At 69.9% G+C, this 221854-nt stretch carries 205 protein-coding genes, 3 tRNA genes and 1 other RNA gene (2 of these 209 cut by a window edge); 71 read left to right on the top strand and 138 right to left on the bottom strand.

The annotated features are described in order from the left end of the window. The 5 genes from ACZ5KV_RS07580 to ACZ5KV_RS07560 form a co-directional block, all read left to right on the top strand. A protein-coding gene (locus ACZ5KV_RS07580; protein WP_464241737.1) for an FG-GAP repeat domain-containing protein crosses the window boundary here: on the top strand, positions 1-88 show its 3' end. 1610 nt of this gene lie to the left of the window's left edge; the window shows 88 of its 1698 coding nt (coding positions 1611-1698); the start codon falls outside the window, past its left edge; it ends in the stop codon at positions 86-88. Positions 89-220: 132 nt separating this feature from the next. Next, complete coding sequence (gene plsY, locus ACZ5KV_RS07575) at positions 221-832, top strand: glycerol-3-phosphate 1-O-acyltransferase PlsY (RefSeq protein ID WP_464241736.1); 612 nt, start codon at positions 221-223, stop codon at positions 830-832. Between the two features lie 180 nt (positions 833-1012). After that, positions 1013-1303 (top strand): ArsR/SmtB family transcription factor, encoded by a 291-nt coding sequence (locus ACZ5KV_RS07570; RefSeq protein WP_464241735.1) that lies wholly within the window; start codon positions 1013-1015, stop codon positions 1301-1303. Positions 1304-1357: 54 nt separating this feature from the next. Continuing rightward, positions 1358-2659 (top strand): permease, encoded by a 1302-nt coding sequence (locus ACZ5KV_RS07565; RefSeq protein ID WP_464241734.1) that lies wholly within the window; start codon positions 1358-1360, stop codon positions 2657-2659. 10 nt (positions 2660-2669) lie between these two features. After that, a complete protein-coding gene (locus ACZ5KV_RS07560) occupies positions 2670-2903 on the top strand; it encodes a thioredoxin family protein (protein ID WP_464241733.1) in 234 nt (77 codons plus the stop codon). 251 nt (positions 2904-3154) lie between these two features. Here the strand turns inward: ACZ5KV_RS07560 and ACZ5KV_RS07555 are convergent, their stop codons facing one another. From ACZ5KV_RS07555 to ACZ5KV_RS07545, 3 genes are read right to left on the bottom strand one after another with little or no spacing between them, the layout of a single operon-like run. Next, positions 3155-7306, bottom strand: a complete 4152-nt coding sequence (locus tag ACZ5KV_RS07555; protein ID WP_464241732.1) for a hypothetical protein — start codon at positions 7304-7306, stop codon at positions 3155-3157. Positions 7307-7325: 19 nt separating this feature from the next. Further along, positions 7326-7811: a hypothetical protein gene (locus ACZ5KV_RS07550; protein WP_464241731.1), complete on the bottom strand. Its 486-nt coding sequence runs from the start codon at positions 7809-7811 to the stop codon at positions 7326-7328. Next, positions 7811-9553, bottom strand: coding sequence for a porin family protein (locus ACZ5KV_RS07545; protein WP_464241730.1), 1743 nt, complete (start codon positions 9551-9553; stop codon positions 7811-7813). The genes ACZ5KV_RS07550 and ACZ5KV_RS07545 overlap by 1 nt, the downstream gene beginning before the upstream one ends. A gap of 836 nt (positions 9554-10389) precedes the next feature. Here ACZ5KV_RS07545 and ACZ5KV_RS07540 point away from each other — a divergent pair. From ACZ5KV_RS07540 to ACZ5KV_RS07525, 4 genes are all read left to right on the top strand, one after another. Further along, on the top strand, positions 10390-11433 hold the full coding sequence (locus ACZ5KV_RS07540; RefSeq protein WP_464241729.1) for a thiamine pyrophosphate-dependent dehydrogenase E1 component subunit alpha: 1044 nt from the start codon (positions 10390-10392) through the stop codon (positions 11431-11433). Positions 11434-11436: 3 nt separating this feature from the next. After that, the gene (locus tag ACZ5KV_RS07535) at positions 11437-12423 is read left to right on the top strand and encodes an alpha-ketoacid dehydrogenase subunit beta (RefSeq protein WP_464241728.1); all 987 of its coding nucleotides are present in this window, start codon (positions 11437-11439) and stop codon (positions 12421-12423) included. Between the two features lie 317 nt (positions 12424-12740). Then, positions 12741-13079: a helix-turn-helix transcriptional regulator gene (locus tag ACZ5KV_RS07530; protein ID WP_464241727.1), complete on the top strand. Its 339-nt coding sequence runs from the start codon at positions 12741-12743 to the stop codon at positions 13077-13079. After that, positions 13069-14352 carry a type II toxin-antitoxin system HipA family toxin gene (locus ACZ5KV_RS07525; RefSeq protein WP_464241726.1) on the top strand — a complete coding sequence of 428 codons (1284 nt, stop codon included), beginning with the start codon at positions 13069-13071 and terminating at the stop codon, positions 14350-14352. Before ACZ5KV_RS07530 ends, ACZ5KV_RS07525 begins: the two co-directional genes overlap by 11 nt. A gap of 115 nt (positions 14353-14467) precedes the next feature. Here ACZ5KV_RS07525 and ACZ5KV_RS07520 read toward each other — a convergent pair whose 3' ends face one another. The 17 genes from ACZ5KV_RS07520 to ACZ5KV_RS07440 form a co-directional block, all read right to left on the bottom strand. Beyond that, positions 14468-15868, bottom strand: coding sequence for a hypothetical protein (locus ACZ5KV_RS07520; RefSeq protein ID WP_464241725.1), 1401 nt, complete (start codon positions 15866-15868; stop codon positions 14468-14470). Positions 15869-15978: 110 nt separating this feature from the next. Continuing rightward, the gene (locus ACZ5KV_RS07515) at positions 15979-18090 is read right to left on the bottom strand and encodes a glycosyltransferase (RefSeq protein ID WP_464241724.1); all 2112 of its coding nucleotides are present in this window, start codon (positions 18088-18090) and stop codon (positions 15979-15981) included. A 75-nt stretch (positions 18091-18165) separates the two neighbouring features. After that, on the bottom strand, positions 18166-19569 hold the full coding sequence (locus ACZ5KV_RS07510; protein ID WP_464241723.1) for a hypothetical protein: 1404 nt from the start codon (positions 19567-19569) through the stop codon (positions 18166-18168). A gap of 7 nt (positions 19570-19576) precedes the next feature. Next, positions 19577-20725 (bottom strand): DegT/DnrJ/EryC1/StrS family aminotransferase, encoded by a 1149-nt coding sequence (locus ACZ5KV_RS07505; RefSeq protein WP_464241722.1) that lies wholly within the window; start codon positions 20723-20725, stop codon positions 19577-19579. 25 nt (positions 20726-20750) lie between these two features. Beyond that, positions 20751-21389, bottom strand: a complete 639-nt coding sequence (locus ACZ5KV_RS07500) for a class I SAM-dependent methyltransferase (RefSeq protein ID WP_464241721.1) — start codon at positions 21387-21389, stop codon at positions 20751-20753. Positions 21390-21399: 10 nt separating this feature from the next. Further along, a complete protein-coding gene (locus ACZ5KV_RS07495; protein WP_464241720.1) occupies positions 21400-22140 on the bottom strand; it encodes a class I SAM-dependent methyltransferase in 741 nt (246 codons plus the stop codon). A 3-nt stretch (positions 22141-22143) separates the two neighbouring features. Beyond that, entirely contained in the window at positions 22144-22515 is a 372-nt protein-coding gene (locus ACZ5KV_RS07490; RefSeq protein ID WP_464241719.1) for an EamA family transporter, read from the bottom strand. Then, entirely contained in the window at positions 22512-23543 is a 1032-nt protein-coding gene (locus ACZ5KV_RS07485) for a dTDP-glucose 4,6-dehydratase (protein WP_464241718.1), read from the bottom strand. The genes ACZ5KV_RS07490 and ACZ5KV_RS07485 overlap by 4 nt, the downstream gene beginning before the upstream one ends. Next, entirely contained in the window at positions 23540-24706 is a 1167-nt protein-coding gene (locus ACZ5KV_RS07480) for a methyltransferase (protein ID WP_464241717.1), read from the bottom strand. The genes ACZ5KV_RS07485 and ACZ5KV_RS07480 overlap by 4 nt, the downstream gene beginning before the upstream one ends. Then, positions 24696-25415 (bottom strand): WbqC family protein, encoded by a 720-nt coding sequence (locus ACZ5KV_RS07475; protein WP_464241716.1) that lies wholly within the window; start codon positions 25413-25415, stop codon positions 24696-24698. Before ACZ5KV_RS07475 ends, ACZ5KV_RS07480 begins: the two co-directional genes overlap by 11 nt. Next, positions 25412-26467, bottom strand: coding sequence for a DegT/DnrJ/EryC1/StrS family aminotransferase (locus ACZ5KV_RS07470; protein WP_464241715.1), 1056 nt, complete (start codon positions 26465-26467; stop codon positions 25412-25414). The genes ACZ5KV_RS07475 and ACZ5KV_RS07470 overlap by 4 nt, the downstream gene beginning before the upstream one ends. Beyond that, positions 26457-27383 (bottom strand): glycosyltransferase family 2 protein, encoded by a 927-nt coding sequence (locus tag ACZ5KV_RS07465; RefSeq protein WP_464241714.1) that lies wholly within the window; start codon positions 27381-27383, stop codon positions 26457-26459. Before ACZ5KV_RS07465 ends, ACZ5KV_RS07470 begins: the two co-directional genes overlap by 11 nt. A gap of 16 nt (positions 27384-27399) precedes the next feature. Further along, positions 27400-28374: an ATP-grasp domain-containing protein gene (locus ACZ5KV_RS07460; RefSeq protein WP_464241713.1), complete on the bottom strand. Its 975-nt coding sequence runs from the start codon at positions 28372-28374 to the stop codon at positions 27400-27402. Then, complete coding sequence (locus ACZ5KV_RS07455; RefSeq protein ID WP_464241712.1) at positions 28371-29111, bottom strand: PHP domain-containing protein; 741 nt, start codon at positions 29109-29111, stop codon at positions 28371-28373. The genes ACZ5KV_RS07460 and ACZ5KV_RS07455 overlap by 4 nt, the downstream gene beginning before the upstream one ends. Beyond that, on the bottom strand, positions 29101-29637 hold the full coding sequence (locus ACZ5KV_RS07450) for a PglD-related sugar-binding protein (protein WP_464241711.1): 537 nt from the start codon (positions 29635-29637) through the stop codon (positions 29101-29103). Before ACZ5KV_RS07450 ends, ACZ5KV_RS07455 begins: the two co-directional genes overlap by 11 nt. A 4-nt stretch (positions 29638-29641) precedes the next feature. Then, positions 29642-30418 (bottom strand): class I SAM-dependent methyltransferase, encoded by a 777-nt coding sequence (locus ACZ5KV_RS07445; RefSeq protein WP_464241710.1) that lies wholly within the window; start codon positions 30416-30418, stop codon positions 29642-29644. 523 nt (positions 30419-30941) lie between these two features. Then, positions 30942-31028, bottom strand: a tRNA-Leu gene (locus ACZ5KV_RS07440). Positions 31029-31218: 190 nt separating this feature from the next. Between ACZ5KV_RS07440 and ACZ5KV_RS07435 the strand changes: the two genes are divergently transcribed. Together ACZ5KV_RS07435 and ACZ5KV_RS07430 are read left to right on the top strand one after the other, a co-directional pair. Then, on the top strand, positions 31219-32160 hold the full coding sequence (locus tag ACZ5KV_RS07435; protein WP_464241709.1) for a bifunctional riboflavin kinase/FAD synthetase: 942 nt from the start codon (positions 31219-31221) through the stop codon (positions 32158-32160). A 10-nt stretch (positions 32161-32170) separates the two neighbouring features. After that, positions 32171-33970 (top strand): chloride channel protein, encoded by a 1800-nt coding sequence (locus ACZ5KV_RS07430; protein ID WP_464241708.1) that lies wholly within the window; start codon positions 32171-32173, stop codon positions 33968-33970. Positions 33971-34024: 54 nt separating this feature from the next. Here the strand turns inward: ACZ5KV_RS07430 and ACZ5KV_RS07425 are convergent, their stop codons facing one another. Both ACZ5KV_RS07425 and ACZ5KV_RS07420 read right to left on the bottom strand, forming a co-directional pair. Beyond that, positions 34025-35758 (bottom strand): hydantoinase/oxoprolinase family protein, encoded by a 1734-nt coding sequence (locus tag ACZ5KV_RS07425; RefSeq protein ID WP_464241707.1) that lies wholly within the window; start codon positions 35756-35758, stop codon positions 34025-34027. A gap of 226 nt (positions 35759-35984) precedes the next feature. Next, positions 35985-36869, bottom strand: a complete 885-nt coding sequence (locus ACZ5KV_RS07420; protein ID WP_464241706.1) for a metallophosphoesterase — start codon at positions 36867-36869, stop codon at positions 35985-35987. Between the two features lie 505 nt (positions 36870-37374). Here ACZ5KV_RS07420 and ACZ5KV_RS07415 point away from each other — a divergent pair. The 3 genes from ACZ5KV_RS07415 to thpR are packed head-to-tail and all read left to right on the top strand — an operon-like array spanning position 37375 to position 41091. Continuing rightward, on the top strand, positions 37375-39861 hold the full coding sequence (locus tag ACZ5KV_RS07415; RefSeq protein ID WP_464241705.1) for a PAS domain S-box protein: 2487 nt from the start codon (positions 37375-37377) through the stop codon (positions 39859-39861). Positions 39862-39916: 55 nt separating this feature from the next. After that, the gene (locus ACZ5KV_RS07410) at positions 39917-40456 is read left to right on the top strand and encodes a CinA family protein (protein WP_464241704.1); all 540 of its coding nucleotides are present in this window, start codon (positions 39917-39919) and stop codon (positions 40454-40456) included. Continuing rightward, positions 40453-41091, top strand: a complete 639-nt coding sequence (thpR, locus tag ACZ5KV_RS07405) for an RNA 2',3'-cyclic phosphodiesterase (protein WP_464241703.1) — start codon at positions 40453-40455, stop codon at positions 41089-41091. Before ACZ5KV_RS07410 ends, thpR begins: the two co-directional genes overlap by 4 nt. On the opposite strand, the gene ACZ5KV_RS07400 is transcribed toward thpR, so the two are convergent. Further along, positions 41066-41554 (bottom strand): hypothetical protein, encoded by a 489-nt coding sequence (locus ACZ5KV_RS07400; RefSeq protein ID WP_464241702.1) that lies wholly within the window; start codon positions 41552-41554, stop codon positions 41066-41068. The genes thpR and ACZ5KV_RS07400 overlap by 26 nt on opposite strands. A gap of 329 nt (positions 41555-41883) precedes the next feature. On the opposite strand from ACZ5KV_RS07400, the gene ACZ5KV_RS07395 reads away from it, so the two are divergent. Both ACZ5KV_RS07395 and ACZ5KV_RS07390 read left to right on the top strand, forming a co-directional pair. After that, on the top strand, positions 41884-42324 hold the full coding sequence (locus ACZ5KV_RS07395; RefSeq protein WP_464241701.1) for a universal stress protein: 441 nt from the start codon (positions 41884-41886) through the stop codon (positions 42322-42324). A gap of 147 nt (positions 42325-42471) precedes the next feature. After that, positions 42472-43308 (top strand): DNA polymerase III subunit delta', encoded by an 837-nt coding sequence (locus ACZ5KV_RS07390; RefSeq protein ID WP_464241700.1) that lies wholly within the window; start codon positions 42472-42474, stop codon positions 43306-43308. 17 nt (positions 43309-43325) lie between these two features. On the opposite strand, the gene rfbA is transcribed toward ACZ5KV_RS07390, so the two are convergent. After that, positions 43326-44198, bottom strand: a complete 873-nt coding sequence (gene rfbA / locus ACZ5KV_RS07385) for a glucose-1-phosphate thymidylyltransferase RfbA (protein WP_464241699.1) — start codon at positions 44196-44198, stop codon at positions 43326-43328. Positions 44199-44389: 191 nt separating this feature from the next. Between rfbA and ACZ5KV_RS07380 the strand changes: the two genes are divergently transcribed. The 5 genes from ACZ5KV_RS07380 (at position 44390) to ACZ5KV_RS07360 (ending at position 47970) form a co-directional block, all read left to right on the top strand. Next, positions 44390-45079, top strand: a complete 690-nt coding sequence (locus ACZ5KV_RS07380) for a DUF1614 domain-containing protein (RefSeq protein WP_464241698.1) — start codon at positions 44390-44392, stop codon at positions 45077-45079. Between the two features lie 20 nt (positions 45080-45099). Beyond that, complete coding sequence (locus ACZ5KV_RS07375) at positions 45100-45897, top strand: MogA/MoaB family molybdenum cofactor biosynthesis protein (protein WP_464241697.1); 798 nt, start codon at positions 45100-45102, stop codon at positions 45895-45897. Positions 45898-46049: 152 nt separating this feature from the next. Beyond that, positions 46050-46400: an ArsR/SmtB family transcription factor gene (locus ACZ5KV_RS07370; protein ID WP_464241696.1), complete on the top strand. Its 351-nt coding sequence runs from the start codon at positions 46050-46052 to the stop codon at positions 46398-46400. Between the two features lie 22 nt (positions 46401-46422). Continuing rightward, positions 46423-47520, top strand: coding sequence for an ACR3 family arsenite efflux transporter (gene arsB, locus ACZ5KV_RS07365; RefSeq protein ID WP_464241695.1), 1098 nt, complete (start codon positions 46423-46425; stop codon positions 47518-47520). Between the two features lie 21 nt (positions 47521-47541). Continuing rightward, on the top strand, positions 47542-47970 hold the full coding sequence (locus ACZ5KV_RS07360) for an arsenate reductase ArsC (RefSeq protein WP_464241694.1): 429 nt from the start codon (positions 47542-47544) through the stop codon (positions 47968-47970). A gap of 108 nt (positions 47971-48078) precedes the next feature. Here the strand turns inward: ACZ5KV_RS07360 and ACZ5KV_RS07355 are convergent, their stop codons facing one another. The 40 genes from ACZ5KV_RS07355 to ACZ5KV_RS07160 all read right to left on the bottom strand — a co-directional run bounded on the left by ACZ5KV_RS07355 (position 48079) and on the right by ACZ5KV_RS07160 (position 86824). Further along, on the bottom strand, positions 48079-48876 hold the full coding sequence (locus tag ACZ5KV_RS07355; RefSeq protein WP_464241693.1) for a sulfite exporter TauE/SafE family protein: 798 nt from the start codon (positions 48874-48876) through the stop codon (positions 48079-48081). Further along, complete coding sequence (locus ACZ5KV_RS07350) at positions 48870-49559, bottom strand: FadR/GntR family transcriptional regulator (protein WP_464241692.1); 690 nt, start codon at positions 49557-49559, stop codon at positions 48870-48872. Before ACZ5KV_RS07350 ends, ACZ5KV_RS07355 begins: the two co-directional genes overlap by 7 nt. Before the next feature lie 200 nt (positions 49560-49759). Next, a complete protein-coding gene (gene sctU / locus ACZ5KV_RS07345; protein ID WP_464241691.1) occupies positions 49760-50803 on the bottom strand; it encodes a type III secretion system export apparatus subunit SctU in 1044 nt (347 codons plus the stop codon). 13 nt (positions 50804-50816) lie between these two features. Further along, positions 50817-51674: a type III secretion system export apparatus subunit SctT gene (gene sctT, locus ACZ5KV_RS07340; protein WP_464241690.1), complete on the bottom strand. Its 858-nt coding sequence runs from the start codon at positions 51672-51674 to the stop codon at positions 50817-50819. 10 nt (positions 51675-51684) lie between these two features. Then, positions 51685-51951 carry a type III secretion system export apparatus subunit SctS gene (gene sctS / locus ACZ5KV_RS07335; protein ID WP_464241689.1) on the bottom strand — a complete coding sequence of 89 codons (267 nt, stop codon included), beginning with the start codon at positions 51949-51951 and terminating at the stop codon, positions 51685-51687. A 9-nt stretch (positions 51952-51960) separates the two neighbouring features. Beyond that, entirely contained in the window at positions 51961-54054 is a 2094-nt protein-coding gene (gene sctV, locus ACZ5KV_RS07330) for a type III secretion system export apparatus subunit SctV (RefSeq protein WP_464241688.1), read from the bottom strand. Then, positions 54051-54389 (bottom strand): type III secretion apparatus assembly chaperone SctY, encoded by a 339-nt coding sequence (sctY, locus tag ACZ5KV_RS07325; RefSeq protein ID WP_464241687.1) that lies wholly within the window; start codon positions 54387-54389, stop codon positions 54051-54053. The genes sctV and sctY overlap by 4 nt, the downstream gene beginning before the upstream one ends. Positions 54390-54392: 3 nt before the next feature. Beyond that, positions 54393-54758 (bottom strand): type III secretion apparatus assembly protein SctX, encoded by a 366-nt coding sequence (sctX, locus tag ACZ5KV_RS07320; RefSeq protein WP_464241686.1) that lies wholly within the window; start codon positions 54756-54758, stop codon positions 54393-54395. 7 nt (positions 54759-54765) lie between these two features. After that, positions 54766-55131, bottom strand: coding sequence for a CesT family type III secretion system chaperone (locus ACZ5KV_RS07315; protein WP_464241685.1), 366 nt, complete (start codon positions 55129-55131; stop codon positions 54766-54768). Between the two features lie 3 nt (positions 55132-55134). Then, positions 55135-56217 (bottom strand): type III secretion system gatekeeper subunit SctW, encoded by a 1083-nt coding sequence (gene sctW, locus ACZ5KV_RS07310; RefSeq protein ID WP_464241684.1) that lies wholly within the window; start codon positions 56215-56217, stop codon positions 55135-55137. A 31-nt stretch (positions 56218-56248) separates the two neighbouring features. Next, positions 56249-56899, bottom strand: coding sequence for a type III secretion system export apparatus subunit SctR (gene sctR, locus ACZ5KV_RS07305; RefSeq protein WP_464241683.1), 651 nt, complete (start codon positions 56897-56899; stop codon positions 56249-56251). Between the two features lie 9 nt (positions 56900-56908). Next, positions 56909-57937 (bottom strand): type III secretion system cytoplasmic ring protein SctQ, encoded by a 1029-nt coding sequence (sctQ, locus tag ACZ5KV_RS07300; RefSeq protein WP_464241682.1) that lies wholly within the window; start codon positions 57935-57937, stop codon positions 56909-56911. An 18-nt stretch (positions 57938-57955) separates the two neighbouring features. After that, positions 57956-58495, bottom strand: coding sequence for a type III secretion HpaP family protein (locus ACZ5KV_RS07295; RefSeq protein WP_464241681.1), 540 nt, complete (start codon positions 58493-58495; stop codon positions 57956-57958). Further along, positions 58492-58986 carry a type III secretion system stalk subunit SctO gene (gene sctO / locus ACZ5KV_RS07290; RefSeq protein ID WP_464241680.1) on the bottom strand — a complete coding sequence of 165 codons (495 nt, stop codon included), beginning with the start codon at positions 58984-58986 and terminating at the stop codon, positions 58492-58494. The genes ACZ5KV_RS07295 and sctO overlap by 4 nt, the downstream gene beginning before the upstream one ends. Further along, positions 58983-60302, bottom strand: coding sequence for a type III secretion system ATPase SctN (gene sctN / locus ACZ5KV_RS07285; protein WP_464241679.1), 1320 nt, complete (start codon positions 60300-60302; stop codon positions 58983-58985). The genes sctO and sctN overlap by 4 nt, the downstream gene beginning before the upstream one ends. Positions 60303-60308: 6 nt before the next feature. Next, positions 60309-60926: an HrpE/YscL family type III secretion apparatus protein gene (locus ACZ5KV_RS07280; protein WP_464241678.1), complete on the bottom strand. Its 618-nt coding sequence runs from the start codon at positions 60924-60926 to the stop codon at positions 60309-60311. After that, positions 60905-61585 carry a sulfate adenylyltransferase gene (locus tag ACZ5KV_RS07275; protein WP_464241677.1) on the bottom strand — a complete coding sequence of 227 codons (681 nt, stop codon included), beginning with the start codon at positions 61583-61585 and terminating at the stop codon, positions 60905-60907. The genes ACZ5KV_RS07280 and ACZ5KV_RS07275 overlap by 22 nt, the downstream gene beginning before the upstream one ends. Next, on the bottom strand, positions 61578-62375 hold the full coding sequence (sctJ, locus tag ACZ5KV_RS07270) for a type III secretion system inner membrane ring lipoprotein SctJ (protein ID WP_464241676.1): 798 nt from the start codon (positions 62373-62375) through the stop codon (positions 61578-61580). The genes ACZ5KV_RS07275 and sctJ overlap by 8 nt, the downstream gene beginning before the upstream one ends. Before the next feature lie 61 nt (positions 62376-62436). Beyond that, entirely contained in the window at positions 62437-62841 is a 405-nt protein-coding gene (locus ACZ5KV_RS07265) for a hypothetical protein (protein ID WP_464241675.1), read from the bottom strand. A gap of 18 nt (positions 62842-62859) precedes the next feature. Beyond that, complete coding sequence (locus tag ACZ5KV_RS07260; RefSeq protein ID WP_464241674.1) at positions 62860-63228, bottom strand: tetratricopeptide repeat protein; 369 nt, start codon at positions 63226-63228, stop codon at positions 62860-62862. Between the two features lie 84 nt (positions 63229-63312). Further along, positions 63313-63561: an EscF/YscF/HrpA family type III secretion system needle major subunit gene (locus ACZ5KV_RS07255; RefSeq protein WP_464241673.1), complete on the bottom strand. Its 249-nt coding sequence runs from the start codon at positions 63559-63561 to the stop codon at positions 63313-63315. 31 nt (positions 63562-63592) lie between these two features. Continuing rightward, a complete protein-coding gene (locus ACZ5KV_RS07250) occupies positions 63593-63820 on the bottom strand; it encodes a hypothetical protein (RefSeq protein WP_464241672.1) in 228 nt (75 codons plus the stop codon). After that, positions 63817-66849: a type III secretion system inner membrane ring subunit SctD gene (gene sctD / locus ACZ5KV_RS07245; RefSeq protein ID WP_464241671.1), complete on the bottom strand. Its 3033-nt coding sequence runs from the start codon at positions 66847-66849 to the stop codon at positions 63817-63819. Before sctD ends, ACZ5KV_RS07250 begins: the two co-directional genes overlap by 4 nt. Further along, the gene (gene sctC / locus ACZ5KV_RS07240; RefSeq protein ID WP_464241670.1) at positions 66846-68855 is read right to left on the bottom strand and encodes a type III secretion system outer membrane ring subunit SctC; all 2010 of its coding nucleotides are present in this window, start codon (positions 68853-68855) and stop codon (positions 66846-66848) included. Before sctC ends, sctD begins: the two co-directional genes overlap by 4 nt. A gap of 28 nt (positions 68856-68883) precedes the next feature. Further along, positions 68884-69273, bottom strand: a complete 390-nt coding sequence (locus tag ACZ5KV_RS07235; protein WP_464241669.1) for a CesT family type III secretion system chaperone — start codon at positions 69271-69273, stop codon at positions 68884-68886. A 76-nt stretch (positions 69274-69349) separates the two neighbouring features. After that, positions 69350-70483 (bottom strand): hypothetical protein, encoded by a 1134-nt coding sequence (locus ACZ5KV_RS07230; RefSeq protein ID WP_464241668.1) that lies wholly within the window; start codon positions 70481-70483, stop codon positions 69350-69352. Positions 70484-70513: 30 nt separating this feature from the next. After that, positions 70514-71344, bottom strand: a complete 831-nt coding sequence (locus tag ACZ5KV_RS07225; protein ID WP_464241667.1) for a hypothetical protein — start codon at positions 71342-71344, stop codon at positions 70514-70516. 54 nt (positions 71345-71398) lie between these two features. Further along, positions 71399-72634, bottom strand: coding sequence for a hypothetical protein (locus tag ACZ5KV_RS07220; protein WP_464241666.1), 1236 nt, complete (start codon positions 72632-72634; stop codon positions 71399-71401). 61 nt (positions 72635-72695) lie between these two features. Next, positions 72696-73205, bottom strand: coding sequence for a tetratricopeptide repeat protein (locus ACZ5KV_RS07215; RefSeq protein WP_464241665.1), 510 nt, complete (start codon positions 73203-73205; stop codon positions 72696-72698). A gap of 32 nt (positions 73206-73237) precedes the next feature. Then, on the bottom strand, positions 73238-73741 hold the full coding sequence (locus tag ACZ5KV_RS07210; RefSeq protein ID WP_464241664.1) for a hypothetical protein: 504 nt from the start codon (positions 73739-73741) through the stop codon (positions 73238-73240). Between the two features lie 16 nt (positions 73742-73757). Then, positions 73758-74318, bottom strand: coding sequence for a hypothetical protein (locus ACZ5KV_RS07205; protein WP_464241663.1), 561 nt, complete (start codon positions 74316-74318; stop codon positions 73758-73760). A gap of 10 nt (positions 74319-74328) precedes the next feature. After that, on the bottom strand, positions 74329-74640 hold the full coding sequence (locus ACZ5KV_RS07200; protein ID WP_464241662.1) for a hypothetical protein: 312 nt from the start codon (positions 74638-74640) through the stop codon (positions 74329-74331). An 18-nt stretch (positions 74641-74658) separates the two neighbouring features. Further along, positions 74659-77826, bottom strand: a complete 3168-nt coding sequence (locus ACZ5KV_RS07195; protein ID WP_464241661.1) for a hypothetical protein — start codon at positions 77824-77826, stop codon at positions 74659-74661. 37 nt (positions 77827-77863) lie between these two features. Then, a complete protein-coding gene (locus ACZ5KV_RS07190) occupies positions 77864-78322 on the bottom strand; it encodes a type III secretion system chaperone (RefSeq protein WP_464241660.1) in 459 nt (152 codons plus the stop codon). 190 nt (positions 78323-78512) lie between these two features. After that, positions 78513-79784 carry a sigma 54-interacting transcriptional regulator gene (locus tag ACZ5KV_RS07185; protein WP_464241659.1) on the bottom strand — a complete coding sequence of 424 codons (1272 nt, stop codon included), beginning with the start codon at positions 79782-79784 and terminating at the stop codon, positions 78513-78515. A 385-nt stretch (positions 79785-80169) separates the two neighbouring features. Further along, positions 80170-82485, bottom strand: a complete 2316-nt coding sequence (locus ACZ5KV_RS07180; RefSeq protein WP_464241658.1) for a methyl-accepting chemotaxis protein — start codon at positions 82483-82485, stop codon at positions 80170-80172. A 249-nt stretch (positions 82486-82734) separates the two neighbouring features. After that, on the bottom strand, positions 82735-83715 hold the full coding sequence (locus ACZ5KV_RS07175; RefSeq protein WP_464241657.1) for an AraC family transcriptional regulator: 981 nt from the start codon (positions 83713-83715) through the stop codon (positions 82735-82737). A gap of 331 nt (positions 83716-84046) precedes the next feature. Further along, a complete protein-coding gene (locus tag ACZ5KV_RS07170; RefSeq protein WP_464241656.1) occupies positions 84047-84508 on the bottom strand; it encodes a hypothetical protein in 462 nt (153 codons plus the stop codon). Then, positions 84505-85836: a vWA domain-containing protein gene (locus ACZ5KV_RS07165; protein WP_464241655.1), complete on the bottom strand. Its 1332-nt coding sequence runs from the start codon at positions 85834-85836 to the stop codon at positions 84505-84507. Before ACZ5KV_RS07165 ends, ACZ5KV_RS07170 begins: the two co-directional genes overlap by 4 nt. A 4-nt stretch (positions 85837-85840) precedes the next feature. Next, positions 85841-86824 (bottom strand): AAA family ATPase, encoded by a 984-nt coding sequence (locus ACZ5KV_RS07160; protein ID WP_464241654.1) that lies wholly within the window; start codon positions 86822-86824, stop codon positions 85841-85843. A gap of 320 nt (positions 86825-87144) precedes the next feature. Between ACZ5KV_RS07160 and ACZ5KV_RS07155 the strand changes: the two genes are divergently transcribed. Continuing rightward, positions 87145-89568, top strand: coding sequence for a putative bifunctional diguanylate cyclase/phosphodiesterase (locus ACZ5KV_RS07155; protein WP_464241653.1), 2424 nt, complete (start codon positions 87145-87147; stop codon positions 89566-89568). Between the two features lies 1 nt (position 89569). Here the strand turns inward: ACZ5KV_RS07155 and ACZ5KV_RS07150 are convergent, their stop codons facing one another. After that, on the bottom strand, positions 89570-90352 hold the full coding sequence (locus tag ACZ5KV_RS07150) for a substrate-binding periplasmic protein (protein ID WP_464241652.1): 783 nt from the start codon (positions 90350-90352) through the stop codon (positions 89570-89572). 343 nt (positions 90353-90695) lie between these two features. On the opposite strand from ACZ5KV_RS07150, the gene ACZ5KV_RS07145 reads away from it, so the two are divergent. The 8 genes from ACZ5KV_RS07145 to ACZ5KV_RS07110 all read left to right on the top strand — a co-directional run bounded on the left by ACZ5KV_RS07145 (position 90696) and on the right by ACZ5KV_RS07110 (position 97380). Further along, a complete protein-coding gene (locus tag ACZ5KV_RS07145) occupies positions 90696-91448 on the top strand; it encodes an ABC transporter substrate-binding protein (protein ID WP_464241651.1) in 753 nt (250 codons plus the stop codon). A gap of 101 nt (positions 91449-91549) precedes the next feature. After that, entirely contained in the window at positions 91550-92236 is a 687-nt protein-coding gene (locus ACZ5KV_RS07140) for an amino acid ABC transporter permease (RefSeq protein ID WP_464241650.1), read from the top strand. Next, positions 92233-93009 carry an amino acid ABC transporter ATP-binding protein gene (locus tag ACZ5KV_RS07135; RefSeq protein WP_464241649.1) on the top strand — a complete coding sequence of 259 codons (777 nt, stop codon included), beginning with the start codon at positions 92233-92235 and terminating at the stop codon, positions 93007-93009. The genes ACZ5KV_RS07140 and ACZ5KV_RS07135 overlap by 4 nt, the downstream gene beginning before the upstream one ends. Positions 93010-93011: 2 nt before the next feature. Then, positions 93012-93707: an amino acid ABC transporter permease gene (locus tag ACZ5KV_RS07130; RefSeq protein WP_464241648.1), complete on the top strand. Its 696-nt coding sequence runs from the start codon at positions 93012-93014 to the stop codon at positions 93705-93707. A gap of 37 nt (positions 93708-93744) precedes the next feature. Further along, positions 93745-95139 carry an FAD-binding oxidoreductase gene (locus ACZ5KV_RS07125; RefSeq protein ID WP_464241647.1) on the top strand — a complete coding sequence of 465 codons (1395 nt, stop codon included), beginning with the start codon at positions 93745-93747 and terminating at the stop codon, positions 95137-95139. A 120-nt stretch (positions 95140-95259) separates the two neighbouring features. Then, on the top strand, positions 95260-96423 hold the full coding sequence (locus ACZ5KV_RS07120; RefSeq protein WP_464241646.1) for a pyridoxal phosphate-dependent aminotransferase: 1164 nt from the start codon (positions 95260-95262) through the stop codon (positions 96421-96423). Between the two features lie 40 nt (positions 96424-96463). Further along, positions 96464-96883, top strand: a complete 420-nt coding sequence (locus tag ACZ5KV_RS07115) for a response regulator (protein WP_464241645.1) — start codon at positions 96464-96466, stop codon at positions 96881-96883. Next, on the top strand, positions 96883-97380 hold the full coding sequence (locus ACZ5KV_RS07110; RefSeq protein ID WP_464241819.1) for a chemotaxis protein CheD: 498 nt from the start codon (positions 96883-96885) through the stop codon (positions 97378-97380). Before ACZ5KV_RS07115 ends, ACZ5KV_RS07110 begins: the two co-directional genes overlap by 1 nt. Here the strand turns inward: ACZ5KV_RS07110 and ACZ5KV_RS07105 are convergent. Next, positions 97346-100906 (bottom strand): PAS domain S-box protein, encoded by a 3561-nt coding sequence (locus tag ACZ5KV_RS07105; protein WP_464241644.1) that lies wholly within the window; start codon positions 100904-100906, stop codon positions 97346-97348. The two genes, ACZ5KV_RS07110 and ACZ5KV_RS07105, sit on opposite strands and share 35 nt — an antisense overlap. Before the next feature lie 542 nt (positions 100907-101448). On the opposite strand from ACZ5KV_RS07105, the gene ACZ5KV_RS07100 reads away from it, so the two are divergent. The 9 genes from ACZ5KV_RS07100 to ACZ5KV_RS07060 all read left to right on the top strand — a co-directional run bounded on the left by ACZ5KV_RS07100 (position 101449) and on the right by ACZ5KV_RS07060 (position 110522). Continuing rightward, the gene (locus ACZ5KV_RS07100) at positions 101449-102051 is read left to right on the top strand and encodes a TetR/AcrR family transcriptional regulator (protein WP_464241643.1); all 603 of its coding nucleotides are present in this window, start codon (positions 101449-101451) and stop codon (positions 102049-102051) included. Next, the gene (locus ACZ5KV_RS07095) at positions 102051-104174 is read left to right on the top strand and encodes a SulP family inorganic anion transporter (protein WP_464241642.1); all 2124 of its coding nucleotides are present in this window, start codon (positions 102051-102053) and stop codon (positions 104172-104174) included. The genes ACZ5KV_RS07100 and ACZ5KV_RS07095 overlap by 1 nt, the downstream gene beginning before the upstream one ends. Positions 104175-104184: 10 nt before the next feature. Then, positions 104185-105399 (top strand): response regulator, encoded by a 1215-nt coding sequence (locus ACZ5KV_RS07090; RefSeq protein ID WP_464241641.1) that lies wholly within the window; start codon positions 104185-104187, stop codon positions 105397-105399. Between the two features lie 25 nt (positions 105400-105424). After that, positions 105425-107164, top strand: a complete 1740-nt coding sequence (locus ACZ5KV_RS07085) for a sensor histidine kinase (RefSeq protein ID WP_464241640.1) — start codon at positions 105425-105427, stop codon at positions 107162-107164. Next, a complete protein-coding gene (locus ACZ5KV_RS07080) occupies positions 107149-107529 on the top strand; it encodes a response regulator (protein ID WP_464241639.1) in 381 nt (126 codons plus the stop codon). The genes ACZ5KV_RS07085 and ACZ5KV_RS07080 overlap by 16 nt, the downstream gene beginning before the upstream one ends. Next, positions 107526-108173, top strand: coding sequence for a sensor histidine kinase (locus tag ACZ5KV_RS07075; RefSeq protein WP_464241638.1), 648 nt, complete (start codon positions 107526-107528; stop codon positions 108171-108173). Before ACZ5KV_RS07080 ends, ACZ5KV_RS07075 begins: the two co-directional genes overlap by 4 nt. 25 nt (positions 108174-108198) lie before the next feature. Further along, positions 108199-108627: a response regulator gene (locus ACZ5KV_RS07070; RefSeq protein ID WP_464241637.1), complete on the top strand. Its 429-nt coding sequence runs from the start codon at positions 108199-108201 to the stop codon at positions 108625-108627. A 203-nt stretch (positions 108628-108830) separates the two neighbouring features. Next, on the top strand, positions 108831-109277 hold the full coding sequence (locus ACZ5KV_RS07065) for a universal stress protein (RefSeq protein ID WP_464241636.1): 447 nt from the start codon (positions 108831-108833) through the stop codon (positions 109275-109277). Between the two features lie 195 nt (positions 109278-109472). Then, on the top strand, positions 109473-110522 hold the full coding sequence (locus ACZ5KV_RS07060) for an iron-containing alcohol dehydrogenase family protein (RefSeq protein WP_464241635.1): 1050 nt from the start codon (positions 109473-109475) through the stop codon (positions 110520-110522). Between the two features lie 152 nt (positions 110523-110674). Here the strand turns inward: ACZ5KV_RS07060 and ACZ5KV_RS07055 are convergent. The 4 genes from ACZ5KV_RS07055 to ACZ5KV_RS07040 all read right to left on the bottom strand — a co-directional run bounded on the left by ACZ5KV_RS07055 (position 110675) and on the right by ACZ5KV_RS07040 (position 111738). Further along, positions 110675-110752 (bottom strand) — tRNA-Glu (locus ACZ5KV_RS07055). A 10-nt stretch (positions 110753-110762) separates the two neighbouring features. Further along, positions 110763-110837: transfer RNA gene (locus ACZ5KV_RS07050), tRNA-Gln, on the bottom strand. 71 nt (positions 110838-110908) lie between these two features. After that, entirely contained in the window at positions 110909-111256 is a 348-nt protein-coding gene (locus tag ACZ5KV_RS07045) for a hypothetical protein (protein ID WP_464241634.1), read from the bottom strand. Further along, a complete protein-coding gene (locus ACZ5KV_RS07040; RefSeq protein ID WP_464241633.1) occupies positions 111253-111738 on the bottom strand; it encodes a DciA family protein in 486 nt (161 codons plus the stop codon). Before ACZ5KV_RS07040 ends, ACZ5KV_RS07045 begins: the two co-directional genes overlap by 4 nt. A 108-nt stretch (positions 111739-111846) precedes the next feature. On the opposite strand from ACZ5KV_RS07040, the gene ACZ5KV_RS07035 reads away from it, so the two are divergent. From ACZ5KV_RS07035 to ACZ5KV_RS07020, 4 genes are all read left to right on the top strand, one after another. Then, the gene (locus ACZ5KV_RS07035; protein ID WP_464241632.1) at positions 111847-112650 is read left to right on the top strand and encodes a substrate-binding periplasmic protein; all 804 of its coding nucleotides are present in this window, start codon (positions 111847-111849) and stop codon (positions 112648-112650) included. Positions 112651-112878: 228 nt separating this feature from the next. Continuing rightward, on the top strand, positions 112879-113286 hold the full coding sequence (locus ACZ5KV_RS07030; RefSeq protein ID WP_464241631.1) for a cytochrome c3 family protein: 408 nt from the start codon (positions 112879-112881) through the stop codon (positions 113284-113286). A 10-nt stretch (positions 113287-113296) separates the two neighbouring features. Beyond that, positions 113297-114268 carry a hydrogenase small subunit gene (locus tag ACZ5KV_RS07025; RefSeq protein ID WP_464241630.1) on the top strand — a complete coding sequence of 324 codons (972 nt, stop codon included), beginning with the start codon at positions 113297-113299 and terminating at the stop codon, positions 114266-114268. Between the two features lie 12 nt (positions 114269-114280). After that, a complete protein-coding gene (locus ACZ5KV_RS07020) occupies positions 114281-115939 on the top strand; it encodes a nickel-dependent hydrogenase large subunit (protein ID WP_464241629.1) in 1659 nt (552 codons plus the stop codon). Between the two features lie 83 nt (positions 115940-116022). Here the strand turns inward: ACZ5KV_RS07020 and ahcY are convergent, their stop codons facing one another. Together ahcY and ACZ5KV_RS07010 are read right to left on the bottom strand one after the other, a co-directional pair. Next, positions 116023-117453 (bottom strand): adenosylhomocysteinase, encoded by a 1431-nt coding sequence (ahcY, locus tag ACZ5KV_RS07015; protein WP_464241628.1) that lies wholly within the window; start codon positions 117451-117453, stop codon positions 116023-116025. Next, positions 117450-118403: an ArsR/SmtB family transcription factor gene (locus ACZ5KV_RS07010; protein WP_464241627.1), complete on the bottom strand. Its 954-nt coding sequence runs from the start codon at positions 118401-118403 to the stop codon at positions 117450-117452. The genes ahcY and ACZ5KV_RS07010 overlap by 4 nt, the downstream gene beginning before the upstream one ends. Before the next feature lie 359 nt (positions 118404-118762). Here ACZ5KV_RS07010 and ACZ5KV_RS07005 point away from each other — a divergent pair, with 359 nt between their 5' ends. Next, complete coding sequence (locus tag ACZ5KV_RS07005; RefSeq protein WP_464241626.1) at positions 118763-119242, top strand: pyridoxamine 5'-phosphate oxidase family protein; 480 nt, start codon at positions 118763-118765, stop codon at positions 119240-119242. Positions 119243-119248: 6 nt separating this feature from the next. On the opposite strand, the gene ACZ5KV_RS07000 is transcribed toward ACZ5KV_RS07005, so the two are convergent. From ACZ5KV_RS07000 to trpB, 5 genes are all read right to left on the bottom strand, one after another. Next, on the bottom strand, positions 119249-121081 hold the full coding sequence (locus tag ACZ5KV_RS07000) for an SLC13 family permease (RefSeq protein ID WP_464241625.1): 1833 nt from the start codon (positions 121079-121081) through the stop codon (positions 119249-119251). Between the two features lie 30 nt (positions 121082-121111). Continuing rightward, positions 121112-121987, bottom strand: a complete 876-nt coding sequence (locus tag ACZ5KV_RS06995) for a cell division protein FtsX (protein WP_464241624.1) — start codon at positions 121985-121987, stop codon at positions 121112-121114. Next, on the bottom strand, positions 121984-122733 hold the full coding sequence (gene ftsE / locus ACZ5KV_RS06990) for a cell division ATP-binding protein FtsE (RefSeq protein ID WP_464241818.1): 750 nt from the start codon (positions 122731-122733) through the stop codon (positions 121984-121986). Before ftsE ends, ACZ5KV_RS06995 begins: the two co-directional genes overlap by 4 nt. 82 nt (positions 122734-122815) lie before the next feature. Continuing rightward, positions 122816-124126 carry an HD domain-containing phosphohydrolase gene (locus tag ACZ5KV_RS06985; protein WP_464241623.1) on the bottom strand — a complete coding sequence of 437 codons (1311 nt, stop codon included), beginning with the start codon at positions 124124-124126 and terminating at the stop codon, positions 122816-122818. Positions 124127-124284: 158 nt separating this feature from the next. Next, positions 124285-125499, bottom strand: a complete 1215-nt coding sequence (trpB, locus tag ACZ5KV_RS06980; protein WP_464241622.1) for a tryptophan synthase subunit beta — start codon at positions 125497-125499, stop codon at positions 124285-124287. A 340-nt stretch (positions 125500-125839) separates the two neighbouring features. Between trpB and ACZ5KV_RS06975 the strand changes: the two genes are divergently transcribed. After that, the gene (locus ACZ5KV_RS06975) at positions 125840-126430 is read left to right on the top strand and encodes a GDSL-type esterase/lipase family protein (protein ID WP_464241621.1); all 591 of its coding nucleotides are present in this window, start codon (positions 125840-125842) and stop codon (positions 126428-126430) included. Positions 126431-127399: 969 nt separating this feature from the next. Here the strand turns inward: ACZ5KV_RS06975 and rlmD are convergent. Beyond that, on the bottom strand, positions 127400-128767 hold the full coding sequence (gene rlmD / locus ACZ5KV_RS06970; protein ID WP_464241620.1) for a 23S rRNA (uracil(1939)-C(5))-methyltransferase RlmD: 1368 nt from the start codon (positions 128765-128767) through the stop codon (positions 127400-127402). Positions 128768-128852: 85 nt separating this feature from the next. Between rlmD and ACZ5KV_RS06965 the strand changes: the two genes are divergently transcribed. The 5 genes from ACZ5KV_RS06965 to ACZ5KV_RS06945 all read left to right on the top strand — a co-directional run bounded on the left by ACZ5KV_RS06965 (position 128853) and on the right by ACZ5KV_RS06945 (position 134059). Further along, on the top strand, positions 128853-128993 hold the full coding sequence (locus ACZ5KV_RS06965; RefSeq protein WP_291497278.1) for a hypothetical protein: 141 nt from the start codon (positions 128853-128855) through the stop codon (positions 128991-128993). Between the two features lie 514 nt (positions 128994-129507). Then, a complete protein-coding gene (locus ACZ5KV_RS06960) occupies positions 129508-130371 on the top strand; it encodes a hypothetical protein (protein WP_464241619.1) in 864 nt (287 codons plus the stop codon). Positions 130372-130389: 18 nt separating this feature from the next. Next, a complete protein-coding gene (locus ACZ5KV_RS06955) occupies positions 130390-131094 on the top strand; it encodes a phage tail protein (RefSeq protein WP_464241618.1) in 705 nt (234 codons plus the stop codon). A 9-nt stretch (positions 131095-131103) separates the two neighbouring features. Continuing rightward, positions 131104-131583 (top strand): tail fiber assembly protein, encoded by a 480-nt coding sequence (locus ACZ5KV_RS06950; RefSeq protein ID WP_464241617.1) that lies wholly within the window; start codon positions 131104-131106, stop codon positions 131581-131583. 166 nt (positions 131584-131749) lie between these two features. Continuing rightward, a complete protein-coding gene (locus ACZ5KV_RS06945; RefSeq protein WP_464241616.1) occupies positions 131750-134059 on the top strand; it encodes a type IA DNA topoisomerase in 2310 nt (769 codons plus the stop codon). A gap of 34 nt (positions 134060-134093) precedes the next feature. Here the strand turns inward: ACZ5KV_RS06945 and ACZ5KV_RS06940 are convergent, their stop codons facing one another. Next, entirely contained in the window at positions 134094-134483 is a 390-nt protein-coding gene (locus tag ACZ5KV_RS06940; RefSeq protein WP_464241615.1) for a hypothetical protein, read from the bottom strand. A 171-nt stretch (positions 134484-134654) separates the two neighbouring features. Beyond that, a complete protein-coding gene (locus tag ACZ5KV_RS06935; protein WP_464241614.1) occupies positions 134655-137087 on the bottom strand; it encodes a methyl-accepting chemotaxis protein in 2433 nt (810 codons plus the stop codon). Positions 137088-137302: 215 nt separating this feature from the next. Here ACZ5KV_RS06935 and ACZ5KV_RS06930 point away from each other — a divergent pair, with 215 nt between their 5' ends. From ACZ5KV_RS06930 to ACZ5KV_RS06920, 3 genes are read left to right on the top strand one after another with little or no spacing between them, the layout of a single operon-like run. Continuing rightward, a complete protein-coding gene (locus tag ACZ5KV_RS06930) occupies positions 137303-138031 on the top strand; it encodes a (Fe-S)-binding protein (protein WP_464241613.1) in 729 nt (242 codons plus the stop codon). Further along, on the top strand, positions 138028-139491 hold the full coding sequence (locus ACZ5KV_RS06925) for a LutB/LldF family L-lactate oxidation iron-sulfur protein (protein WP_464241612.1): 1464 nt from the start codon (positions 138028-138030) through the stop codon (positions 139489-139491). Before ACZ5KV_RS06930 ends, ACZ5KV_RS06925 begins: the two co-directional genes overlap by 4 nt. Further along, positions 139484-140146, top strand: a complete 663-nt coding sequence (locus tag ACZ5KV_RS06920) for a LutC/YkgG family protein (RefSeq protein ID WP_464241611.1) — start codon at positions 139484-139486, stop codon at positions 140144-140146. Before ACZ5KV_RS06925 ends, ACZ5KV_RS06920 begins: the two co-directional genes overlap by 8 nt. A 378-nt stretch (positions 140147-140524) precedes the next feature. On the opposite strand, the gene cydB is transcribed toward ACZ5KV_RS06920, so the two are convergent. From cydB to ACZ5KV_RS06785, 27 genes are all read right to left on the bottom strand, one after another. Next, complete coding sequence (cydB, locus tag ACZ5KV_RS06915; protein WP_464241610.1) at positions 140525-141553, bottom strand: cytochrome d ubiquinol oxidase subunit II; 1029 nt, start codon at positions 141551-141553, stop codon at positions 140525-140527. Between the two features lie 59 nt (positions 141554-141612). Next, positions 141613-142911, bottom strand: coding sequence for a cytochrome ubiquinol oxidase subunit I (locus tag ACZ5KV_RS06910; protein ID WP_464241609.1), 1299 nt, complete (start codon positions 142909-142911; stop codon positions 141613-141615). A gap of 79 nt (positions 142912-142990) precedes the next feature. Then, positions 142991-144193 carry an FprA family A-type flavoprotein gene (locus tag ACZ5KV_RS06905; protein WP_464241608.1) on the bottom strand — a complete coding sequence of 401 codons (1203 nt, stop codon included), beginning with the start codon at positions 144191-144193 and terminating at the stop codon, positions 142991-142993. 93 nt (positions 144194-144286) lie between these two features. Continuing rightward, positions 144287-144445, bottom strand: coding sequence for a rubredoxin (rd, locus tag ACZ5KV_RS06900; protein ID WP_291498911.1), 159 nt, complete (start codon positions 144443-144445; stop codon positions 144287-144289). 36 nt (positions 144446-144481) lie between these two features. Further along, a complete protein-coding gene (locus tag ACZ5KV_RS06895) occupies positions 144482-144862 on the bottom strand; it encodes a desulfoferrodoxin (protein WP_464241607.1) in 381 nt (126 codons plus the stop codon). Positions 144863-144936: 74 nt separating this feature from the next. Beyond that, positions 144937-145512 (bottom strand): rubrerythrin, encoded by a 576-nt coding sequence (rbr, locus tag ACZ5KV_RS06890; protein WP_464241606.1) that lies wholly within the window; start codon positions 145510-145512, stop codon positions 144937-144939. A gap of 86 nt (positions 145513-145598) precedes the next feature. Then, positions 145599-146015, bottom strand: coding sequence for a PilZ domain-containing protein (locus ACZ5KV_RS06885; protein ID WP_464241605.1), 417 nt, complete (start codon positions 146013-146015; stop codon positions 145599-145601). An 88-nt stretch (positions 146016-146103) separates the two neighbouring features. Then, complete coding sequence (locus tag ACZ5KV_RS06880; protein WP_464241604.1) at positions 146104-148113, bottom strand: methyl-accepting chemotaxis protein; 2010 nt, start codon at positions 148111-148113, stop codon at positions 146104-146106. Between the two features lie 19 nt (positions 148114-148132). Further along, the gene (locus tag ACZ5KV_RS06875) at positions 148133-148606 is read right to left on the bottom strand and encodes a multiheme c-type cytochrome (RefSeq protein WP_464241603.1); all 474 of its coding nucleotides are present in this window, start codon (positions 148604-148606) and stop codon (positions 148133-148135) included. Positions 148607-149117: 511 nt separating this feature from the next. Then, on the bottom strand, positions 149118-150677 hold the full coding sequence (gene rny / locus ACZ5KV_RS06870) for a ribonuclease Y (RefSeq protein ID WP_464241602.1): 1560 nt from the start codon (positions 150675-150677) through the stop codon (positions 149118-149120). Positions 150678-150932: 255 nt separating this feature from the next. Continuing rightward, positions 150933-151116: non-coding RNA, 6S RNA (gene ssrS / locus ACZ5KV_RS06865), on the bottom strand. Between the two features lies 1 nt (position 151117). Continuing rightward, entirely contained in the window at positions 151118-151399 is a 282-nt protein-coding gene (gene zapA, locus ACZ5KV_RS06860; RefSeq protein WP_464241601.1) for a cell division protein ZapA, read from the bottom strand. A 15-nt stretch (positions 151400-151414) separates the two neighbouring features. After that, positions 151415-151645: a cell division protein ZapB gene (gene zapB / locus ACZ5KV_RS06855; protein WP_464241600.1), complete on the bottom strand. Its 231-nt coding sequence runs from the start codon at positions 151643-151645 to the stop codon at positions 151415-151417. Between the two features lie 31 nt (positions 151646-151676). Next, complete coding sequence (gene glmU / locus ACZ5KV_RS06850; protein ID WP_464241599.1) at positions 151677-153053, bottom strand: bifunctional UDP-N-acetylglucosamine diphosphorylase/glucosamine-1-phosphate N-acetyltransferase GlmU; 1377 nt, start codon at positions 153051-153053, stop codon at positions 151677-151679. A gap of 202 nt (positions 153054-153255) precedes the next feature. After that, positions 153256-153681, bottom strand: coding sequence for a F0F1 ATP synthase subunit epsilon (locus ACZ5KV_RS06845; RefSeq protein WP_464241598.1), 426 nt, complete (start codon positions 153679-153681; stop codon positions 153256-153258). Positions 153682-153699: 18 nt separating this feature from the next. Next, the gene (gene atpD / locus ACZ5KV_RS06840) at positions 153700-155109 is read right to left on the bottom strand and encodes a F0F1 ATP synthase subunit beta (protein WP_464241597.1); all 1410 of its coding nucleotides are present in this window, start codon (positions 155107-155109) and stop codon (positions 153700-153702) included. 16 nt (positions 155110-155125) lie between these two features. Then, the gene (locus tag ACZ5KV_RS06835; RefSeq protein WP_464241596.1) at positions 155126-156010 is read right to left on the bottom strand and encodes a F0F1 ATP synthase subunit gamma; all 885 of its coding nucleotides are present in this window, start codon (positions 156008-156010) and stop codon (positions 155126-155128) included. Positions 156011-156033: 23 nt separating this feature from the next. Continuing rightward, positions 156034-157542 (bottom strand): F0F1 ATP synthase subunit alpha, encoded by a 1509-nt coding sequence (gene atpA, locus ACZ5KV_RS06830; RefSeq protein WP_464241595.1) that lies wholly within the window; start codon positions 157540-157542, stop codon positions 156034-156036. Between the two features lie 3 nt (positions 157543-157545). Next, positions 157546-158097 (bottom strand): ATP synthase F1 subunit delta, encoded by a 552-nt coding sequence (atpH, locus tag ACZ5KV_RS06825; RefSeq protein WP_464241594.1) that lies wholly within the window; start codon positions 158095-158097, stop codon positions 157546-157548. Then, positions 158094-158657: a F0F1 ATP synthase subunit B gene (gene atpF / locus ACZ5KV_RS06820; RefSeq protein ID WP_464241593.1), complete on the bottom strand. Its 564-nt coding sequence runs from the start codon at positions 158655-158657 to the stop codon at positions 158094-158096. Before atpF ends, atpH begins: the two co-directional genes overlap by 4 nt. 79 nt (positions 158658-158736) lie before the next feature. Continuing rightward, on the bottom strand, positions 158737-159153 hold the full coding sequence (locus ACZ5KV_RS06815) for an ATP synthase F0 subunit B (RefSeq protein ID WP_464241592.1): 417 nt from the start codon (positions 159151-159153) through the stop codon (positions 158737-158739). A gap of 138 nt (positions 159154-159291) precedes the next feature. Beyond that, complete coding sequence (locus tag ACZ5KV_RS06810) at positions 159292-159735, bottom strand: bactofilin family protein (RefSeq protein WP_464241591.1); 444 nt, start codon at positions 159733-159735, stop codon at positions 159292-159294. A gap of 90 nt (positions 159736-159825) precedes the next feature. Next, the gene (gene rodA / locus ACZ5KV_RS06805) at positions 159826-160941 is read right to left on the bottom strand and encodes a rod shape-determining protein RodA (protein ID WP_464241590.1); all 1116 of its coding nucleotides are present in this window, start codon (positions 160939-160941) and stop codon (positions 159826-159828) included. Next, positions 160938-162728, bottom strand: coding sequence for a penicillin-binding protein 2 (gene mrdA / locus ACZ5KV_RS06800; protein WP_464241589.1), 1791 nt, complete (start codon positions 162726-162728; stop codon positions 160938-160940). Before mrdA ends, rodA begins: the two co-directional genes overlap by 4 nt. Further along, positions 162712-163176 (bottom strand): hypothetical protein, encoded by a 465-nt coding sequence (locus ACZ5KV_RS06795; protein ID WP_464241588.1) that lies wholly within the window; start codon positions 163174-163176, stop codon positions 162712-162714. Before ACZ5KV_RS06795 ends, mrdA begins: the two co-directional genes overlap by 17 nt. A gap of 9 nt (positions 163177-163185) precedes the next feature. After that, positions 163186-164100: a rod shape-determining protein MreC gene (gene mreC, locus ACZ5KV_RS06790; RefSeq protein ID WP_464241587.1), complete on the bottom strand. Its 915-nt coding sequence runs from the start codon at positions 164098-164100 to the stop codon at positions 163186-163188. Position 164101: 1 nt separating this feature from the next. Beyond that, complete coding sequence (locus tag ACZ5KV_RS06785) at positions 164102-165142, bottom strand: rod shape-determining protein (protein ID WP_463054681.1); 1041 nt, start codon at positions 165140-165142, stop codon at positions 164102-164104. A 158-nt stretch (positions 165143-165300) separates the two neighbouring features. Between ACZ5KV_RS06785 and mnmL the strand changes: the two genes are divergently transcribed. Together mnmL and ACZ5KV_RS06775 are read left to right on the top strand one after the other, a co-directional pair. After that, positions 165301-166299 carry a tRNA modification radical SAM protein MnmL/YtqA gene (gene mnmL / locus ACZ5KV_RS06780; protein ID WP_464241586.1) on the top strand — a complete coding sequence of 333 codons (999 nt, stop codon included), beginning with the start codon at positions 165301-165303 and terminating at the stop codon, positions 166297-166299. An 18-nt stretch (positions 166300-166317) separates the two neighbouring features. After that, positions 166318-166821: a methylated-DNA--[protein]-cysteine S-methyltransferase gene (locus ACZ5KV_RS06775; RefSeq protein WP_464241585.1), complete on the top strand. Its 504-nt coding sequence runs from the start codon at positions 166318-166320 to the stop codon at positions 166819-166821. A gap of 27 nt (positions 166822-166848) precedes the next feature. Here the strand turns inward: ACZ5KV_RS06775 and ACZ5KV_RS06770 are convergent, their stop codons facing one another. The 10 genes from ACZ5KV_RS06770 to ACZ5KV_RS06725 form a co-directional block, all read right to left on the bottom strand. Further along, a complete protein-coding gene (locus ACZ5KV_RS06770; protein ID WP_464241584.1) occupies positions 166849-167211 on the bottom strand; it encodes a hypothetical protein in 363 nt (120 codons plus the stop codon). Between the two features lie 34 nt (positions 167212-167245). Further along, the gene (locus ACZ5KV_RS06765; protein WP_464241583.1) at positions 167246-168091 is read right to left on the bottom strand and encodes a UbiA-like polyprenyltransferase; all 846 of its coding nucleotides are present in this window, start codon (positions 168089-168091) and stop codon (positions 167246-167248) included. Positions 168092-168229: 138 nt separating this feature from the next. Next, positions 168230-169486, bottom strand: coding sequence for a tyrosine--tRNA ligase (gene tyrS, locus ACZ5KV_RS06760; protein WP_464241582.1), 1257 nt, complete (start codon positions 169484-169486; stop codon positions 168230-168232). Between the two features lie 390 nt (positions 169487-169876). Beyond that, positions 169877-172882 carry an AIR synthase-related protein gene (locus tag ACZ5KV_RS06755; protein ID WP_464241581.1) on the bottom strand — a complete coding sequence of 1002 codons (3006 nt, stop codon included), beginning with the start codon at positions 172880-172882 and terminating at the stop codon, positions 169877-169879. Positions 172883-173134: 252 nt separating this feature from the next. Continuing rightward, a complete protein-coding gene (locus tag ACZ5KV_RS06750; RefSeq protein ID WP_464241580.1) occupies positions 173135-175639 on the bottom strand; it encodes a diguanylate cyclase in 2505 nt (834 codons plus the stop codon). A 19-nt stretch (positions 175640-175658) separates the two neighbouring features. Beyond that, positions 175659-176624 carry a polyprenyl synthetase family protein gene (locus tag ACZ5KV_RS06745; protein ID WP_464241817.1) on the bottom strand — a complete coding sequence of 322 codons (966 nt, stop codon included), beginning with the start codon at positions 176622-176624 and terminating at the stop codon, positions 175659-175661. A 10-nt stretch (positions 176625-176634) separates the two neighbouring features. Continuing rightward, positions 176635-177567 (bottom strand): 1,4-dihydroxy-6-naphthoate synthase, encoded by a 933-nt coding sequence (locus ACZ5KV_RS06740; protein ID WP_464241579.1) that lies wholly within the window; start codon positions 177565-177567, stop codon positions 176635-176637. After that, positions 177564-178286, bottom strand: a complete 723-nt coding sequence (gene mqnB / locus ACZ5KV_RS06735; protein ID WP_464241578.1) for a futalosine hydrolase — start codon at positions 178284-178286, stop codon at positions 177564-177566. The genes ACZ5KV_RS06740 and mqnB overlap by 4 nt, the downstream gene beginning before the upstream one ends. A gap of 1 nt (position 178287) precedes the next feature. Next, positions 178288-178455, bottom strand: a complete 168-nt coding sequence (locus tag ACZ5KV_RS06730; protein ID WP_464241577.1) for a hypothetical protein — start codon at positions 178453-178455, stop codon at positions 178288-178290. Positions 178456-178538: 83 nt separating this feature from the next. Beyond that, the gene (locus ACZ5KV_RS06725) at positions 178539-179852 is read right to left on the bottom strand and encodes a nucleotide sugar dehydrogenase (RefSeq protein WP_464241576.1); all 1314 of its coding nucleotides are present in this window, start codon (positions 179850-179852) and stop codon (positions 178539-178541) included. A gap of 86 nt (positions 179853-179938) precedes the next feature. Between ACZ5KV_RS06725 and ACZ5KV_RS06720 the strand changes: the two genes are divergently transcribed. Continuing rightward, positions 179939-180142 (top strand): DUF2065 family protein, encoded by a 204-nt coding sequence (locus ACZ5KV_RS06720; protein WP_464241575.1) that lies wholly within the window; start codon positions 179939-179941, stop codon positions 180140-180142. 1 nt (position 180143) lies between these two features. Here ACZ5KV_RS06720 and ACZ5KV_RS06715 read toward each other — a convergent pair whose 3' ends face one another. From ACZ5KV_RS06715 to ahbB, 8 genes are all read right to left on the bottom strand, one after another. Next, a complete protein-coding gene (locus tag ACZ5KV_RS06715; RefSeq protein ID WP_464241574.1) occupies positions 180144-181358 on the bottom strand; it encodes a ubiquinone/menaquinone biosynthesis methyltransferase in 1215 nt (404 codons plus the stop codon). An 8-nt stretch (positions 181359-181366) separates the two neighbouring features. After that, positions 181367-181555 carry a hypothetical protein gene (locus tag ACZ5KV_RS06710; RefSeq protein WP_464241816.1) on the bottom strand — a complete coding sequence of 63 codons (189 nt, stop codon included), beginning with the start codon at positions 181553-181555 and terminating at the stop codon, positions 181367-181369. Between the two features lie 239 nt (positions 181556-181794). After that, entirely contained in the window at positions 181795-182991 is a 1197-nt protein-coding gene (locus tag ACZ5KV_RS06705; protein ID WP_464241573.1) for a hypothetical protein, read from the bottom strand. A 72-nt stretch (positions 182992-183063) separates the two neighbouring features. Then, complete coding sequence (locus tag ACZ5KV_RS06700; protein WP_464241572.1) at positions 183064-183462, bottom strand: cytochrome c3 family protein; 399 nt, start codon at positions 183460-183462, stop codon at positions 183064-183066. 204 nt (positions 183463-183666) lie between these two features. After that, positions 183667-184470 (bottom strand): precorrin-3B C(17)-methyltransferase, encoded by an 804-nt coding sequence (cobJ, locus tag ACZ5KV_RS06695; protein ID WP_464241571.1) that lies wholly within the window; start codon positions 184468-184470, stop codon positions 183667-183669. Then, a complete protein-coding gene (locus tag ACZ5KV_RS06690; protein ID WP_464241570.1) occupies positions 184431-185507 on the bottom strand; it encodes a cobalt-precorrin 5A hydrolase in 1077 nt (358 codons plus the stop codon). The genes cobJ and ACZ5KV_RS06690 overlap by 40 nt, the downstream gene beginning before the upstream one ends. A gap of 42 nt (positions 185508-185549) precedes the next feature. Then, a complete protein-coding gene (gene hemL, locus ACZ5KV_RS06685; protein WP_464241569.1) occupies positions 185550-186815 on the bottom strand; it encodes a glutamate-1-semialdehyde 2,1-aminomutase in 1266 nt (421 codons plus the stop codon). A 183-nt stretch (positions 186816-186998) separates the two neighbouring features. Then, positions 186999-187475 (bottom strand): siroheme decarboxylase subunit beta, encoded by a 477-nt coding sequence (gene ahbB, locus ACZ5KV_RS06680; RefSeq protein WP_464241568.1) that lies wholly within the window; start codon positions 187473-187475, stop codon positions 186999-187001. Positions 187476-187768: 293 nt separating this feature from the next. On the opposite strand from ahbB, the gene ACZ5KV_RS06675 reads away from it, so the two are divergent. Together ACZ5KV_RS06675 and ACZ5KV_RS06670 are read left to right on the top strand one after the other, a co-directional pair. Further along, the gene (locus ACZ5KV_RS06675) at positions 187769-188761 is read left to right on the top strand and encodes an NAD(P)H-dependent glycerol-3-phosphate dehydrogenase (RefSeq protein WP_464241567.1); all 993 of its coding nucleotides are present in this window, start codon (positions 187769-187771) and stop codon (positions 188759-188761) included. A gap of 86 nt (positions 188762-188847) precedes the next feature. Then, the gene (locus ACZ5KV_RS06670) at positions 188848-190002 is read left to right on the top strand and encodes a Bcr/CflA family efflux MFS transporter (RefSeq protein WP_464241566.1); all 1155 of its coding nucleotides are present in this window, start codon (positions 188848-188850) and stop codon (positions 190000-190002) included. Between the two features lie 137 nt (positions 190003-190139). On the opposite strand, the gene ACZ5KV_RS06665 is transcribed toward ACZ5KV_RS06670, so the two are convergent. The 4 genes from ACZ5KV_RS06665 to ACZ5KV_RS06650 are packed head-to-tail and all read right to left on the bottom strand — an operon-like array spanning position 190140 to position 194449. Further along, entirely contained in the window at positions 190140-190535 is a 396-nt protein-coding gene (locus tag ACZ5KV_RS06665; protein WP_464241565.1) for a secondary thiamine-phosphate synthase enzyme YjbQ, read from the bottom strand. A gap of 10 nt (positions 190536-190545) precedes the next feature. Further along, positions 190546-191757: a precorrin-6y C5,15-methyltransferase (decarboxylating) subunit CbiE gene (gene cbiE, locus ACZ5KV_RS06660; RefSeq protein ID WP_464241564.1), complete on the bottom strand. Its 1212-nt coding sequence runs from the start codon at positions 191755-191757 to the stop codon at positions 190546-190548. Then, positions 191754-192866 carry a cobalt-precorrin-5B (C(1))-methyltransferase CbiD gene (cbiD, locus tag ACZ5KV_RS06655; protein ID WP_464241563.1) on the bottom strand — a complete coding sequence of 371 codons (1113 nt, stop codon included), beginning with the start codon at positions 192864-192866 and terminating at the stop codon, positions 191754-191756. The genes cbiE and cbiD overlap by 4 nt, the downstream gene beginning before the upstream one ends. Beyond that, positions 192863-194449 (bottom strand): cobyrinate a,c-diamide synthase, encoded by a 1587-nt coding sequence (locus tag ACZ5KV_RS06650; RefSeq protein WP_464241562.1) that lies wholly within the window; start codon positions 194447-194449, stop codon positions 192863-192865. Before ACZ5KV_RS06650 ends, cbiD begins: the two co-directional genes overlap by 4 nt. Positions 194450-194645: 196 nt before the next feature. On the opposite strand from ACZ5KV_RS06650, the gene ACZ5KV_RS06645 reads away from it, so the two are divergent. The 7 genes from ACZ5KV_RS06645 (at position 194646) to ACZ5KV_RS06615 (ending at position 201517) form a co-directional block, all read left to right on the top strand. Next, entirely contained in the window at positions 194646-194921 is a 276-nt protein-coding gene (locus tag ACZ5KV_RS06645; protein ID WP_464241561.1) for a helix-hairpin-helix domain-containing protein, read from the top strand. Continuing rightward, complete coding sequence (gene bioB, locus ACZ5KV_RS06640; RefSeq protein ID WP_464241560.1) at positions 194894-195940, top strand: biotin synthase BioB; 1047 nt, start codon at positions 194894-194896, stop codon at positions 195938-195940. Before ACZ5KV_RS06645 ends, bioB begins: the two co-directional genes overlap by 28 nt. A gap of 129 nt (positions 195941-196069) precedes the next feature. Then, complete coding sequence (locus ACZ5KV_RS06635; RefSeq protein WP_464241559.1) at positions 196070-196549, top strand: hypothetical protein; 480 nt, start codon at positions 196070-196072, stop codon at positions 196547-196549. A 163-nt stretch (positions 196550-196712) separates the two neighbouring features. Further along, the gene (gene hisC, locus ACZ5KV_RS06630; protein WP_464241558.1) at positions 196713-197825 is read left to right on the top strand and encodes a histidinol-phosphate transaminase; all 1113 of its coding nucleotides are present in this window, start codon (positions 196713-196715) and stop codon (positions 197823-197825) included. Continuing rightward, on the top strand, positions 197822-198487 hold the full coding sequence (gene cmk / locus ACZ5KV_RS06625) for a (d)CMP kinase (protein ID WP_464241557.1): 666 nt from the start codon (positions 197822-197824) through the stop codon (positions 198485-198487). The genes hisC and cmk overlap by 4 nt, the downstream gene beginning before the upstream one ends. A 257-nt stretch (positions 198488-198744) precedes the next feature. Continuing rightward, the gene (locus ACZ5KV_RS06620; protein ID WP_464241556.1) at positions 198745-198936 is read left to right on the top strand and encodes a FeoB-associated Cys-rich membrane protein; all 192 of its coding nucleotides are present in this window, start codon (positions 198745-198747) and stop codon (positions 198934-198936) included. 28 nt (positions 198937-198964) lie between these two features. Next, positions 198965-201517: a heavy metal translocating P-type ATPase gene (locus ACZ5KV_RS06615; RefSeq protein ID WP_464241555.1), complete on the top strand. Its 2553-nt coding sequence runs from the start codon at positions 198965-198967 to the stop codon at positions 201515-201517. A 107-nt stretch (positions 201518-201624) separates the two neighbouring features. On the opposite strand, the gene epsC is transcribed toward ACZ5KV_RS06615, so the two are convergent. The 6 genes from epsC to ACZ5KV_RS06585 form a co-directional block, all read right to left on the bottom strand. Beyond that, the gene (gene epsC, locus ACZ5KV_RS06610) at positions 201625-202557 is read right to left on the bottom strand and encodes a serine O-acetyltransferase EpsC (protein ID WP_464241554.1); all 933 of its coding nucleotides are present in this window, start codon (positions 202555-202557) and stop codon (positions 201625-201627) included. A 44-nt stretch (positions 202558-202601) separates the two neighbouring features. Then, positions 202602-203537 (bottom strand): cysteine synthase A, encoded by a 936-nt coding sequence (gene cysK / locus ACZ5KV_RS06605; RefSeq protein WP_464241553.1) that lies wholly within the window; start codon positions 203535-203537, stop codon positions 202602-202604. Then, positions 203537-204781: a cysteine desulfurase NifS gene (gene nifS, locus ACZ5KV_RS06600; RefSeq protein ID WP_464241552.1), complete on the bottom strand. Its 1245-nt coding sequence runs from the start codon at positions 204779-204781 to the stop codon at positions 203537-203539. Before nifS ends, cysK begins: the two co-directional genes overlap by 1 nt. A gap of 1 nt (position 204782) precedes the next feature. Beyond that, the gene (gene nifU, locus ACZ5KV_RS06595) at positions 204783-205613 is read right to left on the bottom strand and encodes a Fe-S cluster assembly protein NifU (protein ID WP_464241551.1); all 831 of its coding nucleotides are present in this window, start codon (positions 205611-205613) and stop codon (positions 204783-204785) included. Between the two features lie 244 nt (positions 205614-205857). Continuing rightward, a complete protein-coding gene (locus tag ACZ5KV_RS06590) occupies positions 205858-208809 on the bottom strand; it encodes an EAL domain-containing protein (RefSeq protein ID WP_464241550.1) in 2952 nt (983 codons plus the stop codon). After that, positions 208806-210044: an ABC transporter substrate-binding protein gene (locus ACZ5KV_RS06585; RefSeq protein ID WP_464241549.1), complete on the bottom strand. Its 1239-nt coding sequence runs from the start codon at positions 210042-210044 to the stop codon at positions 208806-208808. Before ACZ5KV_RS06585 ends, ACZ5KV_RS06590 begins: the two co-directional genes overlap by 4 nt. Before the next feature lie 221 nt (positions 210045-210265). Here ACZ5KV_RS06585 and ACZ5KV_RS06580 point away from each other — a divergent pair, with 221 nt between their 5' ends. Both ACZ5KV_RS06580 and ACZ5KV_RS06575 read left to right on the top strand, forming a co-directional pair. After that, the gene (locus tag ACZ5KV_RS06580; protein ID WP_464241548.1) at positions 210266-211339 is read left to right on the top strand and encodes a hypothetical protein; all 1074 of its coding nucleotides are present in this window, start codon (positions 210266-210268) and stop codon (positions 211337-211339) included. 25 nt (positions 211340-211364) lie between these two features. Then, complete coding sequence (locus ACZ5KV_RS06575) at positions 211365-212345, top strand: D-2-hydroxyacid dehydrogenase (RefSeq protein ID WP_464241547.1); 981 nt, start codon at positions 211365-211367, stop codon at positions 212343-212345. Here the strand turns inward: ACZ5KV_RS06575 and ACZ5KV_RS06570 are convergent. After that, positions 212342-214033 carry a tetratricopeptide repeat protein gene (locus ACZ5KV_RS06570; protein WP_464241546.1) on the bottom strand — a complete coding sequence of 564 codons (1692 nt, stop codon included), beginning with the start codon at positions 214031-214033 and terminating at the stop codon, positions 212342-212344. The genes ACZ5KV_RS06575 and ACZ5KV_RS06570 overlap by 4 nt on opposite strands. A gap of 111 nt (positions 214034-214144) precedes the next feature. On the opposite strand from ACZ5KV_RS06570, the gene ACZ5KV_RS06565 reads away from it, so the two are divergent. From ACZ5KV_RS06565 to ACZ5KV_RS06555, 3 genes are all read left to right on the top strand, one after another. Further along, on the top strand, positions 214145-215968 hold the full coding sequence (locus ACZ5KV_RS06565) for an FAD-dependent oxidoreductase (RefSeq protein WP_464241545.1): 1824 nt from the start codon (positions 214145-214147) through the stop codon (positions 215966-215968). Between the two features lies 1 nt (position 215969). After that, positions 215970-216833 (top strand): radical SAM protein, encoded by an 864-nt coding sequence (locus tag ACZ5KV_RS06560; RefSeq protein WP_464241544.1) that lies wholly within the window; start codon positions 215970-215972, stop codon positions 216831-216833. Between the two features lie 228 nt (positions 216834-217061). Then, a complete protein-coding gene (locus ACZ5KV_RS06555) occupies positions 217062-217721 on the top strand; it encodes a GntR family transcriptional regulator (RefSeq protein WP_464241543.1) in 660 nt (219 codons plus the stop codon). A 108-nt stretch (positions 217722-217829) separates the two neighbouring features. On the opposite strand, the gene ACZ5KV_RS06550 is transcribed toward ACZ5KV_RS06555, so the two are convergent. Next, positions 217830-220334 (bottom strand): Lon protease family protein, encoded by a 2505-nt coding sequence (locus ACZ5KV_RS06550; protein ID WP_464241542.1) that lies wholly within the window; start codon positions 220332-220334, stop codon positions 217830-217832. Between the two features lie 16 nt (positions 220335-220350). Next, positions 220351-220764 (bottom strand): Hsp20/alpha crystallin family protein, encoded by a 414-nt coding sequence (locus tag ACZ5KV_RS06545; protein WP_464241541.1) that lies wholly within the window; start codon positions 220762-220764, stop codon positions 220351-220353. A gap of 241 nt (positions 220765-221005) precedes the next feature. Here ACZ5KV_RS06545 and ACZ5KV_RS06540 point away from each other — a divergent pair, with 241 nt between their 5' ends. Beyond that, positions 221006-221854 carry the 5' portion of a SpoIIE family protein phosphatase gene (locus tag ACZ5KV_RS06540; protein ID WP_464241540.1) on the top strand. The gene runs 1173 nt beyond the window's last position, so the window shows 849 of its 2022 coding nt (coding positions 1-849); the start codon lies at positions 221006-221008; its stop codon lies beyond the right edge, outside the window.

The following is a 221854-nucleotide window of genomic DNA, read 5'->3' as shown; positions in this document are numbered from 1 at the left end:
CAGCTACGTCTATTCGCCCCGGCCCGACATCGTGTACACCAACTGGAACTGCAACAAGGGCAACTACATCTACTACAACCTCCAGTAGGGTCTTGCCGGGCCGCCGGGCCCGGCCCGGCCGGACGAGCCTCCGCAGGAGCCCGGCCCGCGAGGGTCGGGCTCTTGCCCGGCGGGCGCAATTGCTGTACGCCATGGGCACACCCCAACCCGGAGACCGCCCATGCTGACCATCGGATGGATCGCCTTCTCCTACCTGCTCGGCGCCGTGCCCTTCGGCCTGCTCGTGGGCAAGGTGCTCTGCGGTGTGGACCCGCGCACCGCAGGCAGCCGCAACACCGGCGCGACCAACATCGCCCGGCTGTGCGGCTTCAAATACGGCGTGCTCGCCCTGGCGCTGGACGTGGGCAAGGGCCTGGCCCCCGTGGCCCTGGCGCGGACATTCACCGACGCGCCCCTGTTCCTGGCCCTGGCGGCCGGAGCGGCCATCCTCGGGCACTGCTATTCCGTGTTCCTGCACGGCAAGGGCGGCAAGGCCGTGGCGACGACCATCGGCGGCTTCGTGGCCCTGGCCTTCTGGCCGACGCTCATCTCCTGCGCCCTGTGCGTGGCGGTCATCGCCCGCTCGGGTTACGTGTCCCTCGGTTCGCTGACCCTGGCGGCCGCCCTGCCCGTGTGCATGCTCCTGGCCGGGCACCTGACCTATGCCGCCGTGGGTGTGGCCGTCATGGCCCTCATCTTCTGGCGCCACCGCGAGAACATCCAGCGGCTGGCCCGGGGCGAGGAAAAGCCCTGGCGCAAGAAGGACGCCCAGGGCGAAGACGCCGCGGACTGAGCCCCGGCCCTGCTTTTTTGCCCCAGGCTTCGCCCCGGGGGGCGCGGCGTCCTCCTCCGCTGCCCCCCGGGGCGGAGCCGTTCCCGGCCGTCGCCAGGGGCGGGGGAGTGACGCTCCGGCCTTGACAGGCGCCCGGGCCGGGCGTACTTCCTGCTCAACGTTTGGCGAAAAAGGAAAACGATGCAACCTTTCCCCAAGGAAACCTATGCCCGGCGAGCCGCCGTGCTGAAAGCCCTGGGCCATCCAGCCCGGCTGTTCATGGTCGATGCCCTGGCCCAGCAGGAGCGTTGCGTGAACGAGTTGACGCGGATGGTCGGGCTGGACGTGTCCACCGTGTCCAAGCACCTGCTGGTGCTTAAGGACGCGGGCATCGTGCGCGACGAGCGGCGCGGTAAGCAGGTTTTCTACTCCCTGCGCATCCCCTGCGTGACCAACTTCTTCGCCTGCGTGGAATCCGTGCTGCAAGGTTGAGTCTTTTTTCAGGCCGTTCATTTGGCGATTTCGCCAATTGTTGGGAGTCCGTCCATGTTCTGGAAATCCGAGTGGAAGGCCCTGGTGGCCATCAGCGCCGTGTTCCTGGCCTGTTTTTACCTGCCGGTGGGCCAGCCGCGTTTCGACAACGCCGTGGTCGAAGCCCTGGCGCTGGTGAAATGGTACGCCCGCGAGCACGTCCTGCTGTGCCTGATCCCGGCATTCTTCATTGCCGGGGCCATCGCGGTCTTCGTCAGCCAGGGCTCGGTCATGAAGTACCTCGGGCCCAGGGCCAACAAGGCCGTGGCCTACGCCGTGGCCTCCACCTCGGGCACCATCCTGGCCGTGTGCTCCTGCACCATCCTGCCGCTGTTCGCGGGCATCTATCGCATGGGCGCGGGCCTGGGGCCGGCCACGGCCTTCCTCTACTCCGGCCCGGCCATCAACGTGTTGGCCATCGTGCTCACCGCGCGCGTCCTGGGCCCGCAGATGGGCGCCGCCCGGGCCGTGGGCGCCGTCGGGTTCAGCGTCGTCATCGGGCTGGCCATGCATTTCATCTACCGCAACGAGGAAAAGCAAAAGGCCCTGCTCATGGCTGCCATGCCCGAGGCCGGAGCGCCGCGCCCTCTGTGGCAGACCGGCGTCTACTTCGCCACCATGGTCGGCGTGCTGGTTTTCGCCAACTGGGGCTCCACCGACCAGCCCCAGGGCCTGTGGCACGCCATTTATACCGCCAAATGGACCATCACCGCGCTTTTCGCGACGGGTCTCGGGGCCTGCCTGGTGGCATGGTTCGGGCTGGCTCTCTGGAAGGCGCTGGGCGTCGCCGCCGTCTGCGCGGCCCTGGGGCTGGCCTTCCCCCAGGAGCCGTCCCTCGCCTTCGTGGCCGGGGTGGGCGGGCTGACGATCCTGACCAGCACCCGCCAGGACGAGTTGGGCCAGTGGTTCGGGTCGAGCTGGGGTTTTGCCAGGCAGATCCTGCCCCTGCTGCTTTTCGGCGTGTTGGTGGCCGGGGTGCTGTTGGGGCGGCCCGGGGGCGAGGGGCTGCTGCCTTCGGAGTGGGTGGCCCGGGCCGTGGGGGGCAACTCCCTGGCGGCGAATTTTTTCGCCGCTTTCGCGGGAGCGTTCATGTATTTCGCCACGCTGACCGAGGTGCCCATCCTCCAGGGCCTCATGGGCAACGGCATGGGCAACGGCCCGGCCCTGGCCCTGTTGCTCGCGGGTCCGGCGCTCAGCCTGCCCAACATGCTGGTCATCCGCAGCGTCATGGGCACGCAGAAGACTGTGGTTTTCGTTTCCCTGGTGGTGGTCATGGCCACGGCCAGCGGCATGGTCTACGGAACCCTTTTCCCCTAAGGAGCAGACGATGCGAGAGATCAAGGTCCTGGGCCCCGGGTGCCCCAAGTGCGAACAACTCAAAAAAAACGCCGAGCAGGCCGTGGTCCTGGCGGGCGTGCCCTGCAACGTCGAGAAGATCACGGACATGCTGCGCATCTCCGAGTACGGCATCATGCTGACCCCGGCCCTGGTCGTGGACGGCGAGGTCAAGGCCGTGGGCAAGGTCCTTCCCCCGGAACAAATAGTCGAATTTCTGAAATAGCCATCCTGGGAGTCGCCCCATGGGCACCGACTGTTCCTGTGCGTGCGCTGTGGCGCCGACGTTGATCTTCGCCTGCCCGGGTGCGGCGGACGCGGGCGGGGAGACCGTGCCGGGAGCCTGCTTCGCGGCCCGGTCCATCGGGGGCTGATCCCTCCGGCGCGCGACGGCGGTCCCGGGCTGTGCCCCGGCAATGCAAAGCCCCCTCCCGGCGCGCCGGGAGGGGGCTTGTCGTCGTTTTGCCCGGGGGGCGGCTACTGGGTGCGCACGCTGCGCGTGCCGTTGGTCTGCACGGCGTAGCGCAGGACGTTGCGGAACAGGCCGCCGCCCAGGTCGGTGGAGCTGTCGATGACGAACTTGCCGTAGTTGCCCTCGGTGGTTTTGAAGGCATAGACCTGCCCGGTCATAACGCCGTCGCCGAACATCGAGCCGTAGCCGCTGTCGGGTGCCTCGTCCAGGGCATCGAAGCTGCCGCCCACGGCCTGGAAGGTCGCCGAGTTCTCGCTCCACAGGATGTTGCCTTCGATTTTCAGGTCCGCCGTGGCGGTGGTCGCGCCGCCGGACATCTGGGCGCCGGTCTCGAAATCGATGGCCCGGCCGGGGAACGTATTGGCGTCCATGGTCGCCGACTGCGCAGTGATGGCCGAGCCGCCGCCCCCGACGCCGCCGTCGTCCTCCACGTCGCCCGCGCCGGGCTGCACGGGGGTCCGCTCGTCGCGCGCGGTGCGGATCGCGTCCACCACGGCCATGGGCAGGCCGCTGGCCTCGGCGATTTCCGGCGACAGGGTGGCATAGAGCAGGTTGCCGCGCATGTTGCGCAGCTTCATGGCCCCGTCTTCAGGCACGAAGGTCATGGTCGTGCGGCCGGTGGTGGTCTGCTGCTGGCCGGTGGTGCGCGGGATCTGCTTCTTGTCCCACTTGGTTTCGACCGTGGCGTAGCCCTTGCTGACGTTGACGCGGTTCACGTAGATGCGCAGCTCGATGGCGCTGAACATGTCGAAATCGAAGCGCACGCCCTCTTCGAGGAACACGCGGTTGCCCAGGTAGTCGCGCGAGATGACGCGGGCGAAGGCCGCCGCGTCCTGGGCCTCGTAGGCCTCGGCCATGTTCTTGATGGCCGCCAGGACCAGCTCCGTGTAGTCCACGTTCTCGTAGACCACGGGCCCGCCGGGCAGGAGCTTCAGGTCCACGTCCTCGCGGGTGCCGCCGCGCTTGAGGCGCAGCACGAAGTCGTAGCGCTGGCCCGCCGCGGGCAGGAACTCGAAGCTCAGGTCGCGCGCGACGCGCGTTTCGTCCCAGGTGCGCCCGCCGTCGATGGACAGCAGCATGCCCTCCACGCCCTCGACCTCCGAGAGGGTGGCGTCCACGCGGATATGGCCGTTCTCCAGTTCGTCGCGGGTCACGGTCACGCCGCTCTGGTAGGGCTCGATGCGCCGGGAGTTCACGCGCACGTCCGTCGCGTAGTACATGGACTGGGCGGCGAGATCCTGGGCGGTCTCCATGGCGGCCTGATCCTCGGCGGCCTGCCGGGCCTGCTGCTCGGCCAGGGCCGCGGCCTGGGCCTTGGCGGTGCGTTCCTGCTCTAGGTGCACCGCGCGCATGGTCACCACTTCGTCCAGTTTCTCTAGCAGCGTGCCGTATTTCTCGCCCACAGGGCTAGTGCGCAGGGCCTCGGGCTCCAGCTTGAAGGTGCCGTCCACGGTGAACCAGCCCGTGCCCGTCTTTTTCACGGCCATGGGCAGGGCGGCTGCCACGGCCTCCAGGCCGGCGGCCCATTTGTCGCCGTCGGTGTGGGGGATGTCTTCGGCCAGGGCCAGGGCCCCGGTCACGTCCTTGGGGTAGATCACGGTGCCGCCGTAGAGGATGTTGTCCTCGTCCACGGGGGTGGCGGCGGTCATCTTGGCCGTTTCCGCGGCCCAGGCCACCGTGCCGGGAAGGTACTTGGACACGAAATCCCACTGCGGGTAGCCTTGCAGCCGTTTCAGCCAGTCCTGGCCGTAGCGGCGCAGTTCGGTGTCGTTCATGTAGTGCGGGTAGGGTTCCGTGGCCAGGGCCTCGCCTCCGGGGCCGGATATGGCAAAGGGCACCATGCGGCCCTCGCTGTCCGTGCGCAGCATTTGCCCGGGGCCCTGCAGGTCGCGCAGGAACTCCTCCATCTCCTGCTGCTTTGCGCGCAGGAAACCGAGGTCCTGCTCCAGGTTGGCGTTGTTGGTCCGCACCCGTCTGGCGTAGTCCGCCAGGTTGGCGCGCCAGGTGCCGATGGCCGAGCGCGCCCGGCTCAGGGTGGCCTCCAGGAATTTTTCACGCTCCTCGAAGCGGGTGGCGGTTTCCTTGCCGAGCAGGGCCTCGATGGAGCGCATGTCCTGTTCGGTGAAGATCTGGTCGCGTTCGTTGCTGCGCTTTTCGAGCTTGTCCTTGAGCCAGGGGATGAACAGTTCGGCCTGGTCGATCTGCGCGCGCTGCGCGTCCAGGGCGGCATCGGAAACCAACTGCGACGAAAGCGCCGAGGCGGCCATGCGCAGCCGGTACACGGCCTCTTTCGGGTCCATGCCGGAGTCGTCGCCGAAGGTCCCCACGGCGGTGTGCCGCTCCAGGGGGTAGCCCGGCACGGGGCGCTCCCAGAACTTGTCCGGATAGTCGCGCACCGGGGTTTCGATGGCGGCCATGAAGCGGTTGTAGCGCTCCGCGCGCCCGCTCCAGAAGGCCGTGAGTTCATAGAATCCCCGCAGCTTTTCGTTCAGCTCGCTGGACAGGGCGTCCACGGTCGCGAGGTCGTTGGCCTGCCATTTCCGCATGTCCCCTTCGACGGCGGAGCGCTGGCTGTTGTCGGGCTGCCCTTTGCGCACTGTTTCCAGGGCCTCGGCGTAGAACGCGTTGATCTCGGCGCGCAGTTCCGCCCCGGCCTGCTCGTACAGCGTGCGTGCCAGGGCCGAATCGCCCACGTTGCAGGCCTCGAGCACCTGGGCTTCGACCTCGGCCATCCGGCCTGTGGCGTTTTCGATGGGGTAGCGCTTGATGTAGGGTTTGACCTCCTGGTAGTCCGGCAGGTTCTGGTCGTACAGGCTTCCCCAGGGGCGGCCCGCGCCGTCCGTCGCGCTGGATTCGCGCGCCAGCTTGGCGTTGTGGGCCCGGGCCTCCGCGTCCATCTTCGCCAGTTTCTTTTCGTATTCGGTGAGTTCCTGGGCGTGGATGACCGGCGCGTCCGCCTGGAGGCCGCTGACGAGCACCGACCAGCGCCCGCTCTCGGCTTCCAGTTCGGCATGCAGGTCGAGGGCGTCGGCGCGGTAGGCCCCGGCGGCGGCCTTGTTCAATTCCCCGATCATCCGTGTCCCCGTCTGCTGGTAGGCGGGCAGGTTGACGAGCGCGGGCTTGTTCATGGCGCTGGAAATTCTGGAATATTCGCTGCGGGATTGCGCAAGCAACTCGCGGTACCTGGGCAGTTCCTCGCGGGCCTGTTTTTCGGCGGTGTAGAGTTGCAGCAGCCGGGGCAGGTCGTTGCCCGTGAAGGCCTTCATTTTGGCCACGAAGTCCGCGAACTTGGCGTTTTCCTGGCGCAGGCGGGTCTCCTGGTAGCGGACCATGGCCTGCTTGTTCACATCGGCCAGCAGGGTGCGGATCCAGCCCCGGGCCACGTTGCGCAGGTCGCCGGTCAGGGCCAGGGTCTCCTCGTCCTGGGCGCTGGCCGTGCCCAGGGAGCCGAGGTACGAGGCCCAGCTCTGCTCGGGCCACTCCTCGCCCAGGTGGGTGGTCACGTAGCTTTTGACCAGGGCGCGCACCGCGTCGTTGGTCACCACGTAGTCGTTGAAGAAATAGTCCACGGTGTCGGCGGTGATGTTGATCTGGGCCGGAGCGTCGGCCGTGATCTCGCCGATGATCCGCCGGTCGCGCTCCACGGTGCCGTAGAGGGCCTCGATGTCGCGCGCGGCGCCTGTGGACTGCACGAGCTGGTGCGATTCGTAGGCCGCCTTGGCCGCCGCCCACACGGCGGAGACCGCCGGGTTGCCCAGCTTGTCCACGGCGGCGTCGGCGGCCTGGATGGCGGCCTGATCGTAGTTGCCCGCCCCGAGCTCGGTGGCCACGTTCTGGACCAGATCCACAAGTCCGGTCAGTTCGGAGACCTTGTCGTACACCGGGCCGTAGTCCGCAAGGCCCTTCAGGGCCTCCAGGCCGCCGAGCTTGGTCAGCAGCCAGTCCGAGGCTTCGTCCTTGACCACGCTCTTCGCGGCCTCGGCCATGTTTTTGCTCTCGGCGGCGGCCTGGGTGAACGACAGGCCGAGCCCGGCGACCTTGTCCGCCGTTTCGGCGGCGAGGGCCGGTGCGGCGGCCAGGGCGGCGCCCAGGGTCAGGGCCAGCAGCAGGGCCGGGAACAGGCGCGCGGCGCCCTCGGGGCAACGAAATCTGGTCATATACGGCGTTCCTCTCGCGTCAGAACGGGTTGTCGCCACCCATGCGGGTCAGCAGCCAGCCGTCGGCCCCGGGGGCGAACACGAATTCCGTGCGCCCCCGGGCCATGGTCTGGCCGCCGGATGTCTGGGCTTTTTTGAGCCAGGAGAACGAAACGGCCATGGCGCCGCCGCCAGCGGGCAGCACCCGGTCGATGAACGTCTCGTACTGCACGGCCTGCTCGGCGTTGCGCGCGCGGTCCGTCCGGTCCAGGAAGGCCGGGCGCAGGGGTGCGAAATCCGGGGCCACCACGGCGGCGAAGGCGGCCATGGCGCCCTGGGAGTAGGCATCCAGCACCCGGGCCACGGCGGCCTGGGCCTCGTCGCGCGCCAACGGGGCCGCAGGGGCGCCGGGCCCGCCCTGGGCGGCGCAGCCCGGCAGGGCCGCCAGCAGCACCAGGGTCAGGGTCAGGGCCAGCACCGGCGCAACCGCCCGGGACACGGGAAAGGCAACGGCTGTTTTCGGCATCAGAAGTTGCTCACGAAGCGCAGCACGTAGCGGGCCTCGGAGTAGTCCTCGCCCGTGGTGTCGTATTCGTAGTCGTTGTGTTCGCCGCGCAGGCTGACGACCGTGCTGCGCTGCTTGTCCAGCCGGTAGGCGAACTCCAAAAACCGGGTGTTGATCTGATAATCCCGCGCCGAGCCCGTGTTGGCGGCGTCCTGCAGGTTGTAACCGAAGGTCATGGTCAGCGGCTCGGCCAGTTCGTAGCGGCCGTTGAGGCTCAGGCCGTGCTGCATGTCCTGGCCCTCGGTGCCGTGGTCGTCGCGGATGTTGCCCACGTATCCGGCGGCCAGATACAGGCGGCGGCTCCACAAGGTGAAATCGCGGCCCATGTTGGCACCGTAGCGCCAGGAGTCCTCGTCGTCCACGCCCACGGGCCGGGCCGTGAAGTGGCGCATCTCGGCAAAGGCGCCCAGGGTCGCGTCCCACAGGCGGGTGTTGGCGGCCAGACCGGCGGTGACGGTGGTCGAGTCGGCAGTGTTGGCGCCGTCGTTGGAATCCTTGCGCTGGTGGTTCAGGTAGGGCCGCAGGGAAAGGTTGCGGTAGTCCTCGAAAGGCCGGGTGGACAGGGAGAGGTATTTTTCGTCGTAGCGGGTGCGGTAGGGCCGGTCGCTGCCGGGCAGGTCGTCCCAGTACCAGTTCTGAGAAACGGTCAGGGTATTGTCGGGATTCAGGCGCCAGTCGGCGCTGACCATGTGCTGTTCCTTGTCGCTGGAGGCCGAGCCGACCAGGGTCCGGTAGTCGGGGTCCACCCGGTAGGCCAGATAGCGCAGGTCCCAGACGTTCTTGTAGCGGTAGCCGGGCATGACCCGCCAGGCCGTGCCGTACAGGCGGCGGTCGTCCGTGTCCTCGTCCTCGATGTAGCCGCTGCGCGCACCCTCGAAGACCACGAAGGCGCCGTTGCGCAGGCGCAGTTCGCCGTCCAGCCCGGCCACGTTGTTGTCCTGGTCCGTGGCGGAGGGGTCGCGTTTGAGCGAGGCGGAGTCGTCGTCCACGGACACGCCCTGCGCACCCAGGCGCAGCAGGGTCACGGCCGGATTGTCCTCCAGGGGCGTCACGTCGATCTTGGCGCCGTAGACGTTGCGCTGGTAGAGCCCCCGGCCGGATTCGTTGGTCCGCGCGATGACGGCCTTGGTGCGCAACGGGTCGCCGGGGGCCAGCTCGGCGTTGAGGCCCTCCAGGCTGGAGCCCATGACGAACTGGCTGAAGTCGGAGTAGAAATTGCCGAACTCCACGAGGTTGTCGTCGTTGAACACGCTCAGGTTCAATTGCTTGAGCACCACGGCGTTGCGTTCCTCCATGCGCTCGTTGTCCGTCTTGCGCAGGTTGGCCTCGCCCTGGAACTGGTAGTCCGCGAACAGGCGCTCGAAGGCCCGCAGGTCGAGCTCCATCAGGTGGTCCTTGTTGTCGTCGCGGTAGAACGACCGGGCCTGATTGCCGCGCACGGAGGTGTATTCGCCCTGCACGGCCACCCGGCCGGTGATCATGCCCGAGCGGTCCGGGCCATACTGGCCGTAGGAGCCGAAATCGAACAGGTCGTGCAGGCGCTGCCCGGCGGTGAAGTCCGGCACGACCTTGGGCGCGTCGCCGCCGTCCGCACTGTTGCCCAGGAAGATGATTTCCGCAGCCCCTGCGGGCCGCACCAGGGCAAGCAGGACCAGGGCCAGGGCGACAATCGTCCGCGTCCATGCGCCGTGTGCTGTCTGCATAAACAATCCATGCGGTTTTCTTGTTGGCGGTGCGGCTTTTGCCCTGGCGAACCGTTGTGCCGCCTCCGGTTGCAACACGGCCCTTCCAATGTGCGAAAGGGCCGCGTTCCCGGTTGCGTCATGGTGCGCAGGGTTCTGTCAAGAAGCCTGAAGAAAGATATTGTGTTCCACAATCCCGGTAAAGACGATTTTAAAAGAAAAATAGCCGTTCCGCCTTTTTTGTTTATGTCAGAAGATGTGGTGGCACCCTGTGAAAAGCGCGGAGTGTTTGCGGCACAACGGATTTTTCTGTCTCTTCCACAGATTTCCGTGCATCGGGAAAAGTTATCCAGAGCAGGATCGCGCCATGCCGACTGCGTTGACCTGTTGTGACGCATCATATTTGAAGTGCTGGATGCAGGTGGCGCAAACTGTCAATGTCTTTCGGCGCGATGTATGTTTTGGAATGCATCGCCGTATCGCGGCGCGATGCGGGGCATGTCGCCGCTTCCGTCCCGCGTGGCTTTCGGCCTTCGGCAGCTCTTTGCCGCGCACGGCAGGACGGAGCGTGGCATGCCCGCAAAGGAAACTGCGGCGACGGCAACGCGGGGCGGCGGGAAGTGTGTCGGCGTTCCTGCCCCGTTTTGCGGGGTGGAAATCTTCCGGGGGTGTCGTCCCTTTGGAAACGCCGCCGGAGCGGGCCGCCCCGGCGGGCCCCGAGGCGGCCGTGCCCCCTTGAGCCCCTGGCGGGCCTGGCATATACGGGAAACAAGGGAAAACCGAACGCGGCGCGCCACGCGGGTGCCGCAGCCCGCCCCAGCACCGCCCCGCCGACGCGGGCCAACTCCGGAGGCGCCATGCAGCAACAGTCCCCCTCGCCGCAGGATACGGAGCAGCGCGCGGCCCTGCTCGCCCTGCTGTACGACATGATCCTCATCCGCACCTTCGAGGAGCGCGTGAGCAGCCTGGCCCGCGAACAGGGCCGCCTGCCGGGCATGCAGATCACCTGCATCGGCCAGGAGGCCGTGGCCGTGGGCGTGGTGCGGGCCCTGCGGCCCGTGGACGTGGTCGTGACCAACCACCGCAGCCACGGGCACATGCTTGCCCGGGGCTCGGATCCCGCCGCGCTCATGGCCGAGATCATGGGCAGGGCGGACGGCCTGAACCGGGGCAAATCCGGCACCCTGCACATGGCCGACCCCAAAAACAACGTGCTCATGACCTCGACGGTGGTCGGCGCCGGGCCGCCCCTGGCCGTGGGCGCGGCCTTTGCCCAGCGCTACCGCCGGGGGCCCGGGGTGACCTGCGTCTTTTTCGGCGACGGCGCGGCGGCCGAAGGCAGCGTGCACGAGGCCATGAACCTCGCCGCCGTCTGGAAGCTGCCCGTTCTGTTCGTGTGCGAGTCGAACTGCTGGGCCGGGGCCCAAGCTCATCAGGAGCATTGCCCCATCGGCGAGATCGCCGCCCGGGCCGGATCGTACGGCATGCCCGGCGAGGTCGTGAACGGCAACGACGTGGAGCGCGTGCTCGAAACTGCCCTGGGGCTCTTGGAGCATTGCCGCTCCGGCCAGGGGCCCGCGCTGCTGGAATGCCTGACCTACCGCATGCACGGCCATGGCGAGCACGACCCGCAACACTACGTTGACAAGGCCGAACTGGCGGCCTGGGCCGGGAGGGACCCCATCGCGCGGCTGGCCGGGGCCCTGGGCCTTGCGGACGAAGCCTCCGGCGGCGGCGAAGCGGGGGGCGGACTGCGCGCCTTGCGCCAGCGCGCCGCCGAGGCGGTGGACCGGGCCGTGGCCTTTGCCGACGCCAGCCCCTACCCGTCGCCCGAGGAGGCCCTGGAACACGTGTACGTCAACCCCATCGGACCCGGCGCGCCCGGCAGCCAGGAGGGATGAACCATGCCCGTCAAGAGCACCGGACAAGCCGTGGCCGAAGCCCTGGCCCTGGCCATGGACCTGGACGAGGGCGTCTTCCTCGCGGGCGAGGGCATCGGCACCTCCATCCACGTGAATCCGCACCTGCCGACCTACGGACTGCTGGAGCGCTTCGGCCCGCGTCGGGTGCGCGATACGCCCGTGAGCGAGGCGGCCATCGCCGGGCTGGCCGTGGGCGCCAGTTGCATGGGCCTGCGGCCCGTGGTCGAAGTCATGTTCTTTCCTTTCATTACCCTGGCCTCGGACATGCTCGTGAACCACGCGGCCAAACTGCGCTACCTGAGCGGCGGGCTGTCCAGTTTTCCGCTCACGGTGCGCGTCAAATCCGGCACGTTCTCCGCCGGGTGCCAGCATTCGCACTACCTGGAGGCCTGGCTGGCCCACGTTCCGGGGCTCAAGGTCGTCTGCCCCTCCAACCCGGCCGACGCCAAGGGCCTGCTGCTCTCGGCCATCTTCGACCCCGACCCGGTGGTGGTCATCGAGGAGATGCCGCTGTACTGGACGATTCACGGCGAGGTGCCCGCGGGCGACCACCGCGTGCCCCTGGGCCGGGCGGCAGTGGCCCGCCCGGGCGCCGACGCCACCCTGGCGACCTACGGCGGCGCGGTGCACGTGGCCCTGAAGGCCGCCGAGACCCTGGCCGCCGAGGGCATCGAACTGGAAGTCGTCGACCTGCGCAGCCTGCTGCCCCTGGATGCGGCCACGGTGGCCGAATCCGTGCGCCGGACCGGGCGTTTCGTGGCTCTGCACGACGCCACGCGCTTTTGCGGCTACGGCGCGGAGCTGGTGGCCACGGTCACCGAGACCTGCTTCGACCGGCTCAAGGCCGCCCCAAGACGCATCGCCGCGCCGGACATCCCCGTGCCCTTCACCCCGCCCCAGGAGGCCTTCTATAAGCCGTCGGCCGACGAAGTGGTCCGCACTGTGCGCGCCCTGGTGCGCACGCCGTAGCCGGGCGGCGGGGCGCCGCGGCCCGGAACGGGAGCGGACACGCGCGGCCATCGACACCTCGGGGCCCCGGCAAGCCTTGTGCCGGGGCTCCTGCGTTTTCATTTTCTTGCCGCTTTCCACCGCTCCCGGCCCTCCGATCGGGCGGCCCAGAGAGAACGTTTTGTGCGGTTGATGTCTCATTAATGATACTCAAAGACGCCATATGGTCTTTTTATGGAACGCGACTGGACAGCGGGCCCTGAATCTGCCATCCTGCTTCAGGAACGGGGCGCCCAGGCCGCCCCCCTCACTCCGGAAACCCGCCACGGAGGTCCCCCATGCCCAAGCCCGCCACGCGGACCCATTCGCGCCATGCCCGGGAAGCTGCCGAGATGCTCGGCCTGATGATCCGCAATGCGCGCGTGGAGCGCGGGCAGACCGCCACGGAGATCGCCGAGCGCGCGGGGGTGTCGCGCGGTCTGGTGCACCGGGTCGAGCGCGGCGACATGGGCTGCTCCATCGGGGCGGTGTTCGAGATCGCGGCCATCGTCGGCGTGCATCTGTTCGACGCGGACCCCGCGACCCTGGGCAGGCACCTGGCGCTCACGCGCGACAAGCTGGCTCTGCTGCCCAAGGCCGTACGCCAGAACCCCAAGGCGGTGAAGGATGACTTCTAGCCCCCCCGCTCGCGACGAGGCCTACGTCTGGGTCTGGCTGCCCGGGGCGACCGCGCCGGTGGTGGCGGGTCGCATCTTCCGCGACGGTCCGCGCCTGGCCTTCAACTACGGCCGCAGCTACCTGGAGCGCCCGGACGCCATCGCCCTCTACGAGCCCGAGCTGCCGCTGCGGCGCGGGGCCCTGGTGCCCGCACCGGGGCTGGCCATGGCCGGGTGCCTGCGCGACGCCTCCCCCGACGCCTGGGGGCGGCGGGTCATCGTCAATCGCCTCCTGGGTCTGAAGGATCGCGGCGCGGATACCGCCGTCCTCGATGAACTGACCTACCTGCTGGAATCCGGCTCCGACCGCATCGGGGCCCTGGATTTTCAGGCTTCGGCCACGCATTACGCACCGCGTGCCGCGCGCGAGGCGACCCTGGAGGAATTGCTGACCACGGCGCACAAGGTCGAGGCCGGGCTGCCCCTGCACCCGGACCTGGATCAGGCCCTGTTCCACGGCAGCTCCATCGGCGGCGCGCGGCCCAAGGGCCTGTTGGAGGACGGCGAGCGGAAGCTCATCGCCAAGTTCTCGTCGTCGGGCGACACCTACGGCGTGGTCAAGGCGGAGTTCGCGGCCATGCGCCTGGCGGCCCTGGCGGGGCTGGACGTGGCGCCCGTGCGGCTGGCCCGTGCGGCGGGCAGGGACGTGCTGCTCATCGAGCGTTTCGACCGCCGCAAGGCGGAGGGCGGCTGGCAGCGCCGGGCCGTGGTTTCGGCGCTGACGCTCTTCGGGCTGGACGAAATGCTGGCCCGCTACGCGAGCTATTCCGAGCTGGCGGAAATCATCCGCCGCCGTTTCCGGGCGCCCCGGGAGACCCTGCGCGAGCTGTTCGGTCGGCTGGTCTTCAACGTGCTGTGCGGCAACACCGACGACCACGCCCGCAACCACGCCGCCTTTTGGGACGGCACGCACCTGACCCTGACCCCGGCCTACGACATCTGCCCCCAGAATCGTACCGGCAACGAGGCCAGCCAGGCCATGGAGATCGTCGGCGGCAAGCGCCTGGGCACCCTGGCCAACTGCCTGGAGGCCGCGCCGCACTTCCTGCTCGACGCCCAGGCCGCCACGCGGATCATTGCGGAGCAGATCAGGACCATTCGCGGCGCCTGGGACGCCGTGTGCGCCGAGGCCGCCCTCGACCCTGTGGACCGGACCCTGCTGGGCGGGCGCATTTTTCTCAATCCGTTCATCTTCGAGGGCGCTCCGGAGAGCCTGCGCGAGGCCGTCGGCTAGGGCGCCGCCCGGCCCGTGCGCAATCGTCCGGCTGCAACGCGAGCGGGGCCCCGGCATCCTGTGCCGGGGCCCCGCCCGTCTTTCGTCTGTGCGGCCCTTGCGGGCGCGCGTTGCGCTATTGCCCGGGAGTTTCGCCCCGGTCCGGCGCCGAGGGCGGCGGGTCGTTGCGATACATGGCTAACCCCAGCCGCCGGAGGTCGGCATCAACGCGCCGGATGTACTCCACTCCCAGCTTGGGGTTGTAGATGCCCCGTGCGAGGTCTTCGTATCGCCGGGCCTCAAGTATCTCGCGTTGCTCGGCCATGGATGCGGCATAGGATGCATTGTAGCGCACGGCCTTGGCGACGGAGGCTCCTTCCAGTACCAGCCAGATGCAAAGAAACGCGGCCAGCGCGCCCTTTTTCAGGCGGCTGGAGCGCAGCCGCAGGATGTGAACCCCGGCGATCCAGGCCAACCCGGTCAGACCGATGCGCATGCCGTGCACGTAGCGCGGTGCCGTGGCCGGGCCGACGCCCGTTCCGGAGCGGCCGATGAGCAGTACCAGGGCAAAGGCGAAGCTGCAAAGGATGAGGAAGACCGGCAGGCTGCTGCCGGTCTTGCTCCGCAGGGACGCCCGGATGGCGGCGGCGTAGAGCAGGATGATGGCCGCACCGAGGGCGGGCAGCCCGTAGTCCCTTATGCCCGGTATGCAAAGCGATGCGCCGAAGAGTTCGAGCGTATACAACACCCGCTCTCCCGGGTTGGAGAGCAATTCGATAAAATCGTATGGGGTCGAGGTGGGCCAGAGGATTCTGGTATAGAGAATCTGCAGTCCGCCAGCCAGAAGACACAGCGGTATGGCGCCACAGGCATAGCGAAGCAGTTTTCCGCGCAACCCTGGGCGGAGCAGCCATTGCAGCCCGAGCAGGGCGAGCAGGGCGAACAGGGCGATAAAGGAGGATGTGGTTTCCCCGACGACCAGGGCACCCAGGCAGAGCAGGGAAAACAGGGCATGGCGCGGCCGTCCGTCCTCGGCCAGGAACTTATCCAGGAAGAAGACGGTTGCGGCGGCAAGCAGCAAAAGCAGGCCGAACAGGACAGCCAACAACGAAAAATGCCACAACGTGTTTTGCGTTTGGCTGTAGATCGTGAATAGTACAGGCAAAAGAAGCAGCGGAAGCATGCGCCTGTCGTCGATGTCCCTGCGTATGGCAAAGAGGACGACACAGGAATAGATGAAGACGAAGAACATGCCGACCATGAATTCGACGGGCATGTTCAGCTTGAGGAAAACGGCATTGAGCAGAAAGAGCGTTTTGTAGAAAAGGATGCTTACGTTGTAGTGCGGGGCGAACAGGTCCGCGACCCGGAACGTTCCCGCGTAATAGTCCAGCGCCAGGGGCGCCATGCGCCACTGATCCCGTAGCAATATCTCCGGATAGGGATTCAGGAGCAGGCAGTACAGGGGCGCGGCGACAAGCAGCCCCAGGCAGACGGCAAAAGGCCAGTTCAGGATATCGTTGCGCATGGTCTTCATGTCGGGTTTCCCTTGCAGTCGGTTCGTGCGGCCGGGGGCAGACCAGTGACAAGAGCATCCGTGGTGCCGGAACGCCGGGCGGCAGTGCCGCGTTTCGGATTTTTAAAGGATCATTTCAAGAGGTTGCGGATACGGGACAGCACCCGGGCCAGCGGCGTGGTCCCGGGTTTCTCCGGCCCCGGAGTCGCCGTCCGCCCTCCCGCCTCTTCGGAAAAGTGGGCAACCCCGCTGACCGTGACCGAAAGCCGCCTGCTGTCCTGCGAAAGGTTCAGTTCCGCAGGCACGAAGCTCGCCCCGGAGCGTAGGCGGACGAGCACCCGTTGCTCGTCGGGGCGCACCCGCAGGCGCAGTTTCTTGCGGTCGCCGCTCTTTTCGAAGGAAATATGCAATTCCTGGTCATATGTCCGGACCGTGAGCACAAAGGGGAACGGGCTATAGTGCCGGGAGTCGCCACACCGTAGGACAAGCTCGACGGCATGCACGTCCGGCCCGGAAGGTCGCTGGACGATGGCGCCCTGTTCGGACATCCAGCGCCAGCCCTTTTCGTTGGAATGGAAGCCCAGCCAGACAAGCCGCTCTGCGGATTCTTCCGCCCGTTTTTCCCGTTCGGCGGCCAGGAGCCGCGCGGAGTGGAGCATATCCTCCTCGGCCTCCTCGGGAAGGTCTCCCAGAAAACCCGGGCGGATGGCCGGAACGGAGTAGGGCTTGCCGCGCAGGGCCTGGTACTGCCGTTCGTACCGTTCCCAGGGGGAGTCCCCTGCGGGGGCCGCGCCCGTGGAACTGGAATCGTGGACCTGATGGAAGGTCGCCTCGCCAAGTAGGAGAACGGGTTTCAGGGCGGGAAGCTCCAGCGCCCTGGCCAGCAGGTCGTGGTTGGCCAGGCCCCCGCCGGGCAGGTCGAACGCCGTGTCGAAGCCCCCGAGGCGTTCAAAAACATCCCTGTGCAGGAACAGACAATTGCTTTCGGGCATCGGCGCGAACAGGCCGTTACGGGCGGACTGGGCCGGGACGGAATGGCGGAACAGCAGGTATCCGTCGTATTCCCAGCCGCTCGCGGCGAGCAGTGCGTCTTCCGCACGGGTGTCGTAGCCCCTGGCCCGGGATTCCTGCTGGGGAGCCGGGCCGCAGTGGCGCCCGGTCGTCAGGGCTAGGGCATTTGCGGAATAGGCCTCGAAGGCATCCAGGGCCTTGCGCAGAATCCCCGGGGAGAGAATCCGGGCGCCATCGATGTGCAGCCCGACAATCTCGCCCCGGCTCTGGCGTGCGGCAAAATTCATGGCCCCGCAGGGCGAGGGTTGCGGGTCCGGGCAGGCTAGGGCGCGGAAGTTCGGCCCGAAGGCCGCCACCTCCCCGGCCGACAGGGGCAGCCGGGATCCGTTGTCCACGACGATGACTTCGTATTCGTCGCCCGTCACCCCCCGCTGGTAGCCGGGGGTCAGCGACTCCAGGGTTCTCGGCAGCTCCCGGCGCATGTTGAAGGCCGCGACGACCACGCTGATTCGCGGGCGCGGACCGGCCGGGGCGGACAAGCCCGCCGCGCGCCGCAGCACCTCGTAGAGCGCCAGGGATTCGGCATCGACTGCCACCGTGGCTCCGTCCTTGTGATGGCGCAACGCGTCGGAAAAGAAGTCGCCGCCGTCCGTGCCGTTCGCACTTGGCGCGCAGTCTATCGCCGCCATGGCTGCCCGTACGTTGGCGAGGTATTCCGCAGCGCCCTGGTCGAAGCAGACGAGGGGGAAACGTTCCCGGCGCCAGAGCGCCAGGAGGCGACGGTTGTATCGCCTCCAAAGGGACAGCCCTGTCTGGAGACTGAATCCATTGCGTTTTTGCAGCGACATGGCCACGGCCGCAGGATGCCGGAAGGTACCGAGGCACCGGGCTTCGGGCAGGGCTTCGAGCCACCCGGCAAGGGTGAAGAGCGTGCGCGGATCCTTGAATCCCCATGTGGAACCGGTTGCAAGCTGGCCGATCAGTTCGTCGCGCCTCCGGCGTAGCATCTCCGGCCAGTGTACGAGGTCCGGGGGGGCGTCCCAACTGCCGTTGTTGTATTCCAGCAGGGCGTTGTTCAAGTCGACGACGGCCTGATTCTCGATGTTGCCCTTGGTGTTGTGTGGATTGCTCGTCTGGGCGTTATGGAAATCGATCCCGGCATGACGCAGGATGCCGGCCAGGCAGCTCGTTCCGCTGCGATGCATGCCCAGGATGATGACGGGAGAAGACATGATTCCTACCTGTGCGTGTGCCCGGGGAGGGGTTGCGCTTTTTGCCGCATTCAAGCCCGCGACGCTGGGCAGAGACTATTTGCGGGCGGGCGCCGGGGATGCGTTGCCGGGCACCACGCCGTTTCTGTACATCCCAAGCCCCAATCTCCTGAAATCCTTGTCGACCTGCTCCACCAGATGAATCCCTCGCACGGGGGAGATTTTGGCAACCCGTTCATAGCGCTGCGCCAGCAGCATTCTTTTCTGCCTTTCCAGGAAGGGGTACCATGCGGCGTTATATATCTTCATCTGGTACATGTTGGCGCCTTCAAAACCCATAAGCAGGAAGAGGCAGGCGGCAGCAAGGCATTTGCGCAGCAGAGGGCGCGGCAGGCGGAGCACGGCAGAGCCTGCGATCCAGGCCAGACCGGCAAGGCCGACGCGCGAGGCATGGACGTAGCGCGTTGCGAAGGGGGAACTGAAATCCGTGCCGGAGCGGCCAATAATAAGGGCCAAGGCGAATGCGAAGCTGAAAAGGATGAGGAACAGCGGCAGGCTGCTGTCGCCGTTTTCCCTGTGGCGGACAAACGAGATAATGGCAAAGAAGTAGAGCCCTATGAGGGTTGCCCCAGAGGCAAAGACTACCCACTTGGGGAGGCTCTCTATCGTCTTATATATGTAGAGCGAAGCCCCGAATAGATTGATTACGTAACTCAAGCGTTGAGTGAAGTTGCTTATGGGCGCCATAAACGCGTATTCATGTGGGGATTTCAACATCGAAAAGGAATAGAATATCTGCAACGCTATGGCAACGGTGTAGAGCAAAACAATTGCGATAGAATAAATGAATATTTTTTTGCGCAATGATTTTGTGGTTATCCAGTGTATGGCAAGCAGAAATATGATGGCCGTCAGGGTGATAAGCGAGGCGGTCGTCTCGCCCAGTACGAGAAGCGCAATGCAAAGCAGAGAGAGAAAGGCATGGCGCGGCATACCGCCATCCCTTATGAATTTATCAAAAAAGGTGATGGCAAGGACAGAAAGCAGGAGCAGCATTCCGAACGAAACCATGATCAGGGAAGAGTGCCAGAGCATGGATTGTGCCTGACTGTACATGATTACCAGGACCATTGCCAGCATCAGGATCGTGTGTTTCGAGTTGTTTCCCGCTTGCCGGACAGAGAAAAAGAAGACGCATGTGTACAGAAAGAACAGGAACAACCCCAGGAGGAATTCAGCGGGCATGTTCAACTTGAGAACGATGCCGTTGAGCAGGAACAGGGCCTTGTAGAACACGATGCTTACATCGTAGTGTGGAATGAAGATGTCCGTCAGACGGAGGTTCCCCGTATGGTAGTCCACGACCAGCGGCGCCATGCGCCACTGGTCGCGCATCAGAATATCCGGGTAGGGATTCGCGTACAGGCAGAGCAGCGGCGCCGCGGCGAGCAGCGCCGGGCAGGCAAGGTGGGGCCAACCCGGAAAGGGTTTTCCGGTCATCCTCATATCAGGCCATGGGGGCACACAGCTCGCGCAGGCGGGCGGCCACCGTGTCGACCTCTTTCTGGCCCATCCCGATCCAGAACGGCAGGCTGATGGTCCGGTCGCCGAAGGTTTCGGCACGGGGGAAGTCGCCCCGGCCGTGGCCCAGCTCGCGCTCAAGGTAGCGCAGCAGGTGGATGGCCCGGTAGTTTACGGCCACTCCGATGCCGCCGCTGGACAGCGCGTTGAGCACCTGGTCGCGCCGGGCGGCGTCCACGAGCACGGTGAACAGGTGGAACGCACTCCTGGAGCCCTCGGGAATGGCCGTGACCTCGACCCCGGGCACGTCCTGCAGGGCGGCGGCGTAGCGTGCGTGCAGTTCGGCCCGGCGTTGCCAGCGCTCGTCGATCCTGGGCAACTGCGGCAGCAGGATGGAGGCGTGGATGTTGTCCATATTGTACTTCCAGCCGCATTCGAGCATGTCCCAGTGGCGGTAGGCGCCGTGGTAGCGGTCGGCGGCCTCCTTGCTCATGCCGTGCTGGCGCAGCAGGCGCACGCGGGCGGCCAGGGCCGGGTCCTGACAGGACAGGGCGCCGCCCTCGCCGCTGGTCAGGTTCTTGGTGGCGTAGAAACTGAAGCAGGCGGCCTCGGAAAGGGCCCCGGGGCGCACGCCGTCGCGCTCGCCCTCCACGCAGTGTGCGCAGTCCTCGATGATCTTCAGGCCGTGGGCGTCGGCAATGGCCCGCAGGCGGCGCATGTCGCACATGCTGCCGTAGAGGTGCACCGGCATGATGGCCTTGGTGGCCGGGGTGATGGCGGCGAGCACGGCCTCGGGGTCCAGCAGGCCGGTGTCGGGCTCCACGTCCACCAGCACGGGGCGCGCCCCGGTGTGCAGGATGGAGGTGGCCGTGGCGATGAAGGTCATGGGCGTGGTGATGACCTCGTCGCCGGGGCCGATGTCCAGGGCCAGCAGGGCCAGGTGCAGGGCCGCCGTGCAGGAGTTGAGGGCCACGGTGCAGGGCAGGCCCGTGTACTCCGAGAAGCCCTCCTCGAAGGCGGCGACCTGGCCGCCCGTGGTCAGGAACAGCCCCCGCAGGCACTCCTGGACGCTGCGCTGTTCTTCCTCGCCCAGGTTGTGGCGGTAGAATTCGATCTTCGTGGACTGGTCGGCCATGTTCGTCTCCGGCGGGCCGTGCGCGCTAGCGCTCTTGCCGCCCGTGTTGCTGGCATTCCATGATGATGTGGGTGTAGGGCAGGCGCAAAAGGTCGTGGCGCACGGTGTGCGCCACCTCGGCGAAGGCCGTGCGCGCCAGGGCCACGGAGTCCCCGGCCGTGCGCGGGTTGCGGCCCCGGTCCATGGCGATGAGCAGCCGGGCCACGGGGTGCTGCCCCGGCACGAGGCAGGAATCCACGGTCAGGCAGCGCCCGCCGGGCCTAAGGGCCTGGGCGGCCAGGGCGAAGAAGCGTTCCGCGGGCTTCTGGTCCAGGTGGTGCAGGAAGCCCATGCCCAGCACGAGGTCGTAATCCCGGAAGGCCTCGGCGGCGGCGTCCTCCATGGCGCAGCACTGGAACGTCGCCCGGTGCCCGTATTTCTGCCGCCCCGAGGTCACGTATTTTTCGTTGATGTCCACGCCGTGGTATTGCACGTCCCGGGGCAGGAAATCCAGCAATCCCGCCGGGCCGCATCCGATGTCCAGGATGCGCATGCCGGGGACGGGGCGGATGAATTCGCTGACGAACAGCCGCGTGGCCCGCTGGCCGCCGAGGATGTCCCGGAAGCATTCGTAGACCTTGGAGCGGGAAAGGATGCCCCGGATTCCTGTCGTTACCTGCGCCATGGCGTGGCTCTCATGGTTTTGTTCCCGTGGCCAGAAGCGAGCTGCCGAAGGGCAGCCGCACCACGCGGGAAAGTGCGTGCTCCGCCCGCATGAGCCCGGCGAACAGCCGGTTCAGCAGGGGGGAAATCTTCAAGCTGTCCTTGCCGAGCCGGGCGGAGCCTTTTCGCAGCGTGAGCTTGCGCTGAATGAAGAGCGGCACCGCCGGAATGCACATGAAATAGGCGATGGTCCCGACGGTGAACCCGGCGGCGTCCAGCTCCCGGAGCAGGTCGCCCCGGTCATAGCGCTTCTCGTGCATGCTCTGCACGTCGTAGTCGGACCACAGGCTTTGCAGCGCGGGCACGGTGACCACGACGCGCCCGCCGGGGCGCAGGAACTCCCGGGCCCGGGCCAGGGCGGCCACGGGGTCCTTCAGGTGCTCGATCACATCGCCGAGGACCACGGCGTCGAAGGCGCCCTGGGCCGCCGCGGGCACCGCGTCGCGGGTCAGGTCGAAAACCAGGGCGGGCATGCCCGGGGGCAGATAGCGCAGGAATTCCTGGTCGCGGTCCGAGGCGGTCACGTCGAAGCCGCAGGCGCGCAGGTGCGCCCCGACCACGGCGCCGCCGCAGCCGAGCTCGAGCACCCGGGCCGTGCCCCCGCCCACGGCCCGGCGCAACGCCTGCTCGATGACCCTGTTGCGGTGGCGGAACCAGAAGTGGTCGCGGCCTTCGTGCAGGGTGCGGATGCCGTCTTCCGGGAATCCGGCCATGGCTCAGCCCCCCTTGCTGGAGATGAACACGCCCAGCACGATGATGCAGACGCCGATCAGCCTGTGCCACGAAAAGGGCTCGTGCAGGACCACGAAGGACAGGACCGTGACGAGCACGAAATTCAGGCTGAGAAAGGGAATCGCGTAACTCAACTCGAAGCGGGCCAGGGCCAGGAGCCAGAACACGCAACAGAAGAATACGCTCAGGATGCAGCTCCAGCCCCAGGCGGTGAGGAAGAAGAAGTGCAGGTAGAACCCGAGCAGGCTGTTGCCCGCCATGTCCGCGGCGCCGACCCTGTTCAGGCAGAATTTCATGGCGACGTTGCTGTACGCCGCCAGGGCCAGGGCCAGGGTGATGTAGAGATAGCCGATCAATGGGCCTCCTCTTTGCCCGAGCCGGTGAGCACGCAGACGTGCTTCATCCACTCGATTTCCTGCCACCAGGGCTCGTTGTTCGCATACCAGTCGATGGTTTCGCGCAGGCCGTCGATGAAGGGTCGGCCCTGGCCGCAGCCCAGGATCTCCTGGGACTTCCGGGTGGAGGAGATGTGCTTGGCCACCTGGCCCAGGCGGTCGCCGATGTGCACGATGGGGTGGTCGGGCTTGCCCATCACGTCGAGGACCATGTGCGCGATGTCCAGGATGCTGACGCACTCGCCGGAGCCGATGTTGAAGACCTCGCCGCGCACCTTTTCCAGGGGCGCCAGGATGGCCGCCTCGATGCGCTCGCAGGTGTCCTCCACGTAGAGCCAGTCGCGGATGGCGCTGCCGCTGCCGTGGATGGTCAGCGGTTCGCCCTTGATGGCCGAGGTGATGAAGCGGGGGATGACCTTCTCCAGGTGCTGGAAGGGGCCGTACTGGTTGAACGGGCGCAGGATGACCGAGGGGATGCCGTAGGTCAGGTAGTAGGAGTGGACCAGCCGGTCCGCGCCCGCCTTGGCCGCGGCGTAGGGGCTGCTCGGGTTGAGCGGGTGCTCCTCGTCCATGGGCTCGCTGTGGGCCGTGCCGTAGACCTCGGAGGTCGAGATGTGGATGAAGCGCTCGACCTTGTCGCGGTGCTTGAGCACGGCGTTGGCGATGGTGTGGGTGCCGAGCACGTCGGTTTCGAAGAATTTGCGGCTCTCGAAGATCGAGCGGGTGACGTGGGTTTCCGCCGCGAAGTGGACGATGACGTCCGCCTGCTCGGCCAGCATGTTGACGATTTCGATGGAAGTCACGCTGCCGAGAAAGAAGGCGAACCGCGCCTTGTCGTTGTAGATATGCTCGGGGATGTTCTTGAGGCGCCCCGCGTAGGTCAGGATGTCCAGGACCACGATCTTGTAGTCCGGGTGCCGGTCGTACCAGAAGCGGATGAAATTCGAGCCGATGAAACCGGCGCCGCCCGTGATGAGGATCGTCTTCACCGTTCTTCCTCCTTGGTGAATGAATAAATTCCCACAGGAAATTCTTGGAGTTTTTTTTCTATTTGCGCGTGGTACTTCGGGTTCGCCGCCAGGATGACGGCGTCGGCCCCGCCGCCCGCCAGCCAGCCGGGAGCCACCACGTCTATGCCGTGCTTCCGCGTGCCCACGCGGGTCGGGTCCTCGTCGATGCAGGCCACCGGGTCGCGGTCGCCCAGGGAAGTGAAGGCCAGCAGCAGCGTGGCCACCTCGCTGGCGCCGAACAGGGCCACCCGTCGCCCGGGGTTGGCGGCCAGCCATGCGTCCACGGCGGCGAAGCGGCGCGTCCAGGTGTCGCGGTTGCGGGTCACGGCGTGGGTGTCCCGTTGCGGCGCCTGTTCCCGGGGCTGGGCCTTGCGGCAGACGAACAGGCCGATGCCGTGGTTGATGGGGTGCTCCCCCTCGACCACGACGGGCTCCAGCCCGTGACGGGCCAGAAGGGCGCGGCACTGCTCCAGGGTGAAATGCCAGACATGCTCGGCAAAAAAGAGGTCGTAGCCCGGATAGTCCTGGATCGGCAGGGTGAAAAGCACCCGGCCCTGGTCGCTGAGGGCGTCGCGGATGGCGCCGAGGAACGCGCCGAGGGTTTCGGCGTGTTCCAGCACGTTGATGGCCACGATCACGTCGGCCCGGGGCAGCGGGCTCTTGCCGGGCACCAGCCCCCGGGAGACTTCGAGCCCCTTGTCCCGGGCCAGGCGGCAGGCGTGGTGGCTGCCGTCCAGCCCGAGGACGCGGCAACCGGGGCAGGCGGCGGCAAAGCGCGTCAGCACGTTGCCTTCGCCGCAGCCGATTTCCAGCAGCGTTCGGGCGCCCGCAGGCAGGTGGGGCGCCAGCCAGTCGAAGAAGACCTGGGACCGGGGGACGGGCCCCGAGGCGGTATAGAAGCGGTGCTCCTCGCGGCCCTGCGTGTTCAGGATGTACTCGTCGCCATAGAGGTGGTCGAGGTCCGCGTCGGAAAGAACCCGGGCGTTGGCCGTGACGCCGCAGTCCGCGCAGCGGATCTTGTGCAGGTCGCCGGGGACGATCCGCTGGTCGCCGGTCATGATCCGGCCGGTGCGGACGTGCAGCAGTTCCTCCCAGCGGGAGCCTCCGCAGGCGGGGCAGACGCGGCTGTCGTCAAAGGGCATGCAGGGCCTCCGGGACGGGGCTGGAAAGCAGGATGTCGCGCGCGGCCGGGCCGCAGTTCAGCAGCAGGTCCAGCGCCGAGAGGTGCGAAACGAACTCCCCGCCCCAGCGCTGGGGGTAGGGGGTGTGCTGGTAGTCCTGGAAGATGACCGTCACGCCGTGGGCGGCGAAAAGGTCCAAGTCGATGAAGCTCTGGGCGGCCTTGCCGTCGTAGAGCAGGTCCGCGCCATGATGCTTGCAGATGGCGATGATCTTCAGATTCTTGTCCTCGGGTTTGTCCGGGATGTCCGAGGATTTGAACTGCGGGGTGGCGATGCCCAGGTGGCGGCGCAGCGCGTCGGTCAGGGCGTAGTTCAGCTCCACGAGGCCCGGCCCGCAGGCGAGGATGATCTCGCGGATTTCCGGGAAGACGGTCGGGAAGAACGGAGCCTTGGCGTACCAGCCCGAAATCTGCTGGATCAGCTTCTCGCGCCATTGCGGCACGTCGCCGGTGCGGATTTCGTTGACCAGGGTGACCCCGTAGTCGTGCTTGCCCACGGGCACGGTGACCGTCTGGACGCCGCCGGGGCTCTTGAGCCGGTTGCGGTTGCGCCAGTCCTTGCGGGTGTATTGGACATCATCGAAATGCACGAAGACGTCGGCCCGGGCCATTTGCTCGAAATAGCCCAGCCAGGGCAGGAAGCTGGGCTGGATGATGGCGATGCGTTTCATGAGGTTTCCAGTGCCGCGCGAAGGATTCCGGCCGCGGCTTCGATGTCGCGGGCATCCATGTTCCGGTCCACGAAGACGTTCAGGCACCGCTCGCCGAATTGCCGGGCGCCGGGGCATGCCGCCGGAGAGCGGCGGCCGTCGAACAGCCCGGGCACGGGCGGAAACCATTTGCTGGCCGGAACGCCGTGCTCGCGCAGCCGCTCCAGCAGCGTGTCCCGGACGGGGGCCGGAACCAGCACCGTATAGCGCCAATGGGCCTCGCCCGCAACGCGCGGTTTGTGTTCCAGGGGCGCGAAGCCCAGGGCCCGGCGCCACAATTCGGCCTTTTCCCTGCGGGCCGCCAGATTTTCACCCAGGGTCGCCACGCCCCTGGCGATGGCCGCGCGCAGGTCCGCGTCGGGCCGAAAGAGCAGGAAGGGCAGATAGGCGTCGTAGAGCGCGCGGTACACCGCCGGGGTGCCGGTGCCCGGGTTCTGGCGCAGGGCGCGCAGCACGGCCTGGAAGGCCGCATCCGCGCGGCGGTGCTCCGGGCCGAGGAGCGGCAGGCCGTCCAGGATGCCCCGGGCCTTGTCGCGCAGGCCGGAATCGCGCACGGCCAGGGCGCCGCCGAGGCCGACCTCGACGATCTTGGCATGCCCGAAGCTGAAGATGGCCGCGTCGCCGAAGGTGCCCACGGGGCGGTCGTTCCAGGTGGCGCCCAGGGCGTTGCAGGCGTCCTCCACGAGGAAGACGCCGCTCTCGCGGGCCCAGGCCGCGATGGGGCCGATGTCCAGCGGGCTGCCGAAATTGTGCGTGGCCAGACAGACCGGAACCCCGGAGCCGTGCGCCGCGCGGATGGTTTCCAGGGTCGCGTTGCCGCTGACGGGGTCCACGTCGTGGTAGACCGGAGTGAACCCGGCGTGGAGCACCGCCGGGATGACGATTTCGCAGATGTTCGCCGGCAGGGAGATGCGCCGGTCCTCGCCGCCGACGGCCCGCAGCAGGGCCCACAGCGCCGTGGTGCCGCGCCCGGTGTACAGGGCGGAGGCGGGCAGGGCGGGCTCAGTCGTCATGGACGCAGTTCAGGGTCTGACGGAAGTCGAGATTCCGGTTCAGGGTTTCGATCTTGTAGGTGATGACGCCCAGCACGAGGAATTGCAGCCCCGCCACGGCCAGGGCGGTGGTGAAGACCAGCAGGTTCGTGGACAGGGGCTCCTGGCGGATGATGCCGGAAAGAATGAGCCAGGCGATGCCCAGCCCGCCCGCGCTCAGGCTCGCGGCGCCGGTGAACAGCAGGCCGATGAGCGTGCGCCGCCCCGAGGAATAGCGCAGCAGGGCCAGCAGCAGCACCTCGAAGAGCTGCACCAGGTTGTAGCTGCTGCGGCGGTGGACATTGGGATGGTTCGCCACCGGGACCTGGCGGTACTTGATGCGCATGTAGCTGAGCAGCATGGAAAAGTTCTGGGCCAGCACGTCGTTCTTGCAGGCCCGGCGCAGGGTGTCGCGCTTGATGAGCAGGAAGGTGGTGGCCGGGTCCGCCAGCCGGGAGCCCGCAACGCGGTTGATGAGCCAGGTCACGCCCCGGGAGGCCAGGGAGCGCAGCAGGCCGGTGGAGCGCGTCTGGCGCGCTCCGCCGATGACATCCCAGGCCGCGTCGGCCTGACCGGCGGCAAAGAGGGTCCGCATGTCCTCGGGGTGGATCTGCAGGTCCGAGTCCAGCAGGAAGACCTGCTCGCCGCGGGCCTGGCGCAGGCCGAGCAGGGTCGCGGCCTGCTGGCCCACGTTCCGGCTCAGGTTGATGACCCGCAGCTCCGGGTGCCGGGCTTCCAGTTCGTGCAGCAGCGCGGCGGTGGAGTCCGTGCTGCAATCGTTGACCAGGATCATCTCGAACGTGTCGCTCAGGCTCGCCAGAACGGCGGCCGCGCGGTCCACGAATTCGGTGATGACCCGCTCCTCGTTGTAGACGGGGCTGACCAGGGAAAGATGCATGTCCGTCTCCTGCGTCTTAGAGATCGACGTAGAGTTCTTCCATATACCGCAGGACGAGGCGCTCCCGGACCTGCGGCGCCGGGACGGGGCCCAGCCCGAGAGCGTCGGTCAGCCACATGTCCACGTCGTTGAAGCCGCAGTTGGCCCGGATGCCCGTGGTGCCGGAAAAGCGGGCGTTGATTTCCAGAACCAGGGGCCCGCGCGGGCCGATGCGGAACTGGATGTTGTTGGAGCCTTCAAGGCGCGTTCTGGAGATCACGTCGCGGCAGAAGGCTTCCAGCTCGGGCCGCCCGGTGAGGCTCCGGGCCCGGTTGGTCATGCCGAATTTCAGGGAGCGGTGCATGATGATGACGTGGATCTGGCCGTCGGCGGCGCGGTAGGTGCCCGCCGTGTATTCCTCGTCGTCGGGCAGGACGCATTCCTGGAGGATGGGCGCGGGCACGGCGGGCAGGTGGGTGCGCAACTCCCCGCGCGAACCGATGCGCAGGATGTGCCGCGAGCCGCCGCCGACCCGGGGCTTGAGCATCAGGGGAAAGCCCAGTTCGCGCACGGCCCGCTCCACGTCCTCTTCCACGTCGCCGCGGAAGGTCGCCGGGGCGGGGATGCCGTGCTCCTGGTACCACTGGTGGGCGGTCCATTTGTCGTTGAAGCGCCGCAGCTCTTCCAGGGGGCTGACCAGGATATGGCAGCCCAGGCGCTGGCGGAAGGCTTCGCGGTGGGCGGCCAGCAGTTCGAACTCGGCGTCCGCCGTGGGGATGATGGCGTCAATGCCCTGGGCTTCGACCAGAGCCGTCAGGGCGCGCAGGTAGGTTTCGGGGTCGCGGGCCGCCGGAACGGTGTGGAACGCGTCGCACCAGTGGCGGCCGACGACCTCCCGGGCCATGTCGCAGCCGTGCAGGCGCAGGGGATGGCGCACCAGGCGGCAGGCCTTGATGACCGCGAAGGCCAGCTCCGAGCCCACGGCGGTGACGAGGAGATTGATTGTCTTCATGGGGCGTCGTTCCCGCGTTGGGCCAGAAGCGCGGCGTAGGCGCCGCCGATTTCGTCCAGGGTGTGGGCGTCGCTGCCGATGGTCACCCGCGCGTCCTCGCGGATGCAGATGTCGAGCAGGCGCGATATCGGGCGATGGTAGCGGGTGTTGAGTTCGACCGCAAGGCCGTTGCGCGTGGCCTCGCGGACCACCTCGACCAGCAGTTCCTCCGGAAAAGGGGCGCAGTACAGGCCGCATGTGCCCCCGATATGCGCGATGGCGTCGATGCCGGGAGTGTTCGCCAGGGCCATGAGCGTTTTCCATTCCAGTTCGATGCATTCCTCGGGGGCGAGGTCGCGGGTGCGGCGGTCGCCCAGGCCCGGATAGCGGTGCGCCGTGCCGAGAAGGAAATCCGCCTCGGCGCGCATGGCGTCCGTCAGTTCCAGCCCGCCGTGGTAGTCGACGGCCGGGGCCTCCAGGCCCAGGAAGACCTCCATGGCGCCCTCGTGGGCCCGGGCCGCCGCGCGGACCTCGGCGGCGTAGCGGCGGAACCAGTCCCGGCCTTTGGCCTTCCAGGGCTCGGTGTGCTCGGTGAAGATGATCCGCGTCAGGCCCAGCGCCCGGGCCCGGGCGGCGCATTCGGCCACCCCCGCCGCGCCGTCGGAAAACGTGGTGTGCATGTGGCACTCCCAGGCGGGCAGGCGTTCCAGCAGCTCTCGCGCGGGCAGGGTGAACGCGGTGGCGCGGCTAGGAGACATCGCCCCAGTCCTCCACCGAGCCCAGGCGCGGAACCCGGGCGCCCAGCCCGACGTGGGCGCCGGTGCCGACCCGGGCGCCGTTGCCGATGATCGCCCCGGCCCCGACCAGCGCGAAGGCGCCGACCCGGACATCCTGGTTCACGTTCACATGGCTGAGCAGGCAGGCCGCTTCGAGGATCTCCGAGCCCGCCAGCACCGAGGAGAGCGGCCCGAGGATCACGCCGTCGGCCAGGCGCGCGGAGGGCGAGACCACGCAGGAGGGATCGACGAGAACCGGGAAGGGGCAGCCCAGCGCCGTAAAGCGCCCGAACAGCTCCCGGCGGGCCCGGGGCGCGCCCACGCCCAGGGCCAGGGCCGTGCCCGGCGGCACGTCGTCCATGCGCCCGAGCACCGGCGCGCCGTTGCCGTGCGTCAACTCCGGATAGCGGTCGTCGTACTGCCCGACGACCTCGAAGCGGGCGCTGCGGGCGGCGATGTCCATGATGAACGCGGCCAGGGTGCCCGCGCCGAGGATGGCGATGCGCATGGGCTCACTCCTTCCGGCATTTGAGGAAGTAGTGCCAGCACAGGGCCTTGAAGGGCCCGATGCGCCGCATGGTCTGTTCGACCTTGAGGTAGAGCCTGTCCAGGGGGCGGATGAGGGCCTCGGGCAGGAAGGTGATCCGCCGGATGTCCGTGGTGTAGATGCCGCTGAACGGCGGGCAGAAGGTCAGGCCCAGGCTGGCCCCGGGGCGGAAGCCGTGGCGCCGCGCCAGGGAGCGGATTTCCCAGGGCAGGAAGAAGTGAATCTTTCCGCCGGGGTACAGGCCCAGGAGGCGCATGACCAGGAAAGCCAGCCGCCAGTGCAGGGCCAGGCGGTTGGGCACGTCCAGGTAGAGGGTTCCGCCGGGCTTGAGCACGCGGTGGAATTCGCGCAGGGCCTGCTCGCGGTCGGCCTCGGGCAGGTGGTCCAGCACCGCCAGGCAGAACACCACGTCGAAGCTCGCGTCTGCATAGGGCAGGCCGGTGACCGAGCCGCGATACAGCTCTTCGGCCTGAAGGCCCTGGCGCGCCAAGCGTTCCCGGGTGGCGACGACCATCTCTTCGGAGTAGTCGAAGGCCCAGACCGAGGCCTTGTCCGCCAGGGCGAAGGCCACGTATTCGCCGTGGCCGCAGCCCGCGTCGAGAATCTTCTTTCCGGCGATGTCGGTGAAGAACTCCCGCCAATGGGTTTCACGCGCCAAACGAAGGATCCCCCACCCGGGGGCGTTTTTCTTTTCGGCTATGGACTTGCCGTAGGCATCCCAGTTCTTGTCGTATTCCGTCACGCCGAGACTCCGCTGCTCCACCGTTTCATGACTGAGATGTGGCCCTTGTGGCTCGACGAGACCCCGCCGGCGCGCAACGGCTGCGACCCGACCCCGGATTGCGGCGCAACACTGCCAGCACGGCTGCAAGGCTGTCAAGCCTGGGCTGCGCGTTCCGTCGCAGGCGCACACAGACCACAGCAATCCGGGGACCGAGCGTAACCGGATCGGCACGTGGCGCCGTGGCGGTCCATTCGCCTCCGCCTCTGAAACATATGCCCGGGATTTCATCGCGCCGCATGCTGGCGTTCCGCTACAGACTGAGCGGCGCGCGGAGCATTCCACGGTGCTTGCAATGCAGACGATACTCCTTGGCATGCAACGGTTTCCGGCGCGGATTCCTCCCGGTGGCCGTGCCGTTCAGGGACCGGAGGTTCCGCCCTGCCCTCAAGCCCGCACGCCCCGGTTGCGGAGTTTCCCCATTCGCAGGTCCGAAAACGCGAAAAGGGCCCCGGCTGTGCAGCCGGAGCCCTAATCACCTTGATGGTGCCGAAGGGGAGAGTCGAACTCCCACGGGGGAACCCCCACTAGACCCTGAACCTAGCGTGTCTACCAATTCCACCACTTCGGCATCAGGAAGGCCGCTTATAAACCCAGGCTCGAAGGTCTTGCAAGCCTTTTTTGAGATTTTTTTAAAGTAAAGAATTCCGGCATGTTGTGGCGGAGGCCCGGGAACCCTCCCGCCCGGCTTGAACCACGGGCCCTTTTGAGGTAGCACTACGGCCTCGCCGCATCCCACACGGACCACCAAGGAACCACAGATGATCGTCGTCCGCGACCTGGAAGACATCCGCGACACCCTGCGCGGCTCCTGCCTGACCATCGGCAACTTCGACGGGGTTCACAAAGGCCACCAGAAGCTCCTGGCCCGCACGCGCATCCGCGCCGAGGCCCAGGGCCTGGAGTCCGTGGCCGTGACCTTCGACCCGCATCCCCTGCGCGTGCTGGCCGGAGGCAACACCCCGCCGTTCATTACCCTCACCGAGCAGAAGGTGGAGCTTATCGAGCGCCAGGGCGTGAACATCTGCGTGCTGCTGCGCTTCACCCGCGAGATGGCCGCCCTGGAGCCCGAGGCGTTCGTGCGCCGCTATCTGCTGGACGGGCTGAACATGAAATACATGGTCATCGGCTACGACTACGCCTTCGGCAAGGGCCGCCGGGGCAACTACGAGCTGCTGGCCGCCCTGGGCGGGGAGCACGGCTTCCAGGTCGAGCGCGTCAATCCTTATATGTACGGGGGGGCCGTGGTCAGTTCCACGCGCATCCGCGACCTGGTCCGCGCCGGGCGCGTGTGGGAGGCCCAGCCGCTGCTCGGCCGCTTCTACACCGTGCGCGGCACGGTGGAGCACGGCCAGGGGCGCGGCGGGCGGCTGCTCGGCTTCCCCACGGCCAACCTGCGCCTTGTGGACGAATTGTACCCCGCGGGCGGAGTCTACGCCTGCTGGGCGACCCACAATCTCGTGACCCGCCCGGCCGTGGCCAACATCGGCACCAACCCGACCTTCGGCGAGCAGGCCCTGTCCGTGGAGGTGCACATCCTGGACTTCGACCAGGACCTCTACGGCGACGACCTGCGCGTGCAGTTCGTGCAGCGGCTGCGCTCGGAGCGCAAATTCGACGGCCCCCGGGAACTGGTGGCCCAGATCACCCGCGACTGCGACCTGGCCCGGACCATTCTGGCCAGCTCCCAGGCCCAGCCCTGAGGCCGACGCCATGCGCCTGCGCGAGTACCTGAACGCCATCATCCGCAGCGCCTCCATGCGCTGGATGGGCCTGGCCGTCATCGTCGGCCTGGTGTCGGGGCTGTGCGCCGTGGGGTTCTTCACCGCCGTGGAGTATGGGCAGCACCTGCTGCTGCACGGCCTGGCCGGGCAACCCATGCCCGCCCCGGCGGGCGAGAGCCTCTTCCACATGCCCGCCGGGCCGCCGCGGCCCTGGCTCATTCCGCTGCTGACCACCGCCGTGGGCCTGGGCACGGGCTGGCTGGTGGCGCGCTTCATCCCCGAGACCATCGGCGGCGGCACCGACGGCACCGACGCCATGATCGACTCCTTCCACAACAAGGAAGGGCGCATCCGGCCCCTGGCCGCGCTCATCAAGGGCACCACGGCCATTTTGACCATCGTCACCGGCGGCAGCGCGGGCCGCGAGGGGCCCATCTCCCAGGTCGGCGCGGCCGTGGGCTCGTGGCTGGCCACCAGCCTGCGCCTGTCGGCCAAGGAGCGGCGCATCCTGCTGCTGGCCGGGGCCGCCGGGGGCCTGGGGGCCATTTTCCGCGCGCCCCTGGGCGGTGCGCTCACCGCAGTGGAGGTCATCTACCGCGAGGACTTCGAGGCCGAGGCCGTGCTGCCCTCGGTGGTCTCCTCGGTGGTCGCCTACTCGCTGTTCACCTTCTTTTTCGGCACGGACCCCATCTTCGGCATTCCCGAGTTCCGTTTCCACAACGTGGCCGAACTGCCTTTCTACGTGGCCCTGGCCTTTTTCTGCTCCTTCACCGGCTGGGTCTACATCCGCACCTTCGAGTTCGTGAAGTTCCGCATCTTCACGCCCCTGGCCTCGCGCGCGGGGGTCATCCTGGCCATGGGCCTGGGCGGCGCGGCCATGGGCCTTTTGGGCATGATCTTCCCCGAATTGCTGGCGGGCGGTTACGGCTGGCTGGAGCTGGCCATCAAGGGCGAACTGGCCGTGGGCGTCATGGCGGGAATCCTGCTGGGCAAGATCGTGGCCACCTCGGTGACCATCGGTTCGGGCATGTCCGGGGGCATGTTCGCCCCGGCGCTGTTCGTGGGCGGCATGTCCGGCGGGGTGGTCGGCGCCCTGGCCAACCGTTTTTTCCCCGACATCGTGACCCAGCCCGGGGGCTACGTGCTGGTGGGCATGGCGGCCTTCTTCGCCGGGGTGGCCAACGCGCCCATCGGGCCGCTGATCATGGTCTGCGAGCTGACCCAGGGTTACGGGCTGCTGGCGCCGCTGATGCTGGCCAGCGCCCTGTGCATCCTGCTGGGCAAGAGCACCTCGCTCTACGAGCATCAGGTGGAGAACAAGTTCGAGTCCCCGGCGCACCTGGGCGACATGACCATCAACGTCCTGGAGTCCCTGCGGGTGGAGGACTACTTCGTGCCCGGGCGGGTCAGCACCCTGGAGGAGGGCACGACCCTCAAGGCCATCACCGACATCATGGCCAACTCCAACGAGCTGTATTTCCCGGTGCGCGGGGCGGACGACACCCTCACGGGCATCCTCGGGGTCAAGGACATCCGCAAGGTCATCTTCGAGACGGCGCTGTTCGATCTGGTCGTCGCCAGCGAAATCGCCGGGCCCCCGGCCACCCTGCTGCCTTCGGACAACCTCTACGCCGCGCTGCTGCGCTTCGTGGACACGGGCTACGGCCAGATCCCCGTGGTCCGGCCGAACGACCCCACGTGCATTCTGGGGCTGCTCAACCGCGAAGACGTGTTCCAGGCCTACCGCGCCGCCGTGGCCGCCCTGCACGGCGAGGAAGCGGCGGCCTAGCCCCCGGCGCCGCGCGCGCCGCCCTCCCCTACGACACCCGCCCGCCCGGCCGGATCAGCCCGCCCGCCGGGCGCTGCCCGCGCGGCCCACGATGCCGGGCCGCACCTGGCATTTGACGCGGATGGTCCGGCCCACGGTGCGCGAGTCCTCGACCATGTTGAACGCGCCGGATTCGGTGATCTCCGGCTCGGCGCCCTCCAGGTCCGCCCCCAGGGCGCGGAGGTGCCCGGCCAGGGCCCGGCGCACGTCGGCCTCGGCCTCGGCCAGGGCATAGCTGCGCGGCACGGCGCGGTCCACGTCCAGGGCCGGGATGAGCATCCGGCCCTTTTGCGTGTCGGCGAACAGTTCGGCCTCCAGGGTGGTGCGCGTCAGCGCCGCGCCGATGGCGTTGGCCACGGCGTGGTGCTCGGGCAGGCGCACGTCCAGCCCCGAGGCCCGGGCCAGCAGCGGCGCCAGGGCCTGGGCCGGGCCGCCCATGACGTAATGGCGCACCGGGCGGACCTGCCGCCCGCCCAGCAGCTCGCGGATGGTGTACACGGGTTTGGTGTTGATCTCGTCCACCAGGTCGCGCGCGGCGGTCAGGATGGCGGCCACGGCCGCGTCAACGGCCTGGCGGGCCAGTTCGTCGGCGGTCAGGCCCCGGGCCGCGCCCAGCTCGGCCAGCCCCCGGCGCGAGGCCTCCACGTCGCCGAAGGCGCAGGCCCCGGTGACGTTCAGGGCGTCGGTCAGTGCCGGGCCGCAGGGCTGGTGCCCTTTCCCTCCGGCCCGTCCGGCCTGTGCGCATGTCGCCAGGGCCGGGCCGCGCCGGTCGGGCCCCACGGTGACCCCCGAGGGCCCCAGGCGCAGGGCCGAGTCGCCGCCCACGCCGATGGAGCGGACCTTGAGGGCGCCGACCAGGGTCGGATACGAGCCCACGGTCATGCCGTGCTCCTCGATGACCGGGGAGCCGTCGGCGAACACGGCGATATCCGTGGTCGTGCCGCCCACGTCGAGGATCACGCAGTCGTCGCGGATGTCGCACAGGGCGATCATGCCCATGACGCTGGCCGCCGGGCCGGACAGGATGGACTGCACCGGCAGGGCGCGCGACAGCTCCAGGGGCATGGTGCCGCCGTCGGCCTTGAGCACGTTGATTTCCGCCGCCTCCAGGCCGAAGTCGGCCACGCTCTCCTGCACGGCCCAGGCGAAGTCGTTGTACAGCCGCCAGACGGCGCTGTTGAAATAGGCCGTGGCCAGGCGCCGGGGGAAATTGAGCACGCCGGACAGGGTGTGGCCCTGAGTCACGTGGTCGGCCCCGGCGTCCTGCCCCGGGCCTGTGGTCAGCGCCTCGGCCATGGTCTGCTCGTGGGCCGGGTTGCGCGTGGAGAATTTGCCCACCGTGGCGAACACGCGCACCCCGGCCCTGCGCATGGCGGCCACGGCGATGCTCAGGGCCACGTGGTCCAGGGGGGAGACCTCGGTGCCGCGATGATCCACCGAGCCGCCCAGTACGTGAAAGTGGCCGCCCGTGCGGTGGTTTTCGGGGTCGATGCCCGGCCCGGCGGCCACCAGCACGCCGACTTCCTCGGTCTTGCCTTCGACGATGGCGTTGGTGGACAGGGTGGTGGACAGGTTCACCCGGCGCACGGCCCCGGGGGCCACCCCGGGCAGCACGGCGGCCAGGGCCGCGCGTACGGAGTGCAGGAGGTTGTCGTGGTCCGTGGGCACCTTGGCCTCGGCCACGACGCGGCCCTGGTCCAGCACCACGGCGTCCGTGTGCGTTCCTCCGACATCGATTCCAAGCAGCATGGCCCTCTCCCGCGCGTGCGCCGACACGGCCCGGGCGGGCGCCCGGGCCGTCATGGGCCATAGTGCATACCAAGACGCGGCCCAAGTCAAACCCCTTTCCGGCCAGCGGTCGCGGGGCGGCGGCGAACGGCCCTTCGGGGTCGGACGCACCGCGCCGGGCCAAGCGGAGCCGGATCAGGCCAAGCGGGGACGGGGGCCGGGAGAACGCGGGAGCCGGGAGGCGGAATCAGGCCGCGGGAGTGGAATGCAGGGTCAGGACGGCGACCTCGGGCGGGCAGTTCACGCGCACGGGCACGGTGACGCCGATGCCGGTCGAGGTGAACACCTGGCGCTCGGTGCCCTCCACGCGGCGCAGGCCCCGGGGATACCGGTGGGCCAGCAGGGGCAGGATGGGCGCGCCCAGGAAGGGCAGGCGCACCTGCCCGCCGTGGCTGTGCCCGGAGATCTGCAGGGGCAGCATGTGGCCCGAGGTCTGGGCCAGGAAGTCGGCGTAGTCCGGCTCGTGGACGAGCACGAAGGCCATCTCGTCCTCGGGCACGCTGCGCAGGGCGCGGTAGTGGTCGGCCAGGCCCTCGGTGGCCGAGTCCAGGCCCACAAGGCGCATGGTGGCCGCGCCGTAGGCGACGCTGCGCGACTCGTTGACCAGCAGGTCCACCCCCGCGCGGCCCAGGGGCACGGCGCTCTTGCGCAGGTCCAGATGGTGGTCGTGGTTGCCCGGGCAGGCGAAGACGCCCAGGTTGGCGATGAGGTCCGACAGGGCGTCGGCGCAGGCCTCGGCCTGGGCCGGGGTGTCCTGGAAGAAGTCGCCGGGCAGGACGACCATGTCCGGATGCAGGGAGTTCATGATGCCCACGGCGTCGGACACGAATTCCGGGGACACGAAGTCGCCCACATGGAAGTCGGACATGACGCCCACGCGCAGGCCCTCCAGGGAATGCGGCAGCCCCGGGACGGGCACCACCATGGAGTTGACCACGATGCGGCTGGGAGCCACCAGGGCGGCATACTGCGCGCCGACCCCCGCGACGCAGGCGCACCCGGCCAGCCCCAGGAATTTCCTGCGGGTCATGCGCGGGGAGAACGGCTCGGCGTCGATGTCGTAGGGGGTCATGATGCGTTCACTTCCTTGAGGAAAGGGCGTGTCCTGTCTGGCTTCCGGGTTTTGGGGAACTGGGGCGGCGCGGACGGCGGGGCGCCTAGGCGCCGTGGAGCCCGGCTCGGGCCGGGCGTGGCAGGCGCCGCCGGGCGGCGGGCTCCTGCGGGCCGCGTGCGGGCGTGTCGCCAGGCCGCCCCCCTGCGTGGGAGACGGGCTGGCAGGGCCCGGGCTGCGGCAAGATATGCGACGGATGCTCGATGTCCATGTGCAATTCTCCACACCGACGACGGCAAGCGAGATATGAGCCCGATTTCCGGCGTCGTCAATGGGAGTGCAAAGAATTATTTGGACCGTAGCACCTGTTTCGGGCGCGGGCAATGCCCCCCGGCCTTTACCATACCCGGCGACCTCTGATATCGTATGTTCATTGCGGCCTCCCGCCCGCGCCCGGGGCCTCGTTGTGCCCCTCCCGGCCGGGCGCGCCACACAGGTCAGACTCCACGCACAGGACCCTCAGGATATGGACAAGACGCCGCTTCAGGCTCCGGCCGCCCCTCCGGCCTCCGACCGCGAGGCCTTGCTCGAACGTCTGCTGGCCGCCGCCCGGGACCAGGCCGCCGCCGCGCGGCGCTACCAGTTCATCGCCGACTCCTCGCGCGATTTCATGACCCTGGTGGCCCGGGACTATCGCTACGAGGCGGCCAACGCGAGCTATCTGGCCGCCGTGGGCCTGCGCCCCGGGGAGCTGGCCAGGCGCTCCGTGGCCGACATGTGGGGCGAGGAGGTCTTCCTGCTGCACATCCGGCCCAGCCTGGATGCGGCCTTCGCGGGCCAGACCGTGAGCTACGAGGCCTGGTTCGACTTCCCCCGTCTGGGCCGGGGTTTCTGGAAGGTCATCTTCGCGCCCTACCGCGACGAGTCCGGCGCGGTGACCCACGTTTCGGTGGTTTCCCACGACCTGACCGAGCGCCGCCTGGCCGAGGAGGCCCTGCGCCAGTCGGAAAGCAAATACGAATCCATCGTCGAGAGCCTGCCCGACATCGTCTACCGCCTGGACGGCGAAGGGCGCATCGTGTTCATCAACGGCGCCGTGCGCCGCTACGGCTACGAGCCCACCGAACTCACGGGCACGCCCCTGCTCGACCTGGTGCACCCCGACGACCGCGAGCGCGCCGGCCGCCGGGTCAACGAACGCCGCACCGGCCAGCGCCGTACCATGAACCTGGAACTGCGCCTGCTGACCCGCACGGGCGGCGCCGTGGACCTCGAAATCCGCACCGTGCCCCCGGTGCTGTCCTTCCTGGCCGAGGGCGTCTACTCCTCCCCCGTGCCGGGGCCGGAGAGCTTCGCGGGCACCCAGGGCCTGGCCCGCGACATCACCGAGCGCAAGCGCATGGAGGAACTGGCCGGTGAGCGCACCGCCCTGTACCGGGTCATCTTCGAACACTCGGCCTCGGGCATGCTGGCCATCGCCCGCGACGGGACCATCGAACGCATCAACCGCAAGCTGAGCGCCATCGTCGGCTGGACCGAGCGGGACGTGACGGGCAGGCCGTTCATCGATTTCGTCGCGCCCCACAGCCGCGAGGCCGTGCTGGCCAGCCGCGCCCGGCGCCTGGGCGGCGCCCGGGAGCCGGAGGAGTACGAACTGGACGTGATCCACCGCGACGGGCATCCGGTTTCGGTGCTCATCCAGGTCGGGCTGCTGCCCGAGTCGGGCACGGCCATCGTCTCGGTCATGGACATCACCGAGCGCAAGAAGACCGAGGAGGCCCTGCGCCGCGCCAAGGAGGACGCCGAGCGCGCCAGCCGCATCAAGAACGAGTTCCTGGCCAATATGAGCCACGAGGTGCGCACGCCGCTGAACGGCATCCTGGGCATGGCCGAGTTGACCCTGCTCACGGAACTGACCGGCGAGCAGCGCGAGAACCTGGAGATGATCCGCGAGTCGGGCCGCAACCTGCTGGCCATCCTCAACGACCTGCTGGACATCTCGCGCATCGAGGCCGGGCGCATGCGCCTGGAGGCCGACCGCTTCAGCATGCGCGACGTGCTGCGCTCGGTGGAGAGCACCTACCGCCCCCAGGCCGAGGCCAAGGGCCTGACCCTGGATATCGACATGGCGGGCTGCGCCGGGGGCGACCTGCTGGGCGACGGCGGGCGCATCCGCCAGGTGCTCTCCAACCTGGTGGGCAACGCCCTGAAGTTTACCCCCGCCGGAACCGTCGGCGTCGCAAGCTGGCTGCTGGGCTCGGCGCCCGACATGCCGCCCGGCCTTCCTGCGGACCTGCCCCCGGGGCTGCCTGCGGACCTGCCTGCGGGCTCCTCCCGCAGCACGCCCCTGCGTCTGCTGTTCCGCGTGCGCGATACCGGCGTGGGCATTCCGCCCGAACTGGTGGACATGCTTTTCGAGCCCTTCACCCAGGCCGACGGCTCCTTCACCCGGCGCTATTCCGGCACCGGGCTGGGCCTGGGCATCGTGCGCCGTCTGGTGCGGCTCATGGGCGGGGTCATCGCCGTGGATTCCACGCCCGGCCAGGGCACCACCGTCTGGTTCACCGTTCCCCTGCGCCAAGCCGCGCCCGTGCAGTCCGAGAGCGCCACCGCCCCCCGGCCTCCGGCCCGGGTCCGGGGCCCGTTGCGCGTGCTTGTGGCCGAGGACAACGCGGTCAACCGCGTCTACGCCGAGCGCCTGGTGCGCGAGCTGGGCCATGTGGCCGTGGCCGTGGAGGACGGGCGGGCCGCCCTGCGGGCCCTGGCCGACGGCGGCTTCGACCTCGTGCTCATGGACGTGCAGATGCCCGGCACGGACGGCGTGCAGGCCACGCGCAGCATCCGCGCGGGCGAGGTGCCGGGGCTGGACCCGGCCCTGCCGGTCATCGCCATGACCGCCCACGCCATGAAGGGCGACCGCGAACGCTTCCTGGCCGCGGGCATGGACGATTACGTATCCAAGCCCGTGGCCCCGGAGGAACTGGAGGCGGCCCTGGCCCGCGCCGTGCGCTGAGGCCCGCCTTGTGCCGCCCCGGCACGGCTGCTACCCTGGGCTCAGGAGGCCAGCCATGCAGCCCGAATCCAACGCTCTCGCTTCGCTCCACGACGACATCGCCCGCCTGGGCGCGGCCCTGTGCGCCAGCGGGCGCCTGCTGGCCACGGCGGAATCCTGCACCGGCGGGCTGCTGGCCAGCACGCTGACCGACGTGCCCGGCAGTTCGGGCTGGTTTCAGGGCGCGGTGGTGGCTTATGCCAACGCGGTCAAAAGCGGGGTGCTGGGCGTGCCCGAAGCATTGCTGGCGGCCCATGGCGCCGTGAGCGAACCCGTGGTCCTGGCCATGGCCCGGGGCGCGGCGCGGGCGCTGGGCGCGCAGTGCGCGGTGGCCGTGTCGGGCATCGCCGGGCCCGGGGGCGGCAGCGTGGAAAAGCCCGTGGGCACGGTGTGGATGGCCTTTTTCGTGGACGGCGCCCTGAGCGCGCGGTGCTGGCGTTTCGACGGCCCGCGCCATGCGGTCAAGGCCGCCACCGTGCGCGCCGCCGTGGCCGGGCTGCTGGAGCTGCTGGCCCCGGCCGGGCCCGGGACGGAACCGGAAACGGACGGGGCATGAGTGCCCTGCGGCTGTTTCTGGGCCTGGGTCTGCCCGGGGCGTGGCACGAGCGGCTGGCCGGGCTGGAAGCCGCCCTGCGACCGGGCCTGCGCTCGCGCACGGTCTGGCCGCGCCCGGGCAACGGGCATGTGACTTTGCGGTTTTTGGACGCGGTGGAGGAGGACCGGGTGGCGGCCCTGGGCCGGGCCTTGGGCGGGCTGGCTTTCGCGCCCTTTGCCCTGGGCCTTGCCGGAGCAGGGCGCTTTCCGCCCCGGGGGGCGGCACGGGTGCTGTGGGTCGGCGTGGAGCCGGGCGCGGCGGAACTGGCGGCCCTGGCGGCGGGCATCGACGCGGCCCTGGCGCCCCTGGGCTTCGGGCCCCGGGAGCGGCCCTACAGGCCGCATCTGACCCTGTGCCGGGTCAAGGCCGACGGCGGCGACGCGTGGGATGCGGTGCTGGAAAAGATTGCGCGGGTGTCCTGGCCCGTCCACGGCGTGGATGCGTTCACGCTGTGGCGGAGCGTCCCTGGTCCTGACGGGCCAAAATACACCGCGCTCGCCGGATTCGGGGCCACGTCCGTGTGGCGGCCGTCCGGCGGCGCCGGCGCCGGGGGCGGCGCCGGTTTCGGGGCTACGCCAGGTAGTCCCCGCGGTTGAACTTGATGCGCTCGGTTACGGCCAGGATTTCCATCTCGTCCACCACTTCCTGGAGGCCCGGGGCTTCGGAGCCCAGGCCGGGGTAGCGGTCCTTGATGGCGGCCACGCCCTGCTCGATGTTTTCCAGCACTCCGTTGGCCTGGCGCAGGTTCAGGCTGGCGGAAGGCTCCTGGAGTTGGGCGGCGTACTCTTCCCATTCGTTCATGAGGGTGTCCAGGCTGTCCATGACGCTTTGCCCCGAATCAGAGTTCTCGCCGGTTCCGGCGGCCGCCTGGGCCGCGAGGACCATGGTGGACAGGCCCGCACCCGGAGGCGGGGCCACGGACTGCGCCGCGCCCTGCTCCTCGGCCTTGCCGACCTCCCTGGCGAGCAGGTCTCCGAACCCGGCGTCCGCCTCGGCGGCACGCCTGGCCCGGGCCTGTTCCTGTTCGGTGGCCCTGATCGAATCAGGATGGATCTTCATGATGCACTCCTATCCTGCGGTTTCCCGGAGCAAAGCAAGAAGTCTGCCAACTTTTCAGAACGCCCAACATGCTGGAATCAAAAGCTTTGCCCTTTGCGGAGGCGGCAGGATTTTCCCGGTGCCCGCGCGCCGGACCGCCAGGCCGGGGCAGGTGGCCCCGGTGGGGGCTTGGCCCGACCATGCCCGATACTACGCAAGAAAAAAACCCTTGTCTAATGGCGGGGCAGGCGCTAGAGCTTGAATGTAATGCCTTTACAACGTTCCGGTTTTGCCTTCGGCGTGCCGGAACCAACACCCGGGTCGCCCCGGGCAGACAAACGGAGGAAACCATGCCGGACATCAAGAAGATCCTGTGCGCGGTGGACTTCTCCGACTCCAGCCGCATCGTCGCCGAATACGCCGCCTCCCTGGCCGGCAAGCTGGGTGCCGAGGTGGTCGTGCTCTACGTCGCCCCCTCGCTGACCCAGTACGTGGGCTTCCATGTCCCGCCGTCCAGCATCGAGAGCTTCGTGGGCGGCATCGTCGATGGCGCCGAGCAGACCATGGAGAAGTTCATCGCCGAGCACTTCCAGGGCATCTCGGCCGCGGGCAAGGTCACCACGGGCTACGCCGCCGAGGAGATCCTCACCGTGGCCCAGGACAACGGGGTGGACATGATCGTCATGGGCACCCACGGCCGCAAGGGCATCGACCGCATCCTTTTCGGCTCCGTGGCCGAGAAGGTCGTCAAGAGCGCGCCCATTCCCGTGTTCACCGTCCGCCCCGAATAGCGCGGCGGCCCCTGCCGGAACCCTTCCCGCCCGGACCGCGCCAGCGGCCCGGGCGGAACCGTCTGGCGGGCCCGCCCGCCTGGAAAACCGTTGCGCCCGGCCCGGGGATGGGTCACCATCGGCCCAGCCCATCGCACAGGAGCCTCCATGCACGTTCCCCAGCGCCAAACCCGCATCGCCGACCTGCTGCGGCGCCTTGCCGCCGCGCCGCCCCAGGTGCTGCTGCTCGAAGGCGGCGACGCCGCCGAGCGCGAGGCCCTGGGCCTGTTCTGGGCCGCGCTGCTCAACTGCGCCGGGCCCGAGGCGCCCTGCGGCGCCTGTCGCTCCTGCGTGCAGGTCCGCGACCGGGTGCACCCGGATCTGGTGCTCTTCGACGGCGGGCAGGACAAGATCAAAATCGAGGACGTGCGCGAGTTGCGGCCCCTCTTGGGGCAGGCCCCGCGCGGCGACGGCACGCGGGTGGTGATTTTCCACGAGGCCCAGGAGCTGACGCCCCAGGCGGCCAACGCTCTGCTCAAGTCCCTGGAGGAGCCGAGCCGCAGTACGGTCTTCGCGCTGCTCGCGCCTCAGCGCGAGTGGCTGCTGCCGACCCTGGTTTCGCGGAGCTGGACTTTGACCCTGGCCTGGCCCGGGGAGCCCGGGGCGGACCCGGCCCTGGGCGAATGGCTGGACGCGCTCATGGAATTCTGGCGCACGGGGCGGGGCTGGTTCCGGCGCACGGGGGTCAAGGGCGCGGTGGACAAGCATCTGGCCATGGCCCTGGTCCTGGCCCTGCAACGCGAGGTGGTCCACACCCTGCGCGGGCAGCCCCAGGGCCCCGTGGCCCAGGGGTTGCTCAAGCTCACCCCCGGGCGGCTGAAGCGCCTGGACCTCGCCCTGGCCCACGCCCAGGACGCCCTGTCCCTGCCCACGCCGGTGAATCCGGCCCTGGTCCTCGACTGGCTGGCCACTCACGTGCACAAGGCCCTGCGCGCCCCGGCCTGAGCCGGGCCGCGCGGCGTCTATCCGTTGTCGGCCACGATCTCCAGCAGGTAGCGCCCGTAGTGCGTCTTGGCCAGGGGCGCGGCCAGGGCCTCGAGCTGGGCCAGCTTGATGTAGCCCATGCGCCAGGCGATTTCCTCCACGCAGGCGACGATCACGCCCTGGCGCTCCTGCACGGCCTGCACGAAATTGCCGGCCTGGAGCAGGGACTCGTGGGTGCCCGTGTCCAGCCAGGCCAGGCCGCGCCCGAAGAATTCGGCCTTGAGGTCGCCCCGGCGCAGGTAGACGTTGTTCACGTCGGTGATTTCCAGCTCCCCGCGCGGCGAGGGCTTGAGCCCCCGGGCGATCTCGACCACGTCGTTGTCGTAGAAGTACAGCCCCGTCACCGCGTAGCGCGACCGGGGCCGGGCGGGTTTTTCCTCGATGCTGACCACGTTGTGCAGCGCGTCGAACTCCACCACGCCGTAGCGCTCGGGGTCGCGGACCTTGTAGCCGAAAATGATGCCGCCCTTCTCCAGCCGGGCGCAGGCCTGCAACGTCACCGACAGCCCGTGGCCGTAAAAGATGTTGTCCCCCAGCACGAGGCAGACCGTGTCGCCGCCGATGAACTCCTCGCCGAGCACGAAGGCCTGGGCCAGGCCGTCGGGGCTGGGCTGGACCTTGTATTCCAGGCGCAGGCCCAGGTTCGCGCCGTCGCCCAGAAGTTCGCGGAAGCGCGGCAGGTCCTGGGGCGTGGAAATGACCAGGATGTCGCGGATGCCCGCCAGCATGAGCACCGACAGCGGGTAGTAGATCATGGGCTTGTCGTAGATGGGCAGAAGCTGCTTGCTCACCGTGAGCGTCAGCGGATACAGCCGCGTGCCCGAGCCGCCCGCAAGGATGATGCCTTTCATGAAGACCTCGTGCGTGGTGCGTTGTTTTACTTCGCCTGCGTCTTGGGATAGGGGTTTTCGTGCGCTCCCCCGCGGGCGGCGCGCCCCGGGGCGCTCGCTCCCCGCGCGCAAGACCGCTTCCCGTGCGGAAGCTATCCCATTTTCCGACAATGGCAAACCCCCGGCGCCCCGGCGCCACAGGCGGAGACCCCATGCGACCGCAACTGCAATTCCCCCTGGTGTTCGTGGCCCTGCTGGGTTTCGTGGGCGCCCTGGTGCTCCTGTTCATCCTCGTCCAGGTCGGGCTGGTGACCCTGGCCTTCGCCAAGCTGGGCCTGACGCCCGGCCAGGGCTTCGCCCTGCTTTTCGCCACCCTGCTGGGCAGCGGCGTGAACATCCCCGTGGCCGAAACGGGCCATGTGGTCAAGCGCCCGGTGCTGCGCGCCTTTCCCGGCTTCGGGCCCTTCGGCGTGAGCACCGAGGCCGAACTCGTGCCCCAGGTCGTGGCCGTGAACCTCGGCGGCTGCATCATTCCCTGCCTGCTGTGCCTGTACCTCGTCAGCCGCATGGGCTCCTCCGCCGGGTTGCTGCTGGCGACCGGCGCGGTCACCGCCCTGTGCTACGCCCTGGCCCGGCCCATCCCCGGGCGGGGCATCGGCATCCCCGTGCTGTTGCCGCCCCTGGCCACGGCCCTGGCCGCCCTGATCCTCGCCCCGGCGGACCAGACCGCCCCCGTGGCCTACGTCGCGGGCACCCTGGGCACCCTGCTCGGCGCGGACCTGCTGCACCTGGCCACCCCGCGCACCCGCCGCGTCCTCGACGCCGCCGTGCTCTCCATCGGCGGCGCGGGCACCTTCGACGGCATCTTCATCACCGGCATCGTGGCCGTACTGCTGGCCTGAGTCCCCAAAGGAGCCCCGCCATGGACGAGACCTTCGCCCCCGTCGCCCTCACCGCGCCCGCGGCCCTGACCCTGGCCTCCGGCCAGATCGTCCTGGCCGCCCCAGCCGCCGCCGGGCTGCCCGGGCTGCACTGCGCCGCCGCCACCTGCGCCCTGCCGACGGGCACCCGCCTGACCATCGCCCCCCAGGGCCACGGCTTCGTGGTCGAGGCGCGCCTGGAGCTGCCCGGCCCGGACATGGCCCCAACCCCCGCCCTGGCCCTGCGCTCCACCGCCGCCCTGACGCTGGCCCCCGGCGCCCTGCCCTGCACCGCCGCACGCCCCGGGCTGGCCCTGGCCGTCGTCATCCTTTCCGACAAGGGCGCCGCAGGCCTGCGCGAAGACAAATGCGCACCCATTATTCTTGCGCGTGCCGCCGCCGTTCTGCCCCTGGGCCACGTCCGGACCTGGATTATCCCCGACGACCCCGCGCGCCTGCGCGCCCTGCTGACCGACCTCTGCCTGACCCAGGGCTTCGACCTCGTGCTGACCAGCGGCGGCACCGGCGTGGGCCCGCGCGACACCACCCCCGAGGCCACCCTCGCGGTCATCGACCGCCGCCTGCCCGGCTACGAGCGCGCCATGACCGCCGCCTCCCTGGCCGTCACGCCCCACGGCGCCATCTCCCGCGCCGTGGCCGGAACCCTGGGCCGCAGCCTGATCGTCAACATGCCCGGCTCGCCCAAGGCCGTGGCCGAAAACCTCGACCCGCTGCTGCCGACCATCGTCCACACCCTGAAGAAGCTCCAGGGCGACCCCACCGACTGCGCCCAGGCCTGAGCCCCGGGCCGCAGTGCCGGGCCCCGTTCGCCAGCCCCGCAGGCCTTGAGCCCGCGCAAGGCCACGAAAGCGCGGCGGGGCGAAGGCGCGCGCCTCCCCAGGAGGCTGCCGTCCGGGCTTGACAAAACCGCCTATGCGCATATGATGCATGCATGGATGACTTCGCCGCCGTTCTCAAGGCCCTGTCGGATGGGACCCGCCTGCGCATCCTGAATCTGCTCGGCACGGGCGAATTGTGCGTGTGCGACCTTATGGCCGTGCTGGGCATGCCCCAGTCCAAGGTGTCGCGGCACCTGGCCTACTTGCGCGGGGCGGGCTGGGTCGTGGGGCGGCGTAGCGGCAAGTGGATGCACTACCGGCTGCGCGGCGGCGGGCCGGGAGCGGAGCGGGACGACACGCGCGGCGCCCTGCTCGACGCCCTGCGCGAACACCCGCAGGCCACGGGCGATCTGGAACGTCTGAACGCGCACCTGCGCGCCAAACAGGGCCGATCCTGCCGGTAGGCCCCGGCAACGGAGCAACGCCATGACCGACACCGGCGCCAAGCGGCTGTCCTTTCTGGATCGGTTTTTGACCCTGTGGATATTCCTGGCCATGGCGGTGGGGGTGCTGGGCGGCTACCTGCTGCCCGGCGTCAAGGACGTGGTCAATTCCTTCCAGGTGGGCACCACCAACGTGCCCATTGCCGTGGGCCTGATCCTGATGATGTATCCGCCCCTGGCCAAGGTCCGCTACGAGGAACTGGGCCAGGTGTTCCGCAACGGCAGGGTGCTGGCCCTGTCGCTGGTCCAGAACTGGGTCATCGGGCCGCTGCTCATGTTCGGGCTGGCCCTGGCCTTTCTCTCCGGGTACCACGAGTACATGGTCGGACTGATCCTCATCGGCCTGGCGCGCTGCATCGCCATGGTCATCGTCTGGAACGACCTGGCCCGGGGCGACACGGAGTACTGCGCGGGACTGGTGGCGTTCAACTCCGTGTTCCAGGTGTTGTTCTTCCCGCTCTACGCGTGGTTCTTCATTTCGGTGCTGCCCGGGTTTTTCGGGGTCCGGGGCGCGGTGGTGGACATCACCATGGCCCAGATCGCCGAGAGCGTGTTCATCTATCTGGGTATTCCCTTCCTGGCCGGGATGCTCTCGCGCTTTGCGGGGCTACGCCTCAAGGGCCGCCTGTGGTACGAGAAGACGTTCATCCCCGCCGTGAGCCCGCTGGCGCTGGTGTTCCTGCTGTTCACCATCCTGGTCATGTTCTCGCTCAAGGGCGAGTACATCGTGCAACTGCCGCTGGACGTGCTGCGCGTGGCCGTGCCCCTGTGCATCTATTTCCTGGCGATGTTCCTGGTCTCGTTCTGGCTGTCGCTCAAGGTCCGGGCGACCTACGAGCAGGCCACGACCCTGTCGTTCACCGCCGCGTCCAACAATTTCGAGCTGGCCATCGCCGTGGCCATTGCCGTGTTCGGCATCGATTCCGGGCAGGCGTTCGCGGCGGTCATCGGGCCGCTGGTGGAGGTTCCGGTGCTCATCGCCCTGGTGGGCGTGGCCCTGCGCTTCAGGGCCCGGTTTTTCCCCTACGCCGTGAATACCCCGCGCGGGGTGTGCCACGTGAGCTGCAAGCCCGCCGCCTAGGGGCGGCACCCGGAGGCGGCCATGATGCGGATACTTTTCCTGTGTACGGGCAACTCCTGCCGCAGCCAGATGGCCGAGGGCTGGGCCCGGCACCTGCGGGCGGGGGAAATCGAGGCCTATTCGGCCGGAATCGAGCGCCATGGGCTGAATCCCCTGGCGGTGCGGGTCATGGCCGAGGCGGGAGTGGATATCTCGGGGCAGGTGTCCAAGACAGTGGACGAGTTGCCCGCAGTGGAGTTCGACGTGGTGGTGACCCTGTGCGGCCACGCCAAGGAGACCTGCCCGTACTTTCCGGGGCGGGCCCGGCGGGTGCATGCGGGCTTCGACGACCCCCCGGCCCTGGCACGCGGCGCGGCCGACCCCGAGGCGGCCCTGGCTCCCTACCGGCGCGTGCGCGACGAGATTCGCGCCTTCGTGGCCGGGTTGCCCGCCAGTCTGGGCCGCTCCTGATCCGTTCCTGCTGCGGACGGCAAAGCGGAGAGGGACGGCCATGGCCGTCCCTCTCCGTTTTTTTCGTCTTTGGCTCCGCAGCGGAGGCTGCGGCCCCGCAGGCGCGGCCTACAGCAGGCTGATGAGCATGCGCGTGCCGACCAGGAAGAGCAGCAGGGCGAAGACGCGCTTGAGCCTGTCCACAGGCAGGCTGTGGGCCAGACGCACGCCCAGGGGCGCGGTGAACATGCTCACGGCGACGATGCCCACCAGGGCCGGGAAGTAGACGTAGCCCAGGGAATACTCGGGCAGCCCGGGGGTGCCCAGGCCGTTGACGATGTAGCCCACGGTGCCCGCGATGGCGATGGGGAAGCCGATGGCGGCCGAGGTGCCGATGGCCATGTGCACCGGGACGTTGCCCCAGATCATGAACGGCACCGAAAGGGTGCCCCCGCCGATGCCCACGAGGCTCGACACCACGCCGATGACCGCGCCGACGCAGAACAGGCCGATTTTGCCGGGCAGGGTGCGCGAGGGCTTGGGTTTCTTGCCGGTGAACATCTGGAAGGACACGTAGTAGAGGAAGACGACGAAGAAGCCCTTGAGGAACGAGGAGGACAGGTTGGCGGCGATGATCGAGCCGCCGTAGGTGCCCACCAGGATGCCCAGGACCACGCCGCGCACGATGCTCCAGTCCACGGCCTTGCGGCGGTGGTGGGCCATGAAGCTGGAGACGGAGGTGAAGATGATGCTGGCCATGGAGGTGCCCAGGGCGAGGTGCATGATGGTTTCGGGGTTGAAACCCTGGAGGTTGAAGCAGAAGACGAGCATGGGCACGATGACGAGCCCGCCGCCGACGCCCAGAAGTCCGGCCAGGACTCCGGCCACGGCGCCCACGGCGCAGTAGAGGGCGATGGTGGTCAACATGAGGGGTGCTCCTTGGGAAAGAGTTCGGATTGCACGGCGTCCAGGTGCTCTTCCATGGCGCGGCGCGCCGCCGCCGCGTCCTTGCGCTCCAGGGCGGAGATGATGCGCAGGTGGAAGGTCGGGGAGTCCGCCTTGCGGCGGGTGGTGCGCAGGTGCCGCTGGCGGGTTTCCGCCAGGGTGTCGTTGAGGGTTTCGAGCATGGCCAGCAGGGCCTGGTTGCCGGTGATGCGGGCCAGGGCGAGGTGGAAGGCGGCGTCGATGCCCGTGTCGTCGCCGCCTTCGAGGAGGGCGCGCTGCTGGTCGCAGATGAGGATCTTCAGGGCGTCGATGTCCTTGCGGGTGGCGCGTTGGGCGGCCAGGGCGGCCACGCCGGGCTCCACCACGCGGCGCAGTTCGAGAATGTCGCGCAGGCGGTGGCGCTGGGCGTCCAGGGCCTGGGCGAGCTGCCCGGGCCGACTGGCGCAGACGTAGGTGCCGTCGCCGTGGCGGCTTTCCAGCAGGCCTTTTTCGGCCAGGGTGCGCACGGCCTCGCGCACGCAGCCGCGCGATACCTGGAAGGTTTCGGCCAGGGCGCGCTCGGGCGGCAGGCGGTCGCCCTCGCGCAGCTCTCCGGCCTCCAGCATGGCGTGCAGCCTGCGGGCGACCTCCTGATAGCGCGGCGGGGCGGATTTTCCGGCGGACATCGGTCCTACCAATCTCCTCTGAAATAAATTGGTCCTACCAATACGCCCGGCGGCGGCTATAGTCAAGCCTGTTATGCTGCGGGTACGCAATAAAAAACCGGGGCGGGCAATGTGCCCGGCCCGGTGGTGGCGTGTTTCCTGCGCCGCCCGCAAAGGGCAGTCCGCTTTTTGCTGCGGCCTCCCGTTTCGCCGGGGGCCCGCTATTCGTTCTTTTTCAGCGAGCGAGCCCAGCGCAGCACCTCGGCCACGGGGCGCACGAGGTCGCCGGGGATGTAGGCGTGCTCCTGGGCGTCGGCGTAGAGGCTGCGCGCCAGGGGCACGTTGCGCATGATGGGGATGTTCTCTTCCTTGGCGGCGGCGATCATGCGCTGGGCGGTGGGGCCCTCGCCCTTGGCCAGGACGATGGGCAGGGGCGTTTCGCCCTCCTCGTAGTAGATGGCGATGGCCAGATGGGTCGGGTTGGTGATCAGCACGGTGGCCTTGCGCGTGCTCTGGGCCGCGCCGCTGCTGAGCATCTCCTGGTGCAGGCGTTTGCGCATGGCCTTGACCTCGGCGTTGCCTTCCATCTCCTTGTACTCCCGTTTGACCTCGTCCTTGCTCATCATGAGCTGCTTGTTGTGCTGCCAGCGCTGGAACAGGTAGTCCAGGGCGGCGATGACGACCATGACGGCGACCACGGCCACGGCGATGTCCCACAGCAGGGCGCCGATGGCGGAGTAGGCGCCGCCAAGGCCCACGCGGGGGATGGCCTGCAGGGGCACCAGGGAGTTCTTGACCGCGACCCAGACCGCCACGCTGATGGCCACGACCTTGATGCAGCTCTTGAGGAACTCCACCAGGCCCTTGATGGAAAAGACCTTCTTGAACCACTGCTTCGGGCTCAGGTTTTCGAGCTTGGGGATGAGCGCCTTGGGCGTGATGAGCACGCCGACCTGGGCCAGGTTGCAGACCAGCCCCAGGGCCATGACCAGGACGACCACGGGCAGCACGATGCGCGCGATGTCCAGCAGCACGGCGAGCATGGTCGGGTAGAATATCTCGTCGAAGGGGCTGTTCATGACCTTGAGGGGAATGTGGAACAGGTCCACCAGGGTGGAATAGAAATAGTCCCACAGGCCGAAGAGCACGCCGAAGAGGGCGGCCGTGGTGGCCATGGCCGGGATTTCCTGGCTCTTGGCGACCTGGCCTTCCTCGCGCGCGTCGCGCAGGCGTTTCGATGTCGGTTGCTCGGTCTTTTCGCTCATGGCCGCCCTCGGGTCAGAGTCCCGTTCCCGGCAGCAGCCCGGCGAAGGGCTGGCCGAAGGTCTTGTCCAGGGTCATGTGCAGGGTCGGAATGTGAGCCATCAGTTCGAGCAGGATGTAGCACAGCGGGAAGAAGTAGAGGAACAGCAGCACGGCGGTGATGGCGCTCTTCACGCCCATGGAGAGCACGAAGACGTTAAGCTGCTGGGCGAAGCGGTTGATGAGCCCCAGGCAGAAGTCGCTCAGGAAGCAGACGATGACCAGCGGCGCGGCCAGCAGCACCACGTAGAGGAACAGCGTGCCGAACTGCCGGGCGAACAGCAGGGGGAAGGAAAGGTCCGTTGGCCAGGGCAGCAGCTCGCCCACGGGCCACAGCACGTAGGTGCTGAAGAGCATGCCCAGAAAGGCCACGAAGCCGCCGCCGGTGTAGAACAGGAAGACCATGGTCTGGAACAGCAGCGAGCCCGTGGGGGAGGTCTGGTCCTGGGACATGGGGTCGCTCATCTGGGCCGACGAGCCGCCGCGCTGGTTGTCGATGAAAAAGCCCGCCGACTCCACGGCCCAGAACATGATGCTGACCAGATAGCCCAGGGCCAGGCCGATGAAGATTTCCTTGGCCATGAGGGCGATGATGAACAGGGTGGTTTCGTCGGGGGTGCGCGTGGCGCCGATCTGCTCGAAGGTCGGCAGCAGGGGGAAGAGGAACGCGGACAGGGGCAGGGCCAGGGTCATGCGCAGGGCGCCGGTGACCACGCCGCCGCCCAGGAAGGGCACCACGGTGAACAGGGCGACGATGCGCGGCAGGCCCAGGGTGATGGCCGTGAGCAGGTTTTCCATGCCCACTTCGCGCAGGAAGGCGTCCAGCCCGTTCATGGCGCCCCGGTCAGCGGATGATGGAGTTGAAGTTGGTGAAGATCTCGTCGCCGTAGGCCAGCAGCTCGCCGCCGAACCATCCGGCCATGACCAGGATGGTCAGGGCCACGGCGATGAGCTTGACGCCGAAGCTCAGGGTCTGCTCCTGGAGCTGGGTCACGGCCTGGATGAGGCTCAGGAGCAGCCCGACGATGGAGCCGACCACGATGGGCGGCAGGGAGAGCATCAGCACGAGGTACAGCGCCCGGGATGTGTAGTTCAGTGCGGCCTGGTCCATGGGCTCCTCCTAGAAGCGGATGCGGCCAATGGGATGCACGGAGACCTCGGGGGTCAGCTCCTGGTAGGAGACCACGGCGAGGTCGTAATAGTCCTTCTCGATGAGCTTGCGCAGGTAGCGGCGGATGTCCATGGACGCCAGGACCACGGGGAGCTGCTTGCGCTTGCTGTAGTCGCCCGCGGCCTTGCCCAGGCCGGCGATGATCTTCTTGGCCTTTTCGGGGTCCAGGGCCAGGAAGGCGCCCGCCGAGGTCTGGCGGATGGACTTGCGGATTTCCTCCTCCACGGTGGGGTCGAGCAGGATGACCGCCAGCAGGTTGGTTCCGCCGGTGTATTTGTAGCTGATCTGGCGGCGCAGGGCGGCGCGTACGTACTCGGTGAGCTGCACGATGTCCTTTTCCTTGGGCGCCCATTCCACGATGGCCTCGAAGATGGCCCGCAGGTTGCGGATGGAGACGCTTTCCTGCACCAGCCGCTGGAGGACCTCGCCGGTCTTCTGCACGGGCAGCAGGCGGGCGGCCTCGCGCACCAGCTCGGGGTACTGCTCCTCCATCTTGTCCATGAGGTACTTGGTTTCCTGGAGGCCGAGGAACTCCGAGGCGTTGCGCGCGAGCACCACCGAGGCGTGGTAGGTCAGCACGCGCGAATGGGCCATGGTCGAGAACCCGGCCTGCTCCAGCTTGGGCACGGCGGATTCGGGCACCCACACCGAAGGCACGTCGGGCAGGAAGTCGTCGGTGCGCTCCACGTCCACGCCGAGCATCTGCAGGGTCTTTTCGCTTTCGCGGGCGATGACCTTGCCGGGCACGAGGCGGCCCTGGGTCACGGGAATTTCGTGCAGCAGCAGGGTGTAGGAGTACGATGGCATGGTTTCGCTGGGCCGGATGGTGATGCCCGGGAAGGGCACGCCCAGGTCGTAGTAGAGCACCCGGCGCAGGGTGATGATCTCGTCGTTCAGGTCCTCGAAGCGCAGGGACCCGCCCAGGTCGGCGGCCACGTCGAGCAGCAGGGGCACGGTGGGCGCGAATTCGTCGCGCACCTGGCGCTGCTTGCGCTTGCGCGGGGCCACGGTGGGCGCCAGGGTCTTTTGCAGCTCCTGGCCCTGGTCGATGGCCACGGGCATGGAGCCCATGCGCCCGAGCACGAAGCCCACGCCGCTGATGATCAGCGCCAGGGTCATCATCTGCGGCTTGGGGAAGCCGGGGATGAGCGAGGCCAGGAAGAGCAGCCCGCCCGCGATGAGCAGGGCCTTGGGCTGGTCGAAGATCTGTTCGCCCATCTGGCTGCCCAGGTGCTCGGCGTCGTCGCCGGAGGTGCGGGTGATCAGGATGCCCGCGCCGATGGAGATGAGCAGCGAGGGAATCTGGGACACCAGACCGTCGCCGATGGTCAGCACGCCGTACTTCTGCAGGGCGTCCCCGGCCTTCATGCCCATCTGGGTGATGCCGATGGTGATGCCGCCCAGGATGTTGACCACGGTGATGATCATGCCCGCGATGCTGTCGCCCTTGACGAACTTCATGGCGCCGTCCATGGCGCCGTACATCTGGCTTTCCTGGGCCAGGCGGTCGCGCCTGCGCTGGGCCTCGCCCTGGTCGATGGCGCCCGCGCGCAGGTCGGCGTCGATGCTCATCTGCTTGCCGGGCATGGCGTCCAGCGAGAAGCGCGCGCCGACCTCGGCCACGCGCTCCGAGCCCTTGGCGATGACCAGGAACTGGACGATGGTGATGATCAGAAAGACCACGGCGCCGACCACGAAGTTGCCCTCGACCACGAAGGTGCCGAAGGTTTCGATGATCTGGCCCGCGTCGCCCTGGAGCAGGATGAGCCGGGTGGTGGTGATGTTCAGGGCCAGGCGGAAGAGGGTGGTGAACAGCAGGACCGTGGGGAAGACCGAGAAGTCCAGGGCCGTGCCGACGTACATGGCCATCATGAGCACGATGAAGGAGATGCCGATGTTGAGGGACAGCAGGCTGTCCACCAGCGGGGTCGGCATGGGGATGATCATCAGCCCGATGATGGCCACCAGGAAGGCGGCCAGGGTCAGGTCGTTGTTGCGGGTGATGAAGTCCACCGCGCGCTGGGCCGTCCGGGCGAAGCTCATTGTTGTGCCCCCACGAGGTAGAAGTATTCGTCCAGGGCGGCCCGGCTTTCGCTTTCGCGGCCCAGGTGCCACAGGGCCTTGGCCTTGAGCAGCAGCAGGGGCGCGTCGGCGGTGCCGGCCATGGGCCCTCCGGTGTAGGGCCCCAGCAGGAACAGGGCCCGCTCGTACTGCTCCTCCAGCAGGGCGATGCCCGCCAGGAACTTGCCCGTGCGGTCCTCGGCGGGGCAGGCCCGGGCCATGGCCTCGAGGATGGTCCTGGCCCGGGCGGTGTCGCCCAGGCGGACGTAGAGGTACACGAGCATGAACAGGGCATCGCGCTGGGCGCGGGTCAGCATGGCCTAGCCTCCCAACACCAGCGAGCAGTACATGCGCAGCAGGTCGTTGTCGTCGGTGAATTCCCTGAGCATGGCGTCCAGGGCCGGGTCGCCGGTGGCGGCGTGGAGCTTTTCCAGGCCTTCCTGCACCTCGCGCGGGAAGCGTTCGGGCGAGGCGGTGTCCGGGTCCTCGGGGGTGACGCGCAGGTAGTCGTCGAGCATGCTTTCCAGGTTGTCGCCGTCGTAGATGCCCAGATCCTCGCGGGCCTTGGCGGCGCGCAGGGCGGGGCTCACGCGGTTGCGCGACTTGAGGGACAGCGGCTCCTGGCGCGGGGAGCCCACGCCGGTGATGCCCACCGAGGGTGCGAACAGGGATATCTTGCCAGACATGCGGGTGCTACGCTCCGGTCTTGTCCAGGGTTTCAAGGAGATAGGGCACGACCTGGGCCAGGTGCCCGGCGGCGATCTGGTGCTTTTCCAGCCGCGCGCAGACCACGAGCACGTCGTCGCGCAGCAGGCCCACGCGCAGGCCGTGGCGCGGCTGGGCGCTCTCGTGGCACAGGGCCAGCCCCCGGGTCAGGGCCTCGGGCACGTGCCCGGCCGACCGCCGCGCCATGCTGACCAGCAGCGCGTCGTCGTGGCGCTCCAGGAACAGGGAGCCCCGGTCGCCCACGTTCAGGGTACACAGGCCGTTGGCGTCCAGGTCCAGCCCGCCGAGGCCGAGCTGCCTGCCCAGGTCGTCCACCGCCTTGCGAATGTGCATGGGCTAGTCCTCGTAAAGTTGCGCCTCGGCGGCGATGGCCTCGTCCAGGGCCATCTGGACGGCGTCGATGATGCCCAGCCGTCCGCCTTCGTCGCGGAAAAGGTTCACGGGCAGGGCCCGGGCCGTCTGCTGGAGGTCCTGGAAGAAGAGGATGCGCTGTTCCAGGTCGTCCACACCCAGCCGGGAGGCCAGGTTCTCCATGTCGAAGGCGCCGACGAAGGGCGTGTCGCGCAGGGCCAGCATCTCCTTGAGCAGCCCGGTGGAGGAGAGCTGGGGCCGGATGCCGTGGGCGGATTGCAGGCGGTCCAGCAGGCCCTTGCAGCTTCCGTGCAGCCCGCGCAGCAGGCGCACGGCCTCCAGGTCCTTGGCGACGCTTTCCAGCAGGGCCTTGTCCGTCTGCGAGGTGGTGGCCGAGAGGGTGTCGCCCAGGGTCTTGGTCAGAAAATCCATGGCCTCGTCGATGTGCGCGTCGCCGAAGTCGGTGACGATGCGCTCGAAGATTTCCACGGGCGAGGCGGCGTCGAGCACGGCCCCGGCGTAGAGGTCCTTGAGGGCGTCGGGCGAGCCCAGGTCGCCGAATTCCAGGGCCCGGACCCCGGCGGCCAGCCGGGTCTGCACCTGCATGCCGAACTCGTCCTCGAGCTGGGCCTGGGCCTCGGCGAAGACCTCCTCCATGCCCAGTTCCTTCCCGGCGGAGAACAGGGCCGTGGCCATGTCGCCGGGGTCGGAGAAGAACTGCCTGGCCGTGGCCAGGGCGGTGCGCGGGTCGAGGTTGGCGGAGCCGCGCAGGGCGGAGATGAAGGCGTCCAGTTGCTGGCGTTTGCCCTGCTTGTCCATCAGTTCCAGATATTTCTGGATCTGCTCCACGCGCTCGGTGCTGGGGGTCAGGGGCTTCAGCTTGCGGGCCTCCAGGCGCGTTTCCTCGCGCTCGGACTTGGCGAACCCGGCCTCCTCGGCGGCGTTGGCCACCAGCGACATGGCGTCGGCCTTGGACACGGCCTGGCCCATGAGCGAGCCCTTGGGCGCGTCCTGGGCGACGCCGGGGGCGTCCTGGCGGATGAGTCCGGCTATCTGGCTGATGTCCATGGTTCTTCCTCCCGAGTCCCGTGCCGCGCGGCTACATGTAGCTGAGCAGCAGGCCCTGGCAGATCTTGAGCCACCCGTCCAGGGTCACGAACAGGAGCAGCTTGAAGGGCAGCGAAATGGTCATGGGCGAGACCATCATCATGCCCATGGCCAGCAGGATGTTGGAAATGATCAGGTCGATGGCCACGAAGGGCAGGTAGAGCAGAAAGCCGATCTGGAAGGCCTTGGTCAGCTCGGAGATGGTGAAGGACGGGACGAGGATCAGGAAGTTGTCCTCGCGGATGTTCTCCTGCTGGTCCGCCGGCCAGACCTGGCGCGCCGTGCGCACGAACAGGGTGCGGATGCGCTTTTCGGTGTTGCGGAACAGGAACGACTGCATGGGCCCCGAGGCGTTGCCCACCACCTCCATGAGCTGCCCGGGCGAGGCGTTGGGCGGCAGGGTCTGGGCCATGAGCAGGTCGCGCGTCTGCAGGGCCGTGGGGGCCATGATGAACACGCTGAGCACGATGGCCAGCCCGTTGAGGGCCGCCGCGGGGGGAATCTGCTGCACGCCCAGGGCGTTGCGCACCAGCGAGATGACCACCACGATCTTCACGTAGGAGGTGATCATCATGATCGCAAACGGCGCGATGCCGATGGTGACCATGATGAAGATCAGCGTGACCGGATTGAATTGCTCCATGAGGGCGTCCTAGGACGAGTGTCCGTCCAGCTCGGTGAGTTGCACGCCCAGGGTTTCGCCCACGCTGACGATGCGCCCGGTGCCCAGCCTGCGGCCGTTGCCCAGGATGGTCACCGGCACCTCGGGGCCCAGGACTTTGGGCAGGGGCAGGGTCAGCCCCGGGCCCAGGGCCTGGATCTCGTCCACGGTCATGCGCATCCGGCCGATCTCGAAGACCACCTCGATGCCGATGGCTCCCAGGCCGCCCTTGGGGGCTTCGGCCGCCTTTTCCGCCGTCTTGTCCGTTTCGCTCATGCTCGACTCGCTTTGCTTGACGATGGTCCAGGGCCGGTCGTCGCCGTCCGGCCAGGGCGCGCGCACCCGCAGGGGCGCGGCGAAAAGATGGACGCAGCCCGAGGCCGGATGCCAGCGCTCGGGCAGGAGCACGTCGCCGGGGGCCAGGGTGCGCAGTTCGGCCAGGGTCAGGGTCATGCTCCCGGCCTCGATGGACAGCTCCACGGGCAGGTCGCTCAGGGGGCGCGCGGCCCGGGGCCGGGCGGCCAGGGCCTGCTCCACGGCGGCGAGGGCCGGTTCGTCCAGGGGCACGAGCACCCAGCCGCGCACTTCGCGGCCCTCGGGGCCGCTGGCCGTGAACTCCAGGCAGCAGGCCGGGCTCCGGGGCGCCTCGTCGGGCGCGCACAGCCGCGCGGGCTGCCCGGCCAGGGCTTCCAGGCGGGCCAGCAGCCCGCCCAGGCGCGCCTCGGCCACGCCCCACAGCACGGCCTCGGGCAAGGCCTCGCGGTCGATGTCGTCGGGCAGGCCCAGGGCGTCGAGCAGGGCCTGGGTGCGGCCCAGGGCCAGGCGCCAGACGACATCGCCCGCGCGTGCGGCCAGGGCGGGGGCCGCGCCGGGCTCGCCCGGGCGCAGTGCCGGCGCCACCCGCCACGGCGCACCGCCGATATCCAGGTCGAACCCGCCCGGGTGCCCGGCCAGGGCGTTCAGCAGGCGGCACTCGCGCGCGGACAGCGCGGGCGGCACATAGGCGACGGCTTCAGCCACGTTCTTTCTCCTGTCCTCTTATGCCTTGCGTACGAAAACGATTTCCAGCAGCACCCGGCCCTCGCAGGCGCCCTGGAGGCGGCGGCCCAGGGCGTCCTTGGCCTCCAGAAGCACGGCGTGGGAGGCCGCGTCGCCGGTGAGCACGCGCACCTCGATGCCCTCGGGCGTGCGCCGCAGGTGGACCTGCGTGTCGGCCAGCACGCTCTGGCGCAGGTAGATGCGCACTTCCTCGTCGTCGGAAAATTCCTGGTCCGTGACCAGCACCCGTTCGGCCACGAGGTCGGCCAGTTCCTCGGCTCCGGCCTCGTCGCGGGGGTCTTCGCTCCCCGCGCCCCCGGCGTCGGCGTCCGTCGCATCCGGCGTTGCCGTGGCGCCCGGCGCGCCCTGGGCCGCCGCGCGGCCCTGCAGGGAGAACAGGCTCGAAAGTCCGGGCTGCTCCACCGGCCCGGCCATGGCCGCGCGCATGGCGTGCACGTCGGCGGGCGCGGCCGTGGCGCCGGGGCCCTGGGGCCCCGCCTGGGGCGGGGCGCCGTCCACGGGCTTCACGCCGTCGCTCACGCCGCCTCCAGGCCGCCCAGGCCCGGGCGCGGGCCGGGGATGAAGTCCTCAAGCTCGATCTCTTCCTTGCGCTCGGCCTCCTTGCTGGCCAGCACCTGCCAGCGCGAGCGGTGCTCCTCGATCTTGAGGGTCGCCCGCTGGGCTTCCAGCAGCCGGGCCCTGGCCGCGGCCATGGCGCCCTCGCAGTCCTCCACGTGCTTGCGGGCGCGCAGGATGCGCTCCAGGAAGGCGGCCTCGCGACCGCGGATTTCGCACAGCCCGCGCTTGAATTCGTCCACGTCCTCCAGGGTCATGTCGCGGCCCATGATCTCGTCGTAGCGCCGCTCCTCCTCCTCCGCCAGCCAGACCAGGAACTCCTCGTGCAGGCGTTTGGCCTCGCGCAGGTCGCGCCGGGCTTCGGCCAGCCGGGCCTCGGCGGCGGAGAGCGCGGCCAGGGCCTTGTCCTGACGCAGGGTGCGCACGCGCAGCAGCACGGCCAGAGGGTAGTTCACCGGGCCACCTCCGCCAGGGCCGCCACGGTCTGCTCGAAGGTGCTGGTCTCGCCCATGCCCTGGCGCAGGAAGCGGTTCACGGAGTCGATGCGCGCCAGGGCGTCGTCGGCTTCCTTGTCCGAGCCTTTCTCGTATTCGCCGATCTGGACCAGGATTTCCAGCTCGCTGTATTTGGCCAGCACCTTGCGGACCTTCTGGGCCGCGGCCTTGTGCTCCTTGGAAATGATCGAATTCATCACGCGGCTGACGCTGGCCTGCACGTCGATGGCCGGGTAGTGGTTGGCGGCGGCCAGCTTGCGCGAGAGCACGATGTGCCCGTCGAGGATGGAGCGCGTTTCGTCGGCGATGGGCTCGGTCATGTCGTCGCCTTCCACCAGCACGGTGTACAGCGCGGTGATGGACCCCCGGTCGGAGTTGCCCGCGCGCTCCATGAGCTTGGGCAGGCTGGAGAACACCGAGGGCGGGAAGCCGCGCCGCGTGGGCGGCTCTCCAGCGGCCAGGCCGATTTCGCGCAGGGCGCGGCCGAAGCGGGTCACCGAGTCCATGAGCATGAGCACGCGCTTGCCCTGGGCGCGGAAATATTCGGCGATGGCCGTGGCCGAGTAGGCCGCCTTGAGCCGCTCCATGGACGAGCGGTCGGAGGTCGAGACGACGACCACGGCGCGCTTGCGGCCCTCGGGGCCGAGATCGTGCTCCAGGAACTCGCGCACCTCGCGGCCGCGCTCGCCGATGAGTGCCAGCACGCACACGTCGGCGTCGGTGCCCTTGATGATGCACGACAGCAGCGTGCTTTTGCCGCCGCCCGCCGCCGCGAAGATGCCCATGCGCTGGCCCTCGCCGCAGGTGAGCATGCCGTCGAGCACTCGCAGGCCCAGGGAGATGGGCTTGTCGATGATCCGGCGCTCCATGGGGTTCGGCGGGTCGGCGTATACGGGGTAGAACGCCCGGGGCCGCAGGGGCGGGCCGCCGTCGATGGGCTCGCCCAGGCCGTTGAGCACGCGGCCCAGCAGGTCGTCGCCCACGGGCACGGAGTGGATTTCTCCGGTGGGAAAGACCTCCGTGGCCGGGGAGATGCCCTGGAGTTCGCCCAGGGGCGTGAGCAGGGCCACCTGCTTGCTGAAGCCGACCACCTCGGCCTTGAGCTCCCAGTCCTCCCACGGGTTGCGCAGCACGCACAGCTCGCCGACCTTGACCCCGGGCACCGTGGCCCGGATGATGGTGCCCACCACCTGCTCCACGCGCCCGCGGACCTCCACGGTGTTCGCGTCGGCCAGGGCCTTTTCCAGCAGGGTGGTGATGTAGTCGAAGGTGGACATGGGCCCCTACCGCGCGATGCGCTTTTCCATGACCCGCTTGAGGGCCGCGAGTTGTGTCTCCACCCCGGCGTCCACGACGCCCATCTCGCTTTCCACAAGGCAGTCGTTTTTCTTCAGCCGCGAGTCGGCCACCACGTCCAGCAGGCGGATGCCCGCGAAGTGGCGCAACAGTTCGGAGGTCGACGCCTCCACCGCCGGGGCCTGCTCGGGGCACACGCGCACCACCACGCGCCGCTCGTTGCGCGCGATGGCCAGCCCGCTTTTGACGACCCGCAGGATGAGATCCTTGTCGTTCATCTCGCCCACGATGCGCTCCAGGGCGTCGGTGACGATGCGCACCACGGAGTGCTCCAATTTCTCGAAGAAATCCAGGGATTGGGCGGCGACTTCGAAAATTTTCTCGGCGTGCTCCAGGCGGCCTTCCTCCAGGCCCTTTTCATAGCCCTGGGCCTTCTGGGCCTCGAAGACCTCGTGGGCCTCGGCGGTGATGCGCTCGTAGAGCGTGCGGGCCTCTTCCAGCAGCGCATTGGCCTCGACCATGCGCGCGTAGTCCCCGGCCTTGACGATCTTCGTGCCCGGAGCGGGCTCGAAGGCCTGTTTTTTCAAAAGAAACACGGCGCCCACGACGGTGCGACCTCCTTGGTCAGCAACTTTTTCAGGCCGAACCACGTCAGCCGCTCCACGGCCCGGTCGCCCGGGGTCTGGGCGGCGGCGTCCATGAGCCCCGGAAAGCGCCGCGCGGCCAGCTCGCGCAGGGCCTGGGGCCAGCGCCCGGCGCACGCGGCCAGGGCCTCGCGCCCGTGCAGGCGCACCCGCTCGGGCAGTGGCCGTTCGCCGTGGCGGGCCAGGAAATGGCCGCGCACCTCGCCGAGGTGGAAGGCCCCCCGGCCCAGGGCGTAGTCCAGGATGCCGGGACCCAGGGCCGCCGTCAGGGCCTGACGCTCGGCGCGCAGCACCACCGCGGCCAGGGCCCGGGCGTTCACCGCCGCGCCGAAATGCATGGCCAGGGCCTCCAGGGTCGGCGGGTCGAGCAGGGCCAGCCGCCGCGACTCCTCCTCGAAGGCCCAGAAGCGCCGGGCCGGGTCGGCCAGACGCGCCAGGGCGGCCCGACCCCGGGGGCAGGTCCGCAGGATTTCGGCCACGCCGGGGGCCAGGGCCTCCGGCCCGGGTTCGGCGGCGTTGAAACGCCAAATCGCCCCGAGCAGCTCGGGGCGCGTGGCGGCCAGCTCGCGGTAGAAGCCCCGCCCGGCGTCGCCGCCCGGGCTGCGGCCCGCGTCAGCCATTGTCGTCCTCTGTGCCGACGGCCTGGGCGGCCTTGCGCTGCCTGTAGCGCTCCAGGCCCCAGCAGCCGCCGAAGCCCGCCAGGATGCCCGCCCCGAGCACCGTCAGCACCCACAGAATGAAATTGCCCGCCGCGTAGGGCGCGATGTCCACGCCCATGACCCGGCGGTATTCCGGGGGCGGGGGCATGATGATCGTCTCCGCCGCCGGGTAGAGGAACACCGAGGCGTTGTCGTACTTCAGGTTGGGCACCGCGTTGGCCATGAGCTGACGGATGTGCGGCACGTACTGCTCCACCGAGGAGCCGGGCATGAAGCGGATGAAGGCCGCCGCCGCCGCCGGGGTCACGGCCTCGGTCACGGGGTCCTGCTCCTGGAGCACCACATGGACCCGTGAATCGAGCACCCCGTCGATCTTGGAGCAGGTGTCGGCCAGTTCCTGGGCCAGGGCGAAACTCAGGCGGGCCGATTCCTCCAGGGGCGAGGACATCATGCCCTCCTTGGGGAACATGCTGCCCAGGGTGTCGTAGTGCATCTGGGGCAGGCCCTGGCGGCGCAGGATCTCCAGGGCGTTGACCACCTGGGCCTCGTCCACGCGCACGGTGAACAGGCCTTTGCCCTCGGACTGCTTCTCGGCCAGGATGCCGCGTTTGAGCAGCGCCGCGAGCACCTCGTTGGCCTCGCGTTCGGCCAGACCCTGATAGAGCGGCTGCATGCAGCCGCCCAGGGTCAGCACCAGCAGCACCAGGGCGAGGAAGCGCACGAGGCGTCGTGTTGCGGAAATCTGTTTCACGTCTGGGGTCCTGCACAGGGGAGTGGCCCGGGCCCGGGCCGCTCCCGTTGGGGGTGCGTCGTTATTCGGCGGACTTGACCAGCGTGCTCAGGCCCTGGTTCATGGCCGACACCGCCGAGGTGTTCCGCTGGGCCTCGAAGGAGGCCATGCAGGCCGCCACCTGGATGCGGAACAGGTCCGCATGGCCCAGGTCGGCCTGGGTCAGCAGGCTGGCGATGGTCGGGTCCGCCCCGGGGGGAACGGGCCCGGCTGCGGACGACGCCTCGGGCGCCCCGGCCGGCCGGGCCGCCGTGGCCTGCTCCGGCCCCTGGGGGCCGCCCACGGGCGCCCCGCGCATGGCCGCCTGGAAGTCGGCTACCGCCGCAGGATCCGGCGGCGCCAGGGGCGTTGCGGGCGCCAGGGCCTGCCCCGCGTCCGGGGCCTGGGCCAGTCTGGCTGCCGTCTGGGCAATGGCGCTGATGTCCATGAGCCGCCTCCCGCGTGCCTAGAGCACGTCCTTGAGCATGGCCTCGGCCAGGGCCACGGCCTGGGGGTCTTCCCCGTCGCGGACCACGGTTTCCAAGGTCTTGCGCGCCTCGCCGTCCTCGCCCGCGAGGTGGTAGACCACCCCGAGATGGGCCAGGGCGAACTCGTTGCCCGGGTCGGCGGCGAGCACCTCGCCCAGGCACTGGTGGGCCTTGTCGAAGTCGTTGACCACGTAATGGTTCACCGCCCGGCAGATCTTGACCTCCGGGCTGTCGGGCCAGACCTGTTCCAGGCCGTCCAGAATGGCCCGGGCCTCGCCGGGGAAGCCGCCGGACGACGCCGCGAAGGCGATGTCCAGCAGGCGCTTGCATTCAACAGGAGAGAGCATGTCGCCTCCTTGATGGGTTGCGCGGCCCGGGGGCGGCGGTCGCGCGCCCCCGGGTCGTGATTCCTTGCCGCCGGGTCGGCGTCATCAGCCGCCGGCGCGCTGGGCCAGGGTCTTGGCCGTGTCGGTCAGGCCCTTGGTCACGGAGGAGGTGGCCTCCACCATGGCGTTGTAGTTGCCCATGTCGAACTGAAGCTGGAGCATCTTCATGGGGTCGAGGTCGCCGTCCTTGAGGGCGGCCTGGATGCTCGTCTTGAGGGTGGTGGCCCGCGACGAGAGCTGGTCGGTCATCTGGCCGAAAGACTCGCTGATGGTCATGTTCGTGGTGATAGCCATGGTAGCCTCCTGTGATTGTTGCCGGGTTTGCCTAGTTGTTGAAACGTTCCCACATGCGGTCCACCGCCGTGCGCGCGGCTTCCACCGACCGGCCCAGGGCGCCGAGCAGGGCGGCCTGGGCCGGGGCCACGCCCGCGTCCAGGGTCCGCTTCAGGCCCGCCTGCATCCGGACCAGCTCCTCCTGCAGATGCGCGCGCCCCTGTCCGGCGGGGTCGTTGCGCAGCAGGTCCTGCGTGAAGTCCTTGAGTGCGTCGCTCATTGATCCCTCCTCTCGAAGAGCCGGGTGACGACCTTGCCGTCGCGTTCCACCACGAGCTTCTCGGCTGTGATTTCCCGGATGATGAAGCCGCCGGGGAGTCGGCCGCCGGTGAAGTATTTCTGCCCGTCCTTCATGGAGATGAACGGCACCGGCTCAAGGGTCACGCCCACGATGGTCAATCCGCCCAGGATGTCTTCGGGGGCCTCGTCCTTGTCTTGCATATCAGCAAAGCCCATGCCAGTGCCGAACTGCCTGTAATCACTGGCAGCATTGCCGCCTGCCTGGGGGGCGGCGCCAGCGGCGCTGCCGGGGGTGCCAACTTCGGTGGCATCCGGGGCGTCGTCGGGGGCCTGGATCAGGGCGCCGTCGGCGGCGCGGGCCGGGCGGCCGTCGGCTCCGGTCATGAGCCTGGGCGCCACGGGACGACCTTCCTCGTCGCGCAGCATACGCCCTTGTTCGTCCATGCGCGGGGCGACCACCAGGGGCGCGCCCGTCTCGTCGCGGATGACGCGGCTTTGGGCATCGCGTGCCACCACCGTGGGCACCATGGCTCCGCTTTCGTCGTGGACCACGCGGCCCGCCTCGTCGCGCAGGGGGCCCAGCAGCACGGGCTGGCCCGCCTCGTCGCGGATGACGCGGTCCTCGGCGTCGCGGGCCACGGTGGGGAAGACCGGGGTGCCCTGGCCGTCGCGCAGCACCTCGCCTTCGCCGTCGCGCAGGGCCTGGACGACCATGGGCTGCTTGTCGGCGCCCTGCACGGGCGTGCCGTCGGGCTCCAGGATCACCGCGGCCGGGCCTTCGCGGAACATGTCGTCGCGCCCGGGCACGAGCTGGCCCTTGGAGTTGCGCAGGATGTCGCCTCCGCGCTCCAGCAGCGGGCGGCCCGCCTCGTCGCGGACCACGCGGTCCTGCTCGTCGCGCGCGGCGGTGATGCGCGTGTCGGGAATCATGGCTTCGTGGCCGACCAGGGGCTGGCCCTGGGCGTCGCGCAGAATTTCTCCGGGAGCGCCTGGGGCGCCCGGAGCGCCGGGCGCGCCCGGGGTGCCGGGAGGACCGGGGGCACCCGGGGTGCCCGGAGCACCAGGGGCGCCGGGAGCACCAGGTGCGCCGGGGGCTCCGGGGGGCCCGGGCACGGGTTCGGCCGCGCGGGCCAGCAGCGGGCGGCCCGCCTCGTCGCGCAGCACCTGGCCCGCTTCGTCGCGGGCGACCACCACGGGAGTGCCGTCGGCCAGGGCCTCGGGCGCGGGCACCGGGCGCCCGGCGCTGTCGCGCAGCACGCGGCCGTCGCGCTCCAGCAGCGGGCGGCCCGCCTCGTCGCGCACCGGCTCGCCCGTTTCGTCGCGCAGCACGGTCATGGGCGTTTCCGGCGCCGGAGTCGCGGGGTTGGTCATGGCCGGGTGGCCGGTGATGGGCCGGCCCTCGTCGTCGCGCAGGATCCGGCCCTCGCGTTCCAGCAGGGGCAGTTTGGCGTCGTCGCGGACCACCTGGTCCTTTTCGTCGCGCAGCATGTCGATGGACGAATGGTCCGGCTCGGTGGGCACCAGGGCCACGGTGCCGCCCAGAGCGTTGTCCAGCACCGGGGCCTTGGAAAGATCGATGGTTCCTGCCTCGGGGGCCTGCTCCCCGGGCGCCAGCGGGGCCACGGGGGTCACGCGGGCCACCGAGGCCCCCGGCGCCGCCCGCAGGGCCGGAGCCGTGGACAGGCCCTTGGAGGCGCGCAACTCCTGGGCGTCGCGGAACAGTTGGGCCAGGGCCGGATCGGGCGCGAAGGCCGAGCGCATGCTGCCGCTGATGCTGCGGTTCCATTCCGCCGAGAAGCCCGGGGCCGTCAGGGTGTCCCAGAAGGCGACGGGCGAATTCAGGGCGTCGCAGACTTCCTTTTTGGCCAGCTCCAGGCGCTCGCGCTGCTCGAAGTCCAGTTCCCCTTCCACCTCGACCACGCCCGGATGCAGGCGCACCACCACCAGCTCGTCCAACTCGTGGCGGATGAGCGCGTCGCGGAACAGCGGCCAGACCTGGGCGGCGTAGACCATGGACGAGCGGACCTGCCCGATGTTGCGGATGTCCTCGGCAATCCAGACCTTGGCCGCGCCCTCGATGAGCTTGTCGCGGAAATAGCCGGTGAGCAGGATGTCCCGGTCCTCCAGGGCCACGGTGGGGAACAGGCCGCGCACGGCCAGGGCCACGCGCACGCCCTGGGCGCGCTCCTCGCGGACCTGCACGTCGATGAACACCGGGAAATCCATGCCTCCGGCCAGTTCCCACAGGGTCTTGCGGTCGCCCGTGGCGGGCACCTCGCCCTGGATGGTCACGCCGATGCTGGTTTGGGTCACGTGCAGGTATTCGTAGCCCTTGTCCTTGAGAACGCTGGTCATTTGGCGGGCCAGGTGGGTGTCCGGCCCGCCGGAGAAGGTCACGGTCAGATACAGCAGGGCCAGCAGGCCGACGACCAGCAGCGCCAGCCGCCGCGCCCGGGGGCTGGGGCCGGTTTCCTTCGGGGCTTCGGCGGGCGCCTCGGCGGCGGGGCCGCCCTCGGCGGGGCGGGCGCCCGTGGCGTCCAGAAAGGCCGCCGGGCCGATGTCGCCCCAGGGCTGGCCCTGCACCTGCCAGGCCATGCAGGTCGTGCCGAGCATGACGGCCTGGGCCGGGCCCCAGGGCATTTCGCCCTGGAAGGGCCGGGGGCCCTCGTCGCCCGGGGTGTCGGGCTGGGCGGCGGGGGCGGCGTCCCGGGGCGCTTCGGCCTGGGGCGGCTCCTGGGCCTGGGGCGCGGGTTCGGCCTCGGGGTGCAGCAGCAGCACCGGGGCGTCCAGGGTGCGCAGGGTCAGGGCGGGCGGGGCGCCCGCCTCGCCCGCCGCGGCGGGCACCATAAGCAGCGCGTGCTGCGTGGCCACGGTGCTGTCGTGCAGGATGATGTCGCAGCTTTCCCCGCTGCCCAGCACGGTGTCGCCGGGTCGCAGGGGAATTTCCGCGCCCATGTGCGGGCCGGAGAAGAACTTCAGCAGCAGGACGGGGGTGGTGGCGGCGCTCACTGCGACAGCCCCCAGCCGCTGGCGGACGCCGGTGCGGTGTCCGTGCCCGGCTCCTTGGTGCGCACGGCGCAGCCGCCGGGCTTGGGCGCGCTGGCCGCCGTTCCGGGGGTGGCGAACTCGGGCGAGGCCGGATCGACGGAGAAGCCCAGTTCGTTCACTTCCTTGGGGACGTTGGAGGCCTCGTCCAGGGTCAGCAGGCGCGGCGAGATGAGGATCAGCCGTTCCATGCGCTGGGTGACCTTGGTCTTGGATTTGAACAGCACGCCCAGGGCGGGCAGGTCCATGAGCACGGGCACGCCGGTTTCGTCGTCCTTGAGCTGCTCGTAGAAGTAGCCGCCGATGAGCAGGCTCTGGCCCTCGCTGACGATGCCCTGGGTGCGGATGGTGGTCTTCTTGACCACGGCGGGGATGTCGCTGTCCGTGGAGCCGGTGCTCGGGTCGGCGCCGTCCTCCACGGTGATGGCCATTTTGATCTGCGCGGGTTTGTCGTCGTACTCGATGATGTGCGGGGTCACGTCGAGGACCGTGCCCGAGGAGACCTCGCGCAGGTCGACCACCTCGGTGCCCACCACGCGGATGTAGAAGGTGGTGCTGGCCTCCAGGCGCGCGCTGGTGTTGTCGATGGTCAGCACCGAGGGGCGGCCGAGCACGCGGCCCTTGCCGTTGGATTCCAGGGCGTTGACCTGGGCCATGAAATAGTCGGACCCGAAGCTGTAGACCGTGGAGAGGGTCAGCCCGTCGCCGATGAGGGCGTTGGGCAGGTCTCCGGGCAGGGGCACCTCGCTGGTGTTGTCGGACACGCTGCTCAGGCCGCTGCCCACGCCGGTGGAGGTGTACGGCCCGCCGTGCCCCGATCCGCCCCATTTCACGCCCAGGGAGCTGGAATAATCCACGTCCACGTCCACGATGGCGGCGTGCAGCTCTACCAGTTGCAGAGGCTTGTCCAGCTCGGCGATGGTTTTTTCATAGTATTCCATGCGGTAGGCCGAGTCGCGCACGATGACGGCGTTGCTGCGCGAGTCGGCCAGGATGCGCGGGGCAAGCTCGGCCACGGGGGCGCCGGGCAGGGCCCGGGCCTGGGTGTTCAGGGGCGAGGCCACGCGGCGGTCCAGCTCCATCTGCTCCTTGGCGCGGCGGCGCAGGTCTTCGAGAATCTTGGCGGCCTCGCCGTCTTGCAGGCGCAGGAGCTGCTGCTCCTCGGGCAGGGGCGGGATGGTCTCGCGCACGGCGGCCCCGGCGCCCGAGCCCAGGGCGAGCTGCGAGTCGGACGCGCGCTGGTCCATGACCATCTCGGAAAGGATGGTGGCCACCCCGGGGATGACCTTCTTGTTGTCGCCGGAGCCCAGCTCCGTGTCGTCGGCCCAGGCGTGCTTGAGGAAGAACACGCGCACAACCTGGTCGTTGCGGAAGGCGGCCTCGTAGGCGGCGATGGCCGCGGCCACGCCCTCGGTGTATTCCGCCGGGCCCGAGAAGGCCAGGACGCGGTCGTCGTCGTCGGCCACGCAGGGCAGTTGGGGCGAGAGCAGCCCGGCGCGGGTCAGGATGTCGCGCATGCGCGTGGGCGTGCTGGCCGTGAGGTAGACCATGCGCCGCTCCAGGTCGCGGCGCACGTAGAAGTGCAGCACGTCGTCCATGAGGTACCACTCGACCCCGAAGGCCGAGTAGGCCGCCGCCAGGAACTCGTCGGGCGACATGTCGTCGAACATGCCGCTGATTTCGCCCTTGACGTTGGGGGTGAAGGCGGCGCGCAGGCCCTGGGTCCGCGCGAAGGTTTCCAGCACGTCCACCAGGGGCGCCTGCTCGGCATAGTGGCTGAAGTGGACCTTGAAGATGGAACTGATGGGCAGGGTGTAGCGGTCGGCGACGCTCTTGGCGAACGATGGTTGCCCGCTGCCGGGACCGGCGGCCCATGCGGCGGCGGCCCCCCCTGCGGCGGCCCACAGTGCGCAACACAGGGCGGCCAGCGCCAGGCCCTGCCGCGAAAGGGAAAAAAGTCGTGTACTCAACGCCCAAGGCCCCCGGGATATAAGTATATCAGGCACTCTTGCACAGGTCGGCCCAGAAGTCCAATTCGTCCAGAAAACGTTGCAGGGCCAGATGCATTTCCGATGCGCGCATGATGCCCAGCAGATGCCGGGCATCGTAGCACAGGGTGCCCCGGCGCGTGTCCAGGGAGACCACGCCCGTGTCCGTGGCGGCGCGGGCCAGGGCCGCCAGGCCCACCTTGCGCAGCAGGGCGTCGCCGCCCGACCCCGGCGCCAGGCGCCCCAGGTCGGCGGACAGCAGCAGCGTGCGGCCGTCGGGGGAACTGGCGTCCACCCGCGAGCCGCCGTCGAGCCGGAAATGGTAATGGCCCCGGGCATCCGGGGCCGGGGCGTGCCAGCCTGCCGTGCGGCACACCGTCTCGATCCATTGTTCGAGCATGGCGTCATCCGGGCGGGAAGGTTGCGCCGCGACCAGGGCCCGCCCCGTGCCCCCGGTCGCCGCAGGCCGCTCTCCGCTAGGCCATGGTCATCATCAGCATTTCGTGGGGCGACGAGGTTTCGCCGTCGCCGTCCGCCGAGTCGGTCAGCACCTCGCGCATGGCCGCGAAGATGGCGTCCAGGGTCGCCAGGTCCAGGCCCTTGGCCAGGCGCAGCAGGGCCACCAGCTCGGAAACCAGCGCCTGGAAGTGCTCCGTTTCGGAATTGGACAGCGGGTCGTCGGGCAGGGTGGGCTCGCCGTCTGTCGGCGTGGTTCCCTCCTGCACCGCCTGGGTCGTCGCGCCTTGCATTGCCTGGATGAGCGGCCCGGCTCCGAAGTAGGCGGCGATTCCCAACACCCCGGAGAGTATCGCCGAGAGGATGGCGAAGTTTTCCGCTGTGCGCTCGGCCTTGCCCTGGGTCATGCCCAGGCCTTCGAGGATGTCGGCCAGGGCCTGGGAGACGCCGCCGTCGGTGGCCGCCTCGATCACTGCCAGCGTGGCGACGGCCAGTGTCACCGCCATGGCCAGGACGGTCAGGGCCGGCCCGAGGAGGGGCGCCAGCAGGGCGATCGCGCAGACCGCCACGGCGGTGTTGATCACGGCCGCGGCGGCAAAGATCCAGCGCTCCGCCGCCGTGCGCTTCACGTCGGGCGAGGCGTCCTCGGTGCCTCCGGTGTACGAGGTCGGCTCCGTGCTGCTGGCGTAGAGCTTCTCCATCTCCTCGCGGTAGCGCTCCATGTCCGATTCCAGGGCCTTGAGGTCCGCCTCGGAACTCAGGCGTTCGATCTCCTTGAGCAGGTGCTGCATGATGAACATCAGGTAGGCCCGGCTGCCCGTGTCCACGGTGTCGGCGCCGTAGTCGTCCAGCACGGCCAGCAACTGGGCCGGGTTCAGTTCGCTGGCCCGGGAGAACTCGTCCCACTCCTTGCGGATTTCCGCCGCCAGTTCGGTCGAGAGGGTCACGGAGAACTGCGTCTGCAGGGCCGTGAGCACCTCGTCCATGGTCGCGTCGGGGTTGCAGGAGATGTACTCCGTGGCCGCCGCGTGCAGCTCGGACAGGCTCTGGCCGGGAAAGGCCTTTTGCAGCGCCTGCTCCACGTCGGTCCACTCGCCCTGGTTGTCCTCGTAGCGGCCGATGAGCTGGCTGGTGTCGATCCCCAGAAGTGACATCCGTTCTCCTCGCGTCCCCGCGATCCTTCCCTACACGTTGGAGAGCTTGGACATGGTCTGGTACTGCTGCTGGAGCAGGCTGTTGTAGATTTCCATGAAGGTCTTGATCAGGTCGCGGGCCAGGTCTTCCAGCTTCTGGGCCGTCTCCTTGCGGACCTGGGCCACCTGGGACTTGCCCTCGATCTCGGCGATGTTGGCCTGGATCATGGAAGTGGCGAACTGGCTGGCGGTGTCGAAGAGCTTGGCCGAACCCGCGACCACCTGGCTCCAGAGCATGGCTTTGCTGGAATCCTTGAAGCCCATGCCCGCCAGGCCGCCGACGATGCTGATGGCCGCGCTGGTCAGGCCCATGGCGAGCTGGGTCCAGGCCATGGCGCGCATTTCTGCGGCCTTTTCCTTGGCCAGGGCCATGATCTGGTCGCGCTGGGCAAAGCCCTCCATGAGCTGGGAGGCCGATTCCTCGCCCATGATCTCGATCATCAGCATGAGCAGCATGGCCATGATGTCGCGCATGCTCTCGATGGTCGGGGCGTCGGGTTCGGGGGTTTTCATGACCTCCAGCAGGCTGGCCGCGTCGAGGGACGTGCTGGCGGCGAACTGCTCCCACTCGGTGCGCAGGGCGGCCACCTGGTCGGTGGCCAGGGAGGGGTTCAACTGGGTGACCACGGCTTCGAGCACCTCGCCCGGGGTGGCCGAGGGGTGGGCCTCGATGTAGCTCGTGATGGCCGCGCTCAGGGTCGTGGTGTCGACGCCCGGCAGCAGTTCCGTGAGCGTCTGCTCCACGTCCTGCCATTCCTTCTCGTCGCCCGCCATGAGGTCGGCCCCGAGGGCGGTGGATATGCCGGTGATGGTGATGCTCATGATGCCTCCTGGGTGGGTGCGCGCCCGTGGGCCGCGCGGTACGGGGGCCGCTGCCTAGGCCAGCTCGGGGCTGCTGGCCTTCATCAACAGGTCCATCAGGTTCTGGGTCGATTCGGTGATGATGTCGCGCATGGCGGTGAAGATGGCGTCCAGAAGCGCCTCGGCCACCTGCTGGGAGGTCTTGAGGATCTGGAGCAGCTTCTCCATCAGCGCCTTGAGTTCCAGCAGTTCGGCCTGCTGCATGGTGTACTGGAAGTCCACGATGGCCTTGGCGCCCGTGGCCACGCCCACGCCCGCCTGCATCACGCAGTTGGCGATGTTCATGATCTTGACCAGCTTTTCCATGGTCGTGATGGCGGTGTTGGCCGTGTTGGCCGCGGTGGTGGCCGCCGAGGTGGCCGAACTGGTCGTGTTGGCCACCGTGCTGGCGGTGTTGGCGGCGGTGCCCGCGGCGCTGGCGCCCGATGCGGCGAAGCCCGCGCCCAGGGAGCAGATGGCTCCGATGATGGCCAGGGTGATCTCCAGGCCGATGCCGATCCAGCGGGCCACGTCCTTGGGCACGCCGCAGGCCTCGAGAAGCATGGCCGTCAGGCCCGCAAGGGAGTATTTGCCGTCCGATGCCGCACCTGCCACGGCGGACACGGCCAGGGTGCAGGCGATGGCCGCCGCCGCGATGGCCAGGCCCGCCGCCGCGCCGCCCGAAACCACGGTGACCACCGCCGCCACGGCCACGGCGATGATCGCGCCGATGACCGCCGCCACGGCGCCCAGCCATTTGAGCAGGCCGCCCGAGGGCTTGGAGTTCATCTTCTCCACCTGCTCGTTGTAGTCCTCCTTGGCCAGCTCGTAGCGCGCGCGGTCGGCCTGCTGCGATGCCTCGATGCCCTCGGAGGTCAGCTTCTCGATCTCCTGTTGCAGGTATTGCATGAGAAAGAGCAGATAGGCCTGGGTGTTCGTGTTCACCGAGTCGGCGTCGTAGTCGTCGAGCACGGCCAGCAGTTCCGCCGGGTTCAGGGTGCTGACGTTGGAGAACTCGTCCCATTCCTTGCGGATTTCCGCCGCCAGTTCCGTGGAGATGCTGACGGCGAACTGCGTTTGCAGGGCGGTCAGCAGGTCGTCCATGGTGGCGTCGGGGTTCTGGGCCACGTAGATGGTAGCCGCCGCATGAATCTCGGCCATCGTCTTGCTGGGGAACGCCTGCTGGAGCAGTTGCTCCACGTCGTTCCACTCGCCTTCGTTGGTCTGGTACCGGGAGATCAGTTGACTGGTGTCGATGCCCAACAGGGACATGGCGTCCTCCTTGGCGCCCCCGCTCGCTGCGGCGGGGGTTCGTGTCGAAAGTCTCTGGCCGTTAATCCTGGTTCTTGCGTGATTCCAAGAGCTTGAGCATGGAGCCCGCCTGCCTGCCGTAGGCGGCCAGGGTCGGCGAAAGCCCCGGAGCCTCGCCCGCGGCCCGGGCGGCCTCGAAGGCGCCGCGGGCCTGCTCGGGCAGCCCCATGGACATGAGGCAGACGCCCGAACGGAAGGGCGACACGGGGTCGCCGGGCGTCAGGCCCATGACCACGGCGTAGCCGCGCACGGCGTCGGCCCACTTGCCCTGGGCCTCGCAGGCCCCGGCCAGGCCGAGCCAGCCCCGGGGGTCGGAGGAGGAGAACAGGACCATGGCCTGGAACAGGGATTCGGCCTGGGCGTAGTCTTCCACGCTGTAGGCCGAGTGGGCCATGGCGTAGAGGCCTTCCATGGCCTTCGGGGGCAGCAGCGGGGCCTGGGGCGAGCCGCCGGCGGCCGTGATCTCCTTGGCCATGGCGTCGCGCATGGCGGTGAGCTTGGCTATCGCTTCGGGAGTGTACAGATCGTTCATCGCGTTGCTCGGAGGTTCGGGTTTGGCGGAGGTCAGGATTTTTCGTTTTCGTCCAGCATGCGCAGCATGGAGGCGGCGCGCTGGGCGTAAGGCAGCTTCTTGGGATTGTTCTGCATGGCCTTCAGGGTCGAGGCGGCGGCGTCGAAGGCGTCGCGCGCGGCCCAGGGCTTGTTCAGTTCCATGAGGCAGACCCCGGCCCGGTAGGCCGCCACGGGGTCGCCGGGGGTCAGGGCCATGGCCATGCCGTAGCCCAGGGCGGCCTGCTCCCATTTGCGCTGGGCCTCGCAGGCGCCGCCGTAGCCCAGCCAGCCGCGCGGGTCCTGCGCGCCGTAGAGGGCCATGCCCAGAAAGACGTTCTCGGCCTGGATGTAGTCCTCCACGGCGTAGGCCGCGCGGGCCTGGGCGTAGAGCGCCTCCAGGCCCTCGGCGGGCATGGAGATGAGGTCGCGCACGTGCCCCTTGGCCTCCAGTTCGGCCATGATCTTGGCGCGCAGGGCGGGCCACTGTTCGTCCAGGTACTCTTTGTCGAAAGACATGCGGGTTCCCCCTTGCTCAGATCGTTTTGGCCAGGGTGCCGAATATGTCGGTGTTCTTCTTCACGCAGTCCACGGCCATTTGCTGGGAGCTGTCGCAGTCCTTGGCGGCCTGGTCGAACTCGGCCCCGGCCATCTTCATGTCCGTGGAGGCGATGTTCTTTTCGCTGTCCAGGCCGTCGCGCAGGCTCTGCCACTGGTCCTCGTCGTGCTTCTTGTCGCCGCCCTTGGTGGAGTAGCCGATGTTGTTTTTGTCGCAGAATGCGACCATGCCGGACGACATGCTGGTGGCCTTGTCCTGGTCGTCCGCGTCGCGCTGCTTTTCGGCGGCTTCCTGGGCGTATTTGTTGACTTCCTTATAGTAGTCGGTGGTGTCTTCGTAATTCTCGTAGGCCTTTTCCATCTTGGCCTGGCCCTGCCCGGCGGCGGCCACGCACAAGACGGCGAAGGACACCATGGGGTTGTCGCCCATCATGGCCTTGAGCTTGGCCGTGGCCGCCGTGCTCAGGCTGGCCTCGCCGCTGCTGTTCACGGAGGTGCCGTTGCGGGCGATGGACAGGACGGAGAGCAGATCGGTCATTGTCGGTCTCCTAAAGCTTGACGATCATGCGCTTCTTGCGCTTGGCCGCCTCGGGCGCCGGGGTTTCGGCTTCGTGGCCTTCGGCCTCGGCGCGCCGGGTTTCGTCCATGGCCTTGCGCATCATGTCGTAGGCCTCGGGGTGGAGCAGGTTCTCGCGCAGGGCCAGGGCGATCTCCTCCTCGGTGAGGCCCACGGCGTCCAGCAGGGCCTGGTAGCGCTGGCGGCTTTTGTGCATGGCCCCGCGGCGGCGGCGCAGCTCGGTGTCGGCCTCTTCGGCCTCCCGGCGCAGGGCGTCCAGGGTCTGGTTCAGGTCTTCGCGCATGGATCGTGTCCTCGCCCGCTAGTGGGCCTCGGGTTGGGTCGGGTTCAGGCCGAAGAACATGTCCCAGCCGGTGAGCTGCACCTGCGGGGCGTCGGTGCCCAGGCCGGAGAGGGAGAAGTCCAGCCGCCCGACCTTGCCGAATTCCAGGCCCGGCGGGTCCGAATGCCGGGAGGCGCCCTTCTGCTGCACGTAGTCCAGGTGCACGTCGATGCCGCCGCCGGGCTTGGTGGTCAGCTTGAACTCGGCGACGGTGGACAGGGTGGCGCCCTCGTGGGTCATGTAGGCGAACGCCAGCGGCTGGGTGGGCGGGTAGTCGCGCATGGTGGTGTCCACCAGTCCGGGCACGTTCTGGAAGGTCATCTGGGCCACCTGCCGGGCCGGGCCCTCGCCGCCCACGGCGTCGATGAAGGCGTCCAGGCGGCGGTTCCGCTCGTCCTCGGGCAGGTTGGTGCCGCCGCCGCCGTGGACCTGGCCGTCCACCGTGAGGGGCCTGCGGAAGAAGTCCTCGATGAAATCGCGGTTGAGGCCCCGGTAGCCCGGCAGGCGGTCCTTGGTCAGTTCGGTGGTCAGGCCCTGGCGGATGGTTTCGGTCATCACGGGTTTGTCCACGGCGCCGTCGAGCAGGCGGGCGGTCCGGGCGCCCACGGTAACCGTGCCCTCGGTGCTGTTTTCGCGCAGGGTGTCCACGCTCAGGGTGGTCACCCGCTGGGGCGGGCAGGAGCTGTAGAGGGCGTCCCAATTGTCCAGGCGCAGCACCGGGTCGTCGGTGCCGAAGCCCTGGATGGTGATGTCCAGGGAGTGCTGCTCGCCCATGTCGTGGTCGCCATTGCCCACGCGCTGCTCGGAGTGCTCGGCATGCAGTTTCATGGTGTCGCCGTCGATGGTCACCGAGAAGCGCATGCCCGAGGGCGCGCCCGTGGCCGGGTCGGTCCCGTGGAGGGGCGCGCCGCCGTGGCCCATGAAGGCCTGGACCAGCGGGCTCATGGCCGGGTCCTCCGCCAGGGCGGACATCAGGCGGCCCAGGGTTCCCTGGCCGACCAGCCGGGCGACCTGCTGGGCCTTTTCCGGCCCGCCGCAGGCGTCGACGAAGGCCTGGAGCTGCCCGTCGAGCACGCCCGGGCCCGCGTTGTCGTCACCGGTGAAGAACTGGCCGTTGACGGTGACGCCGTTGCGGATGAAGTCGGGGATGAAGCGCTGGGGCAGGCCCTTGGCGCCCAGGGCGCCGTCGGTGCGCAGGTCTTCGCTCAGGGTGCGCACCAGGGTCCGGCCGATGGTCTGGGTGTCGGGCTGGCCCTGTTGCAGGGCTTGCGCGCCCCTGCCCAGGGTCACGACGCCGCCGCCGATCTGCGGGCGGATTTCGGACAGGGGCCGCATGCCGAGCATCTGGCCGGACAGTTCGGTGCGCCGGGTTTCCTGGGCGCGCACGGTGTCCGTGCCGCCGCGCACGGCGAAGTCCTTGCCCAGGCTGTCGAGCATCCCGGTGACCTGCCGGGTCTGTTCCGGGGTGGCCTCGCCGGGGCCCTGGTCTTCCATGCCCAGGCTCTGGGCCAGGAGCAGCAGGGCGTTGACGGCCTTGGTGGTCGTGCTGGCCACGGAGGCGAGATCCCGCTGGCCGAGGTCTCCGGGCAGGGTTTCGCCGCCCGAGGCGATAACGTCGGCCATCGCGCCCACGAGCCCCCGGCACTGCGGCGACTGCAACGCCTCGACGAGTTGCTGGCGCTGGCCCTGGGTCAGGGAGGCCGTGGCCTCGGTCAGGGCCTGGGAGAGCGCGTCCACGCCGTCGTCCACGTCGCCGGTGCCGTCGAGCATGGCGCTGGCGCGCACGATCTGCTCAACGAAGGTGTTGATTTTGTCCGGGGTGGTCGGGCCCGAGAGCAGGCCGCCCACGGCCTCGCGGATCTGGCTCTTGACGTTGGCGCCCGGAGCCGTCCCGCCCAGTTCGTCCAGGTTCAGGACGATCTCGTCGCCGATGCGCACGTCCAGGTGGTCGTAGCGCGCGGCGATGGTGTCGCGCAGATCCTTGACCGCCGCGCGTTCGCCTTCGGTCAGGGTGTCCTGGGCCAGCACGGCGTCGAGGTTGGCGACCATGGTCCGCAGGCCCTGGCTCTTGGAGGTGGGGTCGCCCGCGCGCAGCAGGTCGGCCAGGTCGTTCTTGCCCGCCCGGGCCAGGGTGTCGATGAGCCCGGTGTACTGGCGCGACAGGCCGGTGGGGATGCGCTCCTTGCGCGAGTCGGGCGCGTTGGGGAACAGCCGTCCGCCCGAGAGGCCGCGCAGCACGGTGCGGAAAAAGCCCATGGCGTGGCCCAGGGTCTGCTGGAGGTCGCGCAGGAAGCGCATCGGCCGGTCGGCCGGGCCGCCGGGGTCGCGGCGCACGGAGCCGGAGCTCAGGCGGCAGCCGTGGTCCTCCATCTTGAGGAACAGGCGGTCGCTGCCGGGCAGGCCCTCGGTGCCCGCGTTCATGGCGCCGTAGAGCACGGTGGCCTTGCCGTAGGGCAGGCTCGGGCCGTCGAGCATGTCGATGCCGCGATGCCCGCCGCCGGGAACGCTCTGGAAACCGTCGATGTGCGAGGACGGCCGCTGGTAGACCTCGGGGCTGGAGTCCAGGAAATCGCGCAGGCGGTGCCCGGGGTCCTCGATGCTGAAGGCGCCCTCGCTGAAGGTCGCGCCCTTTTCCTGGGCCTTGGCCATGAGGAAGGTCGTCAGGTCGCGGATGTTCTCCGCCGTGGCCGGGCCGTGGACGGAGCCGTTGCGGATGCCGTCCCACAGCCGGAAGCCGCGTTCCAGGCGGTCCTGAAGCATGCGCGGCATGTCGCGCACGGCCTGATCGCGCTGGCCCCTGGGCAGGGCCGAAATCTCGTGCTCGACCATCTTGCCGTCCACCTGGACGAGGTGGCCGTCGGGCGGCATGCTCAGGCCGACGCTTTTGGGCATGAGCGAACGCGGGGGCGCCGTGCTCTCCCACTGGTCCAGGGCCTGGGTCAGGGCCTGCTGGGTGGTGCCGACCATCGGGCCCAGGCTGCCCAGGGGCACCTGCCCGGTGACCTGGCGACCCTGCTGCTGGAGGGCGCCGATCTGGCCGGGATTGACGCCGCCCTGGACGACGGTTCCGGGCTGGATGCCCTGGTCCAGGCCCTGGGTGGGCCCGGTGCCGATGAGCGGGACGTGGAGCGTGGTTTCAAAGCCCATGGCAATTTCCCCTTGGCGCGTGGCGGCGCCGCTGCGGTCAGATGCGGATCATGCCCTGGGCGGGCGCGTCCTGGGCCTGGGCGGCGGGGCCGCTTGCGGCGGCCTTGATCTTGGCCCGCCAGTAGCGCGCCGCGCCGATGAGGGCGGCAAGGGGCTCCTCGATCCACGCGGGCTCGTCCACGGGCAGCGGGAAATGCTGGTGCAGGGCGACCAGATTCTCCTGGGCGTCGATGCCCAGGGTGCCGCCGCCGGTGTAGGCGCCCATGTAGTTGCCGCACAGCATTTCATGCATCAGGCCGGCGTCGGTTTCATGCACGCGGCCCAGGTAGAGGGTGACCACCAGTTCGTGGTCGGCTTCCACCAGGCAGAACAGGCAGGCGATGTCGCCGTCCACGGTCATGGCGGCCACGCCGTTGGCGTCGAAGGCCAAGCCCTGGCCGCCCACGGCGGCGTTCACGTAGTCCAGGATGGCCTGGGCGTTTTTGGCGATGTCCATGTGCGGGCTCCTTGGAGGTTGCCCCGGGTGCGCCCGGGGTGCAGCATTGTTGCGGACACGGTGCCTTAAGCAAGGGGGGTGCCAAGGCGGGCTTTTCTGTTTTCTTTATTTATTTCAGGATGATGAAAGTAAAGCTCTCGGGGCTGGTTGTGGCCGGTGTTGGCACCGGCGCCAGAATTGTTGGCGCCCGTTATGCTTCCGCGTCCTCCGCGCCGTGGCGCAGCAGCTTCTTGCGCAGGCCCTCGCGGGTGATGCCCAGCAGCTCGGCGGCGCGGGTCTTGTTGCCTTCGGCGCGCTCCAGAGCCTTGTGGATCAGGCGGCGTTCGTTGTCGTCCAGGCGCAGGCTGGCCGGGCCGTCGCCGGGGCCGCGCCCCAGGCCGCGCACCCGGGGCGAGAGGTCGCTCTCCTCCACCTGGGGGCCGAAGGTCAGCACGGCGGCGCGCTCCATCTCGTTGCGCAGTTCGCGCACGTTGCCAGGCCAGTCGTAGTGCAGCAGGGCCTGCTCGGCGCCGGGGCCCAGGGGTTTGTCGGTGTGCTCGGCCAGAAAGCGTCGGGCCAGGATGAGGATGTCCTCCCCGCGCTCGGCCAGGGGCGGCAGGTTCAGGACCACGGAGTGGACGCGGTAGAACAGGTCCTCGCGGAAATTGCCGTCGGCCACGGCGCGTTCCAGGTCGCGGTTGGTGGCGCAGACGATGCGCACGTCCACGGGCACGGGTTTGGAGCCGCCCACGGGCACGACCTCGCGCGCTTCGAGCACGCGCAGGAACTTGGCCTGGTGGGCCAGGCTCATGTCGGCGATTTCGTCCAGGAACAGGGTGCCGCCGTGGGCCTGGCGCAGCAGGCCCTCGCGCTTGTGGACCCCGGTGGCCACGCCGCTTTCGATGCCGAAGACCTCGCTCTCGAAGAGGGATTCGGGCACGGCGGAGCAGTTCAGGGCCACGAAGGGCCCGCTGCTGCGCGGGGAATTGTAGTGCAGGATCTTGGCGAAGACTTCCTTGCCCGCGCCCGTGGGCCCGAGGATGAGCACGTTGATGGAGTGGCGGGCGATGGAGATGGCCATGTCCATGGCCTTTTGCATGGGCGGGCACTGGCCCACGAACTGGGCGGGCTCGTAGGCCCCGCACAGCGAGCGCACCAGGGTGTTGCGCTCCTCGCCCAGGCGGCGGTAGGCGCGTTCCAGTTCGCGGTTCTGGCGGCGGAGTTGTTCGAGGAGTTCCTCGCGGTGCAGGTCGCGGGCCTCGACCTTGACGAGCATGAGCCCGAAGGCCTCGGCCAGTGTGGCCACGGGAGCGGGCACTTCGTCGGTCCTGGTCAGGGCGAACAGGCGTTCGGCCTGGGCGGTTTCGCCCCAGGCCAGACGCTCGCAGACATCGACCATGACGCCGAAGGCCTCCTGCGCCGAAGCCGACAGGACCGTCGCCGCGCCGGATTTCCCGGCGCCCTTGCTGGAATGTTCTTCCATGCCCCCTCACGCGTGCGCCATTGGGCCATGGGCCGACGTGTTCTGTCCTCGGCTTTCCGGCACAAGCCGACGATCCAGATGCCCAGACAGGCATATATTTTGGATAATATACCTTCATTCCGAGCGGTTGTCACGGTCAAGATTGCCGGAGGGCGGCAAGGATTCCGCCTTGCGCCCCAGGGGTGGGCGGGCATCGGAGTCCTGGGGCCGTGCGCCGGGGCCGCGCCGTGGTTCCTGGTCGGCGCCGGAAAGGGCGGCCGCGGGCGGCTTTTCCGGCGGGCATGCGTCGGGCGGCGCAAGGCGCCGCAGGGCGCGGGCGGTAAAGCCCGGCCGGCGGGGGAACGCTCCCGGTTCGCCCCCCGCCGTGCCGGGCGAGGCGCCAGGCTCAGTTCTGCATCGCGTTGATGATGCTCTTGAGTTCCTGGGCCAGACGCGCGAGGTCGGAAACGGCCTGGGCCGACTGGTTCATGGCCTCGGCCGTCTCGCGGGCGATGTTGTTGATCTCCTCGGTGGTGCGGCTGATCTCGTCGCTGGCGGCGGACTGCTCCTCGCTGGCCGTGGCGATGCCGCGCACCTGGTCGGCGGTCTGCTCGACCATGCGCACGATTTCACGCAGGGCCTCGCCGGAGCGGCCCGCGGTGTGCGTGCTCGCGGTGATGGCCTCGGTGGTGGATTCCGTGCCGCGGATGTTCTTGCGCGCGCTGTCCTGCACGGCGCGGATGTAGGCGCCGACCTCGTTGGTGGCGTTCATGGTCTTCTCGGCCAGCTTGCGCACCTCGTCGGCGACCACGGCGAAGCCCCGGCCCGCGTCGCCCGCCCGCGCGGCCTCGATGGCGGCGTTCAGCGCCAGCAGGTTGGTCTGGTCGGCGATGTCGGCGATGACGTTCATGATCTGGCCGATGCCTTCGGCCTGCTTGCCGAGCTCGGTCATGTCGGCCTTGAGCTCCTCGGCCCGGGCGTTGACCTGGGTGATGGTCGTCACCACCTCGTCCACCAGGGACTCGCCCTCGCGGGCCTTGGAGTTGGCCTGGTCGGCCAGTTCGGCGGCGGTGCTGGCGCTCTTGGCCACCTCGATGACCGTGGCGTTCATCTCCTCCATGGCCGTGGCGGCTTCGCCGGTGCGGTTGCGCTGCTCCTCGGAGCCCCGGCTGGACTGCTCGATCTGGGCCGACAGCTCCTCGGCGGCCGAGGCCACCTGGTCGGAGACGGTGTTGGCCGCCGAGGCGGCCTGGGCGATCTTTTCGTTCTGGGCCTCGATGCGCGCCTGCTGCTCGCGGATTTCCGTCAGCTCGAACCAGACGGCCAGCACGCCCAGCAGGTTGCCGTCCAGGTCGTTGATGGGCGTGCTGGTCACGTCGAAGATCTTCCGCACGCCCTTGAAGGTGGTGTAGGGCACCTCTTCGTCCAGGGCGCGCTTCTCGCGCAGCGCACGCAGCGAGAGGGTCTCGCGGGTGTCGTTGTCGTAGAAGAAACGGCCCGAGGTCTGGCCCAGGTGGGCCCGGGGGTCGCCCTCGCGGTCCAGGGCGCGCATCATGTGCGTGTTGACGAAGGTCGCCTTGTTGTCCATGTCGAACACGGCGCAGGGCAGCACGAAGCCGTCCAGCACGCCCTGGGAGAAGCCGAGCTTCTGCTTGAGCTCCAGGACCATGGCCCCGATGTTGGTGGCCAGGCTTTTCATCTCGAAGTGGTAGCCCGTGCCCAGGTCGGCGCCGAAGTCGCCGGCGGCGATGGCGGCGGTGAAACCCTCGATGCGCCGCAGGGGGCGCACCAGCAGGCGGCTGACGACCACGCCGATGAGCAGCACCAGGGCCAGCACGGCGCCTCCGCCGATGCCCAGCAGCACGTTGCGCTGCAGGGTGGCCGTGGCGGTCAGCTCCGCGACGTAGGCGCTCATGCAGACCATCCACCCGGTTTCAGGGTCCGTGTCCACCACCATGTACTTCCCTTCGCCGTTCCAGTCGTAGAAGAAGTCGCCCTGTTTGGTTTGCAGGGCCTCGCGCACGAAGCTCTCGCCCGACTGCGGCTTGAGCAGGAGGTCTTTGTTCACGGCGTGGGCGATGATCCGGCCTTCGGAGTCGAGCATGAAGCCGTAGCCGCGCTCGCCGAAGCGCGGGGGATCGATGAAAGTCGCGCTGAAGTCCTCCCAGCGGGGCATCAGGCAGACGCCGCCCAGGGTCTGGCCCTGCTCGGAGCGCACGGCCTTGGCCACGGAGAAGACCAGGGTCTTGGCACCCTTGTTTTCCACCTCGAGGAGTTGCCGGGGCACGAAGAGGTCCTGCCCGGAGAGGATGGCCCGCACGTAGTCGCGCTCGGCCCTGCTCTTGCCCGCGAGGTCCTCGCCGTCCGCCGACAGCCCGGCCACGATCCTGCCCGTGCCGTCGAAGACCAGCACGCCCCAGAGGCTCTTGGCCTCGTTCAGGTAGCGGCGCAGTTCCTCCCCCACGTGGGTCATGTCCCCGTCCAGAGCCTCGCGCACCACGCGGCGCTCGGCCAGGGTCGTGGCCATGCCCGTGACGTTGCCCATGTACATGTCCAGGGCGGACAGGGCCGTGCCGGTGGCCTGGGTCATGGCTTGGCGTTGCTGGTTCAGGGCCAGGGAATAGGTGGACTGCGTGACGTAGAGGATGATGCCCGTCACGGCCAGGATCACGGCCACAGCCACTGCCGCGATGAGAACGGTACCCAGATTTTTTTTGAACATGCCGCCCCCGGAAGATGAATTGCAGATGGTGGTCTGTATACGCTTTCGCTTTTTATGCGGGACCGAATTTTTTTTAAAGCGTACACGAATCCGCCGAGTGGAATCCTGTGTCGGGACCACTGGTCAGGAGAACAGAGCATGGCGACTTTCGGGGACAGCGTCTTTCGTGAAAGCGAAAAATCTGCAACGCAGACGAAAAGGAAGGGGCTTAATTGAAACAAAACAGAGAAATGTTTTGGCGCGGCTTGTTCAAGGGAAGCTTTTGCGGATGGTTTCGAAGGGGGGTTCGCCGAAACGTTTGCGGTAGCAAAGAGTGAAATGACTTTGGGAGCCGAAGCCGCAGTTCAGGGCCACGGCCAGGACGGTGGTGCCCGGAGCGGCCTGGGCCAGCATGTGCCGGGCGCGGATCAGGCGGCATTCGCGCAGGAAGTGCGAGGGCGAGTAGCCCCGGTGGCGCCGGAAGGCGAGCTGGATGGAGCGGGTGCCCATGCCGACGACCCGGGCCAGGTCGTCCATGCGCAGGGGTTTGTCCGCATTGGCCTCCAGGTACTCCTCGGCGATGCGCACCACCTTCGGCACATTGGGCTGGCGGTCGGTGTCCAGCAGGCCCAGGTGGTTGTGGGGCAGGCAGGTCAGGGCGGCGGTGAGCAGCAGGTCGCCATAGCGCGCGGCCAGCAAGCGCTGGGTCAGGGCGACGGGTTCGCGGTCGAAGAGGTCCACCAGGTTCAGGAGCAGGGCGGCCAGGTGGCGCGGCCCCGGGGCGGCCAGGTCCACCACGGGCAGGAAGCTCAGGGGCGCCCTAGGCGGCGCGCCGAGCATGCGGGTCAGGGCGTCCTCCAGGGCGTGGCGGCGGATGCACAGGCGCAGGGCCTTGTGGCCCCGGGTCTGGCTGATGGTCACGGGGTGGGGAAAGTTCAGCATGGCCCCGCTGGTGTGCGGAGCGCAGACAAAGCGCATGTCCCGGTCCTGGATGGTCAGGTTGCCCTCCAGGGGCAGGTGCAGGATGGGCATGTGCCACAAGGGGCCCGCGCACAGGACGAACCCCGTGTTTATCTCCCCATAATGAATGGCGGCGCAGTCAAGGTCGATGCAATTATATACTGCGTGGAGATGTGCCCTTTTCTCCACTTCGGCACTTATTCCACCGTATATACGCAAAAGAACGTCATGGATGGTCTCAATATCGTTCGTATCGATTTCGTTGAATGAAGAGAGCGGCCTTTGTTGCATGACGCTTCTTTTATCACGCTATTTGGTGGATTTCATCTGCAATGTATGTACGCGAGCATGCAACCAGTAATGTCATGTACGGAGGCTCGGGCTCCTCGGAGGGGCTTTCTGCCAGAGGGAACAGAGGGGAATCAATGTTGGAGTTTTTCTAGGGGCAAAAGAGGGTCCATGTCTCGCCGTATAGCGAAAAGGATGCGTCGAATACGAATGGTCTATCTGAATATACGGGAAAAATTTCGCCGCCCGGGCCAATGGTACCCGGGCGGCGAGGATGCCACGCGCGGCGGCGCGGCGAAAGGCGGGAGTTCCGGCGGGAAAGCCGGGGCGGGAATCAGGACCGCACGGCGCGCAGCAGGCGCTGGGCGGCCAGGGCCGGGGCGATGTGCCGCCGGGCGGCCTCGGAAGTCTCCAGGCTGCCCGACTGGTCCATGGGCGCGCTGTCCACGGCCTGGGCCAGGGCGGCCTCGAAGGCGTCGCGCAACATGGCGAAGGCCTGTTCGACCTCGGGGTAGGCGTTGTCCGCGCGCCAGGGCAGCTTCAGGGCCTCGCTGGCTTCGCCGGTCTTGTGCGAGGGGGTCATGAGCAGGTGGAATTCCGCGGGTCGCCAATCGCCGCGCTCGTTCTGCCCGGGCCAGCAGTGGGCCCAGCCCGCGTCGGGCGGCTTGGGGATGGGGCTTTGGATGCGCACGGCGGGCAGGGCCAGGCCGCGTTCATACTCCGTAAGCGTCAGGGTGTAGTGCAGCACGGGACGGAAATTACCGCGTTTCTTGGTGATCTTCCAGGTCATGTTCATTGGGCGGCCTCCATGAGCAGCACCTCGCCGAAGGGCGGCGGCGTGTGCCCCGCGTTGGGCGTGACCCACAGCACGGGGTAGTCCGGCTCCTCCGGGAAGCGCGCGCATTCCAGGTCGGTGAAGTAGATCAGGCAGCAGGGCCGGGCCCCGTCGTCGCGCAGGCGTTCGAAGGGCGGGCGGAAGTCCGTGCCGCCGCCGCCGCGCGCCGCGAACTCCAGGGGCAGGTCGGCGCGGCCCAGGCGCTCCTGGCGGGTCAGGGCCGCGTCGCAGGTCAGCAGGGTCAGGGTGGTGTCGAACTCCTCCAGCACGGCGCCGAGTTCGGCGGCGAAGGCGTCCAGCTCGGCCTGGAGGATGCTGCCCGACACGTCCACGGCCACGGCCAGCCCGTCCAGCTCGCGGCTGTCCAGCCCGGGCAGGTAGAGCCCGGCGTGCAGCAGGCGCCGGTTGGGTCGCACCCAGGAAAAGTCGCTGCGCGCCGTGCCGTCCAGGAAGCGGCGCAGCAGCTCGCGCCAGCCCAGGGTCCGGCCCCGGGCCTCGCCCAGCAGCCGCTCCAGCCCGCCGGGCAGTTCGCCGCACTGGCGGGCCTTGTGCAGGGCCTGGGCCAGGGCCGTGCGCCACGACTCGCGCTCGCGCTCCATGGCGTCGCCGCCGTCGGCCTCGCCGGGGGGCGGCCCGGGGGCGTCGCGCACCTCGCCGCTCATGCCCGGGTCGCCGCCCTGGCCGGGGTCGGCGGGGTCCGGGCCGCCTTGGCCGCCTCCGGCGGCCTGGGGGCCGTTTTCGGCCGGGTCGGGCGTCTGGTCCGCGCCGCCTCCGCCCTGGCCCGCGCCCCGGCTCTGCCGCCCGGGCGAGCCCGCACCGTCGGGGTCGGCCGGGGTCGGCGCGGCCTGGGCCTTGCCGCCCAGGGCTCCGGCCTTGGTCTGGTCGTGGCGCGCGGCCAGGGCGGCGTAGATGGCGTCGGCGCCCCGGCCGTGGTGGGCCGGGTCGTCCAGGAAGCCCGGGGGCAGGGTCAGCCCGGCCTCCAGCAGCACGGGGTTGATGGCGTAGTCGCAGGCCGCGTTCCACAGCCCGGGCTCGCGCAGGCCCCGGTGCAGGTGGTGCCCGCAGGCCAGGTGCAGCACCTCGTGGCAGAGCAGGCCCTTGGCCATGTCCGGAGTCAGGGCGCGCACGTAGGCCGGATTGTAGCCCAGCACGCGCCCGTCGGACCATGCCGAGGCGCAGCCCGGGTCTTCGCGCAGGTCCAGCCGCAGGGCGAGGTGGGCGAAAAAGGGGTGGTCCATGACCAGCTCGGCGCGGGCCTTGACCAGCCGCTGGCGGGCCTGGGCGTCCACGGGGCTACACCAGCACGTCGCTGTTGGCGCAGGCCCAGCCGCGGAAGGCCTCGGTCTCCACCACCGAGGGCCGCACGGCGGCGGCGTCGCGCATGAGCAGCACGCCGAATTCCACCGGCAGCCGCGAGGCCAGCACGGCCAGCCCGGGCATGGTTTCGTCGCTGGCCTTGCGGGCCACGGATTCGCACATGGCGCAGATCACGGCGGGATCGTCGGGCAGGTGGACGCCCTCGGGGTCGGCCAGCAGGGCGTCGGCGTCGGGCATGCGCTCACAGATGTCCAGGAACCCCAGCAGCTCGGCGGCGGCGCCGGGGCCCACGGCGCCGCGCAGCAGGCCGGGGGCGGCGCCTGGGCCCGGGGCCGCCGCGAGGATGCGCGAGGCAAAGGCCCAGGAACGCGGCGAGGGGAAGGCCTTGTCCTCGGCGCGGGGGTCGAAGGCGTGCAGCAGCCTGGGCCGGAAGCGCAGAAAGGCCCGCACGCGCGCGTCGATGCCCTCGGCCTCGGCCCAGGCCAGCCAGTCGTCCAGGTCGGGCTCGAAGTCCAGGTGGACCATGCGGTTGGCCAGGGCCGAGGGCATGCGGTGGGTCACGGCGCGGTCGGACTCGCGGTTGCCCGCGGCCAGCACCGTCCAGCCCTCGGGCAGTTGGTATTCGCCCAGGCGGCGGTCGAGGATGAGCTGGTAGCAGGCGGCCTGCACCAGCGGCGGGGCGGCGTTGAGTTCATCCAGGAACAGGATGCCCCGGCCCCGGCGCGGCAGGAAGGCGGGCGGACACCAGACCGTGGCCCCCGCGTCGTCGAAGCGCGGGATGCCGCGCAGGTCCACGGGGTCCAGGAGCACGGCGCGCACGTCGGTCAGCTCCAGGCCGTGGGCGGCGGCGACCTGGGCCACCACCTGGCTTTTGCCCACCCCGGGCGGCCCCCACAGGAACGCGGGCTGGCGGATGGCCAGCAGGGTCTGCAACGCCTGGGCTATGGCGGATGGTTTCATGGCTGTGGGACCTCCGGAATCGTTTGGGGCACCATAGTGATATTGAAATTCAAAGTCAATAAAGGCCATGGCGGACGCGGCACCCTGACGGTCCCGCGCAGGGCGGGGCCGGGGGGAAAGGGGTGCGTGCGGGGGCGGCGGGCCGGGGGGGGGCGCGGGGAGGGGGAATGGCCGTCGCGCGCCGTCTTCCGGGCTCCGGCGGGCATCGGCCCGCAGTGGATCCGGCACGTTGTTTTTTCACCCCGGGCGGGGTAGAATTGATTGCCACCCGCTCCGCGGCGCAGGAGCGGCCACTTCTTCCTCCGGAGGCCCGCGCCAGCATGCACGCCCAGCCCCGCCGCCGTCCCGCCGTGTTCCCGCGCAGGTCCATCTCGCGCGACCTGACGGTGTCGCTGGCCCTGGGCATGCTGCTGGCGGCCCTGGTCCTGGCGCTGTACATCTACAACTGGCAGGCCCGGGATTCGCTGCGGGCCCTGGAAGCCCAGGCCGACGAGGCCGCGGCCAAGGCCGCCGAGGTGCTCTCCCTGCCCCTGTGGAACCTGGACATCGCCGGGGTGCGCCTCATCGGCCAGGCCTTCGCCCAGAACGAGGCCGTGGAGGCCGTGCGCATCGTGGACACCCAGGGCCGCGTGCTCTTCGAGCAGGCCAAGGGCCACGGCGGGGCCACCGTGATCAGTTCGCGCGAAGTGCGCCACAACGGCCTGGGCATCGGCCGCGCCGAAATCTCCTACAGCCTGGGCGCGCACACCCGGGGCATGGACGCCCTGCTGCGCGGCCTGCTCGCGGGCCTGCTGGTGACCATGTGCGTGGTGCTGGCGGGCACGGGGGTTTTGCTGCGCGTCTATCTGCGCAAGCCGTTGGAACGTCTGGTCCAGGGGGCGCGGCGGGTGGCCCGGGGCGACTACCGGGGCGCGCCGGAGGTGGAGCACGCCGAGCTGGAGGAGATCGCCGCGCACTTCGGGGCCATGAGCGAGGCCGTGGCCCAGCGCGAGGCCGAGCTGCACCGCGTGAACCTGGAATTGCGCCACGCCGAGCGGAAATACCATTCCATCTTCGAGAACGCCATCGAGGGCGTTTTCCAGACCACCGAGGACGGGCTGTGCCTGAGCGCGAACCCCTCCCTGGCGCGCATCCTCGGCTATGCCTCGCCCGAGGCGATGCTGGCCAGCCCCGGGGCCGTCCTGACCTGGCGCGACCCCGAGGACCGCTTGGCCCTGCTGGCCCAGTTGCGCGCCCAGGGCCGGGTTGCGGCCTTGGAGGTCCAGATGCTGCGCCGCGACGGCTCGCCCCTCTGGGCCAGCCTTTCGGCCCAGCTCATCCGCGACGCCGAGGGCCGCGTCAGCCATATCGAAGGCTCGCTGGTGGACATCACCCTGCGCAAGAAGATGGAGGACGAACTGCGCCATCAGGCCCTGCACGATCCGCTGACCGGGCTGGCCAACCGCGTTTTGTGCATGGACCGCATCTGGCGCGCCATGGAGCGCGGCAAGCGCCGCGAGCAGTACCTGTTCTGCGTGCTGTTCGTGGACCTGGACCGCTTCAAGGTCATCAACGACTGCCTGGGCCACCGCTTCGGCGACCGGCTGCTCATGGAGGTCGCCCGCCGCCTGCGCGAGTGCGTGCGCGACCTGGACACCGTGTCGCGCTTCGGCGGCGACGAGTTCATCGTGCTGCTGGAAGAGCTGGAGTCGCTGCGCACGGCCATGCGCGTGGTCAAGCGCATCCGCCAGAGCCTGCGCATGCCCTTTGCCTGCGACGGCCACGAGGTGCGCGTCTCGGCCAGCATCGGCATCGCCTTCGGCCCCGGCGGCGGCCAGGGCGCCGAGGACCTCATCCAGCGCGCCAACGTGGCCATGCACCGCTCCAAGGAGTCCGGCCGCGACCGCTTCAAGGTTTTCACCCCCGGGATGCTCGACCGGGCCGCCCTGCGCCTGACCCTGGAAAACGACATGGAACGCGCCATGCGCGAGGGCGAACTGTTCCTGGAATACCAGCCCATCGTCAGCCTGAACGGCGCGGCGCGGCTCTACGCCCTGGAGGCCCTGGTGCGCTGGCGCCACCCCGAGCGCGGGCTGCTGCCCCCGGGCGATTTCATCCCCGTGGCCGAGGACTCGGGGCAGATCGCCGCCCTGGGGCTGTGGGTGCTGCGCGAGGCCTGCCGGACCTTCGCCCTGTGGCGCCAGACCGTGCCGGGCGGGCGCGAGGTGCTGCTGTCCGTCAACGTGTCGGGCCGCCAGTTCGCCCAGGCCGACCTGGTCTCGCGCGTGCTCGACGTGCTGGACGAAACCGGCCTGCCGCCGGACCGCCTGAAGCTGGAAATCACCGAGACGGCCATCATGCAGAACGCCGAGATGGCCATCGACAAGCTCTCGGCCCTGCGCGCGCGCGGCGTGCGCATCAGCGTGGACGACTTCGGCACGGGCTATTCGTCCATGAGCTACCTGCAGCGTCTGCCCCTGGACACCCTGAAGATCGACCTGTCCTTCGTGCGCGGCATGGAGGAGTCCATGGAGAACCGCGAAATCGTGCGGGCGATCATCAACCTGGCCCATTCCCTGGGGCTGGAGGTCATCGCCGAGGGCGTGGAGCGCCAGTGGCACCAGCAGGCCCTGGAGGAACTGCGCTGCGAGTACTTCCAGGGCTACTATTATTCCCGGCCCCTGGACGCCGAAGGCGCCGCCGGGTTCGCCTGCGGCCTGCCCCGGCGCTTCCCCGGGGGCGGCGCCCCGTCCTGCCCCTCCTGAGCTAGTCCAAAAAACGTCGGATCAGCCGCGTGTATTCCGGCTCGTTGCGCACGGCGTCCAGCGCCCGCTGGAAGCGCGCCACCAGCGCGTCGGGCGTGTCGCGGTGAAAGGCGTAGCAGATGTCCGTCTCGCGCAGAACCATGACCGGGGCATAGGCCCCGGGGTCGCGGCCCAGGCGCTCCAGCAGGCGGCGCATGCCGCGCTCCTCGTAGGCCACCAGATCCAGGCGGCCCGCGTCGAGCTTGCGCAGGTTCAACTCCATGTCGGCCACGGCTTCGATGCGCACCGGACGGCCCAGCGCGCGCAGGGCGGCCTCGGCCACGTCGCCGCGCACCGTGCCGACGACCAGCGACCCCAGGTCGCCCGAGGACAGGGTGTGCGCCTTGTCCGCCGCGCGGGAGAACAGGACGAAGCGCACCGTGTCGATGGGGCAGGCCCACTTGAACAGCCCTTCGCGCTCCGGGGTGCGGGCCATGCCGAAGACCGCCGTGCCCGGCCGCTCCAGGGCCGCCGCGTACACCCGCGCCCAGGGCTGGACCAGGATGGGCTGCGCGGGCATGCCCATGCGCTCCCAGACCAGACGCAGCAGTTCCACGGACAGGCCGTGTACCGCGTCGCCTTCCCTGTAGTTGTAAGGATAATACTGCTCGGTGAGATAAACGAGCCTTTCGGCTTCATCGGGCCCTTCAGCCTGTTGCGCCCGCGCCTGGGGCAGCGACACCGCAAGCGCGCAGGCCAGCAACAGCGCGCAGGTCGACGGCAAGACGCGAGGCGGATGGAACATGGGGCCTCCTTCCCGGAGCGTGGCGACAATCTATCAACAGTACCACAGTGATTTCAGAAAGGAAAGCGATCCACAGGCGGTGTTTCGCATTGCACCCGCAAGGATGTGCGGACCCGACGGCACCCGGCGCCGGGCCCCGGGGAAACGCGGCGGTTCGCCGGGCCCGGCAGGCCGGTCGCGCCCCGGCCCGGGCGGGCCCGCGCGCGGGCGAGCGCTTTGTTCTTGCCCAGGGCGCGGGGGTCTGCTATCCGGTGGTTTCGGCTGGATTATCGATTGGTCGCCCGGGCGGACCGCCGCCCCGGGCGGGTGCGGTCACGTTATTTCCTAAAGAAGGAGTGAGGTCATGGGTAGGAAACTCGTTGCGTTTGCCGCCGCCGTGCTGGTCAGCCTCATGCTGGCCGGCGGCGCCGTGGCGTCGGACAAGGTGTTCGTCAACGGCATCGACTTCGGCTTCCCGCCGTTCGGTTTCGTGGACAAGGACGGCAAACCCGCCGGTTTCGACGTGGAAGCCGTGAACTGGATCGCCGCCAAGATGGGCTTCAAGGTCACCCACCAGCCCACCGACTGGGACGGCATCATCCCCGCCCTGAACGCGGGCAAGATCGACTTCATCGCCTCGGGCATGAGCGCCACCGCCGAGCGCGCCAAGATCGTCAACTTCACCATCCCCTACTACTCCGTGACCCAGGTGCTCGTCGTGCGCGCGGACGAAACCCGCACCCTGGACGAGATGCTCACCTCCGGCGCCAAGCTCGGCGTCCAGCGCGGCACCGTCACCGCCGGGCTGCTCGAGGAGCTGTCCAAGAAGGACGGCTACAAGTTCGAGCTGGTGCAGTACGACTCCACCGACCTCTCCATGCAGGACCTGCCCCTCAAGCGCATCGACGGCTCGGGCATGGACAGCTCCATCGCCTATGAAGTCATGAAGGGCACCGACTACAAGGTCGGCGGCACCTTCGACGCCGCCCCCGAGGACTACGCCTACGCCGTGCGCAAGGACGACGCCGAGCTGCTGAAGACCCTCAACGAGGGCCTCAAGCTGCTCATGGCCGACCCCTACTGGGAAGAGCTGAAGGCCAAGTGGGAAGTCCACTAGCCCCGGCCTGACCGGAGCCATTTGACCGCCCGGACGGGTTCGGGTATCCCGAACCCGTCCGGGCGGTTCGCATTGTCCGGCTCCCCCCTCAAGGCGGCACAATGAATTTCGAGAAAGCCTTTCGCGCCATCATCGACTCCCTGCCCTACATGCTGGGCGGGGTCTGGGTCACCGTGGGCCTCATCGTCGGGGCCCTGGCCGTGGGCTTCGCCCTGGGCGTGCCCCTGGCGGTGTTCCAGGTCTACGGCCGGACCCTGGCCCGGCGGCTGGTCGGTCTCTACGTCTGGTTCTTTCGCGGCGTGCCCATCCTGGTGCTCATTTTCCTCTTCTATTTCGGCATCCTGCCCCACCTGGGGCTGGACAGCGCCTTCTGGGCCGGGATCGTCGTCCTGGGGCTGACCAGCGCGGCCTACCAGTCGCAGATATTCCGGGGGGCCATCCAGTCCCTGCCCGCCGGTCAGCTCAAGGCCGCCCGCGCCCTGGGCATGCGCGACCGCCAAGCCATCGTCGGCATCATCCTGCCCCAGGCCCTGCGCCTGTCCATCCCCGGCTGGTCCAACGAGTTTTCCATCCTGCTCAAGGATTCGGCCCTGGTCATGGCCATCAGCGTCCAGGAAATCATGGCCCGCACCCGTTCCGTGGCCGGGCGGACCCACGAGCCCGTGGCCATGGCCCTGTTCGCCGGGGTGCTCTTCTTCATCCTGACCTGGATCGGGCTGCGCCTGCTGCGCGGCCTGGAACGCCGCGTGCGCATCAAGGGTTATTCACAGGAAGGTTCCATGTCATGAGCAGCGTCACGAGCCCGAATCCGGAAATCCTGCGTGTGGAGAAGCTCAACAAGAGCTTCGGCACCAACCACGTGCTGCGGGACGCCACCCTGACCCTGCGCAAGGGCGAGCTCAAGGTGCTCATCGGCCCCTCGGGCGGCGGCAAGTCCACCCTGCTGCAATGCATGAATTTCCTGATCCCGCCCGACTCCGGGCGCATCTGGCTCGACGGGACGGAGATCCTCGGCCACAAGAAGCGCGAACTGTACGCCTACCGCCAGCAGGTGGGCATGATTTTTCAGGATTTCAATCTGTTCGACCACCTGAGCGCCCTGGGCAACGTGCGCATCGCCCTGATCAAGGTCCGCGGCATGTCGCGCAAGGACGCCACCGACCGCGCCATGGCCGAACTGGACCGCGTGGGCCTGGCGGCCAAGGCCGGGCTGTATCCGGCCCAGCTTTCCGGCGGGCAGAAGCAGCGCGTGTCCATCGCCCGGGCCCTGGCCATGGACCCCAAGGTCCTGCTGCTCGACGAACCCACCAGCGCGCTGGACCCCGAGCTCATCGGCGAGGTGCTGGCCGTGGTCAAGGACCTCGCCACCGCCGGGATGACCATGATCATGGCCACGCACCAGATCACCTTCTCCGCCGCCCTGGCCTCGGAGTTCGTGTTCATGGAGCAGGGCGCCATCATCGAGCACGACTCGCCCGCCGCCCTGCTGGCCCCCGGCGCCTGCACCCGCACCAAGGCCTTCTGCGCCAAGATCAACGAGCTTACGGGGGAGCCCGTCTAGCCATGTTTGAGGACTACTGGCTTTTCGCCTCCGAGCGGGTCATGCCCGGGCTGAACGCGGCGCTGCTGACCAGCGCCCGGCTCATCGTGCCCTCGGCCCTGTACGGCGCCCTGCTCGGCATCGTCACCGGCGTGCTGCGCGTCTACGGGCCGCGCCCCGTGCGCCGCGTGGCCGACGCCTACGTCTCCCTGTTCCGGGGCACGCCCCTGGTGGTGCAGCTTTACTTCTGGTATTTCGCCCTGCCGTACATCCGCGTCGGCGGCTTCGCCATCGTCCTGGACGCCATGCAGGCCTCCATCCTCGGTTTCGCCTTGTGCAGCGCGGCCTACCAGTCGGAGTACATCCGCGGCGGGCTGCTCTCCATCCGCGCCGGGCAGATCAAGGCCGCCCGGGCCCTGGGCATGAACCCGATGCAGACCGTGCTGCACGTCGTGCTGCCCCAGGCCGTGCGCCGCGCCCTGCCCGGCTGCGGCAACGAGGTCGTCTACCTCATCAAGTACTCCTCCCTGGCGTCCATCATCACCGTCAACGAACTCACCGGCACCGCGCGCAGCATCGCCAAGTCCACCTTCCGGCCCATCGAGGCCTACGCCACCGTGGCCGTGTACTACCTGCTGTTGGTGACTCTGGCCGTGTGGCTGCTGCGCTGGCTGGAAGACCGTATGAGCATCCCCGGCTTCGAGCGCCCGCGCGACTAGCGCCCGGCCCGCCGGGCCGACCCCACGAGGCCGCGCCATGACCGCCCCCGCCCCCTACGTTCCCCTGACTGCCGAGACCATTGAGCGGCTGCGGGCCGCCCTGGGCCCGGACGCCGTGTCCACCGACGCCGACACCCTGGACGCCGCCTCGCGCGACGCCTCCACCGAGGTCCACCGTCCCGAGGCCGTGGTCCGCGCCGTCTCGGCCCGGCAGGTGGCCGACCTGCTGCGGCTGGCCGCCGGGTTGCGCTTCGCCGTGACCCCGCGCGGCGCGGGCACCGGGCTGGCCGCCGGGGCCCTGGCCGTGCACGGCGGCGTGGTGCTCGATCTTTCGGGCATGAACCGCATCCTTGCCGTGGACCCCGCCAACCTCCTGGCCGTGGTCGAGCCCGGGGTCGTCGTGGCCGAGCTGCGCCGCGCCGCCGCAGAACAGGGCATGTTCTACCCGCCGGACCCCGCCAGCCTGGACACCGCCACCCTGGGCGGCACCGCCGCCACCAACGCGGGCGGCCCGGCCTGCGTCAAATACGGCGTCACCCGCCACTACGTCCTGGGCCTGGAGGTCGTGCTGCCCTCGGGGGAGATCGTCACCGCCGGGGTCGCCACCCGCAAGGGCGTGGTCGGCTATGATCTGGCCCAGCTCCTGGTGGGCTCCGAAGGCACTCTGGGCGTCATCACCCGCCTGTGGCTGCGGCTGGTGCCCCTGCCCGAGGCCACCCGCGCCCGGGTGGCCGTTTTCCCCTCCCTGGGCGCGGCCATGAACACCGTGGCCGCCGTCATGGCCGCCGGGGTCACCCCCAGCGCCGTGGAGTTCCTGGACAGCCGGTGCCTGGCCCTGGTGGGCGACATGCTGCCCCTGAACCCGCCGCCGCCCCCGGGCGCGGCCCTGCTGCTGCTCGAAACCGACGGTTCGGCCGAGGCCGCCGGGCAGGACATGGAGCGCGTGGCCGCCGTGTGCGCCGCCCAGGGCGCCCTGCACCAGATTCCCGCCCCCGACGAGGAGCGCCGCGCCGCGCTGTGGAACGTCCGTCGCCAGGTTTCCCTGCGTATTCACGACGCCGCCCCCATTTATGTGCCCGAAGACGTGGTGCTGCCCCTGGCGCGCATCGCGGCCTTCGTCGAGGTGCTGCCCGGCCTGGAGCAGCGCCACGGGTTGACCATCTACGCCTTCGGCCATGCGGGCGACGGCAACATCCACATCAACATTTCGGCCCCCCTGGGCGTGGAAGACGCCGTGGAGGCCTGCATCACCGAGCTGCTGCGCCTCGTGGTCGCCATGGGCGGCACCATGAGCGGCGAGCACGGCATCGGCCGGGCCAAGCAGCGCTTCCTGCCCCTGGAACTGCCCCCGGCCTCCATGGCCCTGCAACGCGCCCTCAAGGACACCTTCGACCCCGGGCTGATCCTCAACCCCGGCAAGGTGTTCGCGTAGCGACGCGGGCGCGGGGAGTGCGCGAAGAGGCGGGAGGAGGCCCCTCTCCTTTTTCGGCGCGAAACGGGTCTTCCCCGTCTCCGCCGGACAGCAACGTCAACCGCAAGCGAGGTCATGATCATGGGTATGTCGTTCAGCCGCCGGGTGGGGCGGATTCGCATTTCGGAGACCAAGCTGATGCCGATGATCGCCGCCGAGGTCGGCGGGTGCGTGTCCCTGGGGCAGGGGGTGCCGTCCTTTGCCACGCCGGAGCACGTGACGGACGCGGTCTGCCGGGCGCTGCGCGAGGACCACGCGGCGGGCAAGTATTCGCTGCAACCGGGCATGCCCGCCCTGCGCGAGGCGGTGGCCGAGCTGCTCACGCGTGAAAAGGGCCTGCGCGTGGACCCGCGCGCCGAGGTCGCCATCACCGTGGGCGCCATGGAAGCGCTTTTGTGCGCAGTGCTCTCGCTGGTGGAGGAGGGCGACGAGGTGCTCATGCCCTCGCCCGCCTATGCCTCGCACGTGGAGCAGGTGCTGCTCGCGGGCGGGGTGCCGGTTCCGGTGCCCGCCGGGCCGGGCTGGGGGCTGGACGTGGCGGCCCTGGAGGCGGCGGTGACGCCGCGCACCCGGGCGATCCTGTTCAGCAACCCGTGCAACCCCACGGGGGCGGTTTTCGGGGAACGGGAGTTGCGCGGCCTGGCCGCCGTGGCCGTGCGGCATAATTTATACGTGATAACGGATGAAACCTACGACGCTTTGGTGTACGATGGGCCGATGCCGCCGAGCGTGGCCGCGCTGCCGGAGCTGGCCGGGCGCTGCGTGCTGGTGAACAGCTTTTCCAAGCGCTTTGCCCTGACGGGCTGGCGGGTGGGCTATGCCTGGGCCGACGCGCCGATCATGGCCCAGATGCTCAAGGTCCACGACTGCACGGCCATCTGCGCGCCCACGGTGGCCCAGCATGCGGCCCTGGCGTCGCTTCTGGGCCCGCAGGAGGTGTTCACGGCCATGCGCGAGGCGCTGGCGGCGCGCCGCGAGCTGGCCTGCGCCCGGCTGGACGCGCTGTCCGGGGCCGTGGAGTACGTGCGCCCGGCCGGGGCGTTCTACGTCATGGCCCGGATGCTCCGGACCGGCGAGCCCTCGCGGCAGGTGGCCGAGCGGCTTATCCGCGAGGCGCGGGTGATTACCATCCCGGGCTCGACCTTCGGGCTCGGCGGCGAGGGGCATCTGCGCCTGTCCTACGGGGCGGCGGAGCCGGAACTCGAGGAAGCTTTTGACCGTTTTTCACGTTGGGTGCTGGCCTAGATCCGGGCTCCGGGACTCACGACGCAAGGGGAGGACTGCCGTGCTCAGGATACTGATCGTGGACGACAGCGATTCGTTGCGTTTTCTGCTCAAGGCCTTTTTCAAGGGCGTGGGCGCCTGCGACGAGGCGGCGGACGGCGCCCAGGCCGTGGACAGGGTCCGGGCGAGCCTGGGCGGGGCGGGCTACGACGTGGTGTTCATGGACATCATGATGCCCGGAATGGACGGTCTGGAGGCCACGCGGCGCATCCGCGACCTCCTGGACGACGAGAACGTGGCCTACGAGGACCGGCCCCGGATCATCATGCTGACCTGCGTGAGCGATTCGGAATACATGGTGAAGGCCCAATACGAGTGCGGCGCCGACGCCTACGTGACCAAGCCTTTCGACCGGGCCATCCTCTTCGAGATGCTGGGCAACATGGGGCTTATGAGCACCCCGCTGGACGGCGAACCGTGATGCGCGAGCTTCTGGACCGGCATCCCGGAGTGCAGTTGCGCCAGCTCGGGGTCAGCGAGGCGGTGCTTTCCCAGCGGCCCCTGGCCGTGGCCACGGTGCTCGGCTCGTGCGTGGCGGTGACGTTCCATTGCCCGGCCACGGGGTGGGGCGCGGTGTTCCACGCGCTGATGCCCCTGTCGGGCGAGGATGTGGCGGCGAGCCGGGAATTCAAGTTCGTGGACGATTCCATCCGCCGCCTGACGCGGGCCCTTCTGCGCCAGGGGGTGCGCCGGTCGAACCTGGTGTGCAAGGTTTTCGGCGGGGCCAACGCCATGTTTGCCGAGCAGTTCGGGGTCGGGCGGCGCAACGTACTGGCGGCCTTCGAGACCCTGGCCGACGAACGGCTGCGCGTGGTCGCCTCGGACGTGGGCGGAGACAGGGGCCGCAAGCTGCTTTTCCTGACGCACACGGGCGAGGTCTTCGTCAAGCGCCTGAACGCCCAATGCCTTGCGGGCTAGCCGCGCGCAGGGCCTCCAGCACTCCTTCCAGCTCTTCCATGTTCACCGGCTTGGCCACGTAGGCGCACATGCCCGCCGCCAGGAAGCGGTCGCGGTCGCCCTCCATGGCGTGGGCGGTCATGGCCACCACGGGCAGGCCGGGGCGCAGCGCGTGGATGCGCGCAGTGGCCTCCAGGCCGTCCATCTCGGGCATCTGGATGTCCATGAGCACGCAGTCGAAGTCGCGCGCGCGCACGGCCTCCACGGCCTGGATCCCGGTGCGCGCGGTGTGCACGGTGTGGCCCTGCTTTTCGAGCAGCCGCTTGGCGGCCATGAGGTTCACGGCTTCGTCCTCGGTCAGCAGCAGGATCAGGGGCCGGGGCCGGGGTGCCTGGGCGGTTGCGGGCGCGGCGTCGGCCTGTTCGCCGGGCAGGTCGAAGGGCAGGCAGAAGTGCACGGCGGTGCCTTCGCCCGGGGCGCTGGCGATGGACAGGGTGCCGCCCAGCAGCGCCACCAGGCGCCTGACGATGCCCAGGCCCAGGCCGGTGCCCTTGTAGCGGCGGGTGTAGGCGCTGTCCACCTGGGTGAAGGCCTCGAAGATGGTGGACAGGTGCTCCTCGGGGATGCCGATGCCCGTGTCGTGCACGACGAACAGCAGCCGGGGGCGCCCGTGGGCGGAAGGCATGGCCGCGATTTCCAGGGCCACTTCGCCCTCGGGGCAGAACTTCACGGCGTTGCCGATCACGTTGAACAGGATCTGGCGCAGCCGGGCCTCGTCGCCCACCAGCACGGCGGGGGTGCCGGGGGCGGGGCGCACGGCCAGGGCGATGCCCTTGTCCTTGGCCTCGGGGCGGAAGTTGTCCATGACCAGGGTCACCGCGCGCAGGAGGTCGAAGGGTTCGTGGACCACGTCCAGGAACCCGGCGTCCAGGCGGGTGAAGTCGAGCACGTCGTTGATGACCGTGAGCAGGCTGCGACCCGTGGCCAGGGCGGTTTCCAGGTAGTCGCGCTGCTCGTCGTCCAGCTCGGTGGTCAGGGCCAGTTGGAGCATGCCGAAGATGCCGTTGAGCGGCGTGCGCAGTTCGTGGCTCATGTTGGCCAGGAACACGCCCTTGGAGCGTGCGGCGCGTTCGGCCTCCTCCTTGGCCTGGCGCAGGGCCTGCTCGGCGGCGCGTTCCTCGGTCACGTCGCGGGTCACGCCCTGGACGCGGGCCACGGTGCCGTCCGGGCCCAGGGCGGGCCGGGCCACGGCGTGGACCAGCCGGACCTCGCCGTCGGTGCGCACGATGCGGAATTCGTTTTCCAGCGTGCTGTTGGCGCGCACGGCCTCTTCCAGTTCCCGGTGGATGCGCTCGCGGTCCTCGGGGTGGACGATGGTGCGCAGGAAAACTTCGGGGCTGGGGGGCGGGGCTCCGGGGTCCAGGCCGTAGGTGGCGTATTCCGAGGCCGTCCAGGTCAGGACGCCTGAAGCCACGTCCAGTTCCCAGCCGCCCATGCCGCCCAGGCGCAGGGTTTCCTCCAGCAGGGTGCGGCTGTCGCGCAGGGCCGCGTCGGCCTGGCGCTGGGCGGTGATGTCGCGCCCGGAGCCCACGGTGCCGATGAGCGTGCCCTGGTCGTCGAACAGCGGCGACTTGACCACCTCCAGGCAGAGATAGGCGCCGCGCACGAGCCCCTCCTCCACGGAGCGGGTCGGCTGGCGGGCGGCCAGCACGGCCCGGTCGCTTTCCATGCAGCCCGGGCCGAAGGTGCAGGCCCGGCCCAGGGTCCGGTTGCGGACGGCGAAGTATTCGTCCGTGCGGCCCAACACCTCTTCGTCGTCGCAGCAGAGCAGCTTTTCGCGGAAGGCCCTGTTGGCGAAGATGAAGCGGCCTTCCAGGTCCTTGGCCCAGAGCAGGTCGGCCATGTTGTCGGCCATGGCCTCCACCAGGCGGCGGAAGTCCGTCAGGGCGGCCTGGGCCCGCAGGCGGGCGGAAATGTCCTGGAACATGACCATGTGGTGGCCCCGGTCGTCCACGGCGCGGACGTGGGACTCCACGGGCAGGGGCGGTGCGTTCTTGCGGTTGTATTCGCGCTGGTGGGAGATGGGGCGCCCGGTCTGGTGAGCCTTGTGGGCGACATCTTCCGGGGAAATGGTCGCCGTGCTGGCCGGGGTCAGGATGTCCCGAGCATGCATGCCCTGCATTTCGTCGCGGCCGTAGCCGAGCATTTCGCAAGCCAGGGAGTTGGCCTCGCGCACGACGCAGTCGGGGCCGACGAGGAAGATGCCCGCGGCCGAGTTCTCGAACAGGCTGCGGTACAGGGCTTCGTTTTCGCGCAGGGCGTCCGAGGCGTGGACCTGGGCCGTCACGTCCTGGAACATGACGGCCACGTGCCGGGGAGCGGTCTGGAAGGCGTGGATGTCGAAGAACATCGTCCGGCCCTCGGCGTGCTGTTCGTAGCGCGCAAGGCTCCAGGCGCCGCCGTCGCGGGCCAGGCGGATGTAGTGCTCCACGAGAATGCTGCCGACGGCGTAGGGAAAGGCCTGGTGCACCGGCAGGCCCACAAGCCGGGAGTTGTCGCGGTTCATGATGCGGCTGGACGCGGGGTTGGCGGCCAGCAGGACCAGGGTGTCGTCGGGCTCCAGGCGCAGCAGGTAGATGCCCAGGGGCGACCCGGCGAACAGGGCCTGGAAGCGGCCTTCGCTTTCGTGCAGGGCGGTGAGGGCCCGTTTGCGCTCGGTGATGTCCAACCCCACGCAATTCACGCCGATGATCCGCCCCTGGCCGTTGCGCACGGGCACGTTGGTCCAGCCCACGTCGAGGGTGCGGCCGTTGCGGGTCAGCAGCGCGGCCTCGTAGACGACGTACTCCCAGGCGTTTTCGCCGGTCATGGTCCGCTGGAAGGCGTCGCGCGCGGCGTCCTGGTTCTGGGGGGCGATGCAGGCGGACAGCCAGTCGCGGCCCAGGATGTCCGCGCCGGGCCGGCCGGTCAGGGTCAGGAGACAGTTGTTGGCGAAGATCAGCCGACCCCGGGCGTCCAGGGATGCGCCGATGAGCTGGACCTGTTCGAGCACCCGCCGGAAGCGGGACTCCGAGGGGTCCACGGTGCGTTCGCCGGGCAGGTCGCGCCAGGTGCACAGGATCAGGGTCGGGTCGGTGTCGGTTCCCGGCTCCATCCGGGCGTCCAGCATCACGGGCAGCAGCCTGCCGTCCTTGTGGCGCAGGGCAGTTTTCAGGCCGCGCGTCGTTCCGGTCAGGGTCCGGGCCAGGGCTTCGAGGCGCCGCGCAAGGCTGGGGCCGTTCTCCCGGGCCAGGAAATCGGTCACGGGGCGCCCCTGGGCCTCGGCGGGCGCCCAGCCCAGGGCCTGGGCTCCGGCGGCGTTGATTTCCATGACCCGCCCCGTGGTGTCCAGGACCATGCAGGGCAGGGGCGCCCCATGGAACAGGCGGCGGAAGCGGCTTTCGCTGGCGCCCAGCCGGTCCAGCTCCTCGCGCAGCCGGGCCGCCTCGTGACGCAGGGCGGTCAGTTCGTCGTGCAGGATTTCGTGGGGCGTGTGCCGTTCACCCATGGTCGTCCTTGTCCGTGGAGTGGGGGGTCGATTTTCAGTCGTCTTACAGGAAAGGGCGAAGAAGATGAAGGGGAGAAGAAAGGCTTTGCCGCAAGTCCGTTCCCCAAGGGTGGCGCGCCGGAAATGCCCGGGCGCACCGGCCTGCGCGGCCCCGGCTCTCCGGTCATTTCTTCGGCCCCTCTGGACCTTTCGTCCGCGCCTGGGGGAATGCGCACCGGTCGAGGCGATGCCGCCCGGGGCGGCATCCCGGCTGCGCCTGTAAGAGGCAATGCGCGGATACCGTCCGGATACGCACGCCGGAGCTTCGGGCCCGCCCCCTCCCGCATGGCCCCGGGGGCGCACGGTCCTCTGTGCGGAAAACGAGACTGAGTGTTCACTCGGCTTTTTGCGACCCCCTGGGGGAGTTGACCGCCCATAACAGCTTAACGTGCTGATGTTCAAAGAGATAATTTTTGCACAAAGTCTATTGACACAGGTCTGTCACCCCGGGTAAAGGAAAGGGAAAGAGACTGAGTGAGTACTCAGTTGTATGGGGAGCGACGATGACCAAGAAAGAGAAGATCCTCTTCGCGGCGCTGCGCCTTTTCGCCAACAAGGGCTTCGCCGACACGAGCACCGCCGAGCTGGCCAAGGCCACCGGCGTGGCCGAGAGCACCATCTTCTACCACTTCGGGAGCAAGGAAGACCTGCTGCTGGAGGTGCTGCGCGAGGTGCGCCGCGAGGTGCTGCGCCACTTCGAGGAGCACGAGCGCGTGCAGGCCTACGCCAGCGGGCTGGAAAAGGTCGAGGGCCTGCTCGGGTTCTACCTCTATCTTTCCGGCGTCATGGAGGATGCCTTCCTGCTCCTGCACCGCCACTACCCCTACATGCTGGCCCGCGAGAACGAGATCTGCCGCGAGCAGCTCGAAGCCATCTACAACTGCTTCATCGAGCTGTTCGAGCAGGCCGTGGCCCTGGGCCGGGCCGATGGTTCCGTGGCCGAGGTCCGCGAGCGCAAGGTGGCCATGATCCTGTTCACCATGGTGGACGGCCTGGCGCGGTTCAAGACCTACAACCTCTACGACGCGGGCGCGCTGTTCGACGAGATGGTCGCCTCGGCGCGCAAGATCCTGACCCAATCCCTTTCATCAAGGACGGACGTGTGATGCTCACCAGAATTTTTCCCTTCCTCGACTGGTTCCGGGGGTACGGGGCCGAGAAATTCAAGCTCGACGCCGTGGCCGGCGTCACCGTGGCCCTGGTGCTCATCCCCCAGAGCATGGCCTATGCCCAGTTGGCCGGATTGCCGCCCTACTACGGGCTGTACGCCTCCTTCCTGCCGCCCATGCTGGCCTCGTTGTTCGGCTCCAGCCGCCAGCTCGCCACCGGCCCGGTGGCCGTGGTTTCGCTCATGACCGCCGCGAGCCTGGAGCCCCTGGCCACCGCGGGCAGCGAGGGCTACATCGCCTACGCCGTGCTCCTGGCGCTGCTGGTCGGCGTGTTCCAGCTCGCCCTGGGCGTGCTGCGCCTGGGGCTGGTGGTCAACTTCCTGTCCCACCCGGTGGTCAACGGCTTCACCAACGCCGCGGCCCTGATCATCGCCTCCAGCCAGTTGTCCAAGATGTTCGGCGTGACCGTGGACAGCGCCGAGCACCACTACGAGACGATCATCCGCGTGGTCCAGGCCGCCGTGCACTACACCCACTGGCCCACACTGGCCCTGGGCGCCCTGGCCTTCGGGGTCATGTTCTTCCTGCGGCGGCTCAACCCGAGGATTCCCAACGTCCTGGTGGCCGTGGCGCTGACTACGGTCATCTCCTGGGTCGTGGGCTTCCAGCATGACGCCAGGGTGCCCCTGGACGCCGTGCGCAGCCCCGAGGCCCACCAGGCCGTGGAGACCTTCAACGAGGCCACCGTGCGCATCGCCGACCTTTCGGCCCGGCGCGCGGAGCTGTCCCTGGCCCTGGGCCAGGCCCGCGAGGCCCACGACTTCGACGCCGCCAACGACGCCGAACACGACCTGCTCAAGACCAACCACGACATCGAACTGGCCCGCGAGGTGGCCCACGAGCAGCGCGAGGCGCTGCGGGCCATGCTCTTCGCCGGCGTGGGCGAGGGCGACGCCCTGGAGCTTTTCCCCCTGGGCGAGGTGCCCGCCGGGGCCCGGGACGACGGCCGCACCTGGCGGCTCAAGGTCGGCAACAAGCCCCTGGACGTGGCCGGGCTGACGGCCATGGGCGGCGGCGCCGTGGTCGGCTCCATCCCCAAGGGCCTGCCCGCCCTGGCCGTGCCGAAGTTCGACCTGGGCATCGTGGCCCACCTGCTGTCCTACGCGGCGATCATCTCCCTGCTGGGCTTCATGGAAGCCATCTCCATCGCCAAGGCCATGGCCGCCAAGACCGGCCAGCGCCTGGACCCCAACCAGGAACTCATCGGCCAGGGGCTGGCCAACATCCTGGGCGCCCTGACCCGCAGCTACCCGACCTCGGGCTCGTTTTCGCGCTCGGCGGTGAACCTTCAGGCGGGCGCCGTCACCGGCCTGTCCAGCGTGTTCACCAGCGTCATGGTCGTGCTGGTGCTGCTGTTCTTCACCCCGCTGCTTTACCACCTGCCCCAGTCCGTGCTGGCGGCGGTGATCATGATGGCCGTCATCGGGCTCATCAACGCCTCGGGTTTCATCCACGCCTGGAAGGCCCAGCGCTACGACGGGATCATCTCGGTGATCTCCTTCGTGGCCACCCTGGCCTTCGCCCCGCACCTGGACAAGGGCATCATGGTCGGCGTGGTCCTGTCCCTGGGCGTGTTCCTGTACAAGAGCATGCGGCCCCGGGTCAGCTCCCTGGCCATGGCCGAGGACGCCGCCCTGCGCTGCGCCAAGGAATACTCGCTCATGGAATGCGCCTACGTGGACGTGGTCCGCTTCGACGGGCCGCTGTTCTTCGCCAACGCGAGCTTCCTGGAAGACCAGATCACCGAGCGCATGGCCCTGAAGCCGGACCTGCGCCATATCGTGCTCGTGGCCAGCGGCATCAACGACATGGACGCCTCGGGCGAGGAGACGCTGTCGCTGCTCATCGCCCGCTGCCGCCAGGGGGGGGTGGACGTGTCCCTGTCCGGCGTCAACGAGGCGGTGATGGAGGTGCTGCGGCGCACGCACCTTTTGGAGAAAATCGGCCAGGATCACCTTTTCGCCTCCACCGAGGGCGCCCTGCGCGCCGTGCACCAGAGCGCGCACGTCGGGGCCGACGAGAAGCGCTGCCCCCTGACCACCGTGTGCTACAACATCTAAGGAGACCCCAATGTCCGTCATCAGCATCATGAGCGGCACGTTCTGCGGCAAGGATGAGGTGGTCGAGAGCCTGCGGACCTCCACGGGCTACACGGTGGTCGGCGACGCGGCCATCATCGACAGCGCCCAGGCCCTGTCGGGCCTCTCGCGCGACAAGATCGCCCGGGCGCTCACGGCCCGGACCTCGGTCTTCAACAAGTTCAACCGCGAAAAGGAGCGCGCCGTGGCCTGGCTGCGGCTGGCCACGGCCCGGGCCCTGCAGGACGACGACCTGCTTCTGGACGGCTTTGCCGGCCTGCTGGTGCCCGGCGCCGTGACCCACGCCCTGCGCGTGTGCCTCATCGCCGACATCCGCCACCGCCTGGACGCCGCCCTGGCCCTGGGCGTGGTCGAGAAGGACGCCCTGCGGACCATCCGCCAGTCCGACGAGGACTGCGCCGCCTGGGTGGACGCCGTGTTCCAGAACAAGGACCCCTGGAGCGCCGGGCTGTACGACATTCTCATCCCCATGAACGACGTGGACCCCGCCGGGGCCGCCGGGCTGATCCTGGAGAACCTGGCCAAGGACGCCGTGCGCACCACCGACGCCTCGCGCCGGGCCGCGGAGGACTTCGCCCTGGCCGCGCGCGTGGGCGTGCATCTGGTGGGCGAGGGCCACGACGTGGCCGTGGACGCCAAGGGCGGCACGGTCATCCTGACCATCAACAAGAACGTCATGCTCCTGTCGCGCCTGGAAGAGGAACTGCGCGCCGAGGCCGCGCGCGTGCCGGGGGTCGGAGCAGTGGAGGTCCGCGTGGGCAGCGGGTTCTACCAGACCGACATCTACCGCAAGGTGGACTTCGAGATGCCGTCCAAGGTCCTGCTGGTGGACGACGAGCGCGAGTTCGTGCAGACCTTGTCCGAGCGGCTGTCCCTGCGCGACGTGGGCTCGCATGTGGTCTACGACGGCGAGTCGGCGCTGAACATGGTCGGCACCGACGAACCCGAGGTCATGATCCTGGACCTCAAGATGCCCGGCATCGACGGCATCGAAGTGCTGCGCCGCGTCAAGCGCGAGAGCCCCGGCATCGAGGTCATCATCCTCACCGGCCACGGCTCTGCCCAGGACCGCGACACCTGCATGAGCCTGGGGGCCTTTGCCTACCTGCAAAAGCCCGTGGACATCGAGGTGCTGAGCCGCACGCTGCACGAGGCCCACGAGAAGATCCGCAACCGGGCCCGCTAGGGCCCGCCCCGGAGCAGGAACGGCCATGCCGCTTCGTGACTTCATCGCACCGCGCTTCTGGCTGCACCCCCGGGATTCGGCCCCCGAGCGCAGCCTGTTCAACTACCGCCGCGCCTGGGCACTGGCCATCGTGCTCACGGGGCTCACGGCCCTGGTGCCGCTCACGGCCATGACGCTCATCGACTACCAGGTGACGCGCAGCGCCGTGGAGGCCGAGGTCCGGCTGCGCACCTCGCGCATCGTGTCCAACGCGCGGCGGGCGGTGTCCTTCTACCTGGAGGAGCGCGCCAGCGTGCTGTCCTTCGTGCTCCAGGACCGCAGCCCCGAGTCCCTGCACGACCCCAAGGTTCTGGGCGAACTGCTGCACAACCTCAAGCGCAGCCACGGCGGGTTCGTGGACCTGGGGCTCATCGACGCGAGCGGCGTGCAGCAGGCCTACGTCGGCCCCTACAACCTGCTGGGGCGCGACTACAGCGACCAGAAGTGGTTCGACCATGTGGCCGCCGAAGGCAGCTACGTGAGCGACGTGTTCCTGGGCTTCCGCAACGTGCCGCACCTGGTGGTGGCCGTGCGCCAGGTTCTGCCGGACGGCGGGTTCTTCGTGCTGCGCGCCACCCTGGACACCGACCGGTTCAACAACCTGGCCGGGCTGGACCTGCTGACGGGCGGCGATTCGTTCATCATCAACGCCGAGGGCGTGCTCCAGACGCCCTCGCGCCATCACGGCGCCGTGCTCGACGCCGTGGACCTGCCCGTGCCGCCCTACTCGGAGTATACCGAGATCATGGACCACGGCGAGGGCGACCGCGAGCAGACCATCGGCTACGCCTACGTGCCCAACTCCCCGTTCATTCTGATGGTGGTCAAGTCGCGTGACGAACTGATGGCTTCGTGGTACGACAACCGCTTCCAGATGGTCTGGCTGTTGGTGGCCAGCATCATGGTCATCCTGCTGGTGGTCACGGCGGTGGCGACCTTCCTGGTCAACCTCGTGTTCCAGGCCGACCGCAACCGCTTCGTGGCCCTGCACCACGCCGAGCACGCCAACAAGATGGCCTCCATCGGGCGGCTGGCCGCGGGCGTGGCCCACGAGATCAACAATCCCCTGGCGGTCATCGGCGAGAAGGCCGGGTTGCTCAAGGACCTGCTGACCTACCGCCGCGACGACCTCGACCCCGCCCGACTGCTGGGCCTGGCCGACGAAATCGCCCGCTCGGTGGAACGCTGCGGCAATATCACCAAACATCTGCTGGGCTTCGCGCGGCACATCAACGTCCGCGTGGAGCGCATCAACATGGGCGAGGTCATCGAGGAGGTGCTTTCCTTCCTGCGCAAGGAGGCCGAGTACCGCAGCGTGGACATCGCCGTGGACGTGGCCCCGGGGCTGCCGGAGTTCGAGTGCGACCGGGGCAAGTTGCAGCAGATCCTGCTGAACCTGGTGAACAACGCCTTCCAGGCCGTGGCGGACAACGGGCACGTGGGCATCGCCGCCGACAGCCCCGACCCCGGACGCCTGCGCATCCTGGTGCGCGACGACGGTTGCGGCATCCGCTCCGAGGATCAGAAGCGCATCTTCGAGCCCTTCTACTCCACCAAGCGCGGCACCGGGGGCACGGGCCTGGGCCTGTCCATCACCTACGGGCTGGTGCGCAAGCTCGGCGGGAACATCGAGGTCCAAAGCGAGATCGGCCGGGGCACGACCTTCACCATTACCCTGCCCGCCCGCTGCGGGCAGGAGGAAGAGGCATCATGCGAGTATTGCTAGTGGACGACGAGCACGAGCTGGTCTGCGCCCTGGCCGAGCGCCTGGGCTTCCGGGGCGTGCGGGCCGACTATGCCGTGTCCGCCGAACAGGCCCTGGAGCTGGCGCGGGCCACGGCCTACGACATCGCCGTGCTGGACGTGAAGATGCCCGGCATGGGCGGCCTGGAGCTGCACCAGAAGCTGCGCGAACTGCAACCGGACCTGCGCGCCGTGTTCCTCACCGGCCACGGCTCGGAGCTGGACTTCGCCGCCGGGGCCGCCCGGGGCGAGGCCTATCTGGTCAAGCCCGTGGGCATCGAGGTGCTGATGGAAACCTTCGCGCGCATCGTCGGGGCCGCGAACGGCCCGGGAGGGCAAAAGCCGTGAGCGCGGATCTGGATTGGCGGACCCTGGGGCCCACGGGACTCGAATACTTCGGGCGCATGTGCGCCGGGGTGTCCCACGAGTTGAAGAATTCCCTGGCCATGATCAACGAGAATGCGGGGCTGATGCAGGACCTGGCGGCCCTGGCCCAGCGCGGCCAGCCCCTGGACCCCGCGCGCCTGGCCCAGGGCATGGAGCGCATCGCCCGCCACGTGCAGGGCGCCAACGCCGTGCTGGGCGCCCTGAATTGTTTCGCCCATCTGCCCGACGTGCCCCGGCGGCCGGTGGAGCTGCGCGGCGAGGTGGCCCTGGCCCTGGCCCTGCACCGCCGTCAGGCCTCCCAGGCCCAGGTGGAGCTGGCCCTGGCCCCGGGCGGGGAGGTGTCCCTGTCCTCGCGGCCCTTCCTGCTGGCCCAGGCCCTGGATTTGTGCCTGCGCGCGGCCCTGGCCGCCGGGCCCGGGCGGGTGGAACTGGCCGTGGAGCAGGCGCCCGGCGGCGCGGTCGTGTCGTTTTCCGGAGCCGGAGCGCCCCTGGCCGCACCCGAGGGCCCCGAGGCGGGCGCCCTGCTGGCGGCCCTGGGCGCGCGCTGCACCGGGCAGGACGGCGCCTTGCGTCTGACACTGGCCCATTTGCCCGCAACATTTTGAGACTACATCCCAAAGGAGAGGCGCCATGAACAAGAAGGTGCTGCTTGTCGACGACGAGAAGGAATTCCTGGACGTTTTGTCCGAGCGCATGCAGGGCCGGGGGCTGGACGTGACCGCGTCCTCCGACCCCGGGCAGGCCCTGGAACTGGCCCGCACGGCCCCGGTGGACGTGATCGTCCTGGATCTCAAGATGCCCGGCATGGACGGCATCGAGTTCCTGCGGGCCATCAAGCAGGACCGTCCGGAGTTGCAGGTCATCCTGCTCACGGGCCATGCCTCGGTGGACAAGGGCATTCAGGCCGTGCGCCTGGGCGCCCTGGACGTACTGGAAAAGCCGGCCAATTTCGGCACGCTCATGGAGCGTATCGAACGGGCCAGCGCCAAGAAGCTGGTGCTGCTGGAGAAGCAGGACCAGGAGAAGATCCAGGAGATCATCACCCAGCGCGGCTGGTAGGCCGCCCCGGGAGAGGCCCTTTCGGCGGGGGCCCCGGCGCTGCCGGGGCCCCCGCTTGCGTCCGGTGCCCTGGGGGCCTGCCGGGCGCATTTCCCAGGTGACAGGATGCCCCGGGCGACTTACTTTGGACTCAAAGCCCCCGCGCCCGGACACGGGCCCGGGCTGCGCGGCGGGCGTCACCCCCCCCAGAGACGGAGGGAAGCATGAGAGAGATCAAGCGGATACTGTGCGCCGTGGACTTCTCGGACGCCACCGCCAAGGTGGCGGGCTGGGCGGCGGCCTTCGGGCGGCGGATCGGCGCCGAAGTGCTGCTGGTGCACGTGGTGCCCGACATGGGCCGCTACAGCGATTTCCAGGTTTCGGCGGGTTACATCACGGGCTTCGAGCGCGAGATCATCAACGGCGCCCGGGTGAACATGGAGGACTGCCTGAACTCCCTGGAAGGCCAGGAGGTCCAGGGCATGGTCATCATGGGCGATCCGGCGCGGGAGATTCTGACGGCCGTGGCCGAGCACAAGGCCGACATCGTGGTGGTCGGCACCCACGGCAACAAGGGCCTGGAGAGCATCGTCTTCGGCTCGGTGGCCGACCAGATCATCAAGACCTGCCCGGTCCCGGTGATCTCCGTGCGGCCTTACGCCAAGGCCTGATTCTCGACGGGCGGCGCGGTGACCCCCGGCGGCGCCGCGCTGTCGGCTTGTGCCCCCGGCGGCGTGCCCCGCGCCGTCGTGCGGCTCCCTCCCGCCGGGGGCACCGGCTCCCGGCGCCATGGCGGCGCCCAGACGGCGCACGGGCCGGGAGTGGCCGCGTCCCCGGTTCCCCCTTTTCCGCTGGAGAGTGCGCCCATGATCCTGTCCCCGAGCATTACCATCCCGGGCCTTGTGCGCATCAAGGGCGGCGCTTTGGAGCGCCTGGGGCTGTACCTGCGCCGGGGCGGGCATTTGCGGGTGGTGGTGGCGGCCAGCGCCGGGCTTCCGGCGGCCGTGGAGGCCGTCGCCCGGGAGGGGCTGGCCCGCGAGGGCGTGGAAATTCTCCAGTGGCTGGAAATCGCGGACAACGATTTCGAGGGCGTGGCGGGGCTGTTCGCCCGACTGCCCGGTGCGGCCCAGGCCCTGGTGGGCCTGGGCGGCGGCAAGGCCCTGGACGCGGCCAAATACCTCGCCTTCCTGGCCCGGCGCCCCTATTTCGCCGTGCCCACGGCGCTCAGCCACGACGGCTTTTGCAGCCCGCAGGCCAGCCTGACCATCGCCGGACGGCGGCGCTCCCTGGCCGCCGCGCTGCCCCACGGGATTGTGGTCGACGTGCAGGTCTGCCTGGGCGCGCCGCGCATCCTGTGGCTCTCCGGGGTGGGTGATCTGGTGTCCAAGCTGTCGGCGGTGTTCGACTGGAAGCTGGCCTTCCACCACCGGGGCGAGCCCGTGGAGGATCTGGCGGCGCTGCTTTCCGACGCCACGGTGCGCCAGTTCCTGGACAACCCGGCCTTCACGGTCCAGGGCCTGACCCATCTGGCCACCGCGCTGATGCTCAACGGCATCGCCATGGAAATTTGCGGTTCGTCGCGGCCCACCAGCGGCAGCGAGCATCTCATCTCCCACGCCCTGGACGCCCTCTGCGCCCGCCCGCGCCTGCATGGCCTGCAAGTCGGCCTGGCGACCTACGTCACCTGCCGCCTGCAAGGCCAGCAGGCCGACACCGTGGACCGGCTGTTCCAGGCCACCGGCTTCTGGGACGCCATCCGCGCCGACCCCTTCGTGCGCGAGGAGTGGCTGGCCGCCCTGGCCGCCGCCCCGGGCGTCAAGGACGACTTCTTCACCGTCCTGTCCACCCGCGACTGCCTGCCGGAATTCCAGGCCATGCTCGACCACGATCCGTGTCTTGCGGGGTGCTTCGTGTAGCTGCAATGAGCCGCCGGGCGGAGCCCGGCGCGGCCTCCCGGGGCGCCTTCAGGCAGGGGGCATCCTGACGGCTTGCGGAAATCCTTGCCGTCCGGGTGCCGTCCTGAAACGGAAAAAGGGTTGCGATTCGCATCGCAACCCTTTGAATTTTCTGGCGTCCCCAAGGGGATTTGAACCCCTGTTGCCGGCGTGAAAGGCCGGTGTCCTGGACCAGGCTAGACGATGGGGACAGGTGTTGGCTGGCTGGCGGACTAGGACTCGAACCTAGACTACTGGAGCCAGAATCCAGCGTCCTGCCAATTAGACGATCCGCCAGCGTTGGGAAGATGGGATTTACAGACTCGGACCGGGCCTGTCAACCCCGCTGGAAATCATTTTTTCCGCGCCTAGGCGTTGGCGTGGGCCAGCCGCCGGGTGCGCTTCTTCAGCGTGTTGATCTTGCGGCGCAGGATCTCGCGCTCCTTGCGGTTGGAGCTTTCGCCCTTCTTGGCGCGCAGGGCGCGGATGCTCTGCTTGATGGCGTGGATCTGGTCCTTGTAGGGCGTGCCCTCGACCACCTCGTCCTCAATGCCCAGGATTTCCTTGATGGCGGGCAGCAGCTCCTCCTTGGTCATGCCGGAGGCGCCGGTGATCATGGGAATCTTTTCCATGCACAGCTCGCGCAGTTCCTTCTGGGTCATCTTGTCCAGGGGCTTCTTGAGCGCAAGGCTTTCCAGGGTGAGTTCGTCGCTCATATGATCTCGTCCTCCTTGGGGGGTGTCGTCGTATCCGGCGCATCGGGCTCGAAGGAGCGCAGGTACGCCGCGTAGCACCTCGCCACCGGCGAGGCGGGGTCGAGCCGTCCGGCCAGGTCGCCCAGCCGTCCGGGTCGCCCCGGGCGCGGCAGCGCGCTTGGCTCGGGCGGCGCGATGCTGTCCAGCGAAACGTGGTCTCCTAACAGGTTCACCCGAACCTTGTCAAAGAAATTCATGCCCAGGAAGGCGTTGGCCTGCTCCAGCAGCGCCGGGGCGTACATGGTCAGCTCCTGGGCGACCATGTGATCCTCGGTGCCGAGCAGCAGCGTCGTGCCCCGGCGCCCCACGGGCCGGGCCAGGGCGGCAATGTCCGGCCCGACCACCTCCGGCCAGTGGCGCCACAGGCGCGAGAGGTGGTAGTGCGTCCCGTCGGGGTCGCTGCGGGACAGGAAGCGGTTGAACAGCGTGGCGAGTCGTTTCATGGCGGCACCAGGGGCACCGGAGCACATCCGCGCGCGGAACGCAAGCCCCGGCCCGCACCCGGGATGGTCCCCCTTGCATTCGTGCCGCCCAGGTTCTATCGTCGGACAATGAAAAACCGGTTTTTCCCCCTGCTGCTGGCCGTGGCGCTGCTGGCCTGCCACGCCGCGCCCGCCCCGGCCCGGCCGCTCCGCGAGGCGACCGTACTCTACTTCGAGCGCCCGCCGTACTACTTCACGAGCCAGGGCCAGCCCGGGGGCTTCCTGCTGGCCATCGCCCGCAACGCCTTCTCGGCCGCCGGGCTGGAGGTCGGCTACGAGTCCGCCCCGCCCAAGCGGATCATGGCCCGCATGCGCGAGGGCGGGAGGTTGTGCTCGGTGGGGTGGTTCAAGGTGCCCGAGCGCGAGGATTTCGCCCTGTTCTCCGTGCCCATCTACCGGGGCCAGCCGCTGGTGCTGGTGGCCGCGTGGCGCGACCGGGCGCGCCTGGAGGGCAAGGCGACCCTTGAGGAGGTTTTCGCCGAGCCCGGGCTGGTCTGGGGCGTTCCGGGCGGCTATGCCTACGGCGCGGTGATCGACGGGCTGCGCGCGCGCCTCGCGCCCCAGGTGGCCGATGCCCCGACGGCCCTGGACCAGATGCTGGCCATGCTCGCCGTCGGGCGCTTCGACTACCTGCTGCTGGCCCCCGAGGAATTGCCCCTGCTGGATCCCTCCGGCGAGATCGGCGAGGACCGGGAGCGGCCATGGCCCGGGCAAAACGGCGCGGAACGGCATGGGGACTTTCTCGTGCTGCCCCTGGCCGATCTGCCGGACGGCCCCGCCCGTCACATCATGTGCACCCCCGACGTGGGCCGGGAGTTCATGGAGCGCCTGGACCGGGGCATACTGTCCACGGTGGGCCCGCTGCGGCCCTGAGGGCTCCCCGGACCGGATATGCGGCAATGCAAGGCCGCCCCGGCTCTACAGGCCGGGGCGGCCTTTCCTTTTGCCCTTTCCCCTCGCTGCCCGCCGCTACGGTTCGGCCCTCTTCGCGCGACCCCGTCTTACACGTGTTACGGAAACATATTTTATACCCCAGCTTGTTTTACTTCGTCCATCGTATATCGTGCAAGGGTCGGAAAACCTCAATCCGGAGGAAAGACCATGAGGAGGTTTGACGGATTCCTGGTCGCGCTGGCGTTGTGCCTGGCGCTGCCCGCAGTGCTCTTGGCCTATGATGTGCCTGAAAAGATCCAAATCCAGCGGCCGGAGAAAAATGCGGCCCTGGCGCAATGGGTCGGACCGCAGGTGGAGTTCCCCCACGGTTTCCACGCGGTCTACAACGCCTGCCGCAAATGCCATCACAAGGAGTCGGACAAGGATCTGGGCAAGTTCCTGAGCTGCACCCAGTGCCACAGCAAGGACGACCCCAACGACAACACGGGGTTTTACCTGGCCTGGCACAACGACAGCACCCACAGTTGCCTGGGCTGCCACCGCAAGATCCGCCAGGGCGATACGGGTCAGATGCCGCCCCTGTCCTGCACCAACGGCTGCCACAAGAAGCAGTAAGGAGGCTCCCATGAGTTCAAGCGCACGCATCGCCGCCATGTTGATGGACCGCGAGCGGGGGGCCGGAGGCTTCTCGCGGCGGGAGTTTCTGAAATTCTGCGGGCTGGTCGCCGTGGCCATGGGCATGGAGGCGTCCATGGCTCCCGCCGTGGCCCGGGCCCTGGAAAGCAAGCGCCGGCCCTCGGTGATCTACATGCACGGCGCGGAATGCACGGGCTGCACCGAAGCCCTGCTGCGCGCCGCGGACCCCTTCGTGGACGTGCTGATCATGGAGGTCATCTCCATGGACTACTGCGAGACCATCATGGCCGCCGCCGGGGAGGCCTCGCACAAGGCCCTGGAAACGGCCATGAAGAATCCCGACGGCTACGTCTGCGCCATCGAGGGCGCCATCCCCACCCGCGACGGCGGGCTGTACGGCCAGGTGGGCGGGGAGACCATGCTCTCGCTGTTCTCGCGCGTGGCCGCCGGGGCCAAGGCCGTCATCGCCATGGGCACCTGCGCCAGCTTCGGCGGCATCCAGGCCGCCGCGCCCAACCCCTCGGGGGCCAAGGGCGTGGGCGAGGCCCTGGCCGCCGTGGGCGTCGCGCCCATCAACATCGCGGGCTGCCCGCCCAACCCCATCAACTTCATCGGCACGGTGGTCCACCTGCTGACCAAGGGCATGCCCGACCTGGACAGCTCGCGGCGGCCCAAAATGTTCTACGGCCGCACGGTCCACGACATGTGCGAGCGCCGCAAGCACTTCGACAAGGGCGAGTTCGCCCCGAGCTTCTCGTCGGACGAGGCCCGCGAGGGCTGGTGCCTGCACAAGCTCGGCTGCCGCGGGCCCTGGACCTACAACAACTGCCCCACGGCGCTGTTCAACCAGACCAACTGGCCCGTGCGCGCTGGCGGCCCGTGCATCGGATGCAGCGAGCCTGACTTCTGGGACCAGTTGGCCCCGTTCTCCACCGACATCCGCGAGAAGAAGCGCGCATAAGGAGGCCCAGCCATGGCAACGCCGACCAAGAAATTCACCGGCCCCATCACCGTCGATCCCGTGACGCGCATCGAGGGGCACCTGAAGATCCGCGTGGACGTGCAGGACGGGGTCATCTCCAAGGCCTTTTCCAGCACCCAGCTTTTTCGGGGCCTGGAGCAGATCGTTCAGGGCCGCCCGCCCCAGGATGTCCACAACTACGTGCAGCGCGCCTGCGGCGTCTGCACCACCACCCATTCGCTGACCAGCATCCGCGCCGTGGAGGACGCCATCGGCCTGACTCCGCCCCCGGCCGCCCAGCTCATTCGCCACCTCATCCTGGCCTCGCTCATCGTCCATGACCATCTGGTCCACTTCTACCACCTGCACTCCCTGGACTTCTTCGACATGGCCGACGCCTTGAAGGCCGACCCCGTGGCGGCCGCCAAGCTCCAGGCCGAACTGGCGGGCAAGGAAACCGACCCAGGGGAGTACTTCATCGCCCAGACGCGGCTGCGCAAGTTCGTGGAGGGCGGCCAGCTCGGCTGGCTGACCAACGCCTACTTCCTGGGCGGCCACCCGGCCTACCGCCTCTCCCCCGAGGAGAACATGGTCATGGCCGTGAACTACCTGACGGCCCTGCGCGTCCAGCTCAAGCTGGCCCGGGGCATGGCCGTGTTCTGCGGCAAGAACCCGCATTCCCAGACCATGCAGGTCGGCGGGGTGACCTGTTACGACAGCCTGCGCCCCGAGCGGCTGGCCGAGTTCCGCGCGCTCTACGAGGAGTGCCGCGAGTTCATCAACACCCACTTCAAGGGCGACCTCTTCCTGCTCGGGCGGCGCTACCCCGAAGTGGCCCGCTACGGCGCCGTGTCCAACTACTTCGCCTTCGACGAATTCCCCGACCCCGAGACGGGCAAGAACTTCTTCTTCCCCTCGGGCGTGTTGTGGAACCGCGACTTCAAGCGGGTCGAAAACCTGGATACCGACGAGATCAAGGAGCATGTGAGCCATAGCTGGTATGAGCCGGGGCCGGAGCGCCACCCTTACGAGGGCGTTACCGCGCCGAGCTACACGGGCTACGACGAGGACGGGAAGTATTCCTGGTCCAAGGCGCCGCGCTACAAGGGCGAGGCCATGGAATGCGGCCCCCTGGCCCGGCGGGCCCTGGCCTACGCCCGAGGCGAGAAGGACACCGTGCAGCGCCTGGACGAATGGCTCGCCGCCTCCAAGCTCAAGCCCGAGAACCTGTTCTCGACCCTGGGCCGCACGGCCTGCCGCATGGTGGAAAGCGTGCAACTGGTGAACCGGATGCAGGGCTGGCTGGACGACCTGGAGGCCCGGACCAGGGCGGGCAAGGTCGAGATTTACAAGGAATGGACCATGCCCGACAAGGCCCGGGGCGTGGGCTTTTGCGCCGTGACCCGGGGCGCCCTGTCGCACTGGATCAACATCGAGGGCGGCACCACGGCCAACTATCAGATGGTCGTGCCCAGCACGTGGAACCTGGGCCCGCGCTGCGCGGCGGGCAAGGCCTCGCCCGTGGAGGAATCCCTGACGGGCAACCCGGTGGAAGATTCCGAGCGCCCGGTGGAAATCCTGCGCACGGTGCATTCCTTCGACCCGTGCATCGCCTGTTCGGTCCACGTCCTGCGGCCCGGCGGCGGGGAGCGGGTGTTCAAGGTGCTTTAACCCCGGCGGAACACCGCTGGCCGCTCAAAAACAAAAGCCCCGGCGCGCGCCGGGGCTTTTTATGATCCGGGCGCGGCCCGGGGCTAGTAGCGGTAGTGGTCCGGCTTGTAGGGCCCGGCCAGGGGCACGCCGATGTACTCGGCCTGCTCGGGGGTCAGGGTTTCCAGGGTCACGCCCAGGCGCTCCAGGTGCAGCCGGGCGACTTCCTCGTCCAGGTGCTTGGGCAGGGTCATGACGCAGGGCTCGTAGCTGTTCCTCGCCAGGTCGAGCTGGGCCAGCACCTGGTTGGTGAAGCTGTTGGACATGACGAACGAGGGGTGGCCCGTGGCGCAGCCCAGGTTCACCAGCCGCCCCTCGGCCAGGACGATGATCGAACGGCCCGAGGGCAGCAGCCATTTGTCCACCTGGGGCTTGATCTCCGTGCGTCGGCAGGCCGGGTTGTTCTCCAGGGCGGACATTTCGATCTCGGAGTCGAAGTGTCCGATGTTGCAGAGAATGGCCTCGTCCTTCATGCGCAGCATGTGCTCGCCGGTGATGACGTGGTAGTTGCCCGTGGCGGTGACGAAGATGTCGCCCTCTTCCAGGGCGCGCTCCATGGTCGTGACCTCGTAGCCCTCCATGGCCGCCTGGAGCGCGCAGATGGGGTCGATTTCCGTGACCAGCACCCGGGCGCCGAAGCCGTGCATGGACTGGGCGCAGCCCTTGCCCACGTCGCCATAGCCCGCCACCACGACCACCTTGCCCGCGATCATGATGTCCGTCGCGCGCTTGATGCCGTCGGCCAGGGACTCGCGGCAGCCGTACAGGTTGTCGAACTTGGATTTGGTCACCGAGTCGTTGACGTTGATGGCCGGGAAAAGCAGCGTTCCGCGCTGCTGCATCTGGTAGAGCCGGTGCACGCCCGTGGTCGTCTCCTCGGACACGCCGCGAATCTTCTTCGCGATGGCCGTCCACTTGCCGGGAGCGGCCTCGAGGCTGGCGGCGATGCGCGCCAGCACGATGCGGAATTCCTTGTTGTCCGTAGCCTGGCGGGCCACCTCGGGGTTCTTTTCGGCCTCCACGCCCTTGTGTACCAGCAGCGTCGCGTCGCCGCCGTCGTCGACGATGAGGTCCGGGCCGGAGCCGTCGGGCCAGGTCAGGGCCTGCTCGGTGCACCACCAGTAGTCTTCCAGGGTTTCGCCCTTCCAGGCGAAGACCTTGGCCAGCCCGGCCTTGACCACGGCCGCCGCAGCATGGTCCTGGGTGGAGAAGATGTTGCACGACGCCCAGCGCAGGTCCGCGCCCAGGGCGTGCAGGGTCTTGATGAGCATGGCCGTCTGGATGGTCATGTGCAGCGAGCCCATGATCTTCATGCCGCGCAGGGGCTTCTCGTCGCCGTACTTGGCGATGAGCTGCATGAGCCCGGGCATCTCGCGCTCGGAAAGCTGCATTTCCTTCAGGCCGAAGTCGGCCTGCTCCATGTCTTTGACCTTGTATTCCAGGGCCGGGTCCACGGGTTTGACTTGAGCGGTCATCGTTGTTCCTCCAGGGAAGGTTTCCGCGCCCCGTACAGCCGCAGGGTCAGGCCCGAGGGCAGGGGGTAGCGGGCGGTTTCGTCGGTATGCAGTCCCGCGGCGGCAAGCCAGCCTTGCACGCGCGCGGGGTCGAAGCCGAGCCAGTTGTCGCCGTAACGCTCGCGCATGGTTTCGTCGTCGTGAGGCTCGAAATCCACGAGGACGAACCGCCCGCCCGGCGCCAGCACGCGGTATGCCTCCGCCAGCCCCAGGCGCGGCACGGGCAGGTGATGCAGCGCAAGGCTCATCACCGCGAAATCCGCTTCGCCGTCGCCCAGGGGCAGGTGCTCCAGGTCGCCGATGCGCAGGCTGACCCCGGGGGCCTCGCCGTCGGCCGCCGCACCGAAGGCCCGCCGCGCCCGGGTGAGCATCTCGGGCGAACTGTCCACCCCGATGACCCGCCCGGCCCGGGGGCGCATGGCCCGCAGCAGGGCGCCCGTGCCGCAGCCCAGGTCCGCCGCCGTGGCCGTGCCCTCGGGCAGGCGCGCCAGAATCTCCCCGGCCAGGTCCAACCCGCCCAGGGACTGGTCGCGCAACTCGTCCCAGGCTCCGGCATGGGCGGCGAAGAAGGCGGCGGTGCGCTCGGCCCGCCGGGCCACGGCCTGCCCGGCGGCGCGTACGTCGGCCTCCAGGGCCGGATGCTCCAGGAACGGCGCCAGGGCGTCGAGCAGCGCGCGGCCCGGGCCCGCCTCCGGGGCGGCGTAATGCACCCGCTGGCCGTCGCGCCGCGACACCAGCAGCCCGGCCCCGGCCAGGATTTTCAAATGGCGCGAAATGCGCGACTGCCCCAGGCCCAGGACCAGCACGATCTCGCCCACGGTCAGCTCATGCTCGCATAACACGCGCAGCAGCCTGAGGCGAGTCTCGTCGGCCAACGCTTTGGCCTGTTCCAGCAAGGGCAGGGTCGTCATGGTGTTTTTCCGTATATTGAGATAAGTTGATATATGAGGCGGCGCGGGTTGTCAACCGGGGAATACGCCTGCGGCGCGCGGCCTCCGGCGGGCAGGGCGGCGCCCTGCACCCGCCGGGGGTCGGGGCCGCTGGACTCCGCACGCCATCCCGGCCTCGCTCGGCAAAGAGCCGCGCGGGGCCGGGATGGGGGAGGAGTGGGGCGGAAAGGGGGAAGAAAAATTGGGGGTGGGGCTTTCCGGGGCTGGTCCGGTGGGGGGCGCCCCGGTTCGGCTTTTCCGAGCCGTCGGTGCCGTTGCGCCCGGAGGGGCGGTGGCCTAGAGTGTCGGCTGCAAAGCCTGCCACAACCCAGGAGACGACGATGATCGAGCGCAAGCCGGAGCGGCGGATAACGGACCCCGAGGAGATGGCCTATGTGTTGCGCAAGGCCCAGATCCTGCGGCTGGGCATGGTCGGGCCCGACGGGCCCTACGTGGTGCCCATGAACTACGGCATCGGCGAGGGCTGCCTGTACCTGCACTCCTCGTGCAAGGGCCGCAAGGCCGAAACGCTGCGGGCGGACCCCCGGGTCTGCTTCGAGCTGGAAACGGACGTGGCGCTCATCGAGGACGACAAGCCCTGCGGCTTCAGCATGAAGTTCAAGAGCATCGTGGGCTTCGGGCGGGTGGTCGTGCTGGAGACCGAGGCCGAGAAGCGCGCGGGGCTGCGGGCGATCATGGCCCACTACACCGAAGGCGAGTATCCGGACGAGGCCTTCCCGGACAAGGTGCTGGCCAAGACGTGCGTGATGCGCCTGGACATCGCGTCCATGACCGGCGCGCGTCACGGCTGGAACGGCTGACCGGGGCTACAGCGGCCAGAAGACCAGGATCAGCGGCACGGCCGCCAGCGGCACGAGCACGGACAGCGGCAGCCCCAGGCGCCAGTAGTCGCCGAAGCGGTAGCCGCCCGGGCCCATGACCAGGGTGTTGGACTGGTGCCCGATGGGCGTGAGGAAGGGCGTGGAGCAGCCCACGCACACGGCCATGAGGAACGGGTCCATGGGCGCGCCGAAGCCCGCCGCCACGCGCAGGGCGATGGGCGCCATGATCAGCGCCGCCGCGGCGTTGTTGATGACGTTGGACAGGATCATGGTGCCTACCAGCAGCACGGTCAGGGCCAGGACCGGGCCGCCCGCGCCGGTGGCGGCCATCAGGGCGTCGGCCACGGTGGCGGCGCCGCCGGAGGTCTCCAGGGCCTCGCCCACGGGGAACATGGCGCCCAGAAGCACGATGACCGGCCACTCGATGCTCTCGTAGGCCTCGCGCAGGCTGAGGACGCGGGCCAGCACCATGCCCGCCGCCGCGGCCGTGAGGCTGATGTGCACCGGGGCCAGGCCGAAGGTCGCGGCGGCGACGCCCGCCACGAACAGGCCCATGGCCCAGGGGCCGCCCGAGGGGCGCGTCAGGCGCAGTTCGCGCTCGGCCAGGGGGAACAGCCCCAGGGCGGGCAGCGCCGGGGCCATGTCCTGCGCCATGCCCTGGAGCAGGAGCACGTCGCCGGGGCGCAGGCGCACGTCGCGCAGGCGGCTGCGCATGGGTCGGCCCTGGCGCGAGACGGCCAGCAGGTTCGCGCCGTGGCGGTGACGCAGGGCCATGTCGCGCACGGTGCGGCCGACCATGCGCGAGTTCACGCCGACGACGGCTTCCATCAGCTCCATGCGCGAGGTGTCGCGGAATATCTCGCAGGCCTGGTCCTTGCGCCGGGGCACCGGGCCGGTCTGGTCGTCCTCCTGGAACAGCCGGGTGCAGATGCCCTTGCTGGCGCGCAGCTCCAGGCGCGCGGTCGCCAGCAGGCGCTCCAGGTCCGCCGGGGAGGCCTCGACGAGCAGCACGTCGCCCTCGGCCAGGAACTCGCGGTCCACCGGCGCGCCCAGCACGCGGTCGCCGCGCACCAGCCCCGCCACCAGCACGTCCACCTCCGGCAGGTGTTCCACCTCGCGCACCCGGGCGCCGACCAGGGGCGACCCGGCAACCACGCGGACCTCGGTCAGGTAGGCGTCGATGTGAAAGAGGTCGTCGCGGCCTTCGCTCTCGCGGCGCGGGATGAGCCGCCAGCCGCCCAGGGCGATGAAGGCCAGCCCGGCCAGGGCCGTGCCCGCGCCCACGGGCAGGAAGTCGAACATCTGGAAGCCCTGGCCCGTGGCCTCCTGGCGGAAGGCCGAGAGGATCAGGTTCGGCGGGGTGCCGATGAGGGTGGTCAGCCCGCCGAGCAGCGAGCCGAAGGCCAGAGGCATGAGGAAGCGCGAGGGCTGGCGGTTGTGGGCCCGGGCCAGACGCACGGCCACGGGCATGAGCAGGGCCAGGGCGCCGACGTTGTTCATGAACCCGGAGGCCACGAGCACCAGGGCCATGAGGGCCGCGAGCTGGGCCGTGAAGCTGGAGCCCAGGAATTCGAGCCTGCGCGCCAGGGCGTCCACGACGCCCGCCTTGGCCAGCCCCCGGCTGACCACCAGCACGGCCGCCACGGTGACCACCGCCGGGTGGCCGAAGCCCGCGAAGGCCGCGCCTGCCGGGGCCACCCCGGCCAGAACCACGGCCAGCAGCGCCAGCAGCGCCACCATGTCGTAGCGCAGGCCGCCGTGGATGAAGAGCGCCAGGGCCACGGCCAGGGTGCCGAACACGAAGGTCTGCTCGAACATGACCCTCCTCCTCGGCCCCAGTATAGCAGATTATTCGCGCAGGGCCACCATGCTGGCCAGGGCGCCCACCAGGGCCATGCCGCCCAGCAGCGCCAGGCAGTGGGCCAGGGGCAGGAAGTGGAACTCCAGGCTCAGGGGCGGGGTGGCGGCCAAGTCGGCCAGGGCGAGATGGGCCAGGGCCAGCAGGCCCAGGGCCAGCGCCCCGCCCGCGAGGCCCTGGACGGCTCCGCCGACGAGCAGCGGCAGTTGGATGTACCAGCGCCCGGCGCCCACAAGGCGCAGGATGTCCACCTCGTCGCGCCGCCCGGCCAGGGACAGGCGCAGGGTGTTGCCGACCATGAGCGCCGCCGTCAGGCCCAGAAGGACGATCAACGGCCAGAGCACGGTGTGGGCGAAGCGCTGCCAGGAGCGGGCGAGGTCCACCTGCAGGGCGCTGTAGTGGATGTCGGCCACGCCGGAGAGGCCCTGCAGGGCGCCCAGGGTCTGCTGCACGAAGGCGGCGGGGTCGGCCTGGGGCGCGTGGAGGGTGACCACGGCGGTGGGCGGCAGGGCGCCCCCGGTCAGGCCGCGGATGGCCTTGGCGTCGCCGCCCAGGGCCAGGCCCAGCTCGTCCAGGGCCTGGGCCGGGGTGTAGGTGGCCTTGCCCTGGAAGCCGGGCAGGGCGTCCAGCCGGGCCCATTGTTCGAGCAGCACGGCCTCGGGGGTTTCCGGCGCCCAGTAGACCTGGAAGACGAATTCGCCCCCGGCGGTGAGCAGGGCCTGGTTGAGGTTCACCACCAGCAGCAGGAACAGCCCGGCCAGGAAGGCCGCAAGGGTCACGGCGCCCAGGGTCAGGGCCTGGGCCAGGGGGTTGCGCCCCAGGTCGGCCACCCCGCGCAGCGCAAGGCGGATCAGGCGGGCGATCATCGCCGCCTCCCGGGTGCCGGGCAGGCCGGGCCGCGCCGGGGCGGCTCTTCGGCGTCGCGGGGGCCGACCTCCAGGTCGGCGTCGCGCCAGTTGGCGGCGGTGACGCGCCCGTCGGTCAGTTCCAGCAGCCGCGCGCCGGGCACGGCGGCCACCACGTCGCGGTTGTGGGTGGCCAGGATGATGGTCGTGCCGAAGGTGTTGAACTGCTTGAAGACTTCCATGAGGTGCAGGGCCAGGGCGCGGTCGAGGTTGCCCGTGGGCTCGTCGGCCAGCAGAAGCTGGGGGTTGACCACGATGGCCCGGGCGATGGCCACGCGCTGCTGCTCGCCGCCGGACAGCCACGAGCAGGGGCACAGGGCCTTGTCGTCCAGCCCCAGGCTGCGCAGCACGGCGCTTACGCGCTTGCGGATGGTCGCCCGGGGCACGGCGCGCACCTCGAGGGGCAGGGCCACGTTGTCGGCCACGGTGCGCCCCTGCAGGATGCGGAAATCCTGGAAGACTACGCTCACCTGGCGGCGCAGCAGGGGCACCTGGCTCGAGGTCAGGCCCTTGAGCTGGAACCCGGCGACCTCGGCGGCCCCGCGTTCCAGGGGCAGGGCACCGTGCAGCAGGCGCAGCAGGGTCGTCTTTCCCGCCCCCGAAGGGCCGGACAGGAAAAGGAACCCGCCCTTGTCCAGGGCGAAGGTCACGTTGCGCAGGGCCCAGTGCGCGCCGAAGTTGTGCGACACGTGCTGGACCCGGACCATGGGTTCGGGGGTGGTGTCCATGCCGGGCCAGGGTAGCGCGTTTGCCCGGCCAGGGCAATGGCGGCCGGGGCGGGTTGCGGGCCTAGGGCCGGGGGGCGGAAAAGGCCAGGAAATCCTTGCGGGCCAGTTCCTGGGCCTGGACGCGCACGGCGTCGGCCTCGTCGTAGTTGTCCAGGAGCATGGCCACCAGGGCCGGGTCCAGGGCGCGGCGCCCGGCCATGGCCCCGAGGACCCCGGCGGCCTGGGGCCGGGTCATGCCCGCGCGGTAGGGCCGGTCCTCGGTAAGTGCGGTGAACACGTCGGCCACGGCCAGCACGCGCGCGCCGGTGTCCAGGGCCCCGGCGTCCAGGCCGTGGGGGTAGCCGCAGCCGTCCAGGCGCTCATGGTGCCGCGCGGCCCATATTCCGGCGGGCTCCAGCCCGGGGATGCGCGTCAGGATGGCGTCGGAATGGGCGGCGTGCAGCTTGATGGCCGTGAATTCCTCGTCGGTCAGGGGGTCTTTTTTCTCCAGCAGGCGCCGGGGCACGGCGAGCTTGCCGATGTCGTGCAGGTTGCCCGCCACATAGAGCATTTCGGCTTCGGCGGAGCCCATGCCCGCCAGGGCGCCCAGGGTGCGGCAGGTCGCGGCCACGCCGCGCGAATGCGTGGCCGTGAAGCGGCTGCGGAAGTCGATGACCTGGGCCACCAGCCCGGAGAAATCGACCAGGGCCGGGGCGTCGAGCAGGATGTCGCGCGGGGCGGCCATGGCTCGCAGGACCTCGCGCAGGTGCTGCGCGGGCCGGGCGGCCTCCTCGGCCAGGGGCGTGGTGCACAGCAGGTCGGCCAGGGCTTCCACGGCCCGGGGGTCGAACATGCCGCCCGCGCCGTGCTCCAGGCGGCGGCGCAGGGCGCCGGGCTCCGGGCAGGCCGGGCCCGCGTGGCGCAGCAGGATGTCCAGGCGGTCGGCGATGTGCACCAGTCCGGCCAGGCGCAGGGTGTGCGGGTCGGCGTCGGCCAGCCCGGCTTCGTCGAAGCGCTGGTGGTGCCAGCGGACCACGCCCGCCACCCCGGCGAAGGGCGCGAAGCGGTGCAGCAGCGCGCTGCCGATGGCGGCGTGTTCCACGCTGTCGGTTTCGAAGGCCAGGGTTTCCAGCCGGGTTTGCAGGGAGAAGGCGCCCACGTCGTGCAGCAGCCCGGCAAAGACCACCCGGGCCGTGTCGGCCCCGGGCAGGCCCGCGTGCCGGGCCAGGCTCCCGGCCAGGAAGCCGACGCGCAGGTGGTGGTCCACCACCTGGGGGCTGATGAGGTCCAGGGCGGCGGACAGGCCGCCCACCAGTTCGAACAGGGACACCCGGCCGGGTGCGACGGCGGCCGCGCGGCAGGCGCATTCGGAGGAGTGTGTGGGGTACGTCATGGGCATTGCGGCTGTGGGTAGGGCGTGTCGGAGTGTGGGAGGCGCCAGGGCGGAAGTATATTATACCGAAGAGGAAGGAGTAAAGACGTGCAGGGGAAAAATCGTGCCGCCGCAGCGCCGGGCGGGCGCAGGGCCCGCCCGGCGCTGGCAAACCGGCGTCAGGCCGGGGCGCTGATCTCCCCGGCGCGCAGCATGCGCTCGATCTGGGCCACGTCTTTGTCGCCGCGGCCCGAGAGATTGACCAGGACGATGGCCTCGGCGGGCAGGGTCGGCGCCAGGCGCATGGCCTGGGCCAGGGCGTGGGCCGATTCCAGGGCCGGAATGATGCCCTCGGTGCGCGACAGGGCGAAGAAGGCCTCCACGGCGTCGGCGTCGCTGGCGGTGACGTACTCGGCGCGGCCGATGTCCTTCAGGTGGCTGTGCTCGGGGCCCACGCTGGGGTAGTCCAGCCCGGCGGAGATGGAATAGACCGGGGCGGGCTCGCCGTGCTCGTCCTGGAGCACGTAGGAGCGGAAGCCGTGCAGCACGCCGGGGGTGCCCAGGGTCAGGGTCGCGGCGTGGTCGCCGGGGGTCAGCCCGCGCCCCGAGGGTTCCACGCCCTGGATGGCCACTCCGGCGTCGTCCAGGAAGGCCGAGAACAGGCCGATGGCGTTGGAGCCGCCGCCCACGCAGGCGATGACCGTGTGCGGCAGGCGGCCTTCCAGCTCGAGAATCTGCTCGCGGGCCTCGCGGCCGATGACGGACTGGAACTGGCGGACCATCAGCGGGTAGGGGTGCGGCCCCACGGCGGAACCCAGCAGGTAGTAAGTGTTTTCGGCGTCCTGCACCCAGGCGGCCAGGGCTTCGTCCACGGCTTCCTTGAGGGTCCGCTGGCCGCTCATGGCGGGAACCACGCGCGCGCCCATCATCTCCATGCGGAAGACGTTCAGCTTCTGGCGCTCGATGTCCTCGGCGCCCATGTGGATGGTGCACTCCATGCCCATGAGCGCGGCGGTGGCGGCGGTGGCCACGCCGTGCTGGCCCGCGCCGGTCTCGGCGATGATGCGCTTCTTGCCCATACGTTTGGCGAGCAGGATCTGGCCGACGGTGTTGTTGACCTTGTGGGCGCCCAGGTGGTTCAGGTCCTCGCGCTTCAGGTAGATTTTGGCCCCGCCCAGGCGGCGGGTCAGGTTGGCGCAGAAGTACAGCGGCGAGGGGCGGCCCGTGAAGTGGCGCTGATAGTACTCGTATTCGCGGATGAACTCGGGGTCGTCGCGGTAGCGCTCGAAGGCCCGGGTCAGCTCCTCCATGACGGGAACGAGCGCCGGGGGCAGGAAGCTGCCGCCGTGGTCGCCGAAAAAGCCCTTGGCGTCGGGGGTCGTGGTCATGGTCATGCTCCTTTGCGGGGCCGCCACCGGCGGCGGAGCAAAGAAAAACCGCGGCCGGTGGGTCTGCCGCGGTCGATGGGTGTGATTTGGTTGTCTTTTGTCCGTTGATCCAAACGCAACACGCGCGGCTCTGTTACCAGAGCCACCACCACTGGCCCGAAAGGGCGGTCTGGCTGGCGGTGTTGCGCATGGAGCAGTGCCATAGCGGGCGGGGGCGGGGTTGTCAAGAGTGCCCGGGATGGCGCGCGGGGTGCGGCTCCCGGGCTGCCGCTGCGGCGCAGGTCGCGGCCGGGCCCGGGTTGCGGCCGCGGCGGCCGGGGGCTATACCCCGGAGCAGGAGGATGCCATGGTCATCTGCTTTTTCGGTGATTCCCTGACCCTGGGCACGGGCGACGCGGCCTGCCTGGGCTGGGCCGGGCGCGTCTGCGTGCAGGCCCTGACCCGGGGCCGGGCCCTGACGTACTACAATCTGGGTGTGCGGCGCCACTCCAGCGCCGACATCCTGGCCCGCTGGCGCGAGGAGAGCGGTCGCCGCGCCCTGCCCGGGGCCGCCACGCGGCTGGTGTTCTCCTTCGGCGTGGCCGACGCCGTGGAGCGCGACGGGCGCCGCAACCTGCCCCTGGCGGAGACGGTCGCCAACGCCGACACCCTGCTCGGCGAGGCCCTGGAGGCCCACGAGGTGCTCGTGGTCGGCCCGCCGCCCGTGGCCTCGGGCGAACTGACGGCGCGCATCCGCGAGATCAACCGCGAGCTGGGCACGGTCTGCGCCCGCAGGGGCGTGGGCTACTTCGACATGTTCGGGCGGCTGGTGTCTTCGGGCGCCTATCTGGCCGACGTGGCCGCCAACGACGGCATACACCCCGCCAGCGCGGGCTACGCCGAAATGGCCGCCCATGTGGCCGACTGGCCCGCCTGGCAGGAGTGGGTGATGGTGTAGGGGGCGCTGGGACCGTGCGGAGATCGCGGTGGTTTCCGGTGTTTCCCTTGCGGTCCCGGCGGGAGGCGGGGCACCGGGTCGTGTGAAGATCGTGGCTGGCGTGGGGGTGCGCACCGCATCTTCACAGGGGCGTAAGGAAAATTTCAGGCTGTTTTTTGCCTTGCGCGGGCCGGAAGGAAAAGTCCGGCCCGTTTTTTTGCCTTGGCCTGTGGATTTGAAATCGGAGTGCGGCAGCGGCGCGGGAGACGCGTCTCCGTTTGCTGCCGCCAAAGCCGACCCGGCAGCGTTGCGGGTGCGCGCTGCAATCGGGCTGGAGCAGCGCCAGGGTGCGCCTCGGGGTGGCGGACAGGGGGGGCCGGGGGGGGTGCCGCGTACTGGCCCGTAAAGACAACCCCGAACCCGCGCGCCAATGCGCCCTGGCCTCCGGGCCGGACGGCGGGCGGCGGCTCCGGGGAGCGGCCGCGGAGGCGGAAAGGTTCTGTCCCGCCTGTACGGTGTCGGTCTGCCTGCGGCCGGGGCGCCAGGTCGGCGGAGGAGCCCCGGGCGATCACCCGCCCGGCGGACCGCCGCGCAGGCCCCCGGATGCCGGACCTGCGGGCCTAGTACTCGCCGTTCTTCCAGGACTGCTTGATGTAGAACAGGCAGCAGCCCACCAGGAAGAGGCCGAGAATGAAGAACAGGAAGTCCATGTCGCGCTCCTTGGTTGGTTGAGGAAAATTTCACTTACACCGGAACGCGCATCATTTCAACCATCCAGCCGGGTGGGGGGGCGGGATTTCGCGCTGCTTTTCTCTTCGCGTCCCGGCTGTCCGGTCCGGTTGCGGACAGCGGGGTGCCCGACCCAGAGGCTCCGGCCGGGCGCGGCTTCGTGCCTGTCCGTCCGGCAGCCCGGGCTTCCCTCGCTTTCGGATTCTGCGTCGCGCAGTTTTCCCGACAGGTCCGGCGGCTCTTTCAGGCGGCGGGCGCCGTTCAGACCGCCCCGCCCCGTTCCAGCAGCGCCGCGCATTCGATGTGCGGGCTGTGCGGAAAGAGGTCCACGGGCCGGGCTTCCGTCAGGGCGTAGCCGCCCTCGGCCAGCAACGCGGCGTCGCGGGCCAGGGTCGCGGGGTTGCAGGACACGTAGACCATCCGGCGCGGCCCCAGGGCCGCCAGGGCCGCCACGGCCTGCGGGGTCATGCCTGCGCGCGGCGGGTCCACGAAGGCCACGTCGGGCACATGGTCCAGCCCGGCCAGCAGCGCGGCGGCGTCTCCGGCCAGGAAGGTGCAGTTTTCCAGGCCGTTGCGTGCGGCGTTGCCCTGGGCGTCCGCCACTGCCGGGGCGTGGATTTCGATGCCCGTGATGCGCGCGGCGCGCCCGGCGGCGGCCAGGGCCAGACCGCCCACCCCGCAGTAGAGGTCGAGCACGGCCTCGGCGCCCGTGAGCCCGGCCAGTTCCAGCGCCGCGCCGTAAAGCACTTCGGCCCCGGGCGTGTTGGTCTGGAAGAACGCGTCGGGCGAGATGCGGAAGGTCAGCCCCAGCAGGCGTTCCTCCAGCCACGGCTGGCCGTGGGCCGCCACCTGGCGCTCGCCCTGGGCCACGGCGGTGTTGTTCGTGCGCACGGAATGTACAGCCCCGGCCAGGGTCGGAAAGGCCGCCAGCAGGTCTTCGCACAGGGCGCGCGCGGCGCCGCCGTCGGGCCCCGGCCCGGTGATGACATGGGCCAGCAGCCGCCCCGTGGCCTCGGAGCGGCGCAGCACCAGGAAGCGCCAGACCCCGCGCCGGGAGCGCGCGTCGTAGGCCGGAACGCCCACCTGGCGGCAGAAATCCCGTGCGTGGCGCAGCACGTCCATGCACGGCTCGGCCAGCAGGGCGCAGTGCTCCACGTTGACCAGCGCCGCCGAGGCCCGGCGGTGCAGCCCCAGGGCCAAGCGCTCCCCGGCGCCGGAGAAGGCGAACTCCATCTTGTTGCGGAACTGGCGCACGGCGGGCGAGGGCAGGGCCGGGCGCACCGTGCAGTGGCGCGCGCCGCCCAGGCGGGCCAGGGCGTCGGCCACGTGCCCGGTCTTGCAGCGCAACTGCTCGGGGTAGTCCAGGTCCTGGAACAGGCAGCCGCCGCATTTGCCGAAATGCGGGCAGAAGGGCTCCACGGCGTGGGGCCCGGGGTCGAGCACGCGCACGGCCTGGGCCTGGGCAAAGCGCTTGCCCGGCTTGGTCACGCGGGCCAGCACGCGGCTGCCGGGCAGGGCGCCGTCCACGAAAACCACGAAGCCGTCCACCCGGGCCAGGCCCTGGCCGCCGAAGGCCATCTTGTCCACGGTCAATTCCAGTTCCGCGTCTTTGTGAAATTTTTCGCTCATCGGCTGTTTTCCGGGGCCGCAGCCCTTGACATTTTCATGGTTTCAGACAATTTGGGGATTCCAACGCCAACGAAGGAGCCATGCCATGAGCGTCGTTTTCGAACTCGCCAAGAACATGCTGCACAGCAGCCCCCAGGGCTACCTGGGCGTGTCCCTGATCTTCATTTACATGGCGGTCATCGTCGGCACGGCCCTGTACCGCATCAAGCAGCACGGCGGCCACTAATCCGTCCGGGTCCGCCGGTGTACCTCACTGGCGGCGGCGGTCAAGGAAAAAGTCCCCATTTCGTCCGGATGCGGAGCCAACGCGCGGGTGCGTCCCGTCGCGTTGGCTTTTTTGCGTTTTGCGCCGGGGCGCCCGGATGTCCGTACCACCTGGGGCGGGCGTCGTCGGTGCGCATCTGGTGCGGCATCTCGCTCGACGGTTGCGCGTCGGGGCCTCGTCGCGTCGCGGGGTCGTGATCCGTGCGGTATTTCTCTTCCGGTTTCCGGCCTTTTCCCGCCCGGGGGCAGGTTTGAATTGATTCTCTCGATAGATTGAATCGATGAAAACAATTCATCCTCTTGCCTGCTGAAATATAATCTCCTCCTCTACCAGTTGGTTACGTGTTTATCCTCCTCGGCGGAGGCCAGGCGGCACATCTGGCACCCGGGCCCGGGACGGCGGTGCTAGGTCTGCGGCCTGCCCCGGCGGGCCCGGCCCGATCGCGTGCGGCGCAACCAGCCAAGGAGGAATCACAGTGACAGTGGAATCGCAAGTCATCAAGGCCCGCTACGAGGGCAACGGCGTGGGCCGCGAGTTCCCCACGCAGTTCGCCTTTCTGGAGGACGCCCACGTGCGGGCCGTGCTGCGCAGCCCGGCCCCGGGCGCCCCGGCGGAGGTGCAGGACACCCTGTTGGAACTGGGGCGGGACTATACCCTGCGCGGCGCGGGGGAGTCCGGCGGCGGCACCCTGGAGATGCTCACGGCTCCGGCAGCGGGCCAGACCCTGACCCTGTACAGCGACGTGCCCCTGACCCAGGAGCGCGCCTGGAACAACATGGATGTCATCGACACCACGGAGATCGAAAAGGCCCACGACAAGCTGACGCGCATCGCCCTGCAACTCAAGGAGGAGTTGGGCCGCTGCGTGAAGTACGCCGTGGCGGACCCTGAGGCCATGCAGGCCATGGGCCCCGCCGCTCTGCTGGCCGCCCGCGACGTGGCTCTGGCCGCGCGCGACGGCGCCCTGGCCAGCGAAGGGGCGGCCCTCGGCGCCGCCCGCCGTGCCGAAGACGCCGCGGTGCTCACGGCGGCGGCCACCCTGCGTGCCGAGACGGTCGCCGGGCAGGCTCAGGGCGACGCCGCGCGCAGCGAGGCCGCCAGGCTGCTGGCCGAGGAGCACGCGACCCTGGCCTTTGCCGCCGCCGCTCCCGCCTGGGACGCCGCCGCGGCCTACGACTACCCCACCGTGGTCGCCTGGCGCGACGGGCATTCCTATCGCGCCGTGGCGCCCAGCCTGGGCCAGGAGCCGCCGGATTCCCCGGCCTGGGTGCGCGTCACCGTGGGGCGGGGCTTCCTGTTCGAGCAGGATCTGGACGGCGACATCATTCCCGCCCTTTAGCCGGGCACAGGAGGATTCATGACCACCGCGACCATCTGCCCCCGCGCCCACGGCGAAGGCGGCCTCGGCAGGCCGCAACGCCAGTGGGGCGCCCTGTGGGCCTGCGCCTTCAACGGCAAGGACCTGACCCAGGCCTCCCCATTGACCACGGCCGACCTGGGCACCGCCCCCGGCAACGTGGTGCAGCTCGACGCATCGGGCCGCCTGCCCGCCCTGGACGGCGGCCAGCTTACCGGCCTCAGCGCAGACCAGATTTCCGGGCTGTCCGGAGTTCCCACGGGCGCCGTCCTGCCCTGGCCCGCCGCCGCCCTGCCCGCCGGGTTTGCCCGCTGCAACGGGGCCGAGGTGGACCGCGCGGTCTGGGGGAACCTGTTCGCCGTCATCGGAACCACCTACGGCGCGGGCGACGGCAGCACGACCTTCAACCTGCCGGACTTCCGGGGCGTCACGTTGCGCGGCCTGGACCGTGCGCGCGGCCTGGGCGGCCCGACGAGCTTTGGCGTGTATCAGGCCGACGCCTTCCAGGGGCACTGGCACGGTGCGAACGCTTCTTCCGGGGGCGCGACCAACTCCACCAACAACGGATTTTATCACATGACCGCCGGAGGAGCCATGGGCGGTGCCATCCTGAGCAATTTCATCAACGCTGGTTACGGCGCACCCCGGGTGGATACGGAAACCCGGGGTAAGGCCTACGGCATCGACTGGATTATCAAGGCATAGGAGAAGCGCATGGAAACCTATCATTACCACCCGGCAACGGGCGAATATCTCGGCAGCGGCGTGGCCGACCCGAACCCGCTGGAACCCGGCAAATGGCTCATTCCGGCCCATGCCACCACCGTGGCCCCGCCCGCCAGCCCCACGGGGCACGTCGCCGTCTGGCCCGGAGACGCCTGGACCCTGGCGGAGGACCATCGGGGCCGCCAGGGCTGGGTGGACGGCCAGCCCGCCGTCGTCACCGCCCTCGGCCCCCTGCCCGGCGGCTGGAGCGACACGGCCCCCGAGCCGACCCCCGGGGAACTGGCTGCCGTCGCGCGGGCCGAGCGTGATGCACTGCTGGCCGCCTGCGACTGGACGCAACTGCCCGACGCGCCGCTCACCGACGCCCAGCGTGCAACCTGGGCCGCCTACCGCCAGGCCCTGCGCGACGTGCCCCAGCAGCCGGGCTTCCCGGGGGCGGCGGGCTGGCCCGCCGCGCCCCTGGGCTGAGGCGGCGCGCATTCTTTCCCCCCGCCGGGGCGTCGTTCCCGATGCCCCTTCCCGTCCCGCCCCTTCCGTCCTTCCTTCGGGTTGACTCCCGTCCCGGGCCCGGCGATCTGCGCCGGGCCCGGGCCCCTTCCCCCCGGGGCCGTCCCCTGGTAGACAGGGGCCTGCCATGTCCGTCACCCTCGTCGTAGCCGAGAAGCCCTCCGTGGGCCGCGAGATCGCCAAGGTCCTGGGCTTGCCGGGGCGCGGCTCGGGCAGTATTTCCGGCCCGGGCTACGTGGTCACCTGGGCCGTGGGCCATCTCATCGGCATCGCCGAACCCGGCGACCAGGACGCCGCCTGGGCCGGGCGCTGGCACATGCGCATGCTGCCTATGATCCCCGCGCGCTTCCGGCTGGCCGTGCTGCCCGAGTCGGCCCGGCAGTACGAGATCGTTCGCGGGCTCATGCTGCGCGAGGACGTGACGGCGATCATCAACGCCACCGACGCCGGGCGCGAGGGCGAACTGATCTTCCGGCGCATCGCCATGCTCGCCGGGTGCGACAAGCCCGTACGCCGCCTGTGGGCCAGCGACATGACCGAGCAGGGCCTGAAAAAGGCCCTGGCGGGCACCGAGCCCGCCGAGCGCAAGCGCAACCTGGGGCTGGCGGCCTTTGCCCGCGCCGAGGCCGACTGGCTGGTGGGCATGAACTACTCGCGGCTGTTCACCCTGAAGGACGGCTCGCTGATCACCGTGGGCCGCGTGCAGACCCCGGTGCTCAAGCTGCTGGTGGACCGCCGCCGCGAGATCGAGCACTTCACCCCGCGCGATTACTGGACCGTGGAGGCCACCCTGGCCCACGGCGGGGAAAGCTTCGCCGCCACTTGGCACGCCCCGCCGGACTATAAGGAAACGCGCATCGACCGGCGCGACGCTGCCGAGGCCGTGGTGGAGGGCTGCGCCGGGCGCGAGGGCACGGTGCTCGCGGTGGAGAGCGCCGCGCGCCAGCAGAAGCCGCCCCTGCCTTTCGACCTGACCACCCTCCAGCGCGAGGCCAACGCGCGCCTGGGCCTTTCGGCCAAGGATACCCTGGCCGTCGCCCAGGCGCTTTACGAGCGGCGCAAGCTGATCACCTATCCGCGTACCGACTCCCGGCACCTGACCCGCGAGCTGTTCGCCGAGATACTGGAGCCCCTGCGCGCGGTGTATGCCCATTTCCCCGCCGAGGCCCAGGCCGCCGCCGAGGCCGTGAAGGCCGGGGGGCGGCGCTTCGAATGCGTGAACGACGCCAAGGTCACCGACCACCACGCCATCATTCCCACCGCCGCCCGGGCCAAACGCGAGGCCCTGTCCGCCGACGAGTGGAACATCTACGAGATGATCTGCCGCCGCTTCTGCGCGGCGTTCATGGCCCCGGCCAAATTCGCGGCCTCCACCGTGTGGGTCGAGGTGGCCGGGCAGCGTTTCAAGGCCACGGGCAAGGTGTTCAAGGACCTGGGCTGGCTGACCGCCGAGCCCTGGCGCGCGGCGGCGGACAACCCCCTGCCCCGGCTGCGCAAGGGGCAGGCCGTGGCCGCCCGGGCCCTGGAAGCCAAGGCCCACCAGACCAAACCCCCGGCGCATTTCACCGACGCCACCCTGCTCGGCGCCATGGAAACGGCGGGCAAGCTGGTGGAGGACGGCGAGTTGCGTGAGGCCATGAAGGAACGCGGCCTGGGCACCCCGGCCACCCGGGCCCAGATCATTGAAACCCTGGTCGGGCGCAAGTACGTGGCCCGCGACGGCAAGAAGCTCGTGGCCACCGACGCGGGCCGCCACGCGGTGGAGCTGGTGGAGGGCCACCTGCCGCAGATGGTCTCCCCGGAATTGACCGGGGAGTGGGAAAAGCGCTTGGCGGATATCGAGCAGGGCCGCGACACCTATCCGGCCTTCATGCAGGACATCCGCGAGGCCGTGCGCCAGGGCGTGGACGCCGTGCGCGACGCGCCCCTGGTGCCCCACGCCCAGCTTTTCGGCACCGGGCTGGACCAGGACGGTTTTCCCCTGGACGCCGCCCCGGGCCCGCCTCGGAGCGCGGCACCCGCGCGGGCGGCGTCGTTCGCGCCGTCGGCAGCGGGCGCGGTCCCGTCCGGGGTTTCCGGGGCGCCCCGGCCCGCCGCCGCCGCGCCTGCGGCGATGGACCGCGACGGCCTCCCTTTGGAGGAAGCGGCTCGCCCGGCCGATGGGCCCGCCGAGCCGCTGGGGCCCTGCCCGCTGTGCGGGCGCGACGTGGTCGAGCGCGCCGGGGCCTTCGAGTGCGTGGCGCGGGCCACGGGCGAATGCGAGTTCGCCATCCCCCGGCGGCTGTTCGGCGGCGAGGTCCGCGCGGCCCTGGTGCGCGACCTGCTCGCCAAGGGCCGCACCTTCCGGCGCACGCGCTTCGTTTCGCGCGCGGGCAAGCCCTTCAATGCGAACCTGCGCCTGACCGGCGGACGGGTGGAGCTGGATTTCAACGATTGACCGCAGTGCCGGAGGGCGGACGGGCCGCCCGGGGTCAGCGCGTGTCCTGACGGTTCAGGATGCGCACCTGCCCGCCGGGCAGCACGCGCACGGTGTAGTCGCGCGTGGGCAGGAGCACGCCCGGGTCGTGCCGGGCCTCGGGGATGGTCGGCGGATGGTCGCAGGTCGCGCCCTCGGGCAGGCGGTAGACCGCGAGCTTGCCGATGGCCCGCAGGGGCGGGGCCTGGAAGGTCTGGGCTTGGCCGGGGGCGCAGGTCAGGCTGGACCGCCCGGGGCCGCTGGCGTCCCACAGGTCGAAGGTCACGCAGTAGCTGGCGTCGGGGGAATCGTTGCGCAGGGTCAGGCTGCCGCAGGACGCGGGTGGAGCCGGAAACAGGACCACCAGCGCGGCGGCCAGGAGGGGCAGGACGGTTGTGCGGAGCATGGCGCGTGTTCCGTCGCCTGGCTGGCGACGCGGTATCGCCATGCTATAGCCCGACCCATTCCCTCGTGAAATAGGGGAATTCCTGTATTCTCGCCGGGCGGGGGGCGGGATGCGGCCCCGCGCCCGGACGGGGCCGGCCCTGCCCTGGCGGCATCGTGGCGCCGCGGCTTTCTAGGCCTCCTGGATGCGCCGGACCAGTTCGTGCAGCCTGCGGGCCTGCTCCTCGAGCCCGCTGATGATGCGCGCGCTGTCGGCCATTTCCTCCAGGGTGTCCCGGGCGATGGCGCTCACGTCCTCCACGGCGCGGCTGATTTCCTCGCCGGAGGCGGCCTGCTCCTCGCTGGCGGCGGCAATGGCCTGCACCTGGCGCGCCGTGCCCTCGATGAGGGCCACGATCTCGCGCAGGGCCTGGCCGGAATGGCGCGCCAGGTCCGTGCTCTCGCCCACGGCCGCGAAGGCCTCGCGCGTGGCCCGGGCGCTCTCGGCGGTGCCTTTCTGGATGCCGTCCACGGCGGCGGTGACCTCGCGGGTGGCGCTCATGGTCTTCTCGGCCAGCTTGCGCACCTCGTCGGCGACAACGGCGAAGCCCCGGCCCGCGTCGCCCGCCCGGGCGGCCTCGATGGCGGCGTTCAGCGCCAGCAGGTTGGTCTGATCGGCGATGTCCTCGATGACGGTGATGACGTGGCCGATGTTCCCGGCGCGCTGCCCCAGCTCGTGCATGTCGGCGTCCAGGGTCCGCGTGCGTTCGCGGACCTGCTCGATGGACGCGATGACCCGGCCCACGGCGGTGTCGCCTTCCAGGGCCTTGGCCCGGGCGGCGTCCGCGCCCTGGGCGGCGGCGCCCGCGTTTTTGGCCACATCGCCGGTGGTGGCGCTCATCTGCTGCATGCTGGCCGCCGTGACCATGGTCCGTTCGTTCTGGCGCCGGGCGCCGTCCTCGGCCTCGCGCACCTGGCGCAGCAGCTCCGTGGCCGCCTCGGAAACCCCGGCGGCGATGTCTCCGGCGTCGCGGGCCGTGCGCGTCATGCGTTCGCCCTGTTCCAGGGCGGCGCGCTCCTGCTCGCGGATGGGCGTCAGGTCGAAATACAGGGAAAACACGCCGAGCAGGGCGCCGTCCAGGTCGTAGACCGGCGTGGCGCTGACGCTCACGGTCACCGTCCGGCCCCCGGCGGCGGGCAGCTCCACTTCGCGTTCCAGGCGCGCCTGCTCGCGCAGCGCCGCCAGGGACGTGGTTTCGCGCTCCGACTCGCCGTGGAAGAATTCACTGACGCATATGTCCAGATACTCGTCCGGCCTGCCCGGCTTGCCCAAAAGGCGCAGCAGCCGCTCGTTGGCAAAGGTGATGCGTCCCTCGCGGTCGAGCACCAGGCAGGGCAGGGCCACCCCGGCCAGCACGCCCTGGGCGAAGCCGAGCTTCTTCTTGACCTCGGTGAACATGGCCCGCACGCCGTCGGCCAGGGTGGCCATCTCGGCCCGGAAGCGCCCGCGCAGCGCGGCGCCGAAGTCGCCCTGACCCACGCGGTCCAGGAACCGGCCCACGGCTTCCAGGGGCCGCAGGATTTCCACGCGCACGAACCACAGCGACCCCGCCCCGGCCAGCAGGGAGATGGCCAGCCCCGCCGCCACCGCCGCCCAGCGCAGGGTGCGTACCGCCGCGAAGGCTTCGCCCGTGCCCATTTCGGCCACAACGGCCCAGCCCAGGCCCCCGGCGCCGAGGGGCGCGAAGGCCGAGAGCACCGGGCGGCCCTGGTAGCCGTCGATAATCCGTGTGTCCGCCGTGCCCGCCAGGGCCTCGCGCACGGCTTCGGTGTCCACGCGGCCCCGGTCCGGCGCGGCGAAGCTGGCGGCCACGCTGCGGCCCTCGGGGTCCAGGCGCGAGGCCGAGCGCATCAGTCCGTCGGGCCCCACGAGGTAGGTTTCGCCGCTGGCGCCCATGCCTTCGCGCCCGGCGGCCATGACGGCGCCTAGGGCCTCCAGGGGCAGGCGCAATACCGCTGCGCCCTGGATTTCGCCGATGTGCGAGCGCACGGGCGCGGCCACGAACATGGCCGGGTGGCCGTCCAGGGCCGGGTAGGGCGCGGCGTCCACCAGCACGGTCCGCCCGGCCATGGCTCCGGCCCAGGCCCGGGCCAGGTTCGAGTCCGCCAGCAGGGCGCCCTGCTTCACGTCCTCGCCCAGGTCGCGCCCCCGGGCGTGGCTGTAGAGCACGCGCCCGTCGTCGGCGATGAGCAGCGCGTCCTCGAAGCCGAGCACCTCCACGAAGGGCGCGAACGCGCCGCCCACGTAGTCCAGCAGGTCCACGAAGGCCGGGTCGGCCACGTCCATGCGCACCCCGGCTTTGGCCGCGCCCCAGGCATGGTCGCGCAGCATGCCCAGGGCGTTGTAGACCTCCTTGACCCCCGCGTAGATGGCGGCCTCGTGCTCGTAGCGCGCGAGCAGGGCCTCCAGTTCGTGCAGCCGCGCGTCGCGCACCGAGGTCAATTGCTGGCGCGAGGCGTCGTCCAGGGCCCGGGCGGCCATGTGTACGCTGAACAGGCCGACCGTGGCCACGGGCACCAGGCACAGAAGCAGGCTGAAGGCCATGAGTTTCATCTTCAGGGTCATGGGGGCTCCTTTGGGGGGCGATGGCGGCCTTGCGACCTCGTCCTGCGTAGCCTCCGGGTGGCGGATTCCCGGTGAAGATGCGGTGACGATTGCGTGACGGCGCTGGCGGACAAGGCTTTTTCGTCGCCGTTTCGCCACGCCCTGCGCCCCGGGGGCCGCTTGCGGGCGTTGACTTGAGGCCCAAAGAGTTCATACTCCCGGGCCTTGGAGCGCCAATGACACACGTGCATCTTTTCATTCCCTGCCTCGTGGAGCAGTTCATGCCCGAGGCCGGCGAGGCCGCCGCGCGCGTGCTGGCCCGCGCGGGCGCCCGGGTGGATTGCCCCCGGGGCCAGACCTGCTGCGGCCAGCCGCTGTACAAGTCCGGCCACGGCGACCAGGCCCGGGCCCTGGCCTTGCGCTTTTTGCGCCTGTTCGCGGGTGCCGAGGCCGTGGTCGCACCCTCGGGCTCGTGCGTGCACATGGTCCGCACGGTCTACCCGGCTCTTCTGGCCGACGACCCCGCCGCCCATGCCGAGGCCCTGGCCCTGGGAGCGCGGACCTTCGAGCTGACCGAGTTCCTCGTCCGCCGCCTGGGCGTCACGGACCTGGGCGCGCGCTTTTCCGGCCGCGTGGCCTATCACGATTCCTGTCAGGTGGGGCGGGCTCTGGGCGTGCGCGCCGAGCCGCTGGCCCTGCTGCGCGCCGTGGAGGGCCTGACCCTGGCCGAGGCGGCCGACGCCGACCAGTGCTGCGGCTTCGGCGGGCCTTTTGCCGTGCAGTTCGAGGCCGTGTCCGCCGCACTGCTGGACGACAAGCTCGCCGCGCTCATGGCCGCCGGGCCCACGGCCATCACCGCCGCCGAGCCGAGTTGCCTGCTGCACCTGCGCGGCGGCCTGCAAAAGCGCGGAGTCGATCTGCCCGCCCTGCACATCGCCCAGATTCTGGCCTCGGAGGCGCCATGACCGCCCATACGCCGCAAACACCCTTTCGCGCCGCCGCCGCTGCCGCCCTGGCGGACCAGCGCCTGCGCGCCACGCTGAAGAGCGCCGTGGCCGTGTTTCGCGGCAACCGCGCCCGGGGGCTGGCCCTGCTGCCAGAGGCCGAGTTCGAGGCCCTGCGCGACCGCGCCGCCGAGGTCCGCCGCCGCTGCCTGCGCTCCCTGCCCGTGCTCCTGGAGCGCCTGGAGCACAACGTCGTCGCCATGGGCGGGCACGTCCACTGGGCGCGCACCGGCGCCGAGGCCAACGGAATCGTGGCGGATATCGCCGCCGCCGAGGGCGTGCGGCTGGTCGTCAAGGGCAAGTCCATGGTCACCGAGGAGACGGGCCTGAACGCCGCCCTGGCCGCCCGGGGCGTGGAGGCCGTGGAGACCGACCTGGGCGAATGGATCGTCCAGCTCGCGGGCGAGAAGCCCTCGCACATCGTGGCCCCGGCCATGCACAAGAACCGCCGCGAGGTCTCCGAGCTGTTCCACGAGCACCTGGACGAGCCCCTGTCCGACGACATCCCCGAACTGACCCTCATGGCCCGCCGGGCCCTGCGCGCGCGCTTCCTGGCGGCGGACATGGGCATCACCGGCGCCAACATGGCCGTGGCCGAAACCGGCAGCGTCGTCCTCGTGGAGAACGAGGGCAACATCCGCATGAGCACCACCCTGCCGCGCGTCCACGTGGCGGTGATGAGCATCGAGAAGGTCGTGGCCACCCTGGACGACATGGCCGCCCTGCTGGCCGTTCTGCCGCGCAGTTGCACCGGGCAGACCCTGTCGTCGTACACCTCGGTCATTTCCGGCCCGCGCCGCCCCGGCGAGGCCGACGGCGCCCGCGCCTTCCATCTCGTGCTGCTGGACAACGGGCGCTCGGGCCTCATGGCCGACGCCGCCATGCGCGACGTGTTGGCCTGCGTGCGCTGCGGCGCGTGCATCAACGTCTGCCCGGTCTACGCCCACGTGGGCGGGCACAGCTACGGCTCGGCCTACTGCGGGCCCATGGGCTCGCTGCTGGCGCCGCTGCTGGCCCGCGCGCAGGGGGCGCCCGAGGCCGCGACCCTGGCCGAGCTGCCTTTTGCCTGCACCACCTGCGGCGCCTGCGCCTCGGTCTGCCCCGTGCGTATCGACCACCCGACCCTGTTGCTGGAGCTGCGCCGCCGCGCCGCCGCCAGCCCGGACACCGCCACCCTGGCGCCCCTGGGCGCCCGCGCCGCCGCCGCCTTCGCCCGGTTGGCCTCGCGCCCCGGCCTGTGGCGCGCCGCCGCCGCCGCCGCCCGCACGCTGGACCCCGAGCTGCGCCTGGCCCGGTGCATGCCCGGCGTGGGCACGGCCATCACCCTGTGGGCCCGCAGCCGCCGCCCCCCGCGCCTGCGTGCGCCGTTCTCGGCCCGCTGGGGCACCCTGCGCCGCTCCCTGGAGGACTCCAATGGCTGACGCCCGCAGCGAAACCCTCATGGCCCTGCGCGTGGCCCTCACAGATTGCCCCGACCCGGGCCCCGCGCCCCGTACCCAGGCCGCCGCGGCCTTCGGCCCCGACGCTCCCGAGGCCCTGGCCGCCGCCTGCGCCCGCTGCGGCATCCGTCTGCTGCCCGTGGCCGACTGGGCCGCCGCCCGCGCAGCCGTGGCCGACCTGCTGCGCGAACTGGGCGTGCGCAGCGCGACTTTCTGGAACCACCCCGACCTCGCGCCCCTGGGCCTGCCCGCCCTGTGCGCCACCCGGGGCGTGGAAATCATCCCCGCCCGCGAGGATGCCATCCGCGACCTGGCCCGCGCCGACATCGGCATCACCTCCGCCCTGGGGCTGCTGGCCGAGTCCGGCTCCATCCTCGTGGCCGCCGGGGCCGACACCCCGCGCAGCACCTCCCTGTTGCCCGAAACGCATCTCGCCGTGGTGCCTCCGGGGCGTACCGTGCCCGGCATCGCCAACCTCGCGCCCCTGCTGCGCTCCCTGGCCGACGCCCAAGGCCGTCCGCCTTCGGCCCTGCACGCCATCACCGGCCCCAGCTCCACCGGCGACATCGAAATGGTCGTGGTCAAAGGTGTCCACGGCCCCGTGCGCGTGGTGGTCGTGGCCGTGGCCGGGGAGTAGCGGCCGCCTGACACCGGACGCGGCAGGATGCCGGGAAGAAAGGCGGCGAAAGAGGGGGGCGGGGGCGACTTTTTCCGGCGCCGAAAGTCTCCCCCGCCCCCTCTTTCGCGCGCTCCCCCCCTCTCCCCTCCAAAATCCGCCCTCACGGGCGGGTTTCGGGTTTGCGAGGGGCAGGGCGGAGCCAGGAAGGACTCCTGCGGGGAAAGCAGAGGGGCAGGCAGCAGAAAGAGGGGAGGGACTGGTCGCGGGGGCTGGTGCGGGGTGGAGAGATAGAGCGTTTTTGGGGGTTGATGCAGCCCCGGGGCAGGCTGGCCGGACGGAAAACGGCCTCCCTCGCGTGGCGGGGGAGGCCGTTTTTGTGTTGGATGCCGGTGCGGCCTAGTAGGCTTCCTCGTAGTCCAGGTGCTCGTCGGTGATCTTGTGCGAGAAGGTCCGGTAGACCCAGAACTGGTAGGCGATGACGATGGGCACCATGACCAGGGCCACGCCGAGCATGATCTTCAGCGTCAGCGGGCTGGAGGCCGCGTTGTAGATGGTCATGGACCAGCCGGGGTTCAGGCTGGAGGGCAGCAGCGCCGGGAACAGCCCGACCACGCCGAACAGCGTCACGCCCACGATGAACACCGCGCTGCCGACCCAGGCGCGGACCATCTTGCCCGCGCCCAGGGCCGGGCGGATGCCCACCAGGCCGGCCACCGTGCCGGCCAGGATGGCCAGCAGCAGCGGGTTTTCCAGGTAGTTGTTGAACAGCATGGTGTCCACGGCGGTGTAGGCCAGGAAGAGCACCGTGCCGACCACGGCGATGGGCCAGGTCTTGATGGCCGTGGCCCGGGCGCGGTCATGCAGGGCGCCCTGGCTCCTGATGGCCAGCCAGATGGCCCCGTGCTGCACGAACAGGACCACGAAGACCACCCCGCCCAGCAGGCCGTAGGGGTTCAGCAGTTGCAGCAGGCCTTCCTGGTTCACGCCCTGGGCGTCGATGGGGATGCCCCGGAAGATGTTGGCGAAGGCCACGCCGAGCAGCAGCGCCGGGGCGAAGGAGCCCACGAAGTGGCAGGCGTCCCACACCTTGCGCCAGGCCTCGGAGTCCACCTTGGAGCGGAACTCGAAGGACACCCCGCGCAGGATCAGCGCGAAGAGCAGCAGGAACAGCGCCGCGTACATGCCCGAGAACAGCACGGCGTACGCTCCCGGGAAGGCCGCGAAGGTCACGCCGCCCGCCGTGATCAGCCACACTTCGTTGCCGTCCCAGAAGGGTCCGGCGGCGTTGTAGATGGTCCGGCGCTCGGCCTCGTTTTTGGCGATGAAGGGCAGCAGCGTCCCCATGCCCAGGTCGAAGCCGTCGAGCATGAAGTAGATGGCCCACAGCAAGCCCCACAACAGGAACCATATGGTTTCGAGAATCATGGTCGCATCCCTCGTTGGTTGCGGTTGATCCGGTTGCCTCGATTACGCGGGGCGGGGCCTCACGCGGGCCCCTTGCGGGCGTACTTGAAGAGCAGGAAGATATCCACCGCGCCCAGCAGCAGGTACATGAGCGTCAGCGCCACCAGCGACATCGCCACCTGCGAGGCCGCGATGGGCGAGACGCCCTCGGAGGTGCGCATCAGTCCGTAGACGATCCACGGCTGGCGCCCGACCTCGGCCACGATCCACCCGGCCTGGTGCGCCAGATAGGGCAGGGGGATGGCGTAGACCAGCGCCTTGAGCAGCCAGGGCACCTGCGCCAGCCGGTTGCGGAACAGCCAGCCCAGGGCCGCAAGGCCGATGAACAGCGTGCCCAGCCCGACCATGGCCCGGAAGGCCAGGAAGGTCAGGGCCACCGGCGGCCGGTCCTGCGCGGGCACGTCGTTCAGGCCCATGACCACGGCGTTCGGGTCGTTGTAGGCCAGGAAGGAGAGCAGCCCGGGCACCGGCAGGGCCTCCACGAGGTTGCCCTCGCCGCCGAAGTTGGGGATCTGCAGCAGGTACATGGGCGCGTTGGCCTGGGTCTCCCAGTGGGACTCCATGGCCGCGAGCTTCACGGGCTGCACCGCGGCCACCCCGTTGCCGTGCATGTGGCCCTGAAGGGCGGTGAGCACCGAGAAGATCAGCGCGGCCCACATGCCCACGCGGAAGGACTTGGTGAAGAAGTCCACGTTGCTGCGGCGCAGCAGGTGCCAGGCCGAGATGCCCATGATGAAGAACCCGCCCAGGGTCAGCGCGCCGGGGATCACGTGCAGGAACTGGTTCCACCCGAAGGGGTTGGTGATAACGTCGAAGAAGTCCGCCAGTTCCGCGCGGCCGTTGCGCAGCACGTAGCCCACCGGGTTCTGCATGAAGCCGTTGGCCAGCAGAATCCACAGGGCCGAGGTGTTGGCGGCGATGGCCACGATCCAGATGCAGGCCGCGTGCAGTTTGGGCGAGAGCTTTTCCCAGCCGAAGACCCACACGGCGATGAAGGTCGACTCCAGGAAGAAGGCCACCGTGGCCTCGATGGCCAGCAGCGAGCCGAAAATGTCGCCCACGTAGGCCGAATAGCGCGACCAGTTGGTGCCGAACTGGAACTCCAGCGTGATGCCCGTGACCACGCCCAGGGCGAAGTTGATGAGGAACAGCTTGCCCCAGAATTTGGCCATGCGCTTGTACGTCTCGTCGCCGCTGGTGACGTATTTGGTCTCCATGATGGCCACGAGGATGACGAGCCCCAGGGTCAGCGGCACGAAGATGAAGTGGAACATCGTCGCCGCCGCGAACTGGAGCCTGGAGAGAAGCAGTGCGTCCATGGGACACCTCCGCCGGAAAAAAGTTGCGGGACTTATCTGGCCGGGCACGGGGGGAGCGCGCGGCTCCCCCCGGCGCGGATTACAGTTTTGCTTTCAGGGCCCGGCCCACGGCCCGGCCCAACTCCACGCACTGGTCGAGCACCGCCCGGTCGGGCACGTGCTTGACCTTCACCGCCGGGTCCACCACCTCGAAGCTCATGTCCGTGAGCCACTGGGTGATGATCTTCACGCATTCGCCGCTCCAGCCGAAGGAGCCGAAGGCCGCGCCGACCTTGTTCTGCGGGCGCAGGCCCTTCATGAAGGTCAGCATGTCGGCCACCAGGGGCAGGATGCCGTTGTTGTGCGTGGGCGAGCCCACCACCACGGCCCCGGCCTGGAAGACCTCGGTCATCACCTCGCTGTGGTGGAAGCTCTTGAGGTGCATCACGCGCACCGACACGCCCTCGTCCATCAGCCCGTCGGCCACGGCGCGGGCCATGCGCTCGGTGGAGTGCCACATGGTGTCGAAGACGACCACGGCGCGGTTGGCGGGCTTTTGGGCCGCGAAGTCCGCGTAGGTCTTCAGCGCGAAGTCCACCATCTCCCTGCCGCGGAAGATCAGCCCGTGGTCCGGGGCGATCATGTCGATGTCCAGGCCCATTTCGGCCACGGTGGCCAGGGTCTTTTCGACCACCGGCGAGTACGGCGTGATGATGTTGGCGTAGTATTCGGTCATCCGCCGTTTGAGGTGGGCGCGGTCGATCTCGTCGGCAAAGCGCTCGGAGGAGGCGATGTTCTGGCCGAAGGCATCGTTGGCGATGAGCAGGCGCTCCTCGGGGATGTAGGAGAGCATGGAATCGGGCCAATGCAGCATCCGGGTTTCCAGGAAGTGCACCGTGCGCTTGCCGATGCTCAGGGTGGAACCGGATTTCATGGCCTCCACGGGCCAGCCCGTGGTGTCGAAGTGGGCCTCCATGGCCCGCTGGCCCATGGGCGAGCAGAACACCTTCTCGGGCTTGCAGGCCGCGATGAGCTCGGGCAGGCAGCCGCTGTGGTCGGGCTCCAGGTGGTTGGCCACGATGTAGTCGATCTTGCAGGGGTCGACGACCTGGGACAGGCAGTCCAGGAACTCGTCCTTGAAGGGCGCCTTCACGGTGTCGAACAGGGTGATTTTTTCGTCGATGACGAGGTAGGCGTTGTACGTGGTGCCGAAGCGGGCCAGGGAATAGCCGTGGAAGTCGATGTCGTTCCAATCGACCGCTCCGACCCAGTAGACGCCTTCCTTGATTTGTACGGGTCGCATGGGTGTTTCGCCTTTATCTGTCGGCGCCGCGCGGGCGCCTTCGTTTGCACGTAAAGGGCGGCGGAGCCAAGGGCTCCGCCGCCTGCCGGTTGTCTATTCCTTCTCGAACTGGTCCTTGGGTGCGCCGCACACGGGGCAGACCCACCCGGCGGGCAGGTCGTCGAAGCTGGTGCCCGCGGGGACGTTGGAGTCGGGGTCGCCCTCGGCGGGGTCGTAGACATAGCCACAGATGGTGCAGACGTATTTATCCATCGGCTTTTTCTCGTTTCGTTGGCTTGGGGTTGCGGGCTAGGCCTCGGCCTTCCACAGGCCGTGCAGGTTGCAGTACTCGCGCGCAGCGACCTTGGTGGCCTTGGTGCAGAAGGTCGCCACCGGCTCCTGGCCGGGGGCCAACTGCTTGCGCATGACCACGCCGTCGGCGATGAGTTCGATCCACTCGATCCAGTGCTTCTCCTCCATGGGATGCAGCACGCTGCCGACGCTGACCTTGTAGCCGTCGGCGGTCTTCTCGATGACCGGAACGTGCTTTTCCTTGGCCGCATCGACGGTATTTTCCTTGAACAGCTTCATGGGCTCGCCACAGCAGACCAGATCGCCGCCGCCGGCATGAACGACCTCGACGATGTTGCCGCACACGTTGCATTTGTAGATTTCGAGCAGTTGAGGCATGGGATTCCTCCTTGGTTCTGCACCGCAGCATGTCGCGGTGCACGGGTAACGCTATTAGTTCCTATTAGCCATGTCTACCAGTTTTTGAACAAAAGTTCAAAAAAGGATTGCGGATGCGCGCAGGCCGGGCACTCGTGGGGCGCGTCCGTGCCCTCGTGAACGTAGCCGCAGTTCATGCAGCGCCAGGCCGCCTTGGCCGGGCGGGTGAACACGCGGTTCTTCTCGATGTTTTCGATGAAGGCCCGGTAGCGCTCCTCGTGGAAGGCCTCGGCCTTGGCGATGGCGCGCATGGTCGCGCCCACGACGCCGAAGCCTTCCTCGTCGGCGATGCGCGCGAAGTCGGGGTACATCTGCTCCCACTCGTGGTGCTCGCCCTCGGCGGAGGCATAGAGGTTTTCCAGGGTCGTGCCCATCCTGCCCGCCGGGTAGGCGGCGGTGATCTCGGCGTCGCCGCCTTCCAGGAATTTGAACAGCCGCTTGGCATGCTCCTTCTCCTGGAGCGCGGTTTCCAGGAACACCCGCTCGATCTGCACGTAGCCGTCCTTCTTGGCGATGGACGCGAAGTAGTCGTAGCGGTTGCGGGCCTGGGATTCGCCGGCGAAGGCAATCAGGATGTTTTTCTCCGTGCGGGAGCCTTTGAGGGATTTCATGACGCAGGACCTCCTTGGGGTCGTGACCGCCCGGCGAGGCGGCAGGTTAGCGGGGGGAAAGGGAAAAAGATACCATCAGGACAAACCTATAGCCCCTTCGGGTCAGGGTGGCAACCGGCGGAGGGGGCCTGCACGGCGCCGCCGTCGAGCAGGCATTGCAGGTCGGCCACGCCGTAGGGCAACTCGCTGTCGAAGGCCACGCCGAATTCCTGCCCGGTCTGCCAGCGGACAATCCCCCGGCGCCGGGCGTCGGCCACGGCCACGCCGGGGAAGCGCGTGTCGACCTCCAGGGCCTGGCCCCGGGCCGGGGCGGCCCAGCCGCCCAGCGGGCGCAGCCGGGCGCCGCCCGCGCTGATGTCCACGATGACGGCCTCGTGCACCGTGCCGTCCACCAGCAGGGCGCAGATGTAGGACAGGCCGTAGGCCTTGAAGGTGATGCGCGGGTGGCGCCTGCGGTCCTCGTGGGCGCCGCCGGGATCGTCGTTCCAGAGTATATCGGTCATTGCTCGGGCCTCCAAAAAAATGGGTGGGGACACTTTCCAGTGTCCCCACCATAGCCCTTGCGGGCACTTTGCGGCAAGGGGTTCGGAATTATTCCTTGAATTTCTCCACCAGGGCCGAGAGTTTGCTCGCCATGGCCGCGACCTCCTGGATGGAGTCGTTGGCCTGGGCGATGCGCTGGCTGATGCCCTGGGACAGCTCGTTGATGCCGGTGACGTTCAGGTTGATCTCCTCGCTGGTGGAGGACTGCTGCTCGGCGGCGGTGGCGATGGAGCGGACCATGTCGGCGATGGCGTCGGACTCGCTGACGATCTGCCCCAGCACGCGCCCGGCGTTTTCGGCCATGGTCCCGGTGTGCCCGGCGCGCTCGCGGGTGTTGCCCATTTCGCTCACGGCCTCGCGCGTGCTTTGCTGGATGGCCGAGATGGCCGCGTCCACCTCGCGGGTGGCGGTCATGGTTTTTTCGGCGAGTTTGCGCACCTCGTCGGCGACCACGGCGAAGCCGCGCCCGGCGTCGCCCGCGCGGGCGGCCTCGATGGCGGCGTTCAGCGCCAGCAGGTTGGTCTGGTCCGCGATGTCGTTGATGACGGTGATGACCTGGCCGATGTTCTCGGCCTTGGCGGACAGGTCGCCCAGGCTGTGGGCCAGGGCCTCGATGGTTTCGGCCATGGCCCGGGTTTCCTGCACCGTGCGCCCGACCTCGGTGCCGCCCTCCTTGGCCACGGAGCTGGCGTTGTCCGACGCGTCGGAGACCTTGCCCGCGTTTTGGGCCACCTCCAGCACCGTGGCGTTCATTTCCTCCATGGCCGTGGCCACCTGGGCCGTCTGCCCGGCGGTGCGCTCCATGCCCTGGGTCACCTCGCGCATCTGCCCGGTGAGGTGCCCGGCGGCCTCGGAAAGCTGGGTGGCCACCTGGGTCACCTCGTTGGCCACCTGGAGCAGGTTTTCGCGCTGGGCGCGGATGCGCGCCTTGTCGCGCTCCTCCTGGGTCAGGTCGATCATCATGCCGATGGCCCCGACGATGGCGCCGTGGGCGTCGCGCAGGGCCGAGATCTCGTAGTGCAGGGGGAAGGTCACGCCGTCGGCGCGGTCGTACTGCATCTGCCCGCTGCGGCTGCGGCCCGAGGCGATGACTTCGGCGGTCACGTCCCCGCCGCCGGCCGTGGGCAGCAACTGGGCCAGGGCGCGGCCCTCGACCTCTTCCCTGGTCTTGCCCAGGATGTTGCGCATGGGCGCGTTGACGTAGGTGAGGCGCCCGCCGTTGTCGGTGACGAACAGCGGGATGATGATGCCCTGGAGCACGCCCCGGTTGTATTCGAGCTGGTCCTGCACGGTGCGGACCATGGCCTTGAGGTTCTCGGCCAGGCTGGCCAGCTCGTCGCGCCCGCGCACCTCGAACTCGGCGGAATAGTCCCCGCCGCGGATGCGGTCGCTGATCTGGGCGATGGTCACGATCTTGCGGATGACGATGCGCCGGATGAACAGGCCGAGCATGGCCAGCAGGAACAGCGCCCCGCCCGCCGAGATCAGCGCCGAGATGCGCTCGGAGGACCTGACCTGCTCCATCTGGTGCGAAACGTTCTGGAACAGGACCATGGAGCCCAGGATGGGCTGGGACGCGCCGTGGCAATGGTGGCAGGTCTTCTCGTTGGGAATGGTGTCCACGGCCACGAAATAGGGGGTGCCGTCCAGTTCCAGGGTCGAGCCGGTGTGGGTCATGCTGCGCAGGCTGCCCTGAAGCATGGCCGCCAGGACCGGGTCGTCGTACAGGGCGGTCAGGTCCTTGCGCAGGTCGTCGGGGTGGGTGGAGTAGGTCACGTTGCCCCGGAAGTTGGTCAGGTAGACGGTCACGTCCGGATAGTTGGCGGCGACCTTGTTCAACTGGGCCTCGGTGCCCTTGTTGTCGCCCACGCGCATGGGCTCGGCGATGGCGCTGAGCAGGATGGACGAGGTCTTGACGGCGGAGTGGTCGATGAGCTCGTTGGTGGCGCCCCGGTGCAGCGAGGAGACGGTGAGGTTCAGAATCACGAAGGTCAGCACCGTGACCAGCGAGACCGGTATGATGATTTTCGCGCCGAGGGAGGCTCGAAGCAGATTCATGGAAACCCCCTTTGGCTTGCTAGTGGGCGCCGCCGTAGAGCAGCGGCTTGAAGTTGAAGGCGCCGACCCGCTCCTCGTTGTGGCAGGTGGTGCAGTCGTTCATGGTCAGCTTGCGCTTGATGAGCTCCGGGTCGCCGCCCTGGTCGGCGTGCTCCGAGCCCGGGCCGTGGCAGACCTCGCAGCCCGCGTGACCCAGGTCGGGGGTCTGTTCGAAGCTGACGAAACCGCCCGGCTGCCCGTACCCTGTGGTGTGGCAGCCGTAGCACTCCCGCACCTCCTGCGGAGTCAGGTCCGAGGCCATAATCTTGATACTGTGGTCGGAGTGGGACTTCTTGGCGTATTTGGTAAAATTCTCGTACTGCTCCTGGTGGCATTCGCCACACACGGCAGACCCCACGTAGGTGGCCTGGACCTGTTGGGCCCCCACGCCCCAGGCAAGCCACAGCACGGCAACCCCCGCGCACCCGGCCGACACAAGAAACCGATTTTTCATGGTTTCCTCCCCCTTTGTTGGGCCTACCACCCTATTGCCTCATCCGTCATCTTTGTCAAACCCCAAAAACGCCCGGGCTGGGCCGCTTTTAGGGCTTCTGCGGGTAAGGTTGCGTATTCAATCGGCAAAAACCCCAACAACCTTTTGGGGTCTTGCGCGTTTTTTTTGCCCCGCTGCCAAGGTGACGCCGGAGTGGCGCCGATGTGGCGCCGGAAAACAGCGGGAAGCGGCGGGAAACGGGCCTTCCGGGGTGTCGGCATGGCGTGGCGGGCATCGCGCTGGGGCGGGCGCCGGGCGCGACCCGGGGGAGGAGGGGGACAAAGCCCCTGGAGAAGGGGCGCGGGCGGTTTCGGGGGGCTCCGGGAGGCTCAGGATTCCTGTGGGGGCCGCCGGGCAGGCCCGGAGAAGGAATTGCGGAGCCCGCCGACGGACGGAGGCCTTGGGGTCGCAAAAGCACGGGGCCTGGCGGGAGATGCTCCCGCCCGGCCCCCAAAGCGGCGCGCGGACAGCGCTACTTGGCGTAGCCCACGGCGCGGCGCTCGCGGATCAGCGTCACGCGGATCTGGCCCGGGTAGGTCAGGTTCTCCTCGATGCGCTTGGCGATGTCCTTGCACAGGATGTGCGTCTGGTCGTCGTCCACCTTGTCGGAATCGACCATGACGCGGATTTCGCGCCCGGCCTGGATGGCGTAGGCCTTGGACACGCCCTCGAAGCCGGTGGCGATGCCCTCCAGCTCCTCCAGGCGCTTGACGTAGTTTTCCAGCAGCTCCTTGCGCGCGCCGGGCCGGGCGCCGGACAGGCTGTCCGCCGCCTGGACCAGCACCGCCAGCGGCGTGGTCGGCTGGGTGTCCTCGTGGTGGGCGGCGATGGCGTGCACGATGTCCTTGCTCTCGCCGTACTTCTTGGCCAGGTCCGCGCCGATCAGGGCGTGGGGGCCCTCGACCTCGTGGTCCACGGCCTTGCCGATGTCGTGCAGCAGGCCCGCGCGCTTGGCCTTCTTCACGTCCAGGTTCAGCTCGGCGGCCATGATGCCGCACAGGGAGGCCACCTCCAGGGAGTGCTGGAGCACGTTCTGGGAGAAGCTCGTGCGGTACTGGAGCTGGCCCAGCAGGCGGATGAGGTCGGGATGGATGCCGTGCACGCCCACGTCGAAGGTCGCCTGTTCGCCGATCTCGCGCAGCTTCACGTCCATCTCCTGTTCCACCTTCTTGACCACGTCCTCGATGCGCGCGGGGTGGATGCGGCCGTCGGAGATGAGCCGCTCCAGGGAGAGCTTGGCGATCTGGCGGCGCAGGGGCGAGAAGGCCGAGAGCACCACCGTCTCGGGGGTGTCGTCGATGATGAGGTCCACGCCGGTGGCGGCCTCCAGGGCGCGGATGTTGCGGCCCTCGCGGCCGATGATGCGGCCCTTCATGTCCTCGCTGGGCAGGGTCACGGTGGCCACCGTGTTTTCGCCCACGAAGTCGCCCGCGTAGCGCTGCACCGCCGAGGCCAGGATCTCCTTGGCCTTGCGGTCGGCGGTTTCGGACGCTTCCACCTCGATCTGGCGGATCATCCGCGCGGCGTCGTGGCGCGTCTGGGACTCGATCTCATCCAGCAGGCGGCGTCTGGCCTCCTCGGCGGTGAGTCCCGAAATTTCCTCGAGCTTGCGGTGCTGCTCCTCGGTCTGGCCGTCGAGCAGGGCCTCCTTTTCCGCAAGCTGGCGTTCCTGGCGCGAGAGGCGCTTTTCCAGGGCCACCAGTTCCGAATCCTTCTGGTTCAGCTTCTCGACCTTGTTTTCCAGGCGTTCCTCGCGCTCCTGGGCCTTGGCCTCGCGGCGGCCCAGCTCGCGTTCGCGGTCCTTGAACTCGGCCTGCATCTCGCGCTTGAGCCCGAGGATTTCGTCCTGGGCCTGGAGCATGTATTCCTTGCGCTCGGCCTGGGCATCCTTACGGGCCTCGTCGAGGATGCGTTCGGCGAGGTCCTTGGCCCCTTCCAGGCGCTTGGACGCGATGTACTGGTGCAGCAGGTAGCCGCTGCCCGCGCCCGCAACCGCCCCGGCCAGGGCGGTGAAAATGATTTCGACGCTCATGGCGCTCTCCTTTATTGGCGACGGGCTGCCGCGAACCCGTTCATGATGTGGCCCGGCCCCGACGCAAACGGGGCCCGCCTGCGGCGGTCTTTATAAAACGGGAGGCGCTGTCGGAGAAGGGCCCGGAGCCCGAAGGGCACCCGGGAGGGCTGTCGCGCCGCCGGAGGCGGCGGCCGGAAGGAAAGGCGGGGCGTGGCGCGGGTTGTGGTTCGCGTTCGGGGCCAATACGGGTTGAGGTTGCCGGGCCGTTATATGTGGGTCCCCGGGATGCCGTGTCGTTCGGGCGTCTTGAACCTTGCTTGCGCAAGGTGGGTGCCGCTGTATCCGCCGTCAGGCTTCCCGCAAGCGGGTCTGCGCACGGGCGAACCGTCAAGTGGCTCCCTGTTGTGTCGTATCGGCTCAGAGACGGGCCGAACGATCACGAACGCCCCAGGGAAATATCAAACGCCTGCCTGTGAATCTTCCGCCTTGTCTATCCGCTCCGCAAGGCCGCCCAGCCGTTTTTCCAGCTCTGCGAGCCTCTTGGAGTTCTGCAACAGATCGTCCGCCAGCCCGAGGGCCAGGAACGTGAGCAGCTTCTCCTTGCTCAACCGCCTGCCGTGTTGCGTCAATTCCCTATATCGCTCCTCAAGCAGCTCCTTGGCCGCCTGGACGCGTTCATGATCCGCCTGGGCCTTGAAGGAAACCTCAAGTTCCAGAACGGAGAGTGTGTAACTTGGCATGACAAGCTCCCGCACTTACGCGGTCTCGTCCTGCAACTTCTGCAAGAGCCCGTCGATGCGGGCCAGGACCTCCTCCTTGGAGGCGCGTTCGCGTTCCAGGTCCTCGCGCAGGCGGCGGTTTTCGGCCATAAGCTCTTCCTGGCCGCGTTGCGCTTCCTCCCGCAAACGGGCGTTGTCCTCCTTGAGGGTGGCCAGCCGCGTGAGCAGCGACTCGATCTTGCCTTCCAGACGACTCAGCATTTCCATACCCCAGAATTATCCTGTTCGCCTTTCGAAATCAATCCCGTTTCCTGCGCGGCAGTTCGCGTTGCTGCGAACGCTCCAGGGCCAGCCTGTCGTCGCCGACATCCTTGGTGATCACCGACCCGGCGCCGACCAGGGCCCGGTCGCCGATGCGCACCGGGGCCACCAGGGCCGTGTTGCTGCCGATGAAGGCGTCCCGGCCGATGACCGTCCGGTGCTTGTTTTTGCCGTCGTAGTTGCAGGTGATGGTGCCCGCGCCGATGTTGGCCCCGGCGCCGACCTCGGCGTCGCCCAGATAGGTCAGGTGTCCGGCCTTGGCTCCCGGGCCCAGGCGGGCCTTTTTCATTTCCACGAAGTTGCCCACGCGCGCGCCCTGCTCGGTCACGGCCTGGGGCCGCAGCCGGGCGAAGGGGCCGATCTGGCAGTCCGGCCCGACGCTGGCGCCCTCGATGTGGCAGAAGGGCCGCACCAGGGCCCCGGGGCCGATTTCGGCGTCCTTGATCCAGCAGTGGGAGCCCACGCTGGCCCCGGCGGCCACGCGGGTGGCGCCGTACAGCTCGCAGGGGCCGCTGATCTCGCAACCCGGCTCCAGGACGACGCGCGGGCCGACGACGGCGCCGCCGGGCTGGTGGACCGTGACCCCCGACTCCAGCAGGCCGTCCACGATGCGCGCGCGCAGCAGTTCCTCGGCCCGGGCCAGCTCGGCGGGGCTGTTGACGCCCAGAAGCTGCGGGTCGTTTCCGGCGCGCACGCCGAGCACGGCCAGCCCGTCGGCCGCGGCCAGGGCCACCAGATCGGTGATGTAGAATTCGCCGCTGGCGTTGCCGTTGTCCAGGCGCTCCAGCAGCGGGGCCACGGCGGCCACGTCCAGCACGTAGATGCCGGAATTGATCTCGCCGCTCTCGGGGCCGTGGCTTTCGGGGTCGTAGTCCCTGGCCTCGACGATGGCCGTCACCGCGCCGCGTTCGTCGCGGGCCACGCGGCCGAAGGCCCCGGGATCGGGCAGGTCCACGGTGAGGAAGGCCAGGGCCGGGCCCTGGGCCCGGAAGGCATCTAGCAGGGCCTCCAGGGCCGAGCGCGAAACCAGGGGCGTGTCGCCGTTGACCACCAGGAGCGTGTCCACCCCCGTGTCGCCCAGGGCGGGCCAGGCCGTTTGCAGGGCGTGGCCCGTGCCGAGCTGGCGTTCCTGGAGCACGAAGCCCGGGGTCCGCCCGGGGAAGGCCGCGCGCATCCGGTCCTCGCCGTGGCCGACCACGGTCCACACGGCGGCCTCGGGCACCAGGCCTTCCAGGGCCTGATAGACGTACCAGAGCATGGGCTCGCCCAGCAGGGAATGCAGCACCTTGGGGCGCTCGGAGCGCATCCGCGTGCCCTTGCCCGCTGCCAGAATCAGTGCGCCGGTGTGTGCCATCCCGCCTTGTCCTCCAGTCCTTGGGCACGGGTGCCCGTGGTGCGCAAAAGGTACAAGGGCGTCTATCGCGGGCGGGGTGCTTTGTCCAGCGCGGGGCCGGGGCGGCCTTGCCCGGGGCCGGGGCGCCGGAGGCCCGGCGCGAAAAAAAGCAGGCCGCCCGAAGGGGCGGCCTGCCGAGGGGTAGAGTCGATGCCTGGCGGGATTACATCTCGCAGGTCCCGGCATCCTTGGCGCGGCTGCGGCAGCTCACGCGGGCCATGGCGCGGGCCAGGGCCGCCTGGACGCGGGCGTGGTCGATGTTCTCCTGCTGTTTGGCCATCCGCTGCTCGGCGCGTTCGCGGGCCTTGCGGGCGCGTTCCACGTCGATTTCGGTGGCCTTTTCGGCGACTTCGGCCAGGATGGTCACCTTGTCGCTGGAGACCTCGGCGAAGCCGCCGGCGACGAAGACGAAGAACGTCCTGCCGCCGACCTTGTAGTAGAGGTTGCCCACCTGGAGGGCCGACAGGAAGGGGATGTGGCCCGGCAGGATGCCGAACTCACCCTCGTATCCCGGGGCGCCGACGTACTCCACAGGCTCGCTCAGCACGAGCCTGTCGGGGGTCACGATCTCAAGTTGCAGTTGGGCCATTGTGAGCCTCCCGGACGATTAAGCTGCGGACTTCTTGGCCTTCTCGATGGCCATGTCGATGTTGCCGACCATGTAGAAGTCGTTCTCGCCAAGATCGTCGTGCTTGCCTTCGAGGATCTCGCGGAAGCCGCGGATGGTGTCCTCAAGGGTGACGTACTGGCCGGGGTGGCCGGTGAACACTTCCGCAACGTGGAAGGGCTGGGACAGGAACCGCTGGATGCGCCGGGCGCGGTGCACGACGAGCTTGTCCTCGTCGGACAGTTCGTCCATGCCCAGGATGGCGATGATGTCCTGCAGGTCCTTGTACTTCTGGAGCACCTGCTGCACTTCGCGCGCGGTGTTGTAGTGGTCCGTGCCCAGGACGTTGGGGTCCAGGATGCGCGAGGTCGAGTCCAGCGGGTCCACCGCGGGGTAGATGCCCAGCTCGGCGATCTGGCGCGAGAGCACCAGGGTGCCGTCCAGGTGCGAGAAGGTCGTGGCCGGCGCGGGGTCGGTCAGGTCGTCCGCAGGCACGTACACGGCCTGGACGGACGTGATGGAGCCCTTGGTGGTCGAGGTGATGCGCTCCTGCAGGCCGCCGAGGTCGGTGCCCAGGGTGGGCTGGTAGCCCACCGCCGAAGGCATGCGGCCGAGCAGGGCGGACACTTCCGAGCCCGCCTGGGTGAAGCGGAAGATGTTGTCGACGAACAGCAGCACGTCCTGGCCTTCCTCGTCGCGGAAGTATTCCGCGCAGGTCAGGGCGGTCAGGGCGACGCGGGCGCGGGCTCCCGGAGGCTCGTTCATCTGGCCGTAGATGAGCGCGGCCTTCTCCAGAACGCCGGCATCCTTCATTTCGTGGTAGAGGTCGTTGCCCTCGCGGGTGCGCTCGCCGACACCGGCGAACACGGAGATGCCGCCGTGCTGCTTGGCGATGTTGTTGATCATCTCCATGAGGATAACGGTCTTGCCCACGCCGGCGCCGCCGAACAGGCCCATCTTGCCGCCCTTGGGGAAGGGGATGAGCAGGTCCACGACCTTGATGCCGGTTTCCAGCAGCTCGATCTTGGTGGACTGTTCGGTGAACTCGGGGGCCGGGCGGTGGATGGGCAGCATCTTGTCGGAGCCGATGGGGCCCAGCTCGTCCACGGGGCGACCCACGACGTTCATGATCCGGCCCAGGGAGGCGGTACCGGCGGGCACCAGGATGGGCTTGCCGGTGTTGCGCACCTCCATGCCGCGAACCAGGCCCTCGGTGGCGTCCATGGCGATGCAGCGGCACAGGTTGTTGCCCAGGTGCTGCGCCACCTCGACCACCAGCTCGGGGGCGTCGGTGTTGTTCGGGTTGGAGATCTCGAGGGCGGTCAGGATGTTGGGCAGCTGACCGGCCGGGAACTCGACGTCCACGACGGCGCCGATGACCTGGACCAATTTGCCATTTTGAGCAGTCATTGATTTCTACCCCTTATTAGCCTTTCAGCGCCTCAGCGCCGCCGACTATGTCCATGAGTTCCGTGGTGATGGCCGCCTGACGGGTCTTGTTGAAGACCAGGGTCAGGGCGCCGACCATGTCGTCACAGGCCTTGGTCGCGTTGTCCATGGCGCTCATGCGGGCCGCGTGCTCCGAGGCGGACGTGTCGAGCATGCCGCGATAGAGCTGGACCTTGATGAAGCGCGGGAGCAACTCCGCGAGCAGACCCTCGACGCCGGGCTCGTATATGTACTCGCTGCTGGCGGCCTCCGGGGCGGATTCCTCCTCGGCGGCCTCCTTGGCGATGGGCAGGATGGGCAGGACGATGGGCTCCTGCTTGGCCATGCTCACGAACTCGCCGTACACCAGGGTCACCTCGTCGAGATCGCCCGCCAAGTAGGCACGGATGACCTCCATGCCGACCTCGTTGGCCAGGGTGAAGTCGAAGTTGTTCAACTCCCCGACCTTCTGCATCGCGATCTCGTAGGACTCCATCTTGCGGATGGCGTCGCGGCCCTTCTTGCCGACGCAGTAGAACTTGACTTCCTTGCCCTCGGCCTTCTTGGCGGCGGCGGTTTTGACGGCGGCCTTGATCAGGTTGCCGTTGAAGCTGCCGCACAGGCCGCGGTCGGAAGTGACCAGGACAATGGCCGAGGTCTTGATTTCCTCGCGCACGGCCAACAGGGGATGGGCATCCCCGTCGGCGCGTCCGGCCAGATCGCCAAGCATTTCATAGAACTTGTCCGCGTAGGGCCGGAACCGCTCGATGCGGCTCTGGGCGCTGCGCAGTTTCGCCGAGGCCACCATATTCATGGCCTTGGTGATCTGCTTGGTCTTCTTGACGCCGACGATTTTTAACTGAACATCCTTCAGCGAAGGCATGGTTCATCCTCCTTCGCGGTGGGTTAGGCCTGGAAGGTCTTCTTGAACTCGTCGATGGCGGCCCGCAGGCGTGCCTCGACGTCCGCGTCGATCACGGCCTTTTCCTTGATGTCCTTGAGCACGTCGGCCTTGGCGTTGCGCATGAATTCGAAGAACTCGGCCTCGAAGCGGCGGACGTTCTCGATGGCCACGTCGTCCATGTAGCCGCGGGTGGCGGCGAACATGGAGGCAACCTGCTCCTGAACCGGCTGGGGCTTGTACTGGGGCTGCTTGAGCAGCTCCACCAGCCGCGCGCCGCGGTCCAGCTTGGCCTTGGTGGCCTTGTCCAGGTCGGAGCCGAACTGGGCGAAGGCGGCCAGCTCGCGGTACTGGGCCATATCCAGACGCATGGTGCCCGCGACCTGCTTCATGGCCTTGATCTGGGCCGCGCCGCCCACGCGCGAGACGGACAGGCCCACGTTGATGGCGGGGCGCACGCCGGCGTTGAACAGGTTGGGCTCCAGGTAGACCTGGCCGTCGGTGATGGAGATAACGTTGGTCGGGATGTACGCCGACACGTCGCCGGCCTGGGTCTCGATGATGGGCAGGGCGGTCAGGGAACCGGCGCCCAGGGAGTCGTTGACCTTGGCCGCGCGCTCCAGCAGGCGGGAGTGCAGGTAGAACACGTCGCCGGGGAAGGCTTCGCGTCCCGGAGGACGGCGGAGCAGCAGCGACATCTGGCGGTACGCGGTGGCCTGCTTGGACAGGTCGTCGTAGATGATCAGCGCGTGCTTGCCGTTGTCGCGGTAGTACTCGCCGATGGTCGCGCCGGTGTACGCGGAGATGAACTGCAGCGGCGCGGGCTCGGAGGCCGTGGCGGAGATGATGGTGGTGTACTCCAGGGCGCCGTGCTTCTTGAGCACGTCGGCCACCAGGGCAACCGAGGCCTTCTTCTGGCCGATGGCGACGTAGATGCAGTGAACGTCGGAGTCCTTCTGGGCCAGGATGGCGTCGATGCACACGGCGGTCTTGCCGGTCTGGCGGTCGCCGATGATCAACTCGCGCTGGCCGCGGCCGATGGGCGTCATGGCGTCGATGGCCTTCAGGCCCGTGTACATGGGCTGGTGCACCGACTTACGCGCGATGATGCCGGGGGCCTTGAGCTCCACGGGGCGCATTTCCTTGGCGTCGATGGGCCCCAGGCCGTCGATGGGCTGGCCCAGGGGGTTGATGACGCGGCCCATGACCGCGTCGCCGACGGGCACGGAGAAGATCTTGCCGGTCCGCTTGACCGGGTCGCCTTCCTTGATGCCGGTGTCGTCGCCCAGCAGGGCCACGCCGACGTTGTCCTCTTCGAGGTTGAGGGCCATGCCCATCAGGCCGCCGGGGAACTCCAGGAGCTCCATGGCCATGACGTTCTCGACGCCGTGGACGCGGGCGATGCCGTCACCGACGTAGAGCACCGTACCGGTCTCGGACATCTCCACCTTGGATTCGTAATTTTGGATCGAATCCTCAATGATTTTGCTAATTTCTTCAGCTTTGATCTGCATCGCCTACTCACCCCTTTTGATCTGTTCTTTCATTGCGTTCAACTGAGCACGCAAGCTCGCGTCCAGGACCTTGTCCCCTACCTTGAGCACGACTCCGCCCAGAATGCCCGCATCGGCGGAGAAATCGAGAACCAACTCCTTGCCCAACTGGGCCGCGAGCTGTTTCTTCACGGCTTCCTGCCTGGCGTCCGGCAGTTCCACGGCGGTGACCAGCTCGCCGCGCACCACGCCCTTGGCCTGGTCGAGCAGCACCGCGTAGTACGCCTCGATCTCGGGCAACCAGGCCAGGCGCTTCTTGTCGGCCAGCAGGAAGCAGAAGTTCTTGATGGTCTGGCAGGGCTTCAGGAGGTCCAGGATCCTGCCAGTGATGGCCTTTTTCTCCTCGATGCTGAAGATCGGGTTGCGGAACAGCTTGAGCAGCTCCGGGTCACCGGCCAGCACCTCGGCGAAAGCGGCCAAATCCTTGCCGTACGCCTCCAGTTCGGCGTCGCCACGGCCCTGGCCGATGGCAAACAGCGCCTTGGCGTATCTGCGTGCAACGATGTCAGCCGTCAATTGAGCACCACCTTTGTTAAGGAGTCGTTGATGAGCTTGTCGTGATCCGCGGCGGAGAGCTTGCTGGCCAGCGCCTTTTCGGCGGCGGCGGCCACGAGGTCGGCCACTTCGGCGCGCACGTTCTTCAGGGCGGCCTTGCGCTCGTTGGCGGCGGTCAGGCGGGCCTGCTCCTCAATGCGCGCGGCGGCCTTGTGGGCGCTTTCGATGATTCCGGCCTTGAGGGACTCGCCCTGGGCCACGCAGTCGGCCAGGATCTTCTCGCGCTCGGCGTTGATGCCCGCGATGCTGCGTTCCACTTCGGCCAGCTTCTGTTCGGCGTCCTTCTTGCGGGCTTCCAGATCGGAGAGCTGGGTCTCGATCTGCTTGCGCCGGCCGCCGAAAGCCTCGGCAATCTTCTTGCCGGCAAACTTGTAGATGATGCCGACGAAGATGATGAAGTTCACGACGCGCAGGGCGGTCGTGAGCGCGCTTTCGTGGACCATGCCCTCGGACGCCAGGGCGGCCGGGGCCAGGACCAGCACGAACAGCGCTGCGGGGAAGAGACGTTTCAGGACTGTCAACGCGAAACCCTCCTTTCCAACCAGATGGTGACCGAAAAAAAACCGCAGGCGGAGCCCGGGAGGCTCCGCCGTGGGTGCGCTAGCCAAGCACCTTGGCGACGACCTTGTCCGCCAGGGCGCCGATGCGGCCTTCCAACCCGGACTTGGCGGCCTGCACTTCGGACTCCACGGCCGTACGCTCGGCCTTGAGAGTCTCGGCGGCCTGCTGCCCGGCGGCGGAGAGGATGTCCTTCTCCTGCTCGGTGCCCAGGGCCTTGAGCGCGGTGCGCTTGTCCGCCCCGGCCATGCGGGCCTCGTCCAGGGCCTTGCGGTAGTTGGCGAGCTTGGCTTCGGCTTCGGCGGCGAACTTTTCGGTGTCGCCCAGCAGTCCGCCCATCACGGCCTTGCGCTTCCGGATGATCTCGCGGATGGGCGCGACCAGCAGGAAGTTGAGCACAAAGAGCGTGATGACGAAGTTCACGAACTGCACGAAGAAAGTGTAATTAAGATCAATCATACTCGCCCTCGCGAAGGTTGTGAATTATTGAGCAAAGTCAAACGGGCTTTAGCTGGTTTTCAGCCTTCTGTCAAAGCTTTTTTCCCGGGAAACGGGGCGTTGACTCAGGTGGGCAACCAGCCGGAAACGCTAGGAACCTCAGCGGAAAAGTCCGGTTTTCGCCGCTGGAGGCTCCGGCTTGTTACTATTTGCACTATCCCCCTGGCCCGGGGCCGGAGCGGTGCCCGGAAGGGGGGCGGCGGTCTTTTTCGTGCCCTTGCCGCCCATGGTCAGTTGGCCCTCCAGCACGGCGCCCTCCTCGATGACTAGCACCGGGGTGTTCAGGCTGCCGACCACGTTGGCCGTCTTGTGCAGGATGACCTTGTCCTTGGCGTTGATTTCGCCCTGGAGCCTGCCGCTGATGATGAGCTGGCCCACGTTGACCGTGCCGTCCACGTTGGCGTCCTTGCCGATGACCAGGGTGCCCTGGGAGGCCACCTCGCCCTTGAACGTGCCGTCGATGCGCACCGAGCCCTGGAAGTCGAGCCGACCCTGGTAGGTGGTGCCGGTGCCGAGGAAGGCGTTGATCTCGTCGCGTGCCATGAGTTGCTCCTTTCGCGCCCGGGCCGGGAGGGGGAAGCCGGGCCGGGGCGCGTCTTGTCCGCCCTGGGTATGGCCTGGTCGCGCCGGGCCCTACGACCGCTTGAACACGAAGCGGCGCATGGACACGTTGACGACCACGCCGATGAGACACAGGTTCACGACCATTGCGCTGCCGCCGTAGCTGATGAACGGCAGCGGGATGCCGACCACGGGCATGAGTCCGAGAACCATGCCCATGTTGATGAGTATCTGCCAGAAGAAATAAAAGAACACTCCGGCCGCGAGATAGCTGCCGAAACGATCTTTTGCCACGCTGGCCGTGACGAAGATTTGATACAGAAACAGGCTGAAAAGTGAAAGCAAAATTATGGCGCCGATGAACCCCCACTCCTCGCCGAACACGGCGATGGCGAAGTCGGTGTGCTTTTCGGGCAGAAAGCGCAACTGGCTCTGGGTGCCCGCCAGGTAGCCCTTGCCCCAGATCTGCCCCGAGCCGATGGCGATCTGCGACTGGTTGATGTGGTAGCCCGAGCCCAGGGGGTCGGTGGAGGGGTCCAGGAAGGTCAGGATCCGCCGTTTCTGGTAGTCGTGCAGGAAGAACCACGACAGGGGCAGCAGCAGCGGCCCGAGGAGCAGCAGCGGCCGCAGCACGTTCTTGCGCAGCCCGCGATACAGGATCATCCCGCCCAGCAGCAGCAGCACGGACAGGCCGGAGCCCAGGTCGGGCTGGATGACGATCAGCCCGGCGGGCACGAGGCCCACCAGCAGCACCAGCAGCAGTTCGCCCCAGCCCATGGGCCGCGACCCGCGCGAGAGCAGCTTGGCCCCGATGAGCAGCATGCTGATCTTGGCGACTTCGCTGGGCTGGAGGTTGAAGAACCCCAGGTCCAGCCAGCGCTTGGCGCCGTAAATGGTCTTGCCGAACAGCGGCACGCACAACAGCAGCAGCACGGAGACCACGAACAGCGGCCAGGCCAGGGTTTTCAGGTGGCGGTAGTCCAGGAACAGGAAGGCGACCATGCCGCCCAGGCCCATGAGCCCCCAGATGAGCTGCTTCTTGTAGAAGGCGCCCATGGCCTGCCCGGTTTCGATGCGAAAGCCGCTGGCCGAGTAGAGGTTGACGACGCCCACGGCGAACAGCAGCGCCACCAGCCCCAGAAGCGGCCAGTTGATGTGGTAGAGCATGCGCCGGTCCATGGGGCTCATCGCGTGGCCTCCCCGAACAGGTAGTCGTACACCGAGGCCAGGATGGGGCCGGCCACGGAGCCTCCGTGCCCGCCGTGCTCGACCATGCACACCGCCACGTAGCGCTGGCCGTCCTTTTCCCCGAAGGAGGCCACCCAGGCGTGGTCGCGTTCCTCGTAGGCCATTTCCTCGGTGGTTTCGCGCTTGTCGCCTTCCTTGAGGCGCAGCTTGACCACCTGGGCCGTGCCGGTCTTGCCGCCCATGACCGCATCGCGGCGTTGCAGGCGCCGGGCCGTGCCCGATTTCACGGTTTCGACCATGGCGTCCACGATGAGCTGGCGCGTGGCGTCGCTCATGGGCAGGCGGCTTTGGGCCTCGGGCTCCTGGTCGGCCAGCAGCAGCGGCTTGTAGAGCGTGCCGCCGTTGACCAGGGCGCCCACGAAGCGCGTGACCTGGAGCGGGGTGACCAGGGTGAAGCCCTGGCCGATGGACATGTTGTAGTTGTCGCCGCCCACCCAGGGCTCGCCGAAGCGCCGCCGCTTCCAGTCCGGCGTGGGCACCAGCCCGCCCTTTTCGTGGGGCAGCTCGATGCCCGTGCGCTCGCCGAAGCCGCAGGCCATGGCGAAGGGTGCCATCTTGTCCACCCGCAACCGCTCGCCCATGCTGTAGAAATACACGTCGCAGGACTGAACCTGGGCCTGCTGATAGTTCACGGCGCCGTGGCCCTGCTTGCGCCAGCAGCGAAAGATGCGCTTGCCCAGCATGACCTGCCCGCCGCAATAGACCGTTTCGCGCGGGTTGATGCCCGCCTCCAGCCCGGCGGCGCCCACCACGAGCTTGAACACCGACCCCGGAGGGAACATGCTCTGGATGACCCGGTTCTGCAGCGGGTGGCGCGGGTGGTCGCGCAGGGCCGTCCACTGCTCGGTGGACAGCCCGGTGACGAACATGTTGGCGTCGAAGGAGGGCGTGCTGACGAAGGCCAGGAGACGCCCGGTGTCGGGGTCCAGAACCACGACGGCCCCGGCGTGCCCGGCCATTTGCTCGGTGCAGCGGCGTTGCAGGCCCAGGTCGATGGACAGGCTGATGTCCTCGCCGGCCCCGGGCTCGGCGATGATCATCTGGTTCAGCCGCCGCCCGGTGGCGTCGACCTCCACCTGGTTCAGGCCCTTGACCCCGCGCAGCCGGTTTTCGAGCACCAGCTCCAACCCGCCCTTGCCCACGTTGTCGCCCAGGGCCAGCCCGGAGTCCTTTTCCAGTTCCTCTTCGTTGGCCTCGGCCACATAGCCCAGCACGTGGGCCAGCAGGTCGCCCTGCGGGTAGCGCCGCTTGGGGCGGACCACGATCTCCAGCCCCGGCCAGAACAGGGTGTTGGCCTCGATGCGCGCCACGAGGTCGAAGGACAGGTCGGGCACCAGGATCAGGTGCTCGAAGGGCTTGACCCGGCGGCGCCCCTTCTCGAAGCGTTCGCGCAACTCGGCCTCGGGGGTGCCCGTCCATTGGGCGATCTGGGCCAGGGTGGCGTCCAGGTCCTTCACGTCCTCGCGCACCAGGCCCAGGGCGTAGGCGGGCTCGTTCACGGCCACCAGTTCGCCGTTTCTGTCGCGCACCAGCCCGCGCGGGGCGAAGGTCGCCTCCTGGCGTAACTGGTTGTCGCGGGCCTTGGCCGCGAAGTATTCGCCCTTGTAGACCTGCAGGTACCAAAAGCGCAGGGCGAAGATGCAGAACAGGCCCCAGATGCAGGCCTGGAGCAGGATGAGCCCCGTTGCGGGCGGAATCTGCCCTTCGGGCTCAAGCTGCGACGACACTGCGCACCTGCCGTACGTAGAGGGTATACAGCGCGGCCCAGCCCACGGGGAAGGCCATGGCCTGCTGCACGCTGTCCCAGACCAGATGTTGCGGGTCCAGGGTCAGGCCCTGGAGTACGGCCATGCCGCTCAAAAGCGCGAAGTGCCACCCGCCCATGAACACGCCGATGAAAAAGACGAAAAGCACGTTGCGCGACTCGAACAGCCAGCGCCCGAGGACGAAGAAGCCCACCAGCCCCGCATACCACAGGATCATGGTTCCGAAGGGGGCGCTGCCCATGCCTTCCTGGAGCAGGATCCAGCACGGCAGCAGCCACAGAAGCTGGCGGGCCTTGCGCTCCTGCAGCAGGACGACCACGGCCGGGCCGAAGGCGTCCAGCCCCGGCAGGGCCCGCTGGAGCCAGACCGCGGCCACCGTGTAGGCCAGCCACCACAGGAAGGTGTGCATGGGCGGCCCCTATTGCGCCCCGGGCGCCGGGGCGGTCTGGGCCGGGGCGCCGGGCGCTTCGGGGGCCGCGGGCGCGGCCAGGGCCTCGGGTGCGGCACCGGGCTGCCCTGCCTCGGGCATGAGCAGCAGCACCTCTTCGAGGTCGCGCAGGTCCACCAGCGGCTCGGCCAGCACGGTCAGGAACAGGGAAATCTCCGAGCGCTCCACGGCGATGACCCGGGCCACGGGCAGGCCCTTGGGGTGGATCTGGGCCAGCCCGGAGGTGATCAGAATTTCGCCCACGTCCACCGGGGCGTTGAGGGGCACGTAGCGCATTTCCAGCGGCCTGCCGGGGCCCTGGCCGGTGAGCACGCCCGTGGTGCGGTTGGTTCGCCCCAGCACGGGCACCTTGCTGTTGTGGTCGGTAACGAGCAGCACGGTGGAAACGCTCAGCCCCGAGCGCAGCACGCGGCCCACGAGGCCTTCGGGCGTGGCCACCGGCGTGTTCACCGCCGCGCCGCCCATGGTGCCCTTGTCGATGGTGATGCTTTCGAGCACGGCGTTGGGGCCCATGCGCTGGGCGATGACCCGCGCGCCGATGCCGTCCCAGTCCTGGGGCGGCGCGAAGGACAGCAGTTGCCGCAGGCGCTCCACCTCGGCGGCCTGCTCGCGGGCGCGCGCCAGCTCGAGGGTCAGCGCGTCCAGGCGCGCGCGCAGGGCGTCGCCCTCCTGGCGCAGTTCCACGAGGTAGATGTAGCGCTTCCACAGCGCGGCGCTCTGGTCCGCGACCCATTGGCCCGGCTTGATGACCAGGCCGACGAACTCCAGCCCGGAACGGCTGGCCACATCGTCCAGAACGCCGGTGCGGGCGTTCCACGCATACAGGCTGAGGTACAGGAACAGCGCGAGGAGGATGATGGCGACGACGCCCTTTTTGGAGCCCATCCTAGTCTATGGTGACCTCCTTGAGCACGTCCAGGTTGTCCAGGGCCTTGCCGGACCCGAGAACCACCGTGGACAGGGGGTCGTCGACGACGGTGATGGGCAGGCCGGTTTCCTCGCGCAGGAGCTGGTCCAGTCCCTTGAGCAGGGCGCCGCCGCCGGTGAGCACGATGCCGCGGTCCACGATGTCGGCGGCCAACTCGGGCGGGGTCTGCTCCAGGGCGATGCGGCAGGCCTGGACGATGGCGTCCACCTGTTCGGAGATGGCCTTGCGCACCTCTTCGGAGGTGATGGTGATGTTCTGCGGAATGCCCGACACCAGGTCGCGGCCCTTGACGGACATTTCCGTCTCGTTCTCCGAGGGGTAGGCGCTGCCGGCCTGGATCTTGATGGACTCCGCCGTGGATTCGCCGATGAGCATGTTGTACTTGCGCTTGACGTGCTGCATGATGGCTTCATCCATCTTGTCGCCGCCGACGCGCACGGACTTGGAGTACACCACGCCCGACAGGGAGATGACCGCCACCTCGGTGGTGCCGCCGCCGATGTCCACCACCATGTTGGAGGTGGGTTCGGTTATGGGCAGGTTGGCGCCGATGGCCGCGGCCATGGGCTCCTCGATGAGGTAGACCTCGCGCGCGCCCGCGCTCTCGGCGCTTTCCTTCACGGCGCGCTTTTCCACCTGGGTGATGCCCGTGGGCACGCAGATGATGATCCGCGGGCGGACGAGGCGGCGCGAGTTGTGTACCTTCATGATGAAGTACTTGAGCATTTCCTGGGTCACGTCGAAGTCGGCGATGACGCCGTCCTTCATGGGCCGGATGGCCATGATGTTCGCGGGCGTGCGCCCGAGCATCTGCTTGGCCTCGTTGCCCACGGCCAGCACCTTGCGCCCGCCGCGGTTGTCCTGCTTCACGGCAACGACGCTGGGCTCGCGCAGCACGATGCCCTGGCCCTTGACGTAGACGCAGGTGTTGGCCGTCCCCAGGTCTATGGCGAGGTCGTTGGAAAAGAATCCAAGAACCGTGTCGATAATTCTGGACATGGAAACTCTCTTGGGTCAACCCGGTGGTGCGGCGCGGAGGGGAAAAAGCCGGGCCTGACACCCGGAAGCGATGCGCCGCCGTTCAAAGGGCTTGATATACAAACCCCTTCCATCAAGCAAGGTTTCGCAGGAATTTCCTAAAACCCCCGTGAAATCAGGTGCTCAGGTACTACGCACTCTCCGCCTATTTTCGCCAGCGCTTCGGCTGCCGGGTCGGCAAGGTTCCGCTGGACGCGGGATTCTCGTGCCCCAACCGCGACGGCACCCTGTCCGTGGGCGGCTGCGCCTTCTGCAACGAGCGCGGCTCGGGCACGGGCCGCCACGCCGCCGGGGCCGGGCTGCGCGCCCAGTGGGACGCCTGGCTCGCCGGGCCCTCCCGGCGCGCGCCCCGGCTGCGCCTGGGCTATTTGCAGGCGTTTACCAACACCCACGGCCCGGCCGCGCATGTGCGCGCCGTATTGGAGCGGGCCGCGGCCCTGCCGGGGCTGGCGGGCCTGTGCGTGGGCACCCGGCCCGACTGCCTGGACGACGAAAAGGCGCGCATCCTGGCCGGGCTGCCCGTGGGCGAGCTGTGGCTGGACCTGGGCCTGCAATCGGCGCGCGACGCCACCCTGGAGCGCGTGAACCGGGGCCACACCGTGGCCGACTTCGCCCGGGCCGTGGAGCTGTGCCACCGCCACGGCATCAAGGTCTGCGCGCATCTCATGGCCGGGCTGCCCGGCGAGGAGCCCCTGGCCCTGCTGGAGGGCGTGGCCCTGCTGAACGCCCTGCCCGTGGCCGGGGTCAAGCTGCACAACCTGCTCGTCTGCCGGGGGGCGCCCCTGGCGGCGGCGTGGCGGCGCGGGGAGTTGCGGCCCCTGGAGCGCGAGGCCTACGTGGCCGCGGTGGTCCGGGCCCTGGCGGCACTGCGCCCCGACGTGGTTATACACCGTTTGGTGGCGGACCCGGCCCCCGGGGAGTTGCTGGCTCCGGCCTGGGCCGCGCACAAGGCCGAGACCCTGGCCGCCCTGGCCGCCGCCTTGGACGCGGCGGACCTGTGGCAGGGGAAAGCCCTGGACCCCGGCGCCCCGGTTCCGCTATGGTTCGACCCGGGCGCGAGCCCACCCCCCTCCCTGGCTTCCCGGACCGCAACGCCGGACGCCACGCCCCGGGCGTGACGGCAAGGAGTTCCGCCCATGCGCATCGCCGACAAGACCGAACTGCTGGTGGCCTGGCCCCTGGGCCTGGAACTGTCGTGGCACAACGGCGTGCTGCTGGGCTCGCGCGTTCGCCACGCCCGGGGGCTGGTGCCCACGGGGCTGACGGCGGCGGGGCGCAGCCTGCTGGCGGCTCTGGAACGCTACGTGGAAGGCGAGGCCGTGCGCTGGCCCCGGGTGCCCATGGACATGCACGGCCTGCCGGACTTCACCCGGCAGGTGCTGCTGGCCCTGCGCGACCAGGTGCCCCACGGCGCGACCACGACCTACGGCGAACTGGCGGCCCTGGCGGGCAGCCCCGGCGCGGCCCGGGCCGTGGGCCAGATCATGGCCCGCAATCCCTGGCCGCTGCTGGTGCCCTGCCACCGCGTGCTCGGCGTGGGCGGCGCGCTCACGGGGTTCTCCGCCGAGGGTGGGCTGGACCTGAAGCGCCTGCTGCTCGAAATCGAAGGCGCGGCCCTGTCCGTCACCAACCGGGACTGACTCCGGCCGGGCCGGTGCCCCGCCCGGCTACTTCGCGCCGCCCGTGCGCAGGGCCTCGCGGGCCGGGGCGCCGATGTCGCGCGTGTCCGGAGCCTCGGGCACCTCCTGAGCCTCGGCGCGGGCGCGCTCCCATAGGCCCAGGTCGGCGTAATATTCCAGCACCCCGCGCAGCCGGGCGATCTCCGCCCGGGCTCCGGCCAGTTCGCGGCAGACCCCCGGCACCCACTCCAGCAGCAGCCGCCCGGCCTCCACCTCGCCCTCGGCCTCCTCGTCGATGAGCAGGGTCATCAGCGTCTCGGCGTCGGCCTCCATGGCCTCCAGCTCCGCGTCCGTCAGCGTCGGGAATTCGTCCATGGCGTCCTCCATGCATTCTTCCGTGACCGGCTCCATGACTGCCTCCATAATCGGCTCCATAGGTGGTTCCCTACAACAGCAGGCCCAGCAGCACCCCGGCGAACACCGCCACGCCGACCACGCCGTTGAGCGTGAAGAACGCGAGGTTCACCCGGCGCATGTCGTCGGGCCGGAAGAGCATGTGCTCGAAGACCAGGATGGCCGACACCAGGGCCCACACGACCCACCAGCCCCAGCCCAGCCCGGCCAGGGCCCCGGCCAGCCCGAGGAAGACGGCCGTGTTCGCGTGGCACATCCACGACACGGCCAGGGCCGTGGGCAGGCCCGCGTCGGCGGGCAGCGAGTGCAGCCCCTCGGCGCGGTCGAAGTCCACGTCCTGGCAGGCGTACAGGATGTCGAAGCCCGCCACCCAGAAGGTCACCCCGAAGAACAGCAGCCAGGCCGTCACCGTGAAGCGCGGCTCCACGCCCAGCCATGCCGCCACCGGCGCCAGCCCCAGGGTCGCCCCCAGGACGAAGTGGCACAGCGGGGTGAAGCGCTTGGTGTAGCTGTACGCCGCGCCCAGGCCCAGGGCCACCGGGGAGAGCAGCAGGCACAGCCGGTTCAGCCCCGCGCAGGCCGCCACGAACACCAGCGCCATGCCCAGCGCCACGGCCAGGGCCTGACGCACGGTCACCGCGCCGGTGACCAGCTCGCGGCCCCGGGTGCGCGGGTTGCGGGCGTCGAAGCGCAGGTCCGCCAGCCGGTTCACGGTCATGGCGAAGGAACGCATGGCGACCATGGCCACGGTGATCAGCACCAGGGGCCGGAGCCCCGGCCAGCCGCCCGCCGCCAGGACCATGCCGCAGTAGGCGAAGGGCAGGGCGAACACCGAGTGCTCGATCTTGACCATGCGCAACAGGGCCGGGACGTTCATGACGCCTCCGTGGCGCGCGGATGGGCCGTTTGCCATGAAGCCCCGCCGCGCGCGGGAATGAGGGTTCTTCTAGAACGAATCTTGAAAAACTCAAGGCCCGGAGCGGAGCCTGCGGGCGCCGTCCCGGGCCCCGGGCCGCTACTTCAGGGTCACCAGACCCCAGTGCTTCTTGCCCTTGCGCACCAGCAGCACTTCGCCGTGCAGGAAGTCCTGCGCACCGGGGGTGAACATCTGGTCGGCCACCGGCTGCATGTTCACGCGCACGGCCCCGGCTTCCACGTCCTTGCGCGCCGCGCCCTTGGACTTGCACAGGCCCAGGTCCACGAGGATCTGGAGCAGCGGCGGCAACTCCGCCGCCGCATAGGCCGCCTGCGGGGCCGAGCCCAGCGCCGCGCGCAGGGTCGGGGCGTCGGCCCCGGCGGGGTCGCCCGCGCCGAACAGCACCTCCACGGCGGTCTCGATCTTGGCCAGCTCGTCCGCGCCGTGGACCATGGCCGTCATCTCGGCGGCCAGGGCCCGCTGGGCCTCGCGCAACTGCGGCGCCTCGGCCACCCGCGCGGCCAGGGCCGCGATCTCCTCCTGGCCCTTGAACGTGAACACCTTGAGCAGCTTGACCACGTCGCGGTCGTCCACGTTGACCCAGTACTGGTAGAAATCCCAGGGCGAGGTCAGGCTCGGGTCCAGGTAGATGGCGCCCTTCTCGGACTTGCCGAACTTGGCGCCGCTGGCCGTGGTCAGCAGCGGGAAGGTCAACGCGTAGGCTTGGCCCCCGGCCTTCTTGCGCACCAGCTCCGTGCCCGCCGTGATGTTGCCCCACTGGTCCGACCCGCCGATCTGCAACCGGCAGTCGTGGGCGCGGTACAGGAATTCGAAATCCATGGCCTGGAGAATCTGGTAGCTGAACTCCGTGAACGAGATGCCCACCTCGTCGCGCTCGATGCGCTGGCGCACCGACTCCTTGGCCATCATCGCGTTCACCGTGAAATGTTTGCCGATGTCGCGCAGGAACTCGACCACGGTCAGGCCGCTGGTCCAGTCGTAGTTGTTGACCACCCGCGTGTCCTTGCCGAACAGGGCGTGGACCTGGGTGCGGATGTTCCCGATGTTGGCCTCGATGGCTTCATAGGCCAGCAACTGGCGCTCCTGGTCCTTGCCCGAGGGGTCGCCGATGCGCCCCGTGGCGCCGCCCATGAGCACGATGGGGTCATGCCCCGCGCGCTTGAAGCGCAGCAGCGCCAGCAGCGGGACCATGTTGCCGATATGCAGGCTCCTGGCCGTGGGGTCGAAGCCGCAATACAACGTGCGGCCGGGAGTCTCGAAATGCTTGCGCAGGCCGTCCTCGTCGGACACCTGGAAAATCAGGCCACGCCACTTGAGTTCGTCGATGATGTTCATTGTTCGTCCTTTGTGTCGTTACTGCCGGAGCGCTGCTCCGGGCCTCGCCGGGGCGCTGCCCCGGACCCCGCCAGGGGGCGCCGCCCCCTGGACCTCCGCCAGGGGCCAACGGCCCCTGGACCCCGCTCGCCGTTCCCGCCCCGCGCGGCGAAGCGCCGCGCGGGGCGGGAACGGGGGCCGTGGGGAGCCTCCGGTGCTTTCCGGTCGCTCGCCCTCGTTCCCGTCCGCAGCCGGACCGTTTACCCCCAGAGAAAAAGGTCTTTTGGGGGGGAGGGGTGGGGGTGCGGGGGAGGGGAGGGCCCCCTTTTCTCCTCAAGAAAAGGGGGCCCTCCCCTCCCCCGCCCTGCCTCCCCCGGCCCGGGGCGCAGCCGCGCCCGGCGGCCCGGCGCCCTACTGGGCGCCGGGGCCGTCGGTGCCGAAGGGGGCCTTCCAGGCGGCGGCCAGGGCCTCCACGGGTTCGGCGAGCACGGGGCGGTCGCCCTGGGTGATGGTCAGGGTGTCGCCGCCCACGGTGCCGATGCGCGCGCAGTGCTGCCCGGCGAAGAGGGCCTCGAAGGCGGCGGCGTTTTCGGGGCGCACGCTGACCAGCAGCCGCGAGTTGGATTCGGAGTAGAGCAGGTCGGTGTCCTGCATGTCGTCCGGGCAGGCGGGTGCCTTGGCCAGATCGATGGCCGCGCCGATGCGCCCGCCGATGCACATTTCGGCCACGGCCACGCCCAGGCCGCCGTCGGACAGGTCGTGGGCGGCGCTGACGAGCCCCTGGCCCATGGCCGCGTGCAGGGTGCGGTAGCGGGTGCGCGCGGCCACGGCGTCCACCTGGGGCACGTCGGAGAACGGGGCCTTGTAAAGCTCGGAGAGTTCCGAGCCGCCCAGTTCGGGGCGTGTCAGGCCCAGCAGGTAGATGTGGTCGCCCCGGGTCTTGAAGTCCGAGGTGGTGCAGCGGTTCACGTCGCCGACGATGCCCAGCACGGAGTAGAGCACCGTGGGCGGGATGGAGATCTTTTGCCCGCCGCCGGTGTAGTCGTTTTTCATGGAGTCCTTGCCGGAGATGCAGGGCACCCCGAAGGCCTGGCAGAAGTGGGCCAGGGCCTGGTTGGCGCGCACGAGCTGGGCCAGCTTGTAGTGCCCGTCGGGGGTCTTGTCGCTCTGCACGGGGTCGCACCAGCAGAAGTTGTCGCACCCGGCCATGCGGTCGGGGTCCGCCCCGGTGGCCACGGCGTTGCGGATGGCCTCGTCGATGGCCGAGGCCATCATCCAGTAGGTGTCCAGGCGCGAGAACTTGGGGCAGATGCCGTGGGAGAGCACGATGCCCCGGCTGGAGCCCAGCACGGGGCGCAGGGCGCCGGCGTCGGAGGGGCCGTCGGCCCGGGCGCCGGTGAGCGGCTTGACCGCGCTGCCGCCCTGGACCTCGTGGTCGTACTGGCGCACCACGTATTCCTTGGAGCAGATGTTCAGGCGGCCGAGCATGGTCCGCAGCAGCTTGCCGTGGTCGGCGATGAACAGGGGCATGTAGGGTTCGTCGATGACGGGGCGCTCCCACACGGCGCTGAGTTCCATCTGCGGCACGCCGTCGTGCAGGAAGTCCATGGGCAGGTAGGCCACGGGGCGTTCGCCGTAGGTGACGTGGAAGTAGCCCGAGTCGGTGAATTCACCCAGGTGGGTGGCCTCCACGTCCATTTCCCCGGCCAGGGCCAGGAAGGCGGCGAGCTTGTCCTGGGGCACGGCCAGGGTCATGCGCTCCTGGGCTTCGGAGAGCAGGATTTCCCACGGGCGCAGGCCGTCGTACTTCAGCGGCGCGCGCGACACGTCCATGCGGCAGCCGCCGCTCATGCCGGCCATTTCGCCCACGGAGGACGACAGGCCGCCCGCGCCGTTGTCGGTGATGGCGTTGTACAGGCCCATGTCCCGCGCGCGCATGAGGAAGTCGTACATCTTGCGCTGGGTGATGGGGTCGCCGATCTGCACGGCGGTGGCCGGGGAGCCCTCGTGGAGTTCCTCGGAGGAGAAGGTCGCGCCGTGGATGCCGTCCTTGCCGATGCGTCCGCCGGTCATGACGATGGCGTCGCCGGGTTCGACGGTTTTCTCATGGCTGGGGCGCCCGGCCACGGTGGCGGGCATGAGGCCCACGGTGCCGCAGAAGACCAGGGGTTTGCCCAGGTACTGGTCGTGGAAGACGATGGAGCCGTTGACCGTGGGGATGCCGGACTTGTTGCCGCCGTGCTCCACGCCCTCGCGCACGCCTTCGAGAACGCGACGCGGGTGCAGCAGGCGCGGGGGCAGTTCGTTCTTCCAGAAGGGCGAGGCGAAGCAGAACACGTCGGTGTTGCAGACGAGGTTGGCGCCCATGCCGGTGCCCATGGGGTCGCGGTTCACGCCGACGATGCCGGTGAGGGCTCCGCCGTAGGGGTCCAGGGCCGAGGGGCTGTTGTGCGTTTCGACCTTGATGCACACGGCGTGGTCGTCGTCGAAGCGGATGACGCCCGCGTTGTCCTTGAACACGGACAGGCACAGGTCGTCCTTGCCGCGCGCGGCGCGGATGGCCGAGGTGCTGCCCGCGATGTAGGTCTTGAACAGGCTGTCCACGGTGGTCCGGGCGCCGGTTTCGCGGTTGTCGTAGTCGATTCTGGCGTTGAAAATCTTGTGCTTGCAGTGCTCGGACCATGTCTGGGCCAGGGCTTCGAGCTCGGCGTCGGTGGGCATGGCGGGCAGGCCCTGGGCGGCGCGGGCGGCGGCCACGACCGGGTCGCGGTAGTGGTCGCGGATGGTGCGCATCTCCACCAGGGACAGGGCCAGGGTGTTTTCGCGCGAGAAGGCCATGAGCGCGTCGTCGTCCATGGCGTCGAGGTCCACGGTGTTGACCTCGTCGTGGGCCTCGCCGGTGACGCGGGCGGCCCGGGCCTCGAAGCCCGGGGCCTGGGCCCACTGGGCGGCGCTCTTGTACTCGTAGCGCTGGATCAGCTCGTTGGCCAGGTAGCCGCCGGCCATGCGCCGCACGTCGTCCTCGTCCAGGTCGCCCGAAAGCAGGTACTGGGTGGAGGTGTACACGGCGATATCGGCGGCCTGGGCCTTGGTCAGACCCAGGACGAGGGCCACGGCCTCGCGGGCGGTGCGGCCTTCGTTGTCGGTGACGCCGGGGCGCAGGCCGACCTCGATGGCCCAGTCGAAGCCTTCGGCCAGGGGCGTGCGGGAGACGGTGTGCAGCACGGGGTCGTGCAGGGCACCGGCTTCGAGGACCTTGGCCACCCCGGCCTCGTCCACGCCCTGGATGGTGAAGACCTTGATGATCCGGCACTGCGAGACGGGCATCCCCAGGGCGGCGCGCAGGCCGCGCGCGGTGCGCAGGCCGACGCTGTCGGTGACGTGGGGGCGCGGGGCCAGTTCGATGCGGCAAAGCATTGCGGCGACTCCTGTAACGGCGAAATGGGCACGCCCGGGGCGGGCGGGCCATGGAACGGCAAACGGCGCCGTGGCGCCGGGGGGACTGTACGCGAGTCCCGGAAAAAAGCAAAACCCCGTGGCGGGCCCGCGGCGGGCGGGGCTCCGGGCTTGGGGGCGCGGCTGCCGGGCCCGGGCGGGCGCTTTCGGAGCCGGGCTTCGGGCGGCGGCCCCGGCGGAGCCTTGGGCGGCGCTTCCGCCGGGCGCCCCGGCCTACGGCTCCCCGGCCTCGACGATGGCGTTGCCGCCCCGGGCCTTGGCCCGGTAGCAGGCGCGGTCGGCGCGGCGGACCAGATCGTCGGGGGCTTCGCCTTCCAGCAGGGAGGCGACCCCGATGCTGACCCCGAGCTCGGGCCCGAAGCGGGCGACGACGGCGTCGCGCAGGCGCCCGGCCAGCACGCGCAGCCCCTCGGGGGTGGAGTTGGTGGCGATGATGGCGAACTCGTCGCCGCCGTAGCGGCAGGGCAGGTCGGTGCCTTTGCGCACGGTGTCGCGCACGATGGCCGCCACGCCCTTGAGCACTTCGTCGCCCGCCTGGTGGCCCCGGGTGTCGTTGATGTCCTTGAAGCCGTCGAGGTCGAAGAAGACCATGCCCACGGGGCTGCCGGTGCGAGCGGCGCGCCGGGCCTCGCGGTCCAGGAAGGCGTGGAACTGGAAGCGGTTGAACAGCTCGGTCAGGCTGTCGAACAGGGCTTGGCGCTTGAGGCGTTCCTCCAGGCGACGCACGGAGGTCAGGTCGCGCCCGACCACCAGGAATGCCGGGCTGCCGATCCTGGTTCCGCGCAGGCGCGAGATCATCAGCTCCAGGGACTTGAACGTGCCGTCGCGCAGTTGGAGGATGACCTCCACCGAGGGCGCCTCGTCGTCCAGCAGGGCCGGGCCCCAGGCGCCGGTGAAGGAGCCCACGGGCTTGGCCACGGCGAACAGGTTGCGCCCGGCCAGGCGGTCGGAGTAGCGCGGGGTGGCGAAGGTGATGTTGCCCGTCGCGTCCACGGTCATGACCATGTCCTGCATGGACTCCACGAGCTGTTCCATGAACGCGCCCTGCTTGAGGGCCTGGGCCTCCAGGGCCGAGACCTCGGTCACGTCCTCGGCGATGAAGAGCACCGAGGAGCGCCCGGCGCGGGGTTCCTTGTGCGCCGAGAAGTAGAGGCAGCGCGGGGCATCGCCGGGCTTGGCCGGATCCACGCAGTAGATCTTGGAGAAGGTCGGGCGCTCGGGGTTGCCCAGGAACAGGCGCCACTCCGTGTCCACCCCCGGGGCATCCAGCAGGGACATGCAGTCCATGATGTCGCGGCCCTGGGGGCTCTCGGGGCTGCCCAGGAAAGCATACAGGGCGGGGTTGAGTTCCAGGACGCGGCCTTCCTCGTCCAGGCGGCCCACGCCCACGGGCAGGGCGTCCAGGGTGTCGGCCTTGGCCTCCAGCACGGCGTGGCGCAGGCAATACTGCTCATAGGCCCGGGACAGGAAACGCAGGAAGAGGGTCATGTCCTGCTCGGCGTCCTTGCCCAGGGCTCCGGCCGCGCTGGTCTTCAGGCGCAGTTCGCCCCATTTCTCGCCCGAGGAGAGCAGCAGCAGGCGGCGCTTGGTGTAGCGCCAGGGCAGGGCGTCGTCGCGCAGGGCGTGCCCGGCTTCCTCCAGGGCGCCGTCCTTGGACAGCAGCAGGTCCCAGCCGTCGTCGCGCGGGGCGCGCAGGGCCAGATCCCAGTCGGTGAGGCCGAAGTTCCAGCGCAGGTGGCGTCCGGCGATGCGCGCCACCGAGGGCGTGCCGCCGGTGGCCACGGTGATTTCCATGGTCTGGAAGTGGTAGTTCTGCATGGCCTGGATGGAGTGCTCGTAAAGCCGCGTGGCCGGAGCGGCCTCCTCCAGGTCCAGGATGGCGAGCATGGAGCGGTATTTCTGGATGCACACCGCGCGCATCTCCTCCACCTCGGTGGTGGAGGCGCCCAGGCGCTCGCGCAGCAGCATCTCGAACTGCACCAGCAGGATGGGGTCGCGGTCGCAGCCGGTGGCCAGCTCGGACCACTGGGTGGCCAGGGTCACGGCCTGGGCCAGGGGCGCCAGCGAGTCCACGCCCTCGGTGTCGTGGTGGTGGGCGATGCAGCCGCAGCCGAGGTCGGGCACGCCCCATTCGTCCAGGGCGCGCAGGGTGAGCTGCGGGTGGGTCAGGCCCCAGGCGCGGGTTTCGGCGTCCATCTGCCCCGGGCGCAGGCAGGTCAGCACCTCGGCGTCGTCGCCGTAGGGCAGCATGTCCGGCGCCGTGCGGGCCACCAGCAGCAGCGAGAGGTCCTTGAGCAGGGCGCAGAGGTAGGCCAGGTCGGCCTCGCCCGGGCACAGGCGCTCGGCCAGCAGTTCGGCGGCGATGGCCGACCAGACCACCAGCCGCCAGTTGGCGAAGTTGGCTTCGTTCCGGTCGCCCACCAGCCCCTTGCCCGCAAAGGACACGGACAGGGCGATCTTGAGGATTTCCTTGGTGCCCAGCACCACGGCCGCCCGCTCCAGGGTGGTGACCTTCTGGGTCAGGGCGTAGAAGGGCGAGTTGACCAGGGTCAGGGCGGCGGCGGAGAGTACCGGATCCAGCCCGATGACCCGGGCGATGTCCTCGAAGTCCGGGTTGGGTTTGACCAGCTCGCGCATGAGTTGCGCCGTGACCGGCGGAAAAACCTGTTCGAGCCCCTGGCGCACCGAGGCGAGAAGGCGTTCCGTTCCGCTGCTCATGGGCGGCTCCCGGGAGTGTTTATTTGTTTCTGGACAACACCAGATCCAGCATGTCGGCCATCAGGTCGCGTTCCGGGCTGGCCGGGAAGGCTTCCAGGGCCTGGGCGGCCAGGGTCGCGTAGCCGCGCGCGGCGTCGCGCGTGGCCTCGGCGCAGCCCGAGGCGGCCACCCGGTCGGCGATGGCGCGGGCGGCCTCGGCGTCCAGGTCGTCTTGCGCGATGCGGGTTTCCAGTTTCTGGCGGGCGTCCGGGGGCAGGGTGCGCAGGTAGAGGATGAGCGGCAGGGTCATCTTGCCCTCGCGCAGGTCGCCGCCCGAGGGCTTGCCCGTGATTTCCGAGGGGCTCACGTAGTCCAGGGCGTCGTCCACAAGCTGGAAGGCGATGCCCAGGTTCAGGCCGTAGTCGTGGGCGGCGCGCTCGGTGGCCGCGCCGCATCCGGCCAGGATGGCCCCGCACTCGCACGCGCCCTGGAACAGGTAGGCCGTCTTGCCGGTGATGATTTCGTAGTAGCGCTCCTCGCTCATGGCCGTGTTGCGCACGTTGGCGATTTCCATGACCTCGCCGGTGACGGTGCGCAGGATGGCCTCGGAGAGCACGGCATTCAGGCGCGGAATGTCGTAGTCGGCCACCAGGCGGTTGGCCAGGGCCAGGAGCACGTCGCCCGCCAGGATGGTGCCGGTGCGGCCGAACTCCACGTGGGTGGCGGCGCGGCCCCGGCGCATGACGGCGGCGTCGAGGATGTCGTCGTGCAGCAGGGTCGCCGAGTGCAGCAACTCCAGGGAGCAGGCCATGGGATAGGGATCGGCCGTGCAGCCCAGGGCCCGGGCGGCGACCAGGGCCAAAAGCGGCCGCAGGCGCTTGCCTCCGGCCCCGAGCACATGTTCGGCGGCGGGGCGGACCACGGGGTCCAGGCGCGCGGTCTGGGCCTCCAGGAAGGCGTTGATGCGCGGCAGCTCGTTGTGCAGGTAGTGGGTGATGGAGTTCATGTGATGGGTATTATCCATGGGTTTGACGTGGATGGCAAGCGCTTCCGGACGGTTGGCCCGCTGCGGGGCCGGGCGCGGCGGGCCCTGCCGGCCCGTTCGCGCGGACGAGGGCACGCAGGGCGTCCAGGGCCGCGCGGCCCGTGGCGCCCATGTCCAGGCTCAGGTCGTCCACGTAAGCGGCGATGTGCGCCTCCAGGGTGGCGTCGTCCAGCTCGCGGGCCAGGGCGCGCACCAGGGGCCAGACGGCCTCGCGCCGCTCCCGCGCCAGGGTCAGGCTGGCGCGGATGGCCTCGGCCACGCCCCGGCGCCGGGCCTCGGGCAGGTCGCGCCGGGCGGCGATGACGCCCAGGGGCAGGGGCGTGCCCCCGCCGTGCCCGGCCCACCATGCGCCGAGGTCCAGGCGCAGGGTCAGCCCGTAGCGTTCGGGCACCAGGGCGGTTTCGTGGATCAGCAGCCCGGCGTCGGCCCCGCCCCGGGCCACTGCGGGGGCGATGTGGTCGAAGCGCATGGGCAGCGCGGTGAACCCGGGCCCCAGGGCCGCGCGCAAGACGGCGAAGGCCGTGGTGTCCAGCCCGGGCACGGCCACGGTGCGCGGGGCCTCGGGGCCGTCCGGCCGGGCCACGAGCTTGGGCCCGGCTCCGGTGCCGTACGCCCCGCCGCAGGGCAGGATCTCGTAGCGGTCCTCCAGGGCCAGGGCGGCGGCGGCCGAGAGCTTGACCACGTCGAAGCGCCCGGCGGCGGCGGACTGGTTGAGCTGCTGCACGTCGGCCCAGTGGAAGCACGCGTCGGCGCGGGGCTCCGGGCCGGGCCCCGGCGACAGGCCGAGCACCCAGGCCGCGAAGATGAACGTGTCGTTGGGGCAGGGGGAAACGGCCACGGACAGGGGGGCCGGAGCGGCGGCGGTGTCGGTCATGTTCATGTCGGCTGTGGTTGCGGTGGTCATGAAAGGTCTCCGGGCCCGGCGCACAGGGCGGCCAGGGCCGGGCCCAGGGCGGCCAGGGCCCCGGGCAGGTTCCAGGCGTCGGCCCGGCGGGTGCCCACGGCGTTGGATACGCTGCGGACCTCCAGGAAAGGCAGCCCGGCTTCGCGGCAGGCCAGGGCCAGGGCGTAGCCCTCCATGTTTTCGAGCAGCGCGCCGTGGGCCGCGCGCAGGGCGTCCGCCGTGGCGGCGTCGGCGCTGGCGGCGGCCACGGTCAGCGCCGCCGCCCGGGGCCACGCGGCGGGCAGGGCCAGCCCCAGGGCGCTGGCGGCGGCGTCGGGGGCCAGGTCCAGGCTCGGGCCGATGGGCCCCTCGGGCGCGCGGCCCACGGGGAAGCCCAGGGCGGCGGCGTCCACCCCGGCCCGGGTGCGCAGGCCGTATTCCGGCCAGGTTTCCCGCGCGGCCACGGCCACGGCGCCCAGGGGCAGGGCGGCGGTGTCGAAGCTGCCCGCCACGCCGAGGTTGACCACCCCGGCCACGGCCCCGGGGCCCAGGGCGCCCAGCAGGCGCCCCAGGCGCAGGGCCGCGCCCACGGGGCCGACCCCCGTGACCAGCGCCACGGCGGCCGGGGCCCGGCGCCCGGGCAGGGCCACGGGGGCCGTGGCGCCCGGCTCCAGGCCGGAGGGCGCCCCGGGCAGGGCGGCGCAGAGTTCCTTGGCGGTGGCCAGGGCCAGAACGAGCATGTCAGTCCTTGCGCAGGGTGAGCAGGACGCGCCCCGAGGGCAGCACGCGGCGCGCGACGATGCGCGCGCCACGGTGGCGGGCGATGGCGTCCACCTTGAACACGCCCTCGCCCGTTGTCTCCGCCGTGAGCCCTCCGCCGGAGGGCAGCCGCGCAAGGAGCAGGGACACCTCGCGCAGCCCGCTTCAGCAGTCCCGCCAGCAGTTCACCGGGGCGGGGGCGTCGTCGTGTTGCGCATCGTCCATGGCGGTTCCTACAGCCGCCAGAGGTCGAAGCCCGCCTCCAGCAGGGTCCGGCGGTCGAAAAAGCATTTGAGGTCCAGCAGCAGCGGGGCCTGCCCGGGGGCGAACATGGCGGTCATGGCCGCCGCGTCCAGGGCGCGGTAGGCCCGGTGCGGCACGGCCAGAACCAGGGCGTCCAGCCCGGTGAAGGCCTCCAGGGGCGTCAGTTCCAGGCCGTATTCATGGCGGGCCTCGGCGGGGTCGGCCATGGGGTCGTTGACCAGACAGGCCACGCCGTATTCCTCCAGGGCGTGGATCACGTCCACCACCTTGGTGTTGCGCAGGTCGGGCACGTTTTCCTTGAAGGTCAGGCCCAGGACGCCGACCCTCGCGCCCTTGACCAGCCGTTCGCGGGCGATGATGCGCTTGACGGCGGTTTCGGCCACGAAGCGGGCCATGCCGTCGTTGGTGCCGCGTCCGGCCAGGATGACCTGGGGGTGGAAGCCGATGGCCTCGGCCTTGAAGGTCAGGTAGTAGGGGTCCACGCCGATGCAGTGCCCGCCCACCAGCCCGGGCCGGAAGGGCAGGAAGTTCCACTTGGTTCCCGCGGCTTCCAGGACCTCCAGGGTGTCGATGCCCATGCGGTCGAAGATCAGGGCCAGCTCGTTCATCAGGGCGATGTTCAGGTCGCGCTGGGTGTTTTCGATGACCTTGGCGGCCTCGGCCACGCGGATGCTCGTCACGCGGTGGACCCCGGCCTTGACCACCGAGCCGTACACCGCGCAGAGCAGGTCGGCGGTGGGGTCGTCCATGCCCGCCACGACCTTGACGATGGTCTCCAGGGTGTGGACCTTGTCGCCGGGGTTGATGCGCTCGGGGGAGTAGCCCACGAAGAAGTCGCGCCCGCAGGTCAGGCCCGAGCGCTCTTCGAGGATGGGCACGCAGACTTCTTCGGTCAGCCCCGGGTAGACGGTGGACTCGTAGGCCACCACCGTGCCGGGGGCGAGGTTGGCGCCCACGGTGGCGCTGGCTCCGCGCACGGGGCCGAGGTCCGGGCTGCGGTAGGCGTCGATGGGCGTGGGCACGGCGACGATGATCAGCCCGGCGCGGCGCAGGCTGGCCGGGTCGCAACTGTATTCGATGGCCGCCCCGGCCAGGGCGCCGGGGGCCACCTCGCCGGTGCGGTCGTGCCCGGCGCGCAGCTCCTCCACGCGCCCGGCGCTGATGTCGAAGCCGATGACGGCGAAATGCCGCGACAGGGCCACGGCCAGGGGCAGGCCCACGTAACCCAGGCCGACTACGGCCACGGGCTTGGCGCGGGAGGAAAGTTCGTCGAAGGTCGTCATGTGCGGAATCGTCTCCTGCTGGGTTCCGGCGGGGGGCTTCCCGCCGGGGTCTGGACACGCTCCCCGGGCCGGGGTAGGACGTGCCCATGCAATTCGATTGGTCCGTTTTCGTCTGCGCCGTGGGGCTGGCCTTTGTGTTCGAGGGGCTGGTTTACGTGGCCGGGGCGTCGCGGATGCCCGCCCTGCTGCGCCTGCTCTCCGAGCGCACCCCCGCCGAACTGCGGGCCATGGGCGGCGTCGCCGTGGCCCTGGGGCTGGCCCTGGTGTATCTCGCGCGCCGTCTCGTCTAGGCTAGGGCGTCTTTTTCTTCCCCTTTGCCGGGGCCTTCGGGGCCTTGGTTTCCGCAGCGGTCCTGGGCTTGGCCTTGGGCTTTGCCGGGGCCTTGGGTCCGGCCTTGCCCGCGGTGTCCGTTTTGGGCTTGGGCGCGGGCTTGGCCTTGGGTTTGGCCGGGGCCTTGGCTTCGGGCGCGGTCGCCTTGGCCTTGGGCTTCGGTTCGGCTTCGGGTGCGGTTTCGGCCTTGGCCGGAGCCGCCTTTTTGGACTTCGCGGCCTTGGGCCTTGCCGCCCCGGCCGTGGCCGCCGGGGCCTTGGCCCTGGTTTTGGGCGTGGGCGCCTGGGCGGCCAGGGCTTCCAGGGCGCCCAGCCCGGCCTGGACGTTGGCGGCGGCGCGCAGGGCGGCGTTCCCGGCGGCCGGGGCGGAAATTTCAGGCGCTGAGGTTTCGGGGACGGGGGCCTGGGCGGGCCCGGCGGGAGCCTTGGCCCTGGAGGCGCCGACAACGAAGGTGCCGCCCGGGCTCGCGGGCTTCTCGGCCACATGGATGGTGACGATGCCGCCGGACAGGGGCGAGTGGGCAACGCCGGTGAAGCCCGCCGCGCGCAATTCGTCGGCCAGGCCCTCGGCGCTGGGGAAGGCCCGGATGGTGTCGGCCAGATAGCGGTAGGCCGTGGCGTCGCCGGAAATCACGCGGCCCGCCAGGGGCAGCAGGCGGTCGAGATAGAAATTGTACACACCCTTCCAGATGGGGCGGCTGGCCGAGCCGAACTCCAGGATGCACAGCCGCCCGCCCGGGGCGAGCACGCGCAGCATTTCGGCGTAGGCCGCCTGACGGGGCAGGATGTTGCGGATGCCGAAGGCGATGGTCACGGCGTCCACGCAGGCGTCGGGCAGGGGCAGGGCCCGGCCGTCGGCCTGCACGGGCTGGACGCCGCGGCGGTGGCCGCCGAGCTTGGCCGCGCCGCGCCGCAACATGGGCAGGGCGAAGTCCATGGCCAGCACGGAGCAGCCCGGGTGTTGGCGGCGCAGCTCCAGGGCCACGTCCATGGTTCCGGCGGCCAGATCCAGGAAGCGGCCCGTGACCAGGGGCCGCACGGTGCGCACCATGCGCCGCCGCCAGACCACGTCCAGCCCCAGGCTCAGGAAATGGTTGAGGAAGTCGTAGCGGCCCGCAATGCGCCCGAACATGGTGCGGACGCGTCCGGCGTGGGCGGAATGCTCGGCGGTGCTCATGGCGGTTCTCAGGCCTTGCCGTCGCCGGAGGCGGCGTCCCGTTCGCCGGGGGCCGCGTCGGTGATGGTCCGCAGGATTTCGTTATAGATGGCCGGGAAGATTTCGGAAAAATTGCTGGGGGAGACTCGTCCGGTCTCGATGAACTTGACCGTGATCTCCTTGGCTACCTGCAGGGCCTGCTTGCTGTCCTTGTCCACCATGGCCTCCGGGAACGCTCAGGGGAAAACAAAAACCCGCCCGGGGGGAAACGGCCCAGACCACCGAGTCGGGCGTCCGGGCGGGAAAAGAGGAGGAACCGTGAAGCCCACCCTCGTTTTTCCGGCCTTGTAGCATGGCCCCCGGCGCGAGTCGAGTGCGCCCGGGCCAGGAAAAAGGGCCCGCGCCATCCGGCTGCGGGCCCGAAAAAGACTTGTGCGCCAAGGCGCCGGGCGGAGCGTCAGCCCCCCGAGCCCTGGAGCAGGGCCGCGATCTCTTCGCGGATCACGCGGGCGGCGGCCGCGGCGGCCTGGCGTTCGACTTCCGCCTCCAGCTCGGCCAGCAGGGCGGCCTTGATTTCCTCGGTCAGCCCGGCCCTGATCTCGGCCACCAACTCTTCCCTGAGCCCGGCGGGCAGCTCCGGCGCGGGGGCGGGATGCCGGTCCAGCGCTTCCTGAATCCGGGCCTCGATGCGCGCCTCGATGCGCGCGTCCAGGTCCGTGTCCATTCTGGCTTCCAGGCGGTCGGTGCGCGCCAGCAGCCTCTCCAGGGCCTCCTGGGGCAGCACGGCGGGCGGGCCCTCGGCGAGGCGCGCGGCGGGTGCGGCGGCCCGGGGAGCCGGGGCGGGCTCCGGCGCCGGTTCGGGCTCGGCGGGCGCTTCGGCTGCGGGCGCGGCCTCGGGCGCATCGTCCGTGTCCAGGTTGTCCAGGCCGAGGCCGTCCAGGTCGGCGATGGCCTTGTCCAGGTCGTCCAGGCCTTCCAGGTCGTCCAGCCCGCTCAGGTCGTCCAGCGCGGCGGGCTCGTTTTGGGGTGCTGCGGGCGCGGGTTTTGCGGGCGCGGGGGCCTCGTCCCGCGCGTCGGGCCCGAAGGCCGGGGCGGCCTTGGCGGGTGCGGCTTGCGCGGCGGGTTTCCTGGCGGGCGCCGGGGCGCCGCCGTCCAGTTCGTTCAGCAGGTCGTCCAGGCTGGAGAGGTCCAGGTCGCCTTCCCCGTCGTCGCCGAGTCCGTCGCCGCCCAAGTCGTCCAGGTCGCTCAGGCTGTCGTCCAGGCCGCCCAGGTTGTCGTCCAGGCTGTCGCCCGCGCCGGGGTCGTCGCCCAGCCCGGAAAGGGCCGCCTCCAGGTCGCCCAGTCCGTCCAGGTCGTCCAGATCGTCGGATTTGCCGCCGCCGCCCTTGCCCGGGTCGGCTTGCGGCGCGTCTCCCGCGATCGAGGAGCCCAGGGAATCCAGTTCCTTTTCCAGGTCGCCCAGGTCCAGGTCGTCGTCGTCGGCATCTTGAGCCCCGGAGCCGCCGTCCTTGTCGTCGGCGAACAGCTCCTCGAGCTCCTGCTCGAAACTGAGGTCGTCATCGGCTTCGGCCCCGCCCGCATCGACGAGGTCGCCTTTCCTGATGATGTCGGTCAGTTCAAGGATGTCTTCCGTGTCGGCGTCGCCCGGTACCATCGCGGACCTCTCGGGGTTGCGTCCCATTGAGCAATGGGGGCCGCGTGCGCGGCCCCCTCTCCGGTGCCAGGCCTACTCGGCGTGGCAGGCGGAACCCTTGCAGCTGGTCAGCTTCTTCTTCAGGTCCTTGTCGGCGCCAGCCTTGTCGGCGTGGCAGGACACACAGGTGGGGTGCGCGGCCTTCTTGTTGTGCATGGCCAGGTAGTACGAGTTGACGGACTTGTCCTTCTTGTCCATCACGTCGTGGCAACCGGCCGAAGCGCAGGACTGAATGGCCCCGGCGCCGTCCCAGGTGTGGTGGCACGCCTTGCAGTCGTTGGCGGTGTGGGTGCTGTGGTTGAACACCACGGGCTTCTCCGTCTTGGCCATCTTCAGGCCGTCGGCGGGCGCGTCGGCGGCGTTCACGGCGGGCAGAGCGGCGAAGCACATGACCGCAGCACTCATGAGACCCATGGAAACGAACTTCTTCATCGCGGTTTCACCTCCTCAAGTGATTGACACAGTATTCACACAGTGGGAGCCCTAGTGTACGTGGCTTGCCATGTCAAGGCAAGCCCCGCCGAAAAACGGGGACGTGGGCGGCGCGCATGCCGCTTGTGCGTCCCGGTTCCGGCGCCGGCCCAGGGGCCGCCCTTTGCCAAGCAAGATGCGCGCCAGCGCCTGGGCCGCGCGGGCTCAGGCCCCGGCCTCCCCCTCGCCCCCGGGGCCGTATTTGTCCATGTAGCCGCGCGGGGTGATCATGCGCCCGCCGTGGGCCCGGGTGCACGAGTTGCCCACGATGACGATGGACACCATGTCCGCCGCGCCGGGGTCGAACTCGCAAAGCGGCGCCACCAGGGCCGTCTGGCCCGGGCGGCAGGCCTGGCGCACGAGGCCCACGGGCGTTTCGGGGCCGCGGTGGCGGGCGATGATCTCCAGGGCCCGGGGCAGTTGCCAGTCGCGGCGGCGCGAGCGCGGGTTGTAGAGCACGACGACGAAATCCGCCGCCGCCGCATGGTCCAGGCGGGCCTCGATGCGCTCCCAGGGCGTGAGCAGATCCGACAGGCTGACGACGGCGAAGTCGTGGGTCAGCGGCGCGCCGAGCACCGCCGCCGCCGCCGCCAGGGCCGGGATGCCCGGCACGACCTCGGCGCGCACCTCGTCCAGCAGCCCGGCCTGCTCGAGCATCTCGAAGACCAGCCCGGCCATGCCGTAGACCCCGGCGTCTCCGCCGGAGACCACCGCCACCTCGCGGCCCTGGCGGGCCAGGTCGATGGCCGCGCGCACGCGGTCGAGTTCCTGGCGCATGCCGGTGACCACCACCTCCTTGCCCTCCAGCAGCGCCGGATGCACGAGGTCCATATACGTCTTGTAGCCGACCACGGCGTGGGCCCGGGTCAGGGCCGCCCAGGCCCGGGGGGAAAGGTGCGTGTCGTCGCCGGGCCCCAGCCCGACGACCGTTACCCGGCCAGGGCGACGGCCACCGTCACCTTGCCGCATTTGGTCTTCTGCACCAGCAGTTCCTTCGTCCCTGCCAGTCTCATGGCCGCTGCCTCGCATACGCCGGGTACTCCTGTTTCGCGTTCCACCCGCGCCGAGGGGTTCGGCACGGGGATGTCCTTGAGGTCGCCCGTTTCATAGAACAGGATGGCCTTGCCCAGGCGCGCGGCGGCCTCGAGCAGCCCGGCCTCGTCGCGCTTGAGGCCGATGCTGGCCAGCCCGAGCACGGCCAGGGGCGACAGCCCGGCTCCGGCCAGGGTCCGCTCCACGGCGGCCACGACCTCGCCCGCAGTCACGCCCCGGCGGCAGCCCACGCCCACGGCCAGACACGGCGGATGCAGCACCAGCTCCTGCTCCCCGGGCGCGGCCGCGCGTTCGGTGACGCGCACCCCGGGCAGCCCCGGGCGCCACGCCCCGGGCTCCGGCAGGTGTACGAAATGCCCGGGCCAGGGCTCTTCGCCCCCTTCCGCCCCGCCCCCGGCGCGCAGGCCCAGGCGGTCGTCCGGGTCGAGCACCTGCACGGGGTCGCCCGCCAGCAGGGCGATGTTCACGGCCTTGACCGCGCCGAGGTTGGCGATGGCCAGCCCGCGCTCGGCGGCCAGCACGTCCAGGGACGGCAGGTCTTCGCTGTCCGTGGCGGTGGTGACCACGGCCGTGCCCGCCGTGATGGCCGCCACCTCGCGGGCCAGGGCGTTGGCCCCGCCCAGGTGCCCGGACACGAGGCTCACGGCGAAGCGCCCGCGCTGGTCCAGGGCGACCACCGCCGGGTCTTCACCCTTGCCGCGCAGGTGCGCCGCCACGGCGCGGACCACGATGCCCGCCGCCGCCACGAACACGTGGCGGCGGTAGGCCCCGAACACCGTGCCCACGAAGGGCACCAGGGCGTCGAAGGCCGTGGCGCCGGGGTAGTCCGGCTCCAGGCGGCGGGTCACGAACAAGTCGGCCTCCAGAGCCCGGGCCAGGGCGCGGCCCAGGCGCGCCCCGGCGGGCGTCAGGGCGTAGACCGCCGTGGAAGGGCCCTGCGGGGGCGGCGCCATGTTCCCCCCGCCTCCGCCATGCGGCTCGAACATCGGCCCGGCCTACAGCTCAGCCGCTCGGGCGGCGCTCAGGTAGCGGTCGTAGTCCTCCTCGGTGTGTGCGAAGGAGGTGAATGCGCATTCATAGGCCGAGGGCGCGAGGTTCACGCCGCCCCGGCGCATCTGGGTGTAGAAGCGCGCGTAGCGCCCGGCGTCCGCCGCGCTGGCCGAGGCGAAGTCCGTCACCGGACCCTCGGAGAAGAACAGGGTGAAAAGGGACGCGATGTGGTTGATGGCGTGGGGCACGCCCTTCTCGGTCATGATGCCCCCCAGCTCGGCCACCAGGGCGGCGGTGCGCGCCTCCAGGGCCGCGTAGTCCGCCCGGGCCAGCAGGTTCAGGGTCGCCAGCCCGGCGGCCATGGCCACCGGATTGCCCGACAGCGTGCCCGCCTGGTAGACCCCGCCGCACGGCGCCACGTGCTCCATGATCTCGCGCCGCCCGCCGTAGGCGCCCACGGGGTAGCCGCCGCCGATGATCTTGCCCATGGTCGTCAGGTCCGGCGTGATGCCGAAGCGCTGCTGGGCTCCGCCCAGGGCCACGCGGAAGCCGGTGATCACCTCGTCGAAAATGAGCAGCGCGCCGTGTGCGCGGGTCAGTTCACGCAGGCCCTCCAGGAAGCCCGGCGCGGGAAGCACCAGCCCCATGTTGCCCGCCACGGGCTCCACGATTACCGCCGCGATGTCCGCTCCGCGTTCGGCGAACAGGGCGCGCACGGCCTCCAGGTCGTTGTACGGCGCAAGCAGCGTGTGGGCCACCACCTGCGCGGGCACGCCCGGGGTGCCGGGGATGGACAGGGTGGCCACCCCCGAGCCCGCCGCCGCCAGAAAGCTGTCGGCGTGGCCGTGGTAGCAGCCCGTGAACTTGACCACCAGGGTGCGGCCCGTGTAGCCGCGCGCCAGACGCAGGGCGCTCATGGTCGCCTCGGTGCCCGAGCTGACCATGCGCACCATCTCCACGCCGGGCACGGCGTCCACCACCGCCTGGGCCATGGCCACTTCCTGCGGGCAGGGCGCGCCGAAGCTGGCGCCCCGCGCCGCGGCCCCGGCCGCCGCGCGGGTGACCTCGGGGTGTGCGTAGCCCAGCAGCATCGGCCCCCAGCTCATGACCATATCGACCAGTTCGTCGCCGTCCACCGTCCGCAGCCGGGCGCCCGCCGCGCTCTCGATGAACAGCGGGTCCGCACCCACGCTGCGGCAGGCGCGCACCGGGCTGTTGACCCCGCCGGGGATCAGTTGCTGGGCCTTGGCAAACAATTCGTCGGATCGCATGTCGGGTCTCCTGTGGCTGTGGTGCGTGGTGCGTCGCTCGGGGAAGCCTGGAGAGGGGGCGGGGGGAGAACCCCTTTTGCCGCCGGGAAAAGGGGTTCTCCCCCCGGCCCCTCTCCAAGACCCTTTCCCCCACCCTTCTTTTCCCAAAATCCGCTCTTTGGGGCAGGGTGGGGCCGTGGGCGGCTAGAAATATTTCATGGAGGTCTTCTTCAACTCGCGGACGGATTCGAGGACGGCGTAGTCCGTCAGGCCCGTGGCGGCGCTGAGTTCGGCGACCACGCGGGCGTGGTCGCCGGGGGTCTGGCCGTGGATCATGGTGTAGAGCTGGTAGGTCCACTCGGGGGTGGTCCGCCGGATGTAGCAGTGCGAGATTTCCGGGCGGGCGGCCATGACCTCGCCCACGGCCTCGGCGTCGGTACCTTCGGGCAGGCGCCAGGCGACCATGGCGTTGTGGGCGTAGCCGGCCTTCTGGTGGCGCAGGGTGGCCCCGAAGCGGCGGATGGCGCCGGACTCCTTGAGCCGGGCCACCAGTTCGAGCACCTGCTCCTCGGTGGCGCCCGCTTCACGGGCGATGTCGGCAAAGGGCGTGGCGCTGTCGGGCAAGTTGCCCTGCACGCGGCGCAGGATGGCTTTTTCGGTGTCGGTGAACTGTATGGCCATGGCGTTTCCTCGGCGCTGTTCCTGGGAGTGTTGTGTCTCTTTGCCTTGCGGGCGTTTTCGCGAAAAGCCCTTCCCCGCGGGAGCGCATTTGGGGGATGAGGGGGGGAGGGTCCGGCAGAGGGGGGAGCAGGGGGTCTTTGGCGCCGGAAAAGGCTCCCTGCTCCCCCCTCCGCCGGTCTGCCTCGCGCGGCCCGCACCAGCCCTGATAGCGGACCCGGGGCCCGGATGCAAGGTTGCGTGGTGGGCGCAGGGTTTGATATTGCTTGCGGGCGCCGTCGGCGCAAGGAGAGTTCATGCGCATAGCGGTCATCGGCGCGGGAGCCTGGGGCACGGCGCTGGCCCACGTGAGTGCCGGGTGCGGACACCAGACGCGGCTTTGGGTGCGCTCGCCCGAGGTTCTGGAGTCGTTTGCCCGGGGGCAGGGCAACGCGGTCTATCTGCCCGGGGTCGAATTGGACCCGCGCATCGCGGCCACGGACGATCCGGCCTGGGCGGTGGACGGGGCGGAGCTTCTGGTCTGGGCGGTGCCCAGCCAGTTCCTGCGCGCGTCGCTGCGCGCGTTTCGGGTCCATCTGCCTGCGCGCCCGGTGGTGGTTTGCGCCAGCAAGGGCATCGAGCTGGAAACCCTGGCGCCCATGTCGCGGGTGGTGGCCGAGGAACTGGCAGGGCTCGACCCCCGGTACGCCATGCTCTCGGGGCCGTCGTTCGCGCGCGAGGTGCTGCGCGGGGTGCCCACGGCGGTGGCCCTGGGCTGCGAGGACGCGGCCCTGGGCCGCGAGGTGCGCCAGGCGCTCAGTTCCGCGCGTTTTCGCGTCTACACCAACCCGGACTGCCGGGGCGTGGAACTGGGCGGGGCGCTCAAGAACGTCATCGCCATTGCCGTGGGTTGCGCCGACGGGCTGGAGTTCGGCCACAACGCGCGCGCGGCGATCATCACCCGGGGCCTGGCGGAGATGGCCCGGCTGGGCGTGGCGCTGGGCGCGCGGGCCGAGACCTTCCAGGGGCTCGCTGGCCTGGGCGACCTGGTGCTGACCTGCACGGGCGATTTGTCGCGCAACCGGCAGGTGGGCCTGGCTCTGGGCCGGGGCCGGCGCCTGACGGACATCCTGGCCGCCACGCGCACGGTGGCCGAGGGTGTGAAGACCACGGGCAGCGTGTACCGGCTGGCCCGTGAGCTGGGCGTGCCCATGCCCATCACCGAGCAACTCCACAAGGTGCTCTACGAGGACAAGGACCCGGGCCGCGCCGTCGCCGACCTGATGACCCGGGATCTCAAGGACGAATAGCCGGGCGGGGCCTGCCGCCTTCTCCCTTTTGCACCGCGCCGCCGGGTTCGCCGGGGCGCGGCTCCCCCTTTTGACGGAAGTGTTCCATGCCCAATCTGGTGTTGATTATTCTGTTGGCGGCCTTTCCGGCCCTGTCCACGGACATGTACCTGCCCGCGCTGCCCGCGTTGCAGACGTTGTGGTCCATTTCGCCGGTCCAGGCCAATCTGTCCCTGACGGCCTTTTTCATCTGCTTCAGCTTCTTTCTGCTGGTTCACGGCCCCTTGTCGGACCGGGTGGGCCGCAGGCCGGTACTGCTGTGGGGGGTGCTCCTGTATATCGCGGGCAGCTACGCCTGCGCGGCGGCGGATTCCATCACCGTCCTGGTGGCGGCGCGGGTGCTTCAGGCCATGGGCGCGGCGGCGGCGGCGTTCCTGGCCCTGGCGCTGACCAAGGACCTGTACGAGGGCCTGGAGCGCCAGCGCATCCTGGCCATCATCGGGGTCATCGTGCCCCTGTGCCCGATGCTGGCACCGCTTCTGGGCGGTTGGATGCTTGAGGTCCTCTCGTGGCGCTGGATATTCCTGTGCCAGGGCACGTGCGCCCTGGCGGCGCTGTATGGCGGGCTGCGCCTGCGCGAGCCGGAATTCGAGCGGACCCGGGGCGGGCTGGGCGCCGTGCTGGGGCGCTATCTGGTGCTGCTGTCCAACCGGCGTTACGTGGTCTACACCCTGGCCTTCTCGGTGACGGCGGCCGGGCAGTTCGCCTTCATCGGCGGCTCGGCGGACCTGTACATCGGGGATTTCGGCCTGAGCGAGCGGGCCTTCGGCCTGGCTTTCGGGTTCAACGCCCTGGGGGTCATGGCCGGGGCGGCGGTCTGCTCGCGGCTGTGCGTGGGCATCGAGTCGCAGCGCATCCTGCGCTTTTCGCTGCTGGGCATCCTGGCGGGCGCGGCGGGCATCCTGCTCGGCGGCGCGGCCACCCCGGTGGCCTTCGCAGTGCCCATGTTCGTCATGTCGTTCTTCCTGGGCATGAGCCGCCCGCTGGCGAACCACATGACCCTGGAGCAGGTGAGCACCGACGTGGGCGCGGCCTCGGCGGTGATGACCTTCACCATGTTCCTGGTGGCCGGGCTGGCCATGCAGGCGGTGTCCCTGGAACTGGTGCCCCGCCCGGTGCTCATCGGCACCCTGGGCGTGGCCGGGTCCATGGTGCCCATGGTCACCCTGGCCCTGCTCGGCCGCCGGGGCCGCAAGGCATAAAGGCGCGCGGCGGGGCCCCGCCCGAAAACGGACGGGGTTTGCGTCTCACGGATGCGCAACAAACGGGGTTGTGTCTCACGAAACGCATTTCGTGAGACACAACCCCGCTTGCGTGGCCCGGGCGGGGCGCGAAAGCGCTACGCGGGCAGGAACTGGGCCCAGAGCTGGCGGGTGCGCGGGCCGTCCCATTCGCAGAAGTAGAGGCCCTGCCAGGTGCCCAGGCGCACGCGGCCGCCGGAGACGATGCACGGCAGGGCCGGGCCGAAGAGGCTGGTCTTGACGTGGGCGTCGGAGTTGCCCTCGGCGTGGCGGTAGTCGCCCTCGCGCGGCACCAGGGCGTTCATGGTCGCGGTCACGTCGCGGGCCACGTCGGGGTCGGCGGCCTCGTTGACCGTCAGCGCCCCGGTGGTGTGCGGGCACCACAGCAGCAGCGCGCCCTCGGCCCAGCCCCGCTGGCGGACCAGTTCCTGGACCTGGGCGGTGATGTCCACCATCTGGGTGCGGGCGTTGGTGACGATGGTGAGCTGGTCCATGGCGGGCTCCTTATTCGGGCCGCTCGGCGGCGACGATGAACACGGGGTTGTGGGCCTCCAGGCGCGTGCCGCCCGCCAGCCCGCCGGACTGCGCGGCGGACACCAGGGTCACCTCGCAGGGCCAGCCGCGCCGGGCGAAGAAGGCTTCGGCCAGCGCCAGGGACTCGAGCAGCACCACGTTGGCCACCAGCCGCCCGCCCGGGCGCAGCCGCGCGCAGGCGGCTTCCAGCAGGGCCGTGCCGCCCAGCAGCCCGCCGCCCACGAAAATCCGGTCCGGGTCGGGCAGTTCGTCCAGGCAGGCCGGGGCCGTGCCGTGCAGCACCTCGACTAGGAAGGCCCCGGTACGCAGCACATTGGCACGGATCATGCCCACGCGGTCGGCGTTTTTTTCCACGGCATGGACCCGCCCGCGCCAGCACAGGGCCGAGGCCTCGATGCCCACCGCGCCGCAGCCCGCGCCCAGGTCCCAGACCACGGACTCCGGGCGCAGGCGCAGGGCCGCCAGGGCCGCCGCGCGTACGGGTGCTTTGGTGATCAGGTTGCCCTCGCGGCAGTAGCCTTCGTCGGGCAGGCCCAGGCCCAGGGGCAGCTCCGGCGTGCCCACGCGCTCCAGGAGCACCAGGTTGCGTTTGGAAAAGCTCGTGCGCCCGGCTTCTTCCAGGCTGAAGCGCCGCACGCGTTCGGACTCGCTCTCCAGGTCTTCCAGCACCCACATCAAAAAGAGGGGGCCGCATTTGTCCAGGATGCTCTGGGCGATGGCCGAGGGCACGCTGCGCCCGTCGGTGAACACGGCCACCCAGTCGCGCGTATGCAGCGCCGAGAACAGCGGGCCGTAGTCGTCGCGCCCGTGCAGGGACACGGCGGCCACGTCCTGCCAGGGGATTTTGACCTTGGCTGCGGCGGCCTGCAACGTGCTCACGCCGGGGTAGATGCGCAGGATCTCCGGGCCCAGGCGGTCGATGAGCGTGGCCCCGATGCCGTAGAACAGCGGGTCGCCGTCGGCCAGGACCACCACCATCCGCCCGTCGGCGTGGGCGTCGGCAAGGTGCTCGATCACCGCGTCCAGGGGGCTGGTCACGGGCAGTTTTTCAGCGGGGTGGTCCTCGAAGTGGTCCAGGATGTCCCGCCCCGCGCAGAGCAGCTCGGCGTGTTCGATGAGGCCCTGGGAGTGCTCGGGCAGGTTGTCGGGGTCCTGACCCAGGCCGACGACGTGGATGGTCATGGTCCGCTTTCTCCTTGGATTGCGCAGAGCAGGCCGCCGTCGAAAGCGTAGACCCGCAGGGCGATGGCCGGAATGGGCCGGGCCGGGCCCCCGGCGTGGCGCCGGGCGGCGGCCAGGGCCCGCGCGGCCACCTGGGCGATGATAGCATCCTTTGCCGGATCGGCCAAAACCATTTCCAGCACATGGCGCGCGGTGACCGCGCGGCGCACGGCGGCCACCGCCCCGGGCGCGAGCCCGGCCCCGGCGCACCAGCGCGCCAGTGCGTCGAAGTCCAGCGCCGCCGTGTGGGCGTGGGTGTACTCGTGGCCCTGGGCCATCTTGACCAGCTTGCCGAAATAGCAGCCCACGGTGACGCGGGCGAAGCCGCGCTCTGCCGCGCCGGACAGGGCCAGGGCGAAGAAATCCGCGAACTGCACGAAGGCCAGGGGCGGCAGCCCGGGCAGGTCGGCCCGCAGCAGGGCCTCGGTGCGCCCGCCCGTGGCCAGGGCCGCGTGGTCCAGCCCCTGGGCCCGGGCCACGTCCAGCCCCTGGAGCACCGTCGCCGCCCAGGACTCGTGGCTGAACGGCCGGACCGTGCCGCGCGTGCCCAGGATGGACACCCCGCCGACGATGCCCAGGCGGGCGTTCATGGTTTTTGCGGCGATTTCCTCGCCGTCCGGCACCTCCACCGTCACCCGGGCCGCGCCCCGGAAGCGGGCCGCGTCCAGGGCCTCGGCCACGGCGCGACGGATCTGCGCGCGCGGGGCGGGGTTGATGGCCGGTTCCCCGGGCGGCACGGGCAGGCCCGGCAGGGTCACGCGGCCCACCCCGCGCCCGCCCAGAAGCTCCACCGCCCCGGGCCGCCCGTCCGGGTCCAGGGTCACCACGGCCTCCACGGCCCGGCCGTGGGTGGCGTCGGGGTCGTCGCCGCCGTCCTTGATGACGCGGGCGCGGGCGCCGCCGCCCTCGGGCAGCACGGCGGCCACGGGCACCATGAGCCGCCCGCCCGGGGGCAGGGGCGTGTCCATCCGCGCGGGGGCCGCCCCGGTGGCCAGCCACAGGGCCGCGGCCTTGGCGGCGGCCGCCGCCGCCGTGCCGGTGGTGAAGCCCTCGCGCAGCGGGCGGGTCACGGCGCGCCCTCCCAGGCCCGGCAGGCCGCCACCAGGGCCGGGGCCACGTCGGGGTTCGAGGCGAAATGGGCGTGGATGTACGTGCCCAGGGCGTTGCCCACGGCGAAGCCCTCGGCCTGGTCCGTCCAGCCTTCGCGGGCGCGCACGCGGTAGAGCAGGCGCGGCGGGTCGGCGTCGTCCGCGGCCGCGCCCTCCGGCGGGCCCGCGAGGTGCGAATAATGGAACTCGTGGCCGCGCAGCATGGTCCAGGCCGGGCCGAGGATGCCTGCCTCGCGCGTGACCACCTCGCGGTAGCCCAGGGCGCTGCGCCGCGTGGCCATGGCCGCGTGCAGCGGGAAGACGCCGCACATGGCATGCCGCGCGCCCGAGGCGTCGGCGAGGCTGCGCATGAGGTACATGAACCCGCCGCACTCGGCGTAGACCGGCGCGCCCGCCGCCGCCAGGGCGCGCACGGCCCGGCGCATGGATTCGCCCGCCGCCAGACGCGCGGCGTGCAGCTCGGGGTAGCCGCCGCCGAGGTACAGCCCGCGCAGCCCCGGGGGCAACCCGGCGTCGGCCAGGGGCGAGAAGGGCACGAGTTGCGCCCCGGCGGCCTCCAGCAGGCGCAGGTTCTCGGCGTAATAGAAGCAGAAGGCCGCGTCGCGGGCCACGCCGATGCGCACCCGGGAGGGGCGGGGGGAAGCGGGCGCCGGGGCGGCGCCGGGCACGGGGGTGGAACCGGAAGAGGGCGTGGGGGCGTTGTCTGTTCCACCGGGGTCGCCCGGGGTGCCCGGATGGTCCGGCCCGCCTTGGTCGGGCGGAGCGTTTCCGGCGCCCGTGGCGCTCCGGGGTGCCCCGCCGTCGTCGCGGTGGGGCGTCGCCCCGATGCCCGGGGCGGGCGGCGCCGGGAGTTCCAGTTCCGCCGCCAGGGCCAGCACGCGGCCCACGTTGCATCCGGCCAGCATCCAGTCCGCCAGCCGGGCCACGGCCCCGTGGTCCAGGCCGTGGTCCTGCGCCGTGACCAGCCCCAGGTGCCGCGAGGGCAGGGCCAGGGCCTCGTCGCGGCCCAGCAGCCCGAGCACGGGCACCTGCGGCAGGGCCGTGGCCATGGCCTGCTCCAGAAGTTCGCGGTGCCGCGCCGAGCCCACGCGGTTGAAAAGCACCCCGGCCAGCCGCAGCTCCGGGTCGAATCCCGCGAATCCCGCCACCACCGCCGCCGCGCTGCGGGCCATGCTGCGCGCGTCCACCACCAGCAGCACCGGCGCGTTCAGCCACTTGGCGAGTTGCGCCGTGGAGCCGTCCTCCCCCGCGCCGTCGGCGCCGTCGAACAGGCCCATGACGCCTTCGACCACGGCCGCGTCCGCCCCCGCCGCGTGGCGGGCGAAAACCTCGCGCACCCCGGCTTCGCCCATCATCCAGCCGTCCAGGTTCTGCCCGGCCCGGCCCGTGACCAGCTCGTGGTATCCGGGATCGATGAAATCCGGCCCGGCCTTGAACGGCTGCACCGTCAGCCCCCGGCGGCGGAGGGCCGCCATCAGCGCCAGGGCGGCCGTGGTCTTGCCGCACCCGCTGTGCGTTCCGGCGACGACGATGGTTCGGGGCATGGGCGTGCGGGGTTGGGGGTTGATACGGGGCGAGGGGAAAGGGCCTCACGCCCCGGCCCTGTGCCCTCTCCGGCATGTGTCCGCGAGGGCCTGGGCCGGGTCATGGTCGGGCAAACGGGGCGAAAGTGCAAGGGCGGGGTGGGAAGCGCGGCTCCGCGACCTTGCCAGCCCCGGCCCGGGGCGGTAAGACCGGGGCGTGGACGAACGCGAGAGCATACGGGAGCTGCGGCGCATTCCGGGCGTGGGGCCGCGCATGGCGGAGGATTTGCTGCGCCTGGGCTACGGGCGCGTGGCCGAACTGGCCGGGGCGGACCCGCAGGAGATGTACGAGCGGCTCATGGCCCTGGAAGGATGCCATGTGGACCGTTGCGTGCTCTACGTGTTCCGCTGCGCGCGGTATTTCGCGCGCACCGAGGGCCGGGCCCGCGACCCGGAGCTTTTGAAATGGTGGAACTGGAAGGACGGGCGGTGAGCGGATATTTCGAGGACGCGGGGCGGCGGGTGCTGGCCGGGCAGGCCCTGGGGCGGGACGAGGCCATGGAGCTGGGGCGGCGCGTGGGCGCGCTTCCGGCGCAGGGCGGCGAGGCGGCCCGGGCGCTGCTGGACGCGGCCCGGCAGGTCAAGGAGCGCCACTTCGGCCCGCGCATCGGGCTGTGCTCCATCGTCAACGCCCGCTCGGGCTCCTGCTCCGAGAACTGCGCCTTCTGCGCCCAGTCGGCGCATCACCACGCCCGCCGGCGCGGCGCCTGCCGCGAGTATCCGTTCATCGGCCTGGAGGCCATCGTCCAGGCCGCCCGGGCGGCCCGCGAGGCCGGAGCCACGCGTTTCGGCATCGTCACCAGCGGCAAGGCCCTGGGCGGTGCCGATTTCCAGGAGCTGCTGCGCGCCGTGGCCGCCGTGCGCGGGCTGGGGCTGTTCGCCGACGCCTCGGTGGGCATCCTGCCCCGGCGGAGCCTGGAAGCCCTGCGCGACGCCGGGCTCGGGGCCTACCACCACAACCTGGAAACCGCGCGCAGCTTCTTCGGGCGCATCTGCACCACCCACGCCTACGACGACGACGTGGACACCGTGCGCCACGCCGTGGACCTGGGGCTGTATGTCTGTTCCGGCGGGCTGTTCGGCCTGGGCGAGGGTTGGGAGCACCGTGTGGAGTTGGCCCTGGAACTGCGCGCCCTGGGCGTGCCCTCCGTGCCGGTGAATTTCCTGACGCCCATCCCGGGCACGCCCCTGGAGGGCCGGGCCCTGCTGCCCGCCGACGAGGCCCTGCGCATCGTGGCCCTGCTGCGGCTCCTGCTGCCCGACCGGCATATCCGCATCTGCGGCGGGCGGCCCGCCGTGCTGGGCGCGCGCAAGGCCGAACTGCTGACCTGCGGGGCCAGCGGCATCATGGTCGGCGACTACCTGACCACCCCCGGCGAATCCGTGGCCGCGGACCTTGCGGACCTGGAACGCCTGGGGCTCGTGCCGGAACCCGCGCCTCCTGCATCCTGAGCGTCGTCTCCCCCTGGTTCTCCGGCGGCTCCGTTCTCCTTGCAAGGCCCCTGTGGGGGTTGACTCCCGGCCCGGCGCGGCCTACTTGAGGAATCCCCGCGAGGGGCAACGTACCACAGGAGAATCCCCATGTCCGACCTGATGATCAGCGCCGTGGCCGACGTGGCCGAGGTGATGAAATTCGAGAACTGGCTGCGCTTCTACTTCGTCAAGGAAGAGGAGGGCGAGGCCGTGCGCATCGAGATTCCCGCCGAGATCATGGAGCACCTTAAGAAGACCCAGGAGCACCTGGCCGGGCTGGCCGAACAGTACAACGGCGAGCTGGTGGACTACCAGAAATCCTGCACCGACACCTGCGCGCACGTGGCCCTGGTCTACGACGGCAACAAGTATCCCCCCGGCACGGTGACCAGCGTGTGGGACACCAAGGCCCTGAAGCTCGAAATGTATCTCTTCGGCCTGTGGATGCAGGGCCACGAGGCCCAGCTCGACGAGGAGTTCATGGACTTCCCGGCCTGGATGTCCGGCTTCGAGCAGTGGAAGAACACCGCCGAGGTCCAGGACTACCTGGACCGCCTGACCGACGTGGGCCAGCGCGCGAACCAGTAGGCCTTTCCTGCCGTCTTTGTTTCCACCCCGGGGCGGGGCTTCGGCTCCGCCCTTCTTTCCCGCATTTTCCTCTTCTCCCTCCCTGTGCGCCTCCTCCGGTTGACAAGCGCCGGGCTTTGGCGTTTGTTTTCAAGTTTGCGCAACAGCAAGGAGGCACAGGGGCATGGACGACATCCGCAGGGTGCGGCCCGAGGTCGAGGGTTTCGAGGCGTACACGCCGGGGCTGACCATCGACGAGATCAAGGCCCGCTACGGCCTGGATTCGGTGATCAAGATGGCCTCCAACGAGAATCCGCTGGGCACCTCGCCGGTCGTCCGGCAGGTGCTGTGCGACAAAGCGGGCCTGGCCTTCCGCTATGCCCAGGCGGGCACGCCCCGGCTGGCGGCGGCCATCGGCGCGCATCACGGCCTGCCCGCCGGGCGGGTGGTGGTCGGCAACGGCTCCGACGAGATCATCGACCTGCTCGTCCGCGTCAAGGCCCGCCCGGGGCATGACAACATCATCGCCTTCAAGCCGTGCTTCGCCATGTACAAGATCCAGGCCCGGCTGTGCGGGGTGGAGTTCCGCCAGGCGCCCCTGGGCCCGGGCTTCAGCTTCGACCCCGACGCCCTGCTGGCCCTGGCGGACGACGACACGGCCATCTGTTTCGTGACCACGCCGGACAATCCCTCGGGCTACGCCCCGCCGGTGGCCATGCTTGAGCGGCTGGCCCGCGAGCTGCCGCCGCAGTGCCTGCTGGTGCTCGACGAGGCCTATATGGATTTCGTGGAGTGCGAACGCGAGCATTCCCTGCTGCCCCGGCTGGAGGAATTCCCCAACGTGGCTGTGCTGCGCACCTTCTCCAAGCTGTACGGTCTGGCCGGGCTGCGCCTGGGCTACGGGCTGCTGCCCGAGTGGCTTGCAGACTACTGCCTGCGGGTCAAGCCGCCGTTTTCGGTGAATATCCTGGCCGAGGAGGCCGGGCTGGCGGCCCTGCGGGACGGGGATTTCATCCGCGCCACGCGCGAGGCCGTGCTTCGGGGCCGGGAGTATCTGGCCCGCGAGCTGGGCGCCCTGGGCTGCCGGGTCTGGCCGTCCCAGGCCAACTTCTTCATCATGGACCTGCCCGGGGGCGCGGCGCTGGACGCCGGGGGCGTCTTCGAGGCGCTGCTCGCGCGCGGCATCATCCTGCGACCCCTGGCCAGCTACGGCATGGCGGCGTCCCTGCGCGTGAGCGTGGGCAACGCGCAGGAGAACGCGGCCCTGGTGCGTGCCCTGGCCGAGGTGCTGGCATGAGCGCGCCGCGCGTGGTGACCCTGGACGGCCCGGCGGGCGTGGGCAAGACGACCCTGGCCCGGCGCGTGGCCGAGGCCCTGGGGCTGGCCTATCTGGATACGGGGGCCATGTACCGCGCCACGGCCCTGGCCCTGGGCCCCGGAGCCCGCGACCTGCCCGAGGCCGCACTGCGCGCGCGGCTGGCCGGGCTGGATTTCAGCCTGACGGGCAGCGGCGCGGCCTCGATGCTGCACCTGAACGGGCGGCCCGTGGGCGACGAAATCCGCACCGAGCAGGTGGGCATGCTGGCCTCGGACGTGGCGACGCTGCCGGTGGTGCGCGAGTTCCTGATGGCGGCCCAGCGCGCCGTGGGCCGGGCCACGGCCCTGGTCGCCGAGGGCCGCGACATGGGCACGGTGGTCTTCCCCGAGGCGGCGCACAAGGTGTTCCTGGACGCGGCGCCCGAAGTCCGCGCCCGGCGGCGCTGCGAGCAGCTCCGGGCCATGGGCGCCCCGGCGGACCTGGCCCTCGTCACCGAGCAGATCCGCGCCCGCGACCATCAGGACCGCAACCGCGCCGTGGCCCCCCTGCGCCCCGCGCCCGACGCCGTGGTCATCGACACCGGCGCCCTGGACATCGACGGCGTGTTCGCGGCCATTCTGGCCGCCCTGGGCCGGGCCTGAATCCGGGCTGAATCCGGGCCCGAACCTGAATCCGAGCCAGGGTTGCCTCCCGGGCCGTTCCCCGGGGGGCTGTTCCCGGAGAAAGGGCTCGCCGCTCCGGCTCCCGGTGCGGTTTTTCCACGAAAAGTGCGGACGTTTCAGGCGCTCCGCGGCGCGCCCCTTGACGCGGCGCGGCGCGGGCACTATCCTTTTCTGCAAATGATTTTCAAACTCAGCCAGGCGCTCCCGGCCCCGGGGGCGCCTCTGCGAGGACGACAATGAACAATTTCGCCGATCTGGCCCTGGTGCTGGTCATTGTGGCCGTTGCGGGGGTATACCTGTATCGCCGCCTGAAAAAGCAGAAGCAGGGCGGCGGGTGCGGCTGCGGCTGCGACGGCTGCGGCGATTCCTGTCCGAGCGGCGGCCAGCCGGAAGGTCGGCCCCTGGAAGACCACCGCCGCCGCGACTAGCCCCGCACAGGGCCGCAAGGGAGGTTCCATGAGCGACGACAAGCCCTCCACGAAGCGCCTGATGGCGCCCGTGGAAGGGATGCACTGCGCGGCGTGCTCCGCGCGCATCGAGCGCGTGGTGGGTGCCATGGACGGCGTGCGCGAGGTCAGCGTCAACCTGGCCAGCGAGACCATGGACCTGGCCTACGACCCCGAGGCCCTGAGCCCCGAGGCCGTGGCCCGGCGCGTGGCCGACCTGGGCTTCACCGTGACCATGCCCCCCGTGCCCGCCGGGAGCTCCGAAGGCCCGGACGACTCGCCCGGCGAGGAGGTTCTGGACGTGGCCATCGGCGGCATGCACTGCGCGGCGTGCTCCGCGCGCATCGAGCGCGTGGTCGGCGCCATGGACGGCGTGCTCGCCGCCGAGGTCAGCCTCGCGGGGGAGACGGGCCGTTTCCGCTTCGAGCCCGACCGGGTGTCGCGCCGCGACATCCGCGCCAAGATCCGCGAGCTGGGCTTCGAGTCGCGCGTCGTGACCCCCGGGGCCGGGCCGGACCTGTTCGAGGAGCGCCGCCGCGAGGCCCTGGCCCGGCTGGAGGCCGCCCGGCGGCGCCTGATCCCGGCCTTTGCCTTTGCCGCGCCGCTGCTGGTGCTCTCCATGGGCCACATGGCCGGGCTGCCCCTGCCCGCGTGGCTCGACCCCATGCACAACCCCCTGGGCTTCGCCCTGGCCCAACTGGCCCTGACCCTGCCGGTGGTCTGGTCCGGTCGCCATTTCTACCTGCGCGGGCTGCCGAACCTCTGGCGCCGCCAGCCGGACATGGACTCCCTGGTGGCCGTGGGCACCGGCGCGGCCCTGCTGCACAGCCTGTGGGCCACCCTGCTGGTGGCCCTGGGGGTGGACCCGCAGGTCCACGCCATGGATCTCTATTACGAGTCCGCGGCGGTGCTCATCGCCATGATCTCCCTGGGCAAGTATTTCGAGGCCCGCTCGCGGCTGCGCACGTCCGACGCCATCCGCGCGCTGATGCGCCTTGCGCCGGACACGGCGACCCTGGTCGGCCCGGACGGCGAACACACCACCGTGGCCCTGGACGAGGTGGAACCCGGAGACGTGGTGCTGGTGCGCCCCGGGGAGCGCGTGCCCGTGGACGGCGAGGTGACGGCGGGCGGCAGCGCGGTGGACGAGTCCATGCTCACCGGCGAGCCCCTGCCCGTGACCAAGAACCCCGGCGACGCCGTGACCGGCGGCACCATGAACACCACCGGCGCGCTGACCGTGCGCGCCGCCCGCGTCGGCCAGGATACCGTGCTGGCGCGCATCATCCGGCTGGTGCAGCAGGCCCAGGGCTCCAAGGCGCCCATCTCCGGGCTGGCCGACCGCATCAGCTTCCATTTCGTGCCCGCCGTCATCGCCGTGGCCATCGTCTCCGGGCTGGCCTGGCTGGCGGGCACGGGCGACACCGCCCTGGCCCTGCGCATCTTCATCGCCGTGCTGGTCATCGCCTGCCCCTGTGCCATGGGGCTGGCCACGCCCATGTCCATCATGGTCGGCACCGGGCGCGGCGCGCAGCTCGGCGTGCTGGTCAAGAGCGGCGCGGCGTTGCAGACGGCCGAGTCCGTACGCGCCGTGGTTTTCGACAAGACCGGCACCCTGACCCACGGCCACCCGGTGCTTACGGACCTGACGGTCCTGCCCGGCGGGGCCCACGGCGAGGAGCGCCTGCTGGCCCTGGCCGCCGGGGTGGAGCGCACCTCGGAGCATCCCCTGGCCCAGGCCGTTGTCCATGCCGCCCAGGAGCGCGGGCTGACCCTGCCCGAGCCCGGGGCCTTCCGGGCCCTGGCCGGGCGCGGCGTGGCCGCCACGGTGGACGGCCACGCCCTGCTGCTGGGCAACGCCGCGCTGATGGACGAGCACGACGTGGCCGGGCGCGATGCGCCCGCCGCCGTGCGTGCCGCCGAAGATCTCTCCGCCCAGGGCAAGACCGCCCTGTATCTGGCGCTCGACGGGCGGTTGGCAGCGCTTTTAGCCGTGGCCGACACCCTGCGGCCCGAGGCGCCCGCCGTGGTGGCGCGCCTGCGGGCCCTGGGGCTGCGCGTGGTCATGCTCACGGGCGACAACGGCGTCACGGCCCGGGCCGTGGCCGCCCAGGCGGGCATCGACGAGGTGCTGGCCCAGGTCCGCCCCGAGGACAAGGAAGCCCGCGTGCGCGAAATCCAGGCCCAGGGGCTGCCCGTGGCCATGGTCGGCGACGGCATCAACGACGCCCCGGCCCTGGCGCGGGCCGACCTGGGCGTGGCCATGGGCTCGGGCATCGACGTGGCCGTGGAATCCGGCGACGTGGTGCTCATGCACGCCGACCTGTACGGCGTGCTCACGGCCCTGGAGCTCGCCCGGGCCACCATGGGCAACATCCGCCAGAACCTCTTCTGGGCCTTTGCCTTCAACACCCTGGGCATCCCCGTGGCCGCCGGGGTGCTGCACCTCTTCGGCGGCCCGACCCTGAACCCCATGCTCGCGGGCACGGCCATGGCCCTGTCGTCGGTGACGGTGGTCAGCAACGCCTTGCGCCTGCGCCTGTTCCGGCCCTCGGCGCATTGAGGCCCGGGCGCCCCGGGCGCTTTGAAAAACGGGCGGGGCCCGGCGCGACGTGGTGCAAACACCACGTCGCGCCGGGCCCCGGTCCGTTGGAGGCGCTTTGCCCCGCGTCAGTCGATGCTTTGCGGCAGCAGGGCGGCTTCGCCGTCGCCGTTGCCGCCCGCCGGGCGCTGGATGACCCGCGTGCCGGGGGGCACGTCGTGCAGCAGCCAGACGTTGCCGCCGATGACCGAGCCCTTGCCGATGGTCACCCGGCCCAGGATGGTCGCCCCGGAGTAGATGATGACCTCGTCCTCCACGATGGGGTGGCGCGCGATGCCCTTGATGAGCGTGCCGTCCTCGCCCTTGGGGAAGCTTTTGGCGCCCAGGGTCACGCCCTGGTACAGCCGCACCCCGCGTCCGATGATGCACGTCTCGCCGATGACCACGCCGGTGCCGTGGTCGATGAAGAAGCCCTCGCCGATTTCCGCGCCGGGGTGGATGTCGATGCCCGTGCGCGAGTGGGCCATCTCGGTGATGATGCGCGGGATGAGGTCCACGCCCAGGTGGTACAGCTCGTGGGCGATGCGGTAGTGGGTCACGGCCAGGATGGAGGGGTAGCAGAAGATGGTTTCCCCCGGGCTCTTGGCCGCCGGGTCGCCCGCATAGGCGGCCATCACGTCCGTGGACAGCAGGCGGCGCACCTCGGGCAGCCGGGCGATGAATTGCGAGGCCACCGCGCGCGAGCGGGTGTCGCAGTCGGCGCAGTCGGCGGCCTCCAGGGCGCAGGTGAAGCAGCGCCCGCGCATGATCTGCTCGGCCAGCAGGCGGTGGACCTTGTCCAGGTTGGCGCCGACGTGGAAGCGCATGGTGGCGGCGTCCACATCGGAGTAGCCGTAGTAGCCGGGGAACAGCACCGCCTGCAGGCGGCCCACGATCTCCTCCAGCACGGCCGTCGAGGGCATGGGCACGTGGCGTTCGTGGCTGTGGTGCACCACTTCGTAGGAGCGTGGGTCGCACAGGGCGTCGATGACTTGATCGAATTTGGGGTCGGATTGCTGCATGGGTCCTGACAGGGGCGAAAGGTTGGCGGGCGGGCGGCGGGCGCTCAGGGCGCGGCCGGCGCCTGGAACAGGGAGGTGGACAGGTAGCGTTCGGCGGTGTCGGGGATGACGCAGACCACCAGCCGCCCGGCGTTTTCGGGCCGCGCGGCCACCTGCACGGCGGCGTGGGCCGCCGCCCCGGCGGAGATGCCGCAGGCGATGCCCTCCTCGCGCATGAGCCGCCGGGCCATGGTCAGGGCGGCGTCGGTGCCCACGGGCATGATTTCGTCGAACAGCGCCGTGTCGGCATTGCCGGGCACGAACCCGGCGCCGATGCCCTGGATGCCGTGGGGCCCCGGGGCCCCGCCGGAGAGCACGGGCGAATCCGCGGGCTCCACGGCCACGGCGCGCAGCCCGGGCTTTCTGGCCTTGAGAGCCCGGGCCACGCCCGTCAGGGTGCCCCCGGTGCCCACCCCGGCCACCAGCACGTCCAGCCTGCCGTCGGTGTCGTCCCAGAGTTCCACGGCGGTGGTGGCCTCGTGGGTGGCGGGGTTGGCCGGGTTGTCGAACTGCGAGGGCATGAAGGCCCCGGGCGTGGCCGCCAGGATGGCCCGGGCCTCTTCGATGGCCCCGGTCATGCCTTTGGCCGCCGGGGTCAGCACCAGTTCGGCCCCGAAGCCCGCGAGCAGCGCCCGGCGCTCCAGGCTCATGCTCTCGGGCATGGTCAGCACGAGCTTGTAGCCGCGCACGGCGCAGACCAGGGCCAGGCCGATGCCCGTGTTGCCGCTGGTGGGTTCGACCACCACGGCCCCGGGGGCCAGGTGCCCGGCGGCCTCGGCGGCCTCGATCATGCCCAGGGCGATGCGGTCCTTCACTGAGGAGCCGGGGTTGAAGAACTCCAGCTTGGCCGCCACCGTGGCGGGCAGCCTGGCGGCCACCCGGTTCAGGCGCACCAGGGGCGTGCGGCCCACGAGGCGGGTCATGTCTTCGGCGATGCGCATCAGCAGTGTCCTCCTTCCCCGCCGTCGGTCCCGCAGGAGCAGGAGCAGGCGCAGGCCCCGCCGTCGGGCGCGTCCGCGCCTTCGCGGAAGGGCGACATGACCCGCAGCCGGGCCACGATGCCCGGCATCTCGCGCAGCACGGTGTCCACCTCGGCCTCGGTGTTGTAGCGCGACAGGGAGAAGCGGATGGAGCCGTGGGCGAAGGTGAACGGCACGCCCAGGGCCCGCAGCACGTGGGAGGGCTCCAGGCTGCCCGAGGTGCAGGCCGAGCCCGAGCTGGCGCAGATGCCGAATTCGTCCATCAGCAGCAGGATCGCCTCGCCCTCGATGTACTTGAAGGAGATGTTGGTGGTGTTGGGCAGGCGGCGGTCCGGGTGGCCGTTGCGCCGCGCGTCGGGGATGGACTCCAGCAGGCCGCGTTCCAGGCGGTCGCGCAGGGCGCGCACGCGGGTGTCCTCCTCGGCGATGTTCGCGGTGGCCATTTCCACGGCCTTGCCCAGGGCCACGATGGAGGCCATGTTCTCCGTGCCCGCGCGGCGGCCGCGCTCCTGGTGCCCGCCGAGGATGAAGGGCCGCAGCGGCGCGCCCCGGCGCACGTAGAGCGCGCCCACGCCCTTGGGCGCGTGCAGCTTGTGGCCCGACAGGGCCAGGTAGTCCACGCCCAGGGTGGAGAGGTCGATGGGCAGCTTGCCCACGGCCTGCACGGCGTCGGTGTGCAGCAGCACTCCGCGTTCCTTGCAAATGGCCGCGATGTCCGCGATGGGGTAGATGGTGCCCGTCTCGTTGTTGGCGAACATGACCGAGACCAGGGCCGTGTCGTCGCGCAGGGAGCGGCGCAGTTCGTCCAGGTCCAGCAGGCCCTGGGAGTCCACGCCCAGCCAGGTCACGTCGTAGCCGCGTTTTTCCAGGTGCTGGGCGACGTTGAGCACGGCGGGGTGCTCCACCCGGGTGGTCACGATGTGCTTCTTGCCCGGGTTGGCCGTCACGGCGCTGTGCAGGGCGGTGTTGTCCGACTCCGTGCCGCAGGAGGTGAAGACGATCTCCTCGGGCGAGCAGCCCAGCCCGGCGGCCACGCGCTCGCGGGCCAGGGCCAGCAGGGCGCCCACCTGCCCGCCGAAGCGGTGCATGCTCGACGGGTTGCCGTAGAGGTCCGTCAGCAGGGGCAGCATTTCCTCAAGCACTTCGGGGGCCACGCGGGTGGTGGCGTTGTTGTCGAAATACAGCGGCTTGGCGTGCTGGTCCACCTCAGACCCCCTTGACCCGGATGGCCGGGTCCACCTGCTCGCGCAGGGTCTTCTGCACGAAATCCGTGAGCGTCAACTGGCTGGAGGGGCAGCTTGCGCAGGCCCCGCGCAGGGAAACCACCACGTCCGTGCCGTCCACGTCCACCAGCTCGATGTTCCCGCCGTCCTTTTTGAGGCTCGGGGCCACCACGTCGTCGATGACCTGCATGACCTTCTGCATCCGCTGGAGGTTGGTCAGGGGCCTGGCGGCCGGAGCGGGCGCCGGGGCCTGGCCCAGCACCTCGGCCAGGATCTCCTCCAGCCGGGGCACGCAGTCGCCGCAGCCGCCGCCGGCCTTGGTGTAGTTGGTGATCTCCTCCACCGTGCGTAGCCCGTTTTCCGTGATGGCCCGGCGGATGGTCTCGTCGGTGACGCCGAAGCAGCGGCAGACCAGCTCGCCCTCGGCGTGGGCCTCGGGGGCGGCCTCGCCGCGCCAGTTCTTCAGCGCGGCGGCCAGGGCCTCTTCGCCCATGACCGAGCAGTGCATCTTTTCCTTGGGCAGCCCGCCCAGGTAGGCGGCGATGTCCTTGTTGGTCAGGGCCTCGGCCTCGGCCACGGTCTTGCCCTTGAGGATTTCGGTCAGCGCCGAGGACGAGGCGATGGCGCTGGCGCAGCCGAAGGTCTGGAAGGTGGCGTTTTCGATGACGCCCTGGTCGTTGATTTTGAGGAAAAGCTTGAGGGCGTCGCCGCAGGCCAGGCTGCCGACCTCGCCCACCGCGTCGGGGTTCTCCATCGCCCCCGCGTTGCGCGGGTTCAGGAAGTGCTCCTTGACCTTATCCGTGTAGTCCCACATGGGAACCTCCTTGTTTGCCTGCCTTGCCCGGCGGGCTGCCGTTCGCGGGCGTCCGGCGTCCCGAATTCCTATCGCTGCGGTCCACTATAAGACGCATGGGCCGCCCTGCAAAGGCCCCGGGGCCGTTTTTTTCCCGCCCGGGCGCGGACCACGCCAGCCTAGCACAACGGCCGCCGCGAGGCGAGGGGCGGCGGGGGGCGAAAGGCACCGGCTCTGGGCGCGTGCGGCGCCCTTGCGGGCGGGGCTAGGTTTTTTGTCGGCCCAGGGCGGCGCGCAGCAGGGCTTCGGCCTCGGCGCGGGGCAGGGGGCGGGAGAACAGGTAGCCCTGGGCGTGGGCGCAGCCGAGCTGGCGCAGGGTCGTCAACTGGGCGTGGGTGTCCACGCCCTCGGCCACGGCGGCGATGCCGAGGTTCTCGGCCAGGGCGAGGATGGAATGGACGATGACGCGCGCCTCGCCGTCGGTGTCGCAGCGCGAGACGAAGCTGCGGTCGATCTTGAGCATGTCGATGGGGAACTGGCGCAGGTAGGACAGGGAGGAATAGCCGGTGCCGAAGTCGTCCATGGCCAGGGTCACGCCGTGGGCCTTCAACTGGCGCAGCATGTCGATGGCGGCGCTGGCGTGGTCCATGAGCACGCTTTCGCTGGTTTCCAGGCGCAGGTTGGCCGGGCGGATGCCCGTGCGGCGCAGCAGGGCCTCCACCCGGGCGCTCAGGCCGGGCTGCATGAACTGCTTGGCCGAGAGGTTCACGGCCACGGCCACCGGCGCCTCGGGCCCGAAGAGGGACTCCCAGGCGCGGATGGTGGCCCCGGCCTGCTCCAGCACCCAGTCGCCCAAGGGGAAGATGAGCCCGGTGTCCTCGGCGACGTGGATGAACTCCGCCGGGGCCAGCAGGCCGCGCTCGGGGTGGGCCCAGCGCACCAGGGCCTCGAAGCCCGCGAGCGCGCCGGTGGCCACGTCGTGCATGGGCTGGAAGAGCAGGGTGAAGTCGTTGTTGCGCACCGAGCGGGCGAGGTCGGTTTCCAGGCGCAGTTGACGCACGGCCTGCTCGTGCATGCGGCGGTTGAAGACCTTGAAGCGCGACTTGCCCGCGGCCTTGGCGTGGTACATGGCCGTGTCCGCGTCGCGCAGGATGAGGTCGGCCTGGGTGTAGTGCTCGGTGAGCAGCACGATGCCGATGCTGGCCGAGGTGTGCACGTCGTAGCCGCCGAGGCTGGCCGGGGTGCGCACGGCGCCCAGGATGCGCTTGGCGATGGCGACCACCTCGCGCGGGTGATGGAAGTCTTCCAGGAGCACGGCGAACTCGTCGCCGCCGAAGCGGGCCACGGTGTCCATGGCGCGCACGGCGGCTTCGAGCTGGCGGGCGACGTGCTTGAGCAGTTCGTCGCCGATGCCGTGGCCCAGGCTGTCGTTGATGATCTTGAAGCGGTCGAGGTCCATGTAGAGCACGCAGAACAGGTAGCCGGGGTTGCGCCGGGCGCGCTCCATGGCCAGACGCAGGTGGTCCAGGAACAGGGTCCGGTTGGGCAGGCCGGTCAGCGGGTCGTGGAAGGCCTGATGCATGAGGCGCGATTCGGTTTCCTTGCGCTCGGTGATGTCTTGCAGAAAGCCTTCGTAGCCGAGGGTGGCGCCCGTATCGTCGCGCACGGGGCGGGCATTGCGCGAAACCCAGATCACCCGGCCGTCGCGGCGCCGGGCCTGGGATTCGAACCCGCGCACGTCGCCCCCGGCGCGCAGCCGGGCCAGGAACTCGGCCTCGCGCCCGGCGGCGACCTCCAGGGCCTGCGGGTCGTCGGCCATGGCCGCCAGGAATTCGGCCGGGTCGGGATAACCGAAGATACGCGCCAGGGTCGGGTTGGCCTCCACGCAGCGGCCCTCGGGGTCGAGCTGGAAGATGCCTTCGATGGCGTTTTCGAAGATGCCCCGGTATTTGGCCTCGGCCAGCCGCAGGGCGGCCTCGGCGGCGCGGCGCTCGGCGATTTCGGCGCTGAGTTTTTCGTTGGCGCGCCACAGGTCCTCGGTGCGGTCGCGCACGCGTTCTTCCAGGGCGTCGTGGGCCGCGCGCAGCTCCCGCTCGGCCTGTTTGCGGGCGGTCACGTCGCGCAGAATGCCCACCACGTGGCGGGCGCCGCCCAGTTCCAGGACGGCCAGGGAGATTTCCGCCGGGAAAGGCTCGCCGCCCACCCGGGGCACCAGGATTTCCGCCCGGGCACGTTCGCGGCGGGCGAGGCCGTCGTGGAATATGCCTTCGGGGTCCGTGCCGAGCAGAATGGTGGCCGGAACGCCTGGCAGCGCGGCGACATCGCGCCCGAGCATCGCCGCCAGGGCCGGGTTGGCCTGGACGAGCCGCCCGTCCGGCCCGGCCAGGAACAGGCCGTCGGCCATGTTGCGCAGGATGGCCGAGACGGTGGCCAGGGCGTCGCGGCTTTCGGCGGTCGCGTCGCCCATGCGCCGCTCCAGGTCGGCGATGACCACGGCCAGCTCCTGGGCCGTGGTGCGGAAGGCGTCGGCCACCTCGCCGACCTCGTCGCCCAGGGGCGGGATGTCCGGCGGGTCGGAGAAGTCGTGCTTGCGCACGCGCCGGGCATAGGCCGCCAGGGCCGTCAGCGGGCGGGAGATGTTGTCGGTATAGGAATAGGCCGCCGCCACGCAGAGCACGAAGACGCCGAAGGTCAGGATGTGCAGGTTGATGATGGCGGTGCGGATGACGCCGTCGATGATGCGCCGGTCCATGCCGATGTGCACGGTGCCCGCCTCGCCCGCCAGTACGGGGTAGCTCACGTGGATCACCGGGCCCAGGCCGGGGATGTCCATGTTCTGGATTTCCGGGCTGCGCAAGCGCCCGCCGGTGCGCACCCGCAGGTCCCACAGGGCGGAGACGACGGCCTCGGGCACCCGGGGCACGAAGGTGTGGGCCAGCACTTCGCCCCGGCGCGAGGCCACCAGGGCGTAGCGCACGCCCTCGATGCCCAGGTACTGGTCGATGCCGGACTGGATGGCCGCCGCGTCGTCGGTGAGCAGCAGGTCCACGCTGGAGCTGGCGACGGACCCGGCGATGGCCAGGCCCTTGGTCTCGAACTCGCGGGTCATGCGCTCGCGCAGGATGTAGGACGAGTACAGCGACGTGACGGCGGCGATGAGCCCGAAGGCCAGGATCATGAAGCCCAGGGTGCGCTTGAACAGCCGGGAGAGGATCATTTGCGCCACCGCGTGAAGTCGCGCAGCGGGACCAGACGGCCCTGCCGCACGGTGACGAAATGGACCCGGGACAGGGCCTGGTTGCCGTCCGGCCCGAAGCCCACGGGCTCGCCCACGCCCAGGTCGAACCCGGCCAGGGCGCGCAGGGCCCCCGGCAGCATGCGCGGGTGCGGGTCCGGCCCCATGCGCCGCAGGGCCTCGACGAAGAGCCGCGCGCCGAGGTAGCCCTCGAAGGCGGCCAGGCTGTAGTGCAGGGGCACGTAGTCCTCGCCCACCAGCGCGGCGGGCGGCGGCGGCGCGAAGCGGTCCATGGCCCGGTGGAAGGCCGCCCCGGCGGGCAGGCCGGGGTCGTCGTGGCTGGGCACGGCCTGGGAAAGCACGAGATTTTCGGTATAGTCGCGCCCGGCGGCCGTGCCCGCGCGCAGCAGCAGGTCCGTCAGGTGCTCGGCCCCGGCGAAGGAGAGCACGGCCACGGGCACGTCGAGCCCCGCGTCGCGCGCCCGGCGGATGAAGGCCGCGCAGGATTCGGAGGACCCCACGGCCACCACGGCGTCGGGACGCCCGGCGGCCAGGATGTCCACCTGCGGGCCCATGTCCGCGTCGGGGCCCGCGTCGCGCGCATGGCTGGCTTCGGCGACGATGACCAGGTCGAAGCGGGCCAGGGCCTTGCGCACGCCGTCCCAGCCCGCGCGGCCGTAGGCGTCGGCCTGGTGCAGCACGGCGATGCGCGTGCGCCCCTGGCGCACGAAGTTGTGGACCAGACCCTGGGCCTCCTGGGCGTAGGAGGCGCGCAGGTTGAACACCCAGCGGTCGTAGGGCGGCTGGCGCAGGGGCTCGGCCCCGGTGAGGGGGAAAAGCAGGTAGAGGTCCCGGCGCTGGTAGCGGCGCAGCAGGGGCAGCACGCGGGTGGCCGTGGGCGTGCCCACCTGGCCGAAGAGCGCGAACACGTCGCCCTGCTCGGCGAAGGTGATGGTGTTCTCGATGGCCGGTTCGGGGCTGTAGCGGTCGTCCAGGGCGCGGATGGCGACGGTCCGGCCGTGGACGCCCCCGGCGGCGCTGACCTCGGCGAAGCAGGCCTGGGCCCCGCGGTACATTTCGATGCCCAGGCCCCGGGTCGGCCCGCTGAAGGCCGCCGACATGCCCAGCACGATTTCCCCCCCGCCCCTGGCCGGAGCGCAGGGGCAGAAGGTGAGCAGCAACAGGGCTGCGGCGAAAAAGCGGTGCAGGGCAGTCATGCACGCTCCGGTGCGTGAAGATGTGCGGTCCTTATAGCAAAGACACGCAATCTTCACAAACGATATGCGCATGTTCCAGGCCGGGAGGCCGGGGCGCGGCTCGCCTTCCGGGGGCGGGTGTGGTAGGTGCGCCGGAGTGCGGTAGTGGAGTGGGAGCGTGCCCCGGCGCGGCGGCCCTGCGGCGGCGGGCGGCGGATGCGGACGCATGGTGCGGAGGCGGCATGAACAGACGCGATTTTTTGCGGACCCTGACCCTGGCCGGGGCGGGAATCCTGGCGGCACCCGGAGCCTGGGCGCTGACCCCGCCCCCGGGCCGGGCGCGCTGGCGGATGCTCCTGGGCTGGCCCGCGGAGCTGGAATTGTACGCCGCCGGAGCCTTCCGCTTCGCCCGGCAGGTGTCGCTGCTCTCCGAAAGCCGTCTGGCCCTGGACGTGACCACGGCCCCCGGGGGCGCGACCCAGGCCGAGACGGCCGCGCGGCTTTTGGCCGGGGAGGCCGACTGCGCCCACCTGGACGCCTGGGCCCTGGCCGGGCATGCCCCGGCCCTGGAATGGTTCTCCGGGGTGCCCTTCGGCCTGGACAGCCGGGGTCTGGATGTCTGGCTGCGGCACATGGGCGGGCAGGCCCTGCTGCGCGAGGCCCTGGCGCCCCTGGGGCTCCACGGCTGGCCCATGGGCGACGCCGGGCCGGGGGTCTTCGCCTGGGCGCGGCGGCCCGTGGCCCAGGCCGCCGGGGCGGACGGGCTGACCGGGCTGGCCGTGGCGGCCCGGGGGCTGGCGGGCGACGTGCTGGCCGGAGCCGGGGCCCTTGTGCGTCCGGAGCCCGCGGGCGGCGGGGCGGCTCTGGCCCGCGCCCTGGAAAGCGGCGCCCTGGACGCCGCCGCCTGGCACGGCGCGCACCACGAGACCCTTGCCGGGCTGCCCGACGTGGCGCCCCACGGCCTGGGCCCGGGCTGGCAGGCCCCGGGGCGGCGGATGCTGCTGGTGGTGCGCCGCGCGCCCTACGAGGCGTTGCCCGCCGTGGTGCGCAAGATTTTCGACGCCGTGGCCGCGCAGATGGACCACGAACTGACCGTGGCCGTGGCGGCGGCCAACGCCCGGGCCCTGGCGGCGCAGGCCGCGCGCGGGCGCACGGTGGCGCCCCTGGCCCCGGCGTTGCTGGCGCGGCTGCGCGCCCTGGCCGCCGACGCCGCCGCCGGGCGCGCCGGGGCCGACCCCCTGGCCGCGCGCGTGCGTGCCGGGCACGACGCGGCCCAGGCGGCCCTGGCCGCCCTGGGCCCGCCCCTTGCCCTTTGAACCCCCGGGCCACAAGGAGAACAGGATGACCGGACAGGACCAAGGACCGCTGATGGTCGTGCTCGACGGGCACGTGCTCAACCCCGGCGACAACCCCTGGGACGCCGTGGCGGCCCTGGGCAGGCTCACGGTGCACGAGCGCACCGCTCCCGGCGAGGTGCGCGCCCGGGCCGCCGGGGCCCGGGTGGTCATGACCAACAAGACGCCCCTGCGCGCGGCGGACATCGAGGCCCTGCCCGACCTGCGGCTCATCGCCGTGCTGGCCACGGGCTACGACGTGGTGGACGTGCGCGCCGCCGCCGCCCGGGGCGTGACCGTGTGCAACGTGCCGGGCTACGGCACTCCGGCGGTGGCCCAGTTCGTGTTCGCCCTGGTGCTGGAGTGCTGCCACCGCGTGGGCGATCACGCCGCCAGCGTGCGCGCCGGGCGCTGGGCCGCCGGGCCGGACTGGTGCTACTGGCTGACCCCGCAGATGGAACTGGCCGGGCGGACCATGGGCGTGGTCGGCTACGGCGGCATCGGCGCGCGCGTGGCCGAGCTGGCCCACGCCTTCGGCATGAACGTGCTGGTCCACGCGCCGCGGCCCAAGCCCGCGCCGGGCTGGGAGCCCTTCGCCTTTGTGGAGCTGGAGGAACTGTTCACGCGCAGCGACGTGATCAGCCTGCATTGCCCCCTGACGGCGGACAACGCGGGTTTCGTGAACGCCGCCCTCCTGGAGCGGATGCGCCCGGGGGCCATCCTGGTCAACACCGCGCGCGGGGCGCTGGTGGACGAGGCCGCCCTGGCCCGGGCCCTGGCCCACGGCCCCCTGGGCGCCGCGGCCCTGGACGTGATGGGCGTGGAACCCCCGGCGGCGGGCCACCCGCTGCTGGGCCTGGACAACTGTATCCTGACCCCGCACATGGCCTGGGCCAGCCTGGAGGCCCGCCAGCGGCTCATGGCCCAGGTGGCGGAAAACATCCGGGCCTTCCTGGCCGGGAGCCCGGTGAACGTGGTCGGCGGCTAAAAGCCCAGGCGGCGCAGTTCGGCCCGGGCGGCGTGGAACTCGGGCAGCTCCGTGCGCCGCGTGGCCTCGGCCTGCTGGAGCCAGCGCACGGCCTGCACGGGCTCGCCGCGCGCCAGCAGCACCTGCCCGGCCAGGAACCCCGCCTGACACAGCCGCGCCGGATCGTTCCCGGCGCGGTTTTCCAGTTCCTGCACCGCCAGTTCGCCGCGCACGAGCAGCAGCAGGGGCGCGGGCCACTCGGCGCGGTCGGCCGGGGCCGCCGGGGCCGGGGCCGGGCGCCCGGCGCGCAGCCGGGCCATGTATTGCCACAGGGCGGGCAGGGGCGCGCCCGGGCGGGCGGCCAGGGCCGCGCCCAGGTCGTCGTCGGCCCCGGCGAAATCCCCGGCCAGGAAGCGGGCCTGCCCGCGCAGCAGCAGGATTTCGGCCCGCCGGGCCGCCCCCGGGGCCGGGGTGGCCGCGAGCAGGGCCGTGCAGTCGGCCGCCGCGTCCCCGGGCGCACCCGAGAGCAGCCGGGCCCGGGCCCGGCCCAGCAGGGCCTCGCGGTCGGCGGGGTCGGCCTCGAGGGCGGCGGAGAAGGCCTCGGCGGCCACGGCGTGGTCGTGGTGGGCCAGGGCGAGGCGGGCGCGGCGGGCTTCCAGGCCGGGCAGGTCCGGGGCCAGGGTCCGGGCGCGGTTCAGGTCCTCCATGGCTCCGGCGTCGTCGCCCAGGGCTTCGCGGGCCACGGCGCGGTTGAGCAGGGCCGGGGCGAAATCCGGCACCAGCCGCAGGGCGCGGTCCAGGTCTTCCAGGGCCTGGGCGTGGCGTCCGGCCAGGCTGCGCAGGGCTCCCCGGTTGTTGCGCGCGTCGGGCAGGTCGGGGTCGATGCGCAGGGCCTCGGAGTAGGCCGCCTCGGCCTCGGCGGGCCGCCCCAGGCGCTCCAGGGCCAGGGCGCGGTTGTAGTGCGGCACGGCATTGCCCGGTACGGCGCGGACCACGCGCTCGAAGTCTTCCAGGGCTCCGGCGGCGTCGTCCCCGGTCAGGCGCAGCACGCCCCGGGCCAGCCGGGGCCGGGGGTCGTCGGGGTCCAGTTCCAGGGCGGCGTCGTAGTCCTCCCGGGCGGGTCCGGCCAGCCCCATGGCCTGACGCGCGCGCCCGCGCAGGAAGTGGGCCGCCGGGTCCGGCCCGGCGTGGGCCAGCAGCACGGTCAGCTCCCGCGCGGCCCGGGGCGCGTCGCCCAGCTCCAGGGCCGTGCGCGCCAGGTTGAAGCGCGCCAGGGCGTAGTCCGGGCGCAGGTCCAGGGCGCGGTCGAAGTCGGCCAGGGCTGCCGGAAGGTCGCCCATCTCCAGAAAGGCCGCGCCCCGGTTGTGGAAGGCCTCGGGGTAGTGCGGAGCCAGGGCCACCGCTTCGGAATAGTCGGCCAGGGCCCCGGGCAGGTCGCCCAGAAGCTGGCGCGCGGCGCCCCGGATCTTGAAGGTCACCGCGCGGTTTTCCTCGCCCGCGAGGCCACCCTCCAGGGCCTGGGTCGCCAGGTCCAGGGCCGCCTGGGCGTCCCCGGCCTCCAGGGCCTGCTGGGCGCGCCGCGCCGTGTCCAGAACCTGGGGTGCCTGGGGCGGCGCGGCGGCGTCTCCGGCGCGGGCCGTGCGGGCGGAGGGGGCGGCGGCCAGCAGGGTGGCCAGGAGCAGGGCGGCTGCGAGGCGAAACAGGGGCATGCGGTGCATCCGGGGTTGAACAGGGTGGCGCAGGGGTGGTAGTTTGTCCGCTGTAGCACCAAAACGCAAGGATGCGCCCTCGCCCCGGGCGGCGGGCGCATGGAGGAAGACATGAGCGGAAACGATACGACCAGGGGGGCGACCTCCACGGCAAAGCCCACGGACGCCCCCGGGGCGGACTCCAAGGAGAGCCCCGAGGCCGGGGCCGCCGCCGGAACTGCCGCCGGGGCCGGGGACTGGTACCTGCCCGAGGACAGCCGCGCGCACCTGCGCGAACTGTTCGCGCGGATGCGCGACGAGGTGGTTCTCGAAGCCTACACCAAGGAGGGGGAGAACGAGCCGTACAACGAGGCCATGACCCTGTTCCTGCGCGACCTGGAGCGCCTGGGCGGGCGGATCGTGGTCCGCCTCTACGACGTGGACTCCGAACAGGCCGCCGCGCGCGGGGTCACGCGCTCGCCCACGCTGCTGGTGGCGCCCGACCGCTACGCCATCCGCTACACCGGGGCGCCCCTGGGCGAGGAGGCCCGGGTGCTCATCGAGACGATCATGCTGGCCTCGGCCGGAAGCAGCGGGCTGTCGGAGATTTCACGGCGCGTGCTGGCCGAACTGACCGAGCCCCGCGCGGTGCGCGTGTTCATCAGCCCCACCTGCCCCTATTGCCCCGGGCAGGTGACCAATGCCTTTCGCGCCGCCCTGGAGCGGCCCGGGCTGGTCGGCGCCGAATGCGTGGAAACCGGGGAAAACCAGGACCTGGCCGCGCGCTACGAGGCCTCGGCCCTGCCGCTGACGGTCATCGACGAGACCTTCCGCCAGAAAGGGCTCATGCCCGAGGAGCGTTTCGTCATCGAGCTGCTGGCCCGGGAGACCGTGGAGGAGCTGTTCACCCGGCTGGACACCGAGGGGCCCGAGGCCGTGGGCGGCGTGGTGGGCGAACTGCTGCGCCAGGCCCGTGACGGCGAGGCCGCAGGGGAACCCGGCGCCCCGCAGGCCGAGGAGTACGACGTGATCGTGGCCGGGGCCGGGCCCGCCGGGCTGACCGCCGCCATCTATACCGAACGCAGCGGCCTGAAGACGCTGGTCCTCGAAAAGGGCGCCATCGGCGGGCAGGTGCTGCTGACCCCCGAGGTCGAGAACTACCCGGGCTTCAAGCACGTGGGCGGCATCCGGCTCATGGAGATGATCGCCGAGCAGGCCCGGACCTATTGCACCGTGCGCGAGGGCGAACCCGTGGAGGAGGTCAAGATCGGGCGCGCCGTGGAGGTGCTGACCCCGCGCGGGCGCTACCGGGCCAAGGCCCTGGTGCTGGCCACGGGGGCCAGCGCCAAGCGCCTGGGCGTGCCCGGCGAGACGCAGCTCTTCGGCCGGGGGGTCAGCGTGTGCGCCTCGTGCGACGGCTGGGCCTACAAGGGCCGCGAGGTCATCATGGTCGGCGGCGGCAACACCGCCCTCACCGAGGCCCTGCACCTGAAGAACATGGGCGTGGGCGTGACCATCGTCCACCGGCGCGACGCCTTCCGCGCCGAACGCCACCTGCAAAACGGCGTGGACAAGGCCGGTATCCCCGTGATCTGGAACGCCGAGGTCGAGGCCTTCGTGCCCGGGCCCGAGGGGCTGGCCGCCGTGCGCCTGCGCGACACGGCCGACGGCGGCGTGCGCGAGCTGAAGGTGGACGGCGCGTTTCTGGCCATCGGCTGGAACCCCAACACCGCCCTGGCCCAGCAGCTCGGCGTGCGCCTGGACGACTACGGCAGCATCGAGGTCGACCGGGGCATGCGCACCAACATCCCGCGCGTGTACGCCTGCGGCGATGTCATCGGCGGGGTGCAGCAGATCGCCACCGCCGTGGGCGAGGGCGCCACGGCGGCCCTGGCCGTGTTCGAGGACATCACCAACCCCTACTGGCTGCGGCCCGAGGAAGAGGCCAAGGTCTAGCGTGGACCACCAGGGCACCATCATCCGCCCGCCCAACGAGGCGGGCAGCATCCTGTTGCAGGTCGCCGTGGGCTGCGCCCACGGCGCCTGCACCTTCTGCGGGGCCTACCACGGCCACCCCTACCGCCCCAAGGACGCGGCCACCGTCGCCGCCGACGTGGACCACGCCGCGCGGCATTGCCGGGACCAGCGCCGGGTTTTCCTGTGCGGGGGCGACGCCCTGGCCCTGCCCGCCGCGCGGCTGCTGGAGGTGCTGGCCCTGGTGCGCGCGCGGCTGCCGTGGGTCACCCGCGCGGGGGCCTACGCCAGCGCGCGCTCCCTGGCCGCGCGCTCCGGCGCCGAGTTGCGCGCCCTGCGCGAGGCCGGGCTGGCCACGGTGTACATGGGCCTGGAGTCGGGCGACGACGCCGTGCTGGCCCGGGTGCGCAAGGGGGCGGACAGCGCCTTCATCGTCGCCCAGGGCCGCCGGGCCCGCGCCGCCGGGCTGCGCCTGAACGTCACGGTGCTGCTCGGCCTGGCCGGGGAGGCCGGTTCCCAGGCCCACGCCCGGGCCACGGGCGCGGCGCTCACGGCCATGGAGCCCGAATACATCGGCGCCCTGACCCTGATGCTCGTGCCGGGCACGCCGCTGCACGCCGACGCGGCCGCCGGGCGCTTCGCGCTGCCCGGGCCCCCGGCCATGCTGGCCGAGCTGCGGACGCTGCTGGAGCACACCTGCCCGCCGCGCGGGCTGCTGCTGGCCGACCATGCCTCCAACTACCTGCCTTTGCGCGTGCGCCTGCCCGGCGGCAAGGCCGAGGCCCTGGCGCGCATCGACGCGGCCCTGGCCGGGCGCGTGCCCCTGCGTCGTCGGCGCGGGCTGTAGCCTGCCCGGCTCGGTTCCTTAAAAGCGCCATTTTTTTCTGAATCGGGGCTCATCCGGGCAAGAGTTTTCAAAATGGAAGGTTGCCCCGGATGAATTTTGCGAAATCCGCAATTTCGGCCATTGCCCAAAGCCGATAGATGATGTATGACCGGAGCGTCATTATCATCCCGCCGGGCGTCTGCCCGCCGGAACGGCCGGGGCCCGGGGCGCCCGGCCAGGAGGACTCCCATGACCGAAGGCAACACCGTGATCCACCGCCGCGTGCTGCGCGACGAGGTGGCCGACTATCTCATCGACGCCATCCTGAGCGGCTCGTTCCGCCCGGGCGAGAAGATCGTGGAGACGCGCATCTCCAAGGAACTCCAGGTCAGCCAGGGCGCGGTGCGCGAGGCCATCCGCGACCTCATCGCCCAGGGTTTCCTGGAAACCGAGCCCTACAAGGGCACCCGGGTGCGCGAGTTCACCCCCGGGGAGCTGGGCGACTACTACGCCGTGCGCATCGCCCTGGAAAAACGGGCCGTCAAATGGGCCCGCGAGCGCCAGGCCTCGGGCGAGCTGGACCTGACCGAACTGCGCGACATCGCCGCGCGGATGCACCAGTGCGCCGACTCCGGGGACACCAAGAACCTGCGCAAGCTGGACATCGACTTCCACAAGGCCCTGGTGCGCGCCTCGGGCAACGCCTTCCTGCTGCGCGCCTGGGAGTCGCTGGGCAACTACTACTGGGCCTGCCTGGGCATCCACTACGGCGCCAAGGGCATCCACCCCGAGCGCCAGGCCTCGCTGCACGACGACCTCATCGCCGTGCTGGAGAGCCAGGACATGGCCGCCGTGGGCAGCGCCATCGAAGAGCACTTCGCGGACATTCGCAAGCTCTTCGGCCAATAGGGCGAGGGAGCGACCGGCCATTCGCGCGCCGGGGGCCGCCCTCCCCACCGGGAGGGCGGCCCCCGCGTTTTGCGTGACCGTCTTCCGGGCCTCGGGGGCCCCGGGGGTTTACGGCTTGTCCTTCTTCCGGGGCTTCCTCGCGCCCTTGCGCGGGGCCGGGGCGCCGTTGTCCTCGGGCCTGTTCCACTCGCGCAGGGTCCGGCCCAGCTCGCGCAGCCGGGCGTCGGCCAGGGCGAAGACCGAACCCTTGGTCCAGCCGGCCTTGGTGCGCGCGCCCGCCGGAGTGCCCGTGAGCAGCCCGATGCCCTCCTCCACCGTTTCCACGGCGTGGATGTGGAACGTGCCGTCCCGCACGGCCTGGACGACCTCGGGCCGCAGCATGAGGTCCTTGACGTTGGCCTTGGGGATCATCACGCCCTGGCGGCCCGTGAGCCCGGCGTGCCTGCAGCACAGGTAGAAGCCCTCGATCTTTTCGTTGACCCCGCCGATGGGCTGGATTTCGCCCTTCTGGTTCACCGAGCCGGTGACGGCGATGTCCTGGCGCAGGGGCAGCCCCGAGAGGCTGGAGAGCAGGGCGTACAGCTCCGTGGACGAGGCCGAGTCGCCGTCGATGCCGCCGTAGGACTGCTCGAAGGCGATGCTGGCCGCCAGGGTCAGGGGCTTGTCCTGGGCGAAGCGCTCGCGCAGGTAGCCCGCCAGGATGAGCATGCCCTTGTTGTGCGTCGGGCCGGACATGTCGGCCTCGCGTTCGATGTTGATGATGCCCTCCTTGCCCAGGGCCGTGGCGGCGGTGATGCGCGAGGGCTTGCCGAAGGCGTAGTCGCCCATGGAATAGACGGCCAGCCCGTTGACCTGGCCGACCCTGGCCCCGTCCACGTCCACGAACAGGCTGCCGCGGTCGATCATCTCCTGGATGCGCTCCTCCATCTGGTTGGAGCGCCGGACGCGCGCGTCCACGGCGGCGAGCACGTGGGCGCCCTCCACGGCCTTCGCCCCGGCGTGCCGGGCCTGGAAGTCGGCCTCGGCCAGCAGGTCGGCCAGGGCCGGGAAGGCCGTGGTCATCTTTTCCTGGCGCCCGGCCATGCGCACGGCCTCCTCGGCCACGGCGGCCACGCCCGAGGCCGCGAAGGCCAGCAGCCCCTGCTTGTCCACCTCGGCGCGCACGAAGCGGGCCAACTGGTCCAGGGCCCGGTCCGTGCGGTCCATGGTCGATTCGTAGTCCGCGCGGACCTTGAAAATCTTGGGCACGTCGGGGTCGTAGTGGCGCAGCAGGGAGTAGATGCGCGCGTCGCCGAGCACCACGACCTTCACGTCCATGGCGATGGGCTCGGGCTTGAGGCCCGTGGACGAGATGAAATAGTACGGGTCGTAGGTCTCGATCTCGATGGTCTCGGTCTTGAGGGAGCGCTTGAGGGTCTGCCAGACCCCGGGCTCCATGATGGCGTCCAGCAGGTTGATGACCAGGTAGCCGCCGTTGGCCTTGACGAATGACCCGGCCTTGATCTTGGTGAAGTCCGTGCGCCAGGTGCCCATGCGGTCGGCCAGGCGCTCGATGCTGCCGAAGAGGTTGCGGTACGTCGGGTAGGATTCGACGACCACCGGCGGGCCCGTGCGCTCGGCGTTGTCCACCAGCAGGTTCACGGAATAGGGGTGCAGGATGGCCTCGGGGCTGGGCGCCATGGGCATGAAGGGCATGCCCTGGGGCGCCTGGGGCCCGCCGCCGAGCATCCGGATGTCGTCCAGGTTCTTGCCCATGTGCTCCAGCACGGACTCCAGGTAGGCCTGGACCTTGGGGTCGGGATACTCCTCGAAAAGCGGCTCCAGGTGCTCGCGGGCCAGGGTGGTGAACATCAGGCGGTCCACCTCCTCGTGCTTGGCGGCCACCTCCTTGTGCAGCTCGCGGACCTTCTGGACGATGGCGTCCAGCTCCTCCTTGAGTTCCAGGCGCCGGTCGCGCAGGCGTTCGAACTCCTCGCGGGGGAAGCGCCCGGCCTCGACCAACTCCTCCAGGTCCACCATGCGCTTGGGCTCGCCGTCGACCAGGGGCACGAGGTCCGGCCGCTGGATGGGGCCCATCTGCATGCGCACCACCACGAGCCCGGTGTCCTTCACCTTGTCTTCGATGGACTTGTAGAATTCGCGGACCTGGCGCTCGTGGGCCTCGGCGATGGCGTTCTTGCGGGCGATGTACTCCTCGCTCTCGAAGAGCTGGGGCGCCTCGCGGCGCACGTCGTCCAGGAACTTGCGCATGCCTTCCTTGAAGCGGGCGCCCCGGCCCGCCGCGAAGCGCAGCAGCACCGGCTGCTCGGGCCGGTCGAAGTTGTTCACGTAGCACAGGTCGTCGGGCACGCCGTCCTTGGCCGCCAGTTCGGCCAGCAGCCGGCGCACCGTGGCCAGACGCCCGCTGCCGGGCCGGCCGGTGACGAAAATGTTGTAGCCCTTCTTGACCATGCCCATGCCGAAGCGGAAGGCTTCCACGCCGCGCTCCTGGCCGATGATCTCGTCCAGGGGCTCCAGGTCGTCGGTGGAGGCAAAGGGCAGGGCCTCGGGGTCCAGGCGCCAGCGGAGTTGCTCCACGGGCACTTCCAGGGTCTTGTTTCGCGTGCGGGCCATGGGGTCCTCCTGGCGCTTAGGGCATGGAAGGGGGCAGCCCGCAGTCCCGGCCGGGGCGGCGGGGAATGCGGATTTCGATGACGCCGTCGCGGTACTGGGCCGCCACGTCCCGGGCGGCCACCGCGCAGGGCAGGTAGAGTTCCTTGCGGAAGGATTCGGCGCGCAGGCCGCCTTCGGTGCGCGTCACGCGGCGGGCGGTGATGGTCACCCGGCGGTGGGCCACGGCCACGCCGATGTCCTGCGGGTCCAGCCCCGGGGCCGCCACGCGCACGACCAGTTCGTCGCCGGTTTCGTCCACCGTGAGCCCGGCCTCGCCGAAGGGCCGGGCCGGGGGCAGGCCGAAGTCCGCGCACAGCGCTTCAAAGCGGCGGTCCATGTCGCGCTTCATCTTCGAGATCTGGGTTTCGCCCCAGAGCCTGAGATCGGCCATGACGTGCGTGCCTCCTGTGAGGATGCGGCCTCGGCGCGGGCGGGCCCGGCGCCGTGCCGGGGAATCTAGTCTTCACTGTAAGTCTTTTGCGGGGCATTTCAAGCCCCGCGCCGCGAAGCCCCGCCCCGCGCGGAACTTTGGGTGCTTTCCAATAGAATCCAATGTGTGTACATTCCTGGCGTTTCCCCGCTCATCCGGCCCGCCGCGCGGCGGGCCCAGGCCCCGGGAGGGCACCGGCAGCATGTCCATCAAGACCAAGATCGCCCTGATGATCCTCGCCATCCTGGCCGCCGTGGCCGGGGCGGTGGGCTTCTTTTCCAAACGCGACGTGGAGCGGGCCGTGTTCGTGGCCGAGCAGCGCGCCGCGCGCAACGTGCTGCATCTGGTGGACCTGGACGTGCAGGGCCGCCACAAGAGCCTGCTCATGGAGCGCCTGGCCACGGTCCGGGCCCTGAAGACCCAGCTCACCAGCCTGAACGCCGTGGTCCTCTCGGGGGTGGATCGCTTCCGCGAGCTGGCCCGCGCCGGGCGCATCTCCGAAAAGCAGGCCCGGGCCCAGGCCCTGGAGTGGATCGCCTCCCTGGCTCCGGGCCAGGGGCAATACCTTTTCGTCTACGACGCCCGGGGCCGCGCCCTGGCCTACCCCGAAAAGGAGATGGTCGGGGCCGACCTGTCGGTGTTCACCGACGTGAAAGGCCGCAAGGTCACGGCCTCGATGCGCGAGGAGGCCCGCCGCCAGGGCTCCGCCAGCACCACCTACTATTGGAAGCGCATCGGCGGCACCGACGAGGTGCGCAACTTCGGCCTGTTCACCTCCTACCCCGCGTGGGATTGGATGCTCGGCGCCGCGGTGGACATCGAGGACATCGAGCGCGCCGAGCAGCGCAAGCTCGACCAGATCGTGGGCATCCTGTCAGAAAACCTGGACAAGGTGACCATCGCCCACAGCGGTTTCGTGGCCGTGCTTTCCGGCGACGGCCGGGCGCTCATCCGCCCCGAGGCCGTGGCGCCGGACTTCGCCCTGGCCGTGAACCAGCTTACGGGCAGACGGCTGTTCGACGACATCGTGGCCCAGGCCGCCAGCGGCGCC

It is taken from the genome of Desulfocurvus thunnarius, from assembly GCF_055390965.1.
Note: the sequence above shows the minus strand (reverse complement) of the source record. Positions and strands in the feature narration are given on the sequence as shown.

Coding starts and splice junctions, on each gene's coding strand:
- glmU (WP_464241599.1), bottom strand. CDS start 153,053: ATGGCACACACCGGCGCACTGATTCTGGCAGCGGGCAAGGGCACGCGG.
- ACZ5KV_RS06745 (WP_464241817.1), bottom strand. CDS start 176,624: ATGAACTCCATCACCCACTACCTGCACAACGAGCTGCCGCGCATCAAC.
- ACZ5KV_RS07230 (WP_464241668.1), bottom strand. CDS start 70,483: ATGTCACTTCTGGGGATCGACACCAGCCAGCTCATCGGCCGCTACGAG.
- ACZ5KV_RS07360 (WP_464241694.1), top strand. CDS start 47,542: ATGATGCGGATACTTTTCCTGTGTACGGGCAACTCCTGCCGCAGCCAG.
- ACZ5KV_RS06615 (WP_464241555.1), top strand. CDS start 198,965: ATGAGCGACGACAAGCCCTCCACGAAGCGCCTGATGGCGCCCGTGGAA.
- ACZ5KV_RS07185 (WP_464241659.1), bottom strand. CDS start 79,784: ATGGAAGAACATTCCAGCAAGGGCGCCGGGAAATCCGGCGCGGCGACG.
- atpD (WP_464241597.1), bottom strand. CDS start 155,109: ATGACTGCTCAAAATGGCAAATTGGTCCAGGTCATCGGCGCCGTCGTG.
- ACZ5KV_RS07225 (WP_464241667.1), bottom strand. CDS start 71,344: ATGAGCATCACCATCACCGGCATATCCACCGCCCTCGGGGCCGACCTC.
- ACZ5KV_RS07150 (WP_464241652.1), bottom strand. CDS start 90,352: ATGTTCCATCCGCCTCGCGTCTTGCCGTCGACCTGCGCGCTGTTGCTG.
- ACZ5KV_RS06965 (WP_291497278.1), top strand. CDS start 128,853: ATGAGCGTCGTTTTCGAACTCGCCAAGAACATGCTGCACAGCAGCCCC.
- sctW (WP_464241684.1), bottom strand. CDS start 56,217: ATGGACATCAGCCAGATAGCCGGACTCATCCGCCAGGACGCCCCCGGC.
- ACZ5KV_RS07045 (WP_464241634.1), bottom strand. CDS start 111,256: ATGAGCGACGAACTCACCCTGGAAAGCCTTGCGCTCAAGAAGCCCCTG.
- ACZ5KV_RS07235 (WP_464241669.1), bottom strand. CDS start 69,273: ATGCTCGAACAATGGATCGAGACGGTGTGCCGCACGGCAGGCTGGCAC.
- ACZ5KV_RS06995 (WP_464241624.1), bottom strand. CDS start 121,987: ATGATCGCCCGCCTGATCCGCCTTGCGCTGCGCGGGGTGGCCGACCTG.
- ACZ5KV_RS06920 (WP_464241611.1), top strand. CDS start 139,484: ATGGCTGACGCCCGCAGCGAAACCCTCATGGCCCTGCGCGTGGCCCTC.
- zapB (WP_464241600.1), bottom strand. CDS start 151,645: ATGGAAATGCTGAGTCGTCTGGAAGGCAAGATCGAGTCGCTGCTCACG.
- rlmD (WP_464241620.1), bottom strand. CDS start 128,767: ATGAGCGAAAAATTTCACAAAGACGCGGAACTGGAATTGACCGTGGAC.
- ACZ5KV_RS06935 (WP_464241614.1), bottom strand. CDS start 137,087: ATGACCCTGAAGATGAAACTCATGGCCTTCAGCCTGCTTCTGTGCCTG.
- trpB (WP_464241622.1), bottom strand. CDS start 125,499: ATGACCATGACCACGACCCCCGACGCCAAGGGCTTTTTCGGCGACCAC.
- ACZ5KV_RS06765 (WP_464241583.1), bottom strand. CDS start 168,091: ATGAACGTCCCGGCCCTGTTGCGCATGGTCAAGATCGAGCACTCGGTG.
- ACZ5KV_RS06725 (WP_464241576.1), bottom strand. CDS start 179,852: ATGACGACCTTCGACGAACTTTCCTCCCGCGCCAAGCCCGTGGCCGTA.
- ACZ5KV_RS07010 (WP_464241627.1), bottom strand. CDS start 118,403: ATGACGACCCTGCCCTTGCTGGAACAGGCCAAAGCGTTGGCCGACGAG.
- ACZ5KV_RS07350 (WP_464241692.1), bottom strand. CDS start 49,559: ATGTCCGCCGGAAAATCCGCCCCGCCGCGCTATCAGGAGGTCGCCCGC.
- ACZ5KV_RS07255 (WP_464241673.1), bottom strand. CDS start 63,561: ATGGCTATCACCACGAACATGACCATCAGCGAGTCTTTCGGCCAGATG.
- ACZ5KV_RS07555 (WP_464241732.1), bottom strand. CDS start 7,306: ATGACCAGATTTCGTTGCCCCGAGGGCGCCGCGCGCCTGTTCCCGGCC.
- ACZ5KV_RS07475 (WP_464241716.1), bottom strand. CDS start 25,415: ATGAAACGCATCGCCATCATCCAGCCCAGCTTCCTGCCCTGGCTGGGC.
- ACZ5KV_RS07560 (WP_464241733.1), top strand. CDS start 2,670: ATGCGAGAGATCAAGGTCCTGGGCCCCGGGTGCCCCAAGTGCGAACAA.
- ACZ5KV_RS07530 (WP_464241727.1), top strand. CDS start 12,741: ATGCCCAAGCCCGCCACGCGGACCCATTCGCGCCATGCCCGGGAAGCT.
- ACZ5KV_RS07520 (WP_464241725.1), bottom strand. CDS start 15,868: ATGAAGACCATGCGCAACGATATCCTGAACTGGCCTTTTGCCGTCTGC.
- ACZ5KV_RS07565 (WP_464241734.1), top strand. CDS start 1,358: ATGTTCTGGAAATCCGAGTGGAAGGCCCTGGTGGCCATCAGCGCCGTG.
- ACZ5KV_RS07000 (WP_464241625.1), bottom strand. CDS start 121,081: ATGTTCGAGCAGACCTTCGTGTTCGGCACCCTGGCCGTGGCCCTGGCG.
- ACZ5KV_RS07375 (WP_464241697.1), top strand. CDS start 45,100: ATGGACGAGACCTTCGCCCCCGTCGCCCTCACCGCGCCCGCGGCCCTG.
- ftsE (WP_464241818.1), bottom strand. CDS start 122,733: ATGGTCCGGGTCCAGCACGTGTCGCACAACTTCGGCGCGCACTGGGCC.
- ACZ5KV_RS07160 (WP_464241654.1), bottom strand. CDS start 86,824: ATGAAACCATCCGCCATAGCCCAGGCGTTGCAGACCCTGCTGGCCATC.
- ACZ5KV_RS06845 (WP_464241598.1), bottom strand. CDS start 153,681: ATGGCCCAACTGCAACTTGAGATCGTGACCCCCGACAGGCTCGTGCTG.
- ACZ5KV_RS07400 (WP_464241702.1), bottom strand. CDS start 41,554: ATGAAGATCCATCCTGATTCGATCAGGGCCACCGAACAGGAACAGGCC.
- plsY (WP_464241736.1), top strand. CDS start 221: ATGCTGACCATCGGATGGATCGCCTTCTCCTACCTGCTCGGCGCCGTG.
- ACZ5KV_RS07410 (WP_464241704.1), top strand. CDS start 39,917: ATGCAGCCCGAATCCAACGCTCTCGCTTCGCTCCACGACGACATCGCC.
- ACZ5KV_RS07180 (WP_464241658.1), bottom strand. CDS start 82,485: ATGTTCAAAAAAAATCTGGGTACCGTTCTCATCGCGGCAGTGGCTGTG.
- rodA (WP_464241590.1), bottom strand. CDS start 160,941: ATGAGCCCCATGGACCGGCGCATGCTCTACCACATCAACTGGCCGCTT.
- ACZ5KV_RS07425 (WP_464241707.1), bottom strand. CDS start 35,758: ATGCTGCTTGGAATCGATGTCGGAGGAACGCACACGGACGCCGTGGTG.
- ACZ5KV_RS06950 (WP_464241617.1), top strand. CDS start 131,104: ATGGAAACCTATCATTACCACCCGGCAACGGGCGAATATCTCGGCAGC.
- ACZ5KV_RS06700 (WP_464241572.1), bottom strand. CDS start 183,462: ATGAAGAAGTTCGTTTCCATGGGTCTCATGAGTGCTGCGGTCATGTGC.
- ACZ5KV_RS07515 (WP_464241724.1), bottom strand. CDS start 18,090: ATGTCTTCTCCCGTCATCATCCTGGGCATGCATCGCAGCGGAACGAGC.
- ACZ5KV_RS07195 (WP_464241661.1), bottom strand. CDS start 77,826: ATGGGCTTTGAAACCACGCTCCACGTCCCGCTCATCGGCACCGGGCCC.
- ACZ5KV_RS07135 (WP_464241649.1), top strand. CDS start 92,233: ATGAGCAGCGTCACGAGCCCGAATCCGGAAATCCTGCGTGTGGAGAAG.
- ACZ5KV_RS07460 (WP_464241713.1), bottom strand. CDS start 28,374: ATGAAGACAATCAATCTCCTCGTCACCGCCGTGGGCTCGGAGCTGGCC.
- ACZ5KV_RS06740 (WP_464241579.1), bottom strand. CDS start 177,567: ATGACCACCGCAACCACAGCCGACATGAACATGACCGACACCGCCGCC.
- ACZ5KV_RS07450 (WP_464241711.1), bottom strand. CDS start 29,637: ATGCGCATCGCCATCCTCGGCGCGGGCACCCTGGCCGCGTTCATCATG.
- ACZ5KV_RS07415 (WP_464241705.1), top strand. CDS start 37,375: ATGGACAAGACGCCGCTTCAGGCTCCGGCCGCCCCTCCGGCCTCCGAC.
- ACZ5KV_RS07220 (WP_464241666.1), bottom strand. CDS start 72,634: ATGTCCCTGTTGGGCATCGACACCAGTCAACTGATCTCCCGGTACCAG.
- ACZ5KV_RS07100 (WP_464241643.1), top strand. CDS start 101,449: ATGACCAAGAAAGAGAAGATCCTCTTCGCGGCGCTGCGCCTTTTCGCC.
- rbr (WP_464241606.1), bottom strand. CDS start 145,512: ATGAAATCCCTCAAAGGCTCCCGCACGGAGAAAAACATCCTGATTGCC.
- sctY (WP_464241687.1), bottom strand. CDS start 54,389: ATGCTGACCCGCGCCCAGCGCGATGCCCTGTTCATGCTCGTGTACCTC.
- ACZ5KV_RS06955 (WP_464241618.1), top strand. CDS start 130,390: ATGACCACCGCGACCATCTGCCCCCGCGCCCACGGCGAAGGCGGCCTC.
- ACZ5KV_RS07170 (WP_464241656.1), bottom strand. CDS start 84,508: ATGAACATGACCTGGAAGATCACCAAGAAACGCGGTAATTTCCGTCCC.
- hisC (WP_464241558.1), top strand. CDS start 196,713: ATGGACGACATCCGCAGGGTGCGGCCCGAGGTCGAGGGTTTCGAGGCG.
- ACZ5KV_RS07095 (WP_464241642.1), top strand. CDS start 102,051: ATGCTCACCAGAATTTTTCCCTTCCTCGACTGGTTCCGGGGGTACGGG.
- ACZ5KV_RS06795 (WP_464241588.1), bottom strand. CDS start 163,176: ATGCACACCTTCCTGTGGTGGCTGGCCTACACGGTGGCCGCGGTCTGG.
- sctU (WP_464241691.1), bottom strand. CDS start 50,803: ATGAGCGAAAAGACCGAGCAACCGACATCGAAACGCCTGCGCGACGCG.
- ACZ5KV_RS06620 (WP_464241556.1), top strand. CDS start 198,745: ATGAACAATTTCGCCGATCTGGCCCTGGTGCTGGTCATTGTGGCCGTT.
- ACZ5KV_RS07545 (WP_464241730.1), bottom strand. CDS start 9,553: ATGCAGACAGCACACGGCGCATGGACGCGGACGATTGTCGCCCTGGCC.
- ACZ5KV_RS06665 (WP_464241565.1), bottom strand. CDS start 190,535: ATGGACCAGCTCACCATCGTCACCAACGCCCGCACCCAGATGGTGGAC.
- ACZ5KV_RS06885 (WP_464241605.1), bottom strand. CDS start 146,015: ATGACCGATATACTCTGGAACGACGATCCCGGCGGCGCCCACGAGGAC.
- ACZ5KV_RS07070 (WP_464241637.1), top strand. CDS start 108,199: ATGAACAAGAAGGTGCTGCTTGTCGACGACGAGAAGGAATTCCTGGAC.
- sctX (WP_464241686.1), bottom strand. CDS start 54,758: ATGTCTGGCAAGATATCCCTGTTCGCACCCTCGGTGGGCATCACCGGC.
- sctN (WP_464241679.1), bottom strand. CDS start 60,302: ATGTCCACCTTCGACTACATCACCACCCTGCTGGAAAAGGCCCTGGCC.
- nifU (WP_464241551.1), bottom strand. CDS start 205,613: ATGTGGGACTACACGGATAAGGTCAAGGAGCACTTCCTGAACCCGCGC.
- ACZ5KV_RS07525 (WP_464241726.1), top strand. CDS start 13,069: ATGACTTCTAGCCCCCCCGCTCGCGACGAGGCCTACGTCTGGGTCTGG.
- ACZ5KV_RS07355 (WP_464241693.1), bottom strand. CDS start 48,876: ATGTTGACCACCATCGCCCTCTACTGCGCCGTGGGCGCCGTGGCCGGA.
- ACZ5KV_RS06910 (WP_464241609.1), bottom strand. CDS start 142,911: ATGGACGCACTGCTTCTCTCCAGGCTCCAGTTCGCGGCGGCGACGATG.
- ACZ5KV_RS06945 (WP_464241616.1), top strand. CDS start 131,750: ATGTCCGTCACCCTCGTCGTAGCCGAGAAGCCCTCCGTGGGCCGCGAG.
- ACZ5KV_RS06570 (WP_464241546.1), bottom strand. CDS start 214,033: ATGCCCCTGTTTCGCCTCGCAGCCGCCCTGCTCCTGGCCACCCTGCTG.
- hemL (WP_464241569.1), bottom strand. CDS start 186,815: ATGCGATCCGACGAATTGTTTGCCAAGGCCCAGCAACTGATCCCCGGC.
- sctT (WP_464241690.1), bottom strand. CDS start 51,674: ATGAACGGGCTGGACGCCTTCCTGCGCGAAGTGGGCATGGAAAACCTG.
- ACZ5KV_RS07060 (WP_464241635.1), top strand. CDS start 109,473: ATGATCCTGTCCCCGAGCATTACCATCCCGGGCCTTGTGCGCATCAAG.
- ACZ5KV_RS06880 (WP_464241604.1), bottom strand. CDS start 148,113: ATGAATCTGCTTCGAGCCTCCCTCGGCGCGAAAATCATCATACCGGTC.
- cysK (WP_464241553.1), bottom strand. CDS start 203,537: ATGCGCATCGCCGAAGACATGACCCGCCTCGTGGGCCGCACGCCCCTG.
- ACZ5KV_RS07535 (WP_464241728.1), top strand. CDS start 11,437: ATGCCCGTCAAGAGCACCGGACAAGCCGTGGCCGAAGCCCTGGCCCTG.
- sctV (WP_464241688.1), bottom strand. CDS start 54,054: ATGAGCTTCGCCCGGACGGCCCAGCGCGCGGTGGACTTCATCACCCGC.
- epsC (WP_464241554.1), bottom strand. CDS start 202,557: ATGCAGCAATCCGACCCCAAATTCGATCAAGTCATCGACGCCCTGTGC.
- ACZ5KV_RS06575 (WP_464241547.1), top strand. CDS start 211,365: ATGACCGGACAGGACCAAGGACCGCTGATGGTCGTGCTCGACGGGCAC.
- ACZ5KV_RS07215 (WP_464241665.1), bottom strand. CDS start 73,205: ATGAACGATCTGTACACTCCCGAAGCGATAGCCAAGCTCACCGCCATG.
- ACZ5KV_RS06675 (WP_464241567.1), top strand. CDS start 187,769: ATGCGCATAGCGGTCATCGGCGCGGGAGCCTGGGGCACGGCGCTGGCC.
- ACZ5KV_RS06720 (WP_464241575.1), top strand. CDS start 179,939: ATGCAATTCGATTGGTCCGTTTTCGTCTGCGCCGTGGGGCTGGCCTTT.
- ACZ5KV_RS06985 (WP_464241623.1), bottom strand. CDS start 124,126: ATGACGTACCCCACACACTCCTCCGAATGCGCCTGCCGCGCGGCCGCC.
- ACZ5KV_RS06775 (WP_464241585.1), top strand. CDS start 166,318: ATGCGCATCGCCGACAAGACCGAACTGCTGGTGGCCTGGCCCCTGGGC.
- ACZ5KV_RS07200 (WP_464241662.1), bottom strand. CDS start 74,640: ATGCGCGAAGACCTGAACCAGACCCTGGACGCCCTGCGCCGGGAGGCC.
- ACZ5KV_RS06835 (WP_464241596.1), bottom strand. CDS start 156,010: ATGCCTTCGCTGAAGGATGTTCAGTTAAAAATCGTCGGCGTCAAGAAG.
- ACZ5KV_RS06770 (WP_464241584.1), bottom strand. CDS start 167,211: ATGGAGCCGGTCACGGAAGAATGCATGGAGGACGCCATGGACGAATTC.
- ACZ5KV_RS07145 (WP_464241651.1), top strand. CDS start 90,696: ATGGGTAGGAAACTCGTTGCGTTTGCCGCCGCCGTGCTGGTCAGCCTC.
- ACZ5KV_RS07120 (WP_464241646.1), top strand. CDS start 95,260: ATGGGTATGTCGTTCAGCCGCCGGGTGGGGCGGATTCGCATTTCGGAG.
- ACZ5KV_RS06715 (WP_464241574.1), bottom strand. CDS start 181,358: ATGAGCACCGCCGAGCATTCCGCCCACGCCGGACGCGTCCGCACCATG.
- ACZ5KV_RS07500 (WP_464241721.1), bottom strand. CDS start 21,389: ATGGCGCAGGTAACGACAGGAATCCGGGGCATCCTTTCCCGCTCCAAG.
- ACZ5KV_RS07465 (WP_464241714.1), bottom strand. CDS start 27,383: ATGCATCTTTCCCTGGTCAGCCCCGTCTACAACGAGGAGCGGGTCATC.
- ACZ5KV_RS07430 (WP_464241708.1), top strand. CDS start 32,171: ATGCGCCTGCGCGAGTACCTGAACGCCATCATCCGCAGCGCCTCCATG.
- sctR (WP_464241683.1), bottom strand. CDS start 56,899: ATGGAGCAATTCAATCCGGTCACGCTGATCTTCATCATGGTCACCATC.
- ACZ5KV_RS07495 (WP_464241720.1), bottom strand. CDS start 22,140: ATGGCCGGATTCCCGGAAGACGGCATCCGCACCCTGCACGAAGGCCGC.
- ACZ5KV_RS07455 (WP_464241712.1), bottom strand. CDS start 29,111: ATGTCTCCTAGCCGCGCCACCGCGTTCACCCTGCCCGCGCGAGAGCTG.
- ACZ5KV_RS07110 (WP_464241819.1), top strand. CDS start 96,883: ATGCGCGAGCTTCTGGACCGGCATCCCGGAGTGCAGTTGCGCCAGCTC.
- ACZ5KV_RS07370 (WP_464241696.1), top strand. CDS start 46,050: ATGGATGACTTCGCCGCCGTTCTCAAGGCCCTGTCGGATGGGACCCGC.
- cydB (WP_464241610.1), bottom strand. CDS start 141,553: ATGATTCTCGAAACCATATGGTTCCTGTTGTGGGGCTTGCTGTGGGCC.
- ACZ5KV_RS06635 (WP_464241559.1), top strand. CDS start 196,070: ATGTCCGACCTGATGATCAGCGCCGTGGCCGACGTGGCCGAGGTGATG.
- ACZ5KV_RS06565 (WP_464241545.1), top strand. CDS start 214,145: ATGAGCGGAAACGATACGACCAGGGGGGCGACCTCCACGGCAAAGCCC.
- ACZ5KV_RS07040 (WP_464241633.1), bottom strand. CDS start 111,738: ATGAAACGACTCGCCACGCTGTTCAACCGCTTCCTGTCCCGCAGCGAC.
- ACZ5KV_RS07020 (WP_464241629.1), top strand. CDS start 114,281: ATGGCAACGCCGACCAAGAAATTCACCGGCCCCATCACCGTCGATCCC.
- atpA (WP_464241595.1), bottom strand. CDS start 157,542: ATGCAGATCAAAGCTGAAGAAATTAGCAAAATCATTGAGGATTCGATC.
- ACZ5KV_RS06545 (WP_464241541.1), bottom strand. CDS start 220,764: ATGGCCGATCTCAGGCTCTGGGGCGAAACCCAGATCTCGAAGATGAAG.
- sctS (WP_464241689.1), bottom strand. CDS start 51,951: ATGGACCAGGCCGCACTGAACTACACATCCCGGGCGCTGTACCTCGTG.
- ACZ5KV_RS07175 (WP_464241657.1), bottom strand. CDS start 83,715: ATGCAACAAAGGCCGCTCTCTTCATTCAACGAAATCGATACGAACGAT.
- ahbB (WP_464241568.1), bottom strand. CDS start 187,475: ATGGCCATACAGTTCACCGACACCGAAAAAGCCATCCTGCGCCGCGTG.
- ACZ5KV_RS07275 (WP_464241677.1), bottom strand. CDS start 61,585: ATGGCTGACGCGGGCCGCAGCCCGGGCGGCGACGCCGGGCGGGGCTTC.
- thpR (WP_464241703.1), top strand. CDS start 40,453: ATGAGTGCCCTGCGGCTGTTTCTGGGCCTGGGTCTGCCCGGGGCGTGG.
- ACZ5KV_RS07025 (WP_464241630.1), top strand. CDS start 113,297: ATGAGTTCAAGCGCACGCATCGCCGCCATGTTGATGGACCGCGAGCGG.
- ACZ5KV_RS06785 (WP_463054681.1), bottom strand. CDS start 165,142: ATGTCCAGAATTATCGACACGGTTCTTGGATTCTTTTCCAACGACCTC.
- ACZ5KV_RS07105 (WP_464241644.1), bottom strand. CDS start 100,906: ATGGGTGAACGGCACACGCCCCACGAAATCCTGCACGACGAACTGACC.
- ACZ5KV_RS06585 (WP_464241549.1), bottom strand. CDS start 210,044: ATGACTGCCCTGCACCGCTTTTTCGCCGCAGCCCTGTTGCTGCTCACC.
- rd (WP_291498911.1), bottom strand. CDS start 144,445: ATGGATAAATACGTCTGCACCATCTGTGGCTATGTCTACGACCCCGCC.
- cobJ (WP_464241571.1), bottom strand. CDS start 184,470: ATGCGGCAAGGTGACGGTGGCCGTCGCCCTGGCCGGGTAACGGTCGTC.
- ACZ5KV_RS06755 (WP_464241581.1), bottom strand. CDS start 172,882: ATGCTTTGCCGCATCGAACTGGCCCCGCGCCCCCACGTCACCGACAGC.
- ACZ5KV_RS07130 (WP_464241648.1), top strand. CDS start 93,012: ATGTTTGAGGACTACTGGCTTTTCGCCTCCGAGCGGGTCATGCCCGGG.
- ACZ5KV_RS06555 (WP_464241543.1), top strand. CDS start 217,062: ATGACCGAAGGCAACACCGTGATCCACCGCCGCGTGCTGCGCGACGAG.
- ACZ5KV_RS06875 (WP_464241603.1), bottom strand. CDS start 148,606: ATGAAAAATCGGTTTCTTGTGTCGGCCGGGTGCGCGGGGGTTGCCGTG.
- ACZ5KV_RS07265 (WP_464241675.1), bottom strand. CDS start 62,841: ATGGACATCAGCGCCATTGCCCAGACGGCAGCCAGACTGGCCCAGGCC.
- ACZ5KV_RS06815 (WP_464241592.1), bottom strand. CDS start 159,153: ATGATTGATCTTAATTACACTTTCTTCGTGCAGTTCGTGAACTTCGTC.
- ACZ5KV_RS06580 (WP_464241548.1), top strand. CDS start 210,266: ATGAACAGACGCGATTTTTTGCGGACCCTGACCCTGGCCGGGGCGGGA.
- ACZ5KV_RS07260 (WP_464241674.1), bottom strand. CDS start 63,228: ATGCTCTCTCCTGTTGAATGCAAGCGCCTGCTGGACATCGCCTTCGCG.
- rny (WP_464241602.1), bottom strand. CDS start 150,677: ATGAGCGTCGAAATCATTTTCACCGCCCTGGCCGGGGCGGTTGCGGGC.
- ACZ5KV_RS07480 (WP_464241717.1), bottom strand. CDS start 24,706: ATGCCCTTTGACGACAGCCGCGTCTGCCCCGCCTGCGGAGGCTCCCGC.
- ACZ5KV_RS07250 (WP_464241672.1), bottom strand. CDS start 63,820: ATGAGCGACGCACTCAAGGACTTCACGCAGGACCTGCTGCGCAACGAC.
- ACZ5KV_RS07080 (WP_464241639.1), top strand. CDS start 107,149: ATGCGAGTATTGCTAGTGGACGACGAGCACGAGCTGGTCTGCGCCCTG.
- ACZ5KV_RS07420 (WP_464241706.1), bottom strand. CDS start 36,869: ATGACCCCCTACGACATCGACGCCGAGCCGTTCTCCCCGCGCATGACC.
- ACZ5KV_RS06650 (WP_464241562.1), bottom strand. CDS start 194,449: ATGCCCCGAACCATCGTCGTCGCCGGAACGCACAGCGGGTGCGGCAAG.
- cmk (WP_464241557.1), top strand. CDS start 197,822: ATGAGCGCGCCGCGCGTGGTGACCCTGGACGGCCCGGCGGGCGTGGGC.
- ACZ5KV_RS06690 (WP_464241570.1), bottom strand. CDS start 185,507: ATGGCGCCGCCCCCGCAGGGCCCTTCCACGGCGGTCTACGCCCTGACG.
- ACZ5KV_RS07435 (WP_464241709.1), top strand. CDS start 31,219: ATGATCGTCGTCCGCGACCTGGAAGACATCCGCGACACCCTGCGCGGC.
- ACZ5KV_RS07065 (WP_464241636.1), top strand. CDS start 108,831: ATGAGAGAGATCAAGCGGATACTGTGCGCCGTGGACTTCTCGGACGCC.
- ACZ5KV_RS07140 (WP_464241650.1), top strand. CDS start 91,550: ATGAATTTCGAGAAAGCCTTTCGCGCCATCATCGACTCCCTGCCCTAC.
- ACZ5KV_RS07395 (WP_464241701.1), top strand. CDS start 41,884: ATGCCGGACATCAAGAAGATCCTGTGCGCGGTGGACTTCTCCGACTCC.
- bioB (WP_464241560.1), top strand. CDS start 194,894: ATGGTGGAACTGGAAGGACGGGCGGTGAGCGGATATTTCGAGGACGCG.
- ACZ5KV_RS07470 (WP_464241715.1), bottom strand. CDS start 26,467: ATGACGACTGAGCCCGCCCTGCCCGCCTCCGCCCTGTACACCGGGCGC.
- ACZ5KV_RS07505 (WP_464241722.1), bottom strand. CDS start 20,725: ATGGCCGACCAGTCCACGAAGATCGAATTCTACCGCCACAACCTGGGC.
- ACZ5KV_RS06670 (WP_464241566.1), top strand. CDS start 188,848: ATGCCCAATCTGGTGTTGATTATTCTGTTGGCGGCCTTTCCGGCCCTG.
- ACZ5KV_RS06905 (WP_464241608.1), bottom strand. CDS start 144,193: ATGCGACCCGTACAAATCAAGGAAGGCGTCTACTGGGTCGGAGCGGTC.
- ACZ5KV_RS07205 (WP_464241663.1), bottom strand. CDS start 74,318: ATGACCGATCTGCTCTCCGTCCTGTCCATCGCCCGCAACGGCACCTCC.
- ACZ5KV_RS06590 (WP_464241550.1), bottom strand. CDS start 208,809: ATGATCCTCTCCCGGCTGTTCAAGCGCACCCTGGGCTTCATGATCCTG.
- ACZ5KV_RS06750 (WP_464241580.1), bottom strand. CDS start 175,639: ATGAGCAGCGGAACGGAACGCCTTCTCGCCTCGGTGCGCCAGGGGCTC.
- ACZ5KV_RS07390 (WP_464241700.1), top strand. CDS start 42,472: ATGCACGTTCCCCAGCGCCAAACCCGCATCGCCGACCTGCTGCGGCGC.
- ACZ5KV_RS06810 (WP_464241591.1), bottom strand. CDS start 159,735: ATGGCACGCGACGAGATCAACGCCTTCCTCGGCACCGGCACCACCTAC.
- ACZ5KV_RS06925 (WP_464241612.1), top strand. CDS start 138,028: ATGACCGCCCATACGCCGCAAACACCCTTTCGCGCCGCCGCCGCTGCC.
- ACZ5KV_RS07190 (WP_464241660.1), bottom strand. CDS start 78,322: ATGGACATCGCCAAAAACGCCCAGGCCATCCTGGACTACGTGAACGCC.
- ACZ5KV_RS07030 (WP_464241631.1), top strand. CDS start 112,879: ATGAGGAGGTTTGACGGATTCCTGGTCGCGCTGGCGTTGTGCCTGGCG.
- ACZ5KV_RS07090 (WP_464241641.1), top strand. CDS start 104,185: ATGTCCGTCATCAGCATCATGAGCGGCACGTTCTGCGGCAAGGATGAG.
- ACZ5KV_RS07570 (WP_464241735.1), top strand. CDS start 1,013: ATGCAACCTTTCCCCAAGGAAACCTATGCCCGGCGAGCCGCCGTGCTG.
- ACZ5KV_RS07540 (WP_464241729.1), top strand. CDS start 10,390: ATGCAGCAACAGTCCCCCTCGCCGCAGGATACGGAGCAGCGCGCGGCC.
- ACZ5KV_RS06895 (WP_464241607.1), bottom strand. CDS start 144,862: ATGCCTCAACTGCTCGAAATCTACAAATGCAACGTGTGCGGCAACATC.
- ACZ5KV_RS07155 (WP_464241653.1), top strand. CDS start 87,145: ATGCACGCCCAGCCCCGCCGCCGTCCCGCCGTGTTCCCGCGCAGGTCC.
- mreC (WP_464241587.1), bottom strand. CDS start 164,100: ATGGGCTCCAAAAAGGGCGTCGTCGCCATCATCCTCCTCGCGCTGTTC.
- ACZ5KV_RS07035 (WP_464241632.1), top strand. CDS start 111,847: ATGAAAAACCGGTTTTTCCCCCTGCTGCTGGCCGTGGCGCTGCTGGCC.
- ACZ5KV_RS07125 (WP_464241647.1), top strand. CDS start 93,745: ATGACCGCCCCCGCCCCCTACGTTCCCCTGACTGCCGAGACCATTGAG.
- arsB (WP_464241695.1), top strand. CDS start 46,423: ATGACCGACACCGGCGCCAAGCGGCTGTCCTTTCTGGATCGGTTTTTG.
- ACZ5KV_RS07380 (WP_464241698.1), top strand. CDS start 44,390: ATGCGACCGCAACTGCAATTCCCCCTGGTGTTCGTGGCCCTGCTGGGT.
- ACZ5KV_RS07210 (WP_464241664.1), bottom strand. CDS start 73,741: ATGTCTTTCGACAAAGAGTACCTGGACGAACAGTGGCCCGCCCTGCGC.
- zapA (WP_464241601.1), bottom strand. CDS start 151,399: ATGCCAAGTTACACACTCTCCGTTCTGGAACTTGAGGTTTCCTTCAAG.
- ACZ5KV_RS07085 (WP_464241640.1), top strand. CDS start 105,425: ATGCCGCTTCGTGACTTCATCGCACCGCGCTTCTGGCTGCACCCCCGG.
- ACZ5KV_RS06975 (WP_464241621.1), top strand. CDS start 125,840: ATGGTCATCTGCTTTTTCGGTGATTCCCTGACCCTGGGCACGGGCGAC.
- ACZ5KV_RS06550 (WP_464241542.1), bottom strand. CDS start 220,334: ATGGCCCGCACGCGAAACAAGACCCTGGAAGTGCCCGTGGAGCAACTC.
- ACZ5KV_RS06705 (WP_464241573.1), bottom strand. CDS start 182,991: ATGGTACCGGGCGACGCCGACACGGAAGACATCCTTGAACTGACCGAC.
- ACZ5KV_RS07315 (WP_464241685.1), bottom strand. CDS start 55,131: ATGCACATTCGCAAGGCGGTGGACGACCTGGGCAGGCAGCTCGGCCTC.
- rfbA (WP_464241699.1), bottom strand. CDS start 44,198: ATGAAAGGCATCATCCTTGCGGGCGGCTCGGGCACGCGGCTGTATCCG.
- mqnB (WP_464241578.1), bottom strand. CDS start 178,286: ATGCTCGTTCTGGCCCTGGCCACCGCCAAGGAACTCTGCGCCGCCCTG.
- ACZ5KV_RS07510 (WP_464241723.1), bottom strand. CDS start 19,569: ATGACCGGAAAACCCTTTCCGGGTTGGCCCCACCTTGCCTGCCCGGCG.
- ahcY (WP_464241628.1), bottom strand. CDS start 117,453: ATGACCGCTCAAGTCAAACCCGTGGACCCGGCCCTGGAATACAAGGTC.
- ACZ5KV_RS06940 (WP_464241615.1), bottom strand. CDS start 134,483: ATGCTCCGCACAACCGTCCTGCCCCTCCTGGCCGCCGCGCTGGTGGTC.
- ACZ5KV_RS07550 (WP_464241731.1), bottom strand. CDS start 7,811: ATGCCGAAAACAGCCGTTGCCTTTCCCGTGTCCCGGGCGGTTGCGCCG.
- ACZ5KV_RS07005 (WP_464241626.1), top strand. CDS start 118,763: ATGATCGAGCGCAAGCCGGAGCGGCGGATAACGGACCCCGAGGAGATG.
- ACZ5KV_RS06930 (WP_464241613.1), top strand. CDS start 137,303: ATGACACACGTGCATCTTTTCATTCCCTGCCTCGTGGAGCAGTTCATG.
- cbiE (WP_464241564.1), bottom strand. CDS start 191,757: ATGACCATCCACGTCGTCGGCCTGGGTCAGGACCCCGACAACCTGCCC.
- tyrS (WP_464241582.1), bottom strand. CDS start 169,486: ATGAACATCATCGACGAACTCAAGTGGCGTGGCCTGATTTTCCAGGTG.